This window comes from Bordetella genomosp. 11, assembly GCF_002261215.1.
Classification (GTDB): Bacteria; Pseudomonadota; Gammaproteobacteria; order Burkholderiales; family Burkholderiaceae_B; genus Bordetella_C.
Genome location: NZ_NEVS01000004.1, coordinates 399839 through 630524, shown reverse-complemented (window position 1 = coordinate 630524; position 230686 = coordinate 399839). Strand labels below are relative to the sequence as shown.

General features: G+C 65.5%; 213 protein-coding genes and 1 tRNA gene (1 of these 214 only partly in view). 81 read left to right on the top strand and 133 right to left on the bottom strand.

Annotated elements, in window-relative coordinates; genetic code table 11:
• From CAL28_RS10485 to CAL28_RS10440, 10 genes are all read left to right on the top strand, one after another.
• Window positions 1-124, top strand: partial view of a hypothetical protein gene (locus CAL28_RS10485; protein ID WP_094841329.1) — the end only. Its footprint begins 374 nt before the window's first position; 124 of the gene's 498 nt are visible here — the last part of the coding sequence; its start codon lies off the left edge, out of view; its stop codon occupies window positions 122-124.
• A gap of 73 nt (window positions 125-197) precedes the next feature.
• Entirely contained in the window at window positions 198-1049 is an 852-nt protein-coding gene (locus CAL28_RS10480; protein ID WP_094841328.1) for a DNA adenine methylase, read from the top strand.
• Window positions 1046-1810: a hypothetical protein gene (locus CAL28_RS10475; RefSeq protein WP_094841327.1), complete on the top strand. Its 765-nt coding sequence runs from the start codon at window positions 1046-1048 to the stop codon at window positions 1808-1810. The genes CAL28_RS10480 and CAL28_RS10475 overlap by 4 nt, the downstream gene beginning before the upstream one ends.
• Window positions 1807-2208, top strand: a complete 402-nt coding sequence (locus CAL28_RS10470) for a hypothetical protein (RefSeq protein WP_094841326.1) — start codon at window positions 1807-1809, stop codon at window positions 2206-2208. The genes CAL28_RS10475 and CAL28_RS10470 overlap by 4 nt, the downstream gene beginning before the upstream one ends.
• Complete coding sequence (locus tag CAL28_RS10465; protein ID WP_094841325.1) at window positions 2205-2525, top strand: hypothetical protein; 321 nt, start codon at window positions 2205-2207, stop codon at window positions 2523-2525. Before CAL28_RS10470 ends, CAL28_RS10465 begins: the two co-directional genes overlap by 4 nt.
• A 4-nt stretch (window positions 2526-2529) precedes the next feature.
• Window positions 2530-3879 carry a hypothetical protein gene (locus CAL28_RS10460; RefSeq protein ID WP_094841324.1) on the top strand — a complete coding sequence of 450 codons (1350 nt, stop codon included), beginning with the start codon at window positions 2530-2532 and terminating at the stop codon, window positions 3877-3879.
• Window positions 3876-4457: a hypothetical protein gene (locus CAL28_RS29470; protein WP_141218164.1), complete on the top strand. Its 582-nt coding sequence runs from the start codon at window positions 3876-3878 to the stop codon at window positions 4455-4457. Before CAL28_RS10460 ends, CAL28_RS29470 begins: the two co-directional genes overlap by 4 nt.
• The gene (locus CAL28_RS10450; protein WP_094841322.1) at window positions 4454-4672 is read left to right on the top strand and encodes a hypothetical protein; all 219 of its coding nucleotides are present in this window, start codon (window positions 4454-4456) and stop codon (window positions 4670-4672) included. Before CAL28_RS29470 ends, CAL28_RS10450 begins: the two co-directional genes overlap by 4 nt.
• A 1-nt stretch (window position 4673) precedes the next feature.
• Entirely contained in the window at window positions 4674-4952 is a 279-nt protein-coding gene (locus CAL28_RS10445; RefSeq protein ID WP_094841321.1) for a hypothetical protein, read from the top strand.
• Window positions 4949-5158 carry a helix-turn-helix transcriptional regulator gene (locus tag CAL28_RS10440; protein ID WP_094841320.1) on the top strand — a complete coding sequence of 70 codons (210 nt, stop codon included), beginning with the start codon at window positions 4949-4951 and terminating at the stop codon, window positions 5156-5158. Before CAL28_RS10445 ends, CAL28_RS10440 begins: the two co-directional genes overlap by 4 nt.
• Here CAL28_RS10440 and CAL28_RS29465 read toward each other — a convergent pair.
• The 16 genes from CAL28_RS29465 to metE form a co-directional block, all read right to left on the bottom strand.
• Window positions 5085-6056 carry a hypothetical protein gene (locus CAL28_RS29465; protein ID WP_254926079.1) on the bottom strand — a complete coding sequence of 324 codons (972 nt, stop codon included), beginning with the start codon at window positions 6054-6056 and terminating at the stop codon, window positions 5085-5087. The two genes, CAL28_RS10440 and CAL28_RS29465, sit on opposite strands and share 74 nt — an antisense overlap.
• Before the next feature lie 65 nt (window positions 6057-6121).
• Window positions 6122-6388: a hypothetical protein gene (locus tag CAL28_RS10435; protein ID WP_094841319.1), complete on the bottom strand. Its 267-nt coding sequence runs from the start codon at window positions 6386-6388 to the stop codon at window positions 6122-6124.
• 156 nt (window positions 6389-6544) lie between these two features.
• Window positions 6545-6676: an entericidin A/B family lipoprotein gene (locus tag CAL28_RS10430; protein ID WP_094841318.1), complete on the bottom strand. Its 132-nt coding sequence runs from the start codon at window positions 6674-6676 to the stop codon at window positions 6545-6547.
• A 46-nt stretch (window positions 6677-6722) separates the two neighbouring features.
• Entirely contained in the window at window positions 6723-7418 is a 696-nt protein-coding gene (locus CAL28_RS10425; protein ID WP_094841317.1) for a fumarylacetoacetate hydrolase family protein, read from the bottom strand.
• 260 nt (window positions 7419-7678) lie between these two features.
• Window positions 7679-8215 (bottom strand): inorganic diphosphatase, encoded by a 537-nt coding sequence (gene ppa / locus CAL28_RS10420; RefSeq protein ID WP_094841316.1) that lies wholly within the window; start codon window positions 8213-8215, stop codon window positions 7679-7681.
• 26 nt (window positions 8216-8241) lie between these two features.
• Window positions 8242-9843 carry a heme biosynthesis HemY N-terminal domain-containing protein gene (locus tag CAL28_RS10415; RefSeq protein ID WP_094841315.1) on the bottom strand — a complete coding sequence of 534 codons (1602 nt, stop codon included), beginning with the start codon at window positions 9841-9843 and terminating at the stop codon, window positions 8242-8244.
• Between the two features lie 3 nt (window positions 9844-9846).
• Entirely contained in the window at window positions 9847-11073 is a 1227-nt protein-coding gene (locus CAL28_RS10410) for a uroporphyrinogen-III C-methyltransferase (RefSeq protein ID WP_094841314.1), read from the bottom strand.
• A 37-nt stretch (window positions 11074-11110) separates the two neighbouring features.
• Window positions 11111-11902: a uroporphyrinogen-III synthase gene (locus CAL28_RS10405; RefSeq protein WP_094841313.1), complete on the bottom strand. Its 792-nt coding sequence runs from the start codon at window positions 11900-11902 to the stop codon at window positions 11111-11113.
• Window positions 11903-11924: 22 nt separating this feature from the next.
• Entirely contained in the window at window positions 11925-12860 is a 936-nt protein-coding gene (gene hemC / locus CAL28_RS10400; RefSeq protein ID WP_094841312.1) for a hydroxymethylbilane synthase, read from the bottom strand.
• Between the two features lie 10 nt (window positions 12861-12870).
• Entirely contained in the window at window positions 12871-12993 is a 123-nt protein-coding gene (locus tag CAL28_RS29980) for a hypothetical protein (protein ID WP_254926078.1), read from the bottom strand.
• Entirely contained in the window at window positions 12980-13699 is a 720-nt protein-coding gene (locus tag CAL28_RS10395) for a TerC family protein (protein ID WP_094841311.1), read from the bottom strand. The genes CAL28_RS29980 and CAL28_RS10395 overlap by 14 nt, the downstream gene beginning before the upstream one ends.
• A gap of 122 nt (window positions 13700-13821) precedes the next feature.
• Window positions 13822-14547 carry a TerC family protein gene (locus tag CAL28_RS10390; protein WP_094841310.1) on the bottom strand — a complete coding sequence of 242 codons (726 nt, stop codon included), beginning with the start codon at window positions 14545-14547 and terminating at the stop codon, window positions 13822-13824.
• Between the two features lie 549 nt (window positions 14548-15096).
• Window positions 15097-15978, bottom strand: coding sequence for a succinate--CoA ligase subunit alpha (gene sucD, locus CAL28_RS10385; RefSeq protein ID WP_094841309.1), 882 nt, complete (start codon window positions 15976-15978; stop codon window positions 15097-15099).
• A gap of 24 nt (window positions 15979-16002) precedes the next feature.
• The gene (sucC, locus tag CAL28_RS10380) at window positions 16003-17163 is read right to left on the bottom strand and encodes an ADP-forming succinate--CoA ligase subunit beta (RefSeq protein ID WP_094841308.1); all 1161 of its coding nucleotides are present in this window, start codon (window positions 17161-17163) and stop codon (window positions 16003-16005) included.
• Between the two features lie 10 nt (window positions 17164-17173).
• A complete protein-coding gene (locus CAL28_RS10375; RefSeq protein ID WP_094841307.1) occupies window positions 17174-17770 on the bottom strand; it encodes a DUF2889 domain-containing protein in 597 nt (198 codons plus the stop codon).
• A gap of 123 nt (window positions 17771-17893) precedes the next feature.
• Window positions 17894-20185: a 5-methyltetrahydropteroyltriglutamate--homocysteine S-methyltransferase gene (metE, locus tag CAL28_RS10370; RefSeq protein WP_094841306.1), complete on the bottom strand. Its 2292-nt coding sequence runs from the start codon at window positions 20183-20185 to the stop codon at window positions 17894-17896.
• Between the two features lie 207 nt (window positions 20186-20392).
• Between metE and CAL28_RS10365 the strand changes: the two genes are divergently transcribed.
• Entirely contained in the window at window positions 20393-21337 is a 945-nt protein-coding gene (locus tag CAL28_RS10365) for a LysR family transcriptional regulator (protein WP_094844544.1), read from the top strand.
• 125 nt (window positions 21338-21462) lie between these two features.
• On the opposite strand, the gene recX is transcribed toward CAL28_RS10365, so the two are convergent.
• Complete coding sequence (gene recX, locus CAL28_RS10360; protein WP_094841305.1) at window positions 21463-21999, bottom strand: recombination regulator RecX; 537 nt, start codon at window positions 21997-21999, stop codon at window positions 21463-21465.
• Between the two features lie 6 nt (window positions 22000-22005).
• Complete coding sequence (recA, locus tag CAL28_RS10355) at window positions 22006-23064, bottom strand: recombinase RecA (RefSeq protein ID WP_094841304.1); 1059 nt, start codon at window positions 23062-23064, stop codon at window positions 22006-22008.
• Window positions 23065-23398: 334 nt separating this feature from the next.
• Here recA and CAL28_RS10350 point away from each other — a divergent pair, with 334 nt between their 5' ends.
• The 3 genes from CAL28_RS10350 to CAL28_RS10340 all read left to right on the top strand — a co-directional run bounded on the left by CAL28_RS10350 (window position 23399) and on the right by CAL28_RS10340 (window position 27397).
• Window positions 23399-24088: a response regulator gene (locus CAL28_RS10350; RefSeq protein ID WP_094841303.1), complete on the top strand. Its 690-nt coding sequence runs from the start codon at window positions 23399-23401 to the stop codon at window positions 24086-24088.
• A gap of 115 nt (window positions 24089-24203) precedes the next feature.
• On the top strand, window positions 24204-25568 hold the full coding sequence (locus CAL28_RS10345) for a sensor histidine kinase (protein WP_094844543.1): 1365 nt from the start codon (window positions 24204-24206) through the stop codon (window positions 25566-25568).
• Between the two features lie 140 nt (window positions 25569-25708).
• Window positions 25709-27397: an MFS transporter gene (locus CAL28_RS10340; RefSeq protein ID WP_094841302.1), complete on the top strand. Its 1689-nt coding sequence runs from the start codon at window positions 25709-25711 to the stop codon at window positions 27395-27397.
• Window positions 27398-27830: 433 nt separating this feature from the next.
• Here the strand turns inward: CAL28_RS10340 and ligD are convergent, their stop codons facing one another.
• Complete coding sequence (gene ligD, locus CAL28_RS10335; RefSeq protein ID WP_094841301.1) at window positions 27831-28829, bottom strand: non-homologous end-joining DNA ligase; 999 nt, start codon at window positions 28827-28829, stop codon at window positions 27831-27833.
• A gap of 69 nt (window positions 28830-28898) precedes the next feature.
• Window positions 28899-29117 carry a hypothetical protein gene (locus CAL28_RS10330; RefSeq protein ID WP_176463949.1) on the bottom strand — a complete coding sequence of 73 codons (219 nt, stop codon included), beginning with the start codon at window positions 29115-29117 and terminating at the stop codon, window positions 28899-28901.
• Between the two features lie 154 nt (window positions 29118-29271).
• Here CAL28_RS10330 and CAL28_RS10325 point away from each other — a divergent pair, with 154 nt between their 5' ends.
• Window positions 29272-30171 (top strand): recombination-associated protein RdgC, encoded by a 900-nt coding sequence (locus tag CAL28_RS10325; protein ID WP_094841300.1) that lies wholly within the window; start codon window positions 29272-29274, stop codon window positions 30169-30171.
• Between the two features lie 36 nt (window positions 30172-30207).
• On the opposite strand, the gene CAL28_RS10320 is transcribed toward CAL28_RS10325, so the two are convergent.
• Together CAL28_RS10320 and CAL28_RS10315 are read right to left on the bottom strand one after the other, a co-directional pair.
• The gene (locus CAL28_RS10320; RefSeq protein WP_094841299.1) at window positions 30208-31500 is read right to left on the bottom strand and encodes an aspartate carbamoyltransferase; all 1293 of its coding nucleotides are present in this window, start codon (window positions 31498-31500) and stop codon (window positions 30208-30210) included.
• A 72-nt stretch (window positions 31501-31572) separates the two neighbouring features.
• A complete protein-coding gene (locus tag CAL28_RS10315; protein ID WP_094841298.1) occupies window positions 31573-32847 on the bottom strand; it encodes an MFS transporter in 1275 nt (424 codons plus the stop codon).
• Window positions 32848-32918: 71 nt separating this feature from the next.
• Here CAL28_RS10315 and CAL28_RS10310 point away from each other — a divergent pair, with 71 nt between their 5' ends.
• Window positions 32919-33551, top strand: coding sequence for a TetR/AcrR family transcriptional regulator (locus CAL28_RS10310; protein WP_094841297.1), 633 nt, complete (start codon window positions 32919-32921; stop codon window positions 33549-33551).
• Here the strand turns inward: CAL28_RS10310 and CAL28_RS10305 are convergent.
• A complete protein-coding gene (locus CAL28_RS10305; protein ID WP_176463948.1) occupies window positions 33536-34006 on the bottom strand; it encodes a hypothetical protein in 471 nt (156 codons plus the stop codon). The genes CAL28_RS10310 and CAL28_RS10305 overlap by 16 nt on opposite strands.
• 100 nt (window positions 34007-34106) lie before the next feature.
• Here CAL28_RS10305 and CAL28_RS10300 point away from each other — a divergent pair, with 100 nt between their 5' ends.
• Window positions 34107-34364 carry a hypothetical protein gene (locus CAL28_RS10300; protein ID WP_094841296.1) on the top strand — a complete coding sequence of 86 codons (258 nt, stop codon included), beginning with the start codon at window positions 34107-34109 and terminating at the stop codon, window positions 34362-34364.
• 74 nt (window positions 34365-34438) lie between these two features.
• Complete coding sequence (locus tag CAL28_RS10295; RefSeq protein ID WP_176463917.1) at window positions 34439-34684, top strand: hypothetical protein; 246 nt, start codon at window positions 34439-34441, stop codon at window positions 34682-34684.
• A gap of 19 nt (window positions 34685-34703) precedes the next feature.
• Here the strand turns inward: CAL28_RS10295 and CAL28_RS10290 are convergent, their stop codons facing one another.
• The 3 genes from CAL28_RS10290 to CAL28_RS10280 form a co-directional block, all read right to left on the bottom strand.
• The gene (locus tag CAL28_RS10290; protein ID WP_094841295.1) at window positions 34704-35132 is read right to left on the bottom strand and encodes a BPTD_2524 family lipoprotein; all 429 of its coding nucleotides are present in this window, start codon (window positions 35130-35132) and stop codon (window positions 34704-34706) included.
• A gap of 54 nt (window positions 35133-35186) precedes the next feature.
• A complete protein-coding gene (locus tag CAL28_RS10285) occupies window positions 35187-35399 on the bottom strand; it encodes a hypothetical protein (RefSeq protein WP_094841294.1) in 213 nt (70 codons plus the stop codon).
• A 91-nt stretch (window positions 35400-35490) separates the two neighbouring features.
• A complete protein-coding gene (locus tag CAL28_RS10280) occupies window positions 35491-35631 on the bottom strand; it encodes an entericidin A/B family lipoprotein (RefSeq protein WP_094841293.1) in 141 nt (46 codons plus the stop codon).
• A gap of 141 nt (window positions 35632-35772) precedes the next feature.
• On the opposite strand from CAL28_RS10280, the gene CAL28_RS29460 reads away from it, so the two are divergent.
• Window positions 35773-36018, top strand: a complete 246-nt coding sequence (locus CAL28_RS29460; RefSeq protein ID WP_141218162.1) for a hypothetical protein — start codon at window positions 35773-35775, stop codon at window positions 36016-36018.
• Between the two features lie 106 nt (window positions 36019-36124).
• Window positions 36125-37741, top strand: coding sequence for an NAD(P)/FAD-dependent oxidoreductase (locus tag CAL28_RS10275; RefSeq protein ID WP_094841292.1), 1617 nt, complete (start codon window positions 36125-36127; stop codon window positions 37739-37741).
• A 4-nt stretch (window positions 37742-37745) separates the two neighbouring features.
• Here the strand turns inward: CAL28_RS10275 and CAL28_RS10270 are convergent, their stop codons facing one another.
• On the bottom strand, window positions 37746-38042 hold the full coding sequence (locus CAL28_RS10270; RefSeq protein ID WP_141218161.1) for a hypothetical protein: 297 nt from the start codon (window positions 38040-38042) through the stop codon (window positions 37746-37748).
• 233 nt (window positions 38043-38275) lie between these two features.
• On the opposite strand from CAL28_RS10270, the gene CAL28_RS10265 reads away from it, so the two are divergent.
• On the top strand, window positions 38276-39709 hold the full coding sequence (locus tag CAL28_RS10265; RefSeq protein ID WP_094841290.1) for an aminotransferase-like domain-containing protein: 1434 nt from the start codon (window positions 38276-38278) through the stop codon (window positions 39707-39709).
• A 27-nt stretch (window positions 39710-39736) separates the two neighbouring features.
• Here the strand turns inward: CAL28_RS10265 and CAL28_RS10260 are convergent, their stop codons facing one another.
• Window positions 39737-40012: a DUF1488 family protein gene (locus CAL28_RS10260; protein ID WP_094841289.1), complete on the bottom strand. Its 276-nt coding sequence runs from the start codon at window positions 40010-40012 to the stop codon at window positions 39737-39739.
• Between the two features lie 251 nt (window positions 40013-40263).
• On the opposite strand from CAL28_RS10260, the gene CAL28_RS10255 reads away from it, so the two are divergent.
• Together CAL28_RS10255 and CAL28_RS10250 are read left to right on the top strand one after the other, a co-directional pair.
• Window positions 40264-40422 (top strand): DUF3309 family protein, encoded by a 159-nt coding sequence (locus CAL28_RS10255; RefSeq protein ID WP_094841288.1) that lies wholly within the window; start codon window positions 40264-40266, stop codon window positions 40420-40422.
• Window positions 40423-40847: 425 nt separating this feature from the next.
• Window positions 40848-41885, top strand: a complete 1038-nt coding sequence (locus CAL28_RS10250; RefSeq protein WP_094841287.1) for a cyclase family protein — start codon at window positions 40848-40850, stop codon at window positions 41883-41885.
• A 90-nt stretch (window positions 41886-41975) separates the two neighbouring features.
• Here CAL28_RS10250 and CAL28_RS10245 read toward each other — a convergent pair whose 3' ends face one another.
• Together CAL28_RS10245 and CAL28_RS10240 are read right to left on the bottom strand one after the other, a co-directional pair.
• Window positions 41976-42419, bottom strand: a complete 444-nt coding sequence (locus CAL28_RS10245) for a MarR family winged helix-turn-helix transcriptional regulator (protein ID WP_094841286.1) — start codon at window positions 42417-42419, stop codon at window positions 41976-41978.
• 3 nt (window positions 42420-42422) lie between these two features.
• Window positions 42423-44024 carry an MDR family MFS transporter gene (locus CAL28_RS10240; protein WP_094841285.1) on the bottom strand — a complete coding sequence of 534 codons (1602 nt, stop codon included), beginning with the start codon at window positions 44022-44024 and terminating at the stop codon, window positions 42423-42425.
• A 122-nt stretch (window positions 44025-44146) separates the two neighbouring features.
• Between CAL28_RS10240 and CAL28_RS10235 the strand changes: the two genes are divergently transcribed.
• Window positions 44147-44578: an Lrp/AsnC family transcriptional regulator gene (locus CAL28_RS10235; RefSeq protein ID WP_094841284.1), complete on the top strand. Its 432-nt coding sequence runs from the start codon at window positions 44147-44149 to the stop codon at window positions 44576-44578.
• Between the two features lie 87 nt (window positions 44579-44665).
• Here CAL28_RS10235 and CAL28_RS10230 read toward each other — a convergent pair whose 3' ends face one another.
• Together CAL28_RS10230 and CAL28_RS10225 are read right to left on the bottom strand one after the other, a co-directional pair.
• Window positions 44666-45715 (bottom strand): ornithine cyclodeaminase, encoded by a 1050-nt coding sequence (locus tag CAL28_RS10230; protein WP_094841283.1) that lies wholly within the window; start codon window positions 45713-45715, stop codon window positions 44666-44668.
• A 143-nt stretch (window positions 45716-45858) separates the two neighbouring features.
• Complete coding sequence (locus CAL28_RS10225) at window positions 45859-47079, bottom strand: D-alanyl-D-alanine carboxypeptidase family protein (protein ID WP_094844541.1); 1221 nt, start codon at window positions 47077-47079, stop codon at window positions 45859-45861.
• 329 nt (window positions 47080-47408) lie between these two features.
• Here CAL28_RS10225 and CAL28_RS10220 point away from each other — a divergent pair, with 329 nt between their 5' ends.
• On the top strand, window positions 47409-47645 hold the full coding sequence (locus CAL28_RS10220) for a hypothetical protein (RefSeq protein ID WP_141218160.1): 237 nt from the start codon (window positions 47409-47411) through the stop codon (window positions 47643-47645).
• Window positions 47646-47703: 58 nt separating this feature from the next.
• Here CAL28_RS10220 and CAL28_RS10215 read toward each other — a convergent pair whose 3' ends face one another.
• Complete coding sequence (locus CAL28_RS10215; protein WP_094841281.1) at window positions 47704-49773, bottom strand: OPT family oligopeptide transporter; 2070 nt, start codon at window positions 49771-49773, stop codon at window positions 47704-47706.
• A 370-nt stretch (window positions 49774-50143) separates the two neighbouring features.
• Between CAL28_RS10215 and CAL28_RS10210 the strand changes: the two genes are divergently transcribed.
• The 5 genes from CAL28_RS10210 to CAL28_RS10190 are packed head-to-tail and all read left to right on the top strand — an operon-like array spanning window position 50144 to window position 56092.
• The gene (locus CAL28_RS10210) at window positions 50144-51280 is read left to right on the top strand and encodes a pyridoxal-phosphate-dependent aminotransferase family protein (protein WP_176463947.1); all 1137 of its coding nucleotides are present in this window, start codon (window positions 50144-50146) and stop codon (window positions 51278-51280) included.
• Window positions 51281-51293: 13 nt separating this feature from the next.
• Window positions 51294-52295, top strand: a complete 1002-nt coding sequence (locus CAL28_RS10205; RefSeq protein WP_176463946.1) for an extracellular solute-binding protein — start codon at window positions 51294-51296, stop codon at window positions 52293-52295.
• A gap of 21 nt (window positions 52296-52316) precedes the next feature.
• Entirely contained in the window at window positions 52317-53378 is a 1062-nt protein-coding gene (locus CAL28_RS10200) for an ABC transporter ATP-binding protein (RefSeq protein WP_094841278.1), read from the top strand.
• Window positions 53375-55012 (top strand): ABC transporter permease, encoded by a 1638-nt coding sequence (locus CAL28_RS10195; protein WP_094841277.1) that lies wholly within the window; start codon window positions 53375-53377, stop codon window positions 55010-55012. Before CAL28_RS10200 ends, CAL28_RS10195 begins: the two co-directional genes overlap by 4 nt.
• Before the next feature lie 27 nt (window positions 55013-55039).
• A complete protein-coding gene (locus tag CAL28_RS10190; RefSeq protein ID WP_176463945.1) occupies window positions 55040-56092 on the top strand; it encodes a threonine aldolase family protein in 1053 nt (350 codons plus the stop codon).
• A gap of 394 nt (window positions 56093-56486) precedes the next feature.
• Here the strand turns inward: CAL28_RS10190 and CAL28_RS10185 are convergent, their stop codons facing one another.
• The 26 genes from CAL28_RS10185 to ndk all read right to left on the bottom strand — a co-directional run bounded on the left by CAL28_RS10185 (window position 56487) and on the right by ndk (window position 85729).
• Window positions 56487-57203: a YoaK family protein gene (locus CAL28_RS10185; RefSeq protein WP_094841276.1), complete on the bottom strand. Its 717-nt coding sequence runs from the start codon at window positions 57201-57203 to the stop codon at window positions 56487-56489.
• On the bottom strand, window positions 57203-57493 hold the full coding sequence (locus CAL28_RS10180) for a XapX domain-containing protein (protein ID WP_094841275.1): 291 nt from the start codon (window positions 57491-57493) through the stop codon (window positions 57203-57205). Before CAL28_RS10180 ends, CAL28_RS10185 begins: the two co-directional genes overlap by 1 nt.
• Window positions 57490-57969 carry a DoxX family protein gene (locus tag CAL28_RS10175; RefSeq protein ID WP_094841274.1) on the bottom strand — a complete coding sequence of 160 codons (480 nt, stop codon included), beginning with the start codon at window positions 57967-57969 and terminating at the stop codon, window positions 57490-57492. Before CAL28_RS10175 ends, CAL28_RS10180 begins: the two co-directional genes overlap by 4 nt.
• 16 nt (window positions 57970-57985) lie before the next feature.
• Window positions 57986-59854 (bottom strand): amidohydrolase, encoded by a 1869-nt coding sequence (locus CAL28_RS10170; protein ID WP_094841273.1) that lies wholly within the window; start codon window positions 59852-59854, stop codon window positions 57986-57988.
• 191 nt (window positions 59855-60045) lie between these two features.
• Entirely contained in the window at window positions 60046-60969 is a 924-nt protein-coding gene (locus CAL28_RS10165) for a helix-turn-helix domain-containing protein (protein ID WP_141218159.1), read from the bottom strand.
• Between the two features lie 68 nt (window positions 60970-61037).
• A tRNA-Ile gene (locus CAL28_RS10160) sits at window positions 61038-61116 on the bottom strand.
• A gap of 35 nt (window positions 61117-61151) precedes the next feature.
• The gene (gene rpoD / locus CAL28_RS10155) at window positions 61152-63407 is read right to left on the bottom strand and encodes an RNA polymerase sigma factor RpoD (protein ID WP_094841271.1); all 2256 of its coding nucleotides are present in this window, start codon (window positions 63405-63407) and stop codon (window positions 61152-61154) included.
• A gap of 669 nt (window positions 63408-64076) precedes the next feature.
• Window positions 64077-66089 (bottom strand): DNA primase, encoded by a 2013-nt coding sequence (gene dnaG, locus CAL28_RS10150; RefSeq protein WP_094841270.1) that lies wholly within the window; start codon window positions 66087-66089, stop codon window positions 64077-64079.
• 47 nt (window positions 66090-66136) lie between these two features.
• A complete protein-coding gene (rpsU, locus tag CAL28_RS10145) occupies window positions 66137-66349 on the bottom strand; it encodes a 30S ribosomal protein S21 (protein ID WP_006218592.1) in 213 nt (70 codons plus the stop codon).
• 186 nt (window positions 66350-66535) lie between these two features.
• Window positions 66536-67078 carry a phosphoribosyltransferase gene (locus CAL28_RS10140; RefSeq protein WP_094841269.1) on the bottom strand — a complete coding sequence of 181 codons (543 nt, stop codon included), beginning with the start codon at window positions 67076-67078 and terminating at the stop codon, window positions 66536-66538.
• 12 nt (window positions 67079-67090) lie between these two features.
• Window positions 67091-68386, bottom strand: coding sequence for an adenylosuccinate synthase (locus CAL28_RS10135; RefSeq protein ID WP_094841268.1), 1296 nt, complete (start codon window positions 68384-68386; stop codon window positions 67091-67093).
• A gap of 72 nt (window positions 68387-68458) precedes the next feature.
• Window positions 68459-69616, bottom strand: a complete 1158-nt coding sequence (locus tag CAL28_RS10130) for an ATP phosphoribosyltransferase regulatory subunit (RefSeq protein WP_094841267.1) — start codon at window positions 69614-69616, stop codon at window positions 68459-68461.
• 262 nt (window positions 69617-69878) lie between these two features.
• On the bottom strand, window positions 69879-71582 hold the full coding sequence (gene ltrA / locus CAL28_RS10125; RefSeq protein WP_012248947.1) for a group II intron reverse transcriptase/maturase: 1704 nt from the start codon (window positions 71580-71582) through the stop codon (window positions 69879-69881).
• Window positions 71583-72644: 1062 nt separating this feature from the next.
• Entirely contained in the window at window positions 72645-73592 is a 948-nt protein-coding gene (gene hflC, locus CAL28_RS10120) for a protease modulator HflC (RefSeq protein WP_094841266.1), read from the bottom strand.
• A gap of 17 nt (window positions 73593-73609) precedes the next feature.
• Entirely contained in the window at window positions 73610-74905 is a 1296-nt protein-coding gene (gene hflK / locus CAL28_RS10115; protein ID WP_094841265.1) for an FtsH protease activity modulator HflK, read from the bottom strand.
• Window positions 74871-75977 carry a GTPase HflX gene (hflX, locus tag CAL28_RS10110; RefSeq protein WP_094841264.1) on the bottom strand — a complete coding sequence of 369 codons (1107 nt, stop codon included), beginning with the start codon at window positions 75975-75977 and terminating at the stop codon, window positions 74871-74873. The genes hflK and hflX overlap by 35 nt, the downstream gene beginning before the upstream one ends.
• A 246-nt stretch (window positions 75978-76223) precedes the next feature.
• Window positions 76224-76460, bottom strand: a complete 237-nt coding sequence (gene hfq / locus CAL28_RS10105) for an RNA chaperone Hfq (protein ID WP_066347256.1) — start codon at window positions 76458-76460, stop codon at window positions 76224-76226.
• A 125-nt stretch (window positions 76461-76585) separates the two neighbouring features.
• On the bottom strand, window positions 76586-77656 hold the full coding sequence (hisC, locus tag CAL28_RS10100) for a histidinol-phosphate transaminase (RefSeq protein WP_094841263.1): 1071 nt from the start codon (window positions 77654-77656) through the stop codon (window positions 76586-76588).
• A 16-nt stretch (window positions 77657-77672) separates the two neighbouring features.
• Window positions 77673-79076: a ribosome biogenesis GTPase Der gene (gene der / locus CAL28_RS10095; protein ID WP_094841262.1), complete on the bottom strand. Its 1404-nt coding sequence runs from the start codon at window positions 79074-79076 to the stop codon at window positions 77673-77675.
• Window positions 79077-79096: 20 nt separating this feature from the next.
• The gene (gene bamB / locus CAL28_RS10090) at window positions 79097-80254 is read right to left on the bottom strand and encodes an outer membrane protein assembly factor BamB (protein ID WP_094841261.1); all 1158 of its coding nucleotides are present in this window, start codon (window positions 80252-80254) and stop codon (window positions 79097-79099) included.
• A gap of 4 nt (window positions 80255-80258) precedes the next feature.
• Window positions 80259-80897: a YfgM family protein gene (locus tag CAL28_RS10085; protein WP_094841260.1), complete on the bottom strand. Its 639-nt coding sequence runs from the start codon at window positions 80895-80897 to the stop codon at window positions 80259-80261.
• Between the two features lie 51 nt (window positions 80898-80948).
• Entirely contained in the window at window positions 80949-82217 is a 1269-nt protein-coding gene (gene hisS, locus CAL28_RS10080) for a histidine--tRNA ligase (protein WP_094841259.1), read from the bottom strand.
• Window positions 82218-82272: 55 nt separating this feature from the next.
• The gene (gene ispG / locus CAL28_RS10075) at window positions 82273-83559 is read right to left on the bottom strand and encodes a flavodoxin-dependent (E)-4-hydroxy-3-methylbut-2-enyl-diphosphate synthase (protein ID WP_094841258.1); all 1287 of its coding nucleotides are present in this window, start codon (window positions 83557-83559) and stop codon (window positions 82273-82275) included.
• 69 nt (window positions 83560-83628) lie between these two features.
• Window positions 83629-84120, bottom strand: a complete 492-nt coding sequence (locus CAL28_RS10070; RefSeq protein WP_094841257.1) for a helix-turn-helix domain-containing protein — start codon at window positions 84118-84120, stop codon at window positions 83629-83631.
• Entirely contained in the window at window positions 84117-85283 is a 1167-nt protein-coding gene (gene rlmN / locus CAL28_RS10065; RefSeq protein ID WP_094841256.1) for a 23S rRNA (adenine(2503)-C(2))-methyltransferase RlmN, read from the bottom strand. Before rlmN ends, CAL28_RS10070 begins: the two co-directional genes overlap by 4 nt.
• A 20-nt stretch (window positions 85284-85303) precedes the next feature.
• A complete protein-coding gene (gene ndk, locus CAL28_RS10060; protein ID WP_094841255.1) occupies window positions 85304-85729 on the bottom strand; it encodes a nucleoside-diphosphate kinase in 426 nt (141 codons plus the stop codon).
• Window positions 85730-85873: 144 nt separating this feature from the next.
• On the opposite strand from ndk, the gene CAL28_RS10055 reads away from it, so the two are divergent.
• Window positions 85874-88747 carry a valine--tRNA ligase gene (locus tag CAL28_RS10055; RefSeq protein WP_094841254.1) on the top strand — a complete coding sequence of 958 codons (2874 nt, stop codon included), beginning with the start codon at window positions 85874-85876 and terminating at the stop codon, window positions 88745-88747.
• Between the two features lie 144 nt (window positions 88748-88891).
• Here CAL28_RS10055 and trmD read toward each other — a convergent pair whose 3' ends face one another.
• The 16 genes from trmD to CAL28_RS09975 form a co-directional block, all read right to left on the bottom strand.
• Window positions 88892-89659, bottom strand: a complete 768-nt coding sequence (gene trmD / locus CAL28_RS10050) for a tRNA (guanosine(37)-N1)-methyltransferase TrmD (RefSeq protein ID WP_094841253.1) — start codon at window positions 89657-89659, stop codon at window positions 88892-88894.
• Complete coding sequence (gene rimM / locus CAL28_RS10045; RefSeq protein ID WP_094841252.1) at window positions 89659-90324, bottom strand: ribosome maturation factor RimM; 666 nt, start codon at window positions 90322-90324, stop codon at window positions 89659-89661. The genes trmD and rimM overlap by 1 nt, the downstream gene beginning before the upstream one ends.
• Before the next feature lie 70 nt (window positions 90325-90394).
• Window positions 90395-90655 carry a 30S ribosomal protein S16 gene (rpsP, locus tag CAL28_RS10040; protein ID WP_094841251.1) on the bottom strand — a complete coding sequence of 87 codons (261 nt, stop codon included), beginning with the start codon at window positions 90653-90655 and terminating at the stop codon, window positions 90395-90397.
• A 276-nt stretch (window positions 90656-90931) separates the two neighbouring features.
• Window positions 90932-91141, bottom strand: coding sequence for a sulfurtransferase TusA family protein (locus CAL28_RS10035; RefSeq protein ID WP_254926272.1), 210 nt, complete (start codon window positions 91139-91141; stop codon window positions 90932-90934).
• Window positions 91142-91224: 83 nt separating this feature from the next.
• On the bottom strand, window positions 91225-93846 hold the full coding sequence (alaS, locus tag CAL28_RS10030; RefSeq protein WP_094844539.1) for an alanine--tRNA ligase: 2622 nt from the start codon (window positions 93844-93846) through the stop codon (window positions 91225-91227).
• 166 nt (window positions 93847-94012) lie between these two features.
• Window positions 94013-95080: a type II secretion system protein gene (locus CAL28_RS10025; protein WP_094841249.1), complete on the bottom strand. Its 1068-nt coding sequence runs from the start codon at window positions 95078-95080 to the stop codon at window positions 94013-94015.
• A gap of 14 nt (window positions 95081-95094) precedes the next feature.
• Window positions 95095-95697, bottom strand: coding sequence for a type 4 pilus major pilin (locus CAL28_RS10020; RefSeq protein ID WP_094841248.1), 603 nt, complete (start codon window positions 95695-95697; stop codon window positions 95095-95097).
• Window positions 95698-95752: 55 nt separating this feature from the next.
• A complete protein-coding gene (locus tag CAL28_RS10015) occupies window positions 95753-96898 on the bottom strand; it encodes a general secretion pathway protein (protein WP_254926076.1) in 1146 nt (381 codons plus the stop codon).
• Window positions 96891-98717 (bottom strand): ATPase, T2SS/T4P/T4SS family, encoded by a 1827-nt coding sequence (locus tag CAL28_RS10010; protein WP_254926075.1) that lies wholly within the window; start codon window positions 98715-98717, stop codon window positions 96891-96893. Before CAL28_RS10010 ends, CAL28_RS10015 begins: the two co-directional genes overlap by 8 nt.
• Before the next feature lie 10 nt (window positions 98718-98727).
• Window positions 98728-99219, bottom strand: coding sequence for a hypothetical protein (locus tag CAL28_RS10005; protein ID WP_094841246.1), 492 nt, complete (start codon window positions 99217-99219; stop codon window positions 98728-98730).
• Window positions 99206-100513, bottom strand: a complete 1308-nt coding sequence (locus CAL28_RS10000) for a type 4b pilus protein PilO2 (RefSeq protein WP_094841245.1) — start codon at window positions 100511-100513, stop codon at window positions 99206-99208. Before CAL28_RS10000 ends, CAL28_RS10005 begins: the two co-directional genes overlap by 14 nt.
• A gap of 2 nt (window positions 100514-100515) precedes the next feature.
• Window positions 100516-102144 (bottom strand): hypothetical protein, encoded by a 1629-nt coding sequence (locus CAL28_RS09995; RefSeq protein WP_094841244.1) that lies wholly within the window; start codon window positions 102142-102144, stop codon window positions 100516-100518.
• A complete protein-coding gene (locus tag CAL28_RS09990) occupies window positions 102141-102917 on the bottom strand; it encodes a TcpQ domain-containing protein (RefSeq protein ID WP_176463944.1) in 777 nt (258 codons plus the stop codon). The genes CAL28_RS09995 and CAL28_RS09990 overlap by 4 nt, the downstream gene beginning before the upstream one ends.
• A gap of 230 nt (window positions 102918-103147) precedes the next feature.
• On the bottom strand, window positions 103148-104488 hold the full coding sequence (locus CAL28_RS09985) for an extracellular solute-binding protein (RefSeq protein WP_094841242.1): 1341 nt from the start codon (window positions 104486-104488) through the stop codon (window positions 103148-103150).
• A gap of 4 nt (window positions 104489-104492) precedes the next feature.
• A complete protein-coding gene (locus CAL28_RS09980) occupies window positions 104493-105749 on the bottom strand; it encodes a D-amino acid dehydrogenase (protein WP_094841241.1) in 1257 nt (418 codons plus the stop codon).
• Window positions 105750-105920: 171 nt separating this feature from the next.
• The gene (locus CAL28_RS09975) at window positions 105921-106967 is read right to left on the bottom strand and encodes a CDP-6-deoxy-delta-3,4-glucoseen reductase (RefSeq protein ID WP_094844537.1); all 1047 of its coding nucleotides are present in this window, start codon (window positions 106965-106967) and stop codon (window positions 105921-105923) included.
• 120 nt (window positions 106968-107087) lie between these two features.
• On the opposite strand from CAL28_RS09975, the gene sugE reads away from it, so the two are divergent.
• Window positions 107088-107408 carry a quaternary ammonium compound efflux SMR transporter SugE gene (gene sugE / locus CAL28_RS09970; RefSeq protein WP_094841240.1) on the top strand — a complete coding sequence of 107 codons (321 nt, stop codon included), beginning with the start codon at window positions 107088-107090 and terminating at the stop codon, window positions 107406-107408.
• 55 nt (window positions 107409-107463) lie between these two features.
• Here sugE and CAL28_RS09965 read toward each other — a convergent pair whose 3' ends face one another.
• From CAL28_RS09965 to CAL28_RS09930, 8 genes are all read right to left on the bottom strand, one after another.
• Window positions 107464-108342 (bottom strand): MOSC domain-containing protein, encoded by an 879-nt coding sequence (locus tag CAL28_RS09965; RefSeq protein WP_094841239.1) that lies wholly within the window; start codon window positions 108340-108342, stop codon window positions 107464-107466.
• A 126-nt stretch (window positions 108343-108468) separates the two neighbouring features.
• The gene (thpD, locus tag CAL28_RS09960) at window positions 108469-109392 is read right to left on the bottom strand and encodes an ectoine hydroxylase (RefSeq protein WP_094841238.1); all 924 of its coding nucleotides are present in this window, start codon (window positions 109390-109392) and stop codon (window positions 108469-108471) included.
• Between the two features lie 31 nt (window positions 109393-109423).
• Complete coding sequence (locus CAL28_RS09955; RefSeq protein ID WP_094841237.1) at window positions 109424-109822, bottom strand: ectoine synthase; 399 nt, start codon at window positions 109820-109822, stop codon at window positions 109424-109426.
• On the bottom strand, window positions 109819-111126 hold the full coding sequence (gene ectB / locus CAL28_RS09950) for a diaminobutyrate--2-oxoglutarate transaminase (protein ID WP_094841236.1): 1308 nt from the start codon (window positions 111124-111126) through the stop codon (window positions 109819-109821). Before ectB ends, CAL28_RS09955 begins: the two co-directional genes overlap by 4 nt.
• Before the next feature lie 97 nt (window positions 111127-111223).
• Window positions 111224-111772 (bottom strand): diaminobutyrate acetyltransferase, encoded by a 549-nt coding sequence (gene ectA / locus CAL28_RS09945; protein ID WP_094841235.1) that lies wholly within the window; start codon window positions 111770-111772, stop codon window positions 111224-111226.
• Window positions 111769-112332 carry a MarR family winged helix-turn-helix transcriptional regulator gene (locus CAL28_RS09940; protein ID WP_094841234.1) on the bottom strand — a complete coding sequence of 188 codons (564 nt, stop codon included), beginning with the start codon at window positions 112330-112332 and terminating at the stop codon, window positions 111769-111771. The genes ectA and CAL28_RS09940 overlap by 4 nt, the downstream gene beginning before the upstream one ends.
• A 405-nt stretch (window positions 112333-112737) precedes the next feature.
• On the bottom strand, window positions 112738-115047 hold the full coding sequence (gene parC / locus CAL28_RS09935; protein ID WP_094841233.1) for a DNA topoisomerase IV subunit A: 2310 nt from the start codon (window positions 115045-115047) through the stop codon (window positions 112738-112740).
• 50 nt (window positions 115048-115097) lie between these two features.
• Complete coding sequence (locus CAL28_RS09930) at window positions 115098-117059, bottom strand: DNA topoisomerase IV subunit B (RefSeq protein ID WP_254926074.1); 1962 nt, start codon at window positions 117057-117059, stop codon at window positions 115098-115100.
• Between the two features lie 294 nt (window positions 117060-117353).
• On the opposite strand from CAL28_RS09930, the gene trxA reads away from it, so the two are divergent.
• Together trxA and rho are read left to right on the top strand one after the other, a co-directional pair.
• The gene (gene trxA, locus CAL28_RS09925) at window positions 117354-117680 is read left to right on the top strand and encodes a thioredoxin TrxA (RefSeq protein WP_141218158.1); all 327 of its coding nucleotides are present in this window, start codon (window positions 117354-117356) and stop codon (window positions 117678-117680) included.
• Between the two features lie 83 nt (window positions 117681-117763).
• On the top strand, window positions 117764-119020 hold the full coding sequence (rho, locus tag CAL28_RS09920) for a transcription termination factor Rho (protein ID WP_094841231.1): 1257 nt from the start codon (window positions 117764-117766) through the stop codon (window positions 119018-119020).
• A gap of 341 nt (window positions 119021-119361) precedes the next feature.
• Here rho and CAL28_RS09915 read toward each other — a convergent pair whose 3' ends face one another.
• On the bottom strand, window positions 119362-123075 hold the full coding sequence (locus CAL28_RS09915; protein WP_094841230.1) for a YhdP family protein: 3714 nt from the start codon (window positions 123073-123075) through the stop codon (window positions 119362-119364).
• 26 nt (window positions 123076-123101) lie between these two features.
• On the opposite strand from CAL28_RS09915, the gene glnE reads away from it, so the two are divergent.
• The 3 genes from glnE to CAL28_RS09900 all read left to right on the top strand — a co-directional run bounded on the left by glnE (window position 123102) and on the right by CAL28_RS09900 (window position 128419).
• Entirely contained in the window at window positions 123102-126011 is a 2910-nt protein-coding gene (glnE, locus tag CAL28_RS09910) for a bifunctional [glutamate--ammonia ligase]-adenylyl-L-tyrosine phosphorylase/[glutamate--ammonia-ligase] adenylyltransferase (RefSeq protein ID WP_094841229.1), read from the top strand.
• A gap of 31 nt (window positions 126012-126042) precedes the next feature.
• A complete protein-coding gene (locus tag CAL28_RS09905) occupies window positions 126043-126753 on the top strand; it encodes an epoxyqueuosine reductase QueH (RefSeq protein WP_094841228.1) in 711 nt (236 codons plus the stop codon).
• A 127-nt stretch (window positions 126754-126880) separates the two neighbouring features.
• A complete protein-coding gene (locus CAL28_RS09900; RefSeq protein ID WP_094841227.1) occupies window positions 126881-128419 on the top strand; it encodes an acetolactate synthase large subunit in 1539 nt (512 codons plus the stop codon).
• Between the two features lie 110 nt (window positions 128420-128529).
• Here CAL28_RS09900 and CAL28_RS09895 read toward each other — a convergent pair whose 3' ends face one another.
• The 6 genes from CAL28_RS09895 to clpB form a co-directional block, all read right to left on the bottom strand.
• The gene (locus tag CAL28_RS09895) at window positions 128530-130017 is read right to left on the bottom strand and encodes an efflux transporter outer membrane subunit (protein WP_094844535.1); all 1488 of its coding nucleotides are present in this window, start codon (window positions 130015-130017) and stop codon (window positions 128530-128532) included.
• 9 nt (window positions 130018-130026) lie between these two features.
• Window positions 130027-130875 carry an efflux RND transporter periplasmic adaptor subunit gene (locus tag CAL28_RS09890; protein ID WP_254926072.1) on the bottom strand — a complete coding sequence of 283 codons (849 nt, stop codon included), beginning with the start codon at window positions 130873-130875 and terminating at the stop codon, window positions 130027-130029.
• 73 nt (window positions 130876-130948) lie between these two features.
• Window positions 130949-131143 carry a DUF1656 domain-containing protein gene (locus CAL28_RS09885; RefSeq protein ID WP_094841225.1) on the bottom strand — a complete coding sequence of 65 codons (195 nt, stop codon included), beginning with the start codon at window positions 131141-131143 and terminating at the stop codon, window positions 130949-130951.
• On the bottom strand, window positions 131133-133271 hold the full coding sequence (locus tag CAL28_RS09880) for an FUSC family protein (RefSeq protein ID WP_254926071.1): 2139 nt from the start codon (window positions 133269-133271) through the stop codon (window positions 131133-131135). Before CAL28_RS09880 ends, CAL28_RS09885 begins: the two co-directional genes overlap by 11 nt.
• Before the next feature lie 114 nt (window positions 133272-133385).
• A complete protein-coding gene (locus tag CAL28_RS09875) occupies window positions 133386-134324 on the bottom strand; it encodes a LysR family transcriptional regulator (RefSeq protein ID WP_094841223.1) in 939 nt (312 codons plus the stop codon).
• Window positions 134325-134572: 248 nt separating this feature from the next.
• Entirely contained in the window at window positions 134573-137164 is a 2592-nt protein-coding gene (clpB, locus tag CAL28_RS09870) for an ATP-dependent chaperone ClpB (protein ID WP_094844534.1), read from the bottom strand.
• A 118-nt stretch (window positions 137165-137282) separates the two neighbouring features.
• Between clpB and CAL28_RS09865 the strand changes: the two genes are divergently transcribed.
• Entirely contained in the window at window positions 137283-137693 is a 411-nt protein-coding gene (locus tag CAL28_RS09865) for a gamma-glutamylcyclotransferase family protein (RefSeq protein ID WP_094841222.1), read from the top strand.
• A 76-nt stretch (window positions 137694-137769) separates the two neighbouring features.
• On the opposite strand, the gene aceB is transcribed toward CAL28_RS09865, so the two are convergent.
• Window positions 137770-139353 carry a malate synthase A gene (gene aceB / locus CAL28_RS09860; RefSeq protein ID WP_094841221.1) on the bottom strand — a complete coding sequence of 528 codons (1584 nt, stop codon included), beginning with the start codon at window positions 139351-139353 and terminating at the stop codon, window positions 137770-137772.
• A 124-nt stretch (window positions 139354-139477) separates the two neighbouring features.
• Here aceB and CAL28_RS09855 point away from each other — a divergent pair, with 124 nt between their 5' ends.
• The 3 genes from CAL28_RS09855 (at window position 139478) to folE (ending at window position 142223) form a co-directional block, all read left to right on the top strand.
• Window positions 139478-140395: a LysR family transcriptional regulator gene (locus tag CAL28_RS09855; RefSeq protein WP_094841220.1), complete on the top strand. Its 918-nt coding sequence runs from the start codon at window positions 139478-139480 to the stop codon at window positions 140393-140395.
• A gap of 87 nt (window positions 140396-140482) precedes the next feature.
• On the top strand, window positions 140483-141571 hold the full coding sequence (locus tag CAL28_RS09850; protein WP_254926070.1) for a hypothetical protein: 1089 nt from the start codon (window positions 140483-140485) through the stop codon (window positions 141569-141571).
• 106 nt (window positions 141572-141677) lie between these two features.
• Window positions 141678-142223 (top strand): GTP cyclohydrolase I FolE, encoded by a 546-nt coding sequence (gene folE / locus CAL28_RS09845; RefSeq protein WP_094841219.1) that lies wholly within the window; start codon window positions 141678-141680, stop codon window positions 142221-142223.
• Window positions 142224-142257: 34 nt separating this feature from the next.
• Here folE and bglX read toward each other — a convergent pair whose 3' ends face one another.
• From bglX to CAL28_RS09830, 3 genes are all read right to left on the bottom strand, one after another.
• Window positions 142258-144576, bottom strand: coding sequence for a beta-glucosidase BglX (gene bglX / locus CAL28_RS09840; protein ID WP_094841218.1), 2319 nt, complete (start codon window positions 144574-144576; stop codon window positions 142258-142260).
• A gap of 141 nt (window positions 144577-144717) precedes the next feature.
• Window positions 144718-145152 (bottom strand): DUF1810 domain-containing protein, encoded by a 435-nt coding sequence (locus CAL28_RS09835; protein WP_440588375.1) that lies wholly within the window; start codon window positions 145150-145152, stop codon window positions 144718-144720.
• Window positions 145134-145718 carry an NUDIX domain-containing protein gene (locus tag CAL28_RS09830; protein ID WP_094841217.1) on the bottom strand — a complete coding sequence of 195 codons (585 nt, stop codon included), beginning with the start codon at window positions 145716-145718 and terminating at the stop codon, window positions 145134-145136. The genes CAL28_RS09835 and CAL28_RS09830 overlap by 19 nt, the downstream gene beginning before the upstream one ends.
• Window positions 145719-145976: 258 nt before the next feature.
• Here CAL28_RS09830 and CAL28_RS09825 point away from each other — a divergent pair, with 258 nt between their 5' ends.
• Entirely contained in the window at window positions 145977-146936 is a 960-nt protein-coding gene (locus CAL28_RS09825; protein WP_094844531.1) for a Bug family tripartite tricarboxylate transporter substrate binding protein, read from the top strand.
• Window positions 146937-147079: 143 nt separating this feature from the next.
• On the opposite strand, the gene CAL28_RS09820 is transcribed toward CAL28_RS09825, so the two are convergent.
• The gene (locus CAL28_RS09820) at window positions 147080-148654 is read right to left on the bottom strand and encodes a glycine betaine ABC transporter substrate-binding protein (protein ID WP_440588430.1); all 1575 of its coding nucleotides are present in this window, start codon (window positions 148652-148654) and stop codon (window positions 147080-147082) included.
• A 237-nt stretch (window positions 148655-148891) separates the two neighbouring features.
• On the opposite strand from CAL28_RS09820, the gene CAL28_RS09815 reads away from it, so the two are divergent.
• Window positions 148892-149530, top strand: coding sequence for an LON peptidase substrate-binding domain-containing protein (locus tag CAL28_RS09815; RefSeq protein WP_094841216.1), 639 nt, complete (start codon window positions 148892-148894; stop codon window positions 149528-149530).
• Window positions 149531-149564: 34 nt separating this feature from the next.
• Here the strand turns inward: CAL28_RS09815 and CAL28_RS09810 are convergent, their stop codons facing one another.
• Both CAL28_RS09810 and CAL28_RS09805 read right to left on the bottom strand, forming a co-directional pair.
• Window positions 149565-152324 (bottom strand): MGH1-like glycoside hydrolase domain-containing protein, encoded by a 2760-nt coding sequence (locus CAL28_RS09810; protein WP_094841215.1) that lies wholly within the window; start codon window positions 152322-152324, stop codon window positions 149565-149567.
• A gap of 31 nt (window positions 152325-152355) precedes the next feature.
• On the bottom strand, window positions 152356-154329 hold the full coding sequence (locus CAL28_RS09805; RefSeq protein WP_094841214.1) for an amylo-alpha-1,6-glucosidase: 1974 nt from the start codon (window positions 154327-154329) through the stop codon (window positions 152356-152358).
• Window positions 154330-154546: 217 nt separating this feature from the next.
• Between CAL28_RS09805 and CAL28_RS09800 the strand changes: the two genes are divergently transcribed.
• Window positions 154547-154795, top strand: a complete 249-nt coding sequence (locus CAL28_RS09800; RefSeq protein WP_094841213.1) for a hypothetical protein — start codon at window positions 154547-154549, stop codon at window positions 154793-154795.
• Window positions 154796-154880: 85 nt separating this feature from the next.
• On the opposite strand, the gene otsA is transcribed toward CAL28_RS09800, so the two are convergent.
• Window positions 154881-156284, bottom strand: coding sequence for an alpha,alpha-trehalose-phosphate synthase (UDP-forming) (gene otsA, locus CAL28_RS09795; protein ID WP_094841212.1), 1404 nt, complete (start codon window positions 156282-156284; stop codon window positions 154881-154883).
• Window positions 156285-156316: 32 nt separating this feature from the next.
• A complete protein-coding gene (gene otsB / locus CAL28_RS09790) occupies window positions 156317-157054 on the bottom strand; it encodes a trehalose-phosphatase (RefSeq protein ID WP_217906558.1) in 738 nt (245 codons plus the stop codon).
• Between the two features lie 176 nt (window positions 157055-157230).
• Here otsB and CAL28_RS09785 point away from each other — a divergent pair, with 176 nt between their 5' ends.
• The 8 genes from CAL28_RS09785 to lon all read left to right on the top strand — a co-directional run bounded on the left by CAL28_RS09785 (window position 157231) and on the right by lon (window position 165855).
• On the top strand, window positions 157231-157890 hold the full coding sequence (locus tag CAL28_RS09785) for a response regulator (protein WP_094841211.1): 660 nt from the start codon (window positions 157231-157233) through the stop codon (window positions 157888-157890).
• Window positions 157887-159218 carry an ATP-binding protein gene (locus CAL28_RS09780; RefSeq protein ID WP_094841210.1) on the top strand — a complete coding sequence of 444 codons (1332 nt, stop codon included), beginning with the start codon at window positions 157887-157889 and terminating at the stop codon, window positions 159216-159218. Before CAL28_RS09785 ends, CAL28_RS09780 begins: the two co-directional genes overlap by 4 nt.
• Before the next feature lie 69 nt (window positions 159219-159287).
• Complete coding sequence (locus tag CAL28_RS09775) at window positions 159288-160748, top strand: DegQ family serine endoprotease (RefSeq protein WP_094841209.1); 1461 nt, start codon at window positions 159288-159290, stop codon at window positions 160746-160748.
• A gap of 173 nt (window positions 160749-160921) precedes the next feature.
• A complete protein-coding gene (locus tag CAL28_RS09770) occupies window positions 160922-161632 on the top strand; it encodes a M23 family metallopeptidase (RefSeq protein WP_254926068.1) in 711 nt (236 codons plus the stop codon).
• A gap of 19 nt (window positions 161633-161651) precedes the next feature.
• A complete protein-coding gene (locus CAL28_RS09765) occupies window positions 161652-162407 on the top strand; it encodes a hypothetical protein (protein ID WP_094841208.1) in 756 nt (251 codons plus the stop codon).
• 158 nt (window positions 162408-162565) lie between these two features.
• On the top strand, window positions 162566-162760 hold the full coding sequence (locus tag CAL28_RS09760; RefSeq protein WP_094841207.1) for a hypothetical protein: 195 nt from the start codon (window positions 162566-162568) through the stop codon (window positions 162758-162760).
• Window positions 162761-163036: 276 nt separating this feature from the next.
• Window positions 163037-163444 (top strand): Hsp20/alpha crystallin family protein, encoded by a 408-nt coding sequence (locus CAL28_RS09755; protein ID WP_094841206.1) that lies wholly within the window; start codon window positions 163037-163039, stop codon window positions 163442-163444.
• A 116-nt stretch (window positions 163445-163560) separates the two neighbouring features.
• A complete protein-coding gene (lon, locus tag CAL28_RS09750) occupies window positions 163561-165855 on the top strand; it encodes an endopeptidase La (RefSeq protein ID WP_254926271.1) in 2295 nt (764 codons plus the stop codon).
• 28 nt (window positions 165856-165883) lie between these two features.
• On the opposite strand, the gene CAL28_RS09745 is transcribed toward lon, so the two are convergent.
• From CAL28_RS09745 to CAL28_RS09735, 3 genes are all read right to left on the bottom strand, one after another.
• A complete protein-coding gene (locus tag CAL28_RS09745; protein ID WP_094841204.1) occupies window positions 165884-167233 on the bottom strand; it encodes a hypothetical protein in 1350 nt (449 codons plus the stop codon).
• Between the two features lie 149 nt (window positions 167234-167382).
• Complete coding sequence (locus CAL28_RS09740; protein ID WP_094844527.1) at window positions 167383-168144, bottom strand: ABC transporter permease; 762 nt, start codon at window positions 168142-168144, stop codon at window positions 167383-167385.
• Between the two features lie 11 nt (window positions 168145-168155).
• A complete protein-coding gene (locus CAL28_RS09735) occupies window positions 168156-169076 on the bottom strand; it encodes an ABC transporter ATP-binding protein (protein ID WP_094841203.1) in 921 nt (306 codons plus the stop codon).
• Between the two features lie 499 nt (window positions 169077-169575).
• Here CAL28_RS09735 and queF point away from each other — a divergent pair, with 499 nt between their 5' ends.
• Complete coding sequence (gene queF / locus CAL28_RS09730; protein WP_094841202.1) at window positions 169576-170403, top strand: NADPH-dependent 7-cyano-7-deazaguanine reductase QueF; 828 nt, start codon at window positions 169576-169578, stop codon at window positions 170401-170403.
• Window positions 170404-170540: 137 nt separating this feature from the next.
• Here queF and CAL28_RS09725 read toward each other — a convergent pair whose 3' ends face one another.
• The 12 genes from CAL28_RS09725 to CAL28_RS09670 form a co-directional block, all read right to left on the bottom strand.
• Window positions 170541-171521 carry a Bug family tripartite tricarboxylate transporter substrate binding protein gene (locus CAL28_RS09725; protein ID WP_176463942.1) on the bottom strand — a complete coding sequence of 327 codons (981 nt, stop codon included), beginning with the start codon at window positions 171519-171521 and terminating at the stop codon, window positions 170541-170543.
• A 180-nt stretch (window positions 171522-171701) separates the two neighbouring features.
• On the bottom strand, window positions 171702-172793 hold the full coding sequence (locus CAL28_RS09720; protein WP_094841201.1) for a mandelate racemase/muconate lactonizing enzyme family protein: 1092 nt from the start codon (window positions 172791-172793) through the stop codon (window positions 171702-171704).
• The gene (pgsA, locus tag CAL28_RS09715; protein WP_094841200.1) at window positions 172790-173362 is read right to left on the bottom strand and encodes a CDP-diacylglycerol--glycerol-3-phosphate 3-phosphatidyltransferase; all 573 of its coding nucleotides are present in this window, start codon (window positions 173360-173362) and stop codon (window positions 172790-172792) included. Before pgsA ends, CAL28_RS09720 begins: the two co-directional genes overlap by 4 nt.
• Before the next feature lie 82 nt (window positions 173363-173444).
• A complete protein-coding gene (gene uvrC / locus CAL28_RS09710) occupies window positions 173445-175268 on the bottom strand; it encodes an excinuclease ABC subunit UvrC (protein WP_094841199.1) in 1824 nt (607 codons plus the stop codon).
• A complete protein-coding gene (gene nagZ, locus CAL28_RS09705) occupies window positions 175231-176286 on the bottom strand; it encodes a beta-N-acetylhexosaminidase (RefSeq protein WP_094841198.1) in 1056 nt (351 codons plus the stop codon). Before nagZ ends, uvrC begins: the two co-directional genes overlap by 38 nt.
• A 118-nt stretch (window positions 176287-176404) precedes the next feature.
• Entirely contained in the window at window positions 176405-176848 is a 444-nt protein-coding gene (gene acpS, locus CAL28_RS09700; RefSeq protein ID WP_094841197.1) for a holo-ACP synthase, read from the bottom strand.
• A gap of 19 nt (window positions 176849-176867) precedes the next feature.
• Entirely contained in the window at window positions 176868-177596 is a 729-nt protein-coding gene (gene pdxJ / locus CAL28_RS09695; RefSeq protein WP_094844525.1) for a pyridoxine 5'-phosphate synthase, read from the bottom strand.
• 99 nt (window positions 177597-177695) lie between these two features.
• Complete coding sequence (locus tag CAL28_RS30300; RefSeq protein WP_440588374.1) at window positions 177696-178640, bottom strand: winged helix-turn-helix domain-containing protein; 945 nt, start codon at window positions 178638-178640, stop codon at window positions 177696-177698.
• Window positions 178641-178924: 284 nt separating this feature from the next.
• A complete protein-coding gene (locus CAL28_RS09685; protein ID WP_094841196.1) occupies window positions 178925-180031 on the bottom strand; it encodes a patatin-like phospholipase family protein in 1107 nt (368 codons plus the stop codon).
• 4 nt (window positions 180032-180035) lie between these two features.
• Window positions 180036-180830 carry an ABC transporter ATP-binding protein gene (locus tag CAL28_RS09680; RefSeq protein ID WP_094841195.1) on the bottom strand — a complete coding sequence of 265 codons (795 nt, stop codon included), beginning with the start codon at window positions 180828-180830 and terminating at the stop codon, window positions 180036-180038.
• 1 nt (window position 180831) lies between these two features.
• The gene (locus CAL28_RS09675) at window positions 180832-181722 is read right to left on the bottom strand and encodes an ABC transporter permease (protein WP_094841194.1); all 891 of its coding nucleotides are present in this window, start codon (window positions 181720-181722) and stop codon (window positions 180832-180834) included.
• A 13-nt stretch (window positions 181723-181735) separates the two neighbouring features.
• The gene (locus tag CAL28_RS09670; protein WP_094841193.1) at window positions 181736-182725 is read right to left on the bottom strand and encodes an ABC transporter substrate-binding protein; all 990 of its coding nucleotides are present in this window, start codon (window positions 182723-182725) and stop codon (window positions 181736-181738) included.
• A gap of 268 nt (window positions 182726-182993) precedes the next feature.
• On the opposite strand from CAL28_RS09670, the gene CAL28_RS09665 reads away from it, so the two are divergent.
• Window positions 182994-183950, top strand: a complete 957-nt coding sequence (locus CAL28_RS09665) for an aldo/keto reductase (RefSeq protein WP_094841192.1) — start codon at window positions 182994-182996, stop codon at window positions 183948-183950.
• A gap of 26 nt (window positions 183951-183976) precedes the next feature.
• On the opposite strand, the gene CAL28_RS09660 is transcribed toward CAL28_RS09665, so the two are convergent.
• From CAL28_RS09660 to CAL28_RS09620, 9 genes are all read right to left on the bottom strand, one after another.
• Window positions 183977-184951 carry a Bug family tripartite tricarboxylate transporter substrate binding protein gene (locus CAL28_RS09660; RefSeq protein WP_094841191.1) on the bottom strand — a complete coding sequence of 325 codons (975 nt, stop codon included), beginning with the start codon at window positions 184949-184951 and terminating at the stop codon, window positions 183977-183979.
• 198 nt (window positions 184952-185149) lie between these two features.
• A complete protein-coding gene (locus tag CAL28_RS09655; RefSeq protein WP_094841190.1) occupies window positions 185150-186691 on the bottom strand; it encodes a malonate--CoA ligase in 1542 nt (513 codons plus the stop codon).
• Window positions 186688-187524 (bottom strand): enoyl-CoA hydratase/isomerase family protein, encoded by an 837-nt coding sequence (locus CAL28_RS09650; protein WP_094841189.1) that lies wholly within the window; start codon window positions 187522-187524, stop codon window positions 186688-186690. The genes CAL28_RS09655 and CAL28_RS09650 overlap by 4 nt, the downstream gene beginning before the upstream one ends.
• A gap of 132 nt (window positions 187525-187656) precedes the next feature.
• Window positions 187657-189003: a malonyl-CoA decarboxylase domain-containing protein gene (locus CAL28_RS09645; RefSeq protein ID WP_176463941.1), complete on the bottom strand. Its 1347-nt coding sequence runs from the start codon at window positions 189001-189003 to the stop codon at window positions 187657-187659.
• Window positions 188951-189808, bottom strand: a complete 858-nt coding sequence (locus tag CAL28_RS09640) for a GntR family transcriptional regulator (protein ID WP_094844523.1) — start codon at window positions 189806-189808, stop codon at window positions 188951-188953. Before CAL28_RS09640 ends, CAL28_RS09645 begins: the two co-directional genes overlap by 53 nt.
• Window positions 189809-189918: 110 nt before the next feature.
• On the bottom strand, window positions 189919-190689 hold the full coding sequence (locus tag CAL28_RS09635) for a spermidine synthase (RefSeq protein ID WP_094841188.1): 771 nt from the start codon (window positions 190687-190689) through the stop codon (window positions 189919-189921).
• Window positions 190690-190697: 8 nt separating this feature from the next.
• Complete coding sequence (locus tag CAL28_RS09630; protein WP_094841187.1) at window positions 190698-191879, bottom strand: acetyl-CoA C-acyltransferase family protein; 1182 nt, start codon at window positions 191877-191879, stop codon at window positions 190698-190700.
• 107 nt (window positions 191880-191986) lie between these two features.
• Window positions 191987-192361, bottom strand: a complete 375-nt coding sequence (locus CAL28_RS09625) for a tautomerase family protein (protein WP_094841186.1) — start codon at window positions 192359-192361, stop codon at window positions 191987-191989.
• A 124-nt stretch (window positions 192362-192485) separates the two neighbouring features.
• Entirely contained in the window at window positions 192486-193751 is a 1266-nt protein-coding gene (locus CAL28_RS09620) for a class I SAM-dependent methyltransferase (RefSeq protein WP_094844521.1), read from the bottom strand.
• 144 nt (window positions 193752-193895) lie between these two features.
• Between CAL28_RS09620 and CAL28_RS09615 the strand changes: the two genes are divergently transcribed.
• From CAL28_RS09615 to CAL28_RS09600, 4 genes are all read left to right on the top strand, one after another.
• Entirely contained in the window at window positions 193896-195089 is a 1194-nt protein-coding gene (locus tag CAL28_RS09615) for a Bcr/CflA family multidrug efflux MFS transporter (RefSeq protein WP_440588373.1), read from the top strand.
• 299 nt (window positions 195090-195388) lie between these two features.
• Entirely contained in the window at window positions 195389-195625 is a 237-nt protein-coding gene (rpmB, locus tag CAL28_RS09610; RefSeq protein WP_094844519.1) for a 50S ribosomal protein L28, read from the top strand.
• Between the two features lie 35 nt (window positions 195626-195660).
• Window positions 195661-195831: a 50S ribosomal protein L33 gene (rpmG, locus tag CAL28_RS09605; protein ID WP_094841185.1), complete on the top strand. Its 171-nt coding sequence runs from the start codon at window positions 195661-195663 to the stop codon at window positions 195829-195831.
• A gap of 36 nt (window positions 195832-195867) precedes the next feature.
• On the top strand, window positions 195868-197718 hold the full coding sequence (locus CAL28_RS09600) for an ABC transporter substrate-binding protein (RefSeq protein WP_254926067.1): 1851 nt from the start codon (window positions 195868-195870) through the stop codon (window positions 197716-197718).
• A 105-nt stretch (window positions 197719-197823) separates the two neighbouring features.
• Here the strand turns inward: CAL28_RS09600 and CAL28_RS09595 are convergent, their stop codons facing one another.
• Entirely contained in the window at window positions 197824-199407 is a 1584-nt protein-coding gene (locus tag CAL28_RS09595) for an aldehyde dehydrogenase (NADP(+)) (RefSeq protein ID WP_094841184.1), read from the bottom strand.
• A gap of 325 nt (window positions 199408-199732) precedes the next feature.
• Between CAL28_RS09595 and CAL28_RS09590 the strand changes: the two genes are divergently transcribed.
• Together CAL28_RS09590 and CAL28_RS09585 are read left to right on the top strand one after the other, a co-directional pair.
• Entirely contained in the window at window positions 199733-200719 is a 987-nt protein-coding gene (locus CAL28_RS09590; protein WP_094841183.1) for a Bug family tripartite tricarboxylate transporter substrate binding protein, read from the top strand.
• Window positions 200720-200817: 98 nt separating this feature from the next.
• Window positions 200818-201642: an amidohydrolase family protein gene (locus CAL28_RS09585; protein ID WP_094841182.1), complete on the top strand. Its 825-nt coding sequence runs from the start codon at window positions 200818-200820 to the stop codon at window positions 201640-201642.
• Between the two features lie 13 nt (window positions 201643-201655).
• Here CAL28_RS09585 and CAL28_RS09580 read toward each other — a convergent pair whose 3' ends face one another.
• The 3 genes from CAL28_RS09580 to CAL28_RS09570 all read right to left on the bottom strand — a co-directional run bounded on the left by CAL28_RS09580 (window position 201656) and on the right by CAL28_RS09570 (window position 203310).
• Window positions 201656-202306 (bottom strand): GntR family transcriptional regulator, encoded by a 651-nt coding sequence (locus tag CAL28_RS09580; protein ID WP_094841181.1) that lies wholly within the window; start codon window positions 202304-202306, stop codon window positions 201656-201658.
• Window positions 202297-202770, bottom strand: coding sequence for a MarR family transcriptional regulator (locus CAL28_RS09575; protein WP_254926066.1), 474 nt, complete (start codon window positions 202768-202770; stop codon window positions 202297-202299). The genes CAL28_RS09580 and CAL28_RS09575 overlap by 10 nt, the downstream gene beginning before the upstream one ends.
• Before the next feature lie 114 nt (window positions 202771-202884).
• Window positions 202885-203310 (bottom strand): organic hydroperoxide resistance protein, encoded by a 426-nt coding sequence (locus CAL28_RS09570; protein ID WP_094841180.1) that lies wholly within the window; start codon window positions 203308-203310, stop codon window positions 202885-202887.
• A gap of 389 nt (window positions 203311-203699) precedes the next feature.
• On the opposite strand from CAL28_RS09570, the gene CAL28_RS09565 reads away from it, so the two are divergent.
• Window positions 203700-203984 carry a hypothetical protein gene (locus CAL28_RS09565; protein WP_094841179.1) on the top strand — a complete coding sequence of 95 codons (285 nt, stop codon included), beginning with the start codon at window positions 203700-203702 and terminating at the stop codon, window positions 203982-203984.
• A gap of 91 nt (window positions 203985-204075) precedes the next feature.
• Here the strand turns inward: CAL28_RS09565 and CAL28_RS09560 are convergent, their stop codons facing one another.
• Window positions 204076-204321 (bottom strand): KGG domain-containing protein, encoded by a 246-nt coding sequence (locus CAL28_RS09560; RefSeq protein WP_094841178.1) that lies wholly within the window; start codon window positions 204319-204321, stop codon window positions 204076-204078.
• A 379-nt stretch (window positions 204322-204700) separates the two neighbouring features.
• Between CAL28_RS09560 and leuS the strand changes: the two genes are divergently transcribed.
• The 6 genes from leuS to CAL28_RS09530 all read left to right on the top strand — a co-directional run bounded on the left by leuS (window position 204701) and on the right by CAL28_RS09530 (window position 212863).
• Window positions 204701-207361, top strand: a complete 2661-nt coding sequence (leuS, locus tag CAL28_RS09555) for a leucine--tRNA ligase (protein ID WP_094841177.1) — start codon at window positions 204701-204703, stop codon at window positions 207359-207361.
• Between the two features lie 11 nt (window positions 207362-207372).
• Window positions 207373-208068 (top strand): LPS-assembly lipoprotein LptE, encoded by a 696-nt coding sequence (locus tag CAL28_RS09550; protein WP_094841176.1) that lies wholly within the window; start codon window positions 207373-207375, stop codon window positions 208066-208068.
• A gap of 6 nt (window positions 208069-208074) precedes the next feature.
• A complete protein-coding gene (gene holA / locus CAL28_RS09545) occupies window positions 208075-209130 on the top strand; it encodes a DNA polymerase III subunit delta (protein ID WP_094841175.1) in 1056 nt (351 codons plus the stop codon).
• 82 nt (window positions 209131-209212) lie between these two features.
• On the top strand, window positions 209213-210478 hold the full coding sequence (locus CAL28_RS09540; RefSeq protein WP_094841174.1) for a glutamate-5-semialdehyde dehydrogenase: 1266 nt from the start codon (window positions 209213-209215) through the stop codon (window positions 210476-210478).
• Between the two features lie 188 nt (window positions 210479-210666).
• Entirely contained in the window at window positions 210667-211089 is a 423-nt protein-coding gene (locus tag CAL28_RS09535; RefSeq protein ID WP_094841173.1) for a CopD family protein, read from the top strand.
• Window positions 211090-211102: 13 nt separating this feature from the next.
• Window positions 211103-212863: a THUMP domain-containing protein gene (locus CAL28_RS09530; RefSeq protein WP_094841172.1), complete on the top strand. Its 1761-nt coding sequence runs from the start codon at window positions 211103-211105 to the stop codon at window positions 212861-212863.
• A 17-nt stretch (window positions 212864-212880) separates the two neighbouring features.
• Here CAL28_RS09530 and CAL28_RS09525 read toward each other — a convergent pair whose 3' ends face one another.
• Complete coding sequence (locus CAL28_RS09525) at window positions 212881-213900, bottom strand: biotin-dependent carboxyltransferase family protein (protein WP_094841171.1); 1020 nt, start codon at window positions 213898-213900, stop codon at window positions 212881-212883.
• Complete coding sequence (gene pxpB, locus CAL28_RS09520) at window positions 213897-214628, bottom strand: 5-oxoprolinase subunit PxpB (RefSeq protein WP_094841170.1); 732 nt, start codon at window positions 214626-214628, stop codon at window positions 213897-213899. The genes CAL28_RS09525 and pxpB overlap by 4 nt, the downstream gene beginning before the upstream one ends.
• Before the next feature lie 210 nt (window positions 214629-214838).
• Here pxpB and CAL28_RS09515 point away from each other — a divergent pair, with 210 nt between their 5' ends.
• From CAL28_RS09515 to CAL28_RS09500, 4 genes are all read left to right on the top strand, one after another.
• Window positions 214839-215018 carry a hypothetical protein gene (locus CAL28_RS09515; protein ID WP_094841169.1) on the top strand — a complete coding sequence of 60 codons (180 nt, stop codon included), beginning with the start codon at window positions 214839-214841 and terminating at the stop codon, window positions 215016-215018.
• Between the two features lie 552 nt (window positions 215019-215570).
• Window positions 215571-216029, top strand: coding sequence for a DUF1330 domain-containing protein (locus tag CAL28_RS09510; RefSeq protein WP_094841168.1), 459 nt, complete (start codon window positions 215571-215573; stop codon window positions 216027-216029).
• Complete coding sequence (locus tag CAL28_RS09505; RefSeq protein ID WP_094841167.1) at window positions 216026-216961, top strand: alpha/beta fold hydrolase; 936 nt, start codon at window positions 216026-216028, stop codon at window positions 216959-216961. The genes CAL28_RS09510 and CAL28_RS09505 overlap by 4 nt, the downstream gene beginning before the upstream one ends.
• A 9-nt stretch (window positions 216962-216970) precedes the next feature.
• Window positions 216971-217507, top strand: coding sequence for an RDD family protein (locus tag CAL28_RS09500; protein ID WP_094841166.1), 537 nt, complete (start codon window positions 216971-216973; stop codon window positions 217505-217507).
• A gap of 102 nt (window positions 217508-217609) precedes the next feature.
• On the opposite strand, the gene CAL28_RS09495 is transcribed toward CAL28_RS09500, so the two are convergent.
• Window positions 217610-218314 carry a GntR family transcriptional regulator gene (locus CAL28_RS09495; RefSeq protein WP_094841165.1) on the bottom strand — a complete coding sequence of 235 codons (705 nt, stop codon included), beginning with the start codon at window positions 218312-218314 and terminating at the stop codon, window positions 217610-217612.
• Window positions 218315-218436: 122 nt separating this feature from the next.
• Here CAL28_RS09495 and CAL28_RS09490 point away from each other — a divergent pair, with 122 nt between their 5' ends.
• Genes CAL28_RS09490 through CAL28_RS09450 form a run of 9 tightly spaced genes read left to right on the top strand, consistent with a single transcriptional unit; the run spans window position 218437 to window position 228031 of the window.
• A complete protein-coding gene (locus CAL28_RS09490; RefSeq protein ID WP_094841164.1) occupies window positions 218437-219447 on the top strand; it encodes a Bug family tripartite tricarboxylate transporter substrate binding protein in 1011 nt (336 codons plus the stop codon).
• A gap of 4 nt (window positions 219448-219451) precedes the next feature.
• Complete coding sequence (locus CAL28_RS09485) at window positions 219452-221842, top strand: xanthine dehydrogenase family protein molybdopterin-binding subunit (RefSeq protein WP_094841163.1); 2391 nt, start codon at window positions 219452-219454, stop codon at window positions 221840-221842.
• Window positions 221839-222681 carry an FAD binding domain-containing protein gene (locus CAL28_RS09480; protein ID WP_094841162.1) on the top strand — a complete coding sequence of 281 codons (843 nt, stop codon included), beginning with the start codon at window positions 221839-221841 and terminating at the stop codon, window positions 222679-222681. The genes CAL28_RS09485 and CAL28_RS09480 overlap by 4 nt, the downstream gene beginning before the upstream one ends.
• On the top strand, window positions 222674-223147 hold the full coding sequence (locus CAL28_RS09475) for a (2Fe-2S)-binding protein (protein WP_094841161.1): 474 nt from the start codon (window positions 222674-222676) through the stop codon (window positions 223145-223147). The genes CAL28_RS09480 and CAL28_RS09475 overlap by 8 nt, the downstream gene beginning before the upstream one ends.
• A complete protein-coding gene (locus tag CAL28_RS09470) occupies window positions 223144-224238 on the top strand; it encodes a hypothetical protein (RefSeq protein ID WP_094841160.1) in 1095 nt (364 codons plus the stop codon). The genes CAL28_RS09475 and CAL28_RS09470 overlap by 4 nt, the downstream gene beginning before the upstream one ends.
• A 9-nt stretch (window positions 224239-224247) precedes the next feature.
• Window positions 224248-224739: a RidA family protein gene (locus CAL28_RS09465; protein WP_094841159.1), complete on the top strand. Its 492-nt coding sequence runs from the start codon at window positions 224248-224250 to the stop codon at window positions 224737-224739.
• Window positions 224740-224746: 7 nt separating this feature from the next.
• A complete protein-coding gene (locus CAL28_RS09460; protein ID WP_176463940.1) occupies window positions 224747-225904 on the top strand; it encodes an FAD-dependent oxidoreductase in 1158 nt (385 codons plus the stop codon).
• Window positions 225888-226514 (top strand): CoxG family protein, encoded by a 627-nt coding sequence (locus CAL28_RS09455; protein ID WP_094841157.1) that lies wholly within the window; start codon window positions 225888-225890, stop codon window positions 226512-226514. The genes CAL28_RS09460 and CAL28_RS09455 overlap by 17 nt, the downstream gene beginning before the upstream one ends.
• Entirely contained in the window at window positions 226511-228031 is a 1521-nt protein-coding gene (locus CAL28_RS09450) for a gamma-glutamyltransferase family protein (RefSeq protein ID WP_176463939.1), read from the top strand. Before CAL28_RS09455 ends, CAL28_RS09450 begins: the two co-directional genes overlap by 4 nt.
• A gap of 39 nt (window positions 228032-228070) precedes the next feature.
• On the opposite strand, the gene CAL28_RS09445 is transcribed toward CAL28_RS09450, so the two are convergent.
• Window positions 228071-228661, bottom strand: coding sequence for a DUF1989 domain-containing protein (locus tag CAL28_RS09445; protein WP_094841155.1), 591 nt, complete (start codon window positions 228659-228661; stop codon window positions 228071-228073).
• 295 nt (window positions 228662-228956) lie between these two features.
• Between CAL28_RS09445 and CAL28_RS09440 the strand changes: the two genes are divergently transcribed.
• A complete protein-coding gene (locus CAL28_RS09440; protein ID WP_094841154.1) occupies window positions 228957-229652 on the top strand; it encodes a GntR family transcriptional regulator in 696 nt (231 codons plus the stop codon).
• Here the strand turns inward: CAL28_RS09440 and CAL28_RS09435 are convergent.
• A complete protein-coding gene (locus tag CAL28_RS09435; protein WP_094841153.1) occupies window positions 229649-230611 on the bottom strand; it encodes a Bug family tripartite tricarboxylate transporter substrate binding protein in 963 nt (320 codons plus the stop codon). The genes CAL28_RS09440 and CAL28_RS09435 overlap by 4 nt on opposite strands.
• Window positions 230612-230686: the final 75 nt, after the last annotated feature.

Sequence of the window (230686 nt, the reverse complement as noted above, 5' to 3'; positions counted from 1 at the left end):
CAGCTTCCGCGTGAAGTGCAACCCCACCGGCGAACAGGTGAGCCGTCTGTATGAGGTCATGGGCGGCGAAATCGATATCACCGTGACGCCTGCGATCGAGAAGCAGGGCCAGCTGGAGGTGTAGCTATGTCCAAGCGCAGCAAAGAAAAGCACAACCGCCCCGGCAAGACGCAGCCGTGGCCGTGGGAGGAGTGAGTGTGCAGATCGGACCCGTGATCCGTTACCACGGCGCCAAGTTCCGCCTGGCGCCCTGGGTGATCCAGCACTTCCCGCCGCATCGCTGCTATGTCGAACCCTTCGGCGGCGCGGCCGGCGTGCTGATTCAGAAGCCGCGCGCCTACGCCGAGGTCTACAACGATCTGGACGGCGACATCGTGAACCTGTTCCGCGTTCTGCGTGACGGCGATCGCCGTGCCCGGCTGGTCGAATTGCTGGTCCTGACGCCGTACGCCAGGGATGAGTTCGACGGCGCATACGAGCCAACAGACGATGCCGTGGAGCGCGCCCGGCGAACCATCATCCGCGCGTCCATGGGCTTCGGATCGGCCGGCGCGACAAAGGGCACGACCGGCTTTCGCATTGACACCCGCCGGAAATACGGGACCGCCCAGGATCTCTGGGCGAAGTATCCGTCCCAGCTTGAGCAAATTGGCCGCCGGCTGGCTGGCGTAATGATCGAGAACCGCCCGGCGATCGAGGTCATCCAGCAGCATGATGCGCCGGACACCCTGCTTTATGTTGACCCGCCCTATGTCCACGGTACCCGGTACGCCGGTGCCCGCCACGGCCGCTATTACGACCACGAAATGACGGACGCCGACCATGACGCTCTGCTGGACGTTCTGCAGCGCGCCGCCGGCATGGTCGTTTTGAGCGGCTACCCCAGCGACATGTACGAAGAAGCCCTGACAGGTTGGATGCGCGCCGAAACGACTGCCCGGATTTCGGCGGCGCGCGGCACGTCGACGCGCACCGAATGCCTCTGGATCAACCCCGCATGTATGGCGGCGCTGAATGGCGCGGGCCTGCAACTGGAGCATGCAGCATGACCCACCCCAATCCCGAGCAGCAATGGAAGATGGCTCCGGTTGAGCCGACGCAGGAGATGTTGGAAGCGGCATATCTGCCGAACGCTTACCGGAAGGACAGCCGAACCATCTACCGAGCGATGATAGATGCCACCCCACCCGCGCCGGCCGAGCCGCAGGCCGTGGGGCACGTCTTCACCATGGAAGCGCTCACGCCGGGCGGCGGAATGAAATGCCATGCCGCGCTGCACCGTGACTTGCCGTCTGGGACATTGCTCTATCTCGCCCCACCCCCGCAGCAACCCGCGCAGGGGTGGCAGGACATCGCGACGGTCTCCGAAGGCAACCTCGTTGTCGTGTACTGGGAAGACCCGACCGACCCCGCCAATCCTGAGCGCTACGACTTCGATTATCTCGAAGACGGAACGTGGATGAACCACCATGACCGGTACGAGCACATGCTCATCGCCGGCGCGCATGGGCTGAAAGAAAAAGCGCCTTATACGCACTGGATGGCGTTGGGGAAACCTGGCATCAATTTCGCCCTAGGCACCGAACCCGCGCAGGGGCAGGATGCGAAGGAGCCGGAACGATTCGTCGTGCTCAAGGCGAGCGGTAGCCGGTACGCCTACGTCAATGACACGCTGCTGGGCAAGACCGTGAAGCGCTACGACATTCTGCGTGGCGGCTGGATCAATGCCGAACTGCATGCCGCGCGCCTCAATCGCGACGTCGCCATGACCGCCGCCCAAGGGGATGTAGTGCAAGGAGGCGGGAAATGAGCAACATGCCCATTACCATCACGGACGAGGCAGTAACCGTAGCTGGCGTCACCATCCCGCATAACGAGCGTCCGTGGCGATCAGCCACCAATCGGCACACGAATACCGATGGAACGTCCTGGGGATGGATTGACGGCGCGACAGGGCACGTATGCTGGTCGGACAACGAGCGCTTCAACCGCGCCGCCGCTTCTGCTGCTGTGACGGCGCATAACAAATGGCTGGAGGACTGCCAGCCGCTACCGATCAAGATCATCAAGGCGAAGCAGCAATACGAGCAGGCCCTGACGACGTTCAACGCGATCAATTCAAAGCATTCGCACGCCCTGGCCGATATGAACAAGGCCCGCTTAGTCCTGGCCGCCCTGCGCGAACAAAGAAAATCGGAGGCAGCATGAACACCCCCGCTGACAAGCCAGACCTGCCGGAGCCGTTGTTGCTCGCAACATGGGTGCGCGGGCAAGTGACCGGCCCTTATCTCGTCTATGGCTACGACGCTGATACCGTCCGCCGCCTACTCGCCGACGAGCGGCGCAAGGCCCGCGCCGAGTTGATCGCTGAGATCACCGCGCCGGGCCCGGTCGCCTACAAGTGGCGTACCGCCGCTCGCTTCAAGACAGGCACGCCTGGTCCGTGGCATCTGTCGCTTGATGGCTTCGATCCGGTCCCCAGCGAGGTGGATGAAATTGCTTGCTACGCCATACCCAAGGAATAAGACCATGGACAACAAGACCGTGCTGATGGAAGCGCTAGAGCGTATGGACCGCGCACGAGCCATACTGACTAACGGAAACCCAACGCCAAACTGTAATTGGGGCATGCTCGATACATCCGACTTGCGTCAGCGCGTCCCGCCAGCCGCCAGCGAGGCCGGGGCGGTGCCGTTGGCGTACCTATGGACGCATGGCACGCAAAAGTGTCTGTTCTATACGCATCGTCGGGCGCAAATGCACGCTGACAGCCACGGCGGAGGGGTGACACCGCTCTACGCCGCCCCTGCCGCGCAGCCTGAGAAGCAAGCGGGGCAGGATGACGCGGTTGAACTGTTGAAAAAGTTCATGGATTATCGGGACGCGGACTATGTTCCGAACGGGCTATTCGAACGCGCTAGCAAGATAATCGATGCCGCCCCGCCCGCACCCAGTCAGCAAGCCGCACCTGGGGCAGAGCCGGACTACGAATGGGTACAGAGGGGGCTTGAACTCGCTAAGACGCTGGGAGCGCACCCCGTCGGCTCTGCCCTGCATAGCAAGTCATGGCTGGCTATGCGAGACTATCTACAGGAGCGTGCCTCCCCTGCCGCAGAGAGCGCGGAGCCTACCGAGCCGCCCTTGCGCGATGAAGATGGCCAAGGTTGGCACTGGATCCGCTGGTATCGCAACATGTACAAAGTACCTCTCAAAGCTGCGCGTGCGGAATGGGACATTCAGATTGCGGCCACCACCGCCGCAACGGCAGATGCGCAGGGCAATATCGCTGCATCCGTGAGCGACAAAGCCGGTTGTATCTCACATTCGGCGGGATCTGATAAACAAGCGGATGCGCAGGGCGATGAGCGGGCGGCGGATATTCAGGCTATCGATGAAGCAATCGACCATTACGGCGCGGCCTGCGTGTACCAGGGCATGTACGGATGTGGCGGCGAGCAAATCGGGGACGAGTTGCGCGCAATGAATGAGGCGCGCCGCCGGAAATCAGCAGCCATAACCCTGGTATGCAAGGCCCTCTCTCGCCAGCCGTCCGCAGCGGCGAGTGCGGAACTCACGCCTGCCGCGCGCGACGTGCTCGCCGAGCGCCAGCGGCAGATCAGCGTCGAAGGTTGGCACGCAGCCGAAGACGACAACCACGAAGACGGACAGATGGCAGCTGCTGCGGCGTGCTATGCCATGTTCACCCAAGCCTACCCGCCGGGCGATCCCGTCCAGTACTGGCCGTGGGATAAGTCATGGTGGAAGCCCAGCACGCCACGCCGCAACTTGGTCAAGGCCGGCGCCCTGATCCTGGCCGAGATCGAACGCCTGGACCGCGCCGCCCTTGCCGCTGCCAAGCCGGAAGGGGGTGCGGAATGAGCCGACTCAAGAAATGCCCCTTTTGCGGTAGGGCCGGCGTCTACCAGCAAGGCGGCAATTATTTTCGGCCCAGAGGGTGGACTGCGGGATGCCCGGAAGGCCACGCTGGCAGCCCTGAAAAGAGCACAAAAGGCGAGGCCGCCGAATGGTGGAACACTCGGCCTGCTGAACCCAAAGCGCAGCAGGACGCGCCGACGGGTGCGGAGATTACCGAATACCTGGGTGAACTCGGCGACAGCATATATATCGTGGTCGATGGCGAACGCGTTTTGCTCGACAAGCTGAAACTGGCTCGCGCCATCCTTGACCGCTACGCCCCCGCCCAGGACGCCGAGCGGGAGAGGGATGCGGGTATCGAAGCTGCGGCGCGTTGGATCGACACAAGACGCGATGACTTCGACCGGGAACATGGGTATGAAGACCCAGATACCGGCGCCTTGGAATATGGAACCGGACCGCACGCCGAAGCGAAACGCGAATACTCCTTCGAGCTGGCCGAGATTGCCGAAGGTCTGCGCGCGTTGAAGTCCGAAGCCGCCCGCGCCCAGCTGGACGCCGCACAGGAGAAGCCAGAATGACCATCACCATTATCAAAGCGAATCCCGAACCGCTATACAAGGTCGAGTGCTGCCATTGCCGCACGATATTCACGCACAACAAAAGCGACGTGATCGCCTCTTACGTGAAGTGCCCGGTCTGCAATAACAGCATCATGTTCGATGACAACCGGCGCTTCGATCCGGTGGAAGAGTTCCGACGTGCCGCTGCGCAGGGGGATGGCGATGGCAACTAGGATGGGTTTCACCGGCACTCCAGAACGGCCGGCGCGCCCGCAGTTCAAGCGGCAACGCTGCTGTGTCGTCTGCGGATTTCCGCGCGGCGGTAGCGTCCATCTGCCGCCACTTGGCGCCCCCGCCGATGCGCCGCCGTTTGACCATGAGTTCGTCGCGCCGGAACATCGACGTGGACCCACCCAGGTCGAGGGGCAGAATCCCGCCTCCGGCCAGGAAGGGCTGGTCCACGGCGGGTGTGTGGCGGCCGGCGTCGGCGCGGTTCCAAAGGAAGACGAATGAACGAGACCATGACCAACCAGCCCGCAGCGCCGGAGAAGCTGCTGTATCGCATGAAGGACCTGCCGCGCGTGGTCGGCATCTCCCGGTCGGAAATCTACCGCCAGCTCAATGCCGGGAAGTTTCCCAAGGGGATCAACCTGACACCCAAGGTCGTGGTGTGGAAGGCGGAGGACCTGCGAAAGTGGGTAGATGAACTTGTACCCTGATTTGTACCCTCAACCCCATTTGTACCCTAAAACGCCCTGGAGAGCCGCGTAAATGCTGGCTCTCCTTTTTCATGGGCCGTTCACGGTAGTAGCAGCCTATGTACTTGTTGGACCGAAGCTTGTGAAACGACTGTGTGTCGATGGAACGCCACAGGCCATCCGCCCCCAGCCGCGTACCGCCGCGTCGCCGCAACTCATGCCGCCATGCAGGACAGCGGAAACTGACCGGCCAGCCGTTGCGTGCATCCTTGTTGCGCGGCCCGAGAAAACCGTAGCGGTCCACCGCCGCGAGCACCGTGGATCGCAGGACACTCGCGCGATTGCCCGCGTGCGTCCGGACGAAACCGGGCCAGTCGTCGGCCCCCACGTCAAGATGCAGGGCTGCGCGTGAAGCGCGGTCGGCACCCATTGCGACGGTTACCGGGAATTCCGGGTAATTCGCCTGGACCACCGCACGCATGGCAAGCGAACGACTGTCGGGCAAATGCGCCAGCGTTTGCCGTGCGGAGGCCGCCAGCACGCGATGGACGGTAGTGTCATGGCGCCGATAGGCCTGCGCGAAGCGCGCGACCAAGGCATCCGCATTCGCCGCCGAGTATGCGCTTGCATAGGCCTGCCCATGAGCCGCTCCGAACAGCATTGCAATGACTCTGGCGGGTGGGTTGCCACGCAAGACGCGCTGTCGCTCCGCGTATCCGAACTGCGTCCACGTCGCCAGGGTGACAAGATGCGCCATCGCCACCTGGTGCCCGATCTGGGCGCGGTTGATGTAGGCAAGCAAGTTCAGCGCGCGCGCTTGTATCAAGGCGCCGCTGTATGCGGCGGCGTCAGCCGCATGGGTCAGCCGAGCCCGCGCCGCGATGGTCTGCCCCAGGTTGTACAGCAGGATCAGGGACAAGGCGCCCAGACCGGCCAGGCCCAGGGCCAACGGCAGGGCTTGCCCCCGCGCCCGGCAACACCGCTTCATTGCGCGGCTCCGGCATTACCGGTAAACGATTTGAGCGATTTGGCCTTGGCCTGGGCAGCCGCCTTGCCCGCGGCGGCCTGCGCCGCGCGCGATTGTTCGGCGCCGCTTTCTCCCGCCAGTTCCCGGGCCATCGCCGCGGTCTGCGAACGCACGACCTGGCCGAACAACTGGTACACCGCAATGGCCGCCACCGCGACCAGCGCGACCACGATAATGTATTCGGTCATTCCCTGGCCAAGCTGCCGCCGACGATGTTTGCGCATGGGTGCCTCCGTAGAACTGGTAGGCATCCAGTTTGCGCAAGGCAAGACGCTGCGCCAATTCGTACATGCCGAGCTGGATCAAACCGTCACACTGCGCGAAAAAGCAAAACGCCGCCCTCGAGGGCGGCGTTCTGGCCATGATGAGCGACGCGCGTTCTACTTTTCCGCGGCGTTACTGATGGCATTGCCCGCGCGCTGCAGATCCTTGCCGGCGCCGGCGACCGTATTGCATCCTGCCAGGACCATCGCAAAGACCACCAATGTCGTCAGCATCATTTTCGAGCGCATGGTTTGCTCTCCTTGATTTGACCGTGCCCGTCGCGGCACCGGTCGTTCACACTACCTGGACACGCAGTTCGCCCAGGCCCGCGACACCACCCACCATTACGTCGTTCCTGACGACCGGGCCGACGCCTTCCGGCGTGCCGGTAAAGATCAGGTCGCCGGGTTGCAGCTCGAACAAGCCGGACAGATAGGCAATGCTCTCCGGAATGTTCCAGATCAGCTCACTGATGTTGCTGCCCTGCTTGCGGGTACCGTTCACATCCAGCCAGATGTCCGCTTTTTCCAGGATACCGGTCTTGCTGACGGGATGGATCGGGCCCAGCGGCGCGGATTGATCGAAGCCCTTGCCCACTTCCCACGGACGTCCCAGCTTTTTGGCTTCGCCCTGCAAATCGCGGCGCGTCATGTCCAGGCCCAGGGCGTAACCCCAGATATGCTCGTTGGCCTTCTCGACCGGAATGTCCTTGCCCGCCTTCCCGATCGCTACGACCAGCTCCATTTCGTAGTGCAGGTTCGACGTCTTGGACGGATAGGGCATCTTCCCCGTTTCACCGTCGCGCACCGCGATGATGGCATCGGCGGGCTTGCAGAAAAAGAACGGATCCTCGCGGCCGGTAAAGCCCATTTCTTTGGCATGCTCGGCGTAATTGCGTCCAACGCAATACACGCGGCGAACCGGGAATAAGGCGGCGCTGCCCGCTACCGGAACGGCGACGACGGGCTGAGGGGGCAAAACATAGTCCATGCTGTTGACCTCGTTGAAGACGCAACCGGGCGACCGGTGCTGAAATAATCATGCGCGAGTGTAATCGTTTCGCGCCGCTTGGACAGCAGGTGCTAACCCCTTCGGGCGTACGGATGTCCAGCCGCCTCGGCTATTCAGCGAACCGAAAGCCTGCCGGCCAGCGTCCGCCCGCGCGCCGCTGGCGTCCCGGCCGTTCGCGGAAATGCAAAAGGGGCCGGCATCGCCAGCCCCTCCGAACCTCCGCGGGACCCGCCGAGTGCTTATTTGGCGCCTTTCGCGTGACGCTCCGCGCTACGCGTGATTTCCTCGTGCGCGGCATCGACGCCCTTCCAGCCTTTCACCTTGACCCACTTGCCCTTTTCCAGATCCTTGTAGTGCTCGAAGAAGTGCTGGATGCGGGCGATATCTTCTTCAGGCAGATCCTGGTACGACTTGATGTGGCGGTAAGGCGGGTAAAGCTTGTCGACAGGCACGGCCAGCAGCTTGGCATCGCCGCCCGATTCGTCATCCATTTCGAGCACGCCCAACGCACGGCAGCGGATCACCGAGCCGATCTGGATGGGAAACGGCGTAACCACCAGGACATCCGCCGGATCGCCGTCCTCGGACAGGGTCTGCGGAATATAGCCGTAGTTGCACGGATAGTGCATGGCGGTCAGCATGAAGCGATCGACGAACACGGCGCCCGTGTCCTTGTCGACCTCGTACTTCACGGGATCCGCGTTCATGGGAATTTCGATGATGACATTGAATTCATCCGGCAGCTTGGAGCCGGGAGGGACACGATCGAGACTCATGGTTCAGCCTTCTTGAAGGAAAAAATTCAGGACTTGCCGTGGCCGCCGGACTTGGCCGGCGCGTCGCCCGGGCCATTATCGCGTCGGGATGGCGTCGACGCGGGCGGCTCGGGTTCTTCTTCGTCCAGCCCGGCAACGGGGATCGGCGCGCTATCGAAGTAATCCTCGACATCGACGGGCGCTTCGGCGGGCCTTGCCACCGGCGAGGGCGACGACGGCGCGGGCTCGACCGGCGCCGGATGCGCATGGCCCCGCGCATCCGGGTCGAGGACGTAATCGGCGGCCGGCGCCTCCACGGGCAGCGCCTCGTGGACGTAGACGCTGGCGGGCGCGGGGGCTTCCGCGGCGTCCGACAGGAATCCGCTTTCAGGATCCACGCGCGAGGGATCGGCATGCGTGTCGGCAGCCGGCAAGGCTTCGTCGGCGGCCAGCACCGGCAGCGCAATCCCTGCCGCCGTGGCCAGGCGCCAATGCCGCACGGCGTCGTTCTGGCGATCCAGGCGGTCATACAGGCTGCCCAGCAAGGCGTGCGTGCGGGCGTCGGGACGACGTTCCACGGCTCGCCTCAGATAGCGCTCGCCCTGCCCCCACAGCTGTCCAGTGAGACAGAGCACGCCAAGCGCGCACAGCACGTCCGGATCGGTCGGACGCTGCTGCAGCCATTTCTCGGCACGCTCCAGGCGCCGCGGCACCTGGGATGCATCACAGCGCGAATAGGCCGCCAACAGCCGCGCATCGAAGCCGTGCGCGATGGCGGCCTCGAGTATGCGCGCCGCCTCGTCTGCCTCGCCGGCCGCTTCGAAGGCGGCCGCTCCGGCCAGGGCAATATCGGGCAGCAGGCGTTCTTCCGCCTTGAGATCCTTCCAGATGGGACGCCACGTATCGCCGTCGGCGGCGGCACGCAGGCGTGCCGCGCCCGAGACGCCGATGACGCGGAGGGCTTCGTCGCGCGCCATGGCGCCACGGCGCGACAGCGCCCGCGCCAGCGTAAACACCTGCTCGTGATGGCCGAGCGCGCGCTCGGCGCGCAACAGCAGGCGCATCGTATTCAGATGTCGCGCGCCTCCGTCCTGCAGCGGAGCCAGCACTTCCAGGGCGCGGGCCGGCTGCCCCTGCTCCAGCAGCAGGTCGGCGGTAACGGTGGCCACGGCCTCGATGAGGCCTGGCTCGCTATCCGCGGCTTCCCGCGCCCGGTCCAGCATGACGTCTCGCCGCACGAATTCGCCCAGGCCCTGCGCGGCGCGCGCCGCCGATAGGGCGGCCAGCACACGGCGATTGCGGCCTTTGGTCTGATCGAGCAGCTTGGCGAGGTCCTTCTCGGCATGCGAATAGCGGCCTTCCAGCAAGCCGATCCACCCACGCTCGAGCAATTCGTGGTCGCGCGCCTGGGCGCGGCGCCCGCGCCAGGCGCGCATGCGTTCCGGGATGGCCAACAGCCACGCCAGCAGCCGCAGCCCCACGTAAATGGCCACGAATAGCGCGATCAACAGCAACACCGCGAGGGTCAGCGAGAGCTCCACGCGATACGGCCAGACCAGCAGCAATACATTGCCGGGGTGGGCCCGCAGGACCACCGCCACGGCAACCGCGACAACCGCCAGCAATAGCGTCCAGAACCAGGCGCGCATGGTTTAGTCCCGCCCTTTGACGGTGCCCGAACCGTCCGCGCGCAGCGCCGCGATGGCGCTCAGACTGTCCGACAGGTCCGGCATGGGTGTCGCGATCTGGATCTGCGCCAGCTCACGCGCCAGGCCGAGCGCGGCCAGGGTATCGGGCGAACGGCGGTCGTAATAGGTATCCAACGTGCGGCTCACGGTATCCAGTTCGTTCTTCCAGATAACGGGCTGACGCATCAGCAGCGCCAACTGCACCGTCAGCAAGCGCTGGCGCAGCGTGGAACGCAGTTGTTCCGCCTGCTCCGTCGACAGCAGCAAGGCGGCCGGTTCGTCCACGCGCTGCACACGCACCAGGTCGCCCAGCTCATGCGCCAGGGCGCCGCCGGCGCGGGCGGGCCAGGAGGCGATCTCCGCGCGCCAGCGCTGCCACCAGGCGGCATCCGGCGGCAGATCTGGCCCTACGGGGGCGGGCGCGGGGCCGGCGGCCGCCGGAGCATCCGCGGGCGCCGCCGAGCCGGCGCCGGCCGTCACGGCATCGGGTACCAGAAGGGGCGCCTTGCCCACCAGGGCGACCAGGCGTTCGATACGGCCCGCCTGGATGGGCACGTCGATGGTCTTGACCGCGCGCAGGCGATCCAGATCGCCGTTGATGGTCTGCTGAAGGCTGGCATAGCGTGGCCGCCCCGCGCGCGCCAAGCGCGATTGCGCCGTTTCCATGGCGACGATGGCATTGCTTACGCTTCCGCCGAGCCGCAACTGCTGGTCGGCGATCGTCAGCAACCGTTCGACATCGTTGATGAGGACGTCATCGCTGACGTTGTCGTTGAAGTCCTGCCATGCCTGTTCCAGGGCCGTGTATTGGCTTTGCGTTTCCTGCACCGAGGCTTCCAGCGCGGCGACCTTGTCGCTCTGCACCTGCGCCAGGGCCAAGGCCTGCCGCGTCTCCGATCGCGTCTGGTTCAACGCGCTGTTCAGCGCATCCAGCCGGGTGGCGATTTCGCGGCCCGCCGCCAGGAACTGCTGCCGTTGCATCCATAGGGCGGCCACGAGGACCAGCGCCAGCAGGACGACGACAACGAGGGTTGCGACCAGCGGGGAAGCCCCGCCTTTGCGCGCCGCGCGAGGCGACGGAGGACTGGACGCGGCGTTCTTCGGGCCAGCGGATTTCATGTCGGCCGATGTCGGATTATTGGAGACGACCGGCGCCGCGGCCGGATCGGTGGCAGGAGTCTTTTCTGTCATGGGGCGATTGTATTCGGTACAAATGCGAAACGATGACTCAAGCCGAAACAAAAGCATTAAAGATGGCATCCTCTGCCGGTGCGCAAACCCGTACCGCCCGCCTGGCGGAGGCATCGGAAAGCGCTAGCCGGTCGACCAGCCGCGGATGGGTGACGATAAAACGACAGGCGTCCCACCAGGTTTCGGTGGCCGCACGCGCCACGTTCGCCCTTACCGCGTCGATACTCTCGCCGCTGGTCAGCAGCCAGGTAGGATAATGCGCATCCGCCGCCCAGCGGCCCAGCTGCGCCAGCGCATCGGCCTCCCAGCGCGCCGGTACCCGCCGGTAGACCGCATGCAGGCGCACCGAAGCTCCGTGGCCATGAAGCTGTTCCGCCAGCCAATCGCGGCCGGCGGTACCCCGTACCAGCAGCACCCGGCGCGGAATGGGTCCGCGCGCGGCCAACAGCTCCCACAAGGCTTCGGAATCGTGGCGTGGCGCCTCGGCGCCAGGATGGACGATAGCGCACTGCGTGTCCAACTGGCCGGATTGCCGCAGGCGGGCGGCCGTCGCGGGTCCCACGGCCGCGGCAATACAGGACGAGGGCCAGGCCGCCATGCCGAGCGCCCGCAGTTGCTCCAGGTATTGCGCCGCGGCGTTGCCGCTGACGAACACCGCCAGATCGAAATCGCCGGGCAGGGGTATGCCCTCCGGCCCCGCGGCGAGCGGCTCGATACTCAGCGCCGGCCACGCCCGGACCTGCCAGCCGGCCGCGTGCAAGCGGGTGGCCAGTACTTCGTTGCGCCCCACGGGACGCGTCAGTATTGCCGTCTGGGCCTCGTTCGGCATCACGCGCGCTCCGCGAGGCGGCTCAGTCGTGCGCCGGCAGTTCGGCCAGGAGCGAAGAAGCGCCCTTGTCCAACAATTCCCGGGCCACTGCCGCGCCTATGGACTCGGCCTGCGTCGCCGGGCCGGAGCCTTCGGCGTGCAGCACGCGCGTACCGTCTGCCGACGCGACCAGCGCTCTCAAATGCAGGCTGGTGCCGTCGCTGGTGGCATAGGCGCCCAGGGGCACCTGGCAGGAACCGCCGAGCGTGCGCGACACCGTCCTTTCGGCGGTCACGCACGCTGTGGTGCGCGCCGAGGCCAGCGGTGCCAGCCATGCGCGGGCGTCATCGCGATCCGCGCGGATTTCGATGCCCAATGCCCCCTGCCCCGCGGCTGGCAGGCTTTCCTCGACGTCCAGGACGGCGCGGATGCGCTGCGCCAGCCCCAGGCGTTCGAGTCCGGCAGCCGCCAATACGATCGCGTCATAGCCGCCGGCATCGAGTTTGGCGAGCCGCGTATCCAGATTGCCACGCAAAGGGCGCACCACGAGGTGCGGGTAACGCGCGCGAATCTGGGATTCGCGGCGCAGGCTGGAAGTGCCGACCACCGCGCCCTCCGGCAGATCCCGGAGTGCCCCGTACCGGTTGGATACGAAGGCATCGCGGGGATCGGCGCGCTCGAGCATGGCGCACAGCTCGAAGGAAGCCTGCAGATCGATAGGCACATCCTTGAGCGAATGCACCGCCAGATCGGCCCGGCCGTCCAGGAGCGCGTTTTCCAGTTCCTTGACGAACAAGCCCTTGCCGCCGACCTTCGAAAGCGTCCGATCCAGGATCTGGTCGCCTCGCGAGGTCAGCGTCAGGAGCTCCACCGCACAGTGCGGATACAGGGCCAGCAGGCGGCCCCGCACGTGCTCGGCCTGCCACAGCGCCAAGCGGCTTGCCCGGGTGGCAATGATCAAACGGCTAGGTTGGGACACAGGTGGACGCTCAAGCGAAATGGGCGGCCACCACGGTCACAATAATCCCCAGCACGGCGAGGATGAACAGGCCTTGGAGCAGGCTCAGGCCCGTTTCGGATTGCTGGGATTTACCAGTTTTAAGCAGACTCATGCACGGATTCCTTGGAGACGACCTTGCGGCTTGCCAGCCACCGTCCCAAAAGAACGACGAACAGCGCGCCGGCTATTTCAGCGCCCAATTTAACCATAGCCGGCTGCGGCCCGAATTGACCTTCGACAACAACGTCGGTAATAACCATCCCGCCCGCGATCCAGCCCAGCAGGCCGGCACCGAACATAACCACCAGCGGATAGCGGTCGATGAGCTTGAGCACCAGGGTGGAACCCCAGATGATGATCGGCACGCTGACCAGCAGGCCGAACACCACAAGCCCGATCTGGTGGCTGGGATCGGCATTCTGCGCGGCGCCGGCAATGGCGATGACGTTGTCCAGGCTCATGACGAAATCCGCGACGATGATCGTCTTGATCGCGGAAACGATGGACGCGCCGCCCTTGATCTTGTCGTGCCCTTCCTCTTCCGGCAGCAGCAGCTTGACGCCGATCCACAGCAGCAACAGGCCGCCTACGACCTTCAGGAAAGGAATGTTCAACAGGGTCAGGGCGAAGGCAATCAGCACGACCCGCAGCAGGATGGCGCCGGCGGTGCCCCACAGGATGCCCTGCATCCGCTGCTTGGGTGCCAGGTTGCGGCAGGCCAGCGCGATGACCACGGCGTTGTCGCCGCCCAACAGGATATCGATCAGGATGATCTGGAAAACGGCCGCCCAACTGAGCGTCTGGAAGAATTCAAGCACGTCACAACCCCCACAACACGGTTTTCATTCAAGCCGATTGGAGCAAATAAGCAGCCCGCGCACCAGCGTTCTGCATGGTGGCGGGCATCGGCCCTGTCCGGGGATTGTAATTCAGCTTTTCGTCAGATTTGCTCCGACCGTTTAAGATTTTTGTCAGAGTGGCGCCGGGCAATCATGACCTTGCCCAGCATTAGCACCAGGATCGCGCCGCAGGCACCCGCCATCAAGGCAAGGTTATGCTCGGTCGTCCCCAGTGCGGAGTCGATGCGCACCACCGACTCGTGCAGCGCCGGATCGCCCACCAGCAGCTCGCCGGCGATGAAGCCCAGCAGCGCGGCGCCCACCCATACGATCAGCGGGAAGCGCTCGATGACCTTCAGCAGCAGCGTGCTGCCGAAGATAACCAGTGGAATGCTGATGGCCAGGCCCACGACCAGCAGGGTGGTGTCGCCCATGGCGGCGGCGGCAACCGCCACGACGTTATCCAGGCTCATCACCAGGTCGGCGATCATGATGGTGCGGATGGCGGAAAGCAGATTGCCATGGGACTTGGCATCGCCGTCGTCCTCGTCTTCCGGCATCAGCAACGACACGCCGATGTAGACCAGCAGGACCGCGCCTATGAGTTTCAGCCAGGGCAGCAACAGGAGTTTGGCGGCCACCAGCGTCAGGACGATCCGCATGATGATGGCGGCGGCCGAACCAATGACGATGGCTTTCTTCTGCTGGGTAGGCGGTAGCGAACGGGCCGCGAGCGCGATGACCACGGCGTTATCCCCGGACAGAAGGATATTGACCCAGATGATTTGCAGAAGCGCGAGCCAGAAAGCGGCTTGTGTTAATTCCATACCCCTCGTTCCTCGATCCCTCAATGGTTTGAAAAAGCCGAACCCCATCCCTGCGCGGCGATCGGGAAAATCGCGTGGCGCTAAGTTTATTTATCGCGGGGGACGCCGAACATTATATCGAGGCATAGACAAAACGTTCAGCTGTTTGTTGGATTTCTGAGGGAAAACCGCAGGTTTTTTGTCAGCTTGATGACATACAGCTGAGCTTAAAACCGAGTATCTTTCATATACCTTTCTTTTATCTGACTATTATCTGAACATCGCCAGGAGCGCGCCCCCCATCATTCTTCCCTGCATTAACCATACCGAGCACCGAAGAGAATCTGATTCCTGAATTAAAACTGAATAGAAACTTAATATAAACTGAATTCAAACTGACCGCGAACTGAACAACAACCGCACTCCATTCCGAATATCGCTGCATGCGGCGCGAATGAAGCGGAAGAAAAAGGCAGACGTGAAAAAGCCCGCCATAAGGCGGGCTCCGAACTGCATCCGGCGCCGGGGCGCGGCGACGATGCGCGCCCCGGCGTTATGGCCGGTAGGCGATTACAGCACCGACTTCAGCAGCTTGCCCATCTCGGACGGGTTGCGCGTCGTCCGGATGCCGCAGGCTTCCATGACTTCCAGCTTCGCGTCGGCCGTATCGGCTCCGCCGGAAATCAGCGCGCCGGCGTGGCCCATGCGCTTTCCGGGAGGCGCCGTGACACCCGCGATGAAGCCAACAACCGGCTTCTTCATGTTGTCCTTGGCCCACTCGGCAGCGGCGACTTCGTCCGGACCGCCGATTTCGCCGATCATGATGACGGCGTCGGTGTCGGGATCGTCATTGAACAGCTTCAGCACGTCGATGTGCTTCAGGCCGTTGATCGGGTCGCCACCGATACCGACGGCGCTGGACTGCCCCAGACCGAGTTCCGTCACCTGGGCGACGGCTTCGTAGGTCAGCGTGCCGGAACGGCTGACAATGCCGATACGGCCCTTACGGTGGATGTGTCCGGGCATGATGCCGATTTTGATTTCATCGGGCGTGATCAGGCCGGGGCAGTTGGGTCCCAGCAGCAAGGTCTTGCTGCCCTTTTGCTTCATGCGGTTGCGCACTTCCAGCATGTCGCGAACCGGGATGCCCTCGGTGATGCAGATCGCCAGGTCCAGTTCGGCTTCCACGGCTTCCCAGATCGCGGCGGCAGCGCCCGCGGGCGGCACGTAGATGACCGACACGGTCGCGCCGGTGGCCGCCTTGGCGTCCTTGACCGAAGCGTAGATGGGAATGCCTTCGAAGTCCTCGCCCGCCTTCTTGGGGTTCACGCCAGCCACGAAGGCGGCCTTGCCGTTGGCGTAGTCGCGGCACATACGGGTATGGAATTGACCCGTCTTGCCCGTGATGCCTTGGGTGATGACTTTAGTGTCCTTGTTGATCAAGATCGACATTTGTGAATCCTTGGCAATAACTTCTTATTTGACGGCGGCAACGACCTTGGTGGCCGCTTCGGCCATGGTGTCGGCGCTGATAATGGGCAGTCCGGAATCGGCCAGCATCTTCTTGCCGAGTTCTTCGTTGGTGCCCTTCATGCGGACCACCAGCGGAACGTTCAGGTTGACGGCCTTGCACGCGGTGATCACGCCCTCGGCGATCACGTCGCAGCGCATGATGCCGCCGAAGATATTGACCAGGATGGCCTTCACGCTCTTGTTCTTGAGCATGATCTTGAACGCTTCGGTCACTTTTTCCGCCGTGGCGCCGCCGCCGACGTCCAGGAAGTTGGCCGGCTCGCCGCCGAACAGCTTGATGGTGTCCATGGTGGCCATCGCCAGGCCGGCGCCGTTCACCAGGCAGCCGATGTTGCCGTCCAGCTGGATGTAGGCCAGGTCGAACTTGCTGGCTTCGATTTCGGCCGGATCTTCTTCATCCAGGTCGCGGTAGGCGACGATTTCGGGATGACGGAACAACGCGTTCGGGTCGAAGTTGAACTTGGCGTCCAGGGCGATGATGTTGCCCTTGCTGTCGCGGTTCAGCGGATTGATTTCGACCAGGGACGCGTCCGTTTCCATGTAGCACTTGTAGAGCTTCTGGAACAGGTCCACCGTCTGGGCGGTCGAGTCGGCGGGCATGCCGATGGCATCGGCCACCTTCTTGCCCTGCTCGGCGGTCAGGCCGACCAGCGGATCGATGTATTCGGTGACGATTTTCTCGGGCGACGAATGCGCGACTTCCTCGATGTCCATGCCGCCTTCGCTCGACGCGATCAAAGCGACTTTCTGGGTCGCGCGGTCGGTCACCAGCGAAACGTAGTATTCCTTCTGGATGTCCGCGCCTTCCTCGATGTACAGGCGGTTCACCTTCTGGCCCTGCGGGCCGGTCTGGTGCGTGACCAGCTGCATGCCGAGGATTTCGCTGGAGAGCTTGCGGACCTCTTCGATCGAGCGGGCCAGCTTGACGCCGCCACCCTTGCCGCGGCCGCCGGCGTGAATCTGCGCCTTCACGACCCAGACAGGTCCGCCCAGTTTTTCCGCCGCGCTTACGGCTTCGTCAACGGTGAAGGCGGGAATACCGCGCGGCACGGTCACGCCAAATTTCTTCAGCAGTTCCTTGCCTTGATACTCGTGGATTTTCATGTGTTACCTGTCAGGTCGTATGGGAAAAAAGAGAGGAATCAGAAGCGGCATCCTCGGCCGGGACTTCGCCGGTATGCCACTTGGGGTAGTACTTGAGGACCACGGGTCCGTCGGTACTGAGCGCATGGCAGCCATCCAGCTGGAAGGGCCGCTTGCTGGGATCGGGGTTTTCACGGCGCCGTCCGGCCATGGTTTGCACCGCGGCCGTGGGCAGCACCAGCGCGAGTTCGCTCATGTGCGTACAGCCGGCCACACGTCCGAAACGCGTCTTGACCTGCTGGCGAAAGCCCCGGACCAGATTCATGCCGACCAGGTCCCGATAGGCGTCCTCGATACTCGTGCAGTGTCCGCCATAGGGCGCCGCATCGTAGACCGCCTGCGCCGCCACGATCGTGTAATCGGAATCGATGGTGATACGCAGGTGCATATGATGCACCGGCTGGCCGGCATGCAACGTATCGCCTTCATGCTTGACGAAGTCGTAGGCCTTGACATCGATGAGCTCGGCCTCGATGTCCCACAGGCCGTCCTCGCGCACATAGCCCTGCACGCGTATCGAGCGCGTATGCAAGGGGGTACGGGAGACTTCCGGCGGCGGCAGGGGCATGCGTGGTCAGCTAAGGTTGCTGCAAGGCAACAAAACCTTCAAAGTATAGCGCACGGCCCTCTATCAAAAAACCGGGGCCGGTTCCCCGCGGGGAGACCGGCCCCGCCACGCCCGTAGAGCCGGTCAGGCCTGGGCGCGCAGTTGGCGGGCAGCGTCGACCATGCTGACCAGCGCGGCTTCGGTTTCCGGCCATGCCCGCGTCTTCAGGCCGCAGTCCGGGTTCACCCAAAGGCGCTCTTTGGGCAGACGGCCCGCGGCTTTTTCCATCAGTTGCACCATCCATTCGACGTCCGGGACGTTGGGCGAATGGATGTCGTATACGCCCGGGCCGATGTCGTTGGGATAGCGGAAATCCTCGAAAGCCTTGAGCAGTTCCATGTTCGAGCGGGAGGTTTCGATGGTGATGACGTCGGCATCCATCGCGGCGATCGATTCGATGATGTCGTTGAACTCCGCATAGCACATATGGGTATGGATTTGCGTATCCTCTTGCACGCCGCCGGTGGACAGGCGGAAGCAATCCACCGCCCAGTCAAGGTAGGCGCGCCAGTCGGCGCGGCGCAACGGCAGGCCTTCGCGGATGGCCGGTTCGTCGATCTGGATCACGCGGATGCCCGCTTTTTCCAGGTCGACGACTTCGTCGCGCAATGCCAGCGCCAATTGACGGCAGGTTTGTTCGCGCGGCTGATCGTCGCGGACGAAAGACCATTGCAGGATCGTCACCGGCCCCGTCAGCATGCCCTTCACGGGCTTGTCCGTCAGGGATTGCGCATACGAGGACCACCCCACCGTCATCGGCGCGGGGCGCGCCACGTCGCCGAAGATCACAGGCGGTTTGACGCAACGCGAGCCATAGCTCTGCACCCAGCCGTTGCGCGTGAAGGCAAAGCCGGCCAGCAGTTCGCCGAAATACTCGACCATATCGTTGCGTTCCGGTTCTCCATGCACCAGGACGTCCAGGCCAACGTTCTCCTGGAAGCGGATGACCGACTCGATTTCCTTCCGGATCGCGCTTTCGTAGGCCGAATCGCTGATCGCGCCGGCCTTCCAATCCCGCCGCAGCGCCCGGATCTCCGCTGTCTGCGGGAAAGAGCCTATCGTCGTGGTGGGAAATGCGGGCAGGCGAAGCTTTTCCTGCTGATGGGCGATGCGCCGCGCGAACGGCGCACGGTCGCGCCGCACGTCGTCGGCGGCAGCCATGCGACGCGCGACGGCGGGATTGTGGATGCGCGGGGATTGGGCGCGGTTGGCCAGCGCGGCGCGCTGCGTCCGCAGTGCTTCCTGTACCGCAGGATCCTGAGCGTCATCCAGCGCGTGCGCCAATGTGCGCACTTCGTCCAGCTTCTGCACCGCGAAAGACAGCCAGCTCTTGAGCTCGTCATCGAGCTCGGTCTCGAAACCCAGGTCCACCGGCACGTGCAGCAGCGAGCAGGACGGAGCGACCCAGAGCCGGTCGCCCAGGGCGGCCTTGGCGGGCGCCAACGCGCGCAATGCCGCGTCCAGATCCGTGCGCCAAATGTTGCGGCCATTGACGATACCGGCCGACAGGACCTTCGAACCGATGACCTGCAGCAGCGGCGCAAGCTGTTCCGGAGCGCGCACGAGGTCCACGTGCAGCCCCGCCACCGGCAAGGCGGCCGCGGTGGCCAGGTTGTCTCGCAAGCCGTCGAAGTAAGTCGCCACCAACACTTTCAAGGGAGCGCCGGACAAACGCGTATAGGTCTCGGCATAGGCTTCGCGCCATGCCGCGGGCAAATCCAGCGCCAGGATGGGCTCGTCGATCTGTACCCACTCGACACCCAGCTCGGCGATCCTCCGCAGGACCTGGGTGTAGACGGGTAGCAGGGCCGCCAGCAGGTCCAGCTTCGCGGCATCGCCCGGCCCGGCATAGGCGTCCCCCTTGCCCAGCCACAACCAGGTCAACGGCCCGGGAATCACGGGCTTGACCCGATAGCCCGACTCCAGGGCTTCGCGTATCTGCTCGAACAGCGACTCGCGCGCGACGCGGAACGTCTGTCCCGGGGTCAGCTCAGGGACGATGTAGTGGTAGTTGGTATCGAACCACTTCGTCATCTCGCAGGCTGCGGCCGGGGTACCGGTGGGCGCGCGGCCGCGGCCCATGCGAAACAAAGTATCCAGGCTGACCGGTGCATCGGCGGGCTGCCCGAAGCGCGCCGGAACCGCACCCAGCAATGTGGTCCATTCCAGCACGTGGTCGTACCACGCGAAGTCGCCGACCGGGAGCAGATCCACGCCCGCATCGGCCTGGGCTTTCCAATGCCGGGCGCGTAGTTCGCGTCCGGTTTCCTGCAGGTCCTCCAACGACGACTTGCCGGCCCAATAGGACTCGACCGCGCGTTTCAATTCGCGCTGGGCGCCGATGCGCGGGAAGCCAAGATTATGAATGATAGTCATGGAAATCCGGAATCCAACAAAGAATGTTCAAGTTCCGGCATTGTGCGCGTGTTTAAGTTTGAGTCAAAATCAATGTTTGCATCGATTCCATGAAAAATATTCATATAGAATGACTGCTCGGGGCCAAGCATCCTGTAGTGCCGGCCACTACGCCCCATCGATTTTCATTGAGCGCCGCCCACGCGTTCGCCCTTGTTCGGCCCCGACATGCTCGAAATCCGCCATCTGGAAACCCTTGCCGCGATCCGCGACGGCGGCAGTCTTCAGGAAGCCGCCGACCGGCTGCACCTGACGCAGTCCGCCCTGTCTCATCAGTTGCGCGAACTGGAGTCCCGGCTCGGTACTCCCCTGTTGAACCGCAGGACGCGCCCGGCTCGCCTGACCACGGCGGGCCTGCGCGTACTGGCGCTGGCCGACGATATCCTGCCGAGGCTGCGCGCCACGGAGCGGGAACTGCAGCGCCTGGCCGCCGGCAGGACCGGCCGCCTGCACCTCGCGATCGAATGCCACTCCTGTTTCCAGTGGCTGATGCCGGCACTCGATGCATTCCGGGCGCAATGGCCCGAAGTGGCGCTGGATCTATCCGCCGCGTTTTCCTTCGCGCCTTTGCCCGCGCTGCTGCGTGGCGACCTGGATCTGGTGATTACCTCGGATCCCCAGGCGCTGGACGCCATCGATTATGTACCGCTGTTCGGCTACGAACTGGTACTTGCGGTGTCTGAGGCCCATCCCCTGGCATCGCAGCGCTATATCCGGCCGGAACAGTTGGCCGACCAGACCTTGATCACCTATCCCGTCGATCGCCAGCGCCTGGACGTCTTCACGGCTTTCCTTGACCCTGCCGACGTGGAACCCGCGGCCGTGCGCAAGGCGGAACTAACACCCATCATCGCCCAATTGATTGCCAGCAACCGCGGGGTTGCGGCGCTGCCGAATTGGGCCTTGACCGAGTATCTGGATAAGGGCTGGCTACGGGTTTGTCGCTTGGGCCCGCAAGGCGTATGGCGAACGCTGTACGCTGCGATCCGGAACGAGGATGCGGATGCCCCGTTCATCAAGGATTTCCTGACTATCGCCCGGGATGTGAGTTTCCGTACCCTGACCGGAATCAAATCGGCTGGAGCATGGGCGGGCGAAACGCGCGTGGAATAGCGACACAACCCAAACCCGCGCCGTGCGTAGTCGCGGGATCGACGCCCGCTGATGCGCGCCCATTCGGGGAAACCACCGGTGAGGACGGCAGGTCAAGACGGCCGGCACGCCCCGGCCGGCGCCTGTCATTCGTCCTGGTCGTCGCCCAGCACCCGACGAATGACATCGTGCGCGAAGCCACGCGCCGCAAGAAAACGCGCCTGCTTGGCGTACGCGGCACGATCGGCCGGCCGTTCGCCGAAACGCTTGTTCCATACTGCCACGGCGCGGTCGTATTCTGTGGCGCGCAAGCCGTCTCGAAGTTCGCCTATCTGGGTTTCGTCGACGCCGTGCTGGCGCAACTCCTGCACGATGCGCGCCGCGCCCTGACGTTCGGCGCGGCGATGCACCAGACTTTCGGCGAAACGCCGGGTGGATAGCCAGCCTTCCCGTTCCAGCTCGTCCAGCAAGGCATCCAAGGCTGCGGCGTCGTCCGCGTACGGGCTGAGCTTGCGTGCCAGCTCGCTGCGCGCGTATTCACGCCGGGATAGATAGCCCACCGCGCGAGCCTTCAGCGTGGGCCCGCGCCTTTGCTCGGCCCGGTCGCCGACACGGAAGGGATCGTCCGCGGAACCGTCGGAAGGGAGATTGCCGAACCTCGCGCCGCGGCGACCGGAAATCATCGGCGGTTAGTCCTCTTCGGCCTCGCTTTCGGCAAAGGTATTCGCGCGGCTGACGATGCCCTGGTTCTCGCGTATGCGATTTTCGATCTCCAGGGCCATTTCGCGATGTTCTTTCAGGTATTCGCGAACGTTGTCCTTACCCTGGCCGATGCGGTCGCCCTTGTAGCTGTACCACGCGCCGGATTTGTCCACGATGCCGGCCTGCACACCCAGGTCGATGATTTCACCTTCGCGTGAAATGCCACTGCCGTACATGATGTCGAATTCCGCCTGCTTGAAGGGCGGGGACACTTTGTTCTTGACGACCTTGACGCGCGTTTCGTTGCCGACGACCTCTTCCCCCTTCTTGATCGAGCCGATGCGGCGGATATCCAGGCGCACGGAGGAGTAGAACTTCAACGCATTGCCGCCGGTGGTGGTTTCCGGATTGCCGAACATCACGCCGATCTTCATCCGGATCTGGTTGATGAAGATGACCATGCAGTTCGTACGCTTGATGGTGGCGGTCAGCTTGCGCAGCGCCTGGCTCATCAGGCGGGCCTGCAGGCCAGGCAGCGAATCGCCCATTTCGCCTTCGATTTCGGCCTTGGGCACGAGCGCGGCGACCGAGTCGATGACGATGAGGTCGACCGAGCCCGAACGGACCAGTGCATCGGTGATTTCGAGGGCTTGCTCGCCCGTGTCCGGTTGGGAGATGAGCAGGTCGGTCAGGTTGACACCAAGCTTGGAGGCGTATTGCACGTCCAGCGCGTGTTCGGCATCGATGAACGCGCACGTGCCGCCGATTTTTTGCATTTCGGCGATGACCTGCAGCGTCAGCGTGGTCTTGCCCGACGATTCCGGCCCGTAGATCTCGATTACCCGGCCGCGCGGCAGGCCACCCACGCCCAGGGCGATATCCAGGCCCAGCGACCCCGTGGACACCACCTGGATGTCATGCTCGACCTCGTTGTCGCCATACCGCATGACCGAACCCTTGCCAAACTGCTTTTCGATCTGCGATAGGGCCGCGGCGAGCGCCTTGGCTTTTTCCGAGGCGGCTGCCTTGCTGGTTTTGTCGTCCATGAAATGTCCTGTCTGGCGGTTTCTAGCGAATGGAAAATGTGGCGGCCAGTGTCTTGCGATCGACGCCTGGTTTGCCATATGCGTTAACCATGTCGGCCGGATTATGGCATCGGATTATACTGTACAAAAAAACAGTATGACAAATTTTTCCGCGTTATCCCGTGTGGGCAAGCGCGAACGGGCGTGACAGAATCCGCCCAGGAGAGCGGAGACAGTCCGGAAACCATCCGGCATACCAGAACACCACCACGGAAAACCGTCACGGCCGCAACCCGGCACGAACGGACGCGCTCAGCTCAAGAAACCATAACGATCCACGAGAGAGCCTGGTCCCATGCGCATACTTATCGCCGAAGACGACAGCATTCTTGCCGACGGACTATCCCGTTCGCTGCGACACAACGGCTATGCCGTCGATGCCGTGCGCGACGGCATGGCCGCCGATCTGGCATTGGCCGCCCAGGCCTTCGACCTGCTGATTCTGGACCTGGGATTGCCGCAATTGGCCGGACTGGAAGTCCTGAGACGGCTGCGTGCGCGCAACGCCCAACTTCCGGTGCTTATTCTAACCGCCGCCGATAGCATCGAGCAGCGCGTCAAGGGGCTGGACCTGGGGGCGGACGACTACATGGCCAAGCCATTCGCCCTGTCCGAACTGGAGGCCCGCGTGCGGGCGCTGACGCGGCGCGGCGCTGGCGGCGGCGCCAGCCTGATCCGCCACGGCCGGCTGGTCTTCGACCAGGCGGGACGGGTGGCCTCGGTGGACGACCAGCCGCTGGACCTGTCCGCCCGCGAAGTCGGCCTGCTCGAAATCCTGCTCATGCGCAGCGGACGGATGGTAAGCAAGAATCAGCTGGTGGACCATCTGTGCGAATGGGGCGACGAAGTCAGCACCAATGCCATCGAAGTCTACGTACACCGCTTGCGCAAGAAACTGGAGCCGACCGGCGTCCGGATCATGACCGTGCGAGGGCTGGGCTATTGCCTGGAACGGGATCATGGCGCGGGCGAACTCGCACACTGAAACACCCCGCGTCGCGCCATTGAACCAGGAGGCGCTGGATATCCTGCGCAATGGCACGCGCGGCCCGTCCTTCGCCCTGCCCCGGCGCTCGCTGCTGGGCGAGATCCTCGATTGGATGCTGGCGCCGCTGTTCCTGCTATGGCCCATGAGCGTGGCGATCACCTACGTGGTCGCACAGAATATCGCCGACGTGCCCTACGATCGCGCGCTTGCCGGCCACCTGCGCGTACTCGCGCGACAGGTCCATACCGTCGACGGCAAAACGGTGCTGGACATGACGGACCCGGTGCGCGGCATGCTGCGCGGCAACGACACCGACAGCGTTTTCTGGCTCGTGCTGGACGGGCACGGCCGCTACCTGGGCGGCGACCGGGAGCTACCGCTGCCCAAGGGCGTGGACGTCGCGGCGCCCGGCGCCGTGCGGTACGAGGACAGCACGCTGCGCGGCTTCGCCATCCGCCTGGCCTATACCCGGGTCGACGCGGGCGCGGCGGGGGAAACCCCGCCCCTGCTTATCGTCGCGGAAACCGCCGAACGGCGCGCGCAATTGGCCAACGACATCATCAAAGGCGTCATCATTCCGCAATTCATCGTGCTGCCCATCGCCGTCCTGCTGGTATGGTTCGGGCTGTCGCGCGGGGTGGCGCCCTTGAATGCCCTGCAACAACGCCTGCGGGCACGCAGGCCCGACGATCTATCGCCCATCGATGAACGTGCCACGCCGAGCGAAATCGCGCCCCTGGTAGCGGCGATCAACGATTTGCTGGAACGCCTGTCGGCCACCGTTCAGACGCAGCGCCGCTTCGTTGCCGACGCGGCGCACCAGTTGAAGACGCCGCTGGCGGGCCTGCGGACGCAGGCGGAACTGGCCCTGCGCGATGCCAGCCCGGACGAAATGCAGACCAGCCTGCGCCACTTGGTGGCCGGGTCCGAACGCGCCACGCGCCTGGTCAACCAGTTGCTGCTGCTCGCGCGGGCCGAAAACCCGGCAACCATAGGCATGGCGGCGACCGACCTGAACGGCCTTGCGCGGGAGCAAACCATCGTGTGGGCGCCGCAGGCCCTGGCGATCGGCATTGACCTGGGATTCGAGGAGGCCGGCCGGCCGGTGCCCATCGCGGGCAACGCGATCCTGCTGGCCGAGCTGCTGAACAATCTGGTGGACAATGCGTTGCGCTACACACCGCGCGGCGGTCGGGTAACCGTGCGGGTGCGCGCCTTGCCCGCCGCCGCGCTGCTGGAAGTCGAGGATTCCGGCCCGGGCATCCCGCCGGACGAGCGGGAACGCGTTTTCGACCGCTTCTACCGGGTGTTGGGCACGCCGGCCGAGGGCAGCGGCCTGGGCCTGGCCATCGTGCGGGAAATCGCGCAAAAGCATGGCGCGACAGTGGAGCTCGCCGACAACCCTTCGCCGGGCAGCAGCCAGCGAGGCTTGAGGATCAGCGTCCGTTTCCCCAACAATTTACAACTAGAAACATAAATCGCGGCCGGCTTCAGGGAAACGTCAGACCCCCGTCAGCGTTCTTGCCTACCGTGGCGGTCAGCCTCTCCGCGGTCGCGGGCGGGTCTGCACATACCGAGCACGGCGGGGCAACCGCCGGCCATCCCTGAGGAGACATCATGAGCACAGCTTCCATGCCGCGCCCGGGCGCCGTCACGGCCACGACGCCGATGACCCGCAACGAACGCAAGGTGATTTTCGCTTCGTCGCTGGGCACCGTTTTCGAATGGTATGACTTCTATCTCTACGGCTCGCTGGCGCCGATCATCGCCCTGCACTTCTTTTCCGGCGTCAATCCCACCGCCGGCTTCATTTTCGCCCTTCTCGCCTTCGCCGCCGGCTTTGCCGTCCGGCCCTTCGGCGCGCTGGTATTCGGCCGCCTGGGCGATTTGGTCGGCCGTAAATACACCTTCCTGGTCACGATCGTCATCATGGGCCTGTCGACCTTCCTGGTCGGCATACTACCCACCTACGGCTCGATCGGTATCGCGGCACCCGCGCTGCTGATCATCCTGCGGCTGCTGCAAGGCCTGGCGCTGGGCGGCGAATATGGCGGCGCGGCCACCTATGTGGCCGAACATGCGCCCATGGGACGCCGGGGCTTCTACACCAGTTGGATCCAGACCACCGCGACGCTCGGGCTGTTCCTGTCGCTGCTGGTGATCCTGGGCGTACGGTCCTACTCCGGCGAAACCGCCTTCCGCGATGCCTGGGGCTGGTGGCGCGCGCCCTTCCTGCTCTCTTTCGTACTGCTGGCGATCTCGGTGTGGATACGCCTGCAACTCAGCGAGTCGCCCACCTTCCAGCGGATGAAGGCGGAGGGCAAGGGATCCAAGGCTCCCATCAGCGAATCGTTCGGGCAGTGGAAGAACCTGAAGATCGTGATCCTGGCGCTGCTGGGCCTGACCGCCGGCCAGGCCGTGGTCTGGTACACGGGCCAGTTCTACGCGCTGTTCTTCCTGACGCAAACGCTGAAGGTGGATGCCAACACGGCCAACATCATGATCGCCGTGGCGCTACTGATCGGCACGCCCTTCTTCGTGATCTTCGGCGCCCTGTCCGACCGCATCGGCCGCAAACCCATCATCATGGCGGGATGCCTGATCGCGGCGGTGACGTACTTCCCGATCTTCCAGGGCTTGACGCACTTCGCCAACCCCGCGCTTGAAAAGGCGCAGGCTTCCGCGCCGGTAACGGTAATCGCCGATCCGGCCACGTGCTCGTTCCAGTTCAACCCGGTCGGCACCACGTCGTTCACGAGCAGTTGCGACATCGTCAAATCCTTCCTGGCGCGCAATTCCGTGAACTACAAGAACGAGGCGGCGCCGGCGGGAGCGGTCGCCAAGGTTCGTATCGGTACGGATGAGTTCCAGTCCTTCGACGGCAAGACGATGCCGCCGGCCGACTTCAAGGTGCGCGCGGCCGAACTCGATAAATCGCTGACGGCGGCCATTCGCGGCCACGGCTATCCCGCGACCGCCGATCGCGCGCAATCCAACGACGTCATGGTGGTCGTGCTGCTGACCATACTGGTGATCTACGTCACCATGGTCTACGGCCCGATCGCGGCAATGCTCGTCGAGATGTTCCCGACGCGGATCCGCTATACGTCGATGAGCCTGCCGTACCACATCGGCAACGGCTGGTTCGGCGGCTTCCTGCCGCCGCTGGCCTTCGCCATCGTGGCCGCCACCGGCAACATCTATGACGGCCTCTGGTATCCGATCATCATCGCGGCGATGACCCTGGTCATCGGCACACTGTTCGTGCGCGAAACCAAGGACGTCGATCTGAACAAGGACATGTAGTCCGCCCAGCCCCTGCCGGCCGGGACGCTGCACCCGACCGGCCTTTCACAAAGCTCCCTCGTCGGGGGCTTTTTTTTTGAAAGGGTCGCGGCTCAGCAGATGAAGCCGCGCATGCCGCGGGGCAACGGTCCACGCCCGCGCGCGGAGTCCGGAGGCACGCGCGGAAACGCGCGGGAAAGACCGTGTCGCGCGATGCGCGCAGAGACGTTCCGGATTCAGGACGATGTCAGAGCCCGAAGACTAGACTGGCCGCTCAGATCACGACCTTGCGCGCGATCTCCGGACGATCGATCCCCCTGTCCGGCGATTGCAGGGTCGCCTTCTGACACCGATGCCGCGCTCCCCGCGAGCCTTAAATAGCGCGACATCGTGTGCTCCCGTACCGGCCCGACTTCCACAGTCGGGCCTTTTTTTTTCGGCTGTGCATGCCCCACTACGCCGCCGGGCTGAACTTCTCGCGCATCGCCGCCGTCAGCGCCTTGCGTGCGCCGTCGTAGCCCGCCCAGGGATCGTCTCCCCAGGCCCGTATCCGGGCCGGCACATTGCGCACGTTGAACGTATCGCCGCGCGGATCGTCGGCCGCATCGAGGACCTCCCAGGGGATGGGCATGGACACCGGCGCGCCCTGGCGGGCGCGCGCGGAAAACGCTGCGACCGCGGTCGCGCCGTCGCTGTTGCGCAGATAGTCGACGAAGATGCGATCGGCCCGCTTGGCCTTGGACATACTGGCCACGAAAATCTCCGGCTGCATGTCCTCGAGCTCCTGGGCGATTCCTTTACAGAAGCGGCGCACGTCCTCCCAGCCCAGCGTCGCCCGCACCGGCACCACCACATGCAGGCCCTTGCCGCCGGTTGTTTTCAAGAAAGGCCGCAGGCCCAGGTCGCGCAGCAGTTCGCGCAGCACGCGCGTCGCGTCGGCGACCTGGCGCCACCCCATGCCCGGATCCGGGTCGAGGTCGAATGTCAATCTGTCCGGTTTGTCCGAGCCAGGCGCCTGGGCTCCCCAGGTATGGAATTCGATCACGCCGCGCTGCACCAGCCCGATCACCCCGGCGATGTCCCGGATGACCAGCATGTCGCCATCGTGTTCGACGCCGGCCGGCAGGTGTTCGCCCATATGCTTCTGGAAGAAGCATTCGCCCTCGGCTCCATCCGGGCAGCGCAACAGGGCAACGCGGCGGTCCGCCAGATGCGGCATGATGAATGTGGCGACCGACTCGTAATACCGCGCCAGATCGAGCTTGGTCACCACGGGATCGCGGAAAAGCTCGCGATCCGGATGCGTGATATCGATGCCCAGGACTTGCGCCTCGTGCGCCGCCTCCGTTGCGGCGCCGTGCGCGGCGCCCCGCGCGCTCACGGTGGCCCGACGCCGCGCGGTCCGCTTTGCCGGGCGCTTGCCGGATGTGCCTGATGCCACGAGTTCTGCCATGGGAAATCCCCTTGCCAGCGTAAAGACCCGTGAAAACCGCAAACGGCATGCCAGCCGCGCATGGCTGCCCTAGCGCCGCATTCCCACGCCGATCGCCACCACGCCCACCACGATCGCCGCGATGCCGGCCCATTGCGGGATCGGCACCGACTTGGTGGTCTCGGCCGTGGCCTTCACGGACCCGATCTGCACAATGGTGTCCTCGGATTTATAGCTGAATCCCTGGTATACGAGCGCAACCACGCCCAGGACGACCAGGATGGCGCCGATGAAAGTGATAGGTTTCATAGGTCTCCCACGATGTGTTATCGCAACCTCTTGTTTGCGCTGCGGCGGACGATACTCCAGAGCACGGCGACTGTCCGTGACAGAACGTGTCGCTGACACGCGCAGCCCCCTGGATGGGCGGGTCGTATAGAATCGTCGCTTTTGCCCGACGCTCATGTGGTTCAAGAATCTAAAGATCTACCGCCTTTCCCCGTCCTGGGCCTTGAAGGACGACCAGCTGGAGCAAGCCCTGGCCAAGTTCGCCTACCAGGGTGGCAATACGCTGGAAATGCAAAGCCTGGGTTGGATACCGACACGTGAAAACGGCGGGCTGGTGCATACCGTCAACGGCCAGATGCTGCTGACCCTGCGCGCCGAAAAGAAGCTGCTGCCCGCCACCGTCGTCAATCAGGTCGCGAAGGCGCGGGCCCAGGAAATCGAAGAGCAGCAGGGCTACAAGCCGGGCCGCAAGCAAATGAAGGAAATCAAGGAACGGGTCACCGACGAACTCCTGCCCAAAGCCTTCAGCATCTACCGCGACACGCGCGTCTGGATCGATCCGGCCAACCGCTGGCTGGTGATCGACGCGGCGGCCTCGGCCAAGGCGGACGAAGTGCTGGGCCTGCTGGCCAAGTCGATCGACCCATTCCCGCTGGAAAGCCTGTACGTCGTGCAATCGCCGGCAGCGGCGATGACGGGATGGCTGGCGGAAGACGAGGCCCCCGCCAATTTCAGCATCGACCAGGACACGGAACTGCGCGCCTCGGGTGAAAGCCGCGCCGCCATCCGCTATGTCAAGCACACCATCGATGCCGACGATGTGCGACGGCACATCCAGTCCGGCAAGCAATGCACCCGGCTGGCAATGACTTGGGCCGACCGTGTCTCTTTCGTGCTGACCGAATCGCTGGACGTCAAGCGCATCGCTCCGTTGGACGTGCTGAAGGAAAACAGCGATAGCATGGCCCAGAACGATGACGAGAAATTCGACAGCGACATGGCGCTGATGACGGGCGAACTCGCCAAGCTGATGGCCGAACTCGTGGACGCCCTGGGCGGCGAAAAACGCGACTGACCGCCGCCGCGCCCGGGATGCCCCGGGCGCGGGGAATCAATCCAGTCCGTGGAAGGCCGAATCGTCCGGCCCGACATGGGAGGGATGCCGCCACGTGACGTCGCGCAGAGAATGCTGCACCAGCCCTTCCACGCCCAGCAGCACCGCGAATATCGCCATACGGATCGGAATACCGTTGTCCGTCTGGCGGAAGATCGCCAGACGGGGGTCATGGTTCAGGTCCACGCTGAGGTCATTGGCGCCCGGGCGGCTATCGCGCGGCAGCGGATGCATCACGATCGTTTCGGGGCCGCAATACGTGTCGATGATGGCGCGGTTGATCTGGAAATCCGGCGCGTAGCCTTCCTGCGCTTCATCGGCGAAGCGTTCCTTCTGTACCCGCGTCGCGTAGATCACATCCGCGCCAGGCAGCCCCTCGGCCAGCGACTGCTTTTGTTCGATGACGTTATCGTGCTTGGCCGCCTGCTCGATGATGTAGCCCGGCATTTCCAGCCCGGGCGGCGAAATCAGGGTGAACTTCACGCCGCGGTACAGGGCCAGCAGCTTGATAAGCGAATGCACGGTACGCCCGTACTTGAGGTCGCCCACCATCGCGATATGGGCGCCGTCCAGCAATTTCCCCAGGCGCGAGAACTCGGTCAGGATGGTGTACAGGTCCAGCAGCGCCTGGCTGGGATGCTCGCCAGGGCCGTCACCGCCATTGACGACGGGAATATTGGTCGCGCGGGCGAATTCCGCCACCGAGCCCTTTTCGGGATGGCGGATAACCATTGCGTCGACGTAGCCGCTCATCACGCGGCTGGTGTCGTAGATCGATTCGCCCTTGGCCATGGACGAAAATGTGAAGCCCGTCGTGTCGCACACCGAGCCGCCCAGCCGGCAGAATGCCGAACCGAAACTGACCCGTGTGCGGGTGCTGGCCTCGAAAAACAGATTGCCCAGCACGGCGCCTTCCAGCACGCGCGACACCTTTTGCCGGCGCGCAATGGGCTGCATCATGTCGGCGATCCGGAACAGGTCCTCCACGGATTCGCGCGAAAACTGGTCCACCGATAACAGTTGATGCTTGCCTTCCACGCTGATGCGGTCGCGCAACGGCCCGTTCTGCGTGCTTTGCGTATACTTTTCTCGCAGGTCGCCGTTCTGTACGATCTCCGTCACGAATCGCTCGACGACTTCGGGCATCGCGCGGAACTCCTGGGACCCTTCCGGCAGCAGCCAGGTGTCCAAGGCACGCCGCTTAACCCCTATCCGGGCGGCGAACACGTCGCGGGTCAAGTTGAGGCGACGCATCGCATCGCGCAGGAAAGCTTGCTGGGAAATGGACATGGCGGCCTCGTATATATACGCTTTGCGTATATTACGCACGCCGCCCAGCCTCGTCCAGACCTTTTGCGTATATCAAACCGGCACGACAGCAGCCGATGCTTTGGTTTTGCGTACCTGCAACGCGATAATCGCAGCCACGATCCCCGTGGCCCCGGAGATGATGAAGGCCAGGAAGTAGCTTCCTTGCGCCTGGCGCAGTGCCCCCGCCATGAAGGCGGCGCTGGCGGCCCCCAGTTGGTGCCCGGCGACGATCCAGCCGAACACGATGGGCGCATCGCGCTCGCCGAAGCTTTCCACCGCCAGCTTCAGGGTCGGCGGCACGGTGGCGATCCAGTCCAGCCCGTAGAACACCGCGAAAATACCCAGGCTGTATATGGAAAAGTCGGAGAACGGCAGGAAGATCAGGGAAATGCCGCGCAGGCCGTAGTACATGAACAACAGCTTGCGTGGATCGTAGCGGTCGGTCAGCCAGCCCGATGCCGTCGTCCCGACCAGATCGAACAGGCCCATCATCGCCAGCAGGCCCGCCGCGCGCACTTCGGCAATGCCCTGGTCGCTGCACAGCGCGATGAAATGGGTGCCGATGAGGCCGTTAGTCGTGAACCCGCAAATAAAGAAGGTGGCGAAGAGGAACCAGAAATTCCGGTTACCGACAGCGCGGTTCAATGCACCGAAAGCGGCTTTCAGCGGATTGGCGTTCACGGCAGGGGGCGGCACATGGTCCGGGTCCGCGCCGTAGGGGACCAGGCCGATATCGGAGGGCCGCTCCGGCATCAGCCACCACGCCAGGGGCACCAGCGCCAGGCATACCGCCGCAATCGTGATGACGACCGGCCGCCACCCGCCGGCTTCGGCCAGTGCCGCCATACCCGGCAGGAAAATCAGTGTGCCCGTCGCGGTGCTGGCCGTCAGGATGCCCATCATCAGGCCCCGATGCTTGACGAACCAGCGATTGATTACCGTGGCCCCGAACACGACCGCCACGCATCCCGTGGCCAGCCCGGACACCACACCCCAGGACAGCACCAGGTGCCAGGGCTCGGTCATCCACACACTGGCGCCGCTGGCCGCGGACATCAGCACCAACGCGCAAATCAGGGTGCGCCGCACGCCAAAACTCTGCATCAGCGCGGCGGCGAAGGGGCCGACCAGCCCATAAAGGAAGATGCCGATCGCGGCCGACAGCGAGGTCACGTCCCGCCCCCAGCCGAACGCCTGCTCCAGGGGCACGATCAAGACGCCGGGTGCCGCCCGCTGGCCGGCACCCACCAACAGGGCGACAAAGGCTATGGCAACCACGACGAAGGCATACTTCTGTCCAAAAGGCCGGGAACGAGCTATAGTCATGTTACTTACCGGTACGTTTCTGAGCGTCGAATCTTACGTACCGCTCGGTAACATTGTCAAGCAGATTTACCATGACTCTCCGCCCCCCCCCTGTGCCCCCGCCCGAAGAAGCCGCCGCCGGCGGCAAGCAGCCGCGCGCGGCCGAACGCATCCGCCGCACCGCGCGCGAACTGTTCTATCGCGAGGGCATCCGCGCGGTCGGCGTGGATGAAATCGTCACGCGCGCAGGCGCGACCAAGCCCACCCTATACCGCAGTTTCGGCTCCAAGGATGAACTGGCGGCTTCCTACCTGAAGGACTATGACGCCGCGTTCTTTCAGCGCTTCGACAAGGCGATCGAGCCCTACGCGGGCAATCCGCGGGCGCAGTTGCTGGCTTACTTTCGTCATGTCGCTCAGCGCGTCAAAACACCCGGCTACCGGGGTTGCGCGCTGACCAACGCCGTCGTGGAGTATCCCGGCGACGCGGCCGTGCATCCCGGCCGCGCCATCGCCGAAGCCAACAAGCGGGCATTGCGGGCCCGCCTGCGGGAATTGGCCGCCTCGGCGGGCGCCAAGGACGCGGACACGCTGGGCGATGCCCTACTGCTGCTGCTGGAAGGCTGCTTCGTGTCGGCCCAGATTTTCGCGGGCGATGGCGATGGGCCGGCGGCCGCGTTGACCGACGCCGCCGAAAAACTGATCGCCGCCTATCTGCCCGAATGAGGCTGGGCGCGCAGGGTTAGCGATGGCAAGGCCACCGCGGCATCGGCGCGATAGGACACATCATTCTGAGGTGCATTGGCGGCAGCGGTCGCCGCGCCCCAGCATCCCATGACGAAAGCCGCGACGCTGGCGAAGTAAGCCAGCGCGGACACGATCATGGGAAGCCAATGCCCCTTACCCGCCCGCCCCGCCGCAATCTGGCGGAATACGCTGAAGTGCGCGAGGTAGGAAAACAGGACGCCGGTCGCGCAGGCAGCCAGGCCCAGCGCATACGCGGATATCGGTTGTCGCAGATCCGGCGGATCCACATCGCCGCCGACAATCCCCAGCGAGAACGCCAACAGCATCAATGCGGCGATGCCATTGATCCATCCCAGGAAGCGGAAACCCGACAACGCATGGAAAGTGAGTGCCTGATAGGCGTTGGAAGAGCGCGGCTGATCTATGTGATCCATGGTTCCATGCGGTAAACGACAGCAGACGCAAGCATAGCGGGGATTTTCCGCGACGGGAACGCGTCTTGCAGCCGGGGCTTCACATCATGAGGAGCGCAACATGGAAAAGTCGTTTCCACGCCAAGGGGCGGAAAGCGGTACGCCACGCCGGGCGCAGGCCGGTTCCCAGGCCAAGGTATTTCCGCCCGATTCGCCGGTCGATGTCCCGAACCTGCCGCGCCCGCCCCAGGACCCCGCCGCCGACGAAGCCCGCAATGCCAGCCAGCCCGTCGAGGATGCCGCCAGCGGCTCGAGCTGGGCTGATAACACCAAGCCCGCCCCCTACAAAAAGCGCGTCCGCGATTCGAATATTTTCTGAGCCGGCGCCCTGCAAAATTTGCCGCATTGGCAAGCAAAGTTTGCATCGTCGCCAGCCCATACCGGAGCCCCACCATGCCTGAAGCACGCCCAACCGGAACGGATGTCCGGTCTACGACCCCCGACGCGGACGAAAAAGCGCGCCTGGGTACCCGCATCCTGCCGGTGCCCGACAAGTCTCCCACCGTCGCCGGCATGCCGCGCAACGGACGGGCGCTCTCCGACCCTGGAGACCCCGGTATCCCGCGCCCCGAAGACGACGTCTATGGGAACGATCCCGCCGATCTGTCGGAAAGGCGGCCCGAGGATACGTCGCCCTAGCGCCCGCCCCCCCCGCCGGTCACCCCTTGCCGGCGGGGCGACAGACCGGTGTGGCGCTCTGGATGGATTGCTTGGCGGCGGCGAGTTCGCCCGCGTCCCACAGGCCTTGTCCGAGCACGGTGACAGTCACCGTGGAGTCCGTTTTGCCCTTGGGTTTGGTCTCGATCACCTCCAGATGAACCGCCGGTTCCGGTACCTTGACAACGACGATCCGGCCCACGGCGAATTTGTCGTCCAGGGTTTCGCTGGCCCGGTATTCGACGCCGTAGGGATGCTCCGGCGCGGTATGGCAAACGCGGGCGAATTCGGCGGCGCGTCGATACGCCGCATCGTAAGGCGTGGTGACATCGAAGGTCACACTGGGAAAATTACCGCCGGGCTCGATGCCCGAGGCGCATCCGCCCAGGCATATCAGCGCGGCAAGCAAGGAAAGACGGCATCGGGGCATACCCACTCCAGGTTGCTGCTCAACCTCGGAATTATGCATCACCGCGCCAAGCCGTCAGGAACGGAGCGGCTCCCGGTATGCGCCCAGCGCTGCCGCGCCGGGACGGGTCACGGTCGACTTGCCGTCGCGCTCCTCGATGTAGTTCAGCGCCTCCAGTTGTCCCCGCACGGGCTCCGGCACTTCGAACCCCACCAGCGAGGCGCGGGAACGCAGTTCTTTGAGCCAGCGGAATTGGTCCGGGGTCAGCGAGGGCATGGTTTTGAACATTATTGTTGCCTCCAGTTGGCCTTGAATCAAAACGATGGGGGCCGCGTCCCTGGCGGGGCGCGGCGTATGGGTAGCGTGATATGTGCGTCGATCAATTGTTATGCCGGTCCGCGGCGCCCTGGATCTTTTCGCCTCCCCGCTCGATATCCTTGCCGGCGCCCGAAACGGTATTGCAACCGGCCGACAGGGTGGCAATGGCGAGAAGCATGGCGAGAATGACTTTGTTCTTCATCGGTCTTTCCTTTTATGGGTCGGATTGAACGGAAAATTCCGGTTCCCGGACGACGCGGGCCGCCCGGACGGCCCTGCCTAGCAATTGGCGTGCCCGCCCCCCCCCACGGGATTGTCCGATTCCGTCTATGCCGGGATGGGTATGACGCTTGCACCTCTGCAGATCCTTTGTCCCAGGGGAATCGCCATGTCCGTCGCGCCCAACACACTGAACCCTCGCACCCCGAGTTCTTCCAACATCGCCGAGGAACTTACCGAGCACATGGACGATGCGCCGCATCGTGAACCGGCCCCCGGCGAGCCACCGCTGCCGCACGAGCCGCCCACACCGGGCGACCCGCCCGATTCCCCGCCAGCCCCCGAGGCGAAGACGCTGCCCCTGGCATAGGCAAGCGCGACAAGCGAGGGCGCCAGGCGGCTTGCTAAACTGCCACCTGCGCGCCCGGCCGGGCGATCGCATCGATGCGCCATAAGCGGCGCCGGATTGCCCCATCATGCTACGTATCTCCGAAGTCAAGCTGCCGCTGGACCATCCCGAAGCGGCACTCTCCCAGGCCCTCGCCGCTCGCCTGGACATTCCACCCGCCGACCTGATGTCCTTCCACGTCTACCGCCGCGGCTATGACGCGCGCAAACGGGACAATATCCAGCTGGTATATACAGTCGACGTGGAAGTACGCGATGAAGCAGCCGTGCGTACGCGCTTTGCCGGCGATCCGCATGTCGTCCCGACGCCTGATATGCAGTACAGATTCGTGGCCGATGCGCGCATGGCGCCGCAGGCGGCACGTCCGGTGGTGGTGGGCATGGGCCCATGCGGGCTGTTTGCCGGACTGATCCTGGCGCAAATGGGCTTTCGTCCGATCATCCTGGAAAGAGGAAAGTCGGTTCGGGAAAGGACCAAGGACACCTTCGGACTGTGGCGCAAGCAGGTATTGAACCCCGAGTCCAATGTGCAATTTGGCGAAGGAGGCGCGGGCACCTTTTCGGACGGCAAGCTCTATAGCCAGATCAAGGATCCGCGCTATCTGGGCCGCAAAGTGCTGGACGAGTTCGTGCTCGCCGGGGCGCCCGAGGAAATCCTCTACGTCAGCAAGCCGCATATCGGCACCTTTCGCCTGGTCAGCATGGTGGAAAAAATGCGGGCTTCCATCGAATCCCTGGGCGGCGAGATCCGCTTCCAGAGTCGCGTGGAAGACCTGGACCTGGATGGCGGCCGCGTGCGCGGGCTGAAGCTGGCCGGCGGTGAGTATCTGCCTTGTACACATCTGGTGCTGGCGATCGGGCACAGCGCGCGGGACACCTTCCAGATGCTGCACCAGCGCGGCGTCTACGTGGAAGCCAAGCCCTTTTCCATCGGATTCCGCATCGAGCATCCTCAAAGCCTTATCGACCGCAGCCGCTTCGGCAAATATGTGCGCCACCCGGTACTGGGCGCGGCGGACTACAAACTCGTGCATCACTGCCGCAATGGCCGATCGGTGTACAGCTTCTGCATGTGCCCCGGCGGCACCGTCGTCGCGGCCACTTCCGAGCCCAACCGCGTCGTCACCAACGGCATGAGCCAATACTCCCGTGCCGAACGCAATGCCAATGCGGGCATCGTGGTCGGTATCACGCCGGAAGATTATCCCGGCGGGCCGCTGGCCGGCATCGACTTCCAGCGACATTGGGAATCGCGCGCCTTCGAATTGGGTGGCGGTGGATATCTGGCGCCGGCCCAGCGGGTGGAAGACTTCCTCGCACGCCGGCCGTCGACCGGGCTGGGCAAGGTACTGCCCTCCTATACGCCCGGCGTCACGCCCACTGACCTATCGACCGCACTTCCCGACTATGCCATCGAAGCGATCCGCGAAGCGCTCCCAGCGTTCGACCGGAAGATCAAGGGATACGCAATGGCCGACGCCGTGCTGACGGGCGTTGAAACCCGGACGTCTTCGCCACTGCGCATCAAGCGCAAAGACGACGACTACCAGAGCATCAATACCGTCGGACTGTACCCGGCCGGCGAAGGGGCGGGCTACGCCGGCGGCATTTATTCCGCGGCCATCGACGGCATCGAAGTGGCGGAAGCCGTCGCCCGGGATATTGTCGAAAACTTCGGCGCCTGAGGCACTAAACGCCGTGCAAGCGGCGGTTCAACGCTGCAGCGCTGTGCTGCAGCGCCTTCGCCAGCCGGGCGCAGCGCGTCCACCAGGCCGCGAAATAAGGCTGGGGCGGCAGCACCCGCAGGCTGGACGACTGCGTGGCGCGTACCAATACCTGACCGCCATATGCCAGGACATGAGTTTCGCCTCCGCGCAGCGGGATGCACAGGCTGAAACTGGCATCGCCCAATCCGTCCACGCGCTCGACGACTGTCGCCCGTCCTTTGATACCCAGGATCAACGCCCGCGGTGGCATATAAACCACGCGTGTTTCACCGCATGAAAGTGAAATATCCCAGGCCGACCGGTCCATTTTCACGATTACCTCCAACATGTGTAGCAGAACGTTGTGCAGCTTAGACCCCGCCTGCAAGGCCTCCCAGACACAGGACCGGTATTTGTATATGGCAGCAGCTGACATCAACCATTTCTGTTACTGTCGGATTCCACCTCAACTGTGCCTATTCCGTCTCGGCTGGCATACGCAATGATTGCGCAATGGAACAGCCTCTGTATCAACGTTTGGCCGAGCACTACCGGCAAGCCATCTATTCTGGAGTTCTCGCCCCCGCGACGCGCATGCCATCCGTGCGAACGCTGGTCCGGCTACACCAGGTAAGTATCAGTACCGCACTGCAGGCTTGCCGCAGTCTGGAGGATGACGGCCTGATCGAAGCCCGCCCCCGGTCAGGCTATTTCGTACTCAAAAACCAACGCAGCAAGCTGTTACCCGTCGATGAACCGGACACGCGCCAAGTACTGGATGCCGCGTCCTATGTCGGCATTCATGACCGCGTATCGGACTTCATCGCCAAGAGCGCGATGCATCCACCGCGGATCGACCTGGCCAATTCCGTGGCACCGCCTGACGCCTATCCGGTAGACGCCCTGAAGCAGGCGATGCTGCGGGCAGTGCGTCGGTATCCGGAAGCGATGACCCGCCCTCCGCCGCAACAGGGCCATCCCTATCTGCGCGCGACTTTGGCACGGCGGGCCCTGGATGCGGGAATCAGCGCCAGCCCTGACGACATCATCGTGACCAATGGCTGTATCGAGGCGCTCAATATCGCACTGAGGGCGGTGGCGGGTCCCGGCGATACCATCGCCGTGGAGTCGCCGGCGTACTTCGGCTTGCTGCAAGTGATCGGCAGCCTGGGAATGCGCGCACTGGAAATTCCCACCAGCCCGCAACGCGGCCTGTCGATCGAAGCGCTGGACCTGGCCTTCCAGACCCATGCGGACATCAAGGCGGTCGTCGTGGTGCCGAACTTGCACAACCCCTTGGGCAGCATCATGCCCGATGAAGACAAGGCGCGCCTGGTGGCCCTTTGCGAACGGCAAGCCATCCCGTTGATCGAAGACGACACCTATGGCGCGCTGGCCGATGGCGACGAGCCGTTGCGCGCGGCCAAGGCGTGGGACCGCGACGGCAATGTCATCTACTGCGCGTCCATGCAAAAAACGCTGGCACCCGGATCGCGCATGGGCTGGATGATCGGCGGCCGTTGGAAGGCACGGCTGGCCATGCTGAAGTTCGTGCAAAGCCGGCCGAACACCGCGACCTCGCAAATCGCCATCGCGGAAGTGTTGCAGTCCAAAGGCTACGACCGCCATCTGATGCGTCTACGACGCCGGCTGAAAAGCCAGCGTGAGGGCATGGCCCGCGCCATCGCGGAACATTTCCCGCGCGGTACCCGTTTGAGCGTGCCGCGCGGTGGCATGCTGCTATGGGTGGAAATGCCGGATGGACGTTCGTCGAAAGACGTCTTCGAGCTGGCCCTGGAAGACGGCATCCGGGTGGCGCCGGGCCGCATGTTTTCAAATTCGGACCGCTACGAGCACTTTTTGCGTATCAGCTGCGCGCATCCCATGAACAGCGATTTTCAGACGGCGATACGGACCCTCGGGCGCATAGTGGGCAGCAAGCATTAGGCATGCGGCAACGCCGCCGCCCTCTCGCTAGCGGCCGCGCCAACCCTCGCCGGAAAAGTCCGACTGTCCCAGCATGACGGGTAAGGGGTGGCTTTCCAGGAATTTGCGCTGCGCCAGGGCATGCAGCATGCGGCTGTTTCCGCGATAGGCAATCAATAGGTCTTCTTCCTCGGCGCCCGCGCCGAAACGGTCGCGCAGCACTTCCCAGGAAACGCCCGCCTTGATCCTGCGCGCCCCGGCTGAGGTTTCGAACCAGATCACATGCGCGGCCCGATCGTTGAATGCGTTGTTATCGTATGTCATGTCGATCTCCGTGCAAGGTCCACTTATCGTATCGAAGCACCATATGTCAGTGTGTAACGACTTTGGCGTAGCGACGTATTTGGACAACACCGTGCGTACGGATGATTTGCTTTCTTGACGGATAGTGCTTAGGACCCGCGCGCTTGATGTTCCCGGGGTCGGGTCCGATTTTTGCTCCTTACTCAACCGTGATGCGAATGGCGCATTGCCATACGGGTTGGTTGGCCACCCAAGTGAATAAGGAGAATGACATGACCCTGGGAACCATACTGTTGATCATTCTGATCCTGCTCCTGATCGGAGCGCTGCCGACCTGGCCCCACAGCCGGGCCTGGGGCTACTATCCCAGCGGCGGGCTGGGGCTGGTATTGATCATCGTCATTGTTCTTTTGCTGGTGGGCGCCATATAGCGCCGCCCTGGCGCCAGGAGAAAACGCCGCGCGCTCCGGACGAACCGCCCCCCCCGGTTGAACCTGCCTGACCGGCTGGGCCGGTGCGGGCCCGGAGCCCGGCGTTTTTTCATATCGGGAGAGGCGCGCGCGAGCGCGAAGCAGCAGACACGCGCGGCCCCGGAGCGCGAAACCACGAAAGCGCGAGGACAGGCACCCGCGCCCAGGTGCGGATCACGCCCGCCCGCCCGCTTCCGACCGACTCGAAACAGGCGCCGGTCGGATGTACCGACGGCCCTATGCGCGGGGAGGCATAGGACAACTTCTCGCCTTGCGCGGACCGTGCGGCCGCAATGCCAGCGCGCTTCCCGGAGCCCTGAAAATGGGCGAATGCGTACTATAGTACCGGGCATATAACCATAAAACAGCGCGAGGAGACAACGCATATGCAACGTTGGAATCGCAGGCCCGACGGTTCTACCTGGGGCGACTATGGCGCGGACGACGAGCTCGGCCGCCTGAATCTTCTGACCGAGGAAAAGGTACTGCAGGCCGTACGGGAAGTACGCGTCGGCAAAGTATTCTGCCTGTCGTTGCCACTCGATCTGCCGGGCGGCAATGTACTGAATCCCCGTCGTCACCCACCGGTGCTGTCCCCCACGGACAGGAACGGACATCCCAACATGAACTTCGCCGTGCGGCGCGAGGACGCGACCGCCGTCGACGTGCTGAACGACGACCGGGTGATGTTGACGCTGCAGTATTCGACGCAATGGGATGGCTTGAGCCATGTCGGCGCGCTGTTCGACACCCAGGGAGACGGCAGCGAGCGCCTGGTCTACTACAACGGTTTCGAGGCGGGCATCGACATCCTCGGCGGGGACGATCCCGCGGCGGCGCGCGATTGCTGCCCACCGGGCGGCTCTTACGCGCGCCGCCTGGCCATCGACACCTATGCCCGCAAGGGCATGCAGGGCCGCGGCGTCATGGTGGACCTGGCCCATGCCCTGGGCCGCGGTCGCACGCTGGTGGACAACACAGTGCTCCAGGAAGTCATGCGTGAGCAGCAAGTGTCGGTGGAACCAGGCGATATGCTGGTGCTGCGCACGGGATTTGCCGAAGCCATCGTGCGCATGGCCGGCAAACCGGATCAGGCGGCGCTGGAACAGGCAGGGGCCGTGCTGGATGGCACGGATACCGCCCTGCTGGACTGGATCGGCGCATCCGGCATCGCGGCAATCTGCGCGGACAACTATGCGGTAGAGGCCTACCCCGCGCGCACCGCCGGGCCGGGCCGCTCCATCCTGCCGCTCCACCATCACTGCCTGTTCAAGCTGGGCGTTCCGCTGGCGGAGCTCTGGTACCTGGAAGAGCTGGCGGAGTGGCTGCGTGCGCATGGACGCTCGCGCTTCCTGTTGACCGCGCCACCGCTGCGGCTGCCCGGTGCCGTGGGATCTCCCGTCACTCCCGTGGCCACGGTATGAGCCGCTTGCGGCGGGGACTTTCGCGGGCCGGCGGGGCGCTCGGCCTTCCTACGTTCCGAGACTGCACCGCCCCGCTCGAACCGCGGCCGTTCAACTGGCGACGCGCTGCTGTGCCGCCTTGAAATTTTCCTCCAGGACCGCCAGCACCTCGTGGCAGACCCTGATCTGCTCCGCCGACAGGCCTTGCATGGCGTGGTCGAAAAAGGCCGCTCGGCGCGGCAGCGCCTCGGCGACCACGCGCTTGCCCTGCGGCGTCAGCATCGCGTTGATGAGACGGTTATCCTGTTCGTCGATGGCGCGGCTGATCCAGCCGAGGCTTTCCATCGCCTGGAGTTGTCGCGTCAACGATGCGGGATCCAGCCGGCAGCGCTCCGCCAACACCTTCTGCGACAGGCCCCCCGCCTCGTGCAGCGCAAGCAGGATGCGCCAGCGCGGCAATGCGTGGCCTACATTGGCCTCGAAAGCCGCCATCATGGTGCGATAGGCCTGCCCCAGCATCTGCACGGTATGCAGGCCTTGTTGCTCCTTGGGCATGGCTTACTCCGCGGGCGCGCTGGCCACTTTGCTGCGGCGGGTAAGCCGCACGGGCGGCACACGCCGGACGAACCATAGCGATAGGATGGCGATTGCCAGCACGATGATCTGCCCGTCGTGGATCGCGCCGACCAGCGAAACGCGCGCCGCTTCCAGATACGATGCGCCATCGCGGCCGACCGCGGCTACCTGCTGGAGAAACTGCGCCTGCGCGGCGGGGTTGACCAGTATTTGCGGGTCGTCCAGCGTATCCAGCCAACGCAGCGCCTGGCTGCTGTCCAGGGATGCGCGCACGCCGCTGATGTAGCTGTGGTTGACCATGGTTCCCACCACCGCCGTGCCCACCATGCCGCCCACCATGCGCAACGACTGCAGCAGGGCGGTGGCGATACCCAGGTGCTCGCGCCCGGCGGTTTCCTGCGCGAACACCGTCAGGTTCGGCATGATGAAACCCAGGCCCAGGCCGGCCGCCAGCATATACGTGGCGATCAGCCAGCCCGGCGTGTAGTTGTGCGTGGAAATAATGCCCGCCGTGGCCAGGCACATCAACAGGAACCCGACATAAAGCATGTTGTTGGGATTCTTGATGCGGGTGACGATGCGGCCGTTCGTGATGCTGCCGACGGTAATGCAGACCACCATCGGGGTGATAAGCAGCCCGGCGTCCTTGGGCGACAGCCCGAAGCCGCCCTGCAGCAGCAACGGCGCATAGAACAGCAGCGAGAACATCGACACGCCGACCAGCAAGGCCAGCATGAACAACGGCGCCAGGCTGGCATTGCGGAACATTTCGAAAGGCAGCAAGGGCTGTTCGCAGCGCCGCTCCCACCAATACAAGGCACCGAAGGCGATGACGCTGGCGATGGCCAGGCCGATGGTGAAGCTGTCGATGCCCTTGCCGGGCAGCAGCTCCACCAGCAATTGCAGCCCGCCCAGCGCCAGCGCGATAAGCAGCGCGCCCGGCCAGTCCAGGCGGATTTTCCTGGTGGGATCGCTGTGCCGCAGGTGCGGCAGATGGCGGCACACGAACCACAGGCCCAACAGCCCCACCGGGATGTTGACGTAGAACACCGAACGCCAGCCGTAGTATTCGGTCAGGAAACCGCCCAGCGAGGGGCCGACGGCGTTGGCGATGCCGAAGGCGGAACTGAACATGACCTGCCAGCGCAGACGCACATAGGAATCCGGGAACAGATCCGGAATGCAGGCGAACGCGGTACCGACGAGCATGCCGCCGCCGATGCCCTGCAGCGCGCGGGCAATAACCAGGAAGAGCATGCTGTCGGCCGCGCCGCACAAGGCCGACGCCGCCGTGAAGACGACGATGGCCAACACGACGAAGGGCTTGCGTCCGTAGTAATCCCCCAGGCGCCCGAAGATGGGCACCGTGATGACGGAGGTCAGCAGGTACGAGGTGGCGACCCAGGCGTACAGGTCGAAGCCCTTCAACTCGGCAACGACGGTAGGCAAGGCGGTGCCTACGACCGTCTGGTCGATGGCAACCATCATGACGACGAAGCACATGCCCAGCATCGCCATCAGGGATTGGCGGAACGGCAATACCTGGCCTGCGGAATGGGGAGTAGAGGGAGCGCGGGGGGCCATTTCGTGGACGCATCAATAATTGATCTATCAACGATTCTAGCGCGATCGCGGCGAAAGGTCGAACGAACATTGCGGTGCTACAGTAGCGCAGCCCCCAAACGGCAACATTCCCGCCCTTCCCCATGCAAGAAGCCCTAGACGATCTGGACCGCCGTCTCATCGCCCTGCTGCGCGACAATGGCCGGCTGACCACCGCCACGCTGGCCAAGAAGCTGTCGGTGTCGCGCGGGACGATCCACAACCGCATAGACCGGCTCGTCCGAGGCGGGACGATCCTGGGATTCACCGTTCGCCTGCGCAGCGAAACCGAGAACGACGGCGTGCGGGCCATGACCTTGATCGAAGTGCGGGGAAATGAAACCGACGCCGTGTTGTCGGCACTGCGTCGCCTGCCGGAGATCGTGCAGGTGCATTCGACCAGCGGACGCTGGGATCTGGTGGCGGAGATCCGGGTCCAGGACCTGGCGACGTTCGACCGCGTGCTGCGCGATCTTCGCCGCGTCAAGGGCATCGCCAACTCGGAAACGAATCTGCTGCTGGCCGTGTACAAGTAAATACCCGGACCATCGATAGCGGCCCTTGCGGCCGCCCTGCCGCGGGGCTGCGCGCCGTCCCGGGACGCGCGGGCCGGACGTGCCGCGCTATGCCGCGGCGCGCAAGGCCGCGCCGTCTTCGCCCAGCGCGAGGGCATACAGGTCCTTGGGATCTCCGCCCGATGGGATCAAGGGTTGATCGACGCCCACGCCGTGACGTTGCGCCAGGTCAGCGACGAGGCACAGCGCGGAGTAGTCTTCCAAAGCGAAACCCACGGAGTCGAAGAGAGTGACCTGATCCGGCGACTCGCGCCCGGGCTGCTCCCCATTGAGCACCCGCCACAGTTCGATGACCGGAAAATCCGCGGGCAGCTGCTGGATATCGCCTTCGATGCGCGATTGCGGCTCGTATTCGACGACGACGCGCGCTTGCCGCAGGATGTCGGGATGTATTTCCGTCTTGCCGGGACAATCCCCGCCCACGGCGTTAAGGTGCATGCCCGGCTCTATCATGTCCGGCGTCAGGATAGTCGCGTAGGCCTTGTCCGCCGTTACCGTTGTGACGATATCGGCGCCGCGCACCGCCGCGGCCGTGCTCGGGGCCACGACGACATGCATGGCAGGCGCGGCATGCGCCAGGTTGCGCTGCAGCTTGGCGGTGGCCCGGCCATCGATGTCGAACAGGCGGACCTCTTCGATCCCCAGCATATCGTGAAAGGCAATCGCCTGGAATTCGCTCTGCGCGCCGTTCCCTATCAGTGCCATGACGCGCGCCTGCGGGCGCGCCAGCGCGGCCGCGGCGACGACCGACGTGGCCGCGGTACGCATTGCGGTGGTCAAGGTCAGCTCCGACATCAGCAAGGGATAACCGGTCGCCACGTCGGCCAACACGCCGAACGCCATGACCGTAGGCAAGCCCAGCGCAGTGTTGCCCGGATGCCCGTTAACGTACTTGAAGGCATAGCGCGCGGCATGGGAGACCGGCATCAGTTCGATCACGCCGACCGGGGAATGCGACGCCAGCCGCGCGGATTTTTCGAATTCCGTCCAACGCAGATAGTCCGCGCGTATGCGATGCGCGAGTTCGCGCATGAACGGGGCGACGCCGACCTTGCGCATCAGGGCGGCCATCGCCGGAACATCGATCATTCTTGTCATGGTTCTCTCTCTTGTGCCTGCACAGAAGAGAATCATGATCGGGACTCGGGCTAACGAAAAGCCAGCAAGATGCTCGTACGTGCCGCATGGACTGACGTTATGACAGGAATTTCTGGCATAACGTCAGCCGCACGCGACCGGCGTCACGCCGGGGGCTGCTCGTTCATCAGTCCATACACCCACAGTCGCATGCTGTCCCAGCCGCGCGACAGCATGCCGCCTCGCTCCACTGGCTGCAGGGCCAGGACGGGATAGCTCTGGATGGTGCGGCCGTCGACCTGCAAGTCGACGGTGCCGATCTGGCTGTCCAGCGCAAGCGGCGCGACCAGCGGCCCCTGTTGCGTGATGACTTTCTGCAGGCGGGGCACCCAGGCGCGTGGAACCGTGGCGTAGATGTCGCGGTCGAAGCCCGCCAGCACCTGCGATTGCTGGCCTTTCCAGACCCTCGAATTGCCGACCGACTGCCCCTTGGCGTAAAGCTTGACGGTTTCGAAGTTCTGGAACCCCCAGTTCAAGAGCATCGCTGTCGTTGTCGTGCGGGCCTTGTCGGAGGGCGTGCCCATGACGACGGCGATGAGCCGCCGCTGGCCGGTAGCGCCCGGACGTACGGCCGAAGCGATCATGCAATAGCCCGCCGCCTCGGTATGGCCGGTCTTGCCGCCATCCACCGATGGATCGCTCCACAGCAGGCGGTTGCGGTTGGGCTGCGTGATGTTATTGAAGCGGAACGACTTCACGTGATCGTAGCGCACGTAAAGATCGGGGAAGTCGTGGATCACGCGGGCGGTCAGCGTTGCGAGATCGCGCGCGGTGGAATATGTCTGTGGATCGGGCAGGCCGTGCGGGCTGTTGAAATGGGTGGATTTCAGCCCCATGCGTTCGGCCATTTCATTCATGCGCTGAACGAAGGCGCCTTCAGACCCCGCGGCGGCCTCGGCCAGCGCGACGGCCGCATCGTTGCCCGATTGGATCAGCAGGCCCGACAGCAAGTCGTCGATGCTGACATGCATGCCCGGTTCCAGGAACATCTTGGAGCTGCCCGGTGCCACCTTCCATGCGTTCGTGGAGATGGTCACCTGCTGATTGAGATCCAGCGTCTTGTCGCGCAGCGCCTGGAAGATCAGATAGGACGTCATGATCTTGGTCAGCGAAGCGGGCTCTACGCGTTCGTCCGGATTTTGCGATGCGATGACCTGGCCGCTGGTGGCGTCCAGCAGCAGCCACGACCTGGCATCGGGTGTCGGCGCTTCCGGCGCGGGCGGTGCGGGAGTGGCTGCGCCCTGTCCGGCAGCGGCGGGCTGCGTCGCGGCGGCGGAACCCGCGGCGGGCGTGGCGGCGGGAGCGGCGGCCCGGGCAGCGCCCATCGTGCAAACGGCCAGGACGGACCACAAAACGACAATAAGCTTCTTCATAAATTCCACGGAGTGAAGATAAAAACCGACGTGAGCCTTAGTCCGCATGGATCGGATAAGGTTCAGCCGTGCATATCGGTCCATGCGGGCCGTGCGCCATGCGGCGTACGGCATCGGGATCATCCTGCGGGAGCCTTAGCGCATCGACCGGATACCGGCGCCGAATGACGCTACCTAGACTAAGGCCTGCTAACGCTGGATGGGGCTATCGGATAGCCCATATGCCTTGGACCGGATGCGTGCGGGGCCCAATGTTAACCCCTGGACCTCGGGAGGACACGATGGGGGCGATCTGGGAGATATCGATGGTCGATGGCGGTGCCACCTTCTGGCTGGAAACCGGCCATCGTTATGTGGCGTGCCGCTGCGCGGCCGAGGTCCTGCGACGGGTGGAGCGCGGCACCGGGCTGACAGGTGCAGCCGCCCTGCGCGCCGCCGAGAATGAACTGGTGGAAGAAGCCAATCGCAGGCTGGCGGAGCGCGAGGCCTTGCCGCTGCGCCTGGCCTATCACGATTAGCTCGCACGGCCGCGGGGCGGCTTCATCGCGCCGCCGCCGCACGGGACGGACCGAATGGCTACACGGCCGCCACGACACGTCGCGCGAACAACCACGCCACGGCCAGGAACACGGCCAGGCCCAGCCATGAAGCGATGGACGAAAAACCGGGGCCGACGATGGCCAGCGGCGCCTCCTTGCCGCTGGCGCCGATCACCACCGCCATGACGACGCCTATCAGGCTTTCGCCGACAATCAACCCGGAGGCGATCAGTACGCCGCGGCGTTCGGCGGCGGCAATGGCTTGATCGTCCGCCCGGCCGGCGGCCCGGCGGCGTTGCAGGGCGCGGCCGACCAGCCACGCGAGCACGGCGCCGAGCACCAGCGGCGCGCTGACGGTGGGCGGCAGGTAGATGCCGATACCCACGGCCAGGACCGGCATGCGCGCCACCTTGCAGGTGCGTTTCAGAATGCTGTCCACTACGATCAGGCCGATTCCGATACCCATGCCAATCACGATCATGCCCCAGTTCAGCTGGTGCGTGAAAATGCCTCGCACGATGGCCAGCATAAGCGTGGCCTGGGGCGCGGACAGAACCTGCGAGGGATCCATGCCGGCGCGCGGCATGGCATCGGCGAAGCCATAGGCGTTGTACAGCAGGTCAAGCACCGGCGAGATCACGACGGCGCCGGCCACGCAGCCGATCAGCAACGCGACTTGCTGCCGCCAGGGCGTGGCGCCCACCAGCCAGCCCGTCTTCAGATCCTGCAGGTTATCGTTAGAAATCGAGGCCACCGCGATCACCGCCGAAGTCGTGAAGATAGCCACGGCGATGGCAAGCTGCCGGCCCGACTCGGTCGCAAGCAAGCCGTCGCGGCTGCCGATGGCCAGTATGAGCAGCGATACCAGCACGATGGCCACAATGCCGACGCCCGAAATGGGACTGGTCGACGACCCCACCAGCCCCGCCATATAACCGCAGGCGGCCGCGACCAGCAGGCCGAAGACAAAAGCGAAGATAACGGCGTAGATCACCAGCCGCCACGTCAGCCCGGCCACCAATGGCGCGCCGGACAGGAAGGCATGAAAGGTCAATAACAGTACAACCACCATGACCAGGCTGATCGCCGCGATCCAGAAGCCAGGCAGATCCCGGTCCGTGCGTGGCGCCGGTCCGGCGCCATGCGCTCCCGCCGCGCCCAAGCTGGAAAAGGTCGCTTTCAGGCCGCGCGCCATCGGCGCGGCCAGCGTGGCGAGCGTCCAGACGGCGCCCACGCCGATCACACCTGCGCCGATGAAGCGCACCTGCGACGACCACAGGCCAGTGGCGTAGCTTGCCGCCGAGGCGTCGGCCGGCATGGGATGCAGCGCCGTCAATACAGGCACGGAGATTCCCCAGGCGATGATCAGCCCCGTCAGCATCGCCAGCCCGGCGACAATGCCGATCAAATAGCCCGCGCCCAGCAAGGCGGTGGAAAACCCCATGGGAATGCGAAAGATCGCCGCGCCGGCCGAGAACCAGATGCTCACGCCGTCACCCAGCACGCGCAGCCCGCCGGCGGCGAAGCTGACCGCCGCGGCCACCACCCCACCGGTGGCGATGTCCGCCATGCCGGTGCCGGACGCGCGCCGCGCCCCGGACGTGCCGGCAGCCGCTTCGCCGGCACCGGCCTGGGAGTCCGCCGATGCAGTCGCGCCCACGCGCAGGATCTCCGCGGCCGCCACGCCTTCGGGATAGGGCAGATCGCTCTGCACCACCATCACGCGCCGCAGCGGGATTGTGAACATGACACCCAGCATGCCGCCCGCCGCGCACACGGCGAGGGTGAGCCAGAACGGGAACCCTTGCCAGTGGCCCATCATGACCAGCGCGGGCAGGATGAAAATCACGGACGACAACGTGCCCGCCGCCGAGGCCTGCGTCTGCACCATATTGTTTTCCAGGATGTTGGCATCGCGGAACAGGCGCAAGACCGACATGGAAATCACGGCGGCGGGGATGGCGGAAGAGAATGTCAGGCCGACCTTCAATCCCAGATAAACGTTCGACGCCGTGAACACGACCGTGATGAGCGCGCCGAGTATGACGCCGCGAACGGTCAATTCGGGAAGCGAGACACGATCGGGGATTCGGGAAGTATCTGTCATGGGGATGCCGGCCAGGGTCGTAGACGAAACGGGCGATTTTATTCCCCGCGCGACGCAATAGCCGTACCCGCGTCAATCGGCAAAAGCGGCGCCATCACGATCATTTACCGCCGGCACGGTGTGCTTTGCCCGACGTTGGCCGCGACATCGCGACGATCGCGCTGCCGCGCGGCCGCTTCAGCTCGGCGTAATGATTCGCGACCGGACTTTGCTTCGACCGCGATACACCGGATTGACTATTAACAGCAAACCGTACATGCTTTGCGCCACTGTACGACTGTATGATTGGATGCAGTGGAGCGACAAGGGGAGGTTCCACAGGGTGTCTCATGCTGCAAATCGGGCCGTAGCGATTCCCGAGGGATACCGCTTGCGCCTGCCCGGCCCCACCTTCGTACCCGAACGCATCCGGCAGGCTACCGCACGCCCCATCGTCAACCATCGCGGTCCGGAGTTCCGGGCGATGCTGGCCGATGCCGAGGAACGCCTCAAGCCCATCTTCGGCACGCGCAACCGCATTCTTTTTTTCGCCGCCTCCGGCAGCGGCATGATGGAAGCGGCGGTCGTCAATATCGCCAGCGCCGGCACGGAACTGCTGTTCGTTTCGCACGGCCAGTTCGGCGAACGCTTTGCCACGATCGCGCAGGAAATCGGCGCTCGCTTCGATCGGCTGGACATGCCATGGGGCAGCGACATCGACATCGACGCGGTGGCGCAGCGCCTGCGCGAAAAGACCTACCGCGCGGTATTCGTCATCCACAATGAAAGCTCGACCGCCATTACTGCCGACCTCGCGCGGCTCGGCGCCCTCGTGCGCGATACGCCGACGCTGCTCGTCACGGATTCGGTCAGCGGGCTGGCCGGCACGGAGATGAAACAGGATGAATGGGGCGTCGACGTCGTCGTGTCAGCATCGCAGAAAGCCTTGATGTGCCCGCCTGGCCTGGGCCTGGCCAGCGTCAGTGCCAAGGCCTGGGAGGTCATCGATCGCGGCGACCACCTTCCCGCCTTCTATTGGAGCTTCAAGCGCGCGCTGGCATCGCTGGAAAAAGGCGAAACGCCGTTCACGCCCGCCGTGCCCGTCGTCTATGGACTGCTCGAGGCCCTGGACATGATCCACGCCGAAGGGCTGCCCCGGGTACTGGCTCGTCACCGCCGCCTCTCGACAGCCCTGCGCGATGGCGCGGCCGCCATCAACCTTCCCATCTTCGGCACCGGCCGCAATCTGTCCAGCACCGTTGTCGCGCTTTCGGTGCCGCAGGCATTGGATGGCGCGGCGATCGTCAAGGCGCTGTACGAACGCCATCGAACGGTGATCGCCGGCTCGCGGAACCGACTGTCCGGGCGGGTTATCCGCATCGGCACGATGGGGGACTTCGACGATGACACGATCCTGACCGACCTGGCGCACCTGGAAAGCGTTCTTGCGGACCTGGGCCATGCATTCACCTCCGGTGCCGGCATCGCCGCGGCACGCGCCAGCCTTGCCGCATCCATTCAACGATAAACAAGGGGAAAACATGAAACGCCTGTCCGCCTGTATTGCGATACTGGCCCTGACCGCCGTCGGCGCAGCCGTGCCCGCGATGGCCGCGTCCGACCATGTGGTGCTGTACTCGGCCAATGACGACACCGTCAACAAATTGGTGGCCGACGGTTTCAAGCAGTCCACCGGGCTGACGGTGAACGTGATTTCCACCGGATCCGGCGTGCTGTTTCGCCGTATCGCCTCCGAGCAGGGCAATCCGCAGGCCGATGTGGTGTGGGGCGTCAGCGCCGCCCTGCTCAAGCAAAACAGCAAGTATTTCCAGCCTTACGCCGTGCAGGGACGCGACGTCGTTCCCGCGCCTTATCGCGATCCCGACAATCTGTGGGTCGGTACCAATATCCAGGTCGTCACCATCAACCGGAACAGCAAGGCCATTCCCGATAAGGACGCGCCCAAGCGCTGGGAAGATCTGCTCGACGCCAAATGGAAAGGCCGCATCGCCTATACCGATCCCGCCAATTCCGGGTTTTCCTATGCGGCGGCCACGGCCCTGCTCCAGGCCTGGGGCGACAACGATGCGGCCTGGCAGAAATTCGGCAAGCTGGTCGCCAATGCCAAGGTCCTGAACCGCTCGACCCTGGTGTTCGACGGCAATGGCAGCGGCGAGTATCCGCTGGGAATTTCCCTGGAATACGCGGGTTTCCTCTGGGCGCACAACGGCGCGCCGGTCGCGGTTGGCTATCCCGCCGACGGCACGGTCGCCCTGGCCGAAGGCGCGGCCATCATCAAAGGCGGCCCGGACCCGGACAACGCCCGGAAGCTGATCGACTACCTGGCCAGCAAGCCCACCCAGGAAATGCTGCTGAAGGCCACCTTCCGCCGCCCCGCCAGACAGGACATCGACTTGAGCGTGGCAGGCAATATGCCGCCCTTCAGCGCTATCAAGGTGCTGCCCTACGACGATGCCAAGTGGGAATCCACCCGCGCCGAGACCCTGCGCCGCCTGAAGACGACCATCCAGGAAACGCGCTGAGCGCCCCGTCCCGCTGCTTCCATGACGACCATACGGATTGACGAGCTGGTCTGCAGCTACGGCGCGGCGCGGGCGGTGGATGGCATCTCGCTGACCATCGGCGACGGAGAGCTATTCACGTTGCTCGGCCCTTCCGGCTGCGGCAAGACCACGCTGCTGCGCAGCATCGCGGGCTTCACCGATATCGCGTCCGGCAGCATCCTGCTGGGTGAAACGCGTATCGACCGCCTGCCTGCGCACCGGCGCAACATCGCGATGGTGTTCCAGAATTACGCCATCTTTCCCAACCTGACCGTGGCCGACAACGTGGCATACGGGCTGCGCGCGCGCAAGGTGCCGGCGGCCGCCATCGAGGCCCGCGTGCGCAAGGCGCTTGAACGGGTACGCCTGGCGAACTATGGCCCGCGCTGGCCCCATCAGCTGTCCGGCGGGCAATTGCAGCGTGTGGCCATCGCGCGCGCGCTGGTGATCGAACCCGCGGTGCTGTTGTTCGACGAGCCGCTATCCAACCTGGACGCCCAGCTACGCGTGGAGATGCGCGTCGAGATTCGCCAGTTGCAGAAATCGCTGGGCCTGACCGCGGTCTATGTCACCCACGATCAGGAAGAGGCGCTGGCCATTTCGGACCGCATCGCCGTACTGCGCGACGGCAGGGTCGAACAGGTGGGTTCGCCTGAAGCCATCTACCAGCAACCGCAAACGGCCTTCGTTGCGGAGTTCCTGGGAGGCACGAATATGCTGCCCGGCGTCGCCGGCCGCTTCGACGGCCAGACCAGCGAAGTCGCGGCGGGCGGCACGACGATATCGGTGCAGGGCAAAGTGGCGGAACCGGGCGGCAAAGTGCTGCTATCGATACGGCCCGAGGCGTTGCGGCTGGTGGACCAGGCGCCGGGGCCGCTGCTGCGTGCCAGGCTGGTGCTGCGCGAATTCCTGGGCCAGATCCAGCGGCTGCACGCCGCGCTGCCCGATGGCACGCCGATCCGGATCTCCGCGCTGGGCGCCTCGTTGGGCGGGATGGCCGAGGGCACGCCGCTGACCCTGGCCTACGACCCCGCCCACATCATTGCGTTTCCCGTCTCATGAAGGGCTTTCGCTATGCGGTGTCCATCGGCGCGCTGGTCCTGCTCGCGCTATTCCTTCTCTATCCCCTGGCGCTGGTGCTGAACGCCAGCCTGCGGGTGGACGGCACCGGGCCTTTTACACTGGCCAACTATGCGGGGATCTTCAATAGCGGCTATTACATCAAGAGTGTAAGCAACAGCCTGATCGCGGCGGCTTGTGCCACGGTGGGGGCCACCGCGATAGGCGTACCGCTGGCCTTCTGCATGGCCCGCGTGGACCTGCCCGCCAAGACCCTGCTCTTCACGCTGGCCTCGCTGCCGCTGGTGCTGCCTTCTTTCGTGGCCGCCTATGCGCTGGTGCTGCTGTTTGGCCATGCCGGTGTCATCACGACCGCGCTGCGCGAAATCGGCGTGCCGATCGGGCCCATCTACGGCTTGCCCGGCATCATCGCGGTGTTCTCGCTGACCCTCTACCCCTATGTGCTGATGCCGGCCATGGCCGGCTTCAAGGCCATCGATATTTCCGTCGAGGAAGCCGCCCGCAACCTGGGCGGTTCGCGCTGGCACGTCTTTCGCACCGTACTGCTGCCGGTGGTAATGCCGGCGGTACTGGCGGGCGCCCTGCTCGTTTTCATCGAAACCCTGGAGAATTTCGGCGTACCGTCCGTGCTGGCCGAGGACCGGCCTTTCCTGGCGGTCGACATCTTCAAGCTGTTCGCGGGCGAGGCGGACAACAACCCGGCCGCCGCCGGGGCCCTTAGCGTGCTGCTGATCCTGTGCACGGCACTCGGACTGCTGGCGCAGCGGCATTACCTGGGCAAGCGTCGCTTCACGACGAACGCGCGCAGCGCACCGCCGGCACTGCCGCTGTCGCGCGGCTGGCGCGCGGTGGCCATATGCTATAGCTGGGGTGTCGTGCTGCTGTCGCTGATGCCTTTCATCGCCGTACTGGGCATTTCTTTCCTGCGCTTCAGGGGGCCGGTGCTGACGTGGGAGCTGGGGCTGGGCAACTACGCGGGTTTGCTGGCCGGCTCGTACGAGCCGCTATACAACACCTTGATTTTGGCAACCGTGGCGGCCCTGGTGGCAACGATCATCGGCGCGCCCATCGGCTACATCGTCACGCGCCATCGCGGCCGGCTTTCCGCCACGCTGGATATGATAGGCATGGTGCCGTTCGCGGTGTCCGGTACCGTAATGGGCGTGGGGCTGATCCTGGCCTTCAACAACCACCCCCTGGTACTGACTGGCGGCTGGCTTATCCTGGTGATTGCCTACGTCGTGCGCAAGCTGCCGTTCAGCGTACGCTCGGCGGCCGCCATCGTGCACCAGATCGAACCCAGTCTCGAAGAAGCCTCCATCAATCTCGGCGTCTCCCCATTCAAGACCTTCGTCGGCCTGGTCGTGCCGTTGATGGCCGGCGGCCTGGTCGGCGGCATGGTACTGGTGTGGATCACGGTAGCTTCCGAACTGAGCTCGACCATCGTGCTCTACACCAGCCGCTGGTCCACCGTCACGGTGCGCATGTACCAGTTGCTGGAGGGCACCGGCGCCGGATTGGCGGCCGCGGCGGCCGCGATATTGATATTTTTTACCGCGGTCCCGCTGCTGCTGCTCCAACTGCGTATGCGACGGCGCGATAGCCCATTGATGTAGCGTCGACGATGCTGCCTGGAGTCCAAGGTGAACGATTCCCCACCCAAGGTCACGCTGAATTTCCGTAGCGACAACGTCGGTACGGCAAGCCCGGAAATTTTGCGCGCCGTCGAGGCCGCCAATCGCGATCCCGCCGCCTCCTACGGCGACGACGACTACAGCGCGGCCGTCAACGATGCCTTTTCGGCGCTGTTCGAAGCGCCGGTCACGGTGTTTCCGGTCGCCACCGGCACGGCGGCCAACGCCTTATCCCTGGCCTGCTGCGCACGCCCGTGGGGAGCGATCTACTGTCATCAGGAAGCGCACGTTCATACATCGGAAGGCGGCGCCACGGAGTTCTATAGCGGCGGCGCGAAGCTGGTGGCGCTGCCCGGCGAAAATTACAAACTGCCGGCGGCAACCCTGCGGGATGCCCTGGCGGCCGCCGAGCGCGGTATACGCAACCGGTCCCAGCCCGACGCGGTCACGATCACCCAGGCCAGCGAATACGGAACGGTGTATCGCCGCGAAGAGATCGCCGCGATCGGCGCGCTGGCCCGCGAAGCCGGAATCCGATTCCACATGGATGGCGCGCGCTTCGCCAACGCACTCGCCACGCTGGGATGCAGCCCGGCCGAAATGACGTGGCGCGCCGGCGTCGATATCCTTTCCTTCGGTGTCACCAAGAATGGCGGCATGAATGCCGACGCCATCGTCGTATTCGATGCGGACCTGGTGGAGCCCCTGTCCTATCGCTTGCGCCGCGCCGGCCAGACCTGGTCGAAAATGCGCTTCGCCTCGGCCCAATTGCTGGCTTACGTGCAAGACGACCTGTATCTGCGCCTGGCCCGGCATTCGAACGCCATCGCAGCGCGCATCGGACAGGAATTGGCCGCATTGCCAGGCGTGGAACTGGCCGCCCCGGTCGACGGCAACATGTTGTTCCTGCGCCTGCCCGACCCCGCCATCCAGGCGATCGCGGCCGCCGGCGCACGCTTCGGCCGCCGCCGGGGCGGCGTGATCCGGTTGGTCACGCGCTTCGATATGGACGAGGCGGAGGCTGCCACGCTGGTCGATATCGTGCGACGCGCCCTGCCCTGACGCCACCCGAGCCGGCTTCCCGGCCTTGCCGAAGCGGGCGGTACGCGTCTCCAGCGGACATGAACGGCGTTGCGCATGGGGTCGCGCGCAACGCTGCGGCCTTGCGCCGCCCCAGGGTCGAACCAACGCAATATTTGTATCGACTGGTATTTCAAGTCATCGAGACCGATCAGCCTGGCAGTGGAAACCGCGGCCAAAAACGCAGTTTTGTATTTCGGTTCACGCAAAGCCGAAAGACACATTTTGTTTCACGGCCACCGGGGCCGCAACCCTTGCCGGCAAGGACGCTTTGGTACTGTTGCGCGTCCGCTTTTTATCGGTTTCGCAGCACCGTATAAGCGAACGTAGCGCACTTATCGCCACGGCCCCGGCCGTGGCGTTTTTTTTTCCCGGTTCAGGACGGCTGCGTTTCCCGGCGAAGCCGTACGGCCAGACCGAGCAGGAGGACGGTGGGCAGCAGTACGCTCCAGAATGAGCCCAGCTTGAACGCGAACGCCCCGATGATGGCGCCCAGGGCGAAACCGATCACCGCCGGCAACATCTTTCCCATCCTGCGCCGGATCGCGGCGCGGGCCTCGGGCGTGGCGCGAGGCAGGTCCACCGCATCGATCACGATCTGTGTCGTATTACCGGTCATGATGGTGGTGGGACCGGCATCGGACAGAATGGTGCGCGACATCGCGTTTTGCACACCCATTGCGGCCACACCCAGCAAGCCGCATAGGACGACCAGGGGCGCACTGGGATCGCTCATGGGACTGGCCACCAGCCCTGCCACCATGAAAGCCGCCAGCAGCGCACCCTCGAGGAAAAACAGCACCGCAATGACGGGTAGTTCCCGGCGGCGCAGCGCGGTTTCGAGCAGACGGGTGCAGCCCACCGCGAGGACAAAGGTCGGCAATGCCAACAGCTTGGTGAGCAGGCCCTCCGACGCGCCGATAAGCTGCACGCCGATCATGATGAAGTTGCCCGTCACATGCGCCGTGAACAGGCCGAACAGCGCCGCGAAGCCCACGACATCCACGTAGCCGGCGGCGAACGATAGCAGCCAGCCCGGAATGTCGGCCGCCGCCGATTGCGAGGTTCGAGGCGCCTGGGACGTCGATGCCATCATTGGCTCCTGGACGGTGGATCGCAGTCGGCGGCGCCGGCGTCCGAGGACGCCGCGGCTTTGGGTGCATTGCCCGTAATCTTGGGCACGCATTCCTGCCGGAACCAGGCCGTCGTGACCGGCTCCCCGGCCATCATCCGCTTTACTGGCGGCAGGACCTGCTCTCCGATCAACATGCCCAGCAGGCCCACCAGGGCGATTGCCGGCGGAGCCGGCGATCGCACGCCGAGCAGCGAATAAATAACGCCCACCAATATACCCGCGCCCAGCGAGATCAAATACACCTTCATGACTGCACTCCTGTGATGGTGCGGGGGAAAGCATGGGTCGACGAAGGAGCATGCCGCCTGGACAAGTCCTCCCACGCGACCAGCAGGAAGCCGCCCACCAGTCCCAGGTGCTCGAAGAACGCATTCGCCATCGCGAAGCGGGCATCGGGCGGCGCGCTCCAGAAGCGGAGCGCGAGAAAGGTGGCGGCCAGCGTGAACGCAGCCAGCAGCAATGCGCCCAGCCAGCGCCACCGTCCCAGCAGGATCATTGCCGATGCGCCCAGCTCCAATACGATGACGGCAACGGCCATGGGCTGTGCCGGTGCCAGGCCCAGCCGCTGGATTTCCGTCACCGCGCCGGGGAAATCATAAAGCTTGACCAGGCCGCCCTGCAGATAGGCGGCGCAGAGCAGCAGCAACGCGACCCAGTGGAGGCCGCGCGGCAAGCCCGGATGAGCGCCGGACCGCGGCGAGGAAGAATCGGACAATGGATTCATGGCGCGTTCCGCTCGTTCAAAAAGCCCAGCAAGAGCAGCCCAGCGCGCCCCAGAATGTTTTTTCATCGGAAACGGGCGTGCTGGAGGTCCACGCCCGCGCGTGCGCATGACCGTGCACGCCGCAAGACTGCGCGCAGCCGCACAGGGTCTTCAACGCCGCGCGGCCGGATGCCTGCGCGCGCGCCTGGTAGCCCCCATGGTGACGCACGGGCGACCAGTCGGGCATCGCCGGCGGGATCTCCGGGGCATGTCCGCCGAACTCGCCGTCGCCGTAGACGACCTTGCCCCCCAGCACTGTCATGACGGACGTGATGTCCTGGATTTCGTCGCCGGGTACGGCGAAGTAATCGGCGGAAAGTACCGCCAGGTCGGCCAGCTGGCCGACCTTGATCTGGCCCTTCTTGCCAACTTCCGACGAGAACCAGGTATTGGCTTCGGTCCAAAGGCGCAGCGCGGTTTCACGATCCAGCACATTGGCCTGCGGATACATGGACGTGCCACCCACGGTCTTGCCGGTCGTTAGCCAATACAGGGAGACCCAGGGGTTATACGATGCCACGCGCGTGGCGTCGGTCCCGGCGCCCACCTTGACGCCCTTCTCCAGCATCCGCTTCACCGGCGGCGTAGCCTCCGCTGCCCTGGCGCCGTAGCGTTCGACGAAGTATTCACCCTGGTAGGCCATACGGTGCTGCACGGCGATACCGCCGCCCAGCGCGGCGATGCGATCGATATTGCGGTCCGAGATCGTTTCGGCATGATCGAAGAACCAGTTCAGGCCGTCGAAGGGAACGTCGCGCGCCACCTTCTCATAGACATCCAGTGCACGGGAGATGGTCTGGTCGTACGTGGCGTGCAGGCGCCACGGCCAGCGCTTTTCCGCCAGCAGGCGAATCACCGGTTCCAGGTCTCCTTCCATGGAGGGGGGCATGTCAGGACGTTCGACGCGGAAATCCTCGAAGTCCGCCGCGGAATACACCAGCATTTCGCCCGCGCCGTTATGGCGGTACAGGTCGTCTCCCTGCCCCGGCTTGACGGCGGCCGTCCACGTCTTGAAGTCGTTCAGTTCTTCCTTGGGCTTTTGCGTGAACAGGTTGTAGGCGAGTCGCACGGTCAGTTGCCCCGCCGCGTGCAGCTGTTCGATGATGGCGTAGTCCTCGGGGTAGTTCTGGAAGCCCCCGCCGGCGTCGATCACGCCCGTCACGCCCAGCCGGTTCACTTCCCGCATGAAATGGCGCGTGGAATTCAACTGGTATTCCGGCGGCAGCTTCGGCCCCTTGGCCAGGGTCGCGTACAGGATCGTCGCGTTGGGCTTGGCCAGCAGCAACCCGGTGGGGTTGCCATGGGCATCCCGCATGATCTCGCCGCCGGGGGGATTCGGCGTGTCCTTGGTATATCCCACCGCGCGCAGCGCGGCGGCGTTCAATATCGCGCGGTCGTACAGATGCAGGATGAATACGGGCGTATCGGGCGCCGCGGCATTCAATTCGTCTATCGTCGGCAGACGCTTTTCCGCAAACTGGTGTTCGGTAAAACCCCCTACCACCCGCACCCATTGCGGCGCGGGCGTGCGCGCTACCTGGTCCTTGAGCATGCGCATGGCGTCCGATAGCGAACGCACCCCATCCCAGCGCAGCTCCATGTTGTAGTTCAGCCCGCCACGGATGATGTGCATGTGGCTGTCGATCAGGCCGGGAATAACACGGCGGCCATTCACGTCTATCACCTGCGTGCGCGGGCCGGCCAGTTTCATGATGTCGTCGCGCAGCCCGACGCCGACAAAACGGCCATCCCGCACCGCGACCGCATCAGCCTGTGGGTTGGCGCGATCCAGCGTGGTGAACTTTCCGTTGACCAGGATAAGGTCCGGAGTGGAGGGTTCGGTCATGACGAAACTCCGATTGCGAGTACCGCCCGCGTTGGGGCCGGCGAGGAACTAGCGGTGGTTGATTGTGGCGAGAAAACGCAGCCGCAAGATACCTTGCCGGTCGAAAAGGGTATTGGACAAAAATGTGGTGATTTGGATAAAACGGCGACAGCCTACCTTCCCGATCCGACCGCTCGCAATACTGACAGACCCTAGTTTTTTCTCCACCGGGCGGGCGACACACCTGTCAGCTTTTTGAACACACGGCTGAAATGGCTCTGGTCCGAAAAGCCGCAGCTGTTCGCGATGCTGGCGATATCGATATCCTGGCGCAGCATGTCCTTTGCCAGATCGACACGGGCACGCAGGATCCATTGATGCGGCGTCAATCCCGTCGACTGGAAAAACGCCTTGGTGAAATGTCCCGCCGAAATTCCGCATTCGGCCGCGATGTCCTCGACGGATATATCGGTGGCGACATGGTGGCGCATATATTCCACGATGCGCCTTTCACGACGCGCACCCAACGTCGGGACATAGCTGCCGCGTCGCAGGGGGCCGCCGTAGGTGGAAATAATATGGATCATCATCGCGCTGGCGATGTGGTCGATATACAGCCGGTCCAAATCACTGCGGCGCTCCAGGGCCGGCGCGATCGCATTGACCAGCGACTGCATCGTCCTGTCCACCTTGCCCGCCGGATTGCGCAGGAAAAAATCGCGCGCCGCGCCGCTCTGGGCCGCCAGCTCGCGCAGTCGTTCATGATCGATCTGGATGCGGAAATTATCGAACGCGGAAAGATGATGGCATCGCCACTCTTCTTCCAGATTGGTGATCGAGATGCCGCCCGCCTTATGGGACCCTTGATACACCAGTTTCCGCGAGCGCCACAGCCGGTGCAGCGGAAACGGCCTGTTCTGGACGATGATCGCCGTGCGACTGGCAACCGGCACATCGATGGGATCGGCCAGCGGCGCCATAGATTGCGCTCTTTCGATTCCCAGCGCACCGACTTCCAGCTTGTAGGCCTTACGGGGCTGCGATCCCGACTCGTTCGTTGACGCCATGCCGATACTCGTATCCAAAGACCGATTATTTAAGCAGGTCTGGCGCCGGCCCGATAGGAGAACGACCACACGATGGCCACGGGACGCGCATGAAAAAAGGGCTTACAACGAAGAACGTTGTAAGCCCTTGATTTGCTTGGTAGGCCCCCCGAGAGTCGAACTCGGCACCAACGGATTATGAGTCCGCTGCTCTAACCAGGCATGAGCTAGAGGCCCTTATTGATCTTGTATCCTGCGCGCGCCCTGCCTTGTTACTGGCCTTCCAGGAAGCTCTTCAGCTTGTCGGCACGGCTGGGATGGCGCAGCTTGCGCAGGGCCTTGGCTTCGATCTGGCGGATCCTTTCGCGGGTGACGTCGAATTGCTTGCCGACTTCTTCCAGCGTCTGGTCCGTACTCATCTCGATGCCGAAGCGCATGCGCAAAACCTTGGCCTCGCGCGGAGTCAGAGAGTCTAGCACTTCCTTGACCACATCGCGCATGGAACCGTGCAAGGCAGCATCCGAAGGCGCCAGGGTGGCCGTGTCTTCAATGAAATCGCCCAGGTGCGAATCGTCGTCGTCACCGATGGGCGTTTCCATGGAGATCGGTTCCTTGGCGATCTTCAGGATCTTGCGGATCTTGTCTTCCGGCATGTCCATCTTCTGCGCCAGCGTCGCGGGATCGGGCTCGGCACCCGTTTCCTGCAGGATCTGACGGCTGATCCGGTTCATCTTGTTGATCGTTTCGATCATGTGGACCGGGATACGGATGGTCCGCGCCTGGTCGGCGATCGAACGCGTGATGGCCTGGCGGATCCACCATGTGGCATACGTGGAAAACTTGTAGCCGCGCCGGTATTCGAACTTGTCCACCGCCTTCATCAAGCCGATGTTGCCTTCCTGGATCAGATCCAGGAATTGCAGACCGCGGTTGGTGTACTTCTTGGCGATGGAGATCACCAGGCGAAGGTTGGCCTCGGTCATTTCGCGCTTGGCCTTGCGAGCCTTGGCTTCGCCGGTGGCCATGCGCTTGTTGACTTCCTTCAGGTCCTTCAGCGGCAGAACGACTCGCGATTGCAGATCGATCAGCTTTTGCTGCAGTTCCTGCACGGCCGGAACCTGGCGTTCCAGGGTCTCGGCGTACGGGTGGCCGGCGGCGACTTCATCCACGACCCATTGAAGGTTGGTTTCGTTGCCCGGGAACACCTTGATGAAATGCGACCGCGGCATGCCGGCACGATCCACGCAGGTGTGCAGGACGGCGCGTTCGAGCTGGCGCACTTCCTCGACCTGGTTGCGCAGGGTGTCGGCCAGGCGCTCCACCATCTTGGCGGTGAAACGGATGCCCATGAGCTCGTTCTGAATGGCTTCCTGCGCCTTCAGATAGGTGGTCGACCGGTAGCCGTCCTGTTCGTAGGCACCGCGCATCTTTTCGAACTGCTTGCCGACCTCGTCGAACTTGGCCAGGGCCTTGACGCGCAGGTCTTCCAGCTGCTTGCTGCTCATGCCGCCGGCCGGACCGTCGTCGTTCTCGTCCTCTTCGGCCGTCACGCCGGCACCGGCGTATTCCTCGCCGTCTTCCGGATCGACCAGGCCGTCCACGACTTCGTCGATCTGCGCCTGGCCTTCACGCACGCGCGTGACATGGGCCAGGATCTCGTTGATCGTGGTGGGGCAGGCGGAAATCGCCATGACCATGTGCTTCAGGCCGTCTTCGATACGCTTGGCGATTTCGATTTCGCCTTCGCGCGTCAGCAGCTCGACCGAACCCATTTCACGCATGTACATGCGGACGGGATCCGTGGTGCGGCCGAAGTCGGAGTCCACCGTGGTCAGCGCGGCCTCGGCCTCGTCTTCGACGTCATCGTCGTTGGACGCGACCGGCGCGTTTTCGCTCATCAGCAGGGTTTCGGCATCGGGGGCCTGATCGTAGACCGCGATCCCCATGTCGCTGAACGTGCTGATGATCCCGTCGATGGCTTCCGCATCGACCAGATCGTCCGGCAAATGGTCGTTGATTTCGCCGTAGGTCAGGTAGCCGCGGTCCTTGCCCAGCTTGATCAGCTGCTTCAGGCGGTTGCGGCGGGCTTCGTATTCTTCCGGGGTGACGGGGCCGCGGGCAATCAGATCCTTGGGATCGCCCTTGCCGCGCTTGCCGCCGCGCTTGACCGGCTTCAGTTCAGGCAGGACTTCGCCTTCGCCATCACCGGCATCGTCGAAATCGGCGTTGTCGTTGTTCTGGTTCTTGGCGGGCCGGCCGGGACGGCGGCCGCTGGGCACGGACGCGGGGCGGCCGACCAGTTCGGCCAGCTTGTCTTCGGCCTTCTTCGCCTTGGCGGCCTTCTCGGGCGTGTCGGCCTTGGCGGCTTTCTTCGCGGCGACCGGCTTCACGGTGGCGGACTTGGGCGCAACCTTGACGGCCGCTTTGGCCGATGTCTTTTCCGCCGCCTTGCTGGCAGCGGGCCTGGCCGTTTTGGCTTCTTTGGCCATTTCAACTGCTGAGGAGGTTTTGCCGATGGATTTCGTCATAGTCGCTTCCGTGGTCGTTGCAGGCAGAAAGCCTGCCGCACCGCTATCGACGGCCCGGGCTAATGCCCCGGCCGAGTCAAGCCGCGTACTTTAAAAACTAACAACAGTGCTTGGTGATCGGGCGGTTCGTCACGTCCCATGCGCGAACATTGCAGAAGCCCCTGATGGGCGAGGCTGCGGGCCTGATTTTGGCGTTGTGCAGCACCTGGTCTTGCAATCTTCGGGCACATGTGCCGCAACTTACGTCCTATCCCGGTTGGCCACGCAGAAGTCCGGTAATTTCTGTCCTGCGCCATCCAACTATTGGGCCCTGCTCTTCCTGATTTCTGGTACCTTGAGTAATCTCGTGTCAATGCTTTGTTACGATGCCTTCGGTAGAATGCCTGCATTCAATCGGGACAACACAACCGCCAAGGGCTCATCCGACACGGCGAACATGACCGCGGAATCGCCATACGGCCCGATCACGGCCCAACCACAGCCGAATGCGGCCGAAGCCAATCCGAACTACCCGGATCATCCGCAACTACCCGGATCATCCACAACTACCCGAATCATCCACATTAGACAGTCCCGCAACCGTGTGGTTCTGGACAGCCCGGATGGAAGGGGTAGACGAAGCTGTAGACGCTCGCCGGACAACCTTTCCAGTCAGGAAAACCCTTGATTTTACCCTATTGAGTCACTCCCGGCATGCTTAATTGCCGCTAAACGCTTGGAAAGTTCTTGATACCGATCCCGGTCCTGCTGCGTCTGCAGGCCGGACCGCGCCAATTCATCGATCTCGGCCCGAATGGCCACGAATTCAATGCGGTGTAGCGCGTCGTCCCATTCCGCCTGAGGATTGGGCAATTCCTCTTCACCGACCACGTCCGCGCTCATGCTGCGCAATACCAGCTGGATATCCGATTCGGGCTCCGCGGCCTCCAGCAAGGCGCCCAAATGGCGCGCGCCGCTGCGCTGGGCCAGCACGATAAGATCCCTGACCATACCAAGGTGGGGTCCCCGATCCAATACTTCAAGCTGCTGATCCCCCATGGTATCCACCAGCTCCGGGTGAGAGAGCAGCAGCCGCAGCAACCGGCGCGCCATGGTGGGAACGGGGCGACGCGGCTCTATCACCCCGCCGACCTTGTCCCGTTCGTCCCGGCGCGACCACTTTCCGCCCGGCTTGGCGTCGAAGCGCCGACCGCTGAACCGACCCTTTTTTTCCTGCCGCCCACCTTCCCATGAGGGCTCGCCGGCCCCGTCGGGAATGGGCTCGTAGGAGAAGTCAGGCGGCGGCGCGTCCGCGTCCATGCCCATGTCGAATGGCGCTTCCGAGCGCGGCCCCGGCGAATGCCCCGAGGCCCCCACCGCGACGACACCCGGCGGATTGGCGGTGGGCCCCGCGGGCTGGGCCAGAGCCTGGGCGACTTCCTCGGGCGTCAGTTGCACCAGTTTGCCCAGCTCGCGCTCTATCTGCGTCTTCAACCCGCAAGCCGGGATCGCGCCCAGCAGGGGCCGCGCCTCGTGCATGCAGGCCGCCCTGCCCTCTGCTTCGGCAAGGTTGTGGCGGGATGCCAATTCGTCGAGCAGGAACCGGGACAGGGCCGCGGCCTCGCCCAGGCTGGCACGGAAGGCCTCGGCACCGAACTCGCGCACATACGAATCCGGATCGTGCTCCGCGGGAAGGAATAGAAAGCGCAGATTGATGTCATCGCGCAGGACCGGCAGACAGGCCTGCAAGGCACGCCAGGCCGCGCGCCGTCCTGCCTTGTCGCCGTCGAAGCTGAACACCACGCGGTCGCTGGCGCGCAGCAGTTTCTTGACATGGTCCGGCGTGGTTGACGTGCCCAGGGTTGCCACGGCGTTGCCCAGCCCCAACTGCGCCAGGCCAACCACATCCATATAGCCCTCGACCACGATGACCTGGCCCTCGACGCGTATGGCTTGCCGCGCCTCCCATAAGCCGTAGAGCTCATGACCCTTCGAGAAAATGGGGGTTTCCGGAGAATTCAGGTATTTGGGCTCGCCCTTGCCGATAATCCGCCCGCCGAACCCGATCAACACGCCGCGGGCATTGCGGATCGGGAACATGACGCGCTCGCGAAAGCGATCGTAGCGGCGTCCGTCTTCGGACTCGATGACCAGGCCGGCCTCTACCAGCACGGGATCGTCGTAGCGGCTGAACACCTGGGCCAGCCCCTGCCGATCGGTACCGGACCATCCAAGGCCGAACTGACGTGCGATTTCGCCCGTCAGGCCACGCTGCTTGAGATAACGGATGGCGGGCGCGGAAGCCCGTAACTGCTTCAGGTAGTAAGCCTGAGCCGCCTCGAGCACCTGGGTGTGGCGCGAGACCTCTTCCTTGCGCCGCGCGGATTCCGCGCGCTGGCGCGGACTGCGGTCCTCTTCCGGCACGGTCATGCCGGCGGAGCCCGCCAGCGAACGAACTGCTTCGGGGAAGCTGGCGCCCGTGTGCTCCATCAGGAAAGTTATTGCGCTGCCATGAGCGCCGCAACCAAAGCAGTGATAGAACTGCTTGGTCGGACTTACCGTGAAGGAAGGACTTTTTTCGTTATGAAAGGGACACAGGCCAAGCAGGTTGGCCCCACCCTTGCGCAACTGCACATAACGCCCAACCACATCGACAACGTCGACTCGGGCGAGTAGTTCCTGTATGAAAGATTCTGGAATCAATCAAATTCGAATCGATTTGAATCGATCCACAAATCAAAATACAGGCGTCAATACAGACGCGGGGGCAGTTGCTGGCTACGAATCCGCTTATAGTGGCGCTTCACCGCGGCGGCGTGCTTGCGCTTGCGCTCTGCCGTAGGCTTCTCGTAGAACTCGCGCGAACGCAGTTCGGTCAGAAGACCCGTTTTTTCGATGGTGCGCTTGAAGCGACGCAGGGCGGCTTCAAACGGTTCGTTTTCCTTCAGGCGAACAATAGGCATAGGTGCTGAGCGGTGCGGAGCAAAAAATAGGGTGAAGTCGTCAGGGTAAATCGATGTCTTTCGATACCCTCTCGATACGGTGCCGATACTGAGCTGGCGCCGTACCCGGACCGAATGGGTACTGCAAACGGGTACTGCAAAGTCGAAACCCTGACTTGGTAACAGGAGATTATAGCACGCCGAAAGTCAGGACGTCGAGCCCTTCCTCGTCCATGCCTCTAGCTGATGGGGCCGCAGGCTGTCGTAGTCCTCGAAGGGCTGATGTATCCATGGATTGGTCATCAGTTTGCTTACGTAGTAATCAGGGACAGCTTTGGCATGCCCCTTCCACCATAGAACGGCGCTGCGCAGCTCCGTAATCGCGGGAAACTGGTGACGCAGATGTTCCATTACGCGGTTGAAGGTCAGGCCGGTGTCCACCATGTCGTCGACCATCAGCACCCGGCCCGCCAGGCTGCCGCGCGTGATGGTGATGAACTGGGCGATATCCAGGGCACCCTGCTTGGTACCCGCGGCCTCGCGGTAGCTGCTGGTCGCCAGGATGCCCAGCGGCACATCGAAAATACGCGAAAGCACATCCCCTACCCGCACGCCGCCGCGCGCCAGGCACAGGATCTGGTCGAACTGCCATTCCGAACGGTAAACCTGCAAGGCCAGCTGTTCGATTAGCCGGTGGTATTCATCCCAGCTGACCCAGAGGTCTTTGTCGGTGCTCGGCGGTAGAGCCATGGCGGTACGCTCCTACCCCTTCAGCGGATGACGCAGGACGATGGTTTCGGCACGATCGGGACCGGTGGACACCAGGTCGATCGGCACCTCGCATACTTGCGCCACGCGCTCCAGGTAGGCGCGGGCGGCAGCCGGCAGCTTTTCGTATTCGGTAATGCCCACGGTGGATTCGGACCAGCCGGGCAATTCCTCGAACACCGCTTCGGCCTTGGCGACTTCCACGGCGCCATAGGGCAACACGTCGCGGAATTCGCCATTGACCCGATAACCCACGCCCAGGCGGATGGTTTCGAGTCCATCCAGCACGTCGAGCTTGGTGATGCACAGGCCGGTGATGCCGTTCAGGCGCACGGAACGCTTAAGGGCAGCGCCGTCGAACCAGCCGCAGCGGCGCGGGCGTCCGGTCACGGAGCCGAACTCCTTGCCGATGTTCGCCAGCCGCGCGCCGATTTCGTCCAGCAGTTCGGTGGGGAACGGGCCGGAGCCGACGCGCGTGGTGTATGCCTTCGTGATACCGAGGACGTAATCCAGCGACTGCGGACCGACACCCGCGCCCGCCGCCGCCGCGCCGGCAACGCAGTTGCTGCTGGTGACGTACGGATAGGTGCCATGATCGACATCCAGCAGCGCGCCCTGGGCGCCTTCGAACAACAGGCGTTGTCCGGCTTTCTGCGCGGCGAACAGATTGCTCGATACGTCGCGCACCATGGGGGCGATGGCCGGCGCCAACGCCATGGCCTGGTCGCGCACCTGGTTGGCGGAGACCGGCTCCGCGCCCAGGTACTGGGTGAGCACGAAGTTGTGGTAATCCAGCACTTCGGCCAGCTTCTGGTCGAACAGGTCGGCGTCGAACAGATCCTGCACGCGCAGGGCGCGGCGGGCGATCTTGTCTTCGTACGCGGGACCGATGCCGCGGCCGGTCGTGCCGATCTTGCCTTCGCCCTTGCGCTTTTCGCGAGCCTGGTCCACGGCGACGTGGTACGGAAGGATCAGCGGGCAGATTTCGGAGATCTGCAGGCGCGAGCGCACATCCAGGCCGGCCGCTTCGAGCTCTTCGATTTCCTTGAGCAGCGCTTCCGGGGACAGCACGACGCCGTTGCCGATGTAGCAGGTGACCCCCGGGTGCATGATGCCCGACGGGATAAGGCGCAGGATGGTTTTCTTGCCGTTGATCCACAACGTGTGGCCGGCATTGTGGCCACCCTGGAAACGCACGACGCCGTGGACGGACTCCGCCAGCCAGTCGACGATTTTTCCTTTGCCTTCGTCACCCCACTGGGTGCCGATAATGACTACGTTCTTGCTCATGATCGAGATTGAATATCGAGTTTCGCGGGAAACCGCGGATTCCGTCGGGACCCTCTTGAAAGAGGGGATGAGTCAAAGGTTGCGAACCTGCCATGCGCCGTTCTGGAGCGTGAGCTCACGGTCGCAGATGAATTCGTCCTGATCGTGCTCGTGGCCCGGAAGCACCTGCACGACGATCTCGCCGGACTGACGCAAGCCGCGGACCGCGGCCACCAGGCCGGCGTCCTGGCCCCAGGGCGCGCGCACGGCGCTCGAACGTTCCGCCGGCGGCAGGCCGGCGGCCAGTTTGCGCAGGTCCAGGCTGAAACCGGTCGCCGGGCGGGCACGCCCGAAGACGCGGCTGACATCGTCGTAGCGGCCGCCGCTGACCAGGGCGTCGTGCCAGCCTTCGGCGTACAGCGAAAAAGTCACGCCGGAGTGATAGCCGTAGCCGCGCACATCGGCCAGATCGATGCTGACGCGCAGTTCCGGCAGCGCCCGCACCAGTGCTTCCAGCGCTTCCAGCGCCTGCGCAATGCCGGGCAGCGGCGGGAGTTCGGCGCGGGCGCGGGCCAGCGTGCCGATGTCGCCATAGAGGCCGGCCAGCGTGCGCAGCGTCTGCGTGGTCTGCGCGCTGGGGCCGTCCGGACTGCGGCCCAGATCCAGCAGGCCCGGGACGTCCTTGTCACGCAGCAGCGCGTGGATCTGCTCGCCATGGGCCTTGGCCGCCGGGTCCGCGTCAATGATGGCGCGCACTACGCCCGGGTGGCAGAGATCCAGCCGCGGCTGATGCACGCCGGCGATAGTGACGGTATCGAGCACCAGCCGCAGGATTTCGATGTCCGCTTCCACGCCCGCATGGCCGTAGATTTCGGCGCCGATCTGCAGCAATTCGCGGTTGGAGAGCAGATCCGTCGGACGGGCATGCAGCACCGTGCCGCAATAGCACAGGCGGGTCACCCCCGCACGGTTCAGCAGGTGCGCATCGATGCGCGAAACCTGCGGCGTCATGTCCGCGCGCACACCCAGCATCCGTCCCGAAAGCTGGTCGACCAGCTTGCTGGTGCGCAAGTCCAGGTCGGTGCCCGTACCGGACAGCAGGGAGTCGATGTACTCCACCAGGGGCGGCGCGACCAGCTCGAAACCGTAGGTACGGTAGAGATCGAGCAGTTTGCGACGCAGTTCCTCGATGCGCCGGGCCTCGGCGGGCAGAATGTCCGCCAGGCGCTCGGGGAGCAACCAGTTGCCCATGTTAGTTACCTGATCATGCCTAGAAAGAAAGACGCGGGCCGCGCCAGACGATACCCGAACGACAAACAAACGAAAAAGCGGCTGAGGGGCGTAAGCCCGCTCAGCCGCTGCGGAATGTTTTAAAGGTCGGGTAGGGACAGGCCATTGCTGGCCCATCCCCCCCTAAGAACCGTGCGTGCTAGTTTCCCAGCACACGGCTCAAGCGCAACGCGCGACCCTTTAGCTTACAGGTAAGTATAACCTGTTTGCTCGTTTGGATCATCTAAGCCCGTTTCCGGACCGGCTTCACAACAGATAGCCCAAGCGTGTGAACTCGGGTGTGACATACGGGATGTAACAGAACACGGTTGGACAGGGCATCCGACCCGCCATGCACCTTGTACACCAGGTGATGATCGTGCCACCCTGTTTCCATGTCCATCGGGCATCCGCACAAAGCGCAGCGTCCTTGCTGATCCACCCAAAGCGTCGCCCACTGCTTGCGGTACGCCATGTTTTGCAACAAGCGTTCCGATTGCAGGGCCTCACCATAGGCTTCCCAACTTGGATCAAAGGGGTTGTACGCCCCTTTGATTTTCTTATGCCGCACGATTGCCGTATCAACCAGCCGATACAGCATGCGCATCTGCCTTTGACCATCCTTGCCTACTGCGGGTGCTGCGAACATCCCCCTCCGATCTCCTACTGTTCGCCAATACTGCTTGAGCGACCAAAAAGTGGTCTTCTTGGGATGCCGCCGCTTTGCCCAACGCACTAGCCGCCAACGAATCAGCGCGTCTAGTTTGTTGAACGTCGCCTTCGACACAACGGGGCTGTGATACTGCGACCAGCCCCGCAATACTGGATTAAGCAACGCGATCAGATCGACCTGTCTAGCCGACAAGTTTTCTCCGATGATTTCCCTGACCTTGCCATAGAACGCCTTGACGTTCTTCTGACTCGGCTTGATGAGCAACTTTCCAGAGTACTTCCTGAAATTCCACCCGAGGAAATCAAAACCTTCATCGATGTGGATGATGCGCGTCTTTTCCGTGGACAGTTGCAATCCTCGAACCGCAAGAAAGCGTTCTATCCAAGGCCTGACTTCAGTATCCAGCACGTCTTTCGATGCACCGGTAACAATGAAGTCATCCGCGTATCGGACCACATGGACTTTCAACCGTTTGGCCTTAGTCCAACCCAGCTTCGTACCCAGGTACTCTGCCAAGTCCGTTTCCAGCTTATTGAGCGTCACATTCGCCAAGGTAGGGGAAATAATCCCTCCCTGTGGCGTACCAGCAGTAGTAGGCTGCAACTGGCCTTTGTGAATCACGCCGGCCTTCAACCACTTGCGCAACACTCGCCGGTCCATAGGGACGTTGGCGAGCAGCCACTCATGGTTGATCCAGTCGAAACAACCCTTGATATCCGCTTCCAGTATCCATTGGGCCGAAGCCCTGCCGGACAATGTGACGAATATCTGAGCCATCGCATCGGCCGTCGAACGTCCTTTTCTGAACCCATACGAGTTCGGATCGCTCGTCGATTCCGATACCGGTTCCAGTGCCAGCAGATACAAAGCCTGCATGGCGCGGTCCCGCATGGTAGGAATGCCCAGAGGGCGCTCCTTGCCATTGGATTTGGGGATATAGACCCTCCGTAAAGGCAGAGGCCGATATCCCGGTTGCCGCAACCTTCCGATTGCCTCCCACTTGCTCTCGGGCGAGTCCCACAGCACACGGTCGACACCTGCCGTCCGTTTGCCTTGGTTCTCTGTCACTCGCCTGACCGCCGATGCTTTGGCGGAAAACGAGCGGACCAGCGATCTTTGCAGGGCTTTCACCCTACGCCAATCGCCCGCCTGCGTAGCCTTCGCTATACGTATCTGCATAGCCCTCACATTCCGCACGACTCGCCGCCAGTCTATGGTCGGCCAGCTATCCGGGACGCGCGAGGACGCAGAACTGGGATTAACAGTTTCTTCCATGCTGAACCTCGGGGTAGTAAGACCCTAAGAGGACGCACGGCTCCCCGAAGGGATGGTGAGTCCCTTCGGGCCTGTAGAAAAACACGAGACATGAAAAACCATGGCTCGCTACCTGGACTGATACAGCCGTCAGCGACGGTTGCACCACGTGGAAGTCTGCTGCCTTTCGGCCGGGGCAAAGTTCGAACCCCTATCCCGCCCATTACAGGCGGGCCTTCGCTTTCTCCACGATCCTCTACCCCCTCCGCCAACAGATTGCCTTGCGGCTTTCCTGCCTTCGTCGCCTGAGCGATTGGGGCGGCGAGTGGGGTTTACCACGTTCCCTCGATTACCGGCGCAACCCAATACCAGCGTTGCGCCTGCCCGTTTAGGACCCATCTCTCCCCCGGTAGCTTTGGATGACGACGTGACCGCACGTAAGACGCGGCCAACCAGCTACGATGCCTTTTGGCTACGGCCCAAAAGCAGCTTTGGCCGTTCAATAATCACGGGGGTTCAGACGATGGTTCACATTCCGTTGCCCATGCGGGACTAGCCTAGCCTCTCATCCGCCCTGGCTGCTGGCAGAATCCATCCCCAGCCTCACGGCAGTGGATACTGTTGGAGTACACAGGAGTACATTGTCGAGTGGGCTTCAGACAGGGCCGTTACCGATCCTGCCCGCCACTGTAGGCTACCGTCAGTCGTATGACGGGTCACAGCGACACCACGAAAGTGCGTGTGACAAGGCAATCGAGAGCATTTCGCTCGTTGTGATGAGAAAACTCCATAGTGAAAAGCATGGGAAACCGAGGTTTCCGTGTGTCTTTCACCCAGGGCCGATACTACTTTGGAGCCGAGCCCTGTTTCTTTACTACTCAGCAGCTTACGCTGCGTCTCTCTAGGGCAGCCACAAGGGCTGCAAAAGGTGCCGATTTATTTAAAGAGGCCCGACGACCTCCAAGGGCGATGCTGATTTACCAGGGCATCAACCTGGGACACGAGCGATTCGTGTCGCACCTTACGGGGTATTGTACATGGTTCGGGCGATCCCGCCAGCCCGTGCCGCCACCCCGCTATCCCCTACTTTTTGGCGTCCGGCAGGGTCCCCGGCGTGGTGCTGCCCGGGATACCGCCCAGGGTGCCGCTGGGCGCGCCGGGCACCCCTACCGAGGACTTGAAGAACTGGAAGAACTCCGAACTGGGATCCACCACCAGCAGGTCGCCCAGCTTCGAGAACGACGAGCGGTAGGCTTCCAGGCTCTTGTAGAAGGTGTAGAAGACCGGATCCTTGCCATACGAATCGGCATAGATGCTGCTGGCCCTGGCGTCGCCCTCGCCCATGATGGCCTGCGATTTCGCATAGGCATCGGCCAGGATTTCCTCGCGGCGCCGGTCGGCTTCCGCGCGGATCTTTTCACCTTCGGCCGCGCCGATCGAACGCAGCTCGTTGGCCACGCGCTTGCGTTCGGCTTCCATGCGGCGATAGACGGACTCGGAGATCTCCGGCGCGAATTCGATCCGGCGCAGCCGGACGTCGACGATCTGCACACCCAGAGGGGAAGCCCGCTTGGCGACGTTGGAGAGGATTTCCGCCATGACCTTTTCACGTTCGGCCGAGACCACGTCCTTGACCGTACGGACGTTGACGGCCGCGTTCAGGGCATCGCGGATCTGTGCCTGCAGGCGTTCCTGGGCAGCACGTTCGTTGCCGCCGAAGGTGATGTAGTACAGGCGCGGATCGGCGATGCGCCACTTCACGTACGAGTCGATCAGCAGGTTTTTCTTTTCCGCCGTCTGGATACGTTCGGCGTCGGTCGACTCGATGGTCAGGATGCGCTTGTCCAGCGTGACGACGTTCTGGAACGGCGGCGGCGCCTTGAAATAAAGGCCGGGCTCGCTGATGACCTTGCGGACCTCGCCCAGCGAGAACACCAGTGCATAGTCGCGTTCGCGGACGATGAAAACGCAGGATGAAAGCGCGGCCAGCACGATAAGCAGGCCAACCAGTATGGGCAGTAGACGTTGCATGTTCAGGGCTCCTCCGGTTAGCGCGACAGGCGATCGCGGGACAGCGTGTTGCCGCTGCCGGGGTTGCCGGATGTTTGCCCAGGGACGGGACGTGGAGTTGGCGGGATGGTCGGCTGGCTGGCGCCGGGCAGGCTCAGGGAGCCGGACGCGGGCGACTGCTTGCCGGCCTCCTGCGCGGCCTGCTGGATGATCTTGTCGATGGGGAGGTAGACGACATTATTGCCGCCCCGGGTATCGATCATGACCTTGCTGGCGCGGGAGAAGATTTCCTCCATGGTTTCCAGGTACATGCGCTCGCGCATGACGGCAGGCGATTTGCGGTATTCGCTGACGATGCTGTTGAAGCGCGAGGTATTACCCGTCGCATCGCCGATGACCTTGGCCTTGTAGCCTTCGGCTTCCTGGATCATGCGCGATGCCTGCCCGGCGGCCAGCGGCACGACCTGGTTGGCATAGGCCTCGCCTTCGTTGATCTGGCGTTCGCGGTCCTGCCCCGCCTTGACGGCGTCGTCGAACGCGGCCTGCACCTGTTCAGGCGGTTGCACGTTCTGGATCGCCACAGTGCTGACCTGGATACCGGTGTCGTAGCGGTCCAGGATCTGCTGCATGAGCGCCTGCACCTGCGTCGCGACGTTGGTTCGGCCTTCGTAAAGGACGTAATCCATGGGCTGCTTGCCCACGATCTCGCGCATGGCCGTTTCCGCGGCCTGGCGGACGGATTCGTCCGGATCGCGAGTGCGGAAAAGGTAATCGGGCGCGCCGTCGGCGCGCAGGCGGTACTGCACCACGAACTGCATATCGACGATGTTTTCGTCCGTGGTCAGCATGAGTGCTTCGGGCAGCACCTTATTGCGCGAACTGCCGCGGAAACCGACTTCGAAAGTCCGCAGCTGGGAAATATTGACGATTTCCTGGTTCTGGATGGGATACGGCATTCGCCATTGGAAACCGGCCTGGGCGGTCTTGTAGTACTTGCCGAACTGGGTGACGACCGCCACCTGGCCTTCCTGGACGATATAGAAACCGCTGGCCAGCCACAGCGCCACCAGGACGACGACGATCAGGCCGGCGCCGATACGCGCGTTCCGCGGCCCGTTGCCGCCGCCACCGCCAGGACCGCCGGGGCGGCCGCCCTGGTTGCCCTTGCGGCCGAACAGGGCGGCAATGCGATTGTTGAAATCGCGCCAGACTTCGTCCAGGTCGGGGGGACCATCCCCACTGCCTTGCGGACGACGGGGCGGTTCGGAGCCATTCTGGCCACCTCGGCCCCAGCCTGGGTCATTCAGATTGAACAGTTTGGATATTGGACGCATTATTTCCCGCAATCTGACCAGCCTGTGCAATTGCCGCGCGCAACGCATCCAGACCGGCGCGCTCGGCGGCGCTGACAAACACCCGCGCAATCGTACCATGGGCGTTCTCTTCGACCCGGGGGGGCAACCCCAGCAGATCGATCTTGTTATGGACCATGATGACCGGGATATCGCCCGCGCCGATTTCGGTAAGGACTTTCTGGACTTCGTGGATCTGTTCGTCCCGCTGGGGGCTGGCGGCATCCACGACATGCAGCAGGAGATCGGCGTGCACGGTTTCTTCGAGCGTCGCCCGGAAGGCGGCGATCAGCGTGGGCGGCAGGTCGCGGATAAAACCGACCGTATCGGACAGGACGATGGAGCCGGCGCCTTCGATCCAGATGCGGCGCGTGGTCGTGTCCAGGGTGGCGAAGAGCTGGTCCGCCGCATACGCCCCGGCGCGGGTCATGGCGTTGAATAGGCTGGATTTTCCCGCGTTCGTGTAGCCGACCAGGGAAACCGACAACGCCCCGCCCCGCGCCCGCGAACGGCGCTGGGTGACACGCTGGCGCTCGACCTTGTCCAGGCGTTCGCGCAGCACCTTGACCCGGGCGCCGATCATGCGGCGATCCATTTCCAGCTGGGATTCACCCGGGCCTCGCATGCCGATGCCGCCGCGTTGGCGTTCGAGGTGACTCCACAGGCGTGTCAACCGCGTGGTCAGGTGCTGCAACTGCGCCAGCTCGACCTGCAGCTTGCCTTCATGGCTTTTGGCCCGCAGCGCGAAAATATCCAGGATCAAGGCAACGCGATCGACCACGCGCAGGTTGAATTCGCGTTCCAGGTTGCGCTGCTGGGCCGGCGACAGAGGCTGGTCGAACAGGACAACGTCGGCGTCATGGGCGCGAGCGACCAGGACGGCTTCCTGGACCTTGCCTGAACCGATGAAGTACTTGGCGTCCGGCCGGTCCCGGCGTGCCAGCACGGTATCGACGATCTCCGCGCCCGCACCGCGCGCCAGCATGGCGAACTCCTGGGCATGGGCTTCGAAATCGGGATTGCCGAGGTCGACACTGATGATCAACGCACGCATGCAGCCTCCTGGCCGGCGCGGGCGATACGAACGGCACGAAAAAAGGGAATCTGGAAAAGCACGGGTGTCATCGCGCACGCGATGCGTGAAACGGCGGCATGAACTACACGCGCACAGTGAAAATGCCCGCCGACACGATGAGTGCGGCGGGCACGAAAAGCAAGGCGGCCATCGAGCGGCGCAGGGCCGCGTAAAAGACCGTGCGCGCAGCAGCTGGTGGAGCCGGCGCGACGGTCGGTCGAACGTTTATTCAGAAGGGATTTCCACCTGGAAATTGACCGCGCGGGCCGGAACGACAGTCGAGATCGCATGCTTGTAGACCATCTGGGTCACGGTATTGCGCAGCAGCACGACGTATTGATCGAAGGATTCGATCTGCCCCTGAAGCTTGATGCCGTTGACGAGATAAATGGACACGGGTACGTGATCCTTACGCAGCGTGTTCAAGAACGGATCTTGCAGAGTTTGCCCTTTATTGCTCATTGGCCAGGCTCCATTGTGTTGTTTTGGGGTGTTGTTTTGATAGTGGCAGACGCCGAATTAGCTACTCTACAGGGTTTTCCCGGGCGATGCCACTGAATGATGTGACGCAACATAACACTAAAAGTTCACACCAGAATCGTGCGCAAAGCGTGCACCAAGGCGTCGCATTCCTGGGTCGTTCCAATCGAAATCCGCAAGTACCGGACGATGCGCGGATGGCTGAAGTGACGCACGATGATGCCCTTTTCCCGCAGTGCAGCAGCCAGCGCCGCGGCGTCCCGGGCGGGATGGCTGGCGAGCACGAAATTGGCGGCCGAAGGGATGACATCGAAGCCCAGCTCGCGCAGCGACGCCGCCAGGGCCTCCCGCGTATGGATGACAGCCGAACGGGTGAACTCGAAGTACTCGGTATCTTCGATCGCGGCCGTGGCACCGACTTCCGCCAGTCGGTCGATGGGATAGGAATTGAAGCTGTTCTTGACGCGCTCCAACCCTTCGATCAGGGCCGGGCTGCCGATGGCGAAGCCCACGCGCAGGCCCGCCAGGGAACGCGACTTGGACAGGGTTTGCACCACCAGCACATTGTCGTAGCGATTGGTCAGCGGCACCGCGGATTCCGCGCCAAAGTCCACGTAGGCCTCGTCGACCACGACAACCGCATCGGGATTGCCGGCCACAATGCGTTCGATGTCGGCAAGCGGCAGGGCACGCCCGGTCGGCGCATTCGGATTCGGAAAAAGGATCGGCCCCGCCGGCTGCCCCGCGGCGGGTAGGTAGTCCCGCACATCGATGCTGAAGTCCTCGGCAAGCGGAACGACCTGGTGGCGAACGCCATACAAGCCGCAATACACCGGATAAAAACTGTAGGTGATGTCCGGGAAGCGCAGCGGCGCGTCGTGGTTCAACAGGGCCTGGAACGCAATGGCCAGCACTTCGTCCGAACCGTTGCCGACGAAGACCTGGGGCAACGACACGCCGTAATGGGTAGCGATTGCCTTGCGCAGGCGATCCGAGCCGGGATCGGGATAAAGCCGCAGCCGCTCGTCGCAGGCCGCGCGCAAGGCGTCCAGCACCTTGGGCGACGGACCGAAGGGATTCTCGTTGGTGTTGAGCTTGACGAGGTTCGCGAGCTTGGGCTGTTCGCCCGGAACATAGGGGCTGAGCCCGGCGACGACGGGGCTCCAGTAACGGCTCATGGCGGATCCTTGGCTGCTATTTATCCTGCACGTAGGGATTGCGCGAAGACTTGAATTCGATGCGCAGCGGCGTGCCGGCCAGATCGAAGGCATTGCGGAAGCGCGTTTCCAGGTAACGCCGGTAGGCATCCGGAATGGCGTCCAGCGCATTGCCGTGGATGACGACCAAAGGCGGGTTCTGGCCACCCTGGTGGGCGTAGCGCATCTTGGGCCGGAAAATACCCTTGCGAGGCGGCGGCTGTTGCTCCACGGCGGCCTGCAGTTCGCGCGTGAGCTTGGGGGTGGACAGCTTGGCGAACGCCGCCGCATGGGCGGCATTGACGGACTTCAGCAGCGCCTTCACACCCGCGCCCTTCAGGGCCGAGATGGTATGCATGCGCGCAAAGGACAAGAAACGCAGCTTGCGTTCGAACTCGCGCTGGATGCGCTCGCGCTGCTCGGCATCCAGGCCGTCCCATTTATTGATGGCCACCACCACCGCGCGCCCGGTTTCCAGCACGAAGCCCGCGATATGGGCGTCCTGTTCGGAAATCTCGGTCTGCGCGTCCAGCATCAGCAGCACTACGTTGCTGGCCTCGATGGCCTGCAGGGTCTTGATGACCGAAAACTTCTCGACAGCCTCGAATACCTTGCCGCGCTTGCGCAGTCCCGCCGTGTCGATCAGCGTGTAGCGCTTGCCGTCGCGGTCGAAGTCGATTTCGATGGCGTCGCGCGTCGTGCCCGGCATATCGAAGGCAATGACGCGTTCCTCGCCTAGCAGCGTGTTGATAAGCGTGGACTTGCCGACATTGGGGCGGCCGACGATGGCCAGTTTGATACGGTGATCGGCCGCGGGCGCGCTGAACTGGCCCTCCGGCAGCGGCGTGTCTTCGCCATCGGCGATGTCCGCCTGCTCGTCCTCGGACGGCTCCGGTTCGGGCTCTACGAGGCCCTCGAGGGCGTGTTCGATGAGGTCCACGATGCCATCGCCGTGCGCCGCGGAAATCGGCCACGGCTGGCCCAGGCCCAGCTCATGGAAGTCGGTCGTGGCCGCCATGCCCATGCCTTCGGCCTTGTTGACCGCGAGCAGGATGCGCCGCTGTCCGGAGCGGCGCAGCAGTTCGGCAATCTCGTGATCGTGCCCGTTGACGCCCGCGCGGCCGTCGACAAGGAAAATGACCACGTCGGCTTCGGCGATCGCCTGGCGGGTCTGGCGTGCCATCTCGCGCAGGATGCCATCCTTGGCGACCGGCTCGAACCCGCCCGTGTCGATGACGATGAAGGGATAGTCCCCCACCCTGCCCTCGCCGTAGTGGCGATCGCGCGTCAGTCCCGAATAGTCGGCGACCAGGGCGGCGCGCGAACGCGTCAGGCGATTGAAAAGGGTGGACTTCCCGACATTGGGACGACCGACCAGAGCGACGACAGGCTTGAAGGACACGGATGGAAAGCTGTTTGGGTTCAGTTGGCGCCGATCATGACCAGGTTACCGTTTCCGGTCTGGACCAGCACACCTTGGGATGTAGTCTGCAAGGGCGAAAGTACGGCGCCGCCGCCCACGGACAGCCGGGCGAGCAAATGGCCGTCCGAGCGCGAGAGGAAATGCACATAGCCATCATAATCGCCAAGGGCGATCGCCGGCCCGATGGACACGGGCGCGGTCAGGTGCCGATTGCGCAGGCCGCTCTGCTTCCAGAGCTCGGTACCGTCCTGCAGGCTGTAAGCGTGGACGATGCTGTGCGAGTCGGGCGCATAGACAGCGCTCTCGTCCGCACCCAGGCCGACGGCGCCGGAAAACTCCTTGGCCCAGACGGTGCGTCCGCCCTGCGAGACGTCGAAGCAGGCAATGCGGCCCTGGTAGGCGACCGCGCACATCAGGGGGCCGATCAGGCGGGGCGCGCCCACCACGTCGTTCAGGCGCTCGAGATCGCTGCCGCCCTTGGGCGTGGCCACGGTGCCTTCCCACTGGACGTTGCCGCTATCGGCGCTGATGGCCATCATCTTGCCGCCCGCCAGGCCGGCGATCACCAGGCCTTGCGCCATGATCATCTGGGTGCTCGTGCGCAGCGCCAGGGCCGGGCCGGGCCGCTGCACGCTCCACATCCGCTCGCCGTTGCGGGCGTCGTAGGCGCTGATGCGATAGTCGCCGCTGCGCACCACGACCAGCCCGCTGTTGACCAGGGGCGGCTCGTCCACTTCGCTGGTGGCGCGCACTTTCCATTTCTGCTTGCCGGTATCGTCGAAGGCGATGACATCGCCCGCACGGGACGTCACGACGGTCGTCGTGCCGTCGCTGCCCGCGCCGGCGGTCAGGTCGGTCTTGGCATCGGCGCGCCAGAGGGCACGCCCGCTGAGCAGGTCGTACTTGCCGACCGTGCCGTTGGGCGCCGCGGCATAGACGGCTTCGCCGACCACGGTCGGATAGAAGCCGTAGCCGCCCCCGCTGCCCACGGACACCGACCAGGCCTGGCGCACGGACATGCCGGGCTTGTAATCGGTGAGAGGCGTCGGATCGTAGCGGGTGTCGTCCTTGGAGAACAGCGAGCACGCGCCCAGGCTGAGCACGGCCGCGACGCAGGCGGCGAGAACGACGGGACGACGGAAGGCAAACGTAAACATCGAATCAGGCTCCGCTCAGGGCATCGAGTTTCAATCGCACGACGGGGGTCAGGGGATGGCCCGGACCGAGGCCGTCGATGGCGCTTTGCCAGGCGGCGCGCGCTTCCTGGACCTTGCCCTGGGCGGCGAGGATATCGCCGCGGCGGTCCGCGTACAGCGCGGCGAACGCCGGCGGAGGGTCCTGCAACTGGGCCAGCGCCGCATCGTATTGCTTCTGGTCGAGCAGCAAGCCCGCCAGCCGCAGCTTCGCGACGGGCTGCAGGGCCGCCTGCTTGCGCTGGGCCGCCAGCCATTCGAGCTGCTCGCGGGCGCCTTGCAGGTCGTTCTGTGCCTGCAGGGCCTGGGCGGCCACGAGAACCCCGCGGCCGGCATAGCCGGTATTCGGATAGTCGTCACGCAAGGTGCTGGCCGCGGCCTTGATGCGCGCGGTGGCGTCGGCACCGCCGAGCCGCGCCGCGTCCTCGAGCGCCTCGAAATAGCCCATGGCCTGGCGGCTGGCATGCGCCTGATACGCCTGCCAACCCATCCAGCCGCCATAGGAAATGGCTGCCACCGCCACGACGATGGAGACCAGCAGGCCGTAGCGCGCCCACCAGGCTTTCAAGGCGTCGAGTTTTTCCTGTTCTTCGAGATCGTATGCCATGCTTACATGTCCTGCCGATTCACCGTTTTCATAATCGAGGCGGGCCGCCGCTTATCCCAGCAACGCCTGCGCGAGTTCCGCGAGCGGCACCTGGCGCTGCCCCTCTTCGCCGCGCAAGGGCTTGATGCCGGCCGTACCGGCCGCCACTTCGTCGGCGCCAAGGATAACCGCAACGCGGGCACCACTGGCGTCGGCACGCTTGAATTGCGACTTGAAGCTGGCCGCGCCGGCGTGGACGATAACGGAAAGTCCGGCATCGCGCAGTTGCTCGCCCACTTTGGCCGCCAGGCGCTGCGCTTGCTCGCCCTGGTGAACGAGATAGACGTCGCATTCCGGCACGGGTTCCGCGGGGATGGTCTGTTCCCACAGGTCGAGCAGGCGCTCCATGCCGATGGCGAAACCGACCGCCGGCGCGGGCTTGCCGCCCAGCAGTTCTATCAGGCCGTCATAGCGCCCGCCGCCGCACACGGTGCCCTGCGAGCCGAGGCGGTCCGTGACCCATTCGAAAACCGTCAGGTTGTAGTAATCCAGCCCGCGCACCAGCCGGGGATTGAGCCGGTAAGCGATGCCGGCATCGTCCAGGCGCTGCCGCACGCCGTCGAAGTGCGCGCGCGATTCTTCGCCCAGGAAATCGAACAGGCGGGGTGCGCTATCGGCCATGGCCTGCATGGCGGGATTCTTGGTATCGAGCACGCGCAGCGGGTTGCTGTACATGCGGCGCTGGCCGTCTTCGTCCAGGACGTCGCGGTGCTTTTCCAGGTGTTCGATCAGCGCCGCGCGGTGTGCGGCCCGTTCGGCGGGTTGGCCCAGGGAATTCAGCTCCAGGCGCACATCGGTCAGGCCCAGCAGCTTCCACAGGCGCGCCAGCATGACGATGAGCTCGGCATCGACGTCGGGACCGGCGAAGCCCAGGGCCTCGACATCGATCTGGTGGAACTGGCGATAGCGGCCGCGCTGCGGGCGTTCGTGGCGGAAGACCGGACCCAGCGAATACACACGGTGCGGACGGTCGTACAGAAGATTGTGTTCGATGGACGCGCGCACGATACCGGCGGTCATCTCCGGCCGCATGGTCAGCGAATCGCCGTTCAGCGCGTCGGTGAAGGTGTACATCTCTTTTTCGACGATGTCGGTGACTTCGCCGATACCGCGCGCGAACAGCCGCGTGTGTTCCAGCACGGGCGTGCGGACATTGCGATAGCCATAGGCGCGCAGCCAGCCCCGGACGATTTCCTCGAACTGTTCCCACCGGGCGCCCGCGCCAGGCAGGACGTCGTTCATGCCGCGGATCGCGGCGACTTTCTGGAAAGCTTGCGTCATGTCGTGATGCGCGCGCTGTGGCTTCAGCCGCGGCGGGAGCGCCGTACCCTTACTTTTATTGTGAGGCCTGCGCGCCGTAGCGGCGCGCGACGTAGTTTTCGACGATGGTCTGGAATTCTTCCGCGATATGGTCGCCCTTGAGCGTCACCGTGCGTTCGCCATCGATGAACACGGGAGCGGCCGGGACTTCGCCGGTACCGGGCAGGCTGATGCCGATATCCGCATGGCGGCTTTCGCCCGGACCGTTCACCACGCACCCCATGACGGCGACGTTCATGCTTTCGACACCGGGATAGCGGGTGCGCCATAGCGGCATCTGGCGCCGCAGATACGATTGGATGCTGTCAGCCAGCTCCTGGAATACGGTGCTGCTGGTGCGGCCGCATCCGGGGCAGGCCACCACCATGGGGGTGAACGCCCGCAATCCCATGCTTTGCAGGATTTCCTGCGCGACGACGACTTCGCGCGTGCGGTCCCCGCCCGGCTCGGGCGTGAGCGAAATACGGATGGTGTCGCCGATGCCTTCCTGCAGCAGAACCGCCAGCGCCGCGGTGGACGCGACGATACCTTTGCTACCCATGCCGGCCTCGGTCAAACCCAGGTGCAGAGGGTAGTCGCAGCGGGCGGCGAGATCGCGATACACCGCGATCAGGTCCTGCACATGGCTGACTTTGCAGGACAGGATGATCTTGTCGCCGGCCAGGCCGAGTTCCTCGGCGCGGCGCGCATTGCTGATGGCGGAAACGACCAGCGCGTCGCGCATTACGGCCTGGGCCTCCCAGGGCGTCGCGCGGCGGCTGTTTTCGTCCATCTTGCGCGCCATGAGCTCGTGGTCCAGGCTGCCCCAATTGACCCCGATGCGCACGGGCTTGTCGTGACGGCAGGCAACCTCGATCATTTGCGCGAAGTTGTCGTCGCGCTTTTTGCCCCCGCCCATATTGCCCGGGTTGATGCGGTACTTGGACAAGGCCTGCGCGCATTCCGGAAACTGCGTCAGCAGCTTGTGGCCGTTGTAGTGGAAATCGCCGACCAGCGGCGTGTCCACGCCCATGCGATCGAGCTGCTCCCGGATGGCGGGGACTTCGCGCGCGGCTTCGGGCGTATTGACCGTGATACGCACCAGTTCGGAACCCGCCTGCGCCAGGTCGCGAACCTGGATCGCGGTGGCGATGGCGTCCGCGGTGTCTGTGTTGGTCATGGATTGCACGACCACGGGCGCGGCGCCGCCTATCGTAACGGCGCGGCCGCTCCAGCGAACCCGCACGGCGCGCGTGGCGTGGCGGGACGCGGGCCCCACGGGCGGGGGCGCTTGATCCTGGCAGGGCGATGACGATTCTTGCATGGCGAAATATCGAAGCGCGGTGTTGGAACCTGGAGGCGTCGGAGGACGGTGATGCCGGCCCGGTCGCGGTCAATGTCCCGAACGGGACAGCCAGCCGGGCAGCCAATGCGTGGGCAGCCACCCCTGCCAGACGCCATAGGCCACGGCAGCCGCGATGACCAGCAGGATGACGATCAGCCAGCCCCACGACGAAGAACTGCGCTCTTCTTCGGTGGGCAGCGTTCCGCGCGGCGATTGCAGGCCGCTCTGGGTCGCCAACCGCGCCGGCGCGCCGCCGCGCATGTGCGGTTCGAGCGAGGCAATAATGGTTTCGGGGTCGGCCCCCAGCAGCCGCGCATAGCTGCGAATCAGGCCGCGCAGCGAAATACCCTTGGGAAGATCGGCCCAGCGCTCTTCTTCGAGCGCGGCAATCTGGCGCGGCGCGAACTTGATGCGGCCGGCCACTTCTTCCAGCGACCAGCCCTTGCTGACGCGCAGCGCACGCAGCGCGCCGCCCACCGCGTGCTCACCGGCCGCATCGTGGCCCGGTTGGGTGGTGACGGACGTGGAGGAATCGCTCATGCATGCACCTGCTTGATCGGAATGGCCTGCCGCTGGGTGGCGATCCGCTCGGTGATGCGGGTCCGGTCGCGCACTTCGCCGGCCAGCTGGCCGCACGCCGCGTCGATGTCGTCGCCGCGCGTCTTGCGCACGGTGGTCACGACGCCTGCGTCCATCAGGCGTTGCGCAAAGAGCCGGACGCGCGCGGAAGGCGAGCGCTTCAGGCCGGATTGCGGAAATGGGTTGAACGGGATCAGATTGATCTTGCAGCGCACCTGTGTGGCGATGCGGATCAATTCCCGGGCGTGCTCGTCGGCATCGTTGACGCCGTCGAGCATGACATATTCGAAAGTGATGAAGTCGCGCGGCGCGTGTTCGAGGTAGCGATTGCAGGCCGCGAGCAGTTCCGCCAAGGGATACTTGCGGTTCAGCGGCACGAGCTCGTCGCGCAGCGCGTCGTTCGGCGCATGCAGGGATACGGCGAGCGCCACCGGGCAGTCGCGCGCGAGGCGATCCATCATGGGTACCACGCCGGAGGTCGACACCGTAACGCGCCGGCGGGACAGCCCGTAGGCATTGTCGTCCAGCATGAGCCGCAGGGAAGTCAGCACCTGGTCGTAGTTCAGCAGGGGTTCGCCCATGCCCATCATCACGACGTTGCTGACCACGCGGCTGTCCGGCTGGGCCGCCGCGCCAGGCTTGCCGGACGGCAGGCGGGCGCTGGCCAGGTCACCTTCCAGAGTCTTGCGCGCCCACCACAGCTGGCCGATGATTTCGCTGGCGTGCAGGTTGCGGTTGAAGCCCTGATGGCCGGTGGAACAAAACCGGCAGGCCACCGTGCAGCCGGCCTGGCTGGAGATGCACAGCGTGCCGCGATCGTCCTCGGGAATGAAGACGGTTTCGATGGCGTTGCCCTGCCCGACGTCGAACAGCCACTTGCGCGTGCCGTCGGTGGATTTCTGCTCCGTCACGACGGGCAGGGCCTGGATCGTGCATTCCTGCGCCAATTGCGCGCGAAAATCGCGCGCCAGGTCTGTCATGGCGTCGAACGTGTCCGCGCCGCGCTGGTGCACCCAGCGCTGCAACTGGCGGGCGCGGAAGGGCTTGCCCCCCCAGCGCTGGACCAGGGCAGTCAGCTCGGCGCCATCCAGGCCCAGCAGATTGACACGTTCACTATCGTTCATGACGTCGGCGCAAACCGCGATCAGCGGCTGTGGATGTTGATTTCGGGGAAGAAGAAAGCGATCTCGACGGCGGCGGTTTCGGGGGCATCCGAACCGTGCACGGCGTTGGCATCGATGCTGTCGGCGAAGTCGGCGCGGATGGTGCCGGGTTCGGCTTTCTTGGGATCCGTGGCGCCCATCAGGTCGCGGTTCTTGGCAATGGCGCCCTCGCCTTCCAGCACTTGCACGAACACGGGGCCGGAAACCATGAAATCGACCAGGTCCTTGAAGAAGGGACGCGCCTTATGGACCGCGTAGAAGCGTTCCGCATCGGCACGCGACAATTGCTGCATGCGCGCGGCGATGACCTTCAGGCCGGCCTGCTCGAAACGGGCCACGATCTGGCCGATAACATTCTTTGCCACGGCGTCGGGCTTGATAATCGAGAGGGTGCGTTCGATCGACATGAAAACTCCAATAAAAACAGGGACTTCTACGTGGTTTACAGTAACCGGACATTCTAGCATGCCGCGATTGGCGTCTACATCTTAAAATTGACGGTTTGCCCCGTGCGAAACGGCCCGGGGCCGTCAGTCAGCCGGAACCGTGCAATGAACAAAGCCGCACCCCAGAACGAGTCGCAAGAACTATCCAAAAGCTTCGAACCCGCCGAAATCGAGGCGCGCTGGTACGCCGAGTGGGACCGGCGCGGGTACTTCGAAGGGGGCCGGCATGTCCAGGGCGATGCGTCCGCGGGCAGCTACGCCATCCAGTTTCCCCCACCCAACGTGACGGGAACGTTGCACATGGGGCATGCGTTCAACCAGACCATCATGGATGGGCTCACCCGCTACCATCGCATGCTGGGGGCGGACACGGTGCTGATACCGGGGACGGATCATGCCGGTATCGCGACCCAGATCGTCGTCCAGCGCCAGCTGGATGCGCAGCACATTTCGCGCCACGACCTCGGCCGTGAAAAGTTCATTGAAAGGATCTGGGAATGGAAACAGCAATCCGGTAGCACGATCACCGGGCAGGTCCGCCGGTTGGGCGCCTCGGCCGACTGGAGCCGGGAATACTTCACCATGGACGAGCGTATGTCGCGCGGCGTGGTGGAGACCTTCGTCCGCCTGTACCGGGAAGGCCTGATCTACCGCGGCAAGCGGCTGGTCAACTGGGACCCCAAGCTGCTTACCGCGGTGTCCGACCTGGAGGTGCAGTCCGAGGAAACCGAAGGCCATATGTGGCGCATCGAGTACCCCTTCGTCGACGGCCCCCAGACCATCGTCGACCGCGAGGGCAACACGGTCACCCTGCGCGGGCTGACCATCGCGACGACACGGCCCGAAACCATGCTGGCCGACGGCGCCCTCTGCGTGCACCCTGGCGATGAGCGCTACCGCCACCTGGTCGGCAAGCTGGTCGAGCTGCCCCTGTGCGACCGCAATATTCCCATCATCGCCGACGATTTCGTCGATCCGGACTTCGGCACGGGAGTGGTCAAGATCACGGGCGCGCACGATTTCAACGACTACGCCTGCGCGCTGCGGCACAACCTGCCCTTGATCGTGATTTTCACGCCGGACGCGCACATCAACGAAAACGGTCCGGCGCAGTTCCGCGGACTGGAGCGTTACGAAGCGCGCAAGGCGGTGGTGGCCGAACTGGAAGCGAACGGCTACCTGAAAGGCGTGGAAGCGCACAAGATGATGCAGCCCAAGGGCGACCGCACAGGCGTGGTGCTGGAGCCCATGCTGACGGACCAATGGTTCGTGGCGATGAGCAAGCCGGCGCCCGAAGGCACGCTGCACCCCGGCAAGAGCATCACACAGGTCGCGCTGGAAGTCGTGGCCGAAGGCCGCGTGACCTTCTACCCCGAAAACTGGACCACCATTTACAACCAGTGGCTGAACAACATCCAGGACTGGTGCATTTCGCGCCAGCTGTGGTGGGGCCATCAGATTCCAGCCTGGTACGCCAAGGACGGCACCATCTTCGTCGCGCACAATGAAGAGCAGGCCCTGGAACAGGCCCGTGCCGCGGGGATCGAAGGACCGCTGGAACGCGATCCCGACGTCCTCGATACCTGGTTCTCGTCGGCGCTGGTGCCGTTCACCGATTTGGGCTGGCCGGAAAAAACCCCGGACCTGGCCCGCTATCTGCCTTCCAGCGTGCTGGTGACGGGCTTCGACATCATCTTCTTCTGGGTTGCCCGGATGGTCATGATGACGACCCACCTGACCGGCGAGATCCCCTTCAAGCACGTTTACGTGCACGGCCTGATCCGCGACGCGGAGGGCCAGAAGATGAGCAAATCCAAAGGCAATACGCTGGATCCGGTGGACCTGATCGACGGCGTGGACCTGGAAACGCTGGTCGCCAAGCGCACCTATGGCCTGATGAATCCCAAGCAGGCGGGCAGCATCGAGAAAGCGACCCGCAAGCAATTCCCGGACGGCATTCCGGCGTTCGGCGCCGATGCGCTGCGCTTCACGATGGCGGCCTACGCGACGCTGGGTCGCAATATCAACTTCGACCTGAAGCGCTGCGAAGGCTATCGGAACTTCTGCAACAAGCTGTGGAACGCCACGCGTTTCGTGCTGATGAATACCGAGGGCCACGAGGTAACGGCGACGGCCGGCGAACCCAGCTTCGTCGACCGCTGGATCGTCAGCCAGCTGCAGGAACTGGAAGCCGAGGTCGCGCGCGGATTCGCCGATTACCGCTTCGACAATATCGCCAACGCGCTGTACCGCTTCATCTGGGACGAATACTGCGATTGGTACGTGGAGCTTGCCAAGGTGCAGCTGCAGACCGGCACGCCGGCACAGCAGGCCGCCACCCGCGCCACGCTGATCCGCGTCCTGGAGGCGGTGCTCCGCCTGGCGCATCCCATCATCCCCTTCATCACGGAAGAACTGTGGCAGAAGGTCTCCGTGGTGGCGGGCAAGCGGCAACCGGGCGCGGCCGCCAGCATCAGCGTCCAACCCTATCCGCGGCCCAACCCCGCGGCGCGCGACGAGCAGGCCGAAGCCGCCGTCGCCGAACTGAAAGCGCAGATCGAGGCCGTACGGGCATTGCGCGGCGAAATGAATCTGTCGCCGGCGCAGAAGGTGCCGCTGATCGCGCATGGTCCGGCGGAGCTGCTGACCCGCAATGCGCCGTATCTGGCGGCGCTCGCGCGCCTGACGCAGGTCGATGTGGCTGCCACCCTGCCCGACGTGGGCGCGCCAGTGCAAGTCGTCGGCGAAGCGCGATTGATGCTGCACGTCGAGATCGACGTCGCGGCGGAATGCGCGCGGCTGGACAAGGAAATTGCCCGGCTGCAAGGGGAGATCGCCAAGGCGAATGGCAAGCTGTCCAACGCCAGCTTCGTGGAACGGGCGCCCGCGGCCGTGGTGGAGCAGGAAAAGGCGCGCCTGGGGCAGTTCGAGGAAACCCTGGCCAAGGTGCGCGAGCAGCGCGGCAAATTGGCGGCCTGACGCCGGGGGCGCGGAGCCCTGGCCCGGGGTCGCGGCCGCCTGCATATGCAGGCGGTCCTATCCCGTCGGGGGCATTCGCCATCCACCCCATCGCTGTGGGGCAGGCACCGGAGGCGAAGCCGCCCCGCCAGGCACAAGTGCCCGTTAGGCGCCCGGCCCCAGCGTTTTCAGAAAACGCTCGTCTTGCGGGGTCAGCCAGCCTTGTTCGCGCGCGCGTTGGATCAGGTCGGGACGGCGCTCGGCCGTCAGGCGCAGGGACTGCTCCCGGCGCCAGCGCGCGATATTCGCATGATGTCCGGACAACAACGGCGCGGGCACCGCCTCGCCCTCATAGATCTCCGGCCGAGTGTAATGGGGGCTGTCGAGCAGCCCCGACAAGGCGGGATTGAAGGAGTCCTGTATGGCCGATTCGTCGTCGTTCAGGACGCCCGGCAACAGGCGCACGGTGGCGTCCACGATGGCCATGGCGGCAAGCTCGCCGCCGGACATCACGAAGTCGCCCAGCGACAGCTCTTCGTCGACGTGGCGATCGATGAAGCGCTGGTCCACGCCTTCATAGCGCCCGCAGATCAGCACGGCGCCGGCCGACGCGGCAAGCGATTGGGCACGCGGCTGGTCGAACCGGCGCCCGGTGGGCGAGAGAAGGATCACGGGCGCCGGCTCCAGCGCATCGGCGGCGCGGCGCGCGCGCGCCGCCTGCACGGCAGCCGCGAGCGGCGCGGCCATCATCACCATGCCCGGTCCGCCCCCATAAGGACGATCGTCCACGGTGCGATGGGCATCGTGCGTGAAATCGCGGGGATTCCAGGCCTGCAGATTCCATAGCCCCTGTCCATGCGCGCGGCCGGTCACGCCCAGATCCCGCACCACGGCGAACATGTCCGGGAACAGGCTAATGACGTCGAAGCGCATCAGAAATCCAGGGGCCAATCGGTATCGATACGGCGACCGGCCAGGTCGACTGCGCGTATGTGCGCGTGAACGAAAGGCACCAGGACTTCGACAGGCCGTCCTTTGGAATCGAGCAGGGGCTCGGCTTGCTGGCCCTGCCCGCCAGGACGTTGGCGCCGCACCTTGAGGATGGCATGCGCGCCGTTGTCGACGACTTCGTCGACAGTGCCCATCAGGACCGGCGCGCCGTTGTCTTCGCCATAGACGGTACAGCCGATCAGATCGACCCAGTAGTATTCGTCTTCGTCAGGCGCCGGAAAAGCGCTGCGTGGCGCGCACACCGCCATGCCTTTCAACGCCTCGGCCTGATCGCGGTCGTCCACGCCTTCGAGCTGGGCGACGACATGCGAACCATGCGAGCGCGCGGACCTGATGGCATACGAATGCGCAGGAGCGGATTTCCCCGACGAGGCGCCCAGCGTACCGGGCGGCGCGGGACGGATCAGCCACCAGGTCGACGCGGACGAAGACTTGGCGGATGAACCTGACGCGATGGCGAGAAGGACGTCCGCGTCAGCAGAGTGAGGCTGGACCTTGACCCAACCTTTGACCCCATAGGCCGCGACAATGCGCCCGAGTTCGACCAGGTCGGGGGGCGCAACAGCAGGTGATGCGATGTTGCTCATTGCGCGGCGCGGGTCATGGAACCAGGCGGAAGGCAGTGTGCCCCGCCCTGTTCACAGGCACGGGCAGGTATCAGGCCGAAGCCGAAACCTTGGCCGAGTAATCCTTGACCAGGCGCGCGACGGCGGGCGACAGCTGAGCGCCGTTGCCAGTCCAGTACTGGACGCGGTCCATGGCGATACGCAGCTTTTCCGTGCCTTCGTTGGCGACCGGGTTGTAGAAGCCAACGCGCTCGACGAAACGGCCGTCGCGGCGGTTACGCGAATCGGTCGCCACCAGGTTGTAGAACGGACGTTTTTTCGACCCGCCGCGGGCCAGACGAATCACCAGCATAGGTAATCCCTTGAATTGGTTGTGAAAAACAGTAGATTCTAGCACCCTGAGCGTATCCCGGCAAATGGGCCGGGCGATTTGGCTCAATATTGTCGCGGCAAGGCCGCGCTTTGCGACGTCCCCGTTATCCGGCCGAGTGGCGGCGGGACGCCGGGGATGGCAAATGTCCTGGCGCGGACGGTGAAAGCGCCAGAGACAGCCTACTCTACATCCGGAGCGCCCTGCCCGCCAGCGCCGAGCGATCCCGGCGATGCCGCGGATTTTCGGGCGCGGACCTTAGCGGCGGCGCAGGTAATGCACGCCCTGCCCGGCGTTTTCTTCCTGCAGCAGCAAGGCATTGCCCGTTTGCCTGGAGAAGGCCTGGAAATCGCGGATGGCGTTGCGGTCCGTCGTGGTGACCTTCAGGACCTGGCCGCTGACCAACTGGGCCAGCGCCTTTTTCGCCCGCAGGATGGGGAGCGGGCAGGCCAGGCCCGTGGCGTCGATTTCGAGATCCGCGGCGGGCGCGGTGACGGGCCCCGCGGCCGGAACGGCCGCGTCCGGCTCCTGTGCGGGAAGGCTATCGCGCGTCACAGCCGTTCATCCACCCACGACCGCACGCTGGCGATGGCCGCCGGCAAGGCGGCCGTATCGCTGCCGCCGCCCATGGCCATATCCGGACGGCCGCCCCCCTTGCCGCCGAGCTGGGTCGAGACGAAGCCCACCAGGTCGCCGGCCTTGATGCGGTCGGTCAGGTCCGCGGTGACGCCGCCGACCACGCTGATCTTGCCGTCGGCAGCGGCCGCCAGCAGCACGACGGCCGGCTTGAGCTTGTCCTTGAGCTGGTCGACCATGCCGCGCAGCGCCTTGGGATCCGCACCGTCGATGCCCGCCGCGAGCACCTTGATGCCCTTGATCTCGACGGTCTGGCGAGCGGCCAGGTCGTTGCCGGCGCTGGCCGCCAGGCGGCTGCGCGCCTGGTCCAGGTCTTTTTCCAGGGACTTGATCTGTTCCTGGACCTGGGCGATGCGATCGGGAAGATCCGCCGCCGGCGTGCGCAGGACGGCGGCCGCGCGGTTCAGCAGGGCCGTCTGGCCCTGCACCCAGGCAAGCGTGTTGTCGCCGGTGATGGCTTCCACGCGGCGCACGCCAGCAGCCACGCCGGTTTCCGCGATGATTTTGAACATGCCGATGTCGCCGGTGCGCGAGACGTGCGTGCCGCCGCACAATTCGCGGGAAAAGCCGATGTCCAGGACCCGCACCGTGTCGCCGTACTTTTCGCCGAACAGCGCCATGGCGCCCCCCTTGACCGCTTCGTCATAGGGCAGCACGCGCGACTGTGCGGGCTGGTTGGCCAGGACTTCCGCATTGACGATGGCTTCGACGCGGGCGATCTGCTCGGCCGTCATGGGCGCATCGTGGGCGAAGTCGAAGCGGGTCTTGTCGGGATCGACCAGCGAGCCGCGCTGCTGCACGTGGGCGCCCAGGACCTCGCGCAAGGCTTTGTGCATCAGGTGCGTGGCGGAGTGGTTGCGCACGGTGCGCGCGCGCCGCACCGCATCCACGCGCGCCAGGACGGTGTCGCCGACGGCCAGGCGGCCGGATTCCAGCCTGCCATGGTGGCCCGATACGCCGGCCTGGATTTTCTGCGTGTCGGCCACGGCGAAACGCATGCCCACCGCTTCCAGCAGGCCGGTATCGCCCACCTGGCCGCCGGATTCGGCGTAGAAAGGCGTGGCGTCCAGCACGACCACGGCATCCTGGCCGGCCTCGATGCGCTCTACGGCCGTGCCGTCCGCGTACAGCGCGACGACGCGCACGTCGTCCAGCTCGATGTTGTCATAGCCCTCGAAACGGGTGGCCGCGCCTTCGTAGGCCAGGCCTTCCGCCATTTTGAACTTGCCCGCGGCGCGCGCCTGCTCGCGCTGGCGCGCCATGGCGGCATCGAAGCCGGGCAGGTCGACTTCGACTCCGCGTTCGCGGCAGATATCGGCGGTCAGGTCGACCGGGAAACCATAGGTGTCGTACAGCGTGAACAGCGTCGTGCCGTCCAGTTGTCCCCCTTTGGGTACGCCGGCGAGCGCGCCCTCCAGGATCTTCATGCCGTTTTCGAGGGTTTCGCCGAAACGTTCCTCTTCCTGCCTGAGCACCTGCGCCACGCGCTCCGCGGTCCGCGCGAGCTCCGGATAGGCGTCGCCCATTTCGCCGACCAGGTCCGGCACCAGGCGATGGAAGAAAGGCTTGGTCTGGCCCAGCTTGTATCCGTGTCGCAAGGCCCGGCGCACGATACGGCGCAGCACGTAGCCACGCCCTTCATTACTGGGAATGACGCCGTCGACGATCAGGAAGGAACAGGCGCGGATATGGTCGGCAATGACCTTCAGCGAATTGTCCGCGAGATCGCGCACACCGGTTTCGCGCCCGGCGGCGGCGATCAGTTTCTGGAACAGATCGATCTCGTAGTTCGAATGCACGCCCTGCAGCACGGCGGAAATGCGCTCCAGGCCCATGCCGGTATCCACGCAGGGCTTCGGCAGCTTGGACATATTGCCCGCGGCGTCGCGCTCGAACTGCATGAACACCAGGTTCCAGATTTCGATGTAGCGGTCACCGTCCTCTTCGGGCGAGCCCGGGGGGCCGCCCCAGACATCCGGGCCGTGATCGTAGAAAATCTCCGAGCACGGACCGCAAGGGCCGGTTTCGGCCATCTGCCAGAAGTTGTCCGAGGCGTAGCGTGCGCCTTTGTTGTCCCCGATACGAACGATGCGCTCGGCGGGAACGCCGATTTCCCGGGCCCAGATATCGTAGGCCTCGTCGTCCTCGTGATAGACCGTGACCCAGAGTTTCTCGGCCGGCAGCTTGTAGACGGTGGTGAGAAGCTCCCAGGCGTAGTGAATCGCGTCGCGCTTGAAATAGTCGCCGAAGCTGAAGTTGCCGAGCATCTCGAAGAACGTATGATGCCGCGCCGTATAGCCGACGTTTTCCAGGTCGTTGTGCTTGCCGCCGGCACGCACGCTGCGCTGCGACGAGGTCGCCCGCGTATAGCCGCGCGTTTCCTTGCCGGTGAACACGTCCTTGAACTGCACCATGCCCGAATTGGTGAACAGCAGGGTGGGGTCGTTGCCGGGGACGAGCGACGACGAGGGGACGATCGTGTGCCCCTTGGACTGGAAGAACTGCAGGAACTTCTGACGGATCTCGGAGGATTTCATCGCGGATGAATCGGTCGGCATAAGGCGAATTTTTGATTATAGAGGGTTGCGTCCGTTTGAAGACTGTAACGACTCGGGTAGGCGCCGTCGGCCAGGACGTCCGCTCGCCGGTGGTGGGTGTCCGCGCATGGGCGGCGCAGTCGATTGCCGGTTTTCCGGCCGTTTTTCAACGCAGGCATACATAGCCTTCGGTCCAGCCAACGTCGGCGTCCCGTTCGCCGCCGGAGGCGACCATGACGGCCCGATACCCCGGCGGGCATGAACACGCCCCGGTTCTCGGATTGGGCGCGGACCGGCCCGGCATGTCGCAGCCGGTCCCGGTATTGGTCGCGTAGGCGCCGCCGAAGCCCCCCGGCGGCGCCCACGTGCCGGCCACGCAGTTAAGCAGGCTGCCGTCCGTATCGCGCGCGAGCAGGCCGTTTTCCGGGCAGGGTTCGCCGGGGACAGCCTTTCCGTCCAGTTTCAGGTGCTCGCCGGCGACCAGCCGGCGGCTGGAAAGCGTGCCGGCCGTGGAAACGTCGCCGCGAAATTGCGGATCGCGGGCGTCGCGGGCCCGCAGATAGCGGTGGGCATCGGCGGCTTCGCGGCCGGCGCGCACGGCGACCGTGCCGATGGGCAGGGCCGCCATGCCCGGCGCGGGAGGGTTGGGCAGATCGAACGCCGCGCCGCGCAGGCGATCCGGCGCCAGTTCCGACACGCTGGCCCCCGCCCCGCCGGCCGCCATGAGCACGCCGGCCAGACGGGTCGGGTCCGGCAAAACGGACGCCGCGGCACGGCTTGCCGCGGGGGGAAAGACGCCGGTGTACGCAAGGGCCTCGATGCGGCACCCCGCACCGGGGCAGTCGCCGTCGCGCCACAACTTGATGGCGACCCGCATGCCGAGGGGACCGTGCTCGGGAACAGCGCCAGCGAGGTGGCCCTGCGCCTTCAGCTCGGACAGCGTGGGGGCCCACGGATCGGCATATACCGCCCCGCCATGGTCGTCCACCAGCGCGCCGCCGTCGGCCAGCGTGTCGCCGTGGCGCGCCAGCATGCCGTCCAGGGCGCGGCGGATATCAAGCAGCCACAGGCCCGCGGCCCGCTCGGCGACACCCTCCACGTCGCGGACCAGGCGGTTGGCCGCCCAGACGGCCAGCACGCAGGCGATCGCGACGGCGATCGTTAACTCGAGCAATGCGAAGCCGCGTTGGGCGCGGACGCCGCCGTGCGTGCATGCCGGATGAAGAGCGGACATACCGGCGCCTCTTGTCAGCGCGCGGTAAAGACAAAGGTATTGGCGTCGCCGCGAGCGCACTGGGCCTGCGCCAACATGGCGTCGTAGTGCCTGGGCGGCGACGCGCTGGTGTCCTTGACCACGACGGGACCGCCCTCGCCTTCCACGACAATGATCTCGGACACCCGTTGCATGACCGACGCCAGGCCGGGGCAAGCCGCGTTATTGACGTTGGTCAGCGTCAGCGTGAAGGCGGATCCGGGCCCGCCGCCGGCAAAGGAGGCAGGCGCCACGGCGATGGTGCCGTTGCCACCTGCGCCGTTGCCGCCCAGGCCGTGCGCCACCACGGCGGACGCGTCGCTGCCTTCAACCGCGAAAATGCTGGAATCGCGCAAGGCATTCGCCAGCATTCCGCCATGAAGGTTGTGGTACGGCGCGACGCCGCCTCCCTGTCCGTTGGCCTTGACCCGCGCGACGAAGCGCTGCAATTCCTCGCCCACCTTGGGCACCTTGTTTTCGACGACGTAGCTGCCGATGGCCGGTATCCCGACGATCGCGATGAGCAGCACGATGGCGGTCACGATAGAGACTTCGATAAGCGAGAACCCTTGCTGGGTACGGTGGCGGCACGCGGACATGGCGGCTCCTTCAATGGTGTGGTTCGGAAGGTCGGAATCCCGGGGGCCGGACAAGCTAGCCGCCGGCGTGGACATGCACCATGGCGCGGCGCAGCTCGTCGATCGCGGCGTAATGCCACAAGGCCAGGGCGATGACCGCGGCAACGGCGCCAAGCAACAGCGCCCAGCGCAGTACCAGGGCCTGGCGCACGACCTGAGCGAGCGCCCGTCGTTCGATGCGATCCGCTACCCGGTCCAGCCCGCGAGCCATGCCATGGGCAGCGATCATGTCGCTCAGGTACCACCAGATGCGGCGGTCGATCATGCCCGTATCGAAGCTGTCCGCCCCAACCAGGCCGGCGTCGATACGCGCGACCATGTCGCGGATATGCCAGGACAACCACGGCCTGGCGTGGTCCGCCTGCATGGCCAGGGCCTGGCGCAAGCGGATATCGACGTTGCCGCGCCGCCGGACCAGTACGGCGAGCATGGCGAGGAAACGGATGGCGTTCACGTCGCGATACAAGCGCCAGATCGGCCAGGTGTCGAGCCGTTTGCGCAAGGGTCCGACAAGATGGTCCAGTGACCACCACGACAGCCAGATGCCCGCGGTCGCGCAGGCGGCAAGAAGCGGCAGTCCCTGGCGGACCGTCTCGGCAAACGCGAACAAGCCGCGCGTCAATATGCCGTGATAGGCAGGCGGCACTCCCTGAAACACCAGTTGCAGGCGCGGGACGGTGAAATAAGGCACGGCGCAGGCAAGAGCCAGCGCCACCGCCATGGCGGCCATGCCCGCCACCAGGGTGTCGCGGAAGGTATGCGAGGCTTGTTCGGCCACGCGCGCCGCGCGCGCCAGGTCGCGCAGCGCCTCGGTGAGCGCGCCGGCGCCGCCGGCCTGTGCGGCATGCAGCAAGGCCAGCTCCGCGGCCGGCATGCTGCCCGTCCACGCCATGGAGAGATCGCCGCCGCACGCTTCCAGCGCCTGCGACCACCGCCGCGCCAGACGCCCACGCACGCTGCCGTCGCCATGGCGGCGGGCATCGTCATCGAACAGGTCGCGCAGTGTCTTGCGCCCTTGCAACCCTTCCAGCATGTCGGCCAGGTAATCGTAGTAATCCGCGCGCATGCCGGAAAAGCGCCAGGCATCGCAACGCAGGCGTATCCGCTCGAAATCCGTCCATGTATCTCCCGCTCTCGCGGCCATCGCGCGCCAGTCAGCCATGGCCACCCACCGGTACGGCGCGCTCGCGTTCGACCGAAACGTAGGATTGGAAGTGCGATTCGACGTCGCGCGGATCGATTTCACCGGTCGACGTCTTGTAAACGGCGCATTCCATGGCGCTCTTGCCTTCCATGTCAGGACTGTCGAAACGCGCGGCGCGCCGCCCGCGCAGATGGCGGCGCAACCCCAGGTTGTCGCGCTGCCGCACGCACCGCAGAAAAGTATCGTCCAGCGACGGCTCGATCATTTCGGCGACCACCGTGCGGCCGGCCGTGCCGTTCAGGTGTGGCAGCTCGTCGTTGGCGCAGCGATGGCATCCTTCGCGATTGCGAACGCGCAAGGCCTGCGCGCACAAGTCATAAAGGCGGAGGAAGCGGTGCGTCCACTGACGCCTGTCGGCGCCGTCCGGTCCATCGTGCAGGGTTTCCAGGGGCAAGGCGCAATGCGGACAGAGCCGCGGCAGCAACGCCTGGTACACCAGCAGCTTCAACACACCCGGCGTCGCCAGGAAGTCACGCGAAACGCCAATGAAGTCCGACGCCAGCCGCTCGGGAATCATCAGTGCCGATGCGGCATGCGTGGTCGTGTAGAGATTCACGCCCGAAGCCGCCAGGTCCATGAATGCCCGGCCCGTTTCCGCATCGCGGATTTCACCGACGAGCAAGTCGTTCATCGCGGACCGCTTGACGGTCCTGAGCTTGGCGTCGAATGCCGTCGCGCTGCTGTCGTCGAGGTTGCGCGACACGCTGTTCTGCAGCGCATTGTCGATAAGGTATTCCACCGGGTCTTCCAGCGTGATGATCTTGCGGTCGTCCGGCAAGGTGCGGATCAGCGTGGCAATGGTGGTGGATTTCCCCGAACCCACGACACCGGCCAGCACCACCGCCCCGCCGTCCGTCCGGCAGGCATGGCCGAGCATGTCGATCTGGCTGTCCAGATAGCCCAGCGACCGCAGCGACAGACCTTGCGTCTGCATATCGAGGCGCAGCAGCCGCAGGCATACCGCCGGGCCGCGGTCCGTCGCCAGCGATGCCCACCGCAGCATGACGGGCCGGTCGTCCACCCGGATGTGCAACTGGCCCTGCTGTTCCGTCTGCGGGTCGAATACCGCGCCATTGCCGCCACGGATATCCATCCATGCGACGGACAGCATTTCCATCAGCGTCGCGGTAGGCATACGGCGAAAGCGCGATGGCGCGACGTAGCGACCGGCAATCGTGAAGCGGACTTCCGATTCCGCCTTGCGAAGATGGACATTGAAGTGGACATCGCTGGCTTGATGGTGGACACCCCAGGTGACGATGTCGCAGAAGCCAGCCGCCAGCGCGGACTTGTGCCGGTCCGCCAGCACGGCGCGCGGATCGCGCAGCCGCTGCAGGGTCAATTGCCCGCGCGCCACGCTGAGCAGCAAAGGGCCGGGCAGCACATAGCGCGATGGCGAGGCCAGGCGCCGCCCGCGGCGCAGGACCATGCGTTCGACCTCGTCGATTTCATCGCCGCCGGCATAGTCGGCCAGCGCGAAGATAGCCACGGTACCGTCCTGCAGGACGACCGGACACAACCGTCCCGACAAGGCGGCGAGGTCGAAATCCGCCCCCGCCGCCCGCACGAATGCCGGGATGAGCCGCGCGATATCGTCCTGGGTTGCCAATACTGGCGCGGCTGCCCTGCCGGCCGGCCCGCCGCATCCCGCTGGCGCTGCCGGGGCCGCCAGGGAAACGGAGGCCGTCGCGACGGCCGGGATCGTCGCGTCTGTCGTGCGCGGTGCGTCCGTCGCGGCGCGGGCGGTGGCATGCATGGCGAGGCGTCGTAACAGCATATGCCGCCCCCTAGCCGCCACGCGGCAGGCAAACGCGGCGATTGCCGCCGCTGCCATCGAATACGACGCAATGGCCCTGTATCGCGCGCAAGGTATAGGCACCGTCGCCATCTGGCGCCTCGTCGGGCCACTTGCGCCCATGCCGATAACGCAGACGGCGTCCATTCAAGAGGATTTCGACGTCCAGCCTTTGACCGACGCCATAGATGGCGGCCAGGTCCATGCGGTCGGGGTCGGCCTGGGCCGGCGCATCGGAACGCATGGGCGACACCGCACCATGCCGGGACCCGCTGCGCTGTGCCTGCGCCGTCAGCGCCGCACGGGTTTCGCGACGCAGGAGTTCGTCAACGATGTCCGCATCGGGCCATCCCCTGGTGGCGGCAGGATCGGGCGCTGCGGCGGCGGCAACATCCGCTTGCGCGCGCGCCGCGCAGCTCGCGGCGATGGCCATCAACGCCAGTCCCCGGCGCAGGCGGCGCCCGCAGACCTCATTCGCGTTCATAGACGGTACCCTCCAGCTGTGCCATCAAAGGACTGTGAGCAATATCCGGACGGCGATCGTCATACAGTTCGAGACCGACACCGGTCCATGAGGCCACCGCGCGCGGCCTCGCGAACAAGGCGAAGGAGCGTAGCGGCCCTTGCAGCACGACGTTGCGTTGGCGCATGCGAGGCAGATCGGCCGGCGCGGGAAGCGCGGCTCCGCGTTCATCGCGCGGTGGCGCGACCGCCAGCACCGCGGGCGCGCCCAGGGCGATCCGGGCGAACGCCGGACCGATCGCCTGGAGCGTGCTGGCGAAGTCCAGATCCGTCCGCGCCGGCTGCGACAAGTCGTCCGGGCTTAATGTGCCCGCGCTGCCGGCGACACGCCAATGAAGTTGCGCCTCGTTCAACGTAACGAAGCTGGCCCTCACGGTTGTGGGAAGCTGCGAAGCCAATGCCCGATTGGTAGCGTCCGGCGCCGTCCTGGCATAACGCGCGAAGCAGGCCCAGCCGGCCTCCTCCGGCCGGCAGCGCGCGGAACGCATGGTCCAACCCCGCAATGCCACGGGTAATGTCCGCAGCGTGGCGAAGACCCGGGCAAGTTCGTCCGCATCGTGGATACGCACGGAAGCGGTAGCCCTGCTCAAGGCATCGCGCCAAGCCTGGGCCGCGTCGATGCGGGCAGGTTCCGCCGCCGGCATCGCTCGCTGCCAGGCCCGCCATGCGGGCGGCCCCAGCAGCGCCAGCACTATCAAAAGGACCGAGCCCTGCACCGGCAGTGGCAACCTTGCCAGGGGCTGCCCCACCCGCCAGAGGCATGCGGCGGGGTCGACAGCCGCGGAGAGATCGTCGAGCGATAGCGCTCGTGCCTGCCCCGCCAGGCCGGGATGCAGCGCATCGAGCTCCGCCAGTGCCTCGCGCGCCAGCGCTTCGTTGGCGTGGATCCGGTCACCTCGTGCCATGACGGCGCCGTTGCGCGAGGCCACCAGCCATACACGGCCGTCGTCCAGCGGCAGCAGCCCTGCCGCCGTGCCATGCGCATGCAATGCCGCGAAAATTTGGGCGGCTGCGTAGCATGCCTTGGCCCGGCCGCGCAGCCGCGCGCAGCCGACCGCGGCCGCGCCCACACCGCCGTGGACATAATGCGTGGCGCGGCTCTCCCTTGCCTTGCGTCGCGCAAGCACATCGACGCGGCTGCCGATCAATGGAGACCAGCTCAATCCGAATACCAGTACCGCGCCGTCACGCGTTGGCACAAGCAGATGATCGCCCAGGGCTTGCGGAAGCGACGGGTTCCCGGATGGCGTCGGCATGTTCAGAATCCCTCCTCTACCTGTGCCGTCACAATGACGATTGTGGTCGCGCGCTGCGCGGATGCACGGTCGCCGCCGCCCAGCGCATAGGGCGCTGCCGGCGTCAGGCGGCGGCGGTCGTATTCGTCTTCGCGCCGGTCGAAGCCTGAAATGATCATCGGTTGTCCCGCGCGCAGCTCCACCTGCTGCACCATCCCGTTGCCGTCGATGGTGATCTGCTGCACTTCGAGCGGCTGGTCGGGCTTGCCGAAGGTCAGGCTTTTGAGCGGCTGGGCCACCGTGTTGTCGTAAGCGATGGAAAGCAGGATCTGGCCGTCCTCCTGGGCGTCCGGAACGAGGGTCAGGAACGAACCGACCGTCTCGCGCTTCTGGCTGATCGATACCGCCGGCAGCAAGCCGTGATGGGCGGTCTGCCCGGCCGGCACGAGCCCTGACACGCCGCCCTGCACCTGGTCCACATAGGAGAACGTGGTGCGCACGGCGTGCGTGACGGGACGGCGATTGAGCGTCAATACCGGAACGCTGCTGTGACGGACGATCGTGCCGATTTCGCTCAAGGCGGCGATGATGGCCTTGGTGCCGCCGAATAACCCGTCATGCAGACCAGCGGACGCCATTGCCGGCATGCCGCCGCCCATACCGGCGGCCGCCGCCGACACGGCCGCGCGCGTGCCTCGATAGAGCAGATTCCAATCGATACCCGCCTTGGCCTGGTCCTTGCCGACCACGGTGATTTCCTCGAACACGAGCCGCACGCGGCGCGTCAGCGCTTTGTTTTCGCGTTCGAGGAAGCGCGCCACCTGTTCCAGGGCATCGCGTGTATCGTTGACCACGACCGAACTGCCGGCCCCCGGTGCCGCGGTGACGGTCCCGGCACGCGTGAGGAAAGGCTCGATGCGCGCCCGCACGGAAGCCATCGCGTCGTGTTCGCCGCTGGATAAGGTGGTGTTGGATGCATTCTCGAAGCCCTCATCCCCCGGCCGCGCGGCGCGGCCCAGACGGGCATCGGCACGCGCGTTCAAGGTCAGGGCACGGATATCGAAGACGCGTGTCTCGGTGCGATAGAACTCGATGACGCCTTCCAGATAGCGCCAATAAACGCCAAGTCGCCAGGCCAGGGCGTCCAGTACGCGCGGCAAGGGCTGCGCGCCGTCGGGCAGGGATGCCCGCGCCGGAAAAGGCGTGCCGCTGCCGCCGGACACCGCCAGGCGGGGGAGGAATAATTCCGCCGGCAGCAGGGCATCCGGCCGCACCTTGACGGGGATTCCCGTGGCGCGCGCGATGCGGTCCGCCAGCACGGCGAGGTCTGCCTGGCCGCCGGCGAACATCAGGGTGGTATCGACATTCTTGCGCAGCGCGGCGGGCAGGGTCGCTTCGCGCGCCAATGGCCGCGCGCGTCCCGCCAGCCACGGCTTGGCGATTTCCTGCATGGCGGGATCGGATGCGCGCCCGGAGAGCGAACGCGAAAAACCGGCATGGGCGGCATCGCCGCGCGCCTGCGTTCGTGCTGCGCGATCCTGTATCGCCGCGATGCGTTCCGGTCCCACGCAGGCGGGGCTGGCCATGGCCAGGGCCAGCATGGCGGCCTGGCGGCCGATGCGTGCCCGCGCCGATTGCGGCGCCAACGTCATAGCGATGCCCCCGGTCGAGCGGCGGTACGGTCGCAGGACTGCGACAGCGGAATGACGCGCAATACCTGGTTGGCGTAGAAGCAAGGCTGCAGCGGACGTTCGCCGAGCTCGGTGGCCGCGACGAGCGCGCGGACCGACCGCTTGAAATCGTCGGAGAAATCCGCGCTGGCCGATAGGGGAATATCCACATCCACCGCCCAATGTTCGGACTGGAAGGTCCAGCCCGCCAGGCCGGCCCACCGCGCGAGCGCGCGCCGCATGTTTTCATCGGCGGGACCGACTCGATACAGGCGGCCGGCCGCGGAATCGACCGAGCCTTGCGCGGCGGCAACCTGCCCGGGCCCGGGCGCGGCGCGCGCGACCGCGGGCGGCGCAGGCACCGCCTGTTGCGCAGCCACGCCGAGATAATCGGCGCGAGCCTGCAGGGTGCCGCCCCGCATGATGACCGAAGGCCATTTTCCGCGGATGATCGCGTAAGGTTCGCGCCGCTCGTAGGCCGCGGGCCGTTCTGTACGGTCGTGTTCGACGAACAGCGCCGGAATGGCTTGCCCTGGAGCGAACTGCAGCCAGGTATTGCGGCCGTCGTCGAAGACTTGCAGGGGCGCTACCTGCCGATCGCCCGACAGGCGCCAATTGAAATCGTGTGTTTGTCCCGTGGGCGGCGCCGCGCCCCTATCCCCTGCCCCACCCGTCGCCGCGCCGGCCGGCGCCCATGATGGCGCGCAGGCCGATAGCCAGGGCAACAGGAAGAACGTCTTGAATAATCGGTGCATGCCGGATCCCCGCGATGCGCGCCGACAGTGGCGCGACACAGCCATGGTGCCCAGGGCACGACCAGCCAACAAGACGCACATCTACGCAGGGATGCGAACGCCACGCCTCCTGCAGACCCTGAACCGATCCACGTCGACGACCTGCGCGCCATCGACGCATAGCCGGCGTACGGCAAAAAAAATCCGGCGGGATGCACCCGCCGGATTCACACTGCCTGGCGTGCCCGCAATCAGCGTTGCTGGGCGATGACACGCGCCTGGCTGATCGCGCTGGTCAAGGCGGCCACCGGCGGCGTCTTGCCGTCTAAGGCGTCATCCAATTGGCGGCTCAGCACCGCCTGGATGCGATCGTAGTTGTTCACGCGGAAGCCGCGGGCGGTCACTGCAGGCTGCGCGCGCATGCTGGCCACGACGGCCTGTGCGCCGGGAATGCGGTTGTAGAAGGACACCTCGGAAGCGCGGAATGCGGCTTCCGTCAGCGGCAGGTAGCCGGTGTTCTGGTGCCATTCGGCCGCGACGACCGGCTTGGACAACCAGGCCAGGAACTCCACCGTTGCCTTGTCCTGTGGCGCAGGGTGGCCTTCCATGGCCCACAGGGCGGCGCCACTGACAAAGGGCTTGCCCGGCGTCTTGGTGACCTGCGCGTAGTACGGCAAGGGGGCGATGCCGAAGTTCAGGCCTTTGGACGCGAGCAGCCGTCCCAGGGCCGAGGAGCTGGCCGTCAGCACGCCGCACTGCCCTTTGGCAAAGGCCTCGTCCGGCTTGTCGTCGTTGGTATGCTGGGTGAACAGCAGCGACTGCTTCCATGTGGCCATCAGCGAAACATGCCGCATGTAGAGGGTATCGAACTCCAGCGAGGACGGCACGGGCTTGCCCTTGATCGCCTCGACGCCGTTGCCGTTGCTGGTGTAAAGCTGGTTATTGATGGGTGCCAGGTTTTCCAGATGGACTTCGACCTGGTCGCTCGAGGCATAGGGGCATTCCACATCGGCCGCATCGCGCAGCTTCAGGAGCTCGCCCTGCAGGTCCTGCCAGGTACGCGCCGGCTGGTTGGGATCCAGGCCGGCTTTCTTGTACATGGAGATGTTGTAGAACATCATCGGGATTTCCGCCATGTAGGGGAAGGCCAGCAGGCGCCCCCTGCTGTCGCGGGTGAAGCTGGTGGTGGAAGGCAGGAACCAGGTGGCGTCCTTGATGGGGTACTTGGCCAGCAGCTCGTACAGCGGCTTGATGGACTTGTATTCCGCCACGACTTCCGGGGAATGGTTGTCCTCAAGCTGGACCAGGTTGGGCGCTTTCTTGGCGGCCACGGCGGCCACCGTGGCCTGCTGCAGCGCCTGCGGGTTGGCGAAATCGCGCAGCTGGACCTCGACCTCGCTTTGTTCCTTGTTGTATTGCTTGACCAGCTTTTCGAATTCCGCCTTGTTGGCGTCGGTCAGCGTGTGCCAGACCTGGATCTGCACCGGCGCCGCATGCGCCACACCTGCCGCCATCAACGCAGCGCCGAAGATCCATACGCGCCCGGTGGCGCGGATTGCGCGGGAAAGACCCGCTTCATGCAAGTTCTTCATAGGTCTACATACCGATGAAAGGAAACTCCGGTTCCGGCGCGCGTCCGCTGAGCAGATCGGCCAGAGCCCGGCCCGAACCCACCCCCATGGTCCAACCCAGCGTTCCATGTCCTGTATTCAAGTACAGGTTGGGAATGCGGGTCCGGCCTATCAGGGGCACGTTCGACGGAGTGGACGGGCGCAGGCCCGACCAGTAAGCGACGCGCTCGAAGTCGAGCGCGCCGGGGAAAAGCTCGCGCGCGAGGCGCGTCATGGCCTCGCAGCGCTGGGGATTCAAAGCGCGGGAATAGCCCGCGAGTTCAGCCGTGCCGGCCATGCGCAGGCGGTTGCCCAGGCGCGAAAAGACGACTTTGTGGCTGCTGTCGGTAAGGCTGACCGTGGGCGCGGCCGCCGGATCGACGATGGGGAACGTCGCGGAATAGCCCTTGGCGGGATAGACGTTGCATGGCACGCCAAGCGGGCGTACCAGCAGCGGGCTATAGCTGCCCATGGCGACGACGAAGGCATCGGCGGGGATCTGGCCGTACACGCCTTCCGGACCGGTGACCTCTGCCGCGTCGACGCGGCCTCCGACGGACACCAGGCGGGTGACCTGGGTGGAATAGCGGAACTCCACGCCAGCCGCCGCGCAGCGCTGCGCCAGCGCGACGCTGAACATGTGCACGTCGCCGGATTCGTCTTCCGGCGTGTAATCGCCACCGACGATGCGGTGGCGCTGCGAGGCCAGGGCCGGTTCCACCGCGACCACTTCATCGGCGGTCATGATGCGCCGCTCCACGCCGAAATCGCGCATGACGCCGGCGGCCTTCTGCGAGAGCTCGAATTCGTGGGCGTCCCGATAGAAATTGAGGATGCCGCGTTCCAGGTGGTCGTATTCGATGCCCAGTTCGGTACGCATCGCGCGCAAGGTCGCGCGGCTGTATTCGGCCATGCGCACCATGGCGCGGATGTTGGGCGCGAGCCGGCCGGGAAGGCACTCGCGCAGGAAGGCCAGCCCCCATGCCCACTGGCGCCAATCCAGCTGCGGCCGGAACAGCAGCGGGGCGTCCTCGTGGAACAGCCACTTGATCAGCTTCAGGGGTGCTTGCGGATTGGCCCAGGGCTCGGCATAAGAAACGGATATCTGGGCGCCGTTGGCGAGACTGGTTTCCTGCGCGGGACCGGTGCGCCGGTCGATGACCACGACATCGTGTCCGGCCTGGCGCAACCACCACGCCGAGGAAATCCCGATGATGCCAGCTCCCAATACCGCTATTCTCATTCGCGCCAAGCTCCTGGGTACGGGCACGCCTGACCTCAGCCGCGCACGTCAAATCCCGTTGAAATCCTGGGAAGGAAGTTTACCCTGCCCCACAGCGCCGGCATGGAAACGCCGGCGTTGAAAAGCATCGCCATCCATCTGCTTGTAAGCTGCTATGTCAATCCGCCGACATCACGGACGCGCCTTGGCCAGATCGGCTTCGGACGTGAACGCGTCGGCGTAGAACTCTTCCGCCGGCAAGCCGCACTGCGCGGTAAATTCCCGGCGCGCCGCATCGACCATGACCGGGGCGCCGCAAGCATACACCTGATAACCGGAAAGATCGGTCAAATCGCGCATCACGGCCTCGTGCACGAAGCCCGTACGGCCGCTCCAGCCATCTTCGGGCAAGGCGTCGGAGATGACGGGAATGTAGCGGAAGTCCGGCACGGAGGCCGCCCAGGAAGCGGCCAGCGCGTCCATGTAGAGGTCGCGCGGGCGGCGCCCGCCCCAATAGAGCGAGACCGGCCGGCGGATCTGCTTGTGGATCATGTGTTCGACGATGGCCTTGATCGGCGCGAAACCGGTGCCGCTGGCCAGCAGCACGATAGGCTTGTCGCTATCCTCGCGCAAGAAGAAGGACCCGAAAGGCCCTTCGATGCGCAGGATTTCCCGCTCTTTCATTTGCGTGGCGCCGGCCCCGAATACATGATCCGTGAAATGGCCGCCCGGCATATGGCGGATGTGCAGTTCCAGGGGGCTGCCGGCATGCGGCGCGGTCGCCATGGAGTAACTGCGGCGCCGCCCCTCCTTGAGGATGAGCTCGATGTACTGGCCGGCATGGAAACGGAAGGTTTCCGACGCGGGAAGTTGCAGTTTGATCACCGCGACGTCCGGTACGATGCGCTCGATGCCCTGCACCCGGGACGGAAGCTTGCGGATCTGTATGTCGCTGGCCAGGCGGACCTCGGCCGACTCCACGAGCAGGTCGGAAGCGGGCCGCGCCTGGCACAACAGCGTATAGCCGGCGGCAAGCTCTTCCGGAGCCAGAATCTGGGCAGGATACGGACCGGCGTCGAATTCGCCGGACAGGACCTTGCCCTTGCAGGTGGAGCATGCACCACTGCGGCAGCTATAGGGCAGGACAAAACCGGCGGCCAGCGCCGCGTCGAGGACGGTTTGCCCGTCTTCAACCTTGAACTGGTGTTGGGTGGGCGTGAGGGTGACCTGGAAACTCATGGCGCGGCGATAGCGGTGACGGGGCTGAAACGGGACCGAATCCGGCATTCTATAATTTTTGCCGTCCCGGGGCAGGCGCAGTCGGGGCCGTTATGCAGGCTATGCGCCGGAAGGTTGTCCATGACGTGGGTCATTCTGTTCCTGGCGGGGCTCTGTGAAATCGTGTGGGCGGTGGGCCTGAAGTACACCAACGGCTTCACCCGCATCGTTCCGTCCGTCATTACCATCGCCGGCATGGTGGCCAGCGTATGGCTGCTGGCCATCGCCATGCGCACCCTGCCCCTCGGGACGGCTTACGCGGTGTGGGTGGGAATAGGCACCGTGGGCGCCTTCATCGCCGGTGTCATCCTGTTCGACGAGGGCCTGGGCTGGCTGCGCCTGGCCAGTGTCGCCCTGATCGTGACCGGCCTGGTGGGGTTGAAGCTCTCGGGGTCGTCGTAGCCCGACTGGCCGGCCCCTCGCATCCGGGTGCCGCCGGGCCGCCTTCGTGGCCGCGCTAGAAATTCCATTCCACCGACATCTCGTCGCCAACGCGCAGGACGGCGCCCGGGCGGGCGTCGACGATGGCGTTCTGCCCGAACACGACGCCCAATTCCACGCTGCGCGTGGCTGTCAGCGTCAGGCCGGGTTCGTCGCCCCGCTGCCCCGTGCGCTGGTCCACGTCCGGGATGCTGCACCGTGTGCACGGTTTCACCAGCGCGAAGCGGATATCGTCGCCCCGCGCCAGCAAGGCCACGTGGTCCTCTTCATATGCCCCGAGGTCTTCGCCAGCGAGCACGATGTTGGGGCGGAAGCGATCCATTGGAACGGGCGGGTGGCCCTTGGTCCGCAATTGGGCGTTCAGTTCGTCCAGCGACGCCTGGTTGGCGATCAGCAAGGGAAAGCCGTCGGCGAAACCGAACACGGGACTGGCCTCGAAACCGGCCGCCAGGTCGGCATGCTCCTGGCGCCAGCGGCCCACCCAGTCGCGGCTGACGACGCGGCCCGCGCCGGCGATATCGATCCTGTACAGGCGACAGGAAACGCCCAGGAAGGCACTGAGCCACTGCGCCGCGGCCTCGCTTTCGGCGCGCGCGGGGAAGGTATCGCGCCATACCGTGACCGGCTCATCGCGCCCGGCCAGGCCGGACCCGTCCAGGGGAACTTCCAGCAAGGGCATCCCGGGGGCGGTCAGTTGCAGGTGGGACGCCGTCAGGGCCGTGCGCACCAGCGCCATGGCCGGAAGCTGCCGCTGCGTCAGGAACCTGGCGCCGGCGGCAATCAGCCAGCGGCGATCGTACGCTAGACCGGCGGCATCGATGGGCGACGCCTCGACATCGATGCCCGCGCATGACTTGACGGGATAAATGTGCAGGCTGCGGACGGACAGAGACATGAAGGACCGGACGGAGACAAGGGAACCGCGCAAGCATAGCAATAAACCCATGCGGCCCGATGTCGAGAAACCGGCACGGAACGTCGATAACGTCCGCGCCGGCCGGTGCTTGCCCGAGGGCGGTTTTCAGCCGACCAGCTTCAGCGTGTCCAACGGTGTCAGGGCCTTGAAGCCGGCCCGGGTGGCGATGTGCTCGGGCCGCGGCGCCAGTCCGTATTTCGGCGCGCCCAGTGCGTTTTCAACGCTGTTGTAGACCATGAACACATTCGATCGCGGCGAGGGCGAGATATTGCTGTTCGACCCGTGCATGGTGTTGCAATCGAAGAACACCACCGAACCGGCCTTGCCCGTCATCGCCTGAATGCCCCCCTGCTCCACCAGCAGTTGCAGGCTGACGGGGTCGGGGACGCCGTACTCCTGCTTCTTCAACGACTGCTTGTAGTGATCCTGGGGCGTTTCGCCGATGCACGAGATGAAGTGCCGGTGGGAGCCGGGCACCAGCATCAGCGGACCATTGCAGGCGGTGTTATCGGTCAGCAGCACCGAGCAGCTGAGCGCGCGCATGGCGGGCATGCCGTCTTCGACGTGCCAGGTTTCGAAATCCGAGTGCCAATAGAATTCCTTGCCCTTGAAGCCCGGCTTCATGTTGGCGCGCGACTGGTGGATGTAGACCTCCGATCCCAGGATCTGCCGCGCCACATTGATCAGCCGCGGATCGCGCGCCAGCCGCCCGACCAGGGGGCTGAGCTGGTGCACCATGAAAATGGACCGTACCGCGTTGCTGCCCGGCTCGGTAATGGATTCCTCGCGGCGAACGATGGCCTGGTCGCGGGACATGCGTCTGATCTCGGCGATCAGCGCATCCACTTCGGCCTGGGGCAGCAGGTTCTCCAGCATCAGAAAGCCGTCGCGGTCGTAGCCCTGGACCTGTTCCGGCGTCAGCGCATCGGCATAAAGGCCGTCTCCGTACACCACGGGATCATGGCGGGCAACGATGCCCGCGCTACGATCCGTGCGCGACGCGTATCGGTCTTTGGCGGGTGAAATCATGACGTTTCCTCCATACGCAGGGGTGGGCGGCTCAAGCCGCTTCCTTTTCGGGCAGGGGGTACACGCCATTTTTGTCATGTACTTCCTGGCCGGTGAGCGGCGGGTTGAAGACGCAGATGACGCGCAGCGGTTTCTCGCCCCCGCACAACCAATGCTCGTCGTGGTCGTTCAAGGCATAGACGACGCCGGGCCCCAGTTCGTAGCGCTTGCCGTCGGCGATCGTTTCCAGCGAGCCGTCGCCTTCGATGCACCACACCGCCTCGAGGTGATTGCGGTAATGAATGTGGGTCCGCGTCCCGGGGAAAATGGTGGTCTCATGAAACGAGAATCCCATGCCGTCTTTCTTGAGGAGCACGCGCCGGCTCATCCAGGTATCGGTGCGGACCTCGTCCTGGGTCCCGACGACATCTTTTACGTTGCGTACGATCATTGGCGTTTTCCTCCGAATTTCAGGATGCGGGCAGACTGCCCGGTTTCGGCCAGCACTTCGGCCACACTGGCCTCGATGGCATCGAGGCCCCGCTTGAGCAATTCGTCTTCGATGGTGAGCGCAGGCAGCAGCTTGAGCACCTCGTCGTGGGCGCCGGATGTTTCGATGACGATGCCGCGTTCGAACGCCTTGCGCGCGATACGGTTGGCCAGTTCCGGCTGGCCGGCCGTCACCAGGCCCTGGATCAGGCCGCGACCGCGTACCACCAGGCCACTGCCGGGATAGCTGTGCGCCAGGTTTTCCAGCCAGTCGCGCACCAGGCGTTCCTTGCGCAGGACCTCGCGCGAGAAGGCCGGGTCGGCCCAATACGTGTCGAGGGCCGCGGCGGCGGTAACGAAGGCCAGGTTGTTGCCGCGGAACGTCCCGCTGTGTGCGCCCGGCTTCCAGACATCCAGTTCGGGCTTCATCAGCACCAGCGACATGGGCAGTCCAAAGCCCGACAGCGATTTGGAGAGCGTGATGATGTCCGGGCTGATACCCGCGGTTTCGAAACTGAAGAACTTGCCCGTGCGGCCGCAGCCGACCTGGATGTCGTCGACGATCAGCAACATGTCGTGGCGCCGGCAGACTTTTTCCAGTTCCTTCAGCCAGCGCAGGGTGGCGACATTGACGCCGCCTTCGCCCTGCACCGTCTCGACGATGACGGCGGCCGGCTTGTCCATGCCGCTGCTGGGATCGTCCAGCATGCGCTCCAGGTATGCCATGGTGTCCACGTCCGCGCCGAAATAGCCGTCATAGGGCATGAACGTGGTGTTGGCCAGCGAGTACCCGGCCGCATCGCGGAACTTGGCGTTGGCCGTGGCCGGGAGCGAGCCGCCGCTGACACCGTGGAAGGCGTGCGTGAAGGAAATGATGTTGGAGCGGCCTTTCACCTGGCGGGCGATCTTCAGCGCCGCCTCGACGGCATTGGTGCCGGTGGGGCCGGTGAACTGCAGCGTGTATTGCCACTTGCGCGGCTGCAACAGCACGCGATCCACCGTCTCCAGGAAGTGCTTCTTGGCGCTGGTAGCCATGTCCAGGCCGTGCACGACGCCATCGGAAGCCAGGTAGTCCATGAGGCGGGACTTGAACAGCGGATTGTTGTGCCCGTAGTTCAAGGTACCCGCGCCACTGAAGAAGTCGATGTATTCGGTCCCTTCTTCGTCGATCAGCAACGAGCCGCGCGCCTGGTTGAAAATCACCGGGAAAGACCGTATGTAGCCGCGTACTTCCGACTCCATGCGCTCGAAGATTTTCAGGTCCATATCGTTTTCTCCTTACTGAGGGTGAATAACGGGAAAACGCGAAGCGCCGTTACGGCGGCGCGCCTTTCCGCGTCAAGGGGATGCCGCGACGATCCGCTCAGCGCGGAATCGACGCGATCGGTCCGATTCTGAGCAACATCTCGTCGTCGTGATCGGCCTGGCCGAACAACTGCTTGCCGAAGAACGGCTGTTCAGCCACGTGGGCGCCAAGGTCGCCGGCGAGACTGATGAAAGTACGGCGCGACGCATGGTTGTCGGGGCCGACGGTCGTTTCCACATGGCGGATGTCCGCCAGTTCCGGACGGCGCAGCAGCGCGTGCAACATGCGGCGGGCCAGGCGCTGGCCGCGGGCGCGCTCATGCACCGCGACCTGCCAGACGAACAGACGGTCCGTCCGGCCCGGCGGCACGTAGGCCGACACGAAACCGTCGATGCTGCCGCCGGGGCTTTCCGCGACCACGCAGGTGGCCGGGAAGTGCTCGCACAACAACAGATAGGCATACACGGTGTTCTGGTCCAGCGGCGGGCAATCGCCCACCAGCCGGTGGATCACGGCACCATCGGGCGGGCGCGGAATCCGGAACAGATGCGAGGGCTCCTGCGCGGCCAGCGGGGTGGCCGCGCGCATATCGAAGGCCCTGTTCATACCACCAGGCCCGATTCGGGCGCGGGACCGCTGGTCGGCACATCGAGGATGGGAGAAGCGTCGTGCGCGTCGGCCGGTGCGGCCTGGCCGCCCTGTTCCATCAGCGCGACGATGCGCTCCAGCGACAGCGTGATCGTGGCCTGTTCGAGTTCGGGCAACGCGTTCAATGCGTCGGCCAGGTGCTTCTGCAAGGGGGACGGAGCCTGCTTGGCCAGCTCGATGCCGGCGACGGTCGCGGTGACGAACACCGTGCGCCGGTCCTCCCGGCCGCGTTCGCGGCGAATCAGTCCCTTGTCTTCCAGGCGGTCCAGGATGCCGACCACCGTGCTGGGGCTGACGTGGATCTCGCGGCTGATGGCCGTGGACGTGAGCGGGCCCAGCGCGATCACGGTGCGCAGGCACATGAGCTGGGGCGCGGTGATGTGGCTGATGGCGGCCAATTGCCGCGAATGCAGCGCAATCGACCGGGTAATGCGCCGCAGCGCGCGCAGGATGCGCAGGTCGTACTGCTGCGCGGTCGCGGCCGGCACGGCGGTTTCAGGATGGGCGTGTTCAGTCATAGGTGCTGAAATTAGTCTGCCAAGCAAAATTTATACAGAAATAAATTCTGCTGAATTGATTTGAGTACGAATTATATGGGTGCAAGCGGATCCTGTGAACCCCGAAATGCGGGTTTGCACCGACCTTCACCCTCTCTTACCTTCCGACACGCCACCTGTCAGCGAATATGTTCCCCGCCTTCGCGCGCCAAACGAACGTGCGCTGACAAGCCCCGGCCGCAGCCATGCGGATACCGGCCCGCCTGCCCTCCAAGGCCTGGCGGGGGCCGGGCTTGCGCCATCAGGCGGGGCGGGAATGCGTCGGCCTTCCCCACGACGGCACGGCGCGACGGCGACAAAAAAGCCGGCGGTCGCGGGATATCACCCGTGAACCGCCGGCTCGGGATGCCGGGATGGAACGACCGGTCAGAGCACCGGCGACAGCACCGGCTGCTTGGGCCGCACGTCCAGCTGCCGGCCCTTGCGGGCGCGCTTGCCTACGTAGGTTTGCAGCTCCGCGCCGGTCAGGATGTCTTCGACCTGCTTGTTGCGATACATCCCCGTGACACGCAGGCCCTTGGCGCCGATGGGAACCACCTGGGCGAGGACATCGCCACCGTCCAACCCCATCAGTATGGTGCCCCGGCCGCCGCCGGCCAGTGTCTTGACTTCGTCCAGCCCGAACAGCAGGAACTTGCCCTTGCCCGACAACAGCGCCAGGCGTTGTGCGCCGTCGAAAACCGGCACCGGACGCAACAGCGCGTCGCCGTCCTCCAGGGTGACGAACTGCTTGCCGGCGCGCTGGCGGCTGGTCATGTCCGAAAGGCGCGCGACAAAGCCGAAACCGCCCTGGGTGGCGAACAGCCAGCGGGTGTCGCCGGCGGCCGCGATCATATGCACGATGCGCGTGCCCGAAGCCAGGTCGATCATGGTGGTGACCGGCTGGCCGTCGCCGCGCGCGGACGGCAGATTGGCGACCGCGACCGTATAAGCCCGGCCGTTGTCGCCCAGCGCGATCAGCGTATCGGTGGTGCGGCATTCGAAGGCGCCGTACAGGTCGTCGCCCTGCTTGAAACCGAATTGCGTGGCGTCGTGGCCGTGGCCCTGGCGGGCCCGCAGCCAGCCCTTCTGGGACACGATGACCGTGACCGGTTCATCGACCACGCGTGTTTCCATCACCGCGCGCTCGGCCGCCTCGATCAGCGTGCGCCGCTCGTCGCCATATTGCTTGGCGTCGGCTTCGATCTCGCGGACGATGGTCCGCTTCAGGGACGAGGGGTTGTCCAGCAGTTCCTGCAGCTTGGCCTGTTCCTCGCGCTTGTCGGCGAGCTCCTGCTCGACCTTGATGCCATCCAGGCGCGCCAACTGACGCAGGCGCATTTCCAGGATGTCCTCGGCCTGGCGTTCGCTCAGCTTGAATCGCTGCATCAGCGCGGCCCGGGGCTCGTCGGATTCCCGGATCGTCTGGATGACCTCGTCGACGTTCAGGTAGACCACCATGCGCCCCTCCAGCACATGGATACGGTCGATGACCTTGTCCAGGCGGTGGCGCGTGCGGCGAATGACAGTGTCCGTGCGGAACGCCAGCCATTCGAGCAGGATCTCCCGCAACGGCTTCTGGCGCGGACGGCCGTCGGTCCCGATGCAGACCAGGTTGACCGGAACGCTGCTTTCCATGCTGGTTTGAGCCAGCAGGGTATTGACGAATTCGTCGCGATCCACGCGCGAGGTCTTGGGCTCGAAGACCAGGCGCACGGCGGCATCCTTGCCCGACTCGTCGCGCACGGCATCCAGCAGGCCCAGCATCTGGGCCTTGGCCTGCTGCTGGTCCGCGGTCAAGGCCTTCTTGCCGGCCTTGACCTTAGGATTGGTCAGTTCCTCGATTTCCTCCAGCACGCGCTGGCACGATGCGCCGGGCGGCAGTTCGGTGACCACCAGCTGCCATTGCCCGCGCGCCAGTTCCTCGAATTGCCAGCGCGCGCGCGCCTTCAGCGAACCGCGGCCACTGTTGTAGATCTGCGCGATGTCTTCGGCCGGCGTGATGATCTGCCCGCCGCCGGCGAAGTCCGGGCCGGGGACCATGGCGTAGAGCTCGGCGTCGGCCAGCGTGGGGTGCTTGAGCAGCGCCACGCAGGCCTGGGCGACCTCCCGCAGGTTGTGCGAGGGGATTTCCGTGGCCATGCCGACGGCGATGCCGGAAGCGCCGTTCAGCAGCATGACCGGCAGCCGCGCCGGCAGCATCTGCGGCTCCTGGTAGCTGCCGTCGTAGTTGGGCACGAAGTCGACCGTGCCTTCCTCGAGTTCGTCCAGCAGCAGCCGGGCGATGGGCGTCAGGCGTGCCTCGGTGTAGCGCATCGCCGCCGCGTTGTCGCCGTCGCGCGAGCCGAAGTTGCCCTGCCCGTCCACCAGCGGGTAGCGCAGCGTGAAACTCTGCGCCATGCGGACCATGGCGTCATAGGCGGCCTGGTCGCCGTGCGGATGGTATTTGCCCAGCACATCGCCCACCACGCGGGCGGACTTCACCGGCTTGGCGGTGGGCCCCAGGCCCATGGCCTGCATGGCGTACAGGATGCGTCGCTGCACGGGTTTCTGCCCGTCGCCCACGTCGGGCAGGGCACGGCCGCGCACGACGGATACGGCGTAGTCCAGGTAGGCCTGTTCGGCGTAGCGCCCCAGGGTGATGGCGGCGTCGCCCGAGTCGGTATCGAACAAGCCTTGTTGATTGCTATCGGTCATGGTGTCGCGTCATTGCCATGCCGCGCCGGCGCACCGGCGCGGCATCGCCATCAGATATCCAGTTCGGCGAGATTGCCTTTTTCTTCCAGCCAGGAACGGCGCTGGGCCGATTCCCCCTTGCCCATGAGCATGTCGAAAACGCGCGTCGTCTGCTCCGGATCCAGGTCGCCGTAGCTGACCGGGAGCAGGCGGCGCGTGTCCGGATTCATGGTGGTTTCCCACAATTGCTCGGGGCTCATTTCGCCCAGGCCCTTGAAGCGGCTGATGCTCCAGCTGCCTTCGCGCTGGCCTTCCTTGCGCAGCTTGTCCTGGACGGCCTCCAGTTCGCCGGCGTCCAGGCAATAGATCTTGCGCGGCGGACGCTTGCCTTGCGCCGGCACGTCCACGCGGAACAGCGGCGGCCGCGCCACATAGACGTTGCCCGCCTCCACAAGCTTGGGGAAATGCTTGTAGAAGAGCGTCAGCAGCAGCACCTGGATATGCGAGCCGTCCACGTCCGCGTCCGAAAGAATGCAGATGCGGCCGTAGCGCAGCCCGGAGAGATCCGGCGTATCGCCAGGCCCGTGCGGGTCCACGCCGATGGCCACCGCGATATCGTGGATTTCGTTATTGGCGAACAGGCGGTCGCGTTCGACTTCCCACGAATTCAGCACCTTGCCGCGCAGCGGCAGGATGGCCTGGAACTCTTTATCGCGCCCCATTTTGGCCGAACCGCCGGCCGAATCGCCCTCTACCAGGAAGACCTCCGTGCGCGACACATCGCTGGATTCGCAATCGGTAAGCTTGCCGGGCAGCACGGCCACGCCGGAACTTTTGCGTTTTTCGACGCGCTGGGCCGACCGCGCCCGCGCCTGTGCCTGGCGTATCGCCAGTTCCGCCAGCTTGCGGCCGTATTCGACGTTGCTGTGCAGCCAAAGATCCAGCGCGCCGCGCGTAAAGCCGCCGACCAGCCGAACCGCATCGCGGCTGTTCAGCCTTTCCTTGATCTGCCCCTGGAACTGCGGGTCCAGCACCTTGGCCGACAACACGAAGCTGGCGCGCGCGAACACGTCTTCCGGCAGCAGCTTGACGCCCTTGGGCAGCAGGCTGTGCAGTTCGGCGAAGCTCTTGACGGCGGCGAACAGGCCCTCGCGCAAACCGGATTCATGCGTCCCGCCGGCCGGCGTGGGGATCAGGTTGACGTAGGATTCGCGCACGGCATTGCCGTCCTCGGTCCAGGCGACCACCCATTGCGCGCCCTCGCCTTCGGCGAAGGTGTCGTGGTCCGCGCCGGCGTACTGGCTACCCTCGAACATCGGGATCATCAGCTCCGCGCCGCCCAGGGCTTCGGTCAGGTAGCCGCGCAGGCCGTCCTCGTACAGCCAGGTCTTGCTGTCGCCCGTCTTTTCCACCGTCAGGGTGACCCGGGTACCGGGCAGCAGCACCGCCTTGCTGCGCAGCAGCTGCGTCAGTTCGGCCAACGGGATGTTGGGATGGTCGAAATAGGCGGGATCGGGCCAGACGCGCACACGGGTGCCGGACTTCTTCTTCGCCACGCCGCTGAAAGGCGCGAGCGGTTCGGCGACCTCGCCATCGCGAAAGACCATGCGATGGACGCCGCCGTCGCGCCACACGATGACCTCCATGCGGGTGGACAGGGCATTGGTGACCGAGACGCCGACGCCGTGCAGGCCGCCGGAAAACGCATAGGCCCCGCCCCCCTGCTTATCGAACTTGCCGCCGGCGTGCAGGCGCGTGAACACCAATTCCACCACCGGGGCGTTTTCTTCCGGGTGCATGCCCACCGGGATGCCGCGGCCATCGTCCTCGACCGACACGCTGCCGTCCGCATGCATGATGACCAGGATGTGCTTGCCGTTGCCGGCCAGCGCCTCGTCGGCGGCGTTGTCGATGACTTCCTGCACGATGTGCAGCGGATTTTCGGTACGGGTGTACATGCCCGGGCGTTGCCGCACGGGTTCCAGGCCCTTCAGGACCCGGATGGACGCCTCTGTATAACGTGGTGTGGCCAAGTTATCCCCAACATCTGTGGAAAAAAACCGACATTCTAAGAAAAGGCCCAGCATTGGCGCGCCGCGAACTGGGATGCGCAGATCCTGAGCAGCCTGCCGGGCGTACCCTGGGCGGACGGGGTGCGTGCCCCTGGGACGGGGCTGTCGGCGCCAGCCGCCCCTGCCGCAAGGCTGGTTATCCTACACAAAAACCGGTGACGCCTGTTCGGATGGACAGTGGTATGCTTTAATCCTGCCAACTCAAGAGTGGCGGGTCGAAGCACGCCTCCCCGCCGCAAAGCAACGAGAAAAGTCATGAGTGACCAAATCAAGCATGTCAGCGACGCCAGCTTCGATGCCGACGTTTTGAAGGCCGACCTCCCCGTGCTGGTGGATTACTGGGCGGAATGGTGCGGCCCCTGCAAAATGATCGCCCCCATCCTGGAAGAAGTCGCCAAGGAATACGCGGGCCGCGTCACCATCGCCAAGCTCAATGTCGACGAAAACGGCGACACTCCGGGCAAGTACGGCATCCGCGGCATCCCCACCCTGATGCTTTTCAAGGATGGCAAGGCCGCGGCGACCAAGGTCGGCGCCCTGTCGAAGTCCCAGCTCACCGCCTTCCTGGACAGCGCCTTGTAAACAGCGTTTGTTCCTCCGTTCGCGCGGGCCCGTCCGTGGCCCGCCGCCCTCTCTCTCTTTACCTCCCCCGATAAATCAACGCAATGCACCTGAATGAACTAAAGGCGCAACACGTCTCCAAATTGCTGGAACTTGCCGCCTCCCTGGAAATCGAGAACGCCAACCGCCTGCGCAAGCAGGAGCTGATGTTCGCCATCATGAAGAAGCGCGCCAAGCAAGGCGAGCAGATCTTCGGCGACGGCGTGCTGGAAGTCCTGCCGGATGGCTTCGGTTTCCTGCGGTCGCCCGATACCTCGTATCTGGCGAGCACCGACGACATCTATATTTCCCCCTCGCAGATCCGCCGCTTCAACCTGCATACCGGCGATTCGATCGAGGGCGAGGTGCGTACGCCCAAGGACGGCGAGCGTTATTTCGCGCTGGTGAAGGTGGACAAGGTCAACGGACTGGCGCCCGAGGCGATCAAGCATCGGATCATGTTCGAGAACCTGACGCCGCTGCATCCCAACCAGGCGATGCGTCTGGAACGGGACATCAAGAGCGAAGAGAACCTGACCGGTCGCATCCTGGATATCTTCGCCCCCATCGGCAAAGGCCAGCGCGGACTGATCGTCGCCAGCCCCAAGTCGGGCAAGACCGTGATGATGCAGCATATCGCGCATGCCATCACGACGAACTTCCCCGACGCGGTCATGATCGTGCTGCTGGTGGACGAGCGCCCGGAAGAAGTCACGGAAATGCAGCGCACCGTGCGCGGCGAGGTCGTTGCGTCGACGTTCGACGAACCCGCCACGCGCCACGTGCAGGTGGCCGAAATGGTCATCGAAAAGGCCAAGCGCCTGGTCGAACTGAAAAAAGACGTGGTGATCCTGCTCGACTCCATCACCCGCCTGGCGCGCGCCTACAACACGGTGGTACCCGCTTCCGGCAAGGTGCTGACCGGCGGTGTCGACGCCAATGCGCTGCAGCGCCCCAAGCGCTTCTTCGGCGCCGCGCGCAATGTGGAAGAAGGCGGTTCGCTGACCATCATCGGCACGGCCCTGATCGAAACGGGCAGCCGGATGGACGAAGTCATCTACGAGGAATTCAAGGGCACCGGCAACTCCGAAGTGCACCTGGAACGCCGCCTGGCCGAAAAGCGCGTCTATCCGTCCATCAACCTGAACAAGTCCGGTACGCGACGCGAAGAACTGCTGATCAAGCCGGAGCTTCTGCAGAAGGTCTGGGTGCTGCGCAAGTTCATCCACGACATGGACGAAATCCAGGCCATGGAATTCATCCTGGACAAGATGCGCGCCACCAAGACGAATGCCGAATTCTTCGACATGATGAAGAAGTAGGCTCCCCCCCGAAGCGCTGCGCGCTTCCCCCCCAGGGGGGCGACGCTGGAGGACCGGCGGAGCCGGATCCTCGGCGTCCCGGGTCTGCCGCACCTGTTTTTTGCGCGGTGGTGTGGTGGAGTGCCCACACCCCGAAGCGCTGCGCGCTTCCCCCTCAAGGGGGCGACGCTGGAGGACCGGCGGAGTCGGATCCTCGGCGTCCCGGGTCTGCCGCACCTGTTTTTTTGCGCGGTGGTGTGGTGGGTTGCCACACCCCGAAGCGCTGCGCGCTTCCCCCCCAGGGGGCGACGCTGGCGGACCAGGGGAAGCCCCACCCGCGAAGCGCATCGGGGGTAGTCTTATTAGTGTTCGATGGGGTCTTGGGGGCGCGCGGCGTCGGAGTTGCCTAGGACGCCCGCGGGTAGCGGGCCGTCGATCGGCGCGACCTTGGGGTCGTTCCACGGCCCGGTCACCGCATACTGCACCGTCATCGCCCGCGCCAGCGGGTACTTCAACAGCCACTGCGTGACAAAGGCCCCCAGGCCCAGCAGCGGGTTCACCGCCAGCGCCGTTGCCACCGCCGCGCCGCTGGCATCGAGGTTGGGAATCACCACCGCCTTCAGGTCCCAGGTTTCGTCGATGATGCTGGTTGTCCCGGACAGCACGATGGCGGCAACCGGCCCGTTGACCTTGTAGTCGTCGGTATAGATCCTGCCCTTCGATACATTGAAGCGTGCCCGTATCGAATCGAAGGGAAAACCGTCGCGGAACAGGTTCGCGGGATTCAATTCCAGCTTGGCAAGCCGCTGCAGCGACTGCATGGACAAGACCTCCAGCAGCCGCGCGGTGCGCGAGTTCACATGTATGAGCCGGCCTTTGTCCATGCGCAGCTTGAGGTCGCCGTCGATGGCGGCGACATTGTGCGACCACGGCAGGTCGGCCCATGTCAGTTTTCCTTCCGCGGAGCCGGCGCCGCCGGCGGCCATGTCCGGCCAGCCCAGCCGGGTCAGCAGCTTGCCGAAGTCGCTCCATTTGGCCGACGCATCCACGGTCAGTCCGCGGTCCGCGCCGCTCAGGCGCCAGAAGCCCGTGGCGTCCAGCGAGGCATCCTCATTGGCGATGCGCAGCGTATCCAGGCGCCAGCGCTGCCCTCGTTCCACGTTGGTGCCGACGATGCGCAGCGTCCCCAGATCCTTGCCGTAGAAGCGCAGCACGTCCGCCTGCAAGTCCACGGCGGGAATGTCTTTCAGGTCGTCGCCGGAGGACGTGTCGTCGGACGGCTTTTCCAGGCCGTCCCCGCCGAAGGACAGATATTTGAAGCGGGCCGTGACCTGGCCGGCGATGGCACCGGACGCTTCGCGCCAGGAAACGGCGCCGGCGGCCTGCCTGGATTGGATGTCGACGCGCCACTGTGCCGGCGCGGGCCGTACCGCATACAGCTTGAGATCGTTCAGGAATAGCCCCGCCACGTGCAGCCGCGGTGTCTCCAGCGCGATCTGGTCCGGCGGCGGCAGCAGGGGCGGCGGGGCGGGCGTGCGCTTGCCGCGTGCCGTGCCGGAAGGCGGTGTCTCGAAACCGTCGGCCACATCCTGCCAGGCATCCACGTCGATGTCCGGCAGTTTCAGCCGGACGCTCAGGCCCTGCGCGGGCAACGTGGCCGGCTGGTTGGCGCCCAGCGCGCCGCGCGCGAACGTCCAGCGCTTTTCCGCCGGATCGCGCTCCAGCAGCAGGTTGATATTTTCACCGAGGCTGGCGGTCAGCCAATCGCGGTCCCGGCTGCCGGGATTGGTCGCGGGGCTCCATTGCAGCCGCAGGGGCAGCGTGGACGAAGCCGACTTGCCGACCGGCGCCGGCATATCGATGGCCATGCCCGCCAGATCGGACTCCAGGCTGACGTCGACACGGCCGCCGCGTATATAAAGGAGCTTGCCGCGCACGGCCGTACGGCCCGAAAACCGCGACATCGCCGGTGCGTGCACCAGCTGCGCCAGCGAGGCGCCGGTGACCTGGCCGTCGAAACGCAGCCCGTTGCGGGTGTCCAGCAGGCCGCCGTTGATCCTGAGCGGGCCGCCGAGGAACTGGGCCTGGATATCGCGCGCGCGCAAATCCGTTTCGGTGAATTCCAGCATGCCGCGCAGTTGCGTCAGCGTCGGCAACTGCGGATACAGGGTGAAGTCGTTATCGTTGAAAGAGAGCGAACCGTCCACCCGCGTATCGTCGGTATGCAGCAAAGGGACCCGCAGCGCGAGCGCGACGGTCCAGTCGCCCGTACCGCGCGCCTGCGCCAGACGGTTCTCCAGCAAGGCGCCCAGCGGCGACGCATTGGTCGTCGACAGGAATGAAGACACGGCACCTTGCACCTCGCCCTGCAGATATAGCTCCGCATTGTTCTCCATGTCCGGAATGCCGGCCTTGATCGCGCCCAGGCGCAGCGGCGTATCCCGCGCATCGGACGGCCGCAGAATGCCGCCCGGCTTGCCTTCCAGGGTCAGGGTGGCGCCATCTATGGCGAAGGAGCCATCCATGCCCAGTATCGCGGGCCACGCCTTGCGGTCCCGCTCGGCCGGCGCGTAGTCCACGGTCGCGCCGACGAAGGGCCCGCCGATATGGAAGCGGCCGTTCTGGCCGGGCTGGGAAAACGGAAATTCGCTCAGGTCCCCCTGCACCACGAGGGCGGCGTCGCGCACCACGCCGGCCTGCAGTCCCTGTGCCAGCCATTCCCGGGCATCCTGGGATACGGCCATGGGCAGGTATCGATGGATGGCGCTCATGGTGGCGCGGCGCAGCGTGCCGTGGATATCGGCCGTGCCCGCGTCCGTTTCACCGCGCGCCTCCCAACTGCCTTGCAAACGCAGGTCGACGTCGTCGTTCGTCACCTGCAGGTCGCGCAGCTCCATGCCCAGGACGCCGCTGCGCGCCCGGCGCAAAGTCGTGTCCACCCGCGCGGTGGACAGGGCCAGCGTGGGCTGTTCGAGGATACCCGGCAATTCGGTTCGGACATCGCTGGCCTCCCCACGCAGGGCAAGCCCGGCGCCGTCGGCACTGCGGGCCAACGGCGGATGCGCCCCCTGGGCGAGCAGGTCTCCAGGCAGGCCCTCCAGCCGGGCCCGCACCATGCCCGCCGATGCGGCCACGCCGTCCTGCCAGCGCCAGCCCAATTGGCGCGCGACCAAGTCCAGGGTTACCGTGCCCAGCCGGCGGCCATCGACCTGTACCCAGGCGCGCGTGGCCATGCGCCCCTGCACCGGCGGCATGTCGACCCAGGGCGCCCAGGCCGCCGGCTCGCCGTCGGCGACCTCCGCATAAACCTGCCCGTGCCAGCTTGCCAGATCGCCGGGATGCCGGCTGAAAAGCGAGCGCTCGACCTCGCCGCGCAGGCTCAGGCCTGCCGCCAGCGCGTCGGGCGGCCGGGCTTGCAGCGCGAAGCGATGCGATAGCGCGCCGTTGAGCATGACGAAACTGGCATCCTGCAAGACCATCTCGGGTGCCGCGCGCGCCTCATCGACCCAGCGCACGGTGGCGTGGCGCAGCACGATTTCGCGCTGGCGGACCAGCCAGCGCAGGGCGATGAAGCGGCTGGCATCGCTGTCGTCCGCCTGTGCCAGATCGATGGACTGCCCGGCGACCCACAACCGGTCATCGCGATCCCGCCGCAGCGTCAGGTCCAGGCCATCGGCCTGCAGGGAAACCAGGCGCGGCTCGCGGCTGAGGATGCTGCGCCAGGCCAGCACGGCCTCCACGGCGGGCAGCGTCAGCACGGGGGCACCCTGGGAATCGGCGATCCCGACGCCGGCCAGCGTCAGCCGGGGGTTCAAGCCGCTCCAGTCCGCGGCGATGTGGCCTATGTGCACCGAGGCGCCCACCGCATCGCTGGCGTAACGTTCGATCTGCGGGCGCCATTGGTCGATGCGCGGCAGCACGAAATAGCGCAGCCCCAGCAAACCCACCGCGGCGGCGACGTAAAGGATCCAGAGACTCCAGAGCAGACCGCGGAGTAATTTGATAGGCAAACGCACGTTTGTTGAGCGAGGAAATAGGTCTTGCAGTATCGTCCCCTTATACCCGAAATGTTTCATCGCGTCTGCGCAACATTTATCTATCTATGTCTCCCCCACCTTCGCCCGCCACGTCGCCGTCATCCGCCATCCCGCCACATCCCGGCACCGCCTCCCCGGTCCCGGACTTCGATGTCGCCCAGGCCTGGTCCGGGCATCTGCGCCGCACGTTGCAGGCCCGGCCCGACCTGCATGCCTGGCTGCGCGAGGAAGGTGTCACGCAAGCGTTGACGCCGGCCGTCCTGCACGCCTGGCGCGATGGCCTGGCCGGCGGCGATGCCGTCCTGCCCGTGGCCGAGTGCCGCGCCGTGCTGCGGCGGCTGCGCGAGCGCGTCTTCTGCGCGCTGATGGTACGCGACCTGGGCGGCGTCGCCAGCCTGGAGGAAGTCGTCGGCGCGATGACCGCGCTGGCTGACCTGGCGGTGGGCGATGCCTATCGCAGCGTGGCGACCGACCTGGCCGCGGTGCATGGAATGCCCATCGATCCCGCGACCGGCGCGCCGCAAGAGATGCTGATCATGGGCATGGGCAAGCTGGGTGGCCAGGAACTGAACGTTTCCTCCGACATCGACCTGGTCATGCTGTACGGCGAAGAAGGCGAAACACCGGGACCGCGGCGCCTGAGCAACCACGAGTTCTACGGGCGGCTCACGCAGCGCATGATGCCGGTCCTTTCCGAACGCGACGCCAATGGCCACGTCTTTCGCACCGATCTGCGGCTGCGGCCCGACGGCGACGGCGGTCCGCTGGCCTGGAGCCTGGACGCTTTCGAGCACTACCTGGTGGGCCAGGGACGCGAATGGGAACGCTATGCGTGGCTGAAGGCGCGCCCCATGCCCGCGCGCGCCTTCGCCGGCAGCGATCCCGAGCCGCAATTGCGCCAGATGGAAAGCCTGCGCCAGCCCTTCGTCTATCGCAAATACTTCGATTTCGACGCATTGGCCGCCCTGCGCGCGCTGCGCGAGCGCATCCGCCTGGATTGGGAGCGGCGGGCGCTGGCCCGCAACGGCATGGACAGCGCGCTCAATATCAAGCTGGGCGAAGGCGGCATCCGCGAAATCGAGTTCGTCGTGCAGCTCTCGCAACTCATACGCGGCGGCCGCATGCCGGCGCTGCAGGTGCGCGGGCTGTTGCCGGCCCTGCATTGCGAACGCGACGCCGGGCTGATTCCGGCGGAGGACGCCGCGCGCCTGGAATCCGCCTATCGTTTCCTGCGGCGGGTGGAACATGCCCTGCAATACCGCGAGGACGAACAGACCCATCTGCTGCCCGCCGACCCGCCACAGCGCGCGGCGCTGGCCGCGGCATTGGGCCTGGAAGCCCACGCCTTCGAACGCACCCTGACCGAGCACCGCGCCTTTGTGGAGGAGACTTTCCGCAACGCCTTCAGGCTGGCGGGCGTGGGGGACGGCGAAAACGGCGGCAATGGCGGCAATGGCGCGACAGCGGGCGATGCCGCCGGCGCCAGCCGGACCGCCTGCAAGAACAGCGCCGCGCAGGACGGCGATCCTGAAACCGCGCTGATGGACGAAATCCATGCCTTGTTCGGCGCGGACGCGGAACAGCTGGCCGGCCGCGCGCGCGCCCTGCTGGGCGGCCCGCGGTTGCGCACCCTGCCGCCGGCCAGCCGCCAGCGCGTCGATATCCTGCTGCCCATGGCCATGCGGGCCGCGGCCCGCACCGTCGCGCCCGTCGCCGCGACCGTGCGCCTGTTCGACCTGATCGAAGCCATCGCGCAGCGCAGCGCCTACCTGGCCCTGCTCGCCGAATACCCCGACACGCTGGCACGCATCGCCCGCATGATGGCGGCCAGCCCCTGGGCGGCCCAATACCTGACCCAGCACCCGCTGCTGCTGGACAGCCTAATCGATTGGCGCACGCTGCACGAGCCGCTGGATTTCGCCGCGATGGCGCGCCAACTGGCCGCCGACCTGGATGCCTGCCGGCTGCCGGACGGCACCCCGGACATCGAAAGGCAGATGAACCTGATGCGCGATGTCCAGCGCCAGGCCAGCTTCCAATTGCTGGCGCAGGACCTGGAAGGCGAGCTGACGGTGGAAAAACTGGCGGACCAGTTGTCCGCCCTGGCCGACATGCTGCTGGCCGAAACGATGCGTCGCGTGTGGCCGCTGGTGAACAGGCAGCCGGACGCGGTGCCGCGCTTTGCCGTGATCGCCTACGGCAAGCTGGGTGGCAAGGAACTGGGCTACGTGTCGGACCTGGACCTGGTGTTCCTGTACGACGACCCGCGCGAGGACGCGGCCGAAGTCTACGCCAAGCTGGGGCGGCGCATGACGTCATGGCTCTCCACCATGACGTCTTCCGGCCGGTTGTACGAAGTGGACCTGCGCCTGCGGCCGGACGGCGACGCGGGCCTGCTGGCGGTTTCCGTCCAGGCATTCGCCGAATACCAGAGCAAGCATGCATGGGTCTGGGAACACCAGGCACTGACGCGCGCGCGCTTCGCCGCCGGCGATGCCGCCGTGGGCGCGCGCTTCGAGGCCCTGCGCAGGGAGATCCTGCTGCAACCGCGCGATGCGCAGGCGGTGCGCCAGGAGGTACTGTCCATGCGAGACAAGATCAGCGCCGGCCATCCCAACAAGACGGACAAGTTCGACCTGAAGCACGACCGCGGCGGTATGGTGGACGTCGAATTCGTCACCCAGTACCTGGTGCTGACACAGGCGCCCGCGCACCCCGTGCTGGTGGCCAATCTGGGCAACATCGCGCTGCTGGGCATCGCGGCGCGCGAAGGCCTGATCGATGCCGATATCGCCGCGCGGGCGGCCGACGCCTATCGCACGCTGCGCCGTGCCCAACACCAGATGCGCCTGCAGGGTCAGGAGAAGGCCCGCGTGGAGCCCTCCGTCCTGGCCGCGGAACGGCAGGCCGTACACGCCCTCTGGGACGCGGTTCTGGGGACGAATGCGGCGGCCCCGGTCCCCGCCTCGGAATAGCGGCGCCGCCGCACGCAATATAATGAGCGCTATGTCCGAACTCGTCCGCCCCACACTGCAATTGCCCGAAGGCCGCCGCAAAGTGCTGCTGCACTCGTGCTGCGCGCCCTGTTCCGGCGAAGTCATGGAAGCCATGCACGCTTCCGGCATCGAATACGCGATCTACTTCTACAACCCCAATATCCATCCGGTCAAAGAGTACGAGATCCGCAAGCAGGAAAACATCCGCTTCGCGGAAAAGCACGGCATCGAGTTCATCGACGCCGACTACGACATGGATAACTGGTTCGATCGCGTCAAGGGCATGGAAAACGAGCCCGAGCGCGGGGTACGCTGCACCGCCTGCTTCGACATGCGGTTCGAGCGCACGGCCCTGTATGCCCACGAGCACGGCTTCGACACGATCACCAGTTCGCTGGGCATTTCGCGCTGGAAGGACATGAACCAGATCAACGGTTGCGGCGAGCGGGCGGCGGCCCGCTATCCGGAGCTCGTCTACTGGACCTACAACTGGCGCAAGGGCGGCGGCTCGCAGCGCATGATCGAAATCAGCAAGCGCGAGAATTTCTACCAACAGGAATATTGCGGCTGCGTCTATTCGCTGCGCGATACCAATCGCCATCGGCGCGCGCAGGGCCGCGAGCGCATCCACATCGGCGTGAAGTTCTACGGCAAGGAAGGCCTGGTCAATCGGGAAACCCTGCTGGAAGACGACCCGCCGGCCGCGCCGGAAAACCGCTAGCGCCAGCCGGCGCCACGCGGCCTGCCCGCATGGCGTTTTGCAAGCTGCGATGTCCCCTCATTGCGCTCCCCCCACCCCGCCGGCGTACACTTTGCCCTCATTCCGTGCAACGCACCATGAGGACAATATGAACGGCGCCGAAAGTCTGGTCCACACGCTGCTGAAAAGCGGCATCGACACCTGCTTTGCCAATCCAGGCACCAGCGAGATGCACTTCGTCTCGGCGCTGGACCGCATCCCCGGCATGCATTGCGTACTGGCGCTGGCCGAAGGCGTCGTTACGGGCGCGGCCGACGGTTACGCACGCATGGCCGGCAAACCGGCCGCCACCCTGCTGCATTGCGGACCCGGGCTGGCCAACGGACTGGCGAACCTGCACAACGCCAGGCGCGCGAATACCCCCATCGTCAATATCGTCGGCGACCAGGCCACGCATCATCGTCCGCTGGACGCCCCGCTGACGGCGGACACCGAAGGCTGGGCACGGCCCGTATCGGGGTGGACGCGTACCGCCGCCGACGCTGCCACTATCGGCCGCGACGCGGCCGCCGCAGTCCAGGCTGCCCGCACGGCGCCGGGACAGATCGCCACCCTGATCGCGCCATCCGACACCTGCTGGAACCCCGGCGGCGTGGTGGCCGAAGCCCTGGCGCCGCCGCCGGCGCCCTGCGCCGACGAAGGCGTCGTCGCGGCCATCGCGCGGGTGCTGCGCGCCGGCGAGCCGGCCGTCCTGTTCGTCGGCAATTCGGCCTTGCGGGCTGGCCCCTTGGCCACGGCGGGGCGCATCGCGCACAAGACCGGCGCGCGCGTCATGGCGCCCAGTTCCAATGGCCGCGTCGAACGCGGCGTGGGGCGCTATCCCGTCACCCGCCTGCCCTACGCGGTGGAACCGGCAGTCGCGGCGCTCAAGGGGGTCAAGCATTTGATCCTGGTAGGCGCCAAGGCGCCGGTCGCCTTCTTCGCCTACCCGGACAAGCCCGCCCTGCTCTATCCGGACGATTGCATGGTCCATGTGCTGGCGCGCGAAGACCAGGATCTGGCGGACGCCTTGACGCGCCTGGCGGACGCGCTGGATGCCCGCGTGGATGCGCCCCTGGCCGAACGCCCGGTGCTGGAGCCCGCGCGCGGCGCGGTCACGTCGGAGGCAGTGGCGCAAACGGTGGCCGCCCTGCTGCCGGAGAACGCCGTGGTCGTCGACGAGGGCGTCAGCTTCGGCCGCGCCTTCTATCCCGGCACCATGAACGCCGCGCCGCATGATTGGCTGCAAATCACCGGCGGTGCCATCGGCAACGGTCTGCCCCTGGCCACCGGTGCGGCGATCGGCGCGCCGGGCCGGCGCATCGTGTCGCTGCAGGCGGACGGATCGGCGATGTACACGGTACAAGCGCTCTGGACGCAGGCGCGCGAACAGCTGGACGTGACCACCGTCATCCTGGCCAACCGCAAATACGCCATCCTGCTGGGCGAACTGCAAGGCGTGGGCGCGGCCGCGGGCAAGACGGCGATCGACATGCTGGACCTGACCCGTCCCAACCTGGAATGGGTCAGCATCGCCCAGGGCATGGGCGTGGAGGCCGCGCAGGCGGATACGATGGAAAAATTCGCCGATCTGCTGGCCATGGCGAACCGTCGCAAAGGTCCCTTCCTGATCGAGCTCGTCATATAGGAACCGCGCCCCGGAGCAAGCCGAGGTGTGCGGTAGCGGAGGCGTCTGCCAGGGGCACGAACACCACTAATGTCGTACCTCCGCCAAGAGGCTCCTTTACGGCAATGCAATCATTGAGCCGCTGAGGTCCGGAGACTGTCGTATTGGGCGACCTCTTGGCTCGAGGGGGCGTCCTGCCAGCCCGCACCAAGGGACTTGTAAAGGGCAATGACACCTCGGATCTCTTCCAACCGACTAAGCGCAAGTTCATCTCGCGCCTGGTTGACCGACCGCCGCGCGACGAGCACCGGCAGATACGCATTCAATCCCCGTTCGTAGAGCTTGGTCGAATGCGCCAAGGCTTGTTGGCTGGTGATAACGGCCTTGTTCAAGGATGCCTGGCGTTGCCGTTCACTGGTCCATGCCGTTAGGGCATCCTCCACGTCGCGAAGCGCAAGCCGCACGTCTCGTTCGTAGACCAGTCTTGCCGCATCGGCGTTGGCTTGTGCCGCCGCCACTCCCGCCCGCGCACGTCCTCCATCGTAGAGCGTTTGGCTGCCTTGCATTCCCGCCGACCAGACCAGGCTGGCGCCCGAGAAGAGTCTGTGAATGACGCTCGCCGTGGTGCCGATGTCCAACGGGATAAGAAACTTGGGAAAGCGTTCTGCTTCGGCGACCCCGATCTGGGCGCTGGCCGCGGCAATGCGTCGTTCGTCCGCCCGCAGATCCGGGCGTTGGCGGATCACTTCAGAAGGCATGGAAAGCGGCAGGTCAGCACGCATCGCCAACATCGGTGCGGCCTTGCCCAAGGCAGCGTGCCAGTCACCAGGAAAGCCACCTGCCAAGACGCCAATGGCATGGCTGAAGCGGGCAATATCCGCCTCCATCAACGGTGGCTTGGCTTCGGCTGTTTCACGTTCCGCACGCGCTTGCATGACATCGGCCAGGGACCCGAAACCCATCCGCTGCGCCTGTTCGGCCAATCGCTCCGCGTCAACGAGCGCGCGGATGTTGTCGCGCGAGATATCCAGACGTAGCTGCGTGGCACGCAGCCCTGCGTAATTGGAAACCAGTTCGGCAACCAGGCTTACTTGTAGCGCACGATGATCTTCGGCAAGCGCTTCTATACCCGCGTCGGCGGCTTCAATTGCCCGGCGAGTACCGCCGAACAGATCCAGTTCCCAACTGGCATCGAATCCCAGATGCCAGGCGCGTGACTCACCGCCGGACTGCGAAGTCAGTGCCTTGCTGCTGCGCAGGGCTTCTCTTGCGCCACCGGCCGAAACCGTGGGCCCGGAAGAAGAAGCGATCTGCACTCGCTCGGCACGTGCTTGCCGCAATCGCGCCAGTGCGATATCGAGATCCTGGTTTCGCATCAAGGTCTGATCGACCAGACTATCGAGCATGGGATCCTGGAATGATTTCCACCACGCACGGAGACCGTCCCGATCTCCTTTTCCGATGGTGGCTCCGGCCTCAACCCAGTGAGCAGGAACCTGCACCGCGGGTCTTCGATAGTCGGGGCCTACCGCCGTGCAGCCCGACAGCCAGACAAAGAACGAGAGCATCGTCAGTACTCGGCAACGTCGCGGCAGCGTGCGATTCGGTGATACGTGCATGATCACCCCTTACATCCAACGTTGCAGTACGGATACGAGCCAGCCCTGGGGTGGTGAGGCGCCTTCCGGCGTCGCCACTTCGATGCTGCCTGTCATGCCTGCCGCCAGCACGATGTCATGCGGAAGCTGCTCGAACGCCACACGGACAGGGATGCGCTGTGCCAGGCGAACCCAACTGAAGCTCGGCTCCACACTTGGCAAGCCTTGGGCATCGGCCTGTTGGTTGGCGTCGGTGATGCCTCGTCCGATGCTGACGACCCGGCCAGGGATGATCTTGTCGAACCCCATCAATCGGATCCGCGCGGCCGCACCGGGCTGGATGCCATGCAATTTTGTTTCCTCGAAATACCCGGTCATCCAGAAACTGTTTGCGTCCACCAAGGCGATATTCGGCTGCCCGGTCGCCGCGTAGTCTCCTTTACTCAATCGCAGGCGCGTGACATAGCCATCCACAGGGGCGCGTAAGACGGTGCGCGTCAAGTCGAGCTTGGCCTTATCCACATCGGCCTGCGCACTGCGCTGTTCAGCCCGGGCCGTGACCACCGCCTGGTTCGCGCGCTGGATTTCTTCGGCAGGCACGAGGTTCTCCATGCCTTGACGCCGCCTGGCATCCTGGATCTTCTGGCGCAGCGAAGCCGTCGCAGCGGCCAATCGAGCATCAGCCTGTGCCAATGCCAGGGCGAAGCTGGCAGAGTCGATGCGATAGAGCACCTGCCCCTGTTTCACGTACTGATCGTCTGACACCGCGACTTCGACTACGCTGCCGGACACCTCTGGTGCCATGCGTACGATCTGCGCGCTAACACGGCCATCGCGCGTCCAAGGGGCCAGGACATAGGCATGCCAAAGCGCGTTCACAAGCCATCCTGCGGCAATAACGACAATTAATGTAAGCCCCGCCCGTATCAACGGTTTTATCGAGAATGGAATCTTAGACATAGAGAATCAACGCTGAGACTACGCAGAGAGAGATAGCGAATTCGAACAAGCCGGGGTGCCAGACCCACCGCAATACGCCGCTGCGCGCAAGCACGAAGCGAACGCCTGAATAGACCGGCAGCGCGATACACGCATAGACAAAGAATGGCGGCAGGTAGATGCCGGCCCACGAAAACTCACTGAGCATCGGCATGGCCTCCAGATCGTTCTGAAAAGTAATCCGCATGGTTCTCCAGCAATGCGGCAATATCGAGCAGCACGACATTGAGTTGCCGTGTTTCGGCCATGGCGGCACCATCCATGGCTGGCAGTCGCAACAAGGCCTTGGCAGCGCGGCGTGCGTGTCTTGCAGCCAGACGGGGCTGGCTCGCGCGACGGCTCATGTTGCGAAAAGCGTCCGCCAGAACGCGATGCAAATCGGAGTCCCTGGGGGTCTGCCGCAGCCGTTTACGCACCCGCAGGACTTCACGGCCCAAGTGAATGCTGGCCAAAGCGTTGGATACGGCTCGGTCCATCGCCTCCGGCTGGGCCTTGAGCAAGGCACCGAGTTGCGCCGTGCGATGCTGTTGACGCCATTGCCATGTGTTCGACTCCGTCCGCGCGCCTCTCAAGGTACCGAGCGCTTCGTCGCGGATAGCCTGGTCCAGCCGTGCCACGTCACGGGACAAGTTGCGCGGCAGCACAACCCTGAACCCAAGCAGCGTGCAAAACGTCGCCAGTATCCAGGCCACGGAGCCATTGAGAAATACCGCAAGGTCGTAGCGCATCGGATTGTCTGGAGCCGCCAATGACGTGAATGCAACCAGATAGGCAACACTGGCCAATGCACGACGAGGTATCGTGGTCGCGTAAATCGCTGGCAACCAGAACAGGCCCAGGATCAGCAACAACAATGGCAGTCCAGAGACATGAGGCAGAACAACGAAAACGCAGATAAAGGCCATCACAACGGCCACCCCTGTTCCCTTGATGAATTCGACGGCGCCGAGCGCGGGATCGGATGCGGTAGACAGCAGCGCACAAGCGGCGGCCAAACCCGCCAACATCATCGCTCCGTACGACCATCCGGTTGCCACCCAGAACGCACCGCCAGACACGACGGTCAGTAAGGCTCGCAGCCCATTCTGAATCGCTGCCGACGTGTCGCGGTAGAACGGCACAGAGACTTGTGCCACTGTGGGCCGCGGAATATGGAAGCGCTCTATGCCCTTTAAAGCCTCAAGGTAATCGTCAAGCTGTTCGATCAGGCGATCGCCCGCGATCATCAGCGCGGAATGCTCCAGCGCATCATCGGGCGACGCCGCGGAGAGCATGTCCATCAATCGTGCACGCATATCGGACAACGCCTGGACCGCACCCGCCAGTCCCTCGGGGCCGGGTCCCTTGGCCAGCTCCAGACTGGCTTGCTGCCACGCCTTTTCCCAGGCGGGCTGCAGCGATCTCAATGCATCGAGGCTTGCACTGCTCTCCCGCATGGGAGGCGTCCCGCCTACCAATGCGGAAAACAAGGACGCCATCGTTTGTCGCACCGTACCGGCACGCTGGGTCAGGTCGGCGGACTCGGCTTTCCCCAGCGCGAGCAAGTCATCCACCCCATAGACTTCGGTAATGAGCTTGCGCCGACCGGCATCCAGAGGCTTGCCACCTGGTGCGTCACGGCCGTGTATCGCCTGGTGATTCGTCGAGAGCATGCCTGCGGTTGCCGCTGCCAGCCGATTGAGCTGGATCGCCAGACGGCTGCGTACGCTTTGGGTACTGAAGAGGGCGGACACCGCGGCCAGGCAGACCACGCCGATCAGCACGGACGCCCCGCGCCCCATCACTTGATCGAATGTACGTTCCGGATGCTGCATGGCACCGTAGGCGGCCAGGCCCACCGTGTATCCCGCCAGGGATGCACCATAGGCCCGAAAATGACGCAGGAGCGTCATCCCCGCCACGCAAAAGCCCAGCCACAGCCCGAATCCCAACAGGAACAGCCAGGGCATCTGCCCGAATGCGCTCATCAAAACGAACGCCGCCAACATGCCGGCCAAGGTACCCCACACCCGCCAGATCCCTTTGCCGATCACGGCACCCTGTACCGGACTAATGACGAGCAGCGCGCTGGAAGCCGCCGAATACGGCGCGTGCAGGTCCAATAAATAAGCGACAACGAGTGCCAACCACGCGGCAAGAATGGAACGCATGACGTAGGTCGCGCGCGGTGTTGTCAGGTCGAGGTGCGCCAGCCCATGTGCGGACCATTCCCCAAGTTGGGAAAAGCGGCGGGAAATGATGCTTGGAAATGCCGAAGCAACGTTCGGAGAACGCACGACAGAGCCCTACTACAGTGATTGATATGCATCACTGTAGGCATACCGCACGATTCCAAAAAGTGAATTTATTGCATTCGCATGAATGCATGAAACGCACTCATCGGGGAGCGGCTACCTCGCTGAGCTTTGCCGTTGGGCCGTCTGCGCCTCATCCATCTTGCAAAGGCCGTGGATCGTATTACGCAGCCATTGGTGAGCAGGGTCGCCATCCAGGCGCGGATGCCACGCCTGCGTCAATAGCACTGTCTCAAGGGGCGTCGGCAGTTCAAACAAGCGAATGTTCAGGCCGGCAGCGAGCGCGCTATGGGCCAGGTGCCTGGGTAAGGGCAGCAGCAAGTCCGAATCCTGCAACGCAAACAATGCGGTATAGGGACTGGGTACAACCAAAGCGACGTGCCGGCGCAGCCCTTGCGCCTCCAGCGCGGTGTCTATCGGCCCAGTGGCCTTGCCGCGCCGCGACACGTTAATGTGCTCCCAACGCGTGAGGCGTGCGGGTGTGATTTCATCGTCGAAGATCGGATGGCGCGCTCGCGCGACGCCCACGAACGTCGTGGTGAACAGCGACTGCACATGGATCTCTGGCCCCAGCTTGCGCGAAGCGCTGATGAAGAGATCAATGCGGCCATTGCGCAGCGCCTCTTCGTCCACGTCATCTTCCTCTGGCGAGAAACGCAGCATCGCCCGCGGCATTTCTGTGGCCATCGCGGCCAACAGGTGGCCCAAGTGGATGCTGACGAACTCATCGGTGGCACGGACGTTAAAACGCCTGTCCAGCGATTTCAGGTCGATCTCGGTGTCGGATTCAAAAACCTGCGTGGCCTGCTCGACTGCCGTGCGCACCCGCTCGCGCAACGCAAGTGCCTTCGGTGTGGGCATGAGTTTGCGGCCCACCAGGACAAACACCGGATCACCGAGCGCCTCTCGAATTCGGCTCAAAGTGCGGCTCATCGCTGGCGGACTCAAATTCATGCGACGCGCGGCGCCGATGACGCTTCCTTCATCCAGCAGCGCATCCAACGCCAATAGCAGGTTGAGATCAGGGCGCGCCATGCTGCTCCTCGCATCATTAACTATCGCGCAATCATATTTCAGATTGAGTGACTCAAGAAGCATTGATGGACCAACGCGTTGCCCCGGATATCGGTGAATGAAAACCCACCGTATCGGGCTGCGGCGGAGTCCGGCGAAGCGGTGCCGGAGTCATCTGAAATAAAAAAGGCGCCGCGAATGCGGCGCCTTTACGGGGCTGTCGTTGCCGGCCGTTACGGGCCGCGGCGACGGCCCGTCGGCCGGCGACATCACTGCAGCGTGCGCTCGAACACCAGCTTGCCGTCGCGCAGGTCCACCGGCACCACGTCGCGCGGGCCGAAGCGGCCTTCCAGGATCAGCTTGGCGACTGGGTTCTCGATCTGCTGCTGGATGGCCCGCTTCAAGGGACGAGCCCCGAACACCGGATCGAAGCCGGCCCTGGCGATCTCCGCCAGCGCGGCGTCGGACACCTCCAGCTGCATTTCCTGCTTCTCCAGCCGCTGCGCCAGGCGCTTGAGCTGGATCCGCGCGATCGATTCGATGTGCTGCGCTTCCAGGCCGTGGAATACGACGACCTCGTCGATCCGGTTCAGGAATTCCGGGCGGAACGACTGCTTCAACTCATCCCACACGACTTCCTTGATGACCTCGTAAGGCTTGCCGGCCATGGTCTGTATATGCTGCGAGCCCAGGTTGGACGTCATCACGATCACCGTATTGCGGAAGTCCACCGTGCGCCCCTGGCCGTCGGTCAGGCGACCGTCGTCCAGCACTTGCAGCAGCACGTTGAACACATCCGGGTGCGCTTTTTCGACTTCGTCCAGCAGGATCACGCTGTACGGCTTGCGGCGCACGGCCTCGGTCAGGTAGCCCCCTTCCTCGTAGCCGACGTATCCCGGGGGCGCGCCGATCAGGCGGGCCACCGAGTGCTTTTCCATGAACTCGCTCATGTCGATGCGGATCATGTGATCCTCGGAATCGAAGAGGAAGTCCGCGAGCGCGCGCGTCAGTTCGGTCTTGCCCACGCCGGTCGGCCCGAGGAACAGGAAGGAACCGTAGGGCCGCGAGGGATCGGACAAGCCGGCGCGCGAACGGCGGATGGCATCGGACACCAGGCGCACGGCTTCGTCCTGGCCCACCACGCGGCGGTGCAGGAACGCTTCCATGTCCAGCAGCTTCTCGCGCTCGCCCTGCATCATCTTCGATACGGGGATGCCCGTGGCACGCGACACGACCTCGGCGATTTCCTCGGCGCCGACCTGGGTGCGCAGCAGGCGCGGCCGGTTGCCCGATTCGGCCTCCTGCGCGCCGCTTTCCGCGGATTTCAGGCGGGCCTCCAGTTCCGGCAGCTTGCCGTACTGCAGCTCGGCCAGCTTGTCGAATTGGCCTTTGCGCTGCAGCTCGGCCATTTCGGCACGTACCTGCTCGATTTCTTCCTTGATGGCCTGGCTGCCTTGCACGGCGGCTTTTTCGGCCTTCCAGATTTCCTCGTAGTCGTTGTATTCGCGCTGGAGTTTTTCCAGCTCGTCCTCGATGACGCCCAGCCGGCGCTTGGAAGCTTCGTCGGCTTCCTTCTTGACCGCCTCGCGCTCGATCTTCAGCTGGATGATGCGGCGGTCCAGCCGGTCCATCACCTCGGGCTTGGAATCGATTTCCATGCGGATGCGGGCCGCCGCCTCGTCGATGAGGTCGATGGCCTTGTCCGGCAGGAAGCGGTCCGTTATGTAGCGGTGCGAGAGCTCGGCCGCGGCGACGATCGCGGGATCGGTGATCTCCACGCCGTGGTGCAGCTCATAGCGCTCCTGCAAGCCGCGCAGGATGGCGATCGTGGATTCCACGTCGGGCTCGCCGACCAGCACTTTCTGGAAGCGGCGCTCCAGCGCGGCGTCCTTTTCGATGTACTTGCGGTATTCGTCCAGCGTGGTCGCGCCGATGCAGTGGAGCTCTCCGCGCGCCAGCGCGGGCTTGAGCATGTTGCCGGCGTCGATGGCGCCTTCGGCCTTGCCCGCGCCCACCATGGTGTGCAGTTCGTCGATGAAGACGATGTTGCTGCCGTCGTCCTGCGCCAGCTCTTTCAGCACGGCCTTCAGGCGCTCTTCGAACTCGCCGCGGAACTTGGCGCCCGCCAGCAGCGCCGCCATATCCAGCGACAGGACGCGCTTGCCGCGCAGGCTTTCCGGCACTTCGTCATTGACGATGCGCTGCGCCAGGCCTTCGACGATGGCGGTCTTGCCGACGCCGGGTTCGCCGATCAGCACGGGGTTGTTCTTGGTGCGGCGTTGCAGGATCTGGATGGTGCGGCGGATTTCGTCATCGCGGCCGATCACCGGATCCAGCTTGCCCTGGCGGGCGCGGTCGGTCAGGTCCAGCGTGTACTTGGCCAGCGCCTGGCGGTTGGACTCGCCTTCGGCGCCCTGCACCGCCTCGCCGCCACGCACGGCGTCCACGGCGGATTCCAGGGCCTTCTTCTGCAGGCCGGCCTCGCGCAGGATGCGGCCTGCCTCGCCCTTGTCGTCGGCCAGGGCGAGCAGGAAGAGCTCGCTGGCGATATAGGTGTCACCGCGCCGCGCCGCTTCCTTGTCGGTGCGCGTCAGCACGTTCTGCAGATCCCGTCCGACCTGCACATTGCTTTCGCCCTGCACCTGGGGCAGGCCTTTCAGCGCATTATCGATGGCCGAGGGCAGGCGGTTGACCGCCACGCCGGCGCGCGCCAGCAGGCTGGACGCTCCGCTGTCGGGATCGCCGATCAGGGCGGAAAGGACGTGCAGGGGCTCGATGTAAGGGTGGTCGTTGCGAGCGGCCAGGCTTTGCGCATCGGCCAAGGCCTGCTGGAACTTGGTGGTGAGCTTGTCGAATCGCATAATGTGGTCGGTTTGTTGGGTTGGAGCCCGGCCGGGGGCCGTCTCGATGATCCACAAATGCGGGCTCCCTGGCGGGATTTCAATGCCCGGTCTCCACAATAAGCGATACACCCTCCCGATGGATACCTACGTTTTCGTCTACGGCACCCTGCGGCGCGGTGAAATCAACGACCTGACGGCCGCCGCCGCGCGCGCCGGCCTGCCCGCGCCGGAATACGCCGGCCTGGCCAGCCTGCGCGGCCGGCTGTACGACTTCGGCGACTGGCCCGGGCTGCTGCCCGATCCGGACGCGGCACCGGTGACGGGCGACGTTTACCGCATCGACCCGGCCCTGCTGCCCCTGATGGACGCCATCGAGGAATACGACCCGGCCGGCGGATCCTGTTTCGTCCGCCGCCGGCTGCGGCTGGAAGTCGCCGGCCGCCTGCTGGATTGCTACTACTACCCGATCGATCCAGCCCATATCGGCGATGCGATCCGCACGGACGCGACGGACTGGGTCGTCCACCGCAAGACCAGGATGCGCTAGGTGGGCCGGGACGAAAAAATGCCCGCCACCGGCAGCCGGTGGCGGGCATGCGGCCGGGCGCTCCGGCGCGGTCCCGTCAGACTTCTTCGTACAGCGGCAGGGTCAGGAATTCGGCGAACTCGTCCTGGGTGCTCATCTGCTCGAAGATGCGCGCCGCGCGGTCATAGGCCTGGCTGGGGCCGGCCACCTCGTGCACCTTGGCCAGCTCCTGCGGAATGAGCTTGCGCACCAGCTCGGCGGTGACCTTGGTGCCGTCATCCAGCACGCCCTTGGGCGAACGGATCCACTGCCATACCTGCGAACGCGAGATTTCCGCCGTGGCGGCATCCTCCATCAGGTTATGGATGGGCACGCAGCCGTTGCCGTCCAGCCAGGAGCCCAGGTAATGGATGCCCACATTGATGTTCATCCGCAGGCCGGTTTCGGTGATCGGCGCCTCGGGCTGGAAGTCCAGCAGATCGGCCGCCTTCACATTGACGTCCGGCCGCTGCTTGGCGATCTGGTTCGGCGCGTCGCCCAACACCTTGACGAACTCCTCCATCGCGACCGACACCAGGCCGGGATGCGCCACCCAGCCGCCGTCGTAGCCGTCCGTCGCGTCGCGCGTCTTGTCCGCGCGGATGCCGGCCATGGCCTGCTCGTTCTTGACCGGATCGCTCTTGATCGGGATCAAGGCGCTCATGCCGCCGATGGCCGGCGCGTTGCGGCGATGGCAGGTCTTCAGCAACAGCAGCGCGTAGGCACGCATGAACGGCGCGGTCATCGTGACCTTGGCGCGGTCGGCCAGGCAGAAATCGCGTTCCACCTTGAATTTCTTGATGCAGCTGAAGATATAGTCCCAGCGGCCGGCGTTCAGTCCGGCGCTATGCTCGCGCAGTTCGTACAGGATTTCGTCCATTTCGAAGGCAGCCAGGATGGTTTCCACCAGGACCGTCGCCTTGATCGTGCCCTGCGGAACGCCCAGGGCCTTCTGGGTATGGACGAAGATGTCGTTCCACAAACGCGCTTCCAGATGGCTTTCCATCTTCGGCAGGTAGAAGTACGGGCCGCTGCCGCGCGCCAGCAGTTCCTTGGCGTTATGGAAGAAATACAGGGCGAAGTCGAAAATGCCGCCGGATACCCGCTTGCCGTCGACCGTGACGTGCTTCTCGTCCAGGTGCCAGCCGCGCGGGCGCACCAGCAGGACCGCCGTCTTGTCGTTCAACTGGTAGGTTTTGCCGCCTTGCTCCAGGCGTATCGTGCGCCGCACGGCGTCCATCAGGTTGATCTGGCCGGATATCTGGTTATGCCAGTTCGGCGTATTGGAATCCTCGAAGTCCGTCATGTAGCTGTCGGCGCCGGAATTCAAGGCATTGATCACCATCTTGCGCTCGACCGGGCCGGTGATTTCGACACGGCGGCATTTCAGGTCTTCGGGAATGGGGGCGATGGTCCAGTCGCCCTCGCGGATATGGCGGGTTTCCGCCAGGAAATCGGGCTTCTCGCCGGCATCCAGGCGCTTGACGCGGGCCGCACGGGCGGCCAGCAGTTCCTGCCTGCGGGTCTCGAAGGTGCGGTGCAGGTCGGCGACCAGGGCCAGCGCGTCATGCGTCAGCACGGTTTCGAAGCCGGGTTCGATGGGGGCGCCGATGGCGACGCCCGCGGGCAGGTTCAAGCTCATTGCAGTCTCCGCGAAAGAATCTGATGTTTGCCAGTGTACGAAGGGCATATTGAATTAAAAAGCATATAAAAGTAGATTCATCTTTTATATTTATGCACAAGTGGCCGGTTTGGCCCGGTATGCCATGGACCGCTTCAAGCAATTGCAGACCTTCGTCGCCGTCGCCGCCCTGGGCAGCCTGTCGGCCGCCGCCCGCGCCGAAGGCGTGGCGCCCGCCATGATCGGCCGCCGCATCGACGCGCTGGAGGCCCGCCTGGGCGTGAAACTGCTGGTGCGGTCCACCCGCCGCCTATCGCTGACCGCGGAAGGCGGCACCCTGCTGGAGGACGCCCAGCGCATCCTGCGCGACCTGAACGATTCCGAAAGCCTGGTCGCCCAGGGCAGCGCGCGCCCCACCGGGCTGCTGCGCATCACCGCCCCGGCGGGATTCGGCCGGCGCCACGTCGCCCCCCTGCTGCCCGGATACGCCGAACACTATCCCGACGTCAGCGTTACGCTGGACCTGAGCGATCGCCTGGTCGACCTGGTCGACGAGCGCTACGACTGCGCCGTGCGCATCGGCGACCTGGACGACTCGGACATGGTGGCCATCCGGCTGGCCGACAACCGGCGCGTCGTCGTCGCGGCCCCCTCCTACCTGGCCCGGCATGGCACACCGCGCACGCCCGCGGACCTGGCCAGCCACCATTGCCTGTCCTTCGGCAGCCAGGGAAACCAGTCGCGCGGCTGGCTGTTCCGCGTAAACGGACAGGTGACGCCTTATCGCGTCGCCGGCCGGCTGGAATGCAGCGATGGCAGCGTGCTCCATCAATGGACGCTCGCGGGCTGCGGCCTGGCCTGGCGCTCGATGTGGGAGGTGCAGCAGGATCTGGCCAGCGGCCGGCTCAGGACTGTGCTGGACGACTACTGCGCGCCGCCCAACGGCATCTATGCCATGCTGCCCGAACGCAAGCACCTGCCCGCGCGGGTGCGCGCCTTCGTCGACCTGTTGCGCCAGGCCTACGCCGATCCGGGCTATTGGGGCGCGCCCGCGTCCGGCTGACGCGCATTCAGCGGCTTGCCACGTGGACGGGCCTACAATGCCGCGCATGCCATCCCGCGGCCCTGGCCGCTTCCGCCCGGATCTTTCATGCGCTTGGTTTTTTGCCTTTTGCTGGCGCTGTGCGCCGCCGTCTCGGCGAGGGCCCAGGACGACACCGGACCGCCGTTCGTCGGCACGCCGCCATGGCAGACGCTGGAACTCGGCCCGCGGGCACATCGCTATCCCTTTCCCGTCTACGCCAGCCGCACGCTGACGGCGGATAACCTGGCTCATATCGAGCACGTCGTCGTCATCGTTCACGGCGTCAAGCGCGACGCCGGCCACTATTACGAGACCGCGGCCGGCCTGCTGTGGATGGATCCGCCTGCCCTGGAGAACACACTGGTGATCGCTCCGAAGTTCGCGGGCACCATAGACCGCGGCTTCGAGCGCATGCCGGCATGGCACCGCGACCGCTGGATCGGCGACGGCGAGAGCGTCAAGGCGGCAGGCCGGCCGGCGCCGATCTCGTCCTTCGATGTCCTGGACGACCTGCTGGAATGGCTGGCGAATCGCGGAACGCTGCCCGCCTTGACCGACATCGTGCTGGCGGGCCACTCTGCCGGCGCGCAGATGGTGCAGCGCTACGCCGTCCTGAACGACATCGATGAAACCGTCCGCAAGCGCGGCATCGACGTGCGCTACATCGTTGCCAATCCCTCCTCCTACCTGTACTTCACGACCGACCGGCCGCGCGGCGATGGCGGCTTCGGCCCCTATAACCGCGGACTATGTCCGGACTTCAACGATTTCCGCTACGGCCTGGATCACCTGCCGCACGGCATCCGCGCGCAGGATCGCCTGCGGCTGGCCTCGCGTTATGCCAGCCGCGCGGTCAGCTATCTGCTGGGCGGCGCCGATACCAATCCCGAACACCGCTGGCTGGACAAACGCTGCGGCGCCGAGGCCCAGGGCGCGACCCGCCTGTCGCGCGGACGCGCCTACCTGCGCTACGAAGCCTGGCTGCCCGCGTTGAAGCACAACATCCACCAGGCCTGGGAGGTCGTCGGTGTCGGACACGACCAGCGCGGCATGTTCGGTTCCGAATGCGGCGCGCGCGCGCTGCTGGGCCCCGACGCCAAAACCACGCCGGGCGCCGCGTCCTGCGTGGCTCCCGCCGGCATCAAGGGGCCCTAGTCCGGCCGCCCGACGATACCCGGACGATATCCCGGGTCCGACCGCGGCTGGTATCGTATCGGTTCGACTATCCGCCCACGCAAGCACGCTCACGCAAGCCACCATCATGTCGCTCGAAGAACACTACACCGCCATCCTGCAACAACTGGGCGAGGATCCCACCCGAGAAGGCCTGCGCGACACGCCGGCGCGGGCCGCCAGGGCCATGCAGTATCTGTGCCGCGGCTACGCCCAGAACCTGGACGAGATCGTGAACGGCGCGCTCTTCACCTCGGACACCAAGGAAATCGTCCTGGTCAAGAACATCGAGCTGTATTCGCTGTGCGAGCACCACATGCTGCCTTTCATCGGCAAGGCGCACGTGGCCTACCTGCCCGACGGCAAAGTGCTGGGCCTGTCCAAGGTCGCCCGCATCGTCGATATGTTCGCCCGCCGCCTGCAGATCCAGGAAAACCTCAGCCGCCAGATCGCCGAAGCCGTCCAGCAGGTCACCGGCGCGGCGGGCGTGGCCGTGGTCATCGAGGCCCAGCACATGTGCATGATGATGCGCGGGGTGGAAAAGCAGAACTCGTCCATGGTGACGTCCGTCATGCTGGGCGAATTCCATGGCAACGCCGCCACGCGGGCGGAATTCATGAACCTGATCCGCTGACGCGGCCGGCGCCGCGCCGCGGCGCAGGGCGCGTCTATTTCAGCGTGAAGCTGGCCTGCTTCACGTCCTGCGAATCCAGGCCCACGTAGACGTTGAACAGCCCCGGCTCCGCGCCGTAGTGCAGTTGCGCGTTGTAGAAGGCCAGATCGTCCTCGTCCAGGACGAAGGTCACCTTGCGCGACTCGCCGGCCTTCAGCATGACCTTCTGGAAATGCTTCAGCTCCTTGACCGGCCGGCTGATGGAGGCCACCGGGTCCTGGATGTACAACTGCACCACCGTCGCGCCGTCGCGGTTGCCCGTATTGGTAATGGTCACGCTGGCCTGCACCGTGCCGCCGCGCGGCATCGACGGGTCGGACAGGGCCACGTCGGAAAGCCGGAAAGTGGTATAGCTGAGCCCGTAGCCGAAGGGGTACAAGGGCCCGTTGGTCGCGTCGAAATAGCGCGAGGTGTACTTGTCCGGATGCAAGGGATCGAAGGGCCGTCCCGTATTCAGGTGGTTGTAGTAGATCGGGATCTGGCCCACCGATCGCGGAAACGTCATGGGCAGCTTGCCCGACGGGTTGTAGTCGCCGAACAGCACGTCGGCGATGGCGTTGCCCCCCTCGGTGCCGGCGAACCAGGTTTCCAGGATGGCGTCGGCATTGTCGTTTTCCCAGGTCAGGGCCAGCGGGCGGCCGTTCATCAGGACGATCACCAGCGGCTTGCCCGTCGCCTTCAAGGCCTTGAGCAGCCTGACCTGGCTGTCGGGAATCACGATGTCGCTGCGGCTGGACGCCTCGTGCGCCATGCCCTGGGACTCGCCGACAACCGCCAGTACCACATCGGCCTGGCGCGCCGCGGCGACGGCCTCATCGATGAGCTGGGCGGGCGGCCGCGGGTCCACGTCCACATCCTGCTCGTACAGGTTCAGGTACTTGACGATCTCGGGGTCGTCGATGACATTGGCGCCCTTGGCATACAGCAGCCTGGCCCGCTCGCCCACCGCATTGGCCAGGCCCTGGTACACGGACACGGTCTGCTCGGTCCGGCCGGCCGCCGACCAGTTGCCCATCATGTCGCGCTGGCTCTTGGCCAGCGGGCCGACCACGGCGATCGTGCCCTGCTTGCGCAGCGGCAGCACACCGCCCTGGTTCTTCAGCAGCACGAGGCTTTCGCGTGCCACCTCGCGCGCCGCGCCGCGATGCAGGCGGCTTTCCGCGTTGACGTCAGGCGGGTCGTTCTGCGGCGGGCCGATATGCCGATACGGGTCGCGGAACAGGCCCAGGTCGTATTTGACGCGCAGCACGTCGCGCGTCGCGCGGTCCAGGTCGGCCATGCCGATGCGGCCGCTGTCCAGCAGCGGCTTCAGGTTCTCGCCGTAGATCGTGTCGCTCATGCTCATGTCGGCGCCGGCGGTAATGGCCAGCCGCGCGGCATCGCGGCCGTCGGCGGCCACGCCGTGCTTGATCATCTCCAAAATCGCGCCATGATCGCTGATGGTGATGCCCTTGAAGCCCCACTGCTTGCGCAGCACGTCCTGCAGCAGCCATTTGTCGCCGGTGGCCGGCACGCCGTTCAGCGAATTCAGGGCAATCATCACCCCGGCCGCGCCGGCATCCAGCGCCGCCTTGTACGGCGGCAGGTAGTCCTGGAACAACCGCAGTGGGCTCATGTCCACGGTGTTGTAGTCGCGCCCGCCCTCCACCGCGCCGTACGCGGCGAAGTGCTTGACCACCGCCATGATGCTGCCCGGTGCGGCGGGATCGTCGCCCTGGTACGCCTTGACCAGTTCGGCGCCGATCTGCGACGTCAGGTAGGTGTCCTCGCCGAAGCCTTCGGAATTGCGGCCCCAGCGCGGATCGCGCGAAATGTCGACCATCGGCGACCAGGTCAGGTCCAGCCCGTCGGCGCTGGCCTCGAGGGCCGACACGCGGCCCGTTTGCCGTATCGCGTCCAGGTTCCAGGTCGAGGCCAGGCCCAGGCCGATGGGAAAAATGGTACGTTGCCCATGGATGACGTCATAGGCAAAGAACAACGGGATCTTCAGCCGGCTTTGCAATGCGGCTTGCTGCAGCACGCGGATGTCCTTGGGCGTGACGGTGTTGAATACCGCCCCCACCTTGCCCTCGCGAATATCGGCCATGAACCCGGCCCTGTCCGGATTCGCGCCGGCGGGCAGGCTGACCAGGCGCAACTGCCCGATTTTTTCATCCACCGTCATCCGCCGCATCAGGTCGTCGATATACGCCTCGCGCGCCGCATGTTCGCGCATCATGGAAGGCGGGTTGCCTGGAGTATGGCTCGTTTGAGCGAATGCCGGAACGGCGGCCAGCGCGATCAGCAAGGAAAGCGTCAAACGTAGCTTGTTCATGCGTTATGCGTCTCTGTGGTCTTGATTTGGAATACCCTGAGGGCCTGGCGCGCAACGCCGGCCCCGTGCGGGACGGCGGGGGACCAAGTTTGCCACATCGCGGGCGAAAGACCGCGAAAGACGGCGGCGGGCCTGCCGCCGCTACAGGTGCGACAGCGTCAGCGGGTCGGCCTGCCCATCGAAAAAACGGTCCAGGCAGGCGCGGAAAATCGTCTCTTCCGGAGCCGCCCAGGTGAACAGCGTCAGGCATGAACGGAACTTAACCGCATCGATGGGCCCGAAGATTTCCGCCGCCGACGCCGCGGGCGCGCGCGCCGCGAGCGCGCAAACATGCTTCAGGCGTGGCCCGAGGATAGGGTGCCTGACATACGCCCTGGCCTCGTCCAGGGACGAAATGGCATAGCGGCGCGCCATTTCGCTACGGCCCAGGCCTTGCACCTGCGGAAACACGAACCACATCCAATGGCTGCGCTTGCGTCCGTCCGCCAGTTCGGCGCAGACCGTTTCGAAGACGGGATCCTGCGCCGCCACGAAGCGCCGCAGATCGTAGGGATCGCTCAGTCCGCCGGTTTCCATGTCAGCTCCCACGCACCGTTGCGCACGTTCTGCAGCCACAACGCGCACGCCAGGGTCTTGGAATCCGTGATGTCGCCATTGCGGCAGGCGGCAAAGAGTTCCTCGACCGTCATCGGATGGACATCGATGAATTCGTCGACGTCCGTCTGCGCCGGGCCCGGCTGCAGGCCGCGCGCGAAGAAAATGTGGATGATTTCGGTTGAATAAGCAATGGCCACATGCATGGCGCCCGCCGCCGCCCAGGCGCCGCCGCGATAGCCGGTTTCCTCCAGCAATTCGCGCTGGCCGCAGGACAGCGGGTCTTCGCCGGCATCGAGCTTGCCCGCGGGAAACTCGATCATCACGCGGCCGATCGGATAGCGATACTGGCGCACCATCAATACGCGCCCGTCGTCCAGCATCGGCACCACCACCACCGCGCCGGGGTGCACGATGTATTCGCGGGTGGTGCTATGCCCGTTGGGCAACTGCACGGTATCGCGGCGCGCGCGCAGGAAGCCGCCTTCGAATAGCGTTTCCTGTTTCAGGGGTTTTTCGATGAGGTGGGCGTCGTTGTTCATGTCCATGTCATTCATATCCGGAGGCGGTCCACGGCAAGGAAAGATATCCCACTTTAGCAGTTGCAACGGCATGTCCCGCCGCCCATATCGCCTTTCCACGACGGGCCGAAGCCCGCGGCTTGCGCGCCCATCCCCGCCGCATGACAGCCGCATGACGGCCGTGACCGCCGCCATGCATGGACGGACAGGGCTGTGAGAAGATTCAAGGGCTGCCCGACCACGCCGGGCAGCCCCATAAAACGCATAAGGAGGAGCACAATGCCCATGAATACCTTCGTCCGTGCCGCCACGGCCATCGCGATCGCCGCCAGTATCGTGCCGGCGGCGGCGCGCGCCGAGTATCCCGACAAGCCGGTCAAGATCGTCGTCGCGTTCACCGCGGGCGGCACGACCGATATCCTGACCCGCGCCATCGGCAACAAGATCAGCGAGTCGCTCAAGCAGTCCTTCATCATCGAGAACCGCCCGGGCGCCGGCGGCAATATCGGCAGCGAATACGTGGCGCGCGCGGCGCCGGACGGCTACACGCTGCTGGCCGCGTCGGTGGGACCCATTGCCGTCAATTCCAGCCTGAACAAGCTGGACTACGATCCCTTGACCGACCTGGTGCCGGTCGTGCAGTTCGCCGATGTACCCAACGTGCTGGTGGTGCCGCCCGAGGCGCCCGTGCACAACGTCGCCGAATTCATCGCCTATGCCAAACAGCATTCGGGCAAGCTGAACTACAGCTCCACCGGCATCGGCACATCGTCGCACCTGGCCAGCTATATGCTCATGCAGAAGGTCGGCGTGCAGGCCACGCATATTCCCTACAAGGGTGCCGATGCGCTCAACGATCTGCTCAGCGGGCGCGTGCAGTTCATGTTCGCCACCATTCCGTCCGTCATCGGGCAGATCAAGGCCGGCAAGCTGCGGGCGATCGCCGTCAGCAGCATCCGCCGCTCCGCCTCGATGCCCGATGTGCCCACCATCGCCGAAAGCGGCTTCCCCGGCTTCGAAGCGGGTTCATGGTTCGGCATGTTCGCGCCCAAGGGAACTCCGCCGGCGGCCATCGAGACCCTGAACCGGGCCGTGAATGCCGCGCTGCCGAGCCTGAAGGAAAAAATGACGGCGGAAGGCGCCGACCCCGTGGGCGGCAGCGCCGAAGCCTTTGGCTCGTTCACCCGCAAAGAGAACGCCAAGTGGAGTGCCCTGGTCAAGCAGATGGGCGCCAAGGCGGAGTAAGCGCGTCCTTCGCGGGCTGGCGCCCAGCGGATGGTGCCACGCAGCCGATGCGGCCTTGGCCAGGCAGCCCGTCCGGCGCCGGCCCGCGTGTCCTGGGCCCCTGCCCCGCCGGAGCGGCGCACAGACGCTCGCGGCGGCCTTGGCTAGCGCGCGAAGTCCCCGTTCTTGCCGCGGTGCCGTCGCAGCCGCCAATCCGCCACTTCGAACAGCAACTCGCTGGCCAGCGCCATGGCGGCGGCGGGCAAGGCGCCCGCCAACAGCAATTGGCCATCGTTAAGCGCCAAACCCGTAACGATGCGCTCGCCGAAGCCGCCCGCGCCGATGAAGGCGGCGATGGTCGCGGTGCCGATGGAAATCGACGTGGCGGTGCGCACGCCGGCCACGATGGTCGGGCGCGCCAGCGGCAATTCGATCAACAGGATGCGCTGGCGCGCCGTCATGCCCAGCGCGGTGGCCGCCATGCGCATGCCCGATGAAACCTCGTCCAGGCCGGCGACCGTATTGCGCATGACGGGCAGCAGGGCATACAGCGTCAAGGCGACCAGGGCCGGGACGGCGCCGATGCGGCCGGTCACGGTAATCAGGATCGCCAGCATGGCCAGTGAGGGGATGGTCTGCAAGAGACCCGTCATGCCCAGCACCACGGCACGCAGCCGGCGGCGGCCGTGCACGAAAACCCCGGCCGGTACGGCCACCAGCACCGCGATCGCCACCGCGACCGATACCAGCAGCAAGTGCTGCCAGGCCAGCCGGCCCAGGTCCGGCCCCGCCAGCTTGCGCCAGAATCCATAGCGCTGCCCGGCGTCCGCGGTCGTGCCGGGGACCGCGCCGGCGGAGGCCAGGCGATCGCGCGCGATCACGTCGAAGGGCACGCCGTCCAGTTCCGCGCGCGCGTTCATTGCGATCATGGCGTGCTCGTCGATCGTGCCGGCGAGTTCGCGCATCGCCGCCCAGGCGGCGGGAAAGCGGCGCGGGACATCCAGCCGGTACAGCACCACGGCGTCGTAGCGAGGAAAGTACTTCAGGTCGTCGTCCAGGACGCGCAACCCCAGCGCGTCGATCTTCGCATCCGTGGTGTAGATATCGATGACATCGGTCTGCTTCTTCTGGATGGCGTCGTATGCCAATCCGTGGTCCAGGCCGGTCGGCTTCTGCGTCAGCCCGTAGCGCCGCGCCAGGCCCTGCCAGCCGTCGGCGCGGCCGATGAATTCGCTGGACAGGCCCAGGCGCAGCTCGGGATGGCGCGCCAGGTCGCTCAGGGTGCGTATGCCAAGCCGGTCGGCATCGGCGGCCCGCATCGCCAGGGCATAGCCGTCGTTGAAGCCGAACGGGATATCGACGCCCAGCCCGAGGGCCGCGAGCCTGGGCCGCATCTCGTCCAGCGACAAAGGCTGGGCGCTTTTAAGGATTTCCAGCGAGATGGTGCCCGCATACTCCGGGTAAAGATCGATGCCGCCGCTCTGCAAGGCCTGGTACACGATGGCGGTATTGCCCAGGCCCTGCGACACCGCGGGCATCTGGCCGGTGCGCCGCGCCACCTGCTGCGCCAGCAGTTGCGCAAGGATGTACGACTCGGTGAAGCGCTTGGAACCGATACGCAGTGCCTGCGCGGAAGGCCCGGACGCCGGCGCCTGCGCTGAGGATGTCCCCGCCTGGGCAGGGACGTTGGCGGACTGCGCCGCCGCCGTGCCGCCTTGCGCCAGCATCCAAAGCGCCATCAGCAGGACCGCCCAGGCCCGCTTCAGCAAGCCTTTTGCGTCGACACGGCCGCCGCCCCTGGGCGCCCCCGTCGGGGCGTGGCCCCCCGGGGCACGATCGGCATCCGGCATTTGCGGCAACCGGCGTGGCATGCATGCCATCGATAGCAATGGAGTCGGAGTCATCCGTATGGTCGGCGTGCGAGAGTCGGTCATCGAGGGTTAACGGGCAGCCGCCAATTGTGCCATCATGCCCGCATGGCGACGATTCCCCTATTTCCCCTGGGCAACGCCCTGTTTCCCGACGGGGCCATGCATTTGCGGATATTCGAGGTCCGCTACCTGGATATGATCGGCAAGTGCATCGCCGACGGATCTTCCTTCGGCGTCGTTCCCCTGCTGCAGGGCCGGGAGGTCCGCACCCCGGAGGGCAAGGAAGTCCTGGCCAGCGCCGGTACCCTGGCCCGCGTCGTGGAATCCGCCGCCCCCATGCCGGGCCTGCTGCAGGTCGTCTGCATGGGCACCAGCCGCTTCCGACTGCTGTCCGCCCACGAAGGCCGCTTCGGCCTCTGGACGGGGGAAATCGAGATGCTGGAGGACGACGCGCCGCGCGAAATCCCGTCGGAACTGCAACCGTCCGCCAATGCATTGGGCGCCCTGATCGCCGATCTGCAACGCCGGGGCACGCCGGCGGCCCTGATGCCCATCACGCCCCCTTTTCGCCTGGACGAATGCGGCTGGGTCGCGAACCGCTGGAGCGAGCTCCTGCCCTTGTCGGCCACCGTCAAGCAGGAGCTGCTGCTGACCGACGATCCGGAATTGCGCCTGGCGCATATACACGCCATGCTGGAAGACCGGGGGCTGTTGTCCGCCCCGCCGGACGACGCGGACAGCTAGGCAGGATGGCCGGGTCGGGCGCAACGCGGGCTTTTTACTTCACCGCCTGCTCCCGCGCGCGCGCGACCGCGGCGACGGCTTCCGCCTCGGCGTCTTCGTCCTCCGGCTCCACTACCGGCACGATGCCGCTGTCGGCAGCCGCGCGCGGCTGCAAGAGCAATGCGACCAGCGCGGTCCAGCCGGTCTGGTGCGACGCGCCCAGGCCCCGTCCGGTGTCGCCGTGGAAGAACTCATGGAACAGCACCAGGTCGCGCGAGGCCGGGTCCGCCTGCAGCAGCGGATACCCCATCATGGACGGCCGTTCGCCGTCGGCGTTCTTCAGGAACAGGCGGGTAACGCGCTGGGCCAGCCGGTCGGCGATCTCGCGCAGCGAATACCGGCGCCCCGAACCGGTGGGATATTCCACTCGGAAATCGTCGCCGTAGTAGCGCTGGAATTCGTACAGCGATTCGATCAGCAGGTAGTTGACGGGCAGCCAGACCGGCCCGCGCCAATTCGAGTTGCCGCCGAATATCCGCGAATCCGATTCACCGGGAAGATAGCGGATGCAGAAGCTTTCGCCGTTGTGATGGAATTCGTACGGCGCATCGCGGTGATACCGCGACAGGGCGCGGACCCCGTAGTCGGACAGGAACTCGCTTTCGTCCAGCGCGCGCCGCAACAGCGCCTTCACGCGGTGTCCGCGCAACAGCGAGAGCAGCGCGGAATTGCCTTTGCCTGGCTCGGTCCAGCGCGAAACCAGCTTGGCCAGATCGGGCCGATGGCGCAGGAACCAGCGCAGCCGTTCCTTGAATCCCGGCACGCGTCCATGGACGCCCTCTTCCAGCACCTGCACCGCGAACAGCGGTATCAGCCCGACGATCGAGCGTACCCGCATCGGCATGCTGTCCTGGCCGGGCAGATGCAGCGCATCGTAGAAAAACTCGTCCTCTTCGTCCCACAGGCCGGTTTCGCATTCGTCGCCGCTGTTCACGGCTTCGGCGATATACAGGAAATGCTCGAAGAACTTGACGCCGATATCGACATAGCTTTTGTTGACGGTGGCCAATTCCAAAGCGATGCGCATCATGTCCAGCGCATAGGCCGCCATCCACGCGGTGCCATCGGCCTGGTCGATGTGGCCACCGGTGGGCAGCGGCGCCGAGCGGTCGAAAATGCCGATATTGTCCAGGCCCAGGAAACCGCCCTGGAAGATGTTGTGCCCATCGGCATCGCGGCGGTTCACCCACCAGCCGAAGTTCAGCAGCAGCTTGTGGAACACCAGCTCCAGGAAGGCGTGGTCCGGTTCGCCGCTCCATGTGCGGTCGATCTCATATACGCGCCAGGTCGCCCACGCGTGCACCGGCGGATTGCCGTCGCCGAAGGCCCACTCATAGGCGGGCAGTTGCCCGTTGGGATGCTGGTAGCGGTCCTTCACCAGCAGCAGGAGCTGCGTCTTGGCGAAGACCGGGTCGACCAGCGCCAGTCCCGTCGCCTGGAACGCCAGGTCCCAGGAGGCATACCAGGGATATTCCCATTTGTCCGGCATGGAGACCACCTCGCCATTGCACAGGTGCCGCCACTCGGCGTTGCGACCGCGGCGCCGGCGCGCGGGCGGAGGCGGCTGCGCCGGGTCGCCGTCCAGCCAGCGGGTGACGTCGAACTCGTAGTACTGCTTGGACCACAACAGTCCGGCCAGCGCCTGGCGCTGCACCAGGCGTGCGTCCGCATCGTCTATGCCCTGCTGCAGGCAAGCGTAGAACTCATCGGCCTCCGCACGCCGTTGCGCGATCAACGCATCGGCATCCAGCGGCGATTCGTCGCGCCGCGCCTGCGGCTGCAGGCGAAGGACCATGGACGTCCGCCCGCCGGGGGGCAACCGCGCAATGCGATGCGCGGCGACCTTGGTGCCCGAGTCGCGCCGCACCGCATCCCCGATGCCGTGCACGACGTAATCATTGATGCCGTCCTTGAAGGGACCCGGTCCTTCGCTGCCGAACAGGCGGCGGACATTGGTTTCGTTCTCGCAAAACAGCCATTGCACCGGACCCGGCGCGGAGACCGTCGCGATCATGGGTTCGTGGGCCGGATGGCGTGCCAGGACCGCGGACCCGGCGCTATCGGCGACGCGCTGCAGCGAAGGCTTGGGCGAGACGCCGTCCCACGACCACGTGTTGCGCGCCCACAATTGGGGCATCACGTGCAGCGTGGCGTGTTCGGCGCTGCGATTCTCGATGGTGACGCGCATGACCATGTCGTCGGGCGTGCGCTTGGCGTATTCCACCGTCACATCGAAATAGCGCTGGTCGTCCAGCACACCGGTATCCAGAAGCTCGTATTCAGGCTGGTCCACGCCGCGGCGCGCGTTTTCCGCCACCAGGTCGGCATAGGGAAAGGCCGCCATGGGATACCGGTACATCATGCGCATGTAGGAATGGGTGGGAGTGGAGTCCTGGTAGAAATACAGCTCTTTGACATCCTCCCCGTGGTTGCCCTCGGCGTTGGTCAGGCCGAACAGGCGCTCCTTGAGGATGGGATCGTGGCCGTTCCACAGGGCCACGCACAGGCACCAGCGCAGGCGGTCGTCCCCGTAGCCGGCGATGCCGTCCTCGCCCCAGCGGTAGGCCCGGCTGCGCGCGTGATCGTGGGGAAAATAATCCCAGGCCGTGCCGAACTCGCTGTAGTCCTCGCGCACCGTGCCCCATTGCCGCTCGCTCAGGTACGGCCCCCAGCGCCGCCAGGGAATGGACTCGGCCTCGGCCAGACGCCGGCCTTCTGCGGTCTGGAATATAGGGGCGGCGCGCGGCGGCGACATGGCACATCCTTGGAACAGGTGAATGTTGACTTTACTCCGTCGGCGCGGCCCCCGGCACGGCGTCCCGCAGCATGGCTTCCATGCGCAGCAATTCGCCCAGGGACCATGCCTGGAATGGCGCGCCCGCGCAGCGGTGTGGCGCATCGCCGTCGACGATTTCCGATACATGATCCAGCCCGCCTTCGTCCAGATGGCGATACAGCGGTGCCAGCCGGCGGGCGCGCATATCGTCCACGGCGGCCCGATCCAGCATTCCGGTCCGCGCGCGCACGCGCAGCCAGGCCTGCAGGAAGGGGCCCATCAGCCAGGGCCAGGCGGTGCCCTGGTGGTAGGCGGCATCCCGCTGCATGGGCCCGCCCTGGTAGCGGCCGATATAGCGCGGATCGCCGGGCGAGAGCGTACGCAGGCCCAATGGCGTCAGCAGTTCGCGCTCGACCTGCGCCACCACGGCGCTCGCCAGCGATCCGTCGACGACCGCGTGAGGCAGGCCGCCCACGGCGAATATCTGGTTCGGGCGGATGCTGCCATCCACGGCGCCGGCTTCGTGTCCCGCATCGACGACGTCGTACAGGCCGCTGCCGTCCGGCTTGGGAAAACGCCGCAGGAATGCGGCAGTGGCGCGCCGCTCCAGATCGCGGCTGGCGGCGTTCCAGGCACCGGCGATGCGCAGCGCGTTGATCCATAGCGCCTGCACTTCCACCGGCTTGCCGATGCGCGGCGTGACCACCCAGTCGCCCACCTTGGCGTCCATCCAGGTCAATTGCATCCCCTCGCATCCCGCGCGCAGCAAGCCGTCCCCGTCCGCGGCAATGCCATGCCGGGTGCCCGCGGCATAGCCGGCGACGATGGCATCGATGGCGGCGCGCAGGCGCGTCCGCGCGGCGTCGCCGGCATGCCCGGTGGCCAGATAGTCATGCGCGGCGACGATGAACCACAGCGAAGCATCGACCGAGTTGTAGGCCGGTTCGCCGCCGTCGTCGGGGAAGCGGTTCGGCAGCATCCCCTGGGAGATGTAGCCGGTCCATTCCAGCAGGATCGCGCAGGCCTCGTCCAGCCGGCCCGTCGCCAGCAGCAGCCCGCGCATGGCGATGAAGGTATCGCGGCCCCAATCGGTAAACCAGGGATAGCCGGCCACCAGCGTCAGGCCCCGCGCGCGCGACACGACATAGGCGTCGGCGGCTCGCCGCAGCCGGTCCGGAAAGGCGGCGCGCCGCGCGGCCTCCCGCGCGGCCAGGCGCCCGGCGAGTGCCCCGGCATCGGCGGCATCCGCATCCGCATCGGCAGCGGCGGCGGCGGCGGCGCCGCGTCCCTGTCCGGCCGCCAGGATCATGACGGCGGGGCCGTCGTCCAGGTCGAAGGAAAACAGGCCCGGCGTGGCCAGGTCCTCGGTATCGTCCAAGCCGCGTTCGCGCTCCCGGACATAAACAAAATTCCGATACCAGTCGGGTTCGTGGGCGTAGCGGCCGTTCGTATGCGCCACGACCGCCGGCACGTCGCCATAGGGTTGCCAGCGCACGCATCCGCCTTCCACGATCGCGGAGAAATCGAAAGCGGGGTTTTCATGATGCAGGGCGTGGTAATCGCGCCCCGACAACAGGGGCCGGACCTTCAGGGTCAATGGACCGCCAGCGCCCTCCCGGTCCCACCGCAGCACCGTGCGCGCGCTTGCCTTATCGACGAAACACGACATCCGCACCACGCGGCCGTCCCGCAGCCGCAGCCGCCACGTGGGCCAGGGATGCAGATCGAACGACACCAGTACCGCGGCCGCGGATGCGTCGGGGACGACCACGTCGGGCGCATAACGCTGCCGCGTCAGGGCTTCGCGGCCGTCGATGCCCTCGACCCAGGCCTCGATGCCATTGACCAGGACCTTCCGGCCAGTCGGGGGAACGGTGGCGCACAGCAGCAAGGCGTGATAGCGGCGGGTACGCAAGCCGTTGGCGGTCCCGCTGGCATAGCCGCCGCGCCCATCCGCCTCCAGCCACTCCGCGTTGTCGTCCATGGTGGACTCCCTCAGTGCCACGGCCGTTGCGGCCAGGCCACATTGCAATGCACCATTCCGGAGGATTTCCCGGGGCATGCGCACCACGGAAAGGCATGTTGGCGCTTATTTCCCGCCCGGAGCGGCACATGCCTAAATGCTTGTTGCGACGCATCAAAATAGGTGTTTATCATGATTGCACCGAGCCTAGTTTCCTACCTTCGACAGGAGTCGCACCATGGGTACGCGCCGTTTTTCCACCTCCGCCCTCACGCTTTCCGACACCGCTTCCCTCAAGCGCGGTGCACGCGCGACCGCCCGCTTCGCCCAGCGCCGCCTGGCGATGCCGGCCGCCGCCTTCGTCGTGGATTCCATGGAAGGCCTGTTCAATTTCATCGACGAATTCGCGGATTCCGTGGACGAGGTCCGCAAGTCCATGGCTCGCGCCCGCTCGGAACGCTACACGATTTCCGCGCATCGGCGTTGAAACATACGATGGGGAAACCGCGCTCCGCGCCAGGCCGGGCGCGGACGCCCGCCATCCGCCCAGCCGGGCGGGCGGCGCCGCGACGCTAGGCCACCACTTCCGGGGCCACCGTTTCGCTTTGCAGGTCGTCCAGGAAGCGGTCGCGCCAACGCGACAGGTTGTTCTCGGTCAACCTCGCCAGCATGTCGCGATGGCGCGCCTTGCGCTCGGGCAGGGGCATGGTCAGGGCACGGTCCAGCGTTTCCGCCATGCCATCTGGATCATAGGGATTGACCAGCAGCGCGCCATCGCCCAGTTCCTCCGCGGCGCCGGCGAACTCGGACAGCACCAGCACGCCCGGGTCGTCCGGCGATTGCGCGGCGACGTATTCCTTGGCCACGAGGTTCATGCCGTCGCGCAGCGGCGTCACATAGCCGACCTGGGACGCGCGGAACAGCGACATCAGCATGGCGCGGTCATACGACTTGTTGATGTAGCGCAGCGGTGTCCACGCCAGGTCCGACCAGCGTCCATTGATGCGGCCGGCGGCGCTCTCCAGCTGGCGCCGGATCTGGCGGTATTGTTCGACGTCCGACCGCGAAGGCGGCGCGATTTGCACGAACGTGACCTGGCCGCGGTGGGCCGGCTTCATTTCCAGCAGTCGCTCGAATGCCGTGAATCGCTCGACCAGCCCCTTGCTGTAATCGAGCCGGTCCACGCTGACCATCAGCCGGCGCTGCTGCAGGCCCTGCTTGAGGTTCGTGATCTGGCGCGAGCGGTTGTGCTTGAGCGATAGCTCCTGGATTTCGTCGGGATAGATGCCGATCGGATACACCCCGGCACCGATGCGGTGGCCGCCGATATCGATGTAGCGATCCCCGCGCCGGGTGCCGCCCAGGCGCCGCGACACATAATCGACGAAGGCCCGGCGATCGGAGTCGGTCTGGAAGCCCACGAGGTCGTAGGCGCACATGGCCTCCATCAGCTCCCGATGCGGCGGGACGGTGGCCATGACGGGCTCGACCGGAAACGGGATGTGCAGAAAAAATCCGATGCGGTTCTGGATGCCGGCCTGGCGGCAGGCTCGTGCGAAGGGCAGCAGGTGATAGTCATGCACCCAAAGGATATCGTCGGGTTCGATCAGCGGCTTCAGGCGTTCCACCAGCCAGTGATTGACGCGGCAGTAGCCCGCATACTCGCGGCGATCGTAGCGGCTCAGGTCGGGTCGATAATGAAAGACCGGCCACAGCATGCCGTTGGAAAACCCACGGTAGTACAGGTCGTAATCGGCGCGCGAAAAGGCGACGGTGGCATAGGTGATGTTGTCGCGCGTGTCCTTATGCACCATGTCCGGCGGCGTCGAAGCGTCGGCGATATCGCCGTTCCACCCGAACCAGATGCCGCCGGTCTGCTTCAGCGCGTCGAACACGCCGACCGCCAGCCCACCGGCCGTGGGCTTGCCTTCCGCGATGGGCGCGACCCGGTTCGACACTACTATCAATCTGCTCATGGCCGACCTCCATCTTCTGTGTTTGCGCGCACTTACAGCAGCGCGAGCCAGCCCGCCAAGGCGGCGGGCGTGGGGAAGCGCCAGTCGGCGACGCTATCCCCTTCCCCTATCTTGATCGTGACCCCTCCGATGGCCTTGACGGCCTGGAACCCCGCTTCGTCCGTCAGGTCGTCGCCGGCGAACACGGGAACGCGGCCGGCAAAGGGAGCCATTCCCATCAGCCGGCTGATGGCCGCGGCCTTGCTGGCGTGCCGCGGCTTGATTTCCACCACCATCTTGCCCGGCTGCAGGACGAAGCGATCGGCATGCGGCTGCATCGCCATATCGGCCGCGATGCGGACCTCCTGCTCCAGATCGGGGGCGTTGCGATAGTGGAATGCCAGCGACAGGCCTTTGTGTTCCAACTGCGTGCCGGGCCAGCGCTCCGCCAGGGGCGCGAGGCTTTCGACCATGCGCGCCACCGCCGCGGTATCGACCGGCATTTCGTGCAAGGTACCGTCGGGCTCGCGCCACTGCGCGCCGTGCAGGCCCGCACCGGGCAAAACCAGCGGGTGGACCAATGCGTCAATCTGCGCGAGCGGCCGCCCCGATACAATCGCCACAGCACCGCCGGTGACCTTCCCCAAGCGCTCCAGGACGTCGATGGTCTCGGCCGGAACGTGCGCCTGCTGCGGCGTCGCGGCGATGGGCGCCAGCGTTCCGTCAAGGTCGAACAGCAAGGCGTGTCGACCGACATTGTCCTTCGAGACCGGTATGGAAATGCTTTGCACGTTGATTTCACTCTTGCCCGCGCGAGGCGGGATATGACCGTTACGTTATAGCCCAGGGGTGTAACCAGAAGCCGCTTCGGGAAGTTACAAAAGGAGAGCAGACGCCATGCGGGTTCCTGTCATCGCCGGAACTTAAGTTGGGCGTCAGGCTCCAACCCCCGCTGAAGGAGAAACGCATGCGTATTCTTTTGGTGGAAGACGATAGGATGATCGGCGAAAGCGTTTTCGACGGGCTGCGCGCGGAGAACTACGCCGTCGATTGGGAGAAAAACGCCAAGGGTGCCGACCTGGCGCTGCGCACCGGTCCCTACGACCTGGTCCTGCTCGACCTGGGACTGCCGGACGGCAACGGACTATCGCTCTTGCGCGACCTGCGAACGCGGCGCAACCGTACCCCGGTCCTGATCGCGACCGCCCGCGACGCGGTGGCCGATCGCATCGCGGGCCTGGATGCGGGCGCGGACGACTACGTCATCAAGCCTTACGACATGGACGAACTGCTGGCGCGCATGCGCGCGCTGATCCGGCGCAGCGCCGGCCGTGCCGAGCCGGTCTTCGAGCATGCCGGCGTCAGCATCGACCCGCACGACCGCTCCGCCCGCGTCAACGGCGAACCGGTCACGCTGACCGCGCGCGAATGGGCCGTGCTCGAACCCTTGATCGCGCGTCCCGGCATGATCCTGTCGCGCGCCCAGCTGGAGGAAAAACTCTACAGCTGGCAGGAAGAAATCAGCAGCAACGCCGTCGAGGTCTATATTCACGGGCTACGCAAAAAACTCGGCCAGCGTTTCATCCAGAATGTGCGCGGGGTCGGCTACGTCATTCCCAAAACATGAAGATTCCGCTTGGCTCCTCGCTCAGGGGACGCCTGATATTTTTTCTGTTCGCCGCCATTTTCGTGGCCGCTCTGGTGCAGGGCATCGTGGCCTATCGCAATATCCTCCAGCAGACCGACGAGATTTTCGACGCCCAGCTGCAACGCACCGCGACATCGCTGACCGCGGGCGACGGCCTGCTCAGCGCCGCGCCGTCCGGGCCGGCGGGTTCGGTCCCGGAGGACAGCCTGATCATCCAGATCTGGACCGCCGACGGCGCGCGGCTGTTCAAATCCGCCTCCGGCAAGTTGCTGCCCGATCCCGTGATGCTCGGTTTTTCCACGGTGAAGGCGGGTGCCGCGACCTACCGCGTCTATGCGATGGCAACACCGTTCCAGGTCACGCAGGTGGCCCAGGACATGGCCGTGCGCCAGAAGACCGCACGCGCCCTGGCGCTGCGCAGCGTGGGGCCGATCGCCGCGGCCGCGCCCTTGCTGATGATCGTGGTCTGGTGGGTGGTCGGGGCGTCCCTGCGCCCCGTGCGGCGCACCCGCGACGAACTGGCCAAGCGGCAGCCCGAAGCCCTGTCGCCCGTGGGCGAAACCGGCCTGCCCGACGAGATCCGCCCTCTCGTCCATGAACTCAACCTGCTGCTGGACCGCACCCGCCAGGCCTTCGCGGCACAGAAGCGCTTCGTCGGCGACGCGGCGCATGAGCTGCGCTCGCCCCTGGCGGCGCTGCGCCTGCAGTTGCAGGCCTTGCAGCGGCCCGGCGACGAGGCGGCGCGGCGCATCGCCGTCGACCGCCTGGCCGCCGGCATCGAGCGCGCATCGCGCCTGATCGAACAGCTGCTGTCCATGGCGCGGCACGACGCGGCCGCGACGCAGGTCCCGCCCCGGCGGGTGGAACTCGTGCAACTGATGCGCCAGGCCATTTCGGACATCCTGCCGGACGCCAATGCCAAGGCCATGGACATCGGCATGGAGGGCGTGCCCGAAGCGTGGGTGCGCGCGGACCCCGATGCGCTGGCGCTGCTGGCCCGCAATCTGCTGGACAACGCCATCAAATACACGCCCGCCGAAGGACGCATCGACGTCTGCATCGAAACCTATGGCGAGGCCGTGACCTTGATCGTCGACGACAGCGGGCCGGGCATTCCCCCCGCCGAGCGCGAACGGGTGTTCGACCGCTTCTATCGCGCGCAGAACCATGACGCGGTGGGCAGCGGCCTGGGCCTGTCCATCGTCGAGGCCGTGGCACGCCGCCACGACGCGGCGATTTTCCTGGAGGACGCGCCCCGGCTGGGCGGCCTGCGCGTCCGGGTGCGCTTTCCCTTAAGTTTCGCCTAAGTCTCGGGTCCGAACATAGCGCCGTGTTCAAACACCAGTGCTCACTGGACTAGCGCTCAAGGACCCCACATGAAAATCAAATCTTTCTCGCCCACCCGCCTGACAATGTCGCTGGTTGCCGCCGGAGTCATCGGCGCGACCGCCGCCACCGCCATCCTCGGCACGGCCTCCCACGCGGAGACCGCGCCGCCCGCCGTGACCCAGCAGGCCCAGCCTCTGGCGAGCACGATGTCCGTGCCGAATTTCGCGCAGATCACCCGCGAGTTCGGCCCCGCCGTGGTGAACATCAGTGTGTCGGGCACCAAGAAAGTGGCCCTGCAGCAGGATCCTTTCGCGCAATTCTTCGGCGGCATGCCCGGCTTTCCCGGTATGCCCGGCCAGATGGCCCCCGGAACCCGCGAAGTGCCGATCCGCGGTGAAGGCTCGGGCTTCATCGTCAGCCACGACGGCCTGATCCTGACCAATGCCCACGTGGTCCAGGGCGCCGACGAGGTCACCGTCAAGCTGACCGATCGCCGCGAATACCGCGCCAAGGTCCTGGGCAGCGACCCGGTGACCGACGTGGCCGTCATCAAGATCGATGCGTCGAACCTGCCCGTGGTACGCCTGGGCAATGTGCAGGACCTGAACGTTGGCGACTGGGTGCTGGCCATCGGTTCGCCCTATGGCCTGGAAAACACCGCGACCGCGGGCATCGTCAGCGCCAAGGGCCGTTCGCTGCCCGACGACACCTCCGTGCCCTTCATCCAGACCGACGTGGCTGTCAACCCCGGCAACTCCGGCGGACCGCTGTTCAATGCGCGCGGCGAAGTGGTCGGCATCAACTCGCAGATCTACACCCGCACCGGCGGCTACCAGGGCCTGTCGTTCGCGATCCCCATCGACGTGGCGACCAAGATCAAGGATGAAATCGTCGCCCACGGCAAGGTGCGCCACGCCATGCTGGGCGTGACCGTCCAGGAAGTGAACCAGGAGCTGGCGAACTCCTTCAAGCTGGACAGCCCGACCGGCGCCCTGGTCGCCAGCGTGGAAAAAGGCAGCGCCGCCGACAAGGCCGGCCTGAAGTCCGGCGACGTCATCCGCGCCATCGACGGCCGTCCGATCGTCTCTTCCGGCGATCTGTCGTCGGTCATCACGCTGCAGGACCCCGGCCAGCGCGTCAAGCTGGACATCTGGCGCAACGGCAAGCCCGAACAGGTGATGGCCACCCTGGGCACCTATGGCAAGCAGGATGCCGTCGCCTCCGATGCCTCGCAGGGCGGCCAGCATGCCAAACTGGGGCTGGCGCTGCGGCCGCTGACGCCCGACGAGCAGGAACAGGCCGGCACGCAAGGCCTGCTGGTCGAACAGGCGGACGGTGCCGCCGCCAAGGCCGGTATCCAGGCCGGCGACATCATCCTGTCGGTCAACGGCATACCGACGCGCAGCGTCGGCGAAGTCCGCAATGCCGTGGCCAAGGCGGGCAAGACCGCCGCCCTGCTGGTCCAGCGCGGCGACGGCAAGTTGTTCGTTCCGGTCCAGATCGGCTAAGCGACCGCTTTCCCGGCACCGCCGCGCACCGGGCGGCGTTTCTTGGTACCCTTCGCGGGGACGCCATCGTGGCGTCCCCGCGCAAGAAGACCCCGAAACGCGTTTTGCCAGTGCCAGTCATATCGCCATATACATCCAAGTCTCTTCCCGGCCGTGCCGGAACCGGATACGCCGTGCGTGCGCGGCGTATCGCCTGCGCCGCCGCCTTCGCCGTATTGCTCTCGGCATGCGCCTCCACCCCCGTGGGACCTGGCTACTATCGCGTCAAATCGGGCGATACCCTGACGCAGATCGCGCGCGAACATCGCCAAAGCGTCGCCGACCTGATGCGCTGGAATAGCCTGGAAAGCGCCAACCGCATCGATGTGGGCCAGGTACTGCGCGTGGTGCCGCCGGGTAGCAGTGCCGCGGCGGCATCGTCCTCCAAGGCCGCCACGCCATCCGCCGGCTCGGGCAATGGCAGGACCGGCGGCGAAAAAACCCCGGCCGCGAAGCCCGCCGACACGTCGCCGCTGCGCGGCATCGCCCTGGTGTGGCCCGCGCCCGGCACGGTGGCGCAGCGATTCAACGGGTCCTCCTCCAACGGCCTGCGCATCGTCAATACCGCCGGCACGCCGGTGATCGCCGCGGCGGCCGGCTCGGTCGCCTATGCCAGCAACGGCTTGCGCGGCTACGGCAATCTGGTCATCATCCGGCACGCCTCCGGTTTCCTTACCATCTACGCGCACAACCGGACGCTGCTGGTCAAGCAGGGGCAGCGGGTGGCGCAAGGCCAGAAAATCGCCGAGATGGGCAATAGCGACAGCAAACAGGTTGAGCTTTACTTCGAACTGCGCCAGAACGGCAAGCCTGTCGATCCGGCACGCGCGCTACCGGCGCGCTAACCCCTTTACGCGTTTCTTCATGGCCCTGGTTCTGGCTCGCTTTCTTTACGGTTTCTCCCTGTCCTGGATCGTGGTGGCGGTACTCATTGCCGCCACCTTGCTGTGCATACGCCTCGTCGGCATCGCCGTCGTGGCGTTCGAGGAAGAAGACAAAGGCAACATCGCGGGCGCGGCCTGCGTCGCGGCGGTCGTCGTGGGCGCCCTGGCCTCGATAGTCTGGCTGGGCCATCGGCTTTACGATGCCCTGGGGGCGTCGGCCCTGGTGGGCGGCACGGCGCATTGGCTGGCCGGCGGCAACACGCTGTCGCCGGCGGCGATCTTCGGCGCGCTGGCCGGCTTCGGCTGTCTGGCCGGCCTGCGCGGCTGGATGATCCGCCCGCCCCGCGATCCCGCCGTGGCCAAGCAGGAAGCCGCGGCCAAGGCGGACCGCAAGACGGAACGCGCCGCCGGCCGGAACGGCAAATCCACGGCGCGCAAGGAGCGGACGGCGGCCGCCCCACGGGCCAAGGCCGCCGCGCGGGTGCGCGGGCCGCGCATCCCGCAACTGGGATGGAGCGCTTTGTTCCTGCTGCTATTGGGGGGCGCCTTGTTGGCCTTCGCCTACGGCGTGGATCCCCGGCCCCTGCCATCGGACGCGACCGCGGCCGCTACCCGCGTCTACCAGGAAATGGCGACGCGCGCCCGGCCGGTGTATCTGGTCGCGGTCGCGCTGCTGGGGGTCGGGGGCCTGTTCGCGCTGGTCTGGTTCTTCTGGCGACGCGATCCGGACGAATAAACCGCCCCGCCCGGGTTCCTGAACCGGATTCGGCGCCGCAGGGATCTTTTCGCCTTCCGGGGCCATGATCCGGGAACAACCGCGGCAGCATAACCTTCAAACAATAACGATTCTTATTATAAAATCGGCCGAACTCCACTTTCGAAGGAATCTCCTTCATGGCCGGCTCGCGTAAATTCTGGTTCGTATGGCGGACGCCGTCGATCCTGCTGCTACTGACCGTCTTCGGCCTGCTGGCCGCCCTGTTGGGCAGCGAGGCCTGGCATTGGGCATCCTGGGCGGCCCTCGCCGCCCCCGTCGCCGTGATCCTCTTCCATACCCTGCGCCGGCAACGGCCGCCGCAGGCGTCGTAACGGCCACCACCGCCCGGCTTCACCCGCCAGCCGCTCCGTGCCCTATCCCGCGGTACGGGCACCAAGCCCATCGCCCTCCAGACCTGGCCCCCGATAACGCCCCACGCGGATCGGTTTCTCAGGCGGAATGCACGCCCGCCCCGGGCCACTTCATGCATCGCGCCACCGGGGGTACGCTACATGCTGCGGACGTCCTTGCCGTCGTCCGTCGGACAGCGCCCTTGAAACGTCGAAGGACGTCGCCATTTAGCCGACATACCTCGCAGGCAAAACACCATGAGATCACGCGATTTGACGTCCTGGATGTGGGGTGACGCCCTCTCCATGCTGGAACAGGCCGAGCGCCTGCAGCGGCAATTCTTTCGTGCGTGCGCGGCGGATCCGCAAGTCTGGGAACCTCCCATCGATGTGGTCGAGACGGCCGATGCCGTCATCGTGCATATCGCATTGCCGGGAGTCCCCTCATCCGCGGTCACCGTGCGCTTTCAGGCCGACGGCGTGACGGTGTCCGGGATCCGGCGCTTGCCGGCATCGCGCGCCGCGCATATCCATCGGGTGGAAATTCCGTATGGACGATTCGAACGCCGGATCATCCTGCCCCTTGCCGCGCTCGAGCCCAGCACGCCCGAGATGTCGGATGGTTGCCTCGTATTGACGTTCAGGAAAAGAAAGGAAACGCCATGAAGCTTTGGCCCACGATGCAAGTGCGCACCGACGATGACCGGGCGCGCGCGGGCGGCGCTGCCGCGTCCACCGGCGACCAGGAACCACGCGCAACCAAACCGCTGCCTCAGGATGCGATGATCCTCATCCCCATGCGGGACACGGTCCTGTTCCCCGGCGTGTTGTCGCCGGTCACCGTGCGGCGCCCCGGATCGGTCGCCGCCGCGCAAGAGGCCGTCAAGACGGAGCTGCCGGTGGGATTCCTGCTGCAGCGCGACGCCAGCAAAACCGAAGTCGGGCCATCCGACCTCTATTGGGTCGGCACGCAGGGACCGATCGTCCGCTACATCACCGGGCAGGACGACTCTCACCACATCGTGGTGCAGGGCCAGTCGCGCTTCCGTGTCCTCGAATTCCTGGAGGGCTGGCCCTATATGGTGGCCCGCGTGGCCATGGTCGAACCGGTGGAAACCACGGACCCGCAGATCGAGGCCCGTTTCCTCCAACTGAAGGAACAGGCCGTGACGGCGATCGGCCTGCTGCCGCATGTGCCGGACGAGCTGGCCGGCGTGGTGCAGGGCATTACCTCGCCCGCCACCCTGGCCGACATGGTCGCCAACCTGATCGACGTCAAGGCGGAGGAAAAACAGGACATCCTGGAAACCTTCGACCTCGGACGCCGCCTGGATAAAGTCATCGAGCTGCTGTCCGCGCGCGTGAATGTGCTGAAGCTCAGCCGCGAGATCGGCGAAAAGACGCGCGCCCAATTCGACGAACGGCAGCGCGAGCACGTACTGCGCGAACAGCTGCGCCAGATCCAGAAGGAATTGGGCGAAGGCGACGATACGGCTGCCGAAGTCGAAGAGCTGAAGAACGCCATCGACAACGCCGGCATGCCGGAAGACGTGCTGTCGCACGCCCGCAAGGAACTCAAGCGCCTGCAGCGCATGAGCGAAGGCGGCGGCGAATACGCCATGCTGCGCACCTACCTGGAATGGCTGACCGAACTGCCATGGAAGCAGGAAGCGCAGCCGCCCATCGATATCGCGGAGGCGCGCCGCATCCTGGACGAGGATCACTTCGGGCTGGAGAAAATCAAGCGGCGCATCCTGGAATACCTGGCGGTGCGCAAACTGAATCCGCAGGGCAAGAGTCCCGTGCTGTGCTTCGCGGGGCCTCCGGGCGTGGGCAAAACCTCGCTCGGGCAGTCCATCGCCCGCGCGACGGGACGGGTGTTCCAGCGCGTGGCGCTGGGCGGCGTGCATGACGAGGCGGAGATCCGTGGCCACCGCCGCACCTACCTGGGCGCCCTGCCGGGCAATATCATCCAGGCGATGCGGCGCGCCGGCACGAATAAAGTCGTGATGATGCTGGACGAAATCGACAAGCTGGGCGCCGGCGGCTTCCATGGCGATCCGGGCAGCGCCTTGCTCGAAGTCCTGGATCCGGAGCAGAACCACAAGTTCCGCGACAACTACCTGGGCGTCGATTTCGACCTCTCGCATGTGATGTTCATCTGCACCGCCAACGTGCTGGACACCATTCCCGGGCCGCTGCGCGACCGCATGGAGATCATCCAGCTGCCGGGCTACACCGAGGAAGAAAAGATCCAGATCGCGCGGCGCTACCTGGTGCGCCGCCAGCTCGAGGCCAATGGCCTGCGGCCCGAACAGGCCGAAATCACCGATGCGGCGCTCAAGGCCATCGTGGAGGACTACACACGCGAAGCGGGCGTCCGTAATCTGGAGCGCGAAATCGGCTCCGTGCTGCGGCACGCCGCCATGCAGATCGCCGAAGGACGCCAGGAGTCGGTCCGCATCGATGTCGGCGACCTGGCCGAGCCCCTGGGTCCGCGTCGCTTCGAGAACGAAGTCGCATTACGGACCAGCGTGCCTGGCGTGGCGACCGGCCTGGCGTGGACGCCGGTGGGCGGGGACATCCTGTTCATCGAGGCCAGCAAGGTTCCGGGCGGCGGCAGGCTGATCCTGACGGGGCAGTTGGGCGACGTCATGAAGGAATCGGCGCAGGCGGCGCTGACGCTGGCCAAGACCTGGAGCGGCGACTCGCTCGAGAAGGTGGACATCCACGTGCACGTGCCGGCGGGCGCGACGCCCAAGGATGGCCCCAGCGCCGGGGTGGCGATGTTCGTGGCGCTGGCGTCGCTGCTCAAGGGCACGCCGGTGCGGTCGGACGTGGCCATGACGGGCGAGGTCAGCCTGCGCGGGCTGGTGCTGCCGATCGGTGGCGTCAAGGAAAAGACGCTGGCCGCCCTGCGCGCCGGCATCACCACCGTCATGCTGCCGCGACGCAACGAAAAGGACCTGGAGGACGTCCCCAAGGAAGCGCGCGACAAGCTGAAGTTCGTCCTGCTGGATCGTGTGGAAGACGCGCTGGACGTGGCGCTTGAAAAGGAGGCGGTCCCCTCGGTGTAAGGGGGCATCCGCCCACGCCCCGGCGTTCTTACTTGCCGCGCCACCTGTCGAACGCCTGGGCGTAGCTGTGGCCGATGCCGCTCCACACGCCGCGCGCCACCGTCGCCCGGTCGCGCGCGGTATAGGCCCGTCGGACCGCCTCCGGCATGCTGGCGAACTTATCCGCCGGCGGTCCGACGCGGTGCGAGGGATTCATGATTTTGGTCATATGGCCTGTCAGCCACGTGCCGCCGAAATCGAACGTCAAACCGGAATTCTTCAGATAGACTTCGGCGACATGCACGAGCTGGCCGAGGTGGTCCACGCCGGCCGCATAGACCTGCGGAGCCACCGGCTGGCCGTCATCGCCGCAAAGTTCCAGATACAGGTCCCGGTTGCCGCAAATGCGGCTGCCCAGCACCAACGCGGAAACCGCGGGCACGCATACGGCATATGGCCGGAACCAGCGATAGAAGGCCTCGGTATCGTGCGCTAGCGCATTGCCGCATTCCGCCCCTGGCGTAAAGCGCCCGTAGCGCATATAGCCGCCTGCCTGCAGATGATGACGCGCTTGCCCCGCGAGCTTCTCGAGCATGCACGATTCGTATAGACGGAAGAACAGGAACGCCGCGCACTGCACCATGGTCAACACCGCCTTGGCGACGGGACCGGCGGCCGGCATCGCGCTAAGCGGCAAGGTCAGCAAACCTATGCCGATATTGGCCAGGCCGTTGCCCGCGCGCATGGCGGCGCCTACCCAGACGCCGTCGACGAGCGCCTGCGCGAACCCCTTGCGGATACGGACGCTACGGGCTCGCAGGCTGCTGACCAGCGTCCTGATGCCCATGTCGAACAGTTCCAGGATGCCGTCCTTGATCGCGGTGACCGCGGAGTAGGCCTGGAAGGCGGGTTGCGACACGATGGCCAGAATGGCCGTCACGATCTGGGTGATCAGAACGTCCGGCTTGTCGAAGCTTTCCCGGACAAACTCGCGTAACGCCTGATTCACGGAGCCCGCCACCTCGCAAAGGAAGTCCTTCACCATTTGCCAGATCCGTGTCACCTCGCCGGCCACGATGCTGGGCAGACTCTTCGCGTCTCCGTTGCCGGCGGCGCCTTTGGTCAGGGTCTCCGCCCGACAGGCGGCCCAATTGCTATAACCCTTGGCGGAGGTATCCCTAAGCGAAGCCAGCACCGCCGACATGCCGCCGGCGTGATCCAGGGCCTGGGTGGCGCCGGTGATCAGCAGCTTTGCGGCATCGCCGATGTAGGAGCCGGTGACGGTCAGGTTGGAGAACAGGCAAAGCGTGTTGACGCGGGCTTCGTATCGCTGCGCTTCGAGAAACTGCAGACTCGCGTCCAGCGGACTGCGGAAAGGTGATGCGGATGGGTTAGGCATGGTGATTTGCGGGCCGGCCGGAAAGATGGACCCGCAAATTACTTCAAGCGGGACCGTCGCCCCCAGCAGAAAATTCGTAGCAGCCGCCCGGCGCCACCGCGAGGGATCGGGTTTTCAGGCAATAGCCGGTCCCGAATACCCGCGCCCGATCACGTTTTCAGGCGATAGCCGGTCTTGAATATCCAGCGCACGCCCACCATGCACGCCACCAGGAACACCATCGTCATGCCCAGGCTGACGCCGACGTGGACGTCCGCCACGCCGAAAAAACTCCATCGGAAGCCGCTGACCAGGTAAACGACGGGATTGAACAACGTCACCGCGCGCCAGAAGTCCGGCAGCATATTGATGGAATAGAAGCTGCCGCCCAGGAAGGTCAGCGGCGTCACCACCATCAGCGGGATCACCTGCAATTTCTCGAAACCGTCCGCCCAAATGCCGATGATGAAGCCGAACAGGCTGAAGGTGATCGACGTCAATATCAGGAATCCGATCATCCACAGCGGATGCGCGACGCCGAACGGCACGAATATCCGCGCAGTAACCAGCATGATGACGCCCAGGATAATGGACTTGGAAGCGGCCGCGCCGACGTAGCCGATGACGATTTCGACATAGGAAATCGGCGCCGAGTGGATTTCGTAGATGGTGCCGGTAAAGCGCGGCATGTAAATGCCGAACGACGCGTTGGAGATGCTTTGCGTCAACAGCGCCAGCATGATCATGCCGGGCACGATGAAGGCGCCATAGCTGACGCCGTCGATGTTGACCATGTGCGACCCGATGGCGGATCCGAACACCACGAAGTACAGCGATGTCGAGATCACCGGCGAGGCCACGCTTTGCATCAGCGTGCGCCACATGCGATGCATTTCGAACATGTAGATGGCGCGGATGGCATAGATATTCATAAGCTGGCCCTTCATCCCTGGACGAGGCTGACGAAGATTTCCTCCAGCGAGCTCTCGGAGGTGCGCAGGTCGGTAAATTCGATACCGGCCTCGTCGAGCTTGCGCAGCAGCGCCGCGATATCGGCCGTTCCGGCCTGGTTATCGTAGGTGTAGACCAATTCGTGCCCCTCCGCGGCTACGTCCAGCTGGTACGCGCCAAGCGTGTCCGGCAAGGCGGCCAGCGGCGCTTTCAAAGTCAGCGTCAACTGGCGCTTGCCCAGTTTTTTCATCAGGGCGTTCTTTTCCTCGACAAGGATGATCTCGCCCTGGCGGATCACGCCCACGCGGTCCGCCATCTCCTGGGCTTCCTCGATGTAATGCGTGGTCAGGATGATGGTGACCCCTTGCTCGCGCAAACGCCGCACCATTTCCCACATCCCGCGGCGCAGCTCGACGTCGACGCCCGCGGTGGGTTCGTCGAGGAACAGGATGCGCGGTTCGTGCGACAACGCCTTGGCGATCATGACCCGGCGCTTCATGCCGCCGGATAACGCCATGATGCGCGTGTCCTTCTTTTCCCACAGCGACAGGTCGCGCAGGACGCGCTCGATATGCGCCGGGTCCGCGGGCTTGCCGAACAGGCCGCGACTGAAGCTGACCGTGCTCCATACGCTTTCGAAGGCGTCGGTGTTCAACTCTTGCGGTACCAGGCCGATACTGGCTCGCGCCGCGCGAAAATCCCGGATGATGTCGTGCCCGTCCGCCAGGACGGTGCCCTGGGTAGGATTGACGATGCCGCAGATGATGCTGATCAGCGTTGTCTTGCCCGCGCCGTTCGGCCCCAGCAGTGCGAAGATTTCGCCACGTTGGATATCGAGATCGACGTTCTTCAATGCCTGGAATCCAGACTTGTATGTCTTGGACAGGCCCCTGACGGAAATGATCGGATCCACGCCGTTCCTCGTCGAATTCAATTGCAGGGATTCTACCCGTGCGCGGTGACGGGAAGGCGCGACCGTGCCCGATGCGTGCCCCGCAAGACCGCGATACCCGATGCGCCGGACCCGCGGAGAAGTTCTTGAACAGTCCGCCGCGATATCGCCAAAACCGCCGGGAACAGGCGAAAGTCACCGCAAAACCCCGGAATTTCCGCAGGTTTCCTGCCAAATCCCGCGCGCAACGGTTCCGCGAACGGGGGCCTCGGGAAGCCCCGTCGCGCTTCTCGCGTCGTCTTTTTCGACATATCACTTCGAGGAAACAAAACAATGATCACACAGGGCGCGATGGCCCGCCGGTCCGCTACACCGCCAGGCCGGACCCCGCGTCATCCGCGGCCGCCGGCCGGCAATCGATAGGCGCGTCCGGCGCCCCGGCATGGGTGGCGCCCGGTACGGCGGCATTCGTGTCGCCGGCTTAAAATGGCCTGTTCACGCATCGCCGCACTGCCCATCCATGACTCTCGAGCACGCCCCCCTGGGGCACGACATCCCCTATCCCAGCCAGTACGATGCGGGCCTGCTATTCCCGATCGACCGCGCCACCAACCGCGCGACAATAGGTGTCGGGACGACCTTGCCATTTCATGGCGCCGACGTATGGAACGCCTACGAACTATCCTGGCTGAATCCGCGCGGCAAGCCGCAGATCGCCATCGGCCGTTTCACGGTGCCCGCCGATACGCCTCGCATCATCGAATCGAAGTCGTTCAAGCTATACCTGAACTCTCTTAACCAGACGCGCATGGCGGATCCGGCCGCCTATGCCGCGTGCGTCGAACGCGACCTCAGCGCCGCGGCCGGCGGTCCCGTGCGGGTGGAACTGATACCGCCTGCCGGCTTCCGCGACGAACGCCTTGCCGACCTGACGGGCGAGTCGCTGGACGACATTGATATCGACGTCGGGGCCTACACGCCGGCACCGGGGCTGTTGCGCTGCGCGACGGACGCCGACGCGGTCGAGGAAACCCTGACCTCCGACCTGTTGAAATCCAACTGCCCGGTCACGGGCCAGCCGGATTGGGGAAGTGTGCAGATACGCTATCGCGGCCCCAGGCTGGACCGCGCCGCGCTGCTGGCGTACATCGTTTCGTTCCGGGAACATGCCGAATTCCACGAGCACTGCGTGGAACGGATCTATACGGACCTGATGGCGACCTGCCGCCCATCGAGCCTGCTGGTGTATGCACGCTACACACGGCGCGGCGGCCTGGATATCAACCCGTGGCGCGCGACGCCCGATTGGCCGGCGCCCGCCGTCCAGGCACGCACCGCCCGCCAATAGCCGGAAGCCGCCGGCACGAAAACGCGGCCGGCATCGGCGGGCGCATCCCAGGCACGGCACACGCAAGCCATGGCGCCCTAGCACTTGCGTACGCGGACGCCACGCACCGCCGTGGCATGCGCAAGGCGCGGCCCGGCTTATTCAGGCTGGATGTTGTTCGACTTGATGATGCGCGCCCATACGGCGCTATCGCGATTGGCCAGCGATGCGAGTTCCGCGGGACTGGTGGCCTGCGGCTCCACGCCGAGTTCGCGCAGCTTGCCCGACACGGTGGGATCCGCCAGCGTGCGGCGTATGGCCTGGTTGACCTGTTCGACGGTCGCGGGCGGCGTCTTGGCGGATACGTAGATGCCGCTCCAGTTGTTCAACAGGTCCATGCCCGGGATGCCCTGTTCCTCGAAGGTCGGGATATCCGGAAACAGCGCGCTGCGTTTCGGCGCGGCGATGGCCAGCCCCTTCAACCCGCCCGATTTGACCAGCGCCTGGATGCCGGGGACATCGCCGACGAAAGCGTCCACATGGCCACCCATCAGGTCCGAAATCGCGGGCGCGGCGCCCTTCTCAGGCACGTGCAGGAAGGCAACCTTGGTTTTTTCCGTCAACAGGGCGATGGCCATGTGCGGCATGCTGCCGATGCCCGACGACGCGAAATTGACCTGGCCGCCCTTGCGCGCGTTGGCGACGAACTCCTTCGCGTCCCGCGCCGGGTTCTTGGGGTTGACCACCAGCATTTCAGGGGTATTCACGACCAGCGATACCGGCGCGAAATCCTGCACCTTGTAGGCGAGCTTGGGATATAGCGAGGGATTGATGGTGATCGCGCCCGCCGTGGTGATCCACAGCGTCTTGCCGTCGGCCGGCTCGTGCAGCACATATTGCGCGGCAACGGCGCCGTTGCCGCCGGGACGATTCTCGACCACCACGTTTTGCTTCAGTTCCTTGCCCAGTTGCTCGCTGATCACGCGCGCCATCAGGTCGGAAGGCCCGCCGGCGGGGAAGGCCACCACCAGGCGCACATAGCTGCCCTGCGCGAGCGCCGTGCCCGCCGGCGCGAAGGCCATGAATAGAATGGACAAAACGGCCGGCGCGCAAAGCCTGGCCCACTTGATCGATGCCATGATGTCTCCTGACGGCGTGTTTGATTTCTTGTCCGCCAAGTGTTGGGGCTTGGCATGGTTTCGCGCAAGATGGCCGGCGCCGGATGTCCAGCTGGCGGACAGTGCGTATCGCCGTCCCGCCACAGGCCCGCGGCGATACCGCCCGCGTTCATGTCCCCGACAGGTAAGGCGTGGCGCCCGTCAGCGTACCGCGCACCTCTCCACCACGCTCATGTCCGGATCGCGCCCCAGGCCGGGGCCCGACGGCACGGCCACGCGCGCGCGCGACGCCAGCACCGCATCGCCCAGCGGGTTGTCGTCTATCGTGCAGTAGCAATATTCCAGTTCGATCTCTTCTTCCAGCGCCGCCAGCACGTGTATGGTCGCCAGCAGGCCCGGCCCCACATAGGGGGAATGCGGCGCCAGGGCAACGCCATGCTCGCGTGCCAGCCGGGCGATGCGCATCAGCTCGGAAATGCCGCCCACCTTGGTGGCGCTGGGCTGGGCATAGTCGACGGCGCCCGCTTCGAACATGGCCTTGAATTCCAGGTAGCCGGCGGCGTTTTCGCCGGCCGCGGTCGGCACCGGGGCCTCGCGGCGCACGCGCGCCAGGCTGGCATGGTCCTCCGGCGGGAACACCGGCTCTTCCAGCCAGTGCAAATCCAGGTCGCGCATCTGGCGAGCCATGGAAATCGCCTCGTCCGCCGTCCAGGGGCAATTGGTGTCGACCGTGAGCCTGACGCCGGGGCCTATCGCCTCCCGGGCGCGCCGGACCTGCTCCACGCCGATCTCATGCAGCTTGATCGTGGCGTAGCCTTCCGCCGCCGCGCGCGCGGCATTGCGCGCCACGACATCGGGATCGGTATAGCGCATCAGGCTGGCATAGGCAGGCACGCTGTCGCGCCGCCGTCCGCCCAGCAAGTCCGCCACCGGCTTGCCGGCCGCCTTGCCCGCCAGGTCCCAAAGGGCGATATCCAGCCCCGACAGCGCATACATGACCGGACCGGAACGGCCCAGCAAATGGAATTTGCGCGTCAGATCGTTCATGATGCCGGGGATATCGCTCTCGTCCCGGCCCACGGCCATGGGCGACACCAGCGCTTCGATGGCGGCCTTGGTGGCCGGCCACACGGCAAAACCGAAGGCCTCGCCCCACCCCACCAGCCCTTGATCCGTCTCGACACGGATAAGCAGCATCTCCATTTCCCGCGGTTTGCCCGCCAGCATCGGCTTGGGGCCGCCGATTTCAAACGGCATGGACAGCGGAATCGCGGAAACGGAACGGATGGTCATAGGCTTTTTTCGCGGATGGCGGGCCACGCCCGCTGCAGGTAGTACAGCATCGACCATACCGTGAGGATAGCGGCGACGAAGATCAGGATATTGCCCAATACCCGCGTGCTGATGCCATGGACGGGCTGGTAGTACAGCAGGCAGGGAATGGCCACCATTTGCGCCGCGGTCTTGAATTTGCCGAGGCGGTGCACCGCGACGCTGGCGCTGGCGCCGATTTTCGCCATCCACTCGCGCAGCGCGGAAATCGTGATTTCGCGGCCGATGATGATCAGCGATATGAAGGCGTCGACCCGCCCCAGGTCCAGCAGCACGATCAGCGCGGCGCTGACCATCAGCTTGTCCGCCACCGGGTCCAGGAAGGCGCCGAAGGCCGATGTCTGGTTCCATTTGCGGGCCAGCCAGCCGTCGAACCAGTCCGTCAGCGCGGCGATGACGAAGGCCGAGGCGGCCAACATATCCCGGTTGGGCTCTGCCAGCCAGCTGGATGGCAGATAGAAAAGCCCGACGACCAGCGGGATCATGGCGATACGCAGCCACGTCAGAATGATGGGAACGTTGATAGGCATGATGACGCGTATGCTACATCAGCCGGCGACTCCGGGCTGTCATGATTGGGGCCGGTGCCGGTTTCGGCACCGGAATGGCCCGTCAGTGCAAGGCGTCGTAGATGCGTTCCGCCAGTTCCTGCGAGATGCCGTCCACCGACGCCAGATCCTCGATACTGGCCCGCGATACCCCCGAAAACCCGCCGAACCTCGCCAGCAGGCGTTGGCGGCGCCGGGCGCCGACGCCTTCGATTTCCTCCAGGCGCGAGACGTTGCGGGCCTTGGCCCGCCGGGCACGCATGCCGGTGATCGCGAAGCGGTGCGCCTCGTCGCGGATCTGGGCGATCAGCATCAAGGCGGCCGACTCCGGCCCCAGAGCGACGGGCGTGCGCTCATCGGCAAACACCAGGGTTTCCAGGCCGACCTTGCGGCCCTCGCCCTTGGCCACGCCCACCAGGACATGCACATCCAGACCCAGCTCGACGAATACCTGCCGGGCGATCTCCACCTGGCCCTTGCCGCCGTCGATCAGCACCAGCCCGGGCAGCGGCGCCTCGCCATCGGCCACCTTGGCGAAGCGGCGCGTCAGCACCTGCCGCATGGCCGCGTAGTCGTCGCCCGGCGTGATGCCGGCGATGTTGTAGCGCCGGTACAGCGAGGGCTGCATTTCGTGGTGCTCGAACACCACGCAGGACGCCTGCGTGGCTTCGCCCGCCGTATGGCTGATGTCGAAGCATTCGATGCGCAGGCTGTCCAGGGCGGCTTCGTCGGTCTCCAGCTCCAGCGCTTCCGCCAGGGCCAGGGTACGGGCGGCGCGCGCGCCGGATTCGGTCAGCGCCCGCGCCAGCGCCATTTCGGCGTTGCGCACGGCCTGCTCCAGCCAGGAACGCCGTACCCCCTGCGGCCGCGTCAGTACCCGGCTGCGCTTGCCCGCCTGCTCCGCCAGCAAGGCGATCAGCTCGTCGTCCGGCAAGGCATGCGAACAGACCAGGATGGGCGGTATGGGGTTTTCGGTGTAGTGCTGGCCGACGAAGGCTTCCAGCACGTCCGGCGCGGACTCGCCTTCCGCGTGCGTGGGGAAAAAGGGCTTGTCGCCCAGGTGGCGGCCTCCGCGCACCATGGCCAGATTGACGCAGACACGGCCGCCGGCCACCGCCACCGCGACGATATCGCAGTCCTCGCTGCCGATGTCCTCCATGGTTTGCTGGTGCAGCACGCGCGCCAGCGAACCCATCTGGTCGCGCAACGCGGCCGCGGCCTCGAATTCCAGGGCCTCGGAGGCGCGCAGCATCCGCGCCTCGATATCCTGCATGACTTCCTTGGCCTGGCCGTTCAGGAAGCGACCGGCGCGCGCAACGTCGTTGGCGTAGTCGTCGGCCTGCACCGCCCCCACGCAAGGGGCGGAACAGCGGCCGATCTGGTGCAGCAGGCAGGGACGCGAGCGGTTGGCGAAGACGGTATCCTCGCAGGTCCGCAGGCGGAAGACCTTTTGCAGGATCTGGATGGTTTCGCGCACCGCCCACGCATTGGGAAACGGGCCGAAGAACTGGCCCGGCTTGTTGGTCGACCCCCTGTAGTACGCGATGCGCGGCCATTCGTGCGCCGTGATCAGCAGGTAGGGATACGACTTGTCATCCCGGAACAGGATGTTGTAGCGCGGCCGCAGGCTCTTGATCAGGTTGTTTTCCAGGATCAGGGCCTCGGCCTCGGAACGCGTGACCGTCACCTCGACCTGCGCGACCTTGGTCACCATCTGCGCGATACGCGGGCTGGTCAGCGTCTTCTGGAAATACGAAGACACGCGCTTTTTCAGGTCGCGCGCCTTGCCGACGTACATGACCTCGCCATTCGCATCGATATGCCGGTAGACCCCCGGCAGATGCGGCAGGTCAGCCAGAAACGATTTGAGATTGAAGGCTTCGGGCATGCTGGTAACGGCGATCGGCCTGCAGGTCATTCCAGTCCGCGGCCGGATAACGCGGCATCAGGCGGCGGATACGTTCGATGGATGCGGGTTCGGATACGTGCGTCAGGCGGCCGAGCAATTCGTCGGCAAGGTCAGGCCGGTTGCAGACCAGGACCATATCGCATCCCGCGTTCAGGGCGGCCTGGGCGCGCGCGAGGATATCGCCGGCCACCGACGCGCCTTCCATGGTGAGATCGTCGGAGAACACGACGCCATCGTATCCCATGCGGCGGCGCAGGATGTCCTGGATCCAGCGGCGCGAGAAGCCCGCGGGCTTGTCGTCCACCTTGGGATAGATCACGTGGGCGGGCATGACCGAGGGCAGGACGATATCGCCCAGCCAGCCATACGGCGCGGAATCCTCGCTGAGGATGCGCTCCAGGTTGCGCGGATCCACGGGGATTTCGTGGTGGGAGTCGGCACTGACGAAGCCATGCCCGGGGAAATGCTTGCCGCACGCCGCCATCCCGGCCAGCGCCAGGCCCTGGACGAGCGCGCGCGCCAGCATGGCGACGACGCGGGGATCGCGATGAAAGGCGCGGTCCCCGATGACCTTGCTGACGCCGTAGTCCAGGTCCAGCACCGGCGTGAAGCTCAAATCGACGCCGCAGGCACGCAGCTCGGCCGCCAGGACATAGCCGGATTCCGTCGCCAGGCGCATCGCCTGCAGGGGCTCCCGGTCCCATATCCGGCCCAGCTCCCGCATCGGCGGCAGGGGCGTGAAGCCGTCCGTGCGGAAGCGCTGCACGCGGCCGCCTTCGTGGTCCACCGCGATCAACAAGGGTTCTTCCCGCACTTTGTGGATGCGGGCGGTCAGTTCGCATAGCGTCTGCCTGTCCTGGAAATTGCGGGCAAACAGGATCACGCCGCCCACCAGCGGATGGCGCAGGCGCTTTTTTTCCTCTTTGGTAAGCACCGGGCCGGCCACGTCGACCATGACGGGGCCTGGTGGCAGCGCTTTGTTCTTTTTGCTTGGCATGGGGAAATCTCTTTCAATGTCGGGCGCGCACGCGCCGCGTTTTTACGAAGGGCCGCCCTGCGTGGCATCCCGGACGCGCGCGTTCGGCGATCGTCCTACACGAGGTTCGACGATCCATTCACGGCATCCGGCGTTCGACGATCACATAGGCGGCGGCCATATCGGTTTCGTCGGTCAGGGAGACGTGGGCGGCGCCGTAGCGCGGCTCGTACCAGGCCAGCAGCTCCGGCGACAGGACCAGGACCGGCCGGCCGCCCGGCGCGTTCAAGGTCTGCACGCGCCGCCATGTCATGGGCATGCGCATGCCCAGGCCGATGGCCTTGGAGAAGGCTTCCTTGACGGCGAAACGCGTGGCCAGGAAGCGCACGCCGCGGCGTTCGTCGCGCGCACGCCGCGCATGGAATTTGGCCAGTTCCTGTTCGCCCAATACTTTTTCGGCGAAACGATCGCCGTGGCGCAACAGGGCGCGTTCGATGCGGTCGATGCGGATAAGGTCCAGGCCGATGCCGGCGATGGCCGATGCCGCGGCGGATGGGGAGGCGACGGGCTGCGCTGTGTGCATGGAAGAGGGATCCTGCCGATCAGCGTCCGGCGCGCGCCTGGACCATCAAGGCTTTCATGTCGCGCACCGCCTTTTCCCAGCCGTCGAACACCGCGCGCGCGACGATGGCATGGCCGATATTCAATTCCGCGATGCCGTCCAGCGCGGCGACGGCCTGCACATTGCCGTAGTGCAGGCCGTGGCCCGCATTCACCTGCAGGCCGTGGCGCAGCCCTTCCGCCACGGCACCCCGGATGCGGTCCAATTCGGTCCCGGCGGCGTCTCCGGCCGCTTCGGCATAGGCCCCGGTGTGCAATTCGATCACACGGGCGCCCGTGCGCGCGGCGGCGGCGATCTGGCTGGCGTCGGGGTCGATGAACAGTGACACCCGGATGCCGGCATCATGCAGCCGCGACACCGCGTCGGTCACGGCGGCCTGCGCGCCGGCGACCTCCAGGCCGCCTTCGGTGGTCAACTCGGTACGCTTTTCCGGCACCAGGCAGACATCCTGCGGCCGCACCGTGCAGGCGATGTCCAGCATTTCACGGGTGATGGCGCATTCCAGGTTCATGCGGGTGCGCAACAGCGGCCGCAGGCGGTACACGTCCGCATCCTGGATATGCCGCCGGTCTTCGCGCAAATGCAGGGTGATCACGTCCGCGCCGGCGTCCTCGGCGCGCAGCGCGGCCTCGACGGGATCGGGGTAATCGGTATGACGCTGCTGGCGCAGCGTGGCTACGTGGTCGATATTTACGCCTAGGTCTATCATCGCGTCGCGTGTCGTCATGGGTTCCGGCGCACCACCCCATCCATACGGGGCGGCCGGAACGGAACAGGACGATATTATCGCGCCGCGCCCACGGCCGCCCTATTCCTGCGTGGCCAGATCGCCGACGAATACGTAGCCCATGCCATGCACCGTATGCAGCGGCAGGCGTTCGCCGCTATCGTGCACCTTCTTGCGCAGGCGGCTGATGGCCACATTGACCGAGCGCAGATTGGTCGCCGTCATGAACTCGCTCATGGCGGCGCGGGACAATTCGCGCTTCGGATTGTCGAGCAGGCAGATGAAGCAGGCGCGCTCCGTGCCCGTCAGATGAATGCGCTTGCCCGCGGGCGTAATCAGCACCCAGCCCTGGTACAGGATGCGCCAGGGTTCCCGGGACGGCAAGTGGCGCGGCATTGCGTCCCCGTCCGCCTGGCTGACGTCGGCCACGGGCAGGCTGCGCAGGGCGTAGCCGGCGGCGCGCATGCCGGAGGCGGCGCCGAGCAGGCCGGCGATGTCGGCGGAACCGACCAGTCCCACCGCATTGGCCGGGCTCGCGGACCGGACCGGCGCGACAGGGGCGGCGGATACGGAAGGGCCCGCGGCCGGCGGGGCCGCCGACGGCGCCGTCGCGGCGGGACGGCGGCGCTGGCGCCCGGCGCGCCGCGCCTGCGCCCGCAACAGCGCGGCCAGCTCGGTGGCCTCGTAGCTGCGGTCCAGGCAAAGGTGGGCGCCCGCCCGCAGGGCGCTCAGGCGCGTATGCTGGGCCGCGTCCGGCGCCTGCAACAGGATGCCGGCGCCATACTGCGCGCTAAGCCGCGGCAGAACGGCGTCGACCACCTGCCGGACGGGCGCGCTGGCCCCCACCAGGACCAGGTCCGGATCCCGCAGGTCCAGCCATTGGAAAAGGCCGGCCGCATCGCGGCAGCCATGGACATGAAAGCCCAGCCGGGCAAGCAGATGCACGGTGCGATTGCGGCTATCGTCGTCCGGTTCCCAAAGTGCCAGCGAAAGCGGAGCATTCTCGGTTGCGTTACACGATTCCATGACATTCCACAAGGTTGCGAAGAAGGATCAATGCGCAGCGAAAACTACCATTGTGATTCCCGCTATATCCTCATCGAACGTCAATTCGGACCAATCCCGCCAAGCTGACCCGCCATCCGCTGTCCGGCCGTGGGCGGCGGGGCCGGCGCCGCGAGCGCGAGGGCCCCTGGAGTCGCACGCGCGGCTTCTCCGAAACCGCAAGCGCGAGTTTCCCCGGAGCCGCACGCGCGGGCTTCCCAATACGCGCGATGCCGGGCCGGACTCGGTCGCGGCCAAGGCGCCGTTCAGTCCCGGTGAATATCGTGTGTCACGAACCGCTGCCCTTCGCCGGGAAGGTCCAGCAAACCCGGAAGGACCAGGGTGGCCCGAATATCGGCCAGGCCGGATTCCCAATGATCGCGCATGGCTTCCGTGCCGAATTCGTAGTCTTTGGAATGGCGCTCGTAATTCTTGGAGTCGTAGACGAGGTTCACCACGTTGACGGCCGGAATCATCGCATCGCGGCGGATTTCCGCCAGTTCCGGCGCATTGCGTCTGGCCGGGGGCAATAAGGCCAGCAGCCGTTGCAGATCCTCGCGCAGCTTGATGTTGCGTTTCAGGGTATCGGTGACCAGCCGGGTGCGGCTGGAATACTGGATGTCCTTGCGGCGCTCCTCGACTTCTTCCATGTTGGTGGGCAGCGGTCCACGGGCCGGCCAGAGGTCCACCTGGAACACCAGCGTATCGCGCATGGGACTGTCCGACAGCACGTAGTACAGCGGCGTATTCGATACCAGGCCACCGTCCCAGTAGTATTCGCCGTCGATCTCGACGGGGGGAAAACCGGGCGGCAAGGCGCCGGACGCCATGATGTGATGCGGCGTCAGCTCGCACTGCGTGCTGTCGAAATAGGAAAAATTGCCGGTGCGCACGTTGACGGCGCCGAAGCTGGCGCGCACGGCACCGCTGTTGAGCAGCCGGAAATCGACATAGGTGCGCAGGGTCTGCAGTAATGGGCTGGTGTCGTAGTAACTGGTGGCCGCGATTCCTTCCTGCCAGAATGGCGGCGGAAAGCGCGGCTTGAAAAAGCCGGGCTGGCCGTGCATCAGGGCGGTTGCCGCGGCCATCCGGCCGTTCATCCACTCCCCCCACGGCAGGGCTTCGTAGCCGTACGAGCGGCAGATGGATTCCCAAAAGCCGCGCAGCCGTTCGACCCGTTCGTCCTCGGGCGACCCGGCAATAATGGCGGCATTGATGGCGCCGATCGAAATTCCGGCAACCCAGCCGGGCCGCAGCCCGTATTCGTGCAGCCCCTCGTACACACCCGCCTGATAGGACCCCAGCGCGCCGCCGCCCTGCAGCACCAGTGCCACGGTGCCATACGCGCATTTGCGGCGTGCGGGGCGAGTCATGCCCTTACCCCAGCAGCAAGGCGTCGTCGGCCAGTTTTTCGCCGCGCACGCGCTCAAACATGGCAAGGAGATCCGGCACGGTCAGGCCCCTGCGCTCTTCGCCGGACACGTCCAGCACCACCTGGCCCTGGTGCAACATGACGGTGCGATCGCCGACCTCCAGCGCCTGCCGCATGCTATGGGTGACCATCAGCGTGGTCAGCCGGCTTTCGGCAACGATGCGGGCGGTCAGGTCAAGCACGAAGTCGGCGGTGCGCGGGTCCAGCGCGGCCGTGTGCTCGTCCAGCAACAGCAGGCGCGACGGCTGCAAGGCCGCCATGAGCAGGCTGACGGCCTGGCGCTGCCCGCCCGAGAGCAGGCCGATGCGGTCGCCCAGGCGGTTCTCCAGGCCCAGCCCCAGCGTGGACAGGCGTTCGCGGAAAGCGCCCCGCATCGATGCCCTGACCGCATGCCGCAGGCCGCGCCTGCGGCCGCGCGCCTGGGCCAGCGCCATGTTTTCCTCGATGGTCAGGTCTTCGCAGGTCCCGGCCATCGGATCCTGGAACACGCGGGCGATATGCTCGGCGCGGCGCCAGGAAGGCTGGCGCGTCATATCGGTGCCGTCGATCTCGATGCGTCCGCTATCGACGGACTGGTCGCCGGACACGGCGTTCAGGAAGGTCGATTTCCCGGCGCCGTTGGATCCGATGACGGTAACGAACTGGCCGGTGGGGATATGCAGGGATAAACCGCGCAGCGCACGGGTTTCTATGGGCGTGCCGGGATTGAACGTGATGTGCAGATCGTGTGCGGTCAGCATGTCAGGCTCCCTGCCCCGCGCGACGACGGCGGCGCAAGCGCGGGATGACCAGCGCGATGGTTACCAGCACGGCGGTCACCAGGTTCAGGTCCTGGGCCTGCAGGCCGATGAAGTCGGTATTCAGCGCCAGGGCGACGAAAAAGCGGTACACGATGGCGCCCAGGATGACGGCCAGCGTGGCGAGCGCGATGCGGCGTGCCGGCAGCAGGCTTTCGCCGACGATCACCGCCGCCAGGCCGATGACGATGGTCCCCAGCCCCATGGAGATATCCGCGCCGCCCTGCGCCTGCGCGAACAAGGCGCCCGCCAGCGCCACCAGCGCATTGGACAACGCCATGCCGCCAAGCACCATGCGGCCGGTGTTGACCCCCTGCGCGCGCGCCATGCGCGGATTGGCCCCCGTCGCGCGCATCGCCAGCCCGCGCTCGGTGGACAGGAACCAGTCCAGCAGCAGTTTGCACGCCACGACCACGACCAGCAGGACCAGCGGCCGGGCGATGTAGTCGCTGAGCCACGCCGGCTGCAGCAGCGTGAAGACGGTCGGCTCGGTGATCAGGGGAACGTTGGGCCGGCCCATTATCCGCAGGTTGATCGAATACAGGGCGATCATGACCAGGATGCTGGCCAGCAGATCCATGATGCGCAGCTTGACGTTGAGCCAGCCGGTCAGCCAGCCGGCCGCGCCGCCGGCGACGATGGCGCAGGCCGTGGCGGCGAACGGATTGAAGCCGGCGGAGATCAAGGTGGCGGCCACCGCGGCGCCCAGGGGAAAGCTGCCGTCGACCGTCAGGTCGGGAAAACGCAGCAGGCGAAAGGAGATCAGGACACCAAGGGCCACGAGGCTGAAGACCAGACCGACCTCCAGCGCGCCCAGCAATGAGAAGAGGGACATCGTCGCGGCTTGCTTACTTGATGACCTGTGCGGCGGACTTGATCAACGCCTCGGGCAGTGCCACGCCCTGCGCCTGCGCGGCCGCTGGGTTGAGGGTCAGCTGCACCTTGCCGACGGTGGCCGACGGGATGGCCCCCGGCTTCTCGCCCTTCAGTATGCGCGCCACCACATCGCCCACCTGCTGCCCCAACTGGTAATAATCGACACCCTGCGCGGCGATGGCGCCCCGCTTGACGCTATCGTTGTCCGCCGCGATCAGGGGAATCTTCGCATCGTTGCCGACCTTCACAAGCGATTCGTAGGCCGACACCACATTGTTGTCCGTGCTGGTGTAGATGACGTCCACCTTGCCGATCAGGCTGCGCGCGGCCGCGGCGACATCGATCGTGCGCGGCGCGGCGGCCTCGACCAGGCTCATTCCGGCCTGGGGCAGCAACTCCTGCAACTTCTTGACCACCACGACGGAATTCGCCTCGCCCGGGTTATAGACTATCCCGACGCGCTTGGCATTGGGCACGATCTTGCGGATCAGGTCGATCTGGTGGCTGACGTCCAGCGCATCCGAAATACCCGTGACGTTGGTGCCCGAGGCTTCCATGGACGGCACCAGCTGCGCGGCGACCGGGTCGGTCACGGCGGCATAGACGACCGGAATTTCCTTGGTGGCCGCGACGACGGCCTGCGCCGCGGGCGTGGCAATGGCGACGATGGCGTCGGGACGGTCGCCGACGAACTTGCGGGCGATCTGCGCCGCCGTGCCGGTATTGCCCTGCGCGCTCTGGTACTGCCACTTCAGATTTTTCGAGGCGTCATACCCCTTTGCCTTTAACGCATCCTTGACGCCATCCCGCACGGCATCCAGCGCGGGATGCTCGACGATGGCAATGACCGCCACCGACTTCTGCCCGGCAGGGGCGGCTTGCGCGGGTCCGCCGGATTGCAGCGCGGCGGCCAGCGCGAACGCGGCGGCGACAGCTTGTACGGCGGCTTTTGTCCTAGACATAAAGGCAGGCTCCTCGACCTTGGGGAATCGCGTGGACGGACGCGGCGAACCGCGCGCGGGATGCCGCCCGTCCCTAAAAATGCATAGTCTAACTTGACGAAGTGGGTGGCCAGGCGCGGGAAATCCCTGAACTTCCGTATAACTGCGTCGTATCGCCTTTCGACCGATATACTTGGTCGAAAGAATCAGAACGAGAAGAAGAAAAATCTGATGCCTTGCCGGGCATTTGCCTGACAAGCAATACAACCATCGATGAGAGCGACTGACCATGCAACAACGTCAATTGGGCCGTTCCGGCCTTTCCGTGCCCCCCCTGGCATTCGGCGGTAATGTATTCGGTTGGACCGTGGGCGAGGCAGATGCCTTTTCCCTCCTGGACGCCATGGTGGACGCCGGCCTGAACTTCATCGATACCGCCGACGTGTATTCACGCTGGGCCCCCGGCAACCGCGGCGGCGAATCCGAAGTCATCATCGGCAAATGGCTGGCCAAGTCCGGCAAGCGGGACAAAGTCATCATCGCCACGAAAGTAGGCATGGAGATGGGACCCAAGGCCAAGGGCCTGTCGCCCGGCTACATCGCGAGGGCGGTGGAGGACTCGCTGGCGCGGCTGCAGACCGACTATATCGACCTGTACCAGTCGCACCGCGACGATCCCGATACGCCGCTGACCGATACCCTGGCGGCATACGGCAAGCTTCGCGAACAAGGCAAGATACGGGCCATCGGGGCTTCCAACTACACGCCGGCGCGCCTCTCCGAGGCCCTGATCCTGAGCGAACGCAATGGCCTGCCGCGCTACGAGTCCATCCAGCCCGAATACAACCTGTACGCGCGCGAACCCTACGAAAGCGGACTGCAGGCGGTAGTGGTCGCGCAAGGGCTGGGCACCATCAACTATTACGCCCTGGCCAGCGGCTTTCTTTCCGGCAAGTATCGGACGGCGGCCGATGCTGCCAAGAGCGTGCGCGGCAAGAAGATCGTCGAAACCTACCTGAACGACCGCGGACTGCGCATCCTGGCCGCGCTGGACCGGGCCGCGCAAGCCACGGGCGCGACGCCGGCCCAGGTGGCGCTGGCCTGGACGATCGCGCAGCCCGGCATCACCGCGCCGATTGCCAGCGCCACGTCGCTCGCGCAACTGGACGACCTGGTCAAGGCAGCCTATCTGACGCTGCCACCGGACCTGATGCGCGAGCTGGACGAGGCCAGCGCCTGGCGCTAGGGCCAGGCGCCGGTTATCCGGCGCCGCTAATCCAGGGTGACGCCGGAATCCTTCACCACCTTGCCCCACCTGGCGACTTCGTCGTCGACGAACTTGCCGAAGGCGGGGCCGGTCAGGTCGGGGGTGGCGGAACCGTTGGACGCCCATTGCTCCTTGAGCTTCGGCGTATTCAACGCCGCGGTGACCGCGCGGATCATGCGGTCGATGACCGGCTGCGGCGTGCCGGCCGGCGCCCATAGCGCATACCAGGTCGAGACCTGGTAATTCATCACGCCGGCCTCGGCGGTGGTGGGCACGTCGGGGAAAGACGGCGAGCGCTGCGCCGCGGCCACGGCCAGCGGCTTGATGGTACCCGCGCGGATATGGCCGGACGACGAACCCAGCCCGTCGAAAGCCATATCGACCTGGCCGCCGATCAGGGCCGACAGCATGGGCCCGGCGCCCTGGTACGGCACATCCACCAGCTGGATGCCGGTCTGCATGGCGAACAGTTCGCCGGCAAGGTGGTGCGTGCTGCCCTTGCCCGCCGTGCCGTAGTTGATCTGGCCCGGGCGGGCCTTGGCATAGGCGATGAACTCCTGCAGTGTCTTGACGGGCAGCTTGGACGCATTGATGACGACGACCTGCGGCGGCTGCGCCAGCAGCGCCACCGGAATGAAATCCTTCTGGATGTCGTAGCTGAGCTGCTTGTACAGCGCCGGCGCGACGGCGTGATGCGCGCCGCCCATGAAGAAGGTATAGCCATCCGGACGCGCCTTGGCGGCCACGCCCGCCCCCACGGTGCCGCCCGCGCCGCCCTTGTTGTCGATCACCACCGTCTGGCCCAGTTGCGTGCGCAACTGTTCGGCAAGAGGACGCGCGAAGGTATCGGTGCCGCCTCCCGCGGGAAAAGGAACGATGATGGTGACCGGCCGCTCCGGCCAATCGGCGGATGCCGGGTTCGCCAGGACAAGCGCGAGCAACGCGGCGCCCAGCGCCGCGAACCTGGTACGGTAAGACATGATGTTCTCCTCCGGAGTGCTGCGTAGGATGGGTGATCGCCCATCGATCGATGGCGGTGCGCGGCCGCGCCCGCTGTTGTATGAATCCTTACGCACATCGGTGATGCTGTGGGCTGTGGGTCGTCTCCTTTCGATGGTGGACATCCCCGCGGCACGATCGCGCCGCGGGACATGATGGACTGCGCCGAAATACGCGGATCAAAGCTGGCCGAACGTTTCCCGCAAAACGTTCTTCTGCACTTTGCCCATCGTATTGCGGGGCAGTTGATCCGTCACATGCACACGCTTGGGCACCTTGAAATTGGCGATGCGGCTCTTCAGATCGCTCTGGATGGCGGCAGGGTCCAGTTCGGCCCCCGTGCGCGGCACGACGACGGCGACGACGGCTTCGCCGAACTCCGGATGCGGCACGCCGATGACCGCGGATTCCTCCACTCCAGGCATATCGTCGATGACCGACTCGATCTCCTTGGGATAGACGTTGTAGCCGCCGGAGATGATCAGGTCCTTGCTGCGGCCGACGATGCTCACATAGTCGACCGGAATCGGATGTCCATTGGCTTCCCCGCCCCAGCGGCCGACGTCGCCGGTCTTGAACCAGCCGTCCGCGGTAAATTCCTCGCGCGTTTTTTCGGGCATGCGCCAATAGCCGGAGAACACATTCGGACCGCGCACCTGGATGTTGCCGATCTCGCCGGGAGGCAGCTTCCTGCCGGAATCGTCCACCACGCGCAGCTCCACGCCGGGCAGGGCCTTGCCCACCGTGCCGCCGATACGCGCCCCTTCGACAGGATCGTAGGGATTCGACGTCAGCATGACCGTTTCGCTCATGCCGTAGCGTTCCAGGATGGTGTGGCCGGTGCGCGCCTGGAAGGCATTGAAAGTCTCGGTCAGCAACGGCGCCGAACCGGAAATGAACAGGCGCATGCGCTCGCAGACATCGCGGCCGAATCGCAGGTCCGCCAGCAGGCGCACGTAATAGGTCGGAACGCCCATCATCACGGTGCTTTCGGGCAGATAGCGCAGCGCCTGTTCCACATCCAGCTTGGGCAACCAGATCATTCGGGCACCCGCGAGCAGCGCGCCGTGCGACGCGACGAACAGGCCATGCACATGGAAGATAGGCAGCATGTGCAACAGCACGTCATCGGACCGCCAGCCCCAATAGTCGTTCAGGACGCGGGCGTTCGAGGCCAGGTTGCCGTGCGACAGCATCGCGCCCTTGCTGCGCCCTGTGGTGCCGGACGTATACAGAATGGCGGCCAGGTCGTCGGCGCCACGCGTCACCGTCTTGAAAGTCTGTGGCAATCCGCCGGCCGCTTCCAGCAGCGTGCCGGTGCGATCGTCGTCCAGCGTATAAACATGCGGCACACCGGACTTTTCGGCCAGCCGGCGTATCCACGGCAGGTTGCCGCTGGAACACACCACGACGGAGGGCTCGGCATTGCCCAGGAAATAATCGATCTCGGCCTCGCGGTACGCGGTATTCAAGGGCAGATAGACCAGTCCGGCGCGCAGCGTGGCGAGATACAGCAACAGGGCCTCGGGCGACTTTTCCACCTGTACGGCGACGCGTGCATCCTTGGGCAGCCGCAGGGACTTCAGCAGGTTGGCCAGGCAGGCGCTGGCCCGATCGATATCGTCCCAGGTGTAGCGCAAGGTCGGGGTTTCGATCGCGATCCTGCTGCGATCCCGCGGAAAACCCGTTTCGAGTACCGCGTACAGATTGGCGTTGCTCACTCTTTCCAGTCTCCAGTGAATGACGGCGCTTCGCCCGCGAGGAAGGCGCGCACGCCCTCCCTATGGTCGCGGCTCTCGGCATAAGAAAAAAAGCGTTGGTATTCTTCCTCGGCGAGCGGCTCGTCGCGCGACAGGCGCGCCGCCATGGTTTTGTTCAGGCAGGCGGCGCGCGGGGCGCCCGCCAGGATACGGCCGACGCAGCGGCGTACTTCCGCGTCGAGCTCGGCGTCGTCGACGATGCGGCTCAGCAGTCCCTTGGCGCGGGCTTCCTCCGCGTCCAGGATGCGGCCTTCCAGCAGCAGTTCCAGCGTGACGGCGCGGCCGGCAACGCCGAGCAGCCCGCGCATTTCGTCAGGCGCCATGGGAAATCCCAGCCGATTGATGGGCACGCCCAGGCGCGCCGTGCGCGCGGCGATGCGGATATCGCACTGGCAGGCGATCTCCAGGCCGCCCCCGACGCACACGCCGTCGATGCGGGCCACGACGGGATGCGGGCAGGCTTCGATGGCGGCCAGCGCCGGCGCGAGTATCTCGCGGTGGTAGCGGACGACGCCGGCGGTATCGCCGCGTTCCCGGGGAAATTCGCGGATATCGGCGCCCGCGGCGAAGTGGCCGCCGTCGCCCTGCACGATGATGCAGCGCAGCTGGCGATCCGCGGATAGTTGCCCGAACACGGTCGCAAGCTGCCGCCACATCGCCACGGTGATCGCGTTCATGCGGCCCGGATGCGACAGGCACACCCGCGCGACCGTCCCTTCGCGGCGGCACAGGACCCGGCCCGCGGCATCGGGCGGCGAAATCGGCGCATCAGCGGACGGATCGTCGAACGTCATGTCCCTTGTTTTCTTATGGCGGCTGCGGCGCGGCCGCGCGCCCCGCGCGGCCCTGGCACCGTGCCGGATTGTCGTTCAGCCCGGCCCTGTTCGTACAGGATTATTCATCATGCGACCACGGCGGCCAGCCGCCTACCCTATCCTGGCGATGAGCCGGCTGACCGCCGGCTTGCCGGCATTCAGCCGCGCCAGGTTGTCGTCCAGCTCGTCCAGTTCGTACAAGTAATTGACCATCAGCGCCGCGGACTGCGCCAGGCCCTTGGGCGACCTGTCCGCGCCCCAGTTGATGCGCTCGATGCGGGCGCCATTGCCCAGGTGAAAGCGCGCCACCGGGTCCAGCGGCGCCCCCCCCTTCATCGATTGCAGATAGGCGGCCGCCAGCTTCATCCCGGCACGCTGCACGACCTCGCCGCCACCGCGCGGACTGGCGGCGGCCTTTTGCAGCCGCGCCAGCCAGCGCGCGCCGTCGGGCACGCCGCGGCGCGCACGGTCGCGCGCTTTATCGCGCACGATGTCCTCCACTTCGTCGGCGTTCAGCTTGCCCAGCCAATCGGCGAAGCCCGGGATGGGCGACAGCGTGGCAAAGGATTTCAGCTTGGGCAGCTCCGACAGCAATTGGTCGACGACGCGCTTGAGCAGGAAATTGCCGAAGCTGATGCCGCGCAGGCCGGGCTGGGTATTCGAAATGGAATAGAAGACGGCCCAGCGCGCCTTGTCCAGGTTCTGCGGCGGCTGGGTCGTGTCCAGCAGCGTCTGCACATCGTCTGCCATTTGCGGCGCGAAGGCGACCTCGACAAAGATCAAGGGCACATCCGGCATCTGCGGATGGAAAAACGCATAGCAGCGGCGATCCTCGGCAACCCGGTGCTTGAGGTCGTCCCATGACTGGATCGCGTGTACCGCCTCGTACACGATGAGTTTTTCCAGCAGCGAGGCAGGGCTGTCCCAGGTCAGGCGCCGCAGGTCGAGCAGTCCCACGTCGAACCAGGCGGACAGCAAGCCTTCCAGAGTCTTGTCCAGCGCCTGCAGGCCGGAAACCTGCTTGCGCCAGCGCAACATATCGGCGCGCAGATCCACCAGGAAGCGCAGCCCCTCGGGCTGGTTGTTGAAGCGGCGGAACAGGCGGCCGTTGGCTTCGTCCGGCTGCTCCTGCGCCGCGCTGGCGGCCGCCAGCACCCCCAGCATCGTGCGCCTGATCTTGCCATCGGCCGCCGTGTAGGCCTGGCACCAGGCGTGGGCCAGGCGGTTGGCCGCGACGTCCGTCAAGCGTGGCGCGAACAAGGGCCGCAAGGCGGCCGGGTCGGGAAAGCGGTCGCGCTCCCACAGCCGGCCCAGGCGCGCCATCAATCCGGCCTCCGCGCCGGGCTTACCGGTGTCCTCGTCGGAGCCGGACGGTGCGCTGACAAGCTCGCGCCGGGCCATGGTCTTATCGGGCTGGCGCGCCGCGCGGGCGGGAACGAGCGGTTCTGGAACGATCATGAACGAGCTCCTTGGCGGTAGTGACGGTGGACGGGGCCATCTTGGAACGGGGATTCGCGGGTTTGGAGGCGGCCGCCGGCGCCAGGGTCTTGCCCGCCGCCTTGGCCGGCGCGGTGCCTTCCCTCGCACGGCGCTCCATGGCATGCAGGGCGTCAAGCTGGCGCAGCAGGTGCTTGCGGGCGACGGATTCCGCGCGTTCGGGGTCATGGTCCCGGATGGCCGCGAAAATCGCCATGTGCTCCGCGCAGGAGGCGCGCAGGCGTCCGGGCAGCATCAGGCTTTTATGGCGCGACAGGCTCAGCACCTTGCGCAGGTTCCCGATGGTGTCGGACAGCCAGCGGTTATCGGCCAGTGCCTGGATGGCCTCGTGGATGACGTAGTTTGCCTCGTAGTACGCGTCGATACGGCCGGCGGCGGCATGCTCCTGCAGTGTTTCGTGCAGGGCGGCCAGGCGGCGGATGTCCTCTTCCCCCGCCTTGCGCGCGGCCTCGTAGGCGCACCGGCCCTCCAGCATCGCCATCAGCGGGAAGATGTCGTCCAGATCCCGCATCGAGAGTTCGTTGACGAAGCAGCCGCGCCGCGGCTCCAGCCGAACCAGGCCTTCGCTGGCCAATAGCTTGAGCGCCTCGCGCAGCGGCGTGCGCGAGATGCCGAGCTGCGCGGCAAGGGGCAATTCGTCTATCCATTCTCCCGCCGTCAACGCGCGCGAGCGGATCATTTCCCGCAGGCGCTGCGCCGCTTCCAGGTACAAGGCCTGGCGCACGATGGGCTGCGGCGCCCCGGCGGAGGAGTGGCTTGCGTGCATGGCATGAAACGGCGCGAACGCCACCGTAATTCATAATTATGGTGCGTTCATTCTTGCACCGGAGAACGGCATGCGCAACCCTCGTGCGGGATGAGGGCCGCGCCTATGGCTCAGTACGCCAGCCGCCCCCCGCTCGCCTGGCCGGCCAGCGCGCGTGCCCAGCGGCGCGCGGGCAAGCCGTAGACCGCCTCTACTATTGCCGCGCGATCCAGCAGGGCCTCGACGGGAATGTCGATGGGCGGCCCCGTGAATCCCAGCACGATGCGATTGCCTGCGTCGATTTCGGGCAGCATGGCCAGCCTGCCGTCGAAGGCGGCGGAGAGGTTATCGATATTGCGCGGAAAGCTTTCGTGTTCGCCGAACAGGTTGACCGCCAGCACGCCGGTATCGCCCAGCACGCGCCGGCAATCGCGATAGAAACGCACGGAATCGCGCACCGGCCCGCGGGCCTGGGCGTCGTACAGGTCCACCATGAGGATGGGACAGCGCCCGGCATTCGCCGGTTCCGCCACCCAGGCCCCGGCGTCGCCCTCCTCCACAACCAGCCGGGGCGGGCCGGGCAGCCGGAAGAAAGCATGGCAAATCGCGGTCACGCGCGGATTCCACTCCACCGCGACCACGGGGCTGCGGGTGCGCTTGACGCAAAAGCGCGCCAGCGAACCGGCGCCCAGGCCCAGCAGGCCGATCGCGCCGTCCTTGGGCGGTTCCATGAAGAGCAGCCAGGCCATCATCTGGCCGGTGTACTCGAGGACGAGATCGACCGGATCGGCCACTCGCATGGCGCCCTGAATCCAGGGACTGTCGAAATGCAGATACCGGATGCCGTCCGATTCGGAAAGCGTGGGGATATCCTGGGCGGACGGCGTGGTGCGTGGCGGCATACAGCGAGTCAGATCCGCTCGAAAATCGCGGCGATACCCTGTCCACCGCCGATGCACATGGTGACCAGGGCGTAGCGGCCCTTGATGCGCTGCAGCTCGTACAAGGCCTTGACTGTAATGATGGCGCCGGTGGCGCCGATGGGGTGGCCCAGCGCAATACCGCTGCCGTTGGGGTTGACCTTGGCGGGGTCCAGGCCCAGTTGGCGCGTGACGGCGCAAGCCTGCGCGGCGAAGGCTTCGTTGGCTTCGACGACATCCATCTGGTCGATGCTCAGCCCCGCCCGTTTCAAGGCGGCCTGCGTCGCCGGGACCGGCCCGATGCCCATATAGGCGGGATCGACGCCCGCATGGCCATAGGCCACCAGCCTCGCGAGCGGCTTGACCCCGCGCTTGCCCGCCACGTCGGCGCTCATCAGCACCACGGCGGCCGCACCGTCGTTGATACCGCTGGCGTTGCCCGCCGTGACGGTGCCGTTCTCTTTCTGGAACACGGGCTTGAGCTTGCCCATCGTGCCGGCATCGACGTCGCGGCGTACATGCTCATCGACCTCGAAGCGCACCTCTCCCTTGCGGGTCTTGATGACGACCGGGACGATCTGGTCCTTGAAATATCCCGCGTCGATGGCCGCCGCCGCGCGCCGATGCGACTCCAGCGCCAGCGCATCCTGGTCGTCGCGGCTGATCTCGTACTTGGCCGCGACGTTTTCGGCGGTGATGCCCATGTGAACGCGCTGGAAAGGGTCGGTCAGCGCCCCGACCATCATGTCCGACAGCGTCGCGTCGCCCATCCGCGAACCCCAGCGCTGGGCTGGCGAGATATAAGGCCCGCGGCTCATGTTTTCCGCGCCGGCGCCGACGGCGATATCCGCGTCGCCCAGCATGATGCATTGTGCCGCCGACACGATGGCCTGCAAGCCGGAACCGCACAGCCGATTGACGTTGAAGGCCGGCGTCTCCTTGGAGATCCCGGCATTCAGGGCGGCGACCCGCGACAGGTACATATCGCGCGTTTCGGTGTTGATCACGTGCCCGACGGCGACGTGGCCCACTTCCGCGCCGTCCACGCCGGCGCGCGCCAGCGCTTCACGGATGGCCGTGCTGCCCAGGTCGATGGGCGGCACGTCCTTGAGCGCCCCGCCAAAGGTTCCCACCGCGGTCCGCGCGCCGGCGGCAATGATGATTTCTTTCATGATGGCTCTCCTGTGAGCGCCGCCACCCGCGCCGCAGCGCCGCATGACAGCAATGGTCGGATGACGAGGGACTGGATTCCAGCGCGGCCGCCGCGATGCGGCGCGGCCTAGCGGCCGGCCGCCTTGGCGCTGACGCCGTTGGCCATGCCCATGTCGGTATTCGGTATGTCGTCCAGCAGGACGCGGACGTCCTCGCCCGATACGCCCAGCGCCGCGCAGGCGGCACCGTTCAGGGCCTGGTACAGGGCATTCTTCTGCGCTTCCGTGCGCCCGACGATCAGGTGCACGTGGAACACCACCGACTGCCTGCCGACTTCGCCGCCGACGATGATGTGTTCCGGTGCGATTTCATGCAGCATGATGCGCACGCTGCGCAGCGGCGCGCCCAGGCTCTCGACGACGGCCTGCGTGGCCCCTTTCAGCAGCGATGACTTCCTGTCCGCGGACCATCCGGACAAGACGTGGACATGAAGAATGGGCATGGAGGTTCCATGTAAGGGAAGACAGAACGCCGCGCTGGGGCGGCGTTCCGGAGATGTCGCACGGGCGACGGGACGCATTACGGCCTATGGTAATACGGTTGCCGCGCATGCCGTTTGATTGGCGTCAGGCGGGCGTACCGGCGTAGATGTAATCCCGGCGCCAGGGGTAGGCCAGGTCAGCCGGATGGTCGAGCTCATCCGCACGGCCGGTGGCCAGGCGTTGGCCGAGCACCTGGTGCAGGGCGATCCACCCATGCTCGAAGGCCATGGCGCAACCGGCCAGGTAAAGCCGATAGGCGCGCAGCGACTTCGCGCCCTGCTCGCCCGTCAATATCCTGGCGGCGGCGTCGAGCTGGCTTTCCAGGCTGTCGCTCCAGGCCCACAGGGTGCGGGCATAGTGCGGCCGCAGATTCTCGACGTCGGTCGCTTCCAGGCCGCCTTCGGCCATCGCGCCCAGCACGTGGCTGATGTGCGTGAGCTCGCCGCCAGGGAAGATGTACTTCTCGATGAAGTCGCCCATGCCGCTGCCCAGCTGCGCGTTGTGCACGCCACCGGCGGTGATGCCGTGGTTCATGATCAGCCCGCCCGGGCGCAGCAGGCGCCGCAGCTTGGCAAAGTAGTCCGGCAGTTGCGCGCGGCCCACGTGTTCGAACATCCCCACCGATGAAATCTTGTCGTACGGCTTGCTTTCGTCGAGTTTGCGGTAGTCCAGCAGCTCCATGCGCACGCGGCCTTGCAATCCTTTTTCCTGGATCAGCCGGTTGACGTGCGCGTGCTGGTTGCGCGACAGCGTAATGCCGGTGGCGTCGACACCGTAGTTCTCCGCCGCCCAGAGCAGCAGCCCGCCCCAGCCCGCGCCCACGTCCAGATAGCGTTCGCCCGGCGCCAGGCGCAGCTTGCGGCAGATATGGTCCAGCTTGGCTTCCTGTGCCTGCGCCAGCGTCATGTCGGGCGTGCGGTAGTACGCGCACGAATAAACCCGGCGGGGATCCAGCCACAGCGCATAGAAGTCGTCGGAAAGGTCGTAGTGGAATTCGATCTGCTTGGCGTCGCGTTCGACCGAATGCCGCTGCACGGACACCATGCGGCGCATCAGCGCCTGCAGCCACCCGCCCTGTTCGCCCTGCACGGGGGAATCCGGTAGCAGCTGGGCCGCTGCCGCCATGACGTCGTGCATATTGCCCTGTATGTCCACCAGCCCTTCCACATAATCCTGGCCCAGGACACCCACTTCGCCGGCCGCCAGATGCGCCAGGGCAGCCTTGCTGCGGGCGGTGAACTTCACCTTGGGATTGGGCGACCCTACCTTGGTGCCATCGGGCATTTCCAGTTGGACCGGGATCGAAACGGACTCCAGTTTGCGTTCCACCGCAGACAGCACAGGATTCACGACAGTAAACCTCGCAAGAAAGAACCCGGGGACTTTATCGGAATTTGTTTCCGATTTGAACCGCATCTCCACATGTTACATTTTGGCTGCGGTATATCCGAAATATCCCTTCCGCGCCTCCGCCATTCAGGCAAACGTCAATCAATGCCGACCTACCTACCGACCCGCGGCCTGCCCGGCTGGCTCATCCTGATGGGCGCCCTTACCGCGATCGGGCCTTTTTCGATCGACCTGTACCTGCCGGCGTTTCCGGCCATCGCGGCGGGCCTGAACGTCGGCCAGGGCGACGTCGAACGCACCATGGCCGCCTATCTGGTGGGGCTGGCCGCGGCGCAGGTTTTCTACGGCCCGCTGGCCGACCGCTACGGACGCAAGCCGCCGCTGCTGGTCGGGCTGTCGCTTTACGTCGTCGCCTCGCTGGGATGCGCACTGGCCGTCGACATCCAAAGCCTGACGGCATGGCGCGCGGCGCAGGCGCTCGGCGGCGCGGCGGGCATCGTCATCCCGCGCGCGGTGATACGCGATCACTACGAAACCCAGGAAGCGGCCCGCGCCATGTCGCTGCTGCTGCTGATCATGGGCCTGGCGCCCATACTCGCGCCGCTGATCGGCGGCCAATTGCTGCTGCTGACGGGCTGGCGCGGCATCTTCGGCCTGATGCTGGCGGCCGGCGTGGCGCTGATGGCGGCCATGCTTTTCATCATGAAGGAATCGCTGCCGCCGGATCGCGTCGTTCATCTGCACTGGCGCACCATCGCGCGCAATTACGGAGAACTGTTGCGCCACCGCGGATTCATGGCGCACAGCCTGGCCGGCGGGCTGGGGCAGGCCGGCATGTTCGCCTACATCGTCGGATCGCCCCGCGTGTTCATCGAGCTCTACGGCGTGGATCCGCAGCACTACGGGCTGCTATTCGGGCTGAACGCGGCCGGCCTGATCGCCGGCTCGCAGGTCAGCGCCCGCCTGCTGCGCCGCCTGCCGCCGCGCGTCCTGCAACGCCGCGCCCTGGTTACCCTGGCGCTGGCCAGCCTGGCGGGTGTGCTGCTGACGCTGGCGGGCTGGATGACCCTGCCGCTGCTGATGATCTGCCTGATCGGCTACATGAGCAGCCAGGGATTCGTGAATCCGAATTCGGCCGCCCTGGCGCTGTCCGAACAGGGCAAGCGGCTGGGCGTGGCCTCGGCGCTGCTGGGCACGCTGCAGTTGTCCTGCGGCGCCCTGGCGGGCCTGTGCGTCAGCCTGTGGCAAGACAATACACCGCTGCCGCTCACGGGCGTACTGGCCGCCTGCGCCTGCCTCTCGTGGCTGGCTGGACGCGTTGCCCGCACCCCTGCTTGATTCGCCGGCTTTTTTCGTAGTAGAATCGCAGGCTTACACATTTACCCGTGCCAGCTACTATGCTTTGTAGCCGGGCACTTCCACCCCGCCGATGCGTAATTGGAGGGGGCGGCGGGCACAAGCACTGAGGCCGAATGCTTCAGGTACGGAACGACAGCGTGATGGCAAAACCATCCAGTCGGGTACCTTGGCAACGGTCCGCATCCTGGAACCACGGGATGGCCGGCATCCGCCGGCGGCTATAGGCTCCCGTCTTCCGACCCATACGCGGCAAGCATTGAATTTCCGAGGTGCAATTCATGGCACGCGTATGCCAAGTAACGGGCAAGCGCCCGATGGTGGGCAACAACGTTTCCCACGCGAACAACAAGACCAAGCGTCGTTTCCTGCCCAATCTGCAATCGCGTCGTTTCTTCGTGGAAAGCGAAAACCGCTGGATCACCTTGCGTGTCAGCACCAAGGCCCTGCGCACCATCGACAAGAAGGGCATTGACGCCGTTCTGGCCGAAATGCGCGCGCGCGGCGACTCGATCTAAGCTAGCCCCGCCCCCAGACTATCCAGGAGTACGACATGGCTTCCAAAGGCACCCGCGAAAAGATCAAGCTTGAATCGACCGCCGGCACGGGACACTTCTACACCACGACCAAGAACAAGCGCACGATGCCGGAAAAAATGCTGATCAAGAAATTTGATCCGGTCGCGCGCAAGCATGTGGACTACAAGGAAACCAAGCTCAAGTAAGAGCCGCCGGGCCCATCGCGCGACGCGCCCGCCGCCATGCGGATTACTATCGAGCACGCCGAGATGACCCCGGGTTTCCAGGAAGAAAAGCCGACAGCGATGTCGGTTTTTTTTCGCCGTGCCGCCTGGTGCGGCCGGCTGCTGCCGCGCGCGGCGCGCGTCCTCGCAGGCTGCGCCATCCTGCTCGCAGCCTGCGTGTTGTTCGCGCATGCCGCGCCTGTCCTGGCCGCCGGCGCGGCCAAGCCGTCCCGCACGGCCGCGGCACCGCCCGTCCCGCCTGCGCTGCGCATCGGCGAAATCAACACATGCAAGACGCTGCCCGGCTTTTCCGAGCCCTATCGGCGTGGCTGGATGCTGGCGCTGGCGCAAATCAACGCGGAAGGCGGCGTGCTGGGGCGCAAGCTGGAGATCCGCTCGCGCGAAGACCATGGCGATCCCGACGAGGCCGTGCGAGCGGCCCAGACGCTGGTGGAAAAGGACGGCGTGGTCGCCCTGTTCGGCGGTTATTCGTCCGAAGTGGGCATGGCACTATCCCGTTACGCGGATAGCGGCAAGGTCCTGTATCTGGCGGTCGCGCCGTTGACACAACGGCTGACGTGGCAGGAAGGCAACCGCTATACCTTCCGCCTGCGGCCGGCCGCCTGGATGCAGGCCGCGGCCGTCGCGCCCAAGGCGCTGGGGCTGCGCAAACTGCGCTGGGCGCTGGTCTACCAGGACACCGAATCGGATCGCGCCGTGGCGGAGGCCTTCAAAGGCCTGGTGAAGACCTTCCAATCCAAGACCGAATTCGTCGACGAGCTGGCCGTCCCCGCCGGCAAGTTCGACGCGGCGGCCACGGTGGCGGCACTGAGCGCCGCGCGACCCGAGGCGATCTTCAATACGCTGACCGGCGCCCAACTGGCAAGCCTGGCGCGCGCCGGACTGGCCGCGCATCTGTTCGATGGCGTGGGCGTGGTGTCGCTGTCGCTGGGAGACCCGGAAAACCTGGATGCCCTGAACGATACCGATGCGGCGATGCCCGATGCACCGTCGCCGGGCAGCATGCTGCCCGACGGGTGGATCATCACGGGCTACCCTCGCGATACGGTCGACACACCGGAAAACCAGGCTTTCGTGCAGGCCTATCGCGACCGGTACGGCGACGCGCCCGGCATGGCGGCGGTACTCGGCTATTCCGCGCTGCGCTCGATCGCCGAAGGATTGAAGCGGGCCGGTTCGGCGGACCGCGAGGCGCTGGCTGCCGCCTTTCCCCGCCTGCAGGTGCCGACGCCCTTCGGCAACATCGAATACCGCAATCTGGACCACCAGGCCACGCTGGGCGTCTACCTGGGATATAGCGGACATGCGGATGGACACATCGTCATGGAGCGCTTCGTCTACACCACGGGTGCCCGTTTGCAGCCGCTGGACGAACAGATCCGCCGCCTGCGCGTCCAGGCCGCGCGCGCCAACGCGGCACATGCCGACAGCGGGCCGGACGGCCCGAATGGATCGAAAACGTCGAACGGCTCGAATGCATCGAACGGGTCGAATGTGAATGGATCGAATGGATCGGCTGCGTCGCCCCCGCCGGTCAGCGGGCCGCCGGCAAACGCGGCGGCCGCCGTGCCCCCGCATTCCGCATCGGATTCGGCGCACCCGATAAGCGGATCGAGCCGCCCGATGGCGCGACCGGATACGGATCTGACGGCGCGACTGCGCGGCGCGCGTCCCGCCAAGGCAACGTCGCCAGCGCCGGCGGCGATAGTGGCGCCGGCACCGGCCGACTCGCACATCGCCCACCCTGGCGCCCCCGTCCGGGCAGCACGGCCAGGGGTGGAAACCTCGGCCCCCGCCCTGGCGGACTGGCCCGACAAAGTGGACCAGGGCGCCGCCGGCACGCACTGACCGGCCGCGCGCCCAGCGAGAAACGTCGCGGGACTTCGCGGCCGGCGGGCCGTCATTACCCGCCGCGCGCGATCCGCGCGGCGCAGGCGGGACGCCCTTTCCTGCTTAGGGCAACAGGCGCTTGCCGTCTTCCAGACGGGGAATCCGTGCCAGGTTTTCCGGGCGCAGCGACTCCGGCAGCAGTTGCGCGGGCAGGGCCTGATAGCTGACGGGCCGCAGGAAGCGGCGGATCGCCAGCGTGCCGACCGACGTAAACCGGCTATCGGATGTGGCCGGGAACGGCCCGCCATGCACCATGGCATGCGCCACTTCCACGCCGGTCGGCCAGCCGTTGGCCAGGATGCGGCCGGCCTTGCGTTCCAGGACCGGCACCAGCGATCGCGCCAATTCGTAGTCCGCCTCTTCCAGATGCAGGGTGACGGTCAATTGGCCCTCGATGCGTTCGGCGACCTGGCGCATATCGTCGATCGACTTGCAGCGCACCACCATGCTCGATGCGCCGAAGACCTCGTGCTGCAACGCGTCCTGCGCGAGGAAGTTGCCGATGGACGTCGAAAACAGCGCCGCGCGGCCACGGTTCGGGCCTTCGCCGGCGCCGCCGCGAGCACATACCTGCACGCCCTCGGCCTTTTCCAGCGCCTGCACGCCTTTCTCATACGCGCCATGGATACCGGGCGTAAGCATCGCGCTGGGAACGTGCGCGGACAACGCCTCGTCGGCAGCCTTCAGGAAGCGATCCAGGTCCGGGCTTTCCAGGGCGACCACGATGCCGGGGTTGGTGCAGAACTGCCCCGCGCCCATGGTCAGGGAGCCGACGAACGCCTTGCCCAGGTCGGCGGCGCGTGCGGCCAGCGCAGCCGGGAACAGGAAAACCGGATTGATGCTGCTCATTTCGGCGAAGACCGGGATGGGTTCGCGCCGCTTGGACGCGATGTCGACCAGCGCCAGACCGCCGCCCCGCGAACCGGTGAACCCCACCGCCTTGACGCGCTCGTCCCGGACCAGCGCCGCGCCCGTTTCGATACCGCCCAGCAACAGCGAAAACACGCCTTCGGGCATACCGCATTCGCGCGCCGCGGCCTGGATGGCGCGGCCTACCAGTTCGCCGGTGCCGGGATGCGCGGGATGGCCCTTGACCACGACGGGGCAGCCCGCCGCCAAGGCGGAAGCGGTGTCGCCGCCCGCCACGGAGAATGCCAGCGGGAAATTGCTGGCGCCGAACACCGCGACCGGCCCCAGCGCGATATTGCGCAGGCGGAGATCGGGGCGCGGCAGGGGCTGGCGGTCAGGCATCGCCGGATCCACGCGCACGTCCAGGAATTCCCCGGCGCGCACGACTTGCGCGAACAACCGCAACTGCCCGACCGTGCGGGCACGTTCGCCTTCGATGCGCGCCGGCGGCAGCGCGGTTTCGGCCACCGCGCGATCGATCAGCGGCTGGCCCGCCTGCATGATCTGCTCGCCGATGGCTTCCAGGAAGCGGGCACGGTCTTCCAGCGAGGTTTCACGGTAGGCGTCGAAGGCGGCCCACGCCAGCGCGCAGGCCTGCTCGACCTCGGCGGGGCCCGCCTGGGCGAAATCGGGCGCCAGCGTTTCGCCGGTGGCCGGGTTCACTGCCTTCAGCGTCCGCTGGCCGTTATCGACGGCGCGCTGGCCGATGAGGATTTCACCGGTAATGGGGCTGTTCACGTTCTCTCTCCTTTGATTCTTTTGCGATCCGGAGGCCGGGCGCCGCCATGCCGGCGGGTCGCGCAGCCGATACGCCGCGAACCGATGATGATACCGCTATCGTGCTTCGGGATCGGGGGCCACCGCCCGCCCCGCCGCAGCGCGCTGCGGCAGCGATAGACCGGACCGTTTGTTCCACATATTTTTGTATGCAAAAATATATAAAAATCGATTCTTGAATTCCCGGCGGTGGGGCGAACGTGCGGTCCGATCGCGGGGAACGATGAACCCCTTCTTACACGACCCTTGAGGCCGCCGGCTAGCGGCCCCTCGCAGGAGACAAGCCATGAAGCCATTCCCCCGGGCCAGGCGCCACTTTCTGGCGGCCGCGTTCTGCGCCGCCGCGATCCTGGGCATGCCCGCCGCGGCGCAGGCCGCCTATCCGGACAAGACCGTCCGCATCATCGTTCCCTACGCGCCGGGCGGCTCCGGCGACGTCTTCGCGCGCCTGATCGCGGAAAAATTGACTTCCCGGCTGGGCCAGACCTTTATCGTCGAGAACCGCCCTGGCGCGAGCGGCGCCATCGGTGCCCGCTACGTCGCCGACGCCCCCGCGGACGGCAGCATCCTGCTGCTGGGACAAACCGGCGAAATCATCGTTACCCCGCTGCTCTCCACCACGCTGAACTACAAGCCGGAAAACCTGCTGCCCGTGGTCCTGGTGGGCGATTCGCCGCTGGTCCTGTCCGCGCACCCCACGGCGACCTTCAACACCGTCCAGGAGATGATCGCCCAAAGCAAACAGCGTCCGTCGGGCTTTAACTACGCCTCGTCCGGGACCGGTACGCCCGGACACCTGGCCGCCGCGGCACTGGCGCTGAAGACGGGCGCCAAGCTGACGCACGTTCCGTACAAGGGCGGCGGCGCCGCCCTCAGCGATTTGCTGGGCAATCACGTCGACATGTTCTTTTCCGGCGCCCCGGGCGTACTGCCGCACTTCAAGAGCGGCACACTGAAGCCGATCGCGGTCTCCACGCTGGAACGCTCGCCGGCGCTGCCGAAGGTGCCGACGGTGGCCGAATCCGGCCTGCCCGGCTTCTCCTTCAGCCTGTGGGGCGGACTGTTCGCGCCCAAGGGGACGCCGGCGGACGTCATCCAGAAGCTGAATACCGAGGTCAACGCCATCATCGCGGATCCGCAGACCCGCGAGCGGCTGGAAGCGGAAGGCGCCGTGGTGAAGCCGAACTCCGTCGAGCAATTCACGCAATTCCTCGGTGCCGAACGCGCCCGCTACCAGGAAATCATCAAGGAAACCGGCGTCAAGCTGGATTGACGCCCACCGGTGCGAACCCGATACCGCTCGCCGGCCGGTATCCGGGCGCCTGGGCCGCACATCCGCCGGCTGCGCCTTTTTCCAAACGAGGTTAGCGCATGACGCCTCCCGCCCTTCCCGCCTGGGATTGCCACACGCACGTTTTCGACGACCCCCAGCACCGCCCCGTGCTGCCGGGCTCCCACTACGCGCCGCCGGTGCGCACCTGGCAGGATCTGTCGCGCACCGGCGCGGCACAGGGCATCGAGCGCTTCGTCCTGGTCCAGCCCAGTGTCTATGGCAGCGACAATAGCCTGCTGCTGGACGCCCTGCGCGAATCGAATGGGCGCGCGCGCGGCGTGCTGGTGGTGCCCGACGAGACCAGCGAAGCGGAACTGCTGCAATGGCGCGCGCAGGGCGCGCGCGGCGTGCGCTTCAATGCGGTCTCCGGCAGCGGCAACGGGATGGCCGGCTATACGCGCCTTGCCCCGCGCCTGCGCGCCGCCGGCTGGCATGCGCAGTTTTTCGTGTCGCCGCAGGCGCTGGATGCCGTCCATGAAGCCATACGCAATGGGGATGGTCCCGACGTGGTCGTGGACCACCTGGGCGGCGCCGCCAGCGGACCCGAATATGCCGGAATCCGCGAAGCCGTATTCCGCCTGCTGGATACCGGCCGCGTCTGGCTGAAGGCCTCCGGCTTTTACCGCTACGGTTATCCCGTCGCGACCTGGGCCGAGCACTTCGGCGATCTGCTGCGCGAGCTGTCGCGCCGCTACCCGGAACGTATCGTATGGGCGTCGGACTGGCCACACACGTGGTTCTTCGACCCTGCGCACGGGCAGCCCATGCCCTATGGCGACCTCGTGGCCCTGCTGAAAGATTCGGTAAGCGACGCCGATTTCCAGCGCATCCTCCGGCAGAATCCGCGCGCGCTCTACGATTGACCCCGGCGCGGCCTCAGTTCTCGCGCGACTGCTTGGCGCGCAGGATTTTCAGCCGCTCCAGCAGGGCGTTGCGGATATGCTCGCGCGCCACCTGCTCGGCGCGCGCGGGGTCGCCATCGCGGATGGCTTCGTAGATGGCCTGGTGTTCGCCATGCGCGGCGTCCGGGCGCCCCGGCATTTCCAGCGTACTGCGGCCCAGCAGGTAGGTGGAATCCGTCAGGGACTGCAAGGCACGGATCAGGAATTTATTGTGGGCGGCGCCGTAAATGGATTGGTGGAAGGCCAGATTGGCCGCGACCGGGTCGCCACCGTGCCGGCCTTCCTCCAGGATATGGGCCATGTTGTCGATTTCCGCTTCGCTGGCGTGCTTGGCGGCGAAGCGTGCCGCGCCGCCTTCCAGCAGTTCGCGCATGGCATAGAGTTCAGTGACCGATTGCTGGTCCAGCGACGTCACCACCAAACCGCGGCGCGGTTCGTGGGTGACCAGGCCTTCGTCTTCCAGGCGCTTCAGGGCTTCGCGCACCGGCGTGCGGCCCATGTCCAGCAGCTCCGCCACCTCGATTTCGCGCAGGCGGTCGCTGGCGCCGAAGAACCCCATCAGAATGCGTTTTTTCAGCTCCTGGTATGCCAGATTGGCCTGCGTGTTCTGCTTGGCTATGGGCATGTGGAATCCTGCAACGCAGCTCGCAGGGCGTCCAGCCGCTTGATCATCCCGCCGGCTTCGGCGGCACTGCAACCGGTTGCGTTCAACACCCCGGGCGGGACGGCGCGGGCCTTGGCCTTCATCTGCCTTCCCTGCTCCGTCAGCGACACGATCACCTGCCGCTCGTCGCGGGAGGCTCGCGCGCGCTCGACCAGGCCGGCGGCTTCCAGCCGTTTCAGCAGTGGCGTCAGCGTGGCGCTATCCAGGAACAGGCGTTCGCCGATGGCGGACACCGTCAGGCCATCCTGTTCCCACAGGACCAGCATGACCAGGTATTGGGGGTAGGTCAGATCCAGGTCGGCCAATAGCCTGCGATAGACCTTGCTCATCGCCAGGCTGGTGGAATACAGCGCGAAACACAGCTGGTTTTCCAACAGCAGATAAGGGTCGCCGCGGGATGAAGAGGGATGTGACATAGCGGACATATTAAATCGTGCGCGATCCATAGGCCAGCGCGGCGCGGCTGCCATTCCCTGCAAGCCGCGCCGCGCTGGGACCGTCGCCGCGTACCGGCCCTTCGGACCGGTACGCCGGGACCATCAGACCAGGGTCAACGTCACATCGATATTGCCGCGGGTCGCGTTGGAGTACGGGCAAACGATGTGCGCCTTGTCGACCAGCTGGCGGGCCTGCGCCGGATCCAGGCCGGGGATCGCGATACGCAATTCGACCTCGATGCCGAAGCCGGTCGGGATGGCGCCGATACCCACCGAACCGGTGATGCTGGTTTCGGCGGGCAGCGCCACCTTTTCGCGTGCCGCCACAAACTTCAGCGCGCCCAGGAAGCAGGCCGAATAGCCCGCCGCGAACAGTTGCTCGGGATTGGTGCCGGGGCCGCCGGCGCCGCCGAGTTCGCGCGGCGTGCTCAGTTGGATATCCAGCACGCCGTCGGAAGACACGGCGCGGCCGTCACGGCCGCCGTTGGCGGTGGCTTGGGCACGGTAAAGCACTTTTTCGATAGACATGGCGAACTCCTTACTGGTCGTGGAAGCCGGGCCGGGTGGCCGCTGGCCGGGTTTGATATTTCTTGGCGTTTGGTGCCTGGAAGAAATATTAGATCGCACACAATTCAATTGCAAGCGATTTATTTTGTCGTGACGACCTGGCCGTGGCGGCCCAACCCGGGATCGCGCATTTGGCGGTTCAACCGTTCGACCGTGTCCGGGTCCGCCGCCATGCGCCATGGGATCCTGTTCCGAAGGCGGAGCGACCGTGGACGAGATCCTCGTCGCCCGGAAACCGCCATCCGGCGGCCGGCCGTCGGGTACGACGATTGCCGCGAGCAACGCGTTGCCCGCGCGTCGGGCGCTTGCGGCCCAACACCATGGAACACTGGAAAACACACGAAATTACCTTGATCGCCCGCGACCGGGCCGGCCAGGCCGAACGTCAGGCAACGGTGCCCTGCGAATCGGTCTCGTGGCAACCGCCCAGCGACATTCCGCCGTCTCGCGACGACGGAACGGCACCGGGCTATCTCATCGCGCGAGGCGTCGATGTCGCGCGGCTGGCCGATTTTTCATGGTCGCCGACGCATGTCCGCTTCCACGCCGAAGGCTATATGGAAGCAAGGGAATTCGCGGTGACGGGCTTCGAGGCGGACCCCGAGGCACACACCTTGAAACTGCCCATTCCCTGATCCGACCTGTATCCGCCGGCCACGATGGCCGGAAGGCCGCGCGACGGCCTCCATCGCCGCCCTTGCGCGCTGCAGGTCGCCGGGTGCCGCCTTAACGGTCCTTGGCCGGATCCGTCGCCGCTGCGGGCGACTCGGGCGAACCGGCGGGTTGCGCCTGGCGGGCCGCATGCCGTTTGGTGGCCGCCGCCCGCGCTTCCTGGGAAGTAAAGCGATGCGCCTTGCCCAAACGATGGGCGGCCCTGCCGCCCTGCGCGGCGATTTCACGCTGGAACTCCGGCCCCATCGCGGCGAAACCACGCGGCTTGCGCCGCTCCTTTTGATCCTGGTTGTCGGTCATATCAAACCCCCTGGTGGGTGGTGGTGGTTCAGGAGCCGGCCTGGGCGCAATGCGCATGCCCGCCCATCGCCGGGAAAATGCGCCACCCCATGCGCCACAGCAATGATCCGCTCTGCTTGCGGCGCGCCAGGGAAGGCGCGGCCTGGAAGGCGGCACGAAAGCTCCGCCGCCGCGGTGCCCGCCAGCAACTATTACGCCCGGGGCGCGGACCGCGCCGGTGCCGCCTGCGTCAAGGGCGCGGGGGGCGTGCGCAGGGCGCAAAGGCGCGAAAACCGGCCGCGGGATCGCAGCCGCATGGCAGAACCTATAATCAAGGGTTTTGACCGTACCCCCGCGTCGGCGGGGGCGGCCCTTATTCGTCATCGATCCTATCCAGCCCATGCAGGAACGCTACAACCCCAATGCCGTCGAAGCCGCCGCCCAGGACGTCTGGCGCCGCAATGACGTCTATCGTGTCAGCGAGCACGCCCGCAATGCCAGCGGCGCCGAAAAGCCGAAGTTCTACGCGTGCTCCATGCTGCCCTACCCCAGCGGCAAACTGCATATGGGCCATGTCCGCAACTACACCATCAACGACATGATGGCGCGCCAGCTGCGCATGCGCGGATACAACGTGCTGATGCCCATGGGCTGGGATGCCTTCGGCATGCCCGCGGAAAACGCCGCCATCAAATCCAAGGTGCCGCCGGCGAAGTGGACCTACGACAACATTGCCTACATGAAGAAGCAGATGCAGGCGATGGGACTGGCGATCGACTGGTCGCGCGAGATGAGCGCCTGCGATCCGGCTTACTACAAATGGAACCAATGGCTGTTCCTGAAGATGCTGGAAAAAGGGATTGCCTACCGCAAGACCCAGGTCGTGAACTGGGATCCGGTGGACCAGACCGTGCTGGCCAACGAACAGGTCATCGACGGCCGCGGCTGGCGGTCGGGCGCGCTCGTCGAAAAGCGCGAAATCCCGGGCTATTACCTGCGCATTACGGATTACGCGGAAGAACTGCTCGAGCAGGTCAAGACCGGCCTTCCCGGCTGGCCGGAACGCGTACGCCTGATGCAGGAAAACTGGATCGGCAAGAGCGAGGGCGTGCGTTTCGCCTTCCTGCACGACATCCGGGACGAATCCGGGCAAAAGGTCCAGGACGGCAAGCTTTACGTCTTCACGACGCGCGCCGACACGATCATGGGTGTTACTTTCTGCGCCGTCGCGCCGGAACACCCGTTGGCCACGCTGGCCGCGCGCGGCAACCCGCAGTTGGCCGAATTCATCGAAAGGTGCAAGCTGGGCGGCACCACCGAAGCCGAATTGGCGACGCGCGAAAAAGAAGGCCTGCCGACGGGATTGACCGTTACCCATCCCTTGACCGGCAAGCCGGTCGACGTCTGGGTCGGCAATTACGTCCTCATGAGCTACGGCGACGGCGCGGTCATGGGTGTGCCCGCGCATGACGAGCGCGATTTCGCCTTCGCGCGCAAATACAACCTGGAGATCCGCCAGGTCGTGGACGTGCCGGGCAAGACCTATTCCACCGACGCCTGGCAGGAATGGTATGGCGACAAGCAGAGCGGCCGTCTGATCCACTCCGGAAAGTACGACGGCCTGACCAGCAAGGAAGCGGTGGATGCCATCGCGGCCGATCTGGCGGCCCTGGGCATAGGCGAAAAGCAGACCACCTGGCGGCTGCGCGACTGGGGCATTTCGCGCCAACGCTACTGGGGCACGCCCATCCCCATCATCCATTGCGCCGACTGCGGCCCCGTACCCGTCCCGGAAAAAGACCTGCCGGTGGTGCTGCCCGAAGACCTGATCCCGGATGGCTCGGGCAACCCGCTGGCAAAGAACGAAGCTTTCCTGTCCTGCACCTGCCCCACCTGCGGCAAGCCGGCGCGGCGCGAGACGGACACGATGGATACCTTCGTCGATTCCGCCTGGTATTTCATGCGCTATACGTCGCCGGGCAACAACGACGCCATGGTCGATAGCCGCAACGATTACTGGATGCCCATGGACCAGTACATCGGCGGGATCGAACATGCGGTGCTGCACCTGCTGTACGCCCGCTTCTGGACCAAGGTCATGCGCGACCTGAACATGCTGAAGTTCGACGAGCCGTTCACGCGCCTGCTGTGCCAGGGCATGGTGCTGAACCACATCTATTCGCGCAAGACCGAACACGGCGGGATCGAATACTTCTGGCCCGACGAGGTCGAAAACGTCTACGACGCCAAGGGCGCCATCGTGGGCGCGCGGCGCAAGTCCGACGGCAGCGAAGTGAGCTACGGCGGCGTCGGCACCATGTCGAAGTCCAAGAACAACGGCGTGGATCCGCAATCGCTGATCGATACGCTCGGCGCCGATACCGCCCGCCTGTTCGTCATGTTTGCCAGCCCGCCGGAACAGACGCTGGAATGGTCGGACTCGGGCGTCGAAGGCGCCAATCGCTTCCTGCGCCGGCTGTGGTCGCACGGCTGGGCGCAACGCGAATCGGTAGCGGCCGGGCTGGCGGCGCGCGGGGTGGACTGGCAGGCGGCCCCGGCCGCCGCCAAGGATCTGCGCCGCGAGATCCACATCCTGCTCAAGCAGGCCGACTACGACTACGAACGCATCCAGTACAACACGGTGGTATCGGCCTGCATGAAAATGCTGAACGCCATCGAAAACGCCGACCTGCCCGCCGACGCCGCCGCGGACGCCGCGCGCGCCGAAAGCCTGGGCATCCTGTTGCGTGTGCTGTACCCCGTGGTGCCGCACATCTCATGGCATTTGTGGAACGACCTGGGTTTTGCGGACCTGTACGGCGACCTGCTGGATGCGCCATGGCCGGAGGTCGACGAAGCCGCGCTGGTGGCCGACGAGGTCGAACTGATGCTGCAGGTCAACGGCAAGCTGCGCGGCGCGCTGCGGGTATCCGCGCAGGCCACGCGCGAACAGATCGAGAGCCTGGCCGCCGCGCACGAGGCCGTGGGCCGCTTTCTTGAAGGCCGGCCGCCGAAACGGGTTATCGTGGTGCCCGGCAAACTGGTCAACGTCGTAGGTTAATGAGGTACCGCATGAATTTCGCCAGGCTAGGGAATCGCCCGGTGGGCACACGGGAACGCGGCCGGGGATGGGCGCTGCGCGTCGCCGGCCTGGCAACGCTCATGCTGCTGTCCGCCTGCGGTTTCCAGATGCGGGGTACCACCCCGCTACCTTTCGACTCCCTGTATGTCGGCATTCCGCAGAATTCCCGGTTCGGCGCCGAAGTGCGGCGGGCGATCGCCGCGGCATCGCCCGAGACGCAGCTGCTCGATACCCCCAAGGACGCCGAAGCGCAGCTGCAGCAGATCCGCAATTCGCGTTCGATGCGCGAGGTATCGCTCAATGCCCAGGGCAAGGTCGAGGAATACGAACTGGGACTGGTCTTCACGTTCCGCGTGATCGACGCCAAGGGCCGGGCCCTGCTGCCGGACACCACGCTCGAAGCCTATCGGGAAATGCCTTACAACGACCAGGTCGTGCAGGCCAAGGAAGGCCAGGCAGAAAGCCTGTACCGCAACATGGAACAGAGCCTGGTCAGCCGCATCGTGCGGCGCCTGACCGCCCCGGACGTGCGCCTGGCGATGCAAAAGGCGCAATCGGCCAAGCCCGGAGAGGACGTGGGCCCGGTGTACAGCACCACGCCCCCGCCGCAGAACAACCGGCAGCCGTGGAACCGCCCGAACATCACCAACGGCCCGCCCAGCCTCGACGAAGATACTTCCTACTGACGGCCCATGGCGCAATCCCTGGACGCCGAACGCTTCGCCGACCATTTGCGGCGCGCCGGTGCGCAACTTGCCCCGCTGTACACGATCAGCGGCGACGAACCCCTGCTCGTCACCGAAGCGATGGACAGCCTGCGCGCGGCGGCGCGCGCCGCCGGCTACACCGAGCGCACTTCGCTGGTCATGGACGCGCGCAGCGACTGGAGCGCGGTCGTCGCCGCCACCCAGACCGTTTCGCTATTCGGCGACCGCAGGCTGCTGGAACTGAAGATCCCGACCGGCAAGCCAGGCAAGGCCGGCGGCGATATGCTGGCCAGGCTGGCCGAACAGGCCGACAGCGGCGGCGACCCCGACACCATCATTGCCATCGGCCTGCCCCGCCTGGACAAGGCCACCCGCGAAAGCCGCTGGATGACCGCCCTGGCGCGGGGCACCGTGGTGGATATCCCGAACATCGAACGCGCGCGCCTGCCGGCCTGGATCGGCGAGCGGCTGGCGCGCCAGAACCAGCGCGCCGATGCCGCGACGCTGCAGTGGATGGCGGACAAGGTCGAGGGCAACCTGCTTGCCGCGCACCAGGAAATACAAAAGCTGGGTCTGCTGTACCCCGAAGGCGCCCTGGATGCCGAAGCCGTCGAACGCGCGGTGCTGAACGTCGCGCGCTACGACGTGTTCGGCCTGCGCGATGCCATGCTGGCCGGCGACGTGGGGCGCACGGTACGCATGCTGGACGGCCTGCGCGCGGAAGGCGAAGCGCTGCCCCTGGTGCTCTGGGCGGTGGGCGAGGAAATCCGCATCCTGGCCCGCGTCGCCCAGGCGCGCGCCAGCGGCCAGGACAGCGGCGCGGTCATGCGGCGCCTGCGCATTTTCGGCGCCCATGAGCGCCTTGCATTGCAGGCCCTGTCACGCGTGCCTGCCGGCGCATGGCCGGCTGCCGTCCAGCACGCGCACGACGTGGACCGCATCATCAAGGGACTGTCCGTGCCCGGCAGGCTATCCGACCCCTGGGAAGAGATGACGCGTCTGGCACTGCGGGTAGCGGCGGCGGGCCGGCGCCAGGCCTGATCGCCCGGGCGGCGGGCGGCCGCGAACGGATACACTACGAAGTCATCCAAACCGCGCTCGCAACGCCGACTCACCGATTGCCATGTCCACGCAGACCGTACAAGAAGCCATGATCACCCTGGGCGTGAATGCCCGCCGAGCGGCGCGCGAGATCATGCGCGCCAGCGGTGTGGCGAAGGTCCGCGCCCTTCATGCCATGGCCGATGCCGTCGAGGCCAATCGCGGTGCCCTCAAGGACGCCAACCGGCAGGACCTGGACGCCGCGCGCGAAAACGGCCTGACGGCGGCCCTGCTGGATCGCCTGGCACTGTCCGACCGGACGCTGGATCTGATGGCGGACGGCCTGCGCCAGGTCGCCGCCCTGCCCGACCCTGTCGGCAGCACCGGCCCGACGACCGTGCGGCCCAACGGCATGCGCGTGGCGCAGATGCGAGTCCCGCTGGGCGTCATCGGCATCATCTACGAGTCGCGACCCAACGTCACGATCGATGCGGCGGCCCTCTGCCTGAAGTCCGGCAATGCCGCCATCCTGCGCGGTGGCAGCGAAGCGCTGCGATCCAATCTCGCGCTGGCGGCCATCGTGCGCCAGGGCCTGGACGCCGCCGGCCTGCCGCCCCATGCGGTACAGGTGGTCGACACGACCGACCGCGCCGCCGTCGGCGAGCTCATCACCATGACGGAACACATCGACGTCATCGTGCCGCGCGGCGGCAAAAGCCTGATCCAGCGCATCAGCGCGGAAGCCCGCGTCCCGGTCATCAAGCATCTGGACGGCAACTGCCACGTCTATATCGATGCCGCGGCGGATCCCGAAAAAGCCCACGCCATCGCGTTCAATGCCAAGACGTACCGCTACGGCGTGTGCGGCTCGATGGAAACGCTGCTGGTGCACGCGGCCGTCGCCGCCGCCATCCTGCCGCGCCTGGCCGATGCGCTGATCGCCCACGGCGTTGAACTGCGCGGTTGCGCGCGCACCCGGGATCTCGTGCCGGCCGCCAAGCCGGCAACGGATGCGGACTGGGCGGAGGAATATCTCGGCCCCATCCTGGCCATCCGTATCGTGGACTCGCTGGACGAGGCCATCGATCACATCGGCCGCTGGGGTTCCGGGCATACGGACGCCATCGTCACCGAAAACCTCGGCGCGGCCCGCCGCTTCCAGCGCGAAGTGGACTCCAGCTCGGTCTACGTCAACCTGCCCACGGTATTCGCGGATGGCTATGAATACGGGTTGGGCTCGGAAATCGGCATCTCCACGAACCGCCTGCACGCGCGCGGTCCGGTGGGACTGGAAGGGCTGACCACGTACAAATGGGTGCTGACGGGCGAAGGACAGCTTCGCGGTTGAAATCCCTTGTGCCATCCCGCCCGGCCCGGCGAATCGACGCGGCATCGCGCATCGCCTCCCTATGGCGTGAGCAACCCTCCCCTCGTCGTAAGCCGGATCCGCGTAATATCGCGTGACCCGACGCCGACGAAAACAGGCCACCGGCCTGGAATGCGCGTTCCGCACCCCTTGCACCGAGGTATCAACCCATGCTCTGGATCAAGACCCTGCACATCGTGTTTATCGCCGCCTGGTTCGCGGGCCTGTTTTATCTGCCGCGCATCTATGTGAATCTGGCCCAGCACGATGAACCCGCGGTGCGCACGGTACTGCTGGGCATGGCGCGGCGCCTGTTCCGCTTCACTACCCTGCTGGCCGTCATCGCGATCATTTTCGGGCTCTGGCTTTATATCGGCTACGGTATCGGCATGGGCCCGGGCAACGGCTGGATGCATGCGAAGCTGTTCTTCGTGCTCTTGATCATCGGCTACCATCACGCCTGTGGCGTCATGCTGCGCAAGTTCGAGCAGGGACGCAACACGCGCACCCATACTTTCTACCGCTGGTTCAACGAAATCTCGGTGCTGCTGCTGTTCATCGTGGTGGCGCTGGTGGTCGTCAAGCCCTTCTAGATCTTCCTATTCCATGTCCGCCGACGACTCCGACCGCCCCCGCAAAACGCTTACGCTGTCCAAGCGCCCCGCCGGCGCCACGCCCGGCGCAAAGCCGGGAGCGCGCACACGCAGCGGCGCCCGGGCAAGGCTGGTGGCCTTGCAGGAAAAGCAGCGGGAAAAATCGCGGGCGGAAGAGCCTTCCCCGCCGCCGCGTCGCCAGCGCGACGCCGCCGAGGACGGCCCGCGCACGCCGCGGCGTGCCTCCTCCGCGGCCGGGTCAGAGCGCAGTCCATCCCGGCGCCCGCCGGCGTCGACGGACGCCGCGCCGCGCCAGCCGCGGTCGCGCGAAGCCGGTACGCTGCCGCCCCGGCCCGCCCGGCAACGAGACGCCAGGCAAACGGTTACGAACACCGCGCCAGAGATGGCGGCGGAAGATACCTTCCACGCGACGCGCGCCGAGGCGCCACGGGACCGCCACGATGGCGATCCGCGTTTCGCGGCGCACACGGAGCAGCCGCGCATGCGCGCGCGGAATACCGGCACGCGCAAGGCGGAGCGGTTCCAGGTTTTCGCATCCTGCCCCCAAGGCCTGGAAGAAGTGCTCACCATCGAACTGCAGGCGTTGGGCTACGAAGACGCGCGCGCCGGCCGGGCAGGCGCGCACTTCAGCGCCGACTGGGAAGGCGTGCAGCGCGCCAACCTCTACTCGCGTCTGGCCGCGCGGATCCTCGTACAGGTGGCGCAGGGGCCGGTGCAGGACGAGAACGATCTGCTGGACCTGGCGTACGCCACACCCTGGGAACGCTGGTTCGGCGCCGAACAAAGCCTGCGCGTGGACACCTCGGCGATCAAAAGTCCCATGCGCAGCCTGCAGTACTGCAATCTGCGCGTGAAGGACGGCATCTGCGACCGCCTGCTGGACCGCGAAGGCGCGCGGCCCGATATCGATACGGTGCGCCCCGACGCACGCGTGCACGCTTTCCTGACCGCCGATACCGCGACCCTGTATCTCGATACCAGTGGCGAATCGCTGTTCAAGCGCGGATGGCGCCTGGACAAAGGCGAAGCGCCGCTGCGCGAAAACCTGGCGGCGGGCATGCTGGCCCTGGCCGGCTGGGATCCCGCCGCGCCCCTGCTGGACCCTTTCTGCGGCAGCGGCACCATCCTGATCGAAGCCGCATGGATCGCGCTGGGCGTACCGCCGGGCATCGCGCGGCCCTTTTCCTTCGAACGCCTGCGCGACCACGACGAGCGCCGCTGGCACGACATGAAAGACGATGCGCGCGCGCATATCCAACCCAGGCTGGATACGCCGCTGTTCGGCTACGACGTCGATCCCGCCGCGATCGAGCATGCACGCCGCAATGCCGAACGGGCATGGCTGACCGACAACGCCATCCAGTTCGAAGTCGGCGACGCCCGCGCCTTGCATGCGCCGGCGCACCAGGGCTGGATCGTCACCAACCCGCCTTACGGCGAACGGATGCCGGCTGGCCAGGATGAAACCCTGTGGCGCGAGTGGGCGGCCTGCCTCAAGCGGGAATTCGCGGGTTGGCAGGTCCATGCCATTTCCAGCGACATGACGCTGCCGCAGAAGATGCGCCTGAAGCCGCTGCGCCGTATTCCGCTGCACAACGGCCCCCTGGACTGCCGCCTGTTCGGCTTCGAGGTCGTCAGCAAAAGCTATCGCGACAAACCGGCGGACCGCAACGGTGCGCATGGCGGCCGGGATGCGGACGACGCGCATGCGCCTTCCGACATGGACGAGATGGACGACGAAAAGGGCGAATAACCCCGGCACCAGGGCTTTTATTCGACGCCGGGGTCCGCCTCGGCCAACACCGGCGCCATCGCCCGCTCGACCTGTACGCGCAGCCCCTCCAACGAGGCCTCGCGCTCCAGATACAAGGCTTGCGCCTGTTCCAGCGTCATCATGGCGAAACGAATGCGATCGCCGGGCACCGCCTGCGCCAGCAGGGGCAGATCGACGCTGGCGACATAGGCGATCTTGGGATAGCCGCCAGCGCTCTGGCGGTCAGCCATCAGCACGATAGGGCTGCCGTCTGGCGGGACCTGGACGGTGCCGAAGGCAACCGCCTCGGACACCATTTCCAAGGGTTCCGCGAGCGCCAGGCGGGCGCCGCTCAAGCGGTATCCCATGCGATCCGAGCGGTGGTCGATCTCGAACGACTGCTCCAGGAAGGCGGCGCGGGTGGCTTCGGTGAAACGCTCCCATTGAGGGCCGGGCATCGCGCGCAACGCATCGGGCGCGCCGCCGGCCACGGGCATGTCGAACTGGCCCGCGCTTATCCAGGGCAGGCCGCACTGCACCAGCAGGCGCGTCGCCCCCGGATAGCCGGCGTCGGCCGCGCACAGCGGCAACCGGTCATCCCGCGCCAGCGCACGCCCCTGGAACCCGCCGTAGCCGCCGCGCAGGAAGGTGCTGCGGCTGTCCATGACGGCCGGCACGTCGAATCCCCCACGCACGGCCAGATACACGCGCGCGCCGCGGCGGCGCTCGCCGAAGCTGAGCGTCGTCCCGCCACGCACCAGCAATGGCTGGTTCAGCGGCACGGGGATATCGTCGATGCGCGCGCGCAGATCGGCGCCCGACAGCGCGATCAGGCGATCTCGCGCGAAGCGCAGCGTGGGGCCGGTCAGCGTGCATTCCAGCGTGGCGAAGGATTCCGGATTGCCGACCAGAATGTTGGCGAGGCGGTGCGACCATTCATCCATGACGCCATTGACCGGTACGCCGTATCGCTGGTGCCCATAACGGCCCAGGTCCTGGAGTTGGGACAGCGCGCCGGGCTTGAGGACTCGTATCATCGCCTCGCCTCATAAAGACGGTCGAATTCGGCGGCGGAGATCGGCACGAAACGCAGGCGATCCCCCAGGCGCAGCCGCACCGGCGGATCCCGCGCCAGATCGAACAGGCTCCAGGGTGTGCGCCCGATCAGGTTCCAGCCCCCCGGCATCGCCAGTTGGTAGATCATCGACAGGCCGTTGGCGATCGCCACGGAACCCGCCGGCACCTCGGTGCGAGGGGTTGCCCGCCGCGGCACGGCCAGGCGCGGGTCCAGGCCGCCGGCGAAAGGCGTGCCGGGCGCGAAAAAGAAGGTGTACACCACCAGGGGCGAGGCGCCGTGCAGGTCGATGACCTCCTGCGTCGTCAGGCCGCAGCGCCGGGCGACCTCGTCGAGGTCGGGTCCGTATGCCCCACCGTAACAGGCGGGAATCTCCACCAGCCGGGACTCCGCCGCGACGTCCGGTATGCCGCGGCTGAACCGCCCGCGCAGCTCGGCTTCCAGGCAGGCAAATGGTGTCGCGTCGCGCCCCGCATAGGCCTGCGGCAGGTAATGCAGGGCCACAGTCGTGAACGCCGGCACCACGTCGATCACACCCTCCAGGGGTTCGGCCAGCAAATGCGCCGCCAACGCCAGCACCGCGCGGTTAACCTCCGCGTCCACCCGGTCGCCCAGCGTAATGAGAAGGCAGCGATCGCCGACGGGATCGATACGCCAGGCCGGAACGGGAGCAGAGGCGGGGGTGTCCATGCGCGGATTGTAGAGGTTGGCGCGTGTTATACGGCCCCGTTTTCAGCTGCGCTGCCGCGACGACGTCGCCGGGACCCGAACTGTTGCTTTTCCGCGACTTGCATTATCTAGGGTTAACCCCTAAAATTCGGGTTATCCCTAGAGCGCGCGAAACGAAGTGACCTCATCTGATGGAACGCGGCGCTTGCTTTTAGCACCCAGGATATTATCGTGAACGAACGTGAACCGCTCCGCCTGACTGACGAACTGGAACGCCAACTGATGCGTCAGGCCATTGAAGAACAATTCCGCCCCCGTCCCCTCCGGGCCCTGGGCAAACTGATCAGCAAGCTCGGCCGCTCCTTCCGGGATCCGGCCGGCCGCCACGGCGGCGAAGCAGCCCGCGCCTGAAGCAGCCTCAAAAGGCTCCAGCGCCCTGCAAAGCTTAAGTTCCCCTTGGGGGCTGCATAAGCCCCTTTTAAAACCCGCCCTCGTGGCGGGCTTTTTTTTGCCCTCGCGGCCTGGAACTTCGCCGGGCCCCGCCGACGCCAGGGCAGCCTCGCTGCACCGCCGCACCGCCGCACCGCCGCACCGCCGCACCGCTACACCGCTACACCGCTGCACCACTGCCTCGCTGCCCCGCCGCCGCGCCGCGCAGGGGCGGTGTGTTGCGAACCGGCCGTCAACACGACCTTCCTTGGCTGATTGCGTCCCACAAAGCCGGCGCGTCACTGCAAAGTGCAACGGCCGGCTTTTTATATCCGGGTATTATTGACTTAATATTTTCACCCGGGTATTATTTTACGAGCTCGCGCCATGAAAGATGCTTGAAGGCCCGACGCTACCGCGGGCGTTCCGCAGCCGAATCCCGACCGTCATAAGGGCTTATCAAGGATGCGGCCCGCTCCCCTGCTGTTCTTCGACATGGGACCGGCGTTTAGACACTGACACGGGAAATCAAAAATGACCACTCCCTTTCCGCGGTTCCTGGAGCCGACGCAACAATCGGGTCGCGCGTTTGTAGTGCGAGGGATGCATGGCAGCATCGTCATGATGAACCTGTTGCGCTTTCGCGAAATTGCCGACTATTCCCGCAATCCGGAGTTAGCGGCAAAGGCCCCGATCAGCGGTGCTGAAGCGTTTGATCGCTACATCCGCCACACGCTTCCCTTGCTGCGCGAAAGCGGCGGTGAACTGCTATTTCTCGGTGTCGGAGGCCCCCTCTTGATCGGGCCCGAACACGAACGATGGGATCTGCTCATGATGGTTCGTCAAAGCAATGCCCAATCGTTCCTCGCTTTCGCGGACAACAAAGAGTACCTCGCCGGAATGGGGCACCGGACGGCTGCAGTCGAAGATTCACGCCTTCTTCCCGTCACTCAGCTTGACGAGGCCGAGTTTCATAAGGGAATGGACCGATGAAATCCGTAGAAGCAAACGGCATCACCATTGGCTATGACAGTTTCGGCGATGAAAACGTTGAGGTCATTCTGTTGATCTCGGGCCTTGGCGCCCAGATGGTCCGGTGGACAGCGCCATTCTGCGATCGCCTGGCGGCCAAAGGCTTTCGCGTGATCCGGTTCGACAACCGCGATGCAGGTCGCTCGACGCATTTCACATACGTTGCGCCGCCGGATTTTTCGGCATTGGCCAATGCGATCGCGGCAGGCCGAACGCCGGACGTGCCCTACACGCTGCACGACATGGCGGCGGATGCAATTGGGCTGCTCGATAGCCTGAAAATCGATCGTGCACACGTCGTTGGCAGGTCGATGGGGGGCATGATCGCCCAACTGATGTCCAGTGAGTATCCCGAACGGATATTGTCGCTGACGTCCATCATGTCCAGCACCGGGAATCCGAATCTTCCCTCGGCCGCGACAGACATCATGGCAATGCTGACGACACGCGCGCCTCACCCTTCCGAGGACGAAGCAGGATTCCTGGAGCATAGCCTTGCGTTTGCCCGGCGCATCGCGAGTCCCGGCTATCCATTCAACGAGGAAGCACACCGAATCCTGGTTTTGGAGGAAGTCAGGCGCGCCTACGATCCGGCCGCGTTCGGCAGGCAATTGGGCGCGATCGCCGCTGTCGGTGACATCCGTTCAAGGCTTGCGCGGATCGTGGCGCCGGCCCTGGTTGTGCACGGGGTCGACGATCCCCTGATACCGCTGGAGTGCGGCAGGGATACGGCCGCATCCATTCGCGGAGCCGAATTCATGCCTGTCTACGGCATGGGTCACGATCTTCCGTCCGCCCTGTATCAAGCAATCGCCGATGCGATCGGCAGAACCGCGCGCAGGCGTGGCGCGGAGCCATCGTCCCCGTCGAACGGTGGCGAATCTGTCGGATAATACGCGCCTATGAACAATCCGCCTGTCCTGCCCACGCCGCCGCGCCTGCGCCGTTTCGCCTGCATGATGTACGAGGCTGTCCTGCTCTTCGGCGTGGTTTTCCTGGCCGATTATCTGTTCGACACCCTGACCCAAAGCCGCAGCGGCCTGATGCTGCGTACGGCCCGCCAGGCATGGCTTTTTCTTGCCATCGGCTGCTATTTCGTCGTGTGCTGGGCCCGCTCGGGCCAGACGCTGCCCATGAAGACCTGGAACATCCGGCTGGTGGGTCGGGACGGAAGCCCGCCGTCGTTGGCACGGCTGGTGTGGCGCTATGGCTTTGCCTGGATCCTGCCGATGATCGCGGCGCTGGCGGTCTGGGGAATTGAATCCGTGACGCACTGGCCCGCCACGCTGATGTTCATCGTGGCCGCGCCGTTCGCCGTTTTCGTCGGGTCGTGGCTGGATCCCGAAGGCCAGTTCCTGCACGACCGCTGGGCCGGCACCCGGCTGGTGTCCGTGCCGCACACGGCCAAGACGGCGCGCAAAGGCGCCCTCGGCGCCTGAAGCGCGGCGCGAGCGGTCTTCCCCTGGCCGCCTTTCGGCGCCCCGCACCCGCCCTTCCGGATCCTTGCAAGGGCGCGCTCAATCCCCGTTCGCGGACCGCGCCTATTCCGCGAGCTCCGGCGTGCGTTGCGCGGAAATCGAGCGCGTCGCCATCGCCTCGGTGTGCCGCAGATGCGCGATGGTCAGGCGACGCGCCTCATCGGCGTTCTGCGCGAGGATCGCTTCGTACAGGCGCTGGTGCTGACGCATGGATTCCTTGCGCTCTTCCCACTCTGCCACGAAGAAATACCGGCAGAGCCGCAGCTCCAGCTCCTGAATCACCGAGAAAGCCAGCGCATTGTCGGCCGCCTGCGCGATCACCGTATGGAATTGGGAGTTGATGCGCGAGCTGCTGACGAAGTCGTTGCGCTCCACCGCCCGCTCGCCCTCCTCTACCAGCGCCAGCAATTGCTGCAGGTGGGCGGCGCGGCGCCGGTGGGCCGCCATGGCGGTGATCTCCGGCTCGATGATCTGGCGCAACTCGAAAAGTTCATGAAGTTCGGCCATCGACAGACGCCGCACATAGGTGCCCCGCCGCGGCGCGGACTCCACCCAGCCCTTTGCTTCGAGCGCCTTCAATGCTTCCCGCACCGGGATTTTGCTGACGCCGAATCGTTCCGCAAGCTCGTCGATCAACAGGCGCTCCCCCGCGCGCAGCTTGCCCGTCACGATCTGCTCGAACAAAGCTTCGTACACATTCGGTAGACGGGCCGCGCGTGCCTCCCCGCCAGCGGTTGAAGACCTGAGGTCCTCAGCAAAGGTTGCCATGGATGTTCCGTTTATCGCGGCCCGAGTCGAGCCAGATTGTGCTTGACATGCTAGCACGCTCAGATATTATTCTTCCATCTCGTATACTTTAATTGATAAACGTATACTTCAAGGGGTGAATAATGTTCAGAATCTTCAATGCCGGCGGCGCCGGCTGGCTCCCGCGCATGGTGCGCGCGGGCTGTGCGGCAGGCATCCTGGCCTGCGGGCTAGGGACCGCCAGCGCGGCCTACCCGGACCGTCCCGTCACCATCGTCGTGCCCTTCGCCGCGGGGGGAGCCTCCGATATCGTCGCGCGGGTGATCGCGCAGCAGCTGAACGATGAATACCACCAGGCCTTCATCGTCGAAAACAAACCGGGCGGCAGCACCCAGATCGCGACGCGCTTCGTGATCAATGCGCCCGCCGATGGCCATACGCTGCTTCTGGCCACGACGTCGGTCGTCAACAACGCCTACCTCTACAAGAACCTGAACTACGACGCCGAACGCTCGCTGCGGCCCGTTGTCGGTCTGGTCGACGTTCCCGCCTTCCTCATCGTGGGCCCCACCATGCCCGCGAAGACGGTGCCGGAGTTCCTGACCATCGCGCACCAGCGATCGGACAACAACAAGTTGTCGTTCGGGTCCGCCGGCACGGCCAGCACCCTGCATCTGGCGGGCGAATGGCTTAACCAGGTCGAACATCTGAAAGGCGTCCATATCCCCTACAAGGGAAGCGGGCCGGAGGTCGTCGCGCTCGCGTCCGGCGAAGTCGACTATTCCTTCGAAAACCTCGCGCCCGCCCTGCCCCAGGTCAGCAACGGGCGGGTCCGCATCCTTGCCATCGCCGGGCCGAAACGCTTTCCCACCCTGCCCGAAGTGCCTCCGATGAAGGACTTCGGCGTGCCCGATACCGACATGGCCAGCTGGTTCGTCCTGCTGGCCCCGGCAGCCACGCCGGACGCCGTCGTCCAGCAATTGAATGCCTCCGTCAATCGCATCCTGGCCAGGCCGGACATCCAGAAAAGACTGCTCGACCTCGGCCTGGTGCCTACCGGCGGCACCCCGCAGCAACTGGCCGACCGCATGAAGGCCGACAGCCAGAAGTGGATCGCCATCATCAAGGCGGGCAACATCACCGTGGATCAGTGACATCATGGATAGCGTAGACGCGCCCGTGCGCGATACCGGCATGACGCAGGGGCTGATCGGCGCCCGCGTCCCCCGCAGGGAAGACGCGCGCCACCTGGCCGGCGCCGCGGCGTTCATTGCCGACATCGCCGTGCGCGACTGCCTGGAAATCGCCTTCGTTCGAAGTCCCGTGGCGCACGGCGTGCTCAAGGGTGTGCGAATCGGCGAAGATGTCCCGCCGCAAAACGTGCGGCTGGCGCGGCACTTCGAAGGACGGGCGCTGCCCATCAAGGCGGAACTGCTGCGGGAAGGCTTTCACGGTGCGCCTTATCCGCTGCTGGCAACGGACAAGGTGCGCTTCGTCGGCGAGCCGGTGGCGCTGGTCATGGCGCCCACCCGCGCGCAGGCGGAGCGCTGGGCGGAATCCATCGAGCTGGATATCGAACCGCTTCCGCCCGTCCTGCAGGCGCGGACGGAATGGGAAAAGCCCGGCGCTCCGTTGCACGAAAACCTCGACTCCAATTTGATCATGCGGGCCGCGCGCACGATCGGCGACTTCGATGCGATCGAAGCGGCGACCGCGCGAGGCGATGCGGGCCTGCGCCGGGTTTGCCGGCGCTTCACCATGGAACGGGTGCTCGCCAGTCCGCTGGAGGGCCGCGGCTGCCTGGCCCAACGCGACAAGGCGAGCGGCGCGCTGCACGTCCATCTATCGACGCAGCGCCCGCACCTGATACGCAGCTTCATCGCGCAGCAGATCCCGGGCCTGCGGGAGAGCGATCTGCGCGTCATCGTGCCTGACGTGGGTGGCGGCTTCGGCGCCAAAAGCAACCTGTATCCCGAAGAAGTGCTACTGACCGCCCTGGCCATGGAGCTGGACCGCCCGGTTCGGTGGATAGAAGACCGCTACGAACATTTCGTCGCCAGCAACCATAGCCGCCAGCACGACCAGGACATCGCGGCCTATTTCGACGATAGCGGCCGCATCCACGCGATCGACGCGACCTTCATCGTCGACGGCGGCGCCTATTGCGCCAAGACGTCGACCGGCGCGATCGAGGCCAACATGGCGGCCAACGTCATGCTCGGTCCCTACGATATCCGGAACTACCGCTACCAGGCGATCAGCATCTACACGAACAAAAGCCCGGTCGGCCCCTACCGCGGCGTCGGCCGTCCCGGCGGTTGCTTCGCCATGGAGCGCATCGTCGACGAAGTGGCGCATATCCTGGACATGGACCCGGTGGAGGTACGCCGGCGCAATCTGATTCCATCCTCGAAGATGCCATACGTCACGGCGACCGGCCTGGCCTACGATTCCGGCGATTACCGCCAGGCGGTCGACGAGGCGGCGGCCCATGTGCGGGCGAACTGGACGGACAGCCCGCCGTCGGATACCCGCAAGCGCATCGGCACGGGCTACGCCGTGCTGGTGGAACAGGCCGGCCATGGGTCCGAGGAGTGGTTCCGCCGCGGATCGCCGACCGTCTATGGACATGAAGCCGCCCGCGTCGGCCTGAACGGCGACGGTACGCTGGAGATCGACGTCGGTACGCTGGCCCATGGACAGGGTCATGCCACCAGCTATGCCCAGATCGCGGCACAGATCACGGCCATCGCGCTCGCCGATATCCGGGTGCGCCAGGGGGACACCGCGGCCACCCCATACGGCATGGGAACGGTGGCATCGCGGTCCATCGTCATGGGCGGCGGCGCGGTCGCCCAGGCCTGCGCCGCGCTCATCGACAAGGCACGGCGCATTGCATCGGCCAACCTGGGCGATGCAGCGGGCGCGCTGCAATTGCGCGACGGCGCCCTGCACGGCGCGCACGGCAGCCTGACGCTGGCGGAGATCGCCCGCATCTCCACCGTACAGATACACAAGCTGCCCAAGGACATCGAGCCCGGCATGTCGCTGCAGGCCTTCTACCGGCCCAGCGTGGAAACGGGCACGTTTTCCTACGCGGTGCACGCCGCGCGCGTCGAAGTCGATATCGACACGGGCTTTGCCAGGATCCTGGACTACCTGGTCGTGGAGGATTGCGGCACCGTGGTCAATCCGCTGATCGCCGACGGCCAGGTGATCGGCGGTGTCGCGCAGGGTATCGGACAAGCCTTGTACGAGGCCATGCGCTACAACGCCGACGGCCAGCCCCAGACGGTGACGTTCGGCGATTACCTCGTACCCAGCGCGCTGGAAGTGCCCCGTATCGAAATCATCCATCTGTGCACGCCATCGCCGTTCTCGGCCTTCGGCGTCAAGGGAATGGGAGAAGGCGGTTCGGTGCCGCCGCCCGCCGCCATCGCCAACGCGATACGCGCGGCGCTGCGCGAACGGGACGTGGCGGTGGACCGTACGCCCATCGAACCCGATTACCTGCTCGCGCAGTGGCTTGCGGCGGGAGAAAAACAGTGAAGCTGCCGGACTTCGAATACCGCGCGCCCGACACCTTGGACGGGCTGCTGGAAATGCTGGCCGCCGCGGGCAGCGACGCGAAGGTGCTGGCCGGAGGCCAGAGCCTGCTGCCCACGATGCGCTACGGATTGGCGCGGCCCATGGTACTGATCGACCTGAAACGCGTGCCCGCGCTGCGGGGGGCCCGACCACAGGATGCCGGCCTGTCCATCGGCGCCATGACGACGCACGCCGACCTTGCTCGCGCCCCGGCGGACACGCCGGTGACGGCGCTGCTCGCCGCGCACGCCGCGCAGATCGCCTTTCCCGCGGTGCGCACGCGAGGGACCGTCGGCGGCAGCCTGGTCCATGCCGACCCCGCCGGGGACTGGCCCCTGCTGCTATCCGCGCTGGATGCGCGCGTCCGGTTGCGCAGTCTGCGCGGGGGGCGTGACGCGCCATTGAGCGCGTTCATCCAGGGGCCGCTCGCCACGGACATCGAGATCGACGAAGTGCTGACGGACATTGTCCTGGACGCGGACAACGCGTGCCTGACCGCATGGGGACGCGCCAAGCTGATGCACCGGGCCGGCGAATATGCCACCGCCTCGGCGGTGGCGCTGCGCCGCGCGTCGGGGGACTGGTCCTGCTGGATCGCCGCGCCCAGCGCCGGCCCGCGCCCGCTGCCGGCGTGCGCGGCCCTGCTCCAGGCAGGCTGCGCCGACCCCGGCGCGCTGCTGGACCAGGCCAGGCGGGAGATCGACGGCCTGCTCCCGGACGAGCCGGCCGTGGCCCGCTACCGCCATGCCGTAAACCTGATACGCGCCATCGACCAGGCGCGGGAGCCTCGCCATGACTGATATCCGCATAAGCGTGGACCTGACGGTGAACGGCAGCGCCGCGACGCTGACCGTCGAGCCCAACGCCAGCCTGGCGGACGCCCTGCGCGAACAGGCCGGCACGACCTCCGTGCACCTGGGATGCGAACACGGCGTTTGCGGCGCCTGCAATGTCATCGTCGACGGCGAAGTGGCGCGTGCCTGCCTGGTCCTGGCCGCCGCCTGCGCAAACAGCACCATCACCACCGCGGAGGGGCTGACCGATCCCCTGTCGCAACGCCTGCGCGACGCCATGCACCGCCATCACGGCCTGCAATGCGGCTTCTGCACGCCGGGCATGCTGATCACGGCCCACGACATGGTGTCGCGCGGCCAGGCGGCCTGCCCCGCAAGCATCCGCGAACAGCTGTGCGGCAACATCTGCCGCTGCACGGGCTACCAGGGCATCGTCGCCGCGATCCAGACCACCATAGAGGAATCGACATGAGCCCAACCCCGCGAGCCGGTATCGTCGGCGTGGCCTGCGTGCCGCACGCGCCCCAGTTCCTGTCCCGGCCGGACACCGAAGACCCGGATCAGATCGAACGCGTCAGAGCCGCGATGGCGCAGGCGGGCGAACGGCTGCGCGCGCTGCGGCCCGACTGCATCATCGTGGTGTCCAACGATCATGGCGACCACTTCGTGACCCATTCCGTGCCCGCGTTCTGCGTGCATGCCGCGGCGACGGCCGACGGCATGCACAAGCACCGCGGCGACTGGACGCTCGATCCCTCCATGGGCTATGGACTGGTGCGTCGCATGGAAGAGGAAGGTTTCGATCTGGCCTACACCCTGTCGGCCAAGCTGCCGACGGCCTTTACCATCCCCTACGAGTTCATGGGCTTCGATCGCGGCATTCCCATGACGCCCATCTTCGTGAATGCCTACGTGCCGCCGCAGCCTTCTCCCCTGCGCTGCCATGCGTTCGGACAGGCGCTGGCGCGCGCCGTGACGCGCATGGGACGCCGCGCCGTGCTGATCGCCAGCGGCGGTCTGTCGCACTATCCCGGGACCGTGCATTACCCGAATCCCGATGTCGACACCGACACGGGGCTGTACGAGCAGATGCGCGCCGGCAACCTTACCGGCCTGCTCGCGCTGGACGAGGCTGCGCTGGACCGCACGGGCAACCTGGAACTGCGGGAGCCGCTGATCGCCGCCGGCGCCATGGGCAATCGCAAGCCCTTCCTGGCGACCTTCGAACCTTCCTGGCACCACACCTATAGCGTCCTGGCCTGGGACCTGACCGAGGACGAGCCGGCGGCCCCCTTGATCTACCCCGCGTTGCCGCCGCGGCGAGTCGCCCTGGTCGAGGCGCTTTACCGGCTGCGCAGCGACCCGGACAGCGCGCGACGCTACCTGGCCGATCCGCAGGCATGGTGCGATGCCTATGCCCTTGCCGCCGACGAACGCGCAGCCTTGCTGGAGATGAATCCGGACCGGCTACGCGATGAATTTTCCATCCATGCGTTGCTGACCTCCGGGGCCGCCACGCAATTGCGCCTGCTGCGCGAACGCACCGCATCCTCCAACCCTTAGGAACCTGCCATGTCCATCGAAACCTTCAACTCACTCAAAGGCACGACCCCGGAAGCCCGCCTGGCCGAGCTTGGCATCGTATTGCCAGAGCGCCGGCAACCCGTGGGCAACTATGCCGGCGCCGTCACGACAGGCAATCTGGTGTTCGTCGCCGGCCACGGCACGTTCAAGGGCGCGGAGCAGACGCACAAGGGCAAGCTGGGCGCGGAAATCTCCATCGAAGAAGGCAAGATCGGCGCCCGCAACGCGGTGATCAGCGCGCTGACATCGCTGAAGGCGGAAATCGGCGAGCTGTCGCGAGTCAAGCGAGTGGTCCGCCTGTTCGGCATGGTCGCATCGACGCCGGATTTCTTCCGCCAGCCCGAAGTCATCGACGGCGCGTCGGACGTCCTGACCGCCGTATTCGGTGCCGCCGGCATCCATGCCCGCTGCGCGGTGGGCTTCGCGGCATTGCCATTCAACATGCCCATCGAGCTGGAAATGGTCGTCGAGATCGAGTGAGGACAGCATGACACGTACCGCAGAAATTGCCGGCGGCGGAATCGGCGGCCTGGCCGCCGGCGCCTTGCTGGCCCGCCAGGGCTGGCGCGTCCGCGTCCACGAACAGGGCGACGAGATCCGCGAGATCGGCGCCGGGATCTACATCAAGAACAACAGCCTCGAAGTCCTGGAGCACCTGGGCGTCATGCGCCGCATCGAAGCCCACGGCACCAAGCTGGAACGCGCGCAGATACGCTTCGCCGACGGCCGGGTAAAGCAGGAGCGGCAGCTGACCGGCGCATCCCGCGTGCACACCTTCGCGCGCCAGACATTGATAGAAGGACTGCGCGATGTTGCACTGGACAGCGGGGTGCAGATCCTGACGGGCAGCCGCGTCACCGGCGCGCGCGACGGCAGGCTGCACACGAAGGAAGGGAGCTATCCCGCCGATCTCGTTATCGCCGCGGACGGCGTCCATTCCGCGGTGCGTGCGTCCCTGGGTATCGGCGGCGGCTTCAGCGAGCTGCCGACGCTGATAGACCGTTTTTTGATCGAATCGCGCCAGTTCACGCCCGAACTGCAGACGGTCGAACATTGGTCGGGCAACCGCCGCATCGGCGTCACGCCGGCCGGACCGATCCATACCTATGTCTACATGGTGGCGCCCGCGGCCGATACGCGCGCGGCGCGGCTGCCGCTGGACGTGGCCGACTGGTCGCGGCGCTTTCCCCTGCTGCGCCCCTTGTTCGAGGTGCTGGCGGCCGCGCCGGCCACCCAGTATCCCTATGGCGTGGTCAGCTGCCCGCGTTGGGCGGTGGGCAACGTCGCCATCCTGGGCGACGCGGCGCATGGCCTGCCACCGACGCTGGGCCAGGGCGCCGGCCTGACGCTGATGAACGCGCTGGCGCTGGCCACGCTGGTGCGCGACGCGACCGACATCCCCGCCGCGCTGCGAAGCTGGGAGCAACGCGTGCGCTTCATCAGCGATCGGACTCAGGCCTGGTCCTGCCGCTATGACGCTTTCACGCGCCAATGGCCTACCGTGCTCGATTTCGCCCGCCCGCTGGTGGTATGGAGTTTCGGGCGCTTTCGCTCGCTGAACGACCGCATGCGCATCGCCGATCGCGGCCTGAGCCTGGCGGGCATCGAGATCGACACGAGGTACGGCCATGCTGATCGACGGTAGCAAGACGCTGGCGGCGGACCGCACCGCCGTCTGGCAAGCGCTGGGCGACGCCGATTTCCTGCGCGCGACGATCCCCGACTGCAAAACGCTGCAGGCCATCGACGCGGACCGCTACGCCGCCACGCTCGTCAGCGCGGTCGGCCCGGTGCGGGCGACATTCGACGTCACCTTCCGCCGCGAGGTCGAAACCGCCATGCAATCCTACGTACTCGTTGGCGAAGGCAATGGCGGGATGGCCGGTTCGGCCGCGGGCCGCATCCGCATCGAACTGAGCGATATGCCGGGCGGCACGCTGCTCACGTATTCCGCCGAGACCACCATCAATGGCAAGCTGGCGCAATTGGGAAGCCGCCTGATCGATCACGCGGCGCGCAAGTTCTCGGAACGCTTTTTCCAGAACGTGCAGAAGCGCCTGGCCTCTCCCGCCGAGCCCATCGCGACGACGCGGGCGGCCCGCGCCGAAGCGCCCGGCGCCATGGGGCCGGGATGGACGTCCGGCACGCCGGAGCCCGTCGCCGCCGCCCGCGGATCCTCGCTCGCATGGTGGCTGCCGCTGGCTTGCGGCCTGGGCTGCTTCGCCGGAACGTTCCTGGGAAGCTACCTGCGATGAGCGGTCCGTCCGGCGCGCGCGCCGCCCTTTACGGACATCGCCATAGCGTTGCCACGGGCCATCATCTGGCAACCCGTGCCGCCTGCATACAACTGGACCGGGGCGGCGCCTTGGTGGACGCGATGATCGCCGCCTCGGCGGTATTGACCGTGGTCCTGCCGCATGCGACGTCGCTGGGCGGCTGCGGCATGATGCTCCTGCATGACGCCGCCGGCGGACACACGCATGCGCTCAATGGATCCGGCATCGCGCCGGGAAGCGCCGACCCTGCCTTGTTCGGCGGGGCCGTCGGCGCACGCGGCCCGCGCAGCTGGGTGGTTCCCGGCCTGGTCCGCCTATGGGCGCAGGCACATCGCCGGCACGGACGGCTGCCCTGGAACACCCTGTTCCACGACGCGATCGAACTGGCCGCCGACGGCGCGGCGTTCTCCAGCGAAATCAGCCGGAATCTTGCGCTTGCCACCGCGCAGGTTCGTAAACAGCCGGGCTTTGCCCAGGCATTCCAGGTCGATGGACAGGATCGCCAGGCAGGAACGCCATGGCGGCAGATCGCCGTGGCCGCAACACTGCAACGCATCGCGGCGCATGGAGAGGATGGCTTCTACGAAGGACCGGTGGCCGACGCCTTGTGCCGCTTCGCCGCGGACACCGGCGGCCTGTTGCGCCCCGAGGACCTCAAGCGCGTCGCGGCGGATTGGACGCAGCCCGTCCACCAGGACTATGGCCGACGGTGGGTTGCCGTCATGCCGCCCAACTCGGTAGGCGTGCTGATGCTCGCGCAACTGTCCCGCTTGCAATGGCGCCCGGACGTTCCGCGGGAACGGCGGCTGTATGCGCAGGTCATGAATGCGCGCGCCTGCCTGCCAGGACTGCGCGACCGCGTCGCGGATCCCGCGGCGCGCTGGCCATGGCACGACGACGGTTCGGAATCACCCCGCTTCCAGGGCGCCGGCGCGGAACCGGGAGACACCGCCGGCATCGTGCTGGCGGACGGGTCCGGCAACGGCCTGGTCATGTTGCAAAGCGTGTTCCAGCCCTTTGGCAGCGGGTGTGTCGATCCGGTCACGGGCGTGCTGATGAACAACCGGCTCGGAGAGTTCAGCACCGATCGCCGGCACTTCAACGTGCTGGCCCCCGGCAAGCGGCCGGTACATACATTGAATCCCTATATCGTGTTCCGGGATGGCGCGCCCGAGCTGTTTGCCGTGTCGCCGGGCGGCATCAGCCAGACGACGACCGGCGTGCAATGCATCTCGAATGTTCTGGTCGACCGCGCGCCCCTTTCCCTTGCCATAGACCTGCCGCGCTGGAGCATGGGGCGCGACGGCCAGGTCATGTGCGAGCCGGGATTCCCCGACGGCACGCTTGCACTGCTCGAAGCGGCGGGCGTCGCGGTGGAAGCGGACTCGACGCATCCTTTCTACTTCGGCTCGATCAAGGCGGTGCAAAGGCATGGGTCCGGCATGCTGGAGGCTGCGGCGGATCTGCGGCGCCAGGCCTGTGCCGCGGCCTGGTGAACGGATTCCCACCCCGTCCGATCGAAGCAGACGCCGGCCCTACAGGATGCAATAGCCCACCGGCTGCGGCGTACAGCCGTGTGCATTGACCGGGACCATATCCTGCGGGCAAGCCGACATGACGGCGATGCAATCCTGCTCCGCGCGGAAAGTCACGCTATCGCCGGGGCGCGCGCGTGGCTCGGCCACTTCCATTTCGCGATGATCGTGGAATAGCGTGTTCATGAACAGGTTGAGCGGCGTCGGCACATACCCGGCGTCGATGCCCAGGGGCTTGAGTGCCTGCCGCATGTTGTCGGCGCAATTGTGGTGATATCCCTTGGCGCCCAGCAGCGCGTAACGGGCGGCGTCGCAAGCGGCGAAGAGCATGCAATGCGTGCCAGGCGATTCGTCGGCTTCGAGCCTGAGTATGGGCTGCCGCAACTGCGTATACAGAAGATCGCCGGGTAGCGGCTTGATGCGTCCGAGCGTTACGACCGAGTGCGGCATCGACATATGCTGGCTGCCGTCCGGCAAAAACGCCCACAGGTCCACGACCTGGCCGCCATGGGTGTTGACCACCTTCAGCATCTGACCCTTGCGCAATGCCACACGGGTGCCCGATCGGGCCGGAAGTATTGTCAGGTCCATGATTCCCTGGGTCTCGTTTTTTGAATCTGGTTAACTAGTTACTCAAAGGCAATGGTAGCGCGGCTTGCCTACCCGCACAAGCATTGTTCCGGTGCCGCGACGCACATAACGGAGACTGGCGCGCATGTGCCGCGACGGGTCGATCTGTTAGACTAATCGACCAGTTAACGAGGGTCGGCATACCGGGCGCGGCACATGCGCTTGCGCACCGGAATGCCATGCGTTGATCCTCCGGGCCGGCCCTCGGCCATCCCAAGGACCGCCCCTTTCCGTCGATGCCACAGGTACAAGCAAAATGACCGGAGACAGCGTCGCCGCCGCGGCACGTGCATATGAAGCCATCAAGAGCAGCATCATCGAATGCCGCTATCCCCCGGGAAGCAAGATTTCGGAGGCACGGCTGGTCGAAGAGCTCGGTGTCGGGCGATCGCCCATCCGCACCGCCCTGGCCCGCCTGCGCGGCGAGGGATGGGTGGACGTCAGCCCGCAGAGCGGCAGCTACGTGAAAGCGTTGAGCGAAAAGGAAATCCAGGAAATCTTCGATTTCCGGATCCTGCTCGAAGCACATGTGGCCGGACTGGCGGCGCGCAACATCGGCGAAGAGCAGATCCGCGCGTTGAACCGCGCGCTGCTACAGGCCAGGGCGCTGGAAAAGGACGGGGATGACAAGGCGACTTTCGATGAATTCGACCGTTTCGATTCCATTGTGCACGCCGCCATCTACGAAGCTGCCGGCAATTCCCTGATGAGCGGTGTCCTGCAGAACCTGCTGGAGAAGGCCCAGTGGCTGAAGAAGGCAACCTCGCCTTCCACCCCGGCACGCATGAAGACCTGGTTCAAGGAACTGGAGCGCATCGTCAAGGCGCTGGAAGCGCGCGACCCCGACCTTGCCGCGCGGCGAATTACCGAGCATATCGGCAAGGCCGCGGATTTCGAAATCCACTTTGCTTCCGAACAGAGTCGCGCGGCGAAGCGGGTACGGGCCGCCTAGTCTATTTTGATGTTCGTATCCTTGACCATCTTTGTCCACTTGGCGTTTTCCTGGACCAGGAAGTCGCTGAAATCCTTGCCCGCCAAGCCTCGGGGAATGACGCCGATCTGATCCAGCTTGGACCGCGTATCGGCCTCGGTCAGGGCTTTCATGATCGTATCGGACAGCTTCTTCACCGCTGCCGGCGGGGTACCGGTAGGCGCCACGACGCCGTACCAGGTGGTCACCTCGAAGTTGGGCAAGCCGGCCTCTTTCAGCGTGGGGATGTCCGGCGCCAGCGGGCTGCGTTTCGCCGCGGCAATACCCAGGGCGCGCAGTTGGCCTTCCCGCACGTGCGGCAACGCGGCGAGGATCTCGGAGTTCATGACCGCCACGCGCCCGCTGATGACGTCGACCAGCGCGGGGCCCGTCCCCTTGTAGGGAATATGGATAAGGTCGGTGCCCGTCGCCAGCTTGAACATCTCGCCCGCCACGTGATGCGGCGTGCCCGTGCCCGCGGAGGCGTAGGCCAGCTTGCCGGGCCGCTCCTTCGCATAGGCGATGAACTCCTGCAGGTTGGTCGGCGGCAGCTTGGTGGTGGACACGAGCAGGAAAGGAACCTGGCCTACCAGGGCCACCGGCGTGAAGGCCTTCATCGGCTCATAAGGCAGCTTTTGCAGCAAGGGGGTAATCATCATCCCGCTGGCCGATGCCATCAGCAGCGTGTAGCCGTCGGGGTTGGCGCGCGCCGCGAAATCGGTACCGACGATACCTCCGCCTCCGCCGCGGTTATCCACGATGACACTCTGGCCCAATGGGCCGGAGATGCGTTCGGCGATCACGCGCGCGATCGCGTCGACGGCGCCTCCCGGCGCGAAAGGCACGACAAGGCGGATGGTATGGTCGGGATATTCGGCGTTGGCCGCCGGTGATAGGGCAAGACAGGCAAACAATGCCCCCAGCAATCGACGAGTCGACATAATTTCTCCTTGGACTGTTGTATGTATTCGCGGGTATTCCCGCTGCTTGCAAAAGAGCGCTCTCGACCCGGGGAT

Coding starts and splice junctions, on each gene's coding strand:
- CAL28_RS10475 (WP_094841327.1), top strand. CDS start 1,046: ATGACCCACCCCAATCCCGAGCAGCAATGGAAGATGGCTCCGGTTGAG.
- CAL28_RS10470 (WP_094841326.1), top strand. CDS start 1,807: ATGAGCAACATGCCCATTACCATCACGGACGAGGCAGTAACCGTAGCT.
- CAL28_RS10465 (WP_094841325.1), top strand. CDS start 2,205: ATGAACACCCCCGCTGACAAGCCAGACCTGCCGGAGCCGTTGTTGCTC.
- CAL28_RS10460 (WP_094841324.1), top strand. CDS start 2,530: ATGGACAACAAGACCGTGCTGATGGAAGCGCTAGAGCGTATGGACCGC.
- CAL28_RS29470 (WP_141218164.1), top strand. CDS start 3,876: ATGAGCCGACTCAAGAAATGCCCCTTTTGCGGTAGGGCCGGCGTCTAC.
- CAL28_RS10450 (WP_094841322.1), top strand. CDS start 4,454: ATGACCATCACCATTATCAAAGCGAATCCCGAACCGCTATACAAGGTC.
- CAL28_RS10445 (WP_094841321.1), top strand. CDS start 4,674: ATGGGTTTCACCGGCACTCCAGAACGGCCGGCGCGCCCGCAGTTCAAG.
- CAL28_RS10440 (WP_094841320.1), top strand. CDS start 4,949: ATGAACGAGACCATGACCAACCAGCCCGCAGCGCCGGAGAAGCTGCTG.
- CAL28_RS10435 (WP_094841319.1), bottom strand. CDS start 6,388: ATGCGCAAACATCGTCGGCGGCAGCTTGGCCAGGGAATGACCGAATAC.
- CAL28_RS10430 (WP_094841318.1), bottom strand. CDS start 6,676: ATGCGCTCGAAAATGATGCTGACGACATTGGTGGTCTTTGCGATGGTC.
- CAL28_RS10425 (WP_094841317.1), bottom strand. CDS start 7,418: ATGGACTATGTTTTGCCCCCTCAGCCCGTCGTCGCCGTTCCGGTAGCG.
- ppa (WP_094841316.1), bottom strand. CDS start 8,215: ATGAGTCTCGATCGTGTCCCTCCCGGCTCCAAGCTGCCGGATGAATTC.
- CAL28_RS10415 (WP_094841315.1), bottom strand. CDS start 9,843: ATGCGCGCCTGGTTCTGGACGCTATTGCTGGCGGTTGTCGCGGTTGCC.
- CAL28_RS10410 (WP_094841314.1), bottom strand. CDS start 11,073: ATGACAGAAAAGACTCCTGCCACCGATCCGGCCGCGGCGCCGGTCGTC.
- CAL28_RS10405 (WP_094841313.1), bottom strand. CDS start 11,902: ATGCCGAACGAGGCCCAGACGGCAATACTGACGCGTCCCGTGGGGCGC.
- CAL28_RS29980 (WP_254926078.1), bottom strand. CDS start 12,993: ATGAGTCTGCTTAAAACTGGTAAATCCCAGCAATCCGAAACGGGCCTG.
- CAL28_RS10390 (WP_094841310.1), bottom strand. CDS start 14,547: ATGGAATTAACACAAGCCGCTTTCTGGCTCGCGCTTCTGCAAATCATC.
- sucD (WP_094841309.1), bottom strand. CDS start 15,978: ATGTCGATCTTGATCAACAAGGACACTAAAGTCATCACCCAAGGCATC.
- sucC (WP_094841308.1), bottom strand. CDS start 17,163: ATGAAAATCCACGAGTATCAAGGCAAGGAACTGCTGAAGAAATTTGGC.
- CAL28_RS10375 (WP_094841307.1), bottom strand. CDS start 17,770: ATGCCCCTGCCGCCGCCGGAAGTCTCCCGTACCCCCTTGCATACGCGC.
- metE (WP_094841306.1), bottom strand. CDS start 20,185: ATGACTATCATTCATAATCTTGGCTTCCCGCGCATCGGCGCCCAGCGC.
- CAL28_RS10365 (WP_094844544.1), top strand. CDS start 20,393: ATGCTCGAAATCCGCCATCTGGAAACCCTTGCCGCGATCCGCGACGGC.
- recX (WP_094841305.1), bottom strand. CDS start 21,999: ATGATTTCCGGTCGCCGCGGCGCGAGGTTCGGCAATCTCCCTTCCGAC.
- recA (WP_094841304.1), bottom strand. CDS start 23,064: ATGGACGACAAAACCAGCAAGGCAGCCGCCTCGGAAAAAGCCAAGGCG.
- CAL28_RS10350 (WP_094841303.1), top strand. CDS start 23,399: ATGCGCATACTTATCGCCGAAGACGACAGCATTCTTGCCGACGGACTA.
- CAL28_RS10345 (WP_094844543.1), top strand. CDS start 24,204: ATGCTGGCGCCGCTGTTCCTGCTATGGCCCATGAGCGTGGCGATCACC.
- CAL28_RS10340 (WP_094841302.1), top strand. CDS start 25,709: ATGAGCACAGCTTCCATGCCGCGCCCGGGCGCCGTCACGGCCACGACG.
- ligD (WP_094841301.1), bottom strand. CDS start 28,829: ATGGCAGAACTCGTGGCATCAGGCACATCCGGCAAGCGCCCGGCAAAG.
- CAL28_RS10330 (WP_176463949.1), bottom strand. CDS start 29,117: ATGAAACCTATCACTTTCATCGGCGCCATCCTGGTCGTCCTGGGCGTG.
- CAL28_RS10325 (WP_094841300.1), top strand. CDS start 29,272: ATGTGGTTCAAGAATCTAAAGATCTACCGCCTTTCCCCGTCCTGGGCC.
- CAL28_RS10320 (WP_094841299.1), bottom strand. CDS start 31,500: ATGTCCATTTCCCAGCAAGCTTTCCTGCGCGATGCGATGCGTCGCCTC.
- CAL28_RS10315 (WP_094841298.1), bottom strand. CDS start 32,847: ATGACTATAGCTCGTTCCCGGCCTTTTGGACAGAAGTATGCCTTCGTC.
- CAL28_RS10310 (WP_094841297.1), top strand. CDS start 32,919: ATGACTCTCCGCCCCCCCCCTGTGCCCCCGCCCGAAGAAGCCGCCGCC.
- CAL28_RS10305 (WP_176463948.1), bottom strand. CDS start 34,006: ATGGATCACATAGATCAGCCGCGCTCTTCCAACGCCTATCAGGCACTC.
- CAL28_RS10300 (WP_094841296.1), top strand. CDS start 34,107: ATGGAAAAGTCGTTTCCACGCCAAGGGGCGGAAAGCGGTACGCCACGC.
- CAL28_RS10295 (WP_176463917.1), top strand. CDS start 34,439: ATGCCTGAAGCACGCCCAACCGGAACGGATGTCCGGTCTACGACCCCC.
- CAL28_RS10290 (WP_094841295.1), bottom strand. CDS start 35,132: ATGCCCCGATGCCGTCTTTCCTTGCTTGCCGCGCTGATATGCCTGGGC.
- CAL28_RS10285 (WP_094841294.1), bottom strand. CDS start 35,399: ATGTTCAAAACCATGCCCTCGCTGACCCCGGACCAATTCCGCTGGCTC.
- CAL28_RS10280 (WP_094841293.1), bottom strand. CDS start 35,631: ATGAAGAACAAAGTCATTCTCGCCATGCTTCTCGCCATTGCCACCCTG.
- CAL28_RS29460 (WP_141218162.1), top strand. CDS start 35,773: ATGACGCTTGCACCTCTGCAGATCCTTTGTCCCAGGGGAATCGCCATG.
- CAL28_RS10275 (WP_094841292.1), top strand. CDS start 36,125: ATGCTACGTATCTCCGAAGTCAAGCTGCCGCTGGACCATCCCGAAGCG.
- CAL28_RS10265 (WP_094841290.1), top strand. CDS start 38,276: ATGGAACAGCCTCTGTATCAACGTTTGGCCGAGCACTACCGGCAAGCC.
- CAL28_RS10260 (WP_094841289.1), bottom strand. CDS start 40,012: ATGACATACGATAACAACGCATTCAACGATCGGGCCGCGCATGTGATC.
- CAL28_RS10255 (WP_094841288.1), top strand. CDS start 40,264: ATGACCCTGGGAACCATACTGTTGATCATTCTGATCCTGCTCCTGATC.
- CAL28_RS10250 (WP_094841287.1), top strand. CDS start 40,848: ATGCAACGTTGGAATCGCAGGCCCGACGGTTCTACCTGGGGCGACTAT.
- CAL28_RS10245 (WP_094841286.1), bottom strand. CDS start 42,419: ATGCCCAAGGAGCAACAAGGCCTGCATACCGTGCAGATGCTGGGGCAG.
- CAL28_RS10240 (WP_094841285.1), bottom strand. CDS start 44,024: ATGGCCCCCCGCGCTCCCTCTACTCCCCATTCCGCAGGCCAGGTATTG.
- CAL28_RS10235 (WP_094841284.1), top strand. CDS start 44,147: ATGCAAGAAGCCCTAGACGATCTGGACCGCCGTCTCATCGCCCTGCTG.
- CAL28_RS10230 (WP_094841283.1), bottom strand. CDS start 45,715: ATGACAAGAATGATCGATGTTCCGGCGATGGCCGCCCTGATGCGCAAG.
- CAL28_RS10225 (WP_094844541.1), bottom strand. CDS start 47,079: ATGGGCGCTGCCCGGGCCGCCGCTCCCGCCGCCACGCCCGCCGCGGGT.
- CAL28_RS10220 (WP_141218160.1), top strand. CDS start 47,409: ATGGGGGCGATCTGGGAGATATCGATGGTCGATGGCGGTGCCACCTTC.
- CAL28_RS10215 (WP_094841281.1), bottom strand. CDS start 49,773: ATGACAGATACTTCCCGAATCCCCGATCGTGTCTCGCTTCCCGAATTG.
- CAL28_RS10205 (WP_176463946.1), top strand. CDS start 51,294: ATGAAACGCCTGTCCGCCTGTATTGCGATACTGGCCCTGACCGCCGTC.
- CAL28_RS10200 (WP_094841278.1), top strand. CDS start 52,317: ATGACGACCATACGGATTGACGAGCTGGTCTGCAGCTACGGCGCGGCG.
- CAL28_RS10195 (WP_094841277.1), top strand. CDS start 53,375: ATGAAGGGCTTTCGCTATGCGGTGTCCATCGGCGCGCTGGTCCTGCTC.
- CAL28_RS10185 (WP_094841276.1), bottom strand. CDS start 57,203: ATGGCATCGACGTCCCAGGCGCCTCGAACCTCGCAATCGGCGGCGGCC.
- CAL28_RS10180 (WP_094841275.1), bottom strand. CDS start 57,493: ATGAAGGTGTATTTGATCTCGCTGGGCGCGGGTATATTGGTGGGCGTT.
- CAL28_RS10175 (WP_094841274.1), bottom strand. CDS start 57,969: ATGAATCCATTGTCCGATTCTTCCTCGCCGCGGTCCGGCGCTCATCCG.
- CAL28_RS10170 (WP_094841273.1), bottom strand. CDS start 59,854: ATGACCGAACCCTCCACTCCGGACCTTATCCTGGTCAACGGAAAGTTC.
- rpoD (WP_094841271.1), bottom strand. CDS start 63,407: ATGACGAAATCCATCGGCAAAACCTCCTCAGCAGTTGAAATGGCCAAA.
- rpsU (WP_006218592.1), bottom strand. CDS start 66,349: ATGCCTATTGTTCGCCTGAAGGAAAACGAACCGTTTGAAGCCGCCCTG.
- CAL28_RS10140 (WP_094841269.1), bottom strand. CDS start 67,078: ATGGCTCTACCGCCGAGCACCGACAAAGACCTCTGGGTCAGCTGGGAT.
- CAL28_RS10135 (WP_094841268.1), bottom strand. CDS start 68,386: ATGAGCAAGAACGTAGTCATTATCGGCACCCAGTGGGGTGACGAAGGC.
- CAL28_RS10130 (WP_094841267.1), bottom strand. CDS start 69,616: ATGGGCAACTGGTTGCTCCCCGAGCGCCTGGCGGACATTCTGCCCGCC.
- ltrA (WP_012248947.1), bottom strand. CDS start 71,582: ATGGAAGAAACTGTTAATCCCAGTTCTGCGTCCTCGCGCGTCCCGGAT.
- hflC (WP_094841266.1), bottom strand. CDS start 73,592: ATGCAACGTCTACTGCCCATACTGGTTGGCCTGCTTATCGTGCTGGCC.
- hflK (WP_094841265.1), bottom strand. CDS start 74,905: ATGCGTCCAATATCCAAACTGTTCAATCTGAATGACCCAGGCTGGGGC.
- hflX (WP_094841264.1), bottom strand. CDS start 75,977: ATGCGTGCGTTGATCATCAGTGTCGACCTCGGCAATCCCGATTTCGAA.
- hfq (WP_066347256.1), bottom strand. CDS start 76,460: ATGAGCAATAAAGGGCAAACTCTGCAAGATCCGTTCTTGAACACGCTG.
- hisC (WP_094841263.1), bottom strand. CDS start 77,656: ATGAGCCGTTACTGGAGCCCCGTCGTCGCCGGGCTCAGCCCCTATGTT.
- bamB (WP_094841261.1), bottom strand. CDS start 80,254: ATGTTTACGTTTGCCTTCCGTCGTCCCGTCGTTCTCGCCGCCTGCGTC.
- CAL28_RS10085 (WP_094841260.1), bottom strand. CDS start 80,897: ATGGCATACGATCTCGAAGAACAGGAAAAACTCGACGCCTTGAAAGCC.
- hisS (WP_094841259.1), bottom strand. CDS start 82,217: ATGACGCAAGCTTTCCAGAAAGTCGCCGCGATCCGCGGCATGAACGAC.
- ispG (WP_094841258.1), bottom strand. CDS start 83,559: ATGCAAGAATCGTCATCGCCCTGCCAGGATCAAGCGCCCCCGCCCGTG.
- CAL28_RS10070 (WP_094841257.1), bottom strand. CDS start 84,120: ATGAGCGATTCCTCCACGTCCGTCACCACCCAACCGGGCCACGATGCG.
- rlmN (WP_094841256.1), bottom strand. CDS start 85,283: ATGAACGATAGTGAACGTGTCAATCTGCTGGGCCTGGATGGCGCCGAG.
- ndk (WP_094841255.1), bottom strand. CDS start 85,729: ATGTCGATCGAACGCACCCTCTCGATTATCAAGCCCGACGCCGTGGCA.
- CAL28_RS10055 (WP_094841254.1), top strand. CDS start 85,874: ATGAACAAAGCCGCACCCCAGAACGAGTCGCAAGAACTATCCAAAAGC.
- trmD (WP_094841253.1), bottom strand. CDS start 89,659: ATGCGCTTCGACGTCATTAGCCTGTTCCCGGACATGTTCGCCGTGGTG.
- rimM (WP_094841252.1), bottom strand. CDS start 90,324: ATGAGCAACATCGCATCACCTGCTGTTGCGCCCCCCGACCTGGTCGAA.
- rpsP (WP_094841251.1), bottom strand. CDS start 90,655: ATGCTGGTGATTCGTCTGGCCCGCGGCGGGTCGAAAAAACGTCCGTTC.
- alaS (WP_094844539.1), bottom strand. CDS start 93,846: ATGAAATCCTCCGAGATCCGTCAGAAGTTCCTGCAGTTCTTCCAGTCC.
- CAL28_RS10025 (WP_094841249.1), bottom strand. CDS start 95,080: ATGTCCGCTCTTCATCCGGCATGCACGCACGGCGGCGTCCGCGCCCAA.
- CAL28_RS10020 (WP_094841248.1), bottom strand. CDS start 95,697: ATGTCCGCGTGCCGCCACCGTACCCAGCAAGGGTTCTCGCTTATCGAA.
- CAL28_RS10015 (WP_254926076.1), bottom strand. CDS start 96,898: ATGGCTGACTGGCGCGCGATGGCCGCGAGAGCGGGAGATACATGGACG.
- CAL28_RS10010 (WP_254926075.1), bottom strand. CDS start 98,717: ATGCTGTTACGACGCCTCGCCATGCATGCCACCGCCCGCGCCGCGACG.
- CAL28_RS10005 (WP_094841246.1), bottom strand. CDS start 99,219: ATGAACGCGAATGAGGTCTGCGGGCGCCGCCTGCGCCGGGGACTGGCG.
- CAL28_RS10000 (WP_094841245.1), bottom strand. CDS start 100,513: ATGCCGACGCCATCCGGGAACCCGTCGCTTCCGCAAGCCCTGGGCGAT.
- CAL28_RS09995 (WP_094841244.1), bottom strand. CDS start 102,144: ATGACGTTGGCGCCGCAATCGGCGCGGGCACGCATCGGCCGCCAGGCC.
- CAL28_RS09990 (WP_176463944.1), bottom strand. CDS start 102,917: ATGCACCGATTATTCAAGACGTTCTTCCTGTTGCCCTGGCTATCGGCC.
- CAL28_RS09985 (WP_094841242.1), bottom strand. CDS start 104,488: ATGAAGAACTTGCATGAAGCGGGTCTTTCCCGCGCAATCCGCGCCACC.
- CAL28_RS09980 (WP_094841241.1), bottom strand. CDS start 105,749: ATGAGAATAGCGGTATTGGGAGCTGGCATCATCGGGATTTCCTCGGCG.
- CAL28_RS09975 (WP_094844537.1), bottom strand. CDS start 106,967: ATGAGTTTCCAGGTCACCCTCACGCCCACCCAACACCAGTTCAAGGTT.
- sugE (WP_094841240.1), top strand. CDS start 107,088: ATGACGTGGGTCATTCTGTTCCTGGCGGGGCTCTGTGAAATCGTGTGG.
- CAL28_RS09965 (WP_094841239.1), bottom strand. CDS start 108,342: ATGTCTCTGTCCGTCCGCAGCCTGCACATTTATCCCGTCAAGTCATGC.
- thpD (WP_094841238.1), bottom strand. CDS start 109,392: ATGATTTCACCCGCCAAAGACCGATACGCGTCGCGCACGGATCGTAGC.
- CAL28_RS09955 (WP_094841237.1), bottom strand. CDS start 109,822: ATGATCGTACGCAACGTAAAAGATGTCGTCGGGACCCAGGACGAGGTC.
- ectB (WP_094841236.1), bottom strand. CDS start 111,126: ATGGACCTGAAAATCTTCGAGCGCATGGAGTCGGAAGTACGCGGCTAC.
- ectA (WP_094841235.1), bottom strand. CDS start 111,772: ATGAACAGGGCCTTCGATATGCGCGCGGCCACCCCGCTGGCCGCGCAG.
- CAL28_RS09940 (WP_094841234.1), bottom strand. CDS start 112,332: ATGACTGAACACGCCCATCCTGAAACCGCCGTGCCGGCCGCGACCGCG.
- parC (WP_094841233.1), bottom strand. CDS start 115,047: ATGACCGATAGCAATCAACAAGGCTTGTTCGATACCGACTCGGGCGAC.
- trxA (WP_141218158.1), top strand. CDS start 117,354: ATGAGTGACCAAATCAAGCATGTCAGCGACGCCAGCTTCGATGCCGAC.
- rho (WP_094841231.1), top strand. CDS start 117,764: ATGCACCTGAATGAACTAAAGGCGCAACACGTCTCCAAATTGCTGGAA.
- CAL28_RS09915 (WP_094841230.1), bottom strand. CDS start 123,075: ATGAAACATTTCGGGTATAAGGGGACGATACTGCAAGACCTATTTCCT.
- glnE (WP_094841229.1), top strand. CDS start 123,102: ATGTCTCCCCCACCTTCGCCCGCCACGTCGCCGTCATCCGCCATCCCG.
- CAL28_RS09905 (WP_094841228.1), top strand. CDS start 126,043: ATGTCCGAACTCGTCCGCCCCACACTGCAATTGCCCGAAGGCCGCCGC.
- CAL28_RS09900 (WP_094841227.1), top strand. CDS start 126,881: ATGAACGGCGCCGAAAGTCTGGTCCACACGCTGCTGAAAAGCGGCATC.
- CAL28_RS09895 (WP_094844535.1), bottom strand. CDS start 130,017: ATGCACGTATCACCGAATCGCACGCTGCCGCGACGTTGCCGAGTACTG.
- CAL28_RS09885 (WP_094841225.1), bottom strand. CDS start 131,143: ATGCTCAGTGAGTTTTCGTGGGCCGGCATCTACCTGCCGCCATTCTTT.
- CAL28_RS09875 (WP_094841223.1), bottom strand. CDS start 134,324: ATGGCGCGCCCTGATCTCAACCTGCTATTGGCGTTGGATGCGCTGCTG.
- clpB (WP_094844534.1), bottom strand. CDS start 137,164: ATGCGATTCGACAAGCTCACCACCAAGTTCCAGCAGGCCTTGGCCGAT.
- CAL28_RS09865 (WP_094841222.1), top strand. CDS start 137,283: ATGGATACCTACGTTTTCGTCTACGGCACCCTGCGGCGCGGTGAAATC.
- aceB (WP_094841221.1), bottom strand. CDS start 139,353: ATGAGCTTGAACCTGCCCGCGGGCGTCGCCATCGGCGCCCCCATCGAA.
- CAL28_RS09855 (WP_094841220.1), top strand. CDS start 139,478: ATGGACCGCTTCAAGCAATTGCAGACCTTCGTCGCCGTCGCCGCCCTG.
- CAL28_RS09850 (WP_254926070.1), top strand. CDS start 140,483: ATGCGCTTGGTTTTTTGCCTTTTGCTGGCGCTGTGCGCCGCCGTCTCG.
- folE (WP_094841219.1), top strand. CDS start 141,678: ATGTCGCTCGAAGAACACTACACCGCCATCCTGCAACAACTGGGCGAG.
- bglX (WP_094841218.1), bottom strand. CDS start 144,576: ATGAACAAGCTACGTTTGACGCTTTCCTTGCTGATCGCGCTGGCCGCC.
- CAL28_RS09835 (WP_440588375.1), bottom strand. CDS start 145,152: ATGGAAACCGGCGGACTGAGCGATCCCTACGATCTGCGGCGCTTCGTG.
- CAL28_RS09830 (WP_094841217.1), bottom strand. CDS start 145,718: ATGGACATGAACAACGACGCCCACCTCATCGAAAAACCCCTGAAACAG.
- CAL28_RS09825 (WP_094844531.1), top strand. CDS start 145,977: ATGAATACCTTCGTCCGTGCCGCCACGGCCATCGCGATCGCCGCCAGT.
- CAL28_RS09820 (WP_440588430.1), bottom strand. CDS start 148,654: ATGGCGCTTTGGATGCTGGCGCAAGGCGGCACGGCGGCGGCGCAGTCC.
- CAL28_RS09815 (WP_094841216.1), top strand. CDS start 148,892: ATGGCGACGATTCCCCTATTTCCCCTGGGCAACGCCCTGTTTCCCGAC.
- CAL28_RS09810 (WP_094841215.1), bottom strand. CDS start 152,324: ATGTCGCCGCCGCGCGCCGCCCCTATATTCCAGACCGCAGAAGGCCGG.
- CAL28_RS09805 (WP_094841214.1), bottom strand. CDS start 154,329: ATGGACGACAACGCGGAGTGGCTGGAGGCGGATGGGCGCGGCGGCTAT.
- CAL28_RS09800 (WP_094841213.1), top strand. CDS start 154,547: ATGGGTACGCGCCGTTTTTCCACCTCCGCCCTCACGCTTTCCGACACC.
- otsA (WP_094841212.1), bottom strand. CDS start 156,284: ATGAGCAGATTGATAGTAGTGTCGAACCGGGTCGCGCCCATCGCGGAA.
- CAL28_RS09785 (WP_094841211.1), top strand. CDS start 157,231: ATGCGTATTCTTTTGGTGGAAGACGATAGGATGATCGGCGAAAGCGTT.
- CAL28_RS09780 (WP_094841210.1), top strand. CDS start 157,887: ATGAAGATTCCGCTTGGCTCCTCGCTCAGGGGACGCCTGATATTTTTT.
- CAL28_RS09775 (WP_094841209.1), top strand. CDS start 159,288: ATGAAAATCAAATCTTTCTCGCCCACCCGCCTGACAATGTCGCTGGTT.
- CAL28_RS09765 (WP_094841208.1), top strand. CDS start 161,652: ATGGCCCTGGTTCTGGCTCGCTTTCTTTACGGTTTCTCCCTGTCCTGG.
- CAL28_RS09760 (WP_094841207.1), top strand. CDS start 162,566: ATGGCCGGCTCGCGTAAATTCTGGTTCGTATGGCGGACGCCGTCGATC.
- CAL28_RS09755 (WP_094841206.1), top strand. CDS start 163,037: ATGAGATCACGCGATTTGACGTCCTGGATGTGGGGTGACGCCCTCTCC.
- lon (WP_254926271.1), top strand. CDS start 163,561: ATGATCCTCATCCCCATGCGGGACACGGTCCTGTTCCCCGGCGTGTTG.
- CAL28_RS09745 (WP_094841204.1), bottom strand. CDS start 167,233: ATGCCTAACCCATCCGCATCACCTTTCCGCAGTCCGCTGGACGCGAGT.
- CAL28_RS09740 (WP_094844527.1), bottom strand. CDS start 168,144: ATGAATATCTATGCCATCCGCGCCATCTACATGTTCGAAATGCATCGC.
- queF (WP_094841202.1), top strand. CDS start 169,576: ATGACTCTCGAGCACGCCCCCCTGGGGCACGACATCCCCTATCCCAGC.
- CAL28_RS09725 (WP_176463942.1), bottom strand. CDS start 171,521: ATGGCATCGATCAAGTGGGCCAGGCTTTGCGCGCCGGCCGTTTTGTCC.
- CAL28_RS09720 (WP_094841201.1), bottom strand. CDS start 172,793: ATGACCATCCGTTCCGTTTCCGCGATTCCGCTGTCCATGCCGTTTGAA.
- pgsA (WP_094841200.1), bottom strand. CDS start 173,362: ATGCCTATCAACGTTCCCATCATTCTGACGTGGCTGCGTATCGCCATG.
- uvrC (WP_094841199.1), bottom strand. CDS start 175,268: ATGCCCGAAGCCTTCAATCTCAAATCGTTTCTGGCTGACCTGCCGCAT.
- nagZ (WP_094841198.1), bottom strand. CDS start 176,286: ATGCCAAGCAAAAAGAACAAAGCGCTGCCACCAGGCCCCGTCATGGTC.
- acpS (WP_094841197.1), bottom strand. CDS start 176,848: ATGCACACAGCGCAGCCCGTCGCCTCCCCATCCGCCGCGGCATCGGCC.
- pdxJ (WP_094844525.1), bottom strand. CDS start 177,596: ATGATAGACCTAGGCGTAAATATCGACCACGTAGCCACGCTGCGCCAG.
- CAL28_RS30300 (WP_440588374.1), bottom strand. CDS start 178,640: ATGGAATCGTGTAACGCAACCGAGAATGCTCCGCTTTCGCTGGCACTT.
- CAL28_RS09685 (WP_094841196.1), bottom strand. CDS start 180,031: ATGACTCGCCCCGCACGCCGCAAATGCGCGTATGGCACCGTGGCACTG.
- CAL28_RS09680 (WP_094841195.1), bottom strand. CDS start 180,830: ATGCTGACCGCACACGATCTGCACATCACGTTCAATCCCGGCACGCCC.
- CAL28_RS09675 (WP_094841194.1), bottom strand. CDS start 181,722: ATGTCCCTCTTCTCATTGCTGGGCGCGCTGGAGGTCGGTCTGGTCTTC.
- CAL28_RS09670 (WP_094841193.1), bottom strand. CDS start 182,725: ATGTCTAGGACAAAAGCCGCCGTACAAGCTGTCGCCGCCGCGTTCGCG.
- CAL28_RS09665 (WP_094841192.1), top strand. CDS start 182,994: ATGCAACAACGTCAATTGGGCCGTTCCGGCCTTTCCGTGCCCCCCCTG.
- CAL28_RS09660 (WP_094841191.1), bottom strand. CDS start 184,951: ATGTCTTACCGTACCAGGTTCGCGGCGCTGGGCGCCGCGTTGCTCGCG.
- CAL28_RS09650 (WP_094841189.1), bottom strand. CDS start 187,524: ATGACGTTCGACGATCCGTCCGCTGATGCGCCGATTTCGCCGCCCGAT.
- CAL28_RS09645 (WP_176463941.1), bottom strand. CDS start 189,003: ATGATCGTTCCAGAACCGCTCGTTCCCGCCCGCGCGGCGCGCCAGCCC.
- CAL28_RS09640 (WP_094844523.1), bottom strand. CDS start 189,808: ATGCACGCAAGCCACTCCTCCGCCGGGGCGCCGCAGCCCATCGTGCGC.
- CAL28_RS09635 (WP_094841188.1), bottom strand. CDS start 190,689: ATGCCGCCACGCACCACGCCGTCCGCCCAGGATATCCCCACGCTTTCC.
- CAL28_RS09630 (WP_094841187.1), bottom strand. CDS start 191,879: ATGAAAGAAATCATCATTGCCGCCGGCGCGCGGACCGCGGTGGGAACC.
- CAL28_RS09625 (WP_094841186.1), bottom strand. CDS start 192,361: ATGCCCATTCTTCATGTCCACGTCTTGTCCGGATGGTCCGCGGACAGG.
- CAL28_RS09615 (WP_440588373.1), top strand. CDS start 193,896: ATGCCGACCTACCTACCGACCCGCGGCCTGCCCGGCTGGCTCATCCTG.
- rpmB (WP_094844519.1), top strand. CDS start 195,389: ATGGCACGCGTATGCCAAGTAACGGGCAAGCGCCCGATGGTGGGCAAC.
- rpmG (WP_094841185.1), top strand. CDS start 195,661: ATGGCTTCCAAAGGCACCCGCGAAAAGATCAAGCTTGAATCGACCGCC.
- CAL28_RS09600 (WP_254926067.1), top strand. CDS start 195,868: ATGCGGATTACTATCGAGCACGCCGAGATGACCCCGGGTTTCCAGGAA.
- CAL28_RS09590 (WP_094841183.1), top strand. CDS start 199,733: ATGAAGCCATTCCCCCGGGCCAGGCGCCACTTTCTGGCGGCCGCGTTC.
- CAL28_RS09585 (WP_094841182.1), top strand. CDS start 200,818: ATGACGCCTCCCGCCCTTCCCGCCTGGGATTGCCACACGCACGTTTTC.
- CAL28_RS09580 (WP_094841181.1), bottom strand. CDS start 202,306: ATGCCCATAGCCAAGCAGAACACGCAGGCCAATCTGGCATACCAGGAG.
- CAL28_RS09575 (WP_254926066.1), bottom strand. CDS start 202,770: ATGTCCGCTATGTCACATCCCTCTTCATCCCGCGGCGACCCTTATCTG.
- CAL28_RS09570 (WP_094841180.1), bottom strand. CDS start 203,310: ATGTCTATCGAAAAAGTGCTTTACCGTGCCCAAGCCACCGCCAACGGC.
- CAL28_RS09560 (WP_094841178.1), bottom strand. CDS start 204,321: ATGACCGACAACCAGGATCAAAAGGAGCGGCGCAAGCCGCGTGGTTTC.
- leuS (WP_094841177.1), top strand. CDS start 204,701: ATGCAGGAACGCTACAACCCCAATGCCGTCGAAGCCGCCGCCCAGGAC.
- CAL28_RS09550 (WP_094841176.1), top strand. CDS start 207,373: ATGAATTTCGCCAGGCTAGGGAATCGCCCGGTGGGCACACGGGAACGC.
- holA (WP_094841175.1), top strand. CDS start 208,075: ATGGCGCAATCCCTGGACGCCGAACGCTTCGCCGACCATTTGCGGCGC.
- CAL28_RS09540 (WP_094841174.1), top strand. CDS start 209,213: ATGTCCACGCAGACCGTACAAGAAGCCATGATCACCCTGGGCGTGAAT.
- CAL28_RS09535 (WP_094841173.1), top strand. CDS start 210,667: ATGCTCTGGATCAAGACCCTGCACATCGTGTTTATCGCCGCCTGGTTC.
- CAL28_RS09530 (WP_094841172.1), top strand. CDS start 211,103: ATGTCCGCCGACGACTCCGACCGCCCCCGCAAAACGCTTACGCTGTCC.
- CAL28_RS09525 (WP_094841171.1), bottom strand. CDS start 213,900: ATGATACGAGTCCTCAAGCCCGGCGCGCTGTCCCAACTCCAGGACCTG.
- pxpB (WP_094841170.1), bottom strand. CDS start 214,628: ATGGACACCCCCGCCTCTGCTCCCGTTCCGGCCTGGCGTATCGATCCC.
- CAL28_RS09510 (WP_094841168.1), top strand. CDS start 215,571: ATGACCACTCCCTTTCCGCGGTTCCTGGAGCCGACGCAACAATCGGGT.
- CAL28_RS09505 (WP_094841167.1), top strand. CDS start 216,026: ATGAAATCCGTAGAAGCAAACGGCATCACCATTGGCTATGACAGTTTC.
- CAL28_RS09500 (WP_094841166.1), top strand. CDS start 216,971: ATGAACAATCCGCCTGTCCTGCCCACGCCGCCGCGCCTGCGCCGTTTC.
- CAL28_RS09495 (WP_094841165.1), bottom strand. CDS start 218,314: ATGGCAACCTTTGCTGAGGACCTCAGGTCTTCAACCGCTGGCGGGGAG.
- CAL28_RS09490 (WP_094841164.1), top strand. CDS start 218,437: ATGTTCAGAATCTTCAATGCCGGCGGCGCCGGCTGGCTCCCGCGCATG.
- CAL28_RS09485 (WP_094841163.1), top strand. CDS start 219,452: ATGGATAGCGTAGACGCGCCCGTGCGCGATACCGGCATGACGCAGGGG.
- CAL28_RS09475 (WP_094841161.1), top strand. CDS start 222,674: ATGACTGATATCCGCATAAGCGTGGACCTGACGGTGAACGGCAGCGCC.
- CAL28_RS09470 (WP_094841160.1), top strand. CDS start 223,144: ATGAGCCCAACCCCGCGAGCCGGTATCGTCGGCGTGGCCTGCGTGCCG.
- CAL28_RS09465 (WP_094841159.1), top strand. CDS start 224,248: ATGTCCATCGAAACCTTCAACTCACTCAAAGGCACGACCCCGGAAGCC.
- CAL28_RS09460 (WP_176463940.1), top strand. CDS start 224,747: ATGACACGTACCGCAGAAATTGCCGGCGGCGGAATCGGCGGCCTGGCC.
- CAL28_RS09455 (WP_094841157.1), top strand. CDS start 225,888: ATGCTGATCGACGGTAGCAAGACGCTGGCGGCGGACCGCACCGCCGTC.
- CAL28_RS09450 (WP_176463939.1), top strand. CDS start 226,511: ATGAGCGGTCCGTCCGGCGCGCGCGCCGCCCTTTACGGACATCGCCAT.
- CAL28_RS09445 (WP_094841155.1), bottom strand. CDS start 228,661: ATGGACCTGACAATACTTCCGGCCCGATCGGGCACCCGTGTGGCATTG.
- CAL28_RS09440 (WP_094841154.1), top strand. CDS start 228,957: ATGACCGGAGACAGCGTCGCCGCCGCGGCACGTGCATATGAAGCCATC.
- CAL28_RS09435 (WP_094841153.1), bottom strand. CDS start 230,611: ATGTCGACTCGTCGATTGCTGGGGGCATTGTTTGCCTGTCTTGCCCTA.